The 230,686-nt window shown below is 70.5% G+C and carries 206 protein-coding genes and 6 tRNA genes (1 of these 212 only partly in view); 102 read left to right on the top strand and 110 right to left on the bottom strand.

The features are described from left to right. Positions 1-145 precede the first annotated feature (145 nt). The gene (locus ABD346_RS02540; protein WP_465270248.1) at positions 146-2,536 is read left to right on the top strand and encodes an MFS transporter; all 2,391 of its coding nucleotides are present in this window, start codon (positions 146-148) and stop codon (positions 2,534-2,536) included. Between the two features lie 185 nt (positions 2,537-2,721). Beyond that, positions 2,722-3,540, top strand: coding sequence for a YceI family protein (locus ABD346_RS02535; protein WP_344371117.1), 819 nt, complete (start codon positions 2,722-2,724; stop codon positions 3,538-3,540). 554 nt (positions 3,541-4,094) lie between these two features. Here the strand turns inward: ABD346_RS02535 and ABD346_RS02530 are convergent. The 9 genes from ABD346_RS02530 to ABD346_RS02490 all read right to left on the bottom strand — a co-directional run bounded on the left by ABD346_RS02530 (position 4,095) and on the right by ABD346_RS02490 (position 15,357). Beyond that, positions 4,095-4,877 carry a TetR/AcrR family transcriptional regulator gene (locus ABD346_RS02530; protein ID WP_344371115.1) on the bottom strand — a complete coding sequence of 261 codons (783 nt, stop codon included), beginning with the start codon at positions 4,875-4,877 and terminating at the stop codon, positions 4,095-4,097. 110 nt (positions 4,878-4,987) lie between these two features. Next, positions 4,988-6,499, bottom strand: a complete 1,512-nt coding sequence (locus ABD346_RS02525; protein WP_344371113.1) for an MFS transporter — start codon at positions 6,497-6,499, stop codon at positions 4,988-4,990. A gap of 669 nt (positions 6,500-7,168) precedes the next feature. Beyond that, positions 7,169-9,271, bottom strand: a complete 2,103-nt coding sequence (locus ABD346_RS02520) for an ArnT family glycosyltransferase (RefSeq protein ID WP_344371112.1) — start codon at positions 9,269-9,271, stop codon at positions 7,169-7,171. Beyond that, positions 9,268-10,623 carry a bifunctional glycosyltransferase family 2/GtrA family protein gene (locus ABD346_RS02515; protein ID WP_344371111.1) on the bottom strand — a complete coding sequence of 452 codons (1,356 nt, stop codon included), beginning with the start codon at positions 10,621-10,623 and terminating at the stop codon, positions 9,268-9,270. Before ABD346_RS02515 ends, ABD346_RS02520 begins: the two co-directional genes overlap by 4 nt. Before the next feature lie 25 nt (positions 10,624-10,648). Beyond that, on the bottom strand, positions 10,649-12,193 hold the full coding sequence (locus ABD346_RS02510) for a sensor histidine kinase (RefSeq protein ID WP_381225366.1): 1,545 nt from the start codon (positions 12,191-12,193) through the stop codon (positions 10,649-10,651). Between the two features lie 15 nt (positions 12,194-12,208). Continuing rightward, positions 12,209-12,949, bottom strand: coding sequence for a response regulator transcription factor (locus ABD346_RS02505; RefSeq protein WP_344371109.1), 741 nt, complete (start codon positions 12,947-12,949; stop codon positions 12,209-12,211). 100 nt (positions 12,950-13,049) lie between these two features. Beyond that, positions 13,050-13,982, bottom strand: coding sequence for an amidohydrolase family protein (locus tag ABD346_RS02500; protein WP_344371108.1), 933 nt, complete (start codon positions 13,980-13,982; stop codon positions 13,050-13,052). Then, positions 13,960-14,325, bottom strand: a complete 366-nt coding sequence (locus ABD346_RS02495; protein WP_344371107.1) for an antibiotic biosynthesis monooxygenase family protein — start codon at positions 14,323-14,325, stop codon at positions 13,960-13,962. Before ABD346_RS02495 ends, ABD346_RS02500 begins: the two co-directional genes overlap by 23 nt. A gap of 159 nt (positions 14,326-14,484) precedes the next feature. After that, positions 14,485-15,357 carry a DUF2797 domain-containing protein gene (locus tag ABD346_RS02490; protein WP_344371106.1) on the bottom strand — a complete coding sequence of 291 codons (873 nt, stop codon included), beginning with the start codon at positions 15,355-15,357 and terminating at the stop codon, positions 14,485-14,487. A gap of 229 nt (positions 15,358-15,586) precedes the next feature. On the opposite strand from ABD346_RS02490, the gene ABD346_RS02485 reads away from it, so the two are divergent. After that, positions 15,587-15,841 (top strand): hypothetical protein, encoded by a 255-nt coding sequence (locus ABD346_RS02485; protein WP_344371105.1) that lies wholly within the window; start codon positions 15,587-15,589, stop codon positions 15,839-15,841. Between the two features lie 259 nt (positions 15,842-16,100). Here the strand turns inward: ABD346_RS02485 and ABD346_RS02480 are convergent. Further along, positions 16,101-16,173 (bottom strand) — tRNA-Arg (locus tag ABD346_RS02480). A gap of 306 nt (positions 16,174-16,479) precedes the next feature. Beyond that, a tRNA-Ser gene (locus tag ABD346_RS02475) sits at positions 16,480-16,573 on the bottom strand. A gap of 235 nt (positions 16,574-16,808) precedes the next feature. On the opposite strand from ABD346_RS02475, the gene ABD346_RS02470 reads away from it, so the two are divergent. Both ABD346_RS02470 and ABD346_RS02465 read left to right on the top strand, forming a co-directional pair. After that, on the top strand, positions 16,809-17,246 hold the full coding sequence (locus ABD346_RS02470; RefSeq protein WP_344371104.1) for an SSI family serine proteinase inhibitor: 438 nt from the start codon (positions 16,809-16,811) through the stop codon (positions 17,244-17,246). A 151-nt stretch (positions 17,247-17,397) separates the two neighbouring features. Further along, entirely contained in the window at positions 17,398-21,660 is a 4,263-nt protein-coding gene (locus ABD346_RS02465; protein WP_344371102.1) for a PAS domain-containing protein, read from the top strand. Positions 21,661-22,000: 340 nt separating this feature from the next. Here ABD346_RS02465 and ABD346_RS02460 read toward each other — a convergent pair whose 3' ends face one another. The 9 genes from ABD346_RS02460 to ABD346_RS02420 all read right to left on the bottom strand — a co-directional run bounded on the left by ABD346_RS02460 (position 22,001) and on the right by ABD346_RS02420 (position 31,177). Then, positions 22,001-23,656 (bottom strand): long-chain fatty acid--CoA ligase, encoded by a 1,656-nt coding sequence (locus tag ABD346_RS02460; protein ID WP_344371101.1) that lies wholly within the window; start codon positions 23,654-23,656, stop codon positions 22,001-22,003. A 212-nt stretch (positions 23,657-23,868) separates the two neighbouring features. Then, the gene (locus ABD346_RS02455; protein ID WP_344371099.1) at positions 23,869-24,414 is read right to left on the bottom strand and encodes a SigE family RNA polymerase sigma factor; all 546 of its coding nucleotides are present in this window, start codon (positions 24,412-24,414) and stop codon (positions 23,869-23,871) included. A gap of 403 nt (positions 24,415-24,817) precedes the next feature. After that, positions 24,818-25,663: a DUF1906 domain-containing protein gene (locus ABD346_RS02450; RefSeq protein ID WP_344371098.1), complete on the bottom strand. Its 846-nt coding sequence runs from the start codon at positions 25,661-25,663 to the stop codon at positions 24,818-24,820. Between the two features lie 190 nt (positions 25,664-25,853). After that, positions 25,854-27,020 carry a lipid-transfer protein gene (locus ABD346_RS02445; protein WP_344371096.1) on the bottom strand — a complete coding sequence of 389 codons (1,167 nt, stop codon included), beginning with the start codon at positions 27,018-27,020 and terminating at the stop codon, positions 25,854-25,856. Then, entirely contained in the window at positions 27,017-27,418 is a 402-nt protein-coding gene (locus ABD346_RS02440; protein ID WP_344371094.1) for a MaoC family dehydratase, read from the bottom strand. Before ABD346_RS02440 ends, ABD346_RS02445 begins: the two co-directional genes overlap by 4 nt. Continuing rightward, the gene (locus tag ABD346_RS02435; protein WP_344371093.1) at positions 27,415-28,506 is read right to left on the bottom strand and encodes an acyl-CoA dehydrogenase family protein; all 1,092 of its coding nucleotides are present in this window, start codon (positions 28,504-28,506) and stop codon (positions 27,415-27,417) included. Before ABD346_RS02435 ends, ABD346_RS02440 begins: the two co-directional genes overlap by 4 nt. After that, complete coding sequence (locus tag ABD346_RS02430) at positions 28,506-29,471, bottom strand: bifunctional MaoC family dehydratase N-terminal/OB-fold nucleic acid binding domain-containing protein (RefSeq protein WP_381225093.1); 966 nt, start codon at positions 29,469-29,471, stop codon at positions 28,506-28,508. Before ABD346_RS02430 ends, ABD346_RS02435 begins: the two co-directional genes overlap by 1 nt. Then, the gene (locus ABD346_RS02425; protein ID WP_344371090.1) at positions 29,468-30,631 is read right to left on the bottom strand and encodes an acyl-CoA dehydrogenase family protein; all 1,164 of its coding nucleotides are present in this window, start codon (positions 30,629-30,631) and stop codon (positions 29,468-29,470) included. Before ABD346_RS02425 ends, ABD346_RS02430 begins: the two co-directional genes overlap by 4 nt. Positions 30,632-30,865: 234 nt before the next feature. Next, on the bottom strand, positions 30,866-31,177 hold the full coding sequence (locus ABD346_RS02420) for a hypothetical protein (protein WP_344371087.1): 312 nt from the start codon (positions 31,175-31,177) through the stop codon (positions 30,866-30,868). 448 nt (positions 31,178-31,625) lie between these two features. Here ABD346_RS02420 and ABD346_RS02415 point away from each other — a divergent pair, with 448 nt between their 5' ends. Further along, a complete protein-coding gene (locus ABD346_RS02415) occupies positions 31,626-32,489 on the top strand; it encodes a bifunctional DNA primase/polymerase (RefSeq protein ID WP_344371085.1) in 864 nt (287 codons plus the stop codon). A 96-nt stretch (positions 32,490-32,585) separates the two neighbouring features. On the opposite strand, the gene ABD346_RS02410 is transcribed toward ABD346_RS02415, so the two are convergent. Together ABD346_RS02410 and ABD346_RS02405 are read right to left on the bottom strand one after the other, a co-directional pair. Further along, positions 32,586-32,672, bottom strand: a tRNA-Ser gene (locus ABD346_RS02410). A 50-nt stretch (positions 32,673-32,722) separates the two neighbouring features. Then, entirely contained in the window at positions 32,723-34,237 is a 1,515-nt protein-coding gene (locus ABD346_RS02405) for a S1C family serine protease (protein ID WP_344371084.1), read from the bottom strand. 282 nt (positions 34,238-34,519) lie between these two features. Here ABD346_RS02405 and ABD346_RS02400 point away from each other — a divergent pair, with 282 nt between their 5' ends. The 3 genes from ABD346_RS02400 to ABD346_RS02390 all read left to right on the top strand — a co-directional run bounded on the left by ABD346_RS02400 (position 34,520) and on the right by ABD346_RS02390 (position 37,171). Further along, a complete protein-coding gene (locus ABD346_RS02400) occupies positions 34,520-35,347 on the top strand; it encodes a glycerophosphodiester phosphodiesterase (RefSeq protein ID WP_344371083.1) in 828 nt (275 codons plus the stop codon). 53 nt (positions 35,348-35,400) lie between these two features. Continuing rightward, positions 35,401-36,015 (top strand): ATP-binding protein, encoded by a 615-nt coding sequence (locus ABD346_RS02395; RefSeq protein WP_344371080.1) that lies wholly within the window; start codon positions 35,401-35,403, stop codon positions 36,013-36,015. Positions 36,016-36,205: 190 nt separating this feature from the next. After that, a complete protein-coding gene (locus ABD346_RS02390) occupies positions 36,206-37,171 on the top strand; it encodes a DUF5926 family protein (protein WP_344371079.1) in 966 nt (321 codons plus the stop codon). Between the two features lie 194 nt (positions 37,172-37,365). Here the strand turns inward: ABD346_RS02390 and ABD346_RS02385 are convergent, their stop codons facing one another. Together ABD346_RS02385 and ABD346_RS02380 are read right to left on the bottom strand one after the other, a co-directional pair. Next, the gene (locus tag ABD346_RS02385) at positions 37,366-37,908 is read right to left on the bottom strand and encodes a hypothetical protein (RefSeq protein WP_344371078.1); all 543 of its coding nucleotides are present in this window, start codon (positions 37,906-37,908) and stop codon (positions 37,366-37,368) included. Positions 37,909-38,110: 202 nt separating this feature from the next. Further along, positions 38,111-38,773: a bifunctional DNA primase/polymerase gene (locus tag ABD346_RS02380; RefSeq protein WP_344371077.1), complete on the bottom strand. Its 663-nt coding sequence runs from the start codon at positions 38,771-38,773 to the stop codon at positions 38,111-38,113. Between the two features lie 447 nt (positions 38,774-39,220). Here ABD346_RS02380 and ABD346_RS02375 point away from each other — a divergent pair, with 447 nt between their 5' ends. Together ABD346_RS02375 and ABD346_RS02370 are read left to right on the top strand one after the other, a co-directional pair. Further along, positions 39,221-40,708 (top strand): PP2C family protein-serine/threonine phosphatase, encoded by a 1,488-nt coding sequence (locus ABD346_RS02375; protein ID WP_344371211.1) that lies wholly within the window; start codon positions 39,221-39,223, stop codon positions 40,706-40,708. Between the two features lie 118 nt (positions 40,709-40,826). Continuing rightward, positions 40,827-42,293 carry an aminopeptidase P family protein gene (locus ABD346_RS02370; protein ID WP_344371075.1) on the top strand — a complete coding sequence of 489 codons (1,467 nt, stop codon included), beginning with the start codon at positions 40,827-40,829 and terminating at the stop codon, positions 42,291-42,293. 34 nt (positions 42,294-42,327) lie between these two features. Here the strand turns inward: ABD346_RS02370 and ABD346_RS02365 are convergent, their stop codons facing one another. Further along, positions 42,328-42,786, bottom strand: coding sequence for an ATP-binding protein (locus tag ABD346_RS02365; RefSeq protein ID WP_344371074.1), 459 nt, complete (start codon positions 42,784-42,786; stop codon positions 42,328-42,330). A 250-nt stretch (positions 42,787-43,036) separates the two neighbouring features. Here ABD346_RS02365 and ABD346_RS02360 point away from each other — a divergent pair, with 250 nt between their 5' ends. The 9 genes from ABD346_RS02360 to ABD346_RS02320 all read left to right on the top strand — a co-directional run bounded on the left by ABD346_RS02360 (position 43,037) and on the right by ABD346_RS02320 (position 52,911). Then, the gene (locus ABD346_RS02360; RefSeq protein WP_344371073.1) at positions 43,037-43,879 is read left to right on the top strand and encodes a hypothetical protein; all 843 of its coding nucleotides are present in this window, start codon (positions 43,037-43,039) and stop codon (positions 43,877-43,879) included. A 107-nt stretch (positions 43,880-43,986) separates the two neighbouring features. After that, positions 43,987-44,712 (top strand): YcnI family copper-binding membrane protein, encoded by a 726-nt coding sequence (locus ABD346_RS02355; RefSeq protein ID WP_344371071.1) that lies wholly within the window; start codon positions 43,987-43,989, stop codon positions 44,710-44,712. A 47-nt stretch (positions 44,713-44,759) separates the two neighbouring features. Continuing rightward, positions 44,760-45,419, top strand: a complete 660-nt coding sequence (locus ABD346_RS02350; protein WP_344371070.1) for an SCO family protein — start codon at positions 44,760-44,762, stop codon at positions 45,417-45,419. Continuing rightward, on the top strand, positions 45,416-45,886 hold the full coding sequence (locus tag ABD346_RS02345) for a copper chaperone PCu(A)C (RefSeq protein WP_344371068.1): 471 nt from the start codon (positions 45,416-45,418) through the stop codon (positions 45,884-45,886). The genes ABD346_RS02350 and ABD346_RS02345 overlap by 4 nt, the downstream gene beginning before the upstream one ends. A 28-nt stretch (positions 45,887-45,914) precedes the next feature. Continuing rightward, a complete protein-coding gene (locus ABD346_RS02340; RefSeq protein WP_344371067.1) occupies positions 45,915-47,840 on the top strand; it encodes a copper resistance CopC/CopD family protein in 1,926 nt (641 codons plus the stop codon). 11 nt (positions 47,841-47,851) lie between these two features. Further along, positions 47,852-49,132: an iron uptake transporter deferrochelatase/peroxidase subunit gene (efeB, locus tag ABD346_RS02335; protein ID WP_344371066.1), complete on the top strand. Its 1,281-nt coding sequence runs from the start codon at positions 47,852-47,854 to the stop codon at positions 49,130-49,132. Between the two features lie 124 nt (positions 49,133-49,256). After that, a complete protein-coding gene (pheA, locus tag ABD346_RS02330; protein WP_053729810.1) occupies positions 49,257-50,192 on the top strand; it encodes a prephenate dehydratase in 936 nt (311 codons plus the stop codon). Positions 50,193-50,803: 611 nt separating this feature from the next. Continuing rightward, positions 50,804-52,093 carry a serine--tRNA ligase gene (gene serS / locus ABD346_RS02325; RefSeq protein WP_344371065.1) on the top strand — a complete coding sequence of 430 codons (1,290 nt, stop codon included), beginning with the start codon at positions 50,804-50,806 and terminating at the stop codon, positions 52,091-52,093. Next, positions 52,090-52,911, top strand: coding sequence for an HAD family hydrolase (locus ABD346_RS02320; protein WP_344371063.1), 822 nt, complete (start codon positions 52,090-52,092; stop codon positions 52,909-52,911). Before serS ends, ABD346_RS02320 begins: the two co-directional genes overlap by 4 nt. A gap of 392 nt (positions 52,912-53,303) precedes the next feature. Here the strand turns inward: ABD346_RS02320 and ABD346_RS02315 are convergent, their stop codons facing one another. Further along, on the bottom strand, positions 53,304-53,990 hold the full coding sequence (locus ABD346_RS02315) for a rhomboid-like protein (protein ID WP_344371062.1): 687 nt from the start codon (positions 53,988-53,990) through the stop codon (positions 53,304-53,306). 121 nt (positions 53,991-54,111) lie between these two features. Here ABD346_RS02315 and ABD346_RS02310 point away from each other — a divergent pair, with 121 nt between their 5' ends. Further along, on the top strand, positions 54,112-54,795 hold the full coding sequence (locus tag ABD346_RS02310) for a FadR/GntR family transcriptional regulator (protein ID WP_344371060.1): 684 nt from the start codon (positions 54,112-54,114) through the stop codon (positions 54,793-54,795). A gap of 108 nt (positions 54,796-54,903) precedes the next feature. Then, on the top strand, positions 54,904-56,178 hold the full coding sequence (locus ABD346_RS02305; protein WP_344371059.1) for a CynX/NimT family MFS transporter: 1,275 nt from the start codon (positions 54,904-54,906) through the stop codon (positions 56,176-56,178). Between the two features lie 16 nt (positions 56,179-56,194). Here the strand turns inward: ABD346_RS02305 and ABD346_RS02300 are convergent, their stop codons facing one another. The 4 genes from ABD346_RS02300 to ABD346_RS02285 are packed head-to-tail and all read right to left on the bottom strand — an operon-like array spanning position 56,195 to position 59,782. After that, positions 56,195-56,914 carry an ABC transporter permease gene (locus ABD346_RS02300; protein WP_344371058.1) on the bottom strand — a complete coding sequence of 240 codons (720 nt, stop codon included), beginning with the start codon at positions 56,912-56,914 and terminating at the stop codon, positions 56,195-56,197. A gap of 30 nt (positions 56,915-56,944) precedes the next feature. After that, positions 56,945-57,856 carry an ABC transporter ATP-binding protein gene (locus ABD346_RS02295; RefSeq protein WP_344371057.1) on the bottom strand — a complete coding sequence of 304 codons (912 nt, stop codon included), beginning with the start codon at positions 57,854-57,856 and terminating at the stop codon, positions 56,945-56,947. Next, positions 57,853-58,740: an ABC transporter permease gene (locus ABD346_RS02290; protein ID WP_344371056.1), complete on the bottom strand. Its 888-nt coding sequence runs from the start codon at positions 58,738-58,740 to the stop codon at positions 57,853-57,855. Before ABD346_RS02290 ends, ABD346_RS02295 begins: the two co-directional genes overlap by 4 nt. After that, positions 58,730-59,782 (bottom strand): ABC transporter ATP-binding protein, encoded by a 1,053-nt coding sequence (locus tag ABD346_RS02285; protein WP_344371054.1) that lies wholly within the window; start codon positions 59,780-59,782, stop codon positions 58,730-58,732. The genes ABD346_RS02290 and ABD346_RS02285 overlap by 11 nt, the downstream gene beginning before the upstream one ends. 223 nt (positions 59,783-60,005) lie before the next feature. Here ABD346_RS02285 and ABD346_RS02280 point away from each other — a divergent pair, with 223 nt between their 5' ends. From ABD346_RS02280 to ABD346_RS02265, 4 genes are read left to right on the top strand one after another with little or no spacing between them, the layout of a single operon-like run. Further along, the gene (locus ABD346_RS02280; protein ID WP_344371052.1) at positions 60,006-60,854 is read left to right on the top strand and encodes a M24 family metallopeptidase; all 849 of its coding nucleotides are present in this window, start codon (positions 60,006-60,008) and stop codon (positions 60,852-60,854) included. 11 nt (positions 60,855-60,865) lie between these two features. Further along, on the top strand, positions 60,866-62,626 hold the full coding sequence (locus ABD346_RS02275; RefSeq protein ID WP_344371210.1) for an SDR family oxidoreductase: 1,761 nt from the start codon (positions 60,866-60,868) through the stop codon (positions 62,624-62,626). Next, positions 62,623-63,555, top strand: coding sequence for a metal-dependent hydrolase (locus ABD346_RS02270; RefSeq protein ID WP_344371050.1), 933 nt, complete (start codon positions 62,623-62,625; stop codon positions 63,553-63,555). Before ABD346_RS02275 ends, ABD346_RS02270 begins: the two co-directional genes overlap by 4 nt. A gap of 5 nt (positions 63,556-63,560) precedes the next feature. Then, positions 63,561-64,520 carry a MerR family transcriptional regulator gene (locus ABD346_RS02265; RefSeq protein WP_381225113.1) on the top strand — a complete coding sequence of 320 codons (960 nt, stop codon included), beginning with the start codon at positions 63,561-63,563 and terminating at the stop codon, positions 64,518-64,520. A 266-nt stretch (positions 64,521-64,786) separates the two neighbouring features. Here the strand turns inward: ABD346_RS02265 and ABD346_RS02260 are convergent, their stop codons facing one another. Further along, the gene (locus tag ABD346_RS02260) at positions 64,787-65,350 is read right to left on the bottom strand and encodes a hypothetical protein (protein WP_344371048.1); all 564 of its coding nucleotides are present in this window, start codon (positions 65,348-65,350) and stop codon (positions 64,787-64,789) included. A gap of 113 nt (positions 65,351-65,463) precedes the next feature. Between ABD346_RS02260 and ABD346_RS02255 the strand changes: the two genes are divergently transcribed. The 5 genes from ABD346_RS02255 (at position 65,464) to ABD346_RS02235 (ending at position 69,917) form a co-directional block, all read left to right on the top strand. After that, a complete protein-coding gene (locus ABD346_RS02255) occupies positions 65,464-65,979 on the top strand; it encodes a PadR family transcriptional regulator (protein ID WP_344371046.1) in 516 nt (171 codons plus the stop codon). Positions 65,980-66,056: 77 nt separating this feature from the next. Beyond that, positions 66,057-66,635 (top strand): RNA 2'-phosphotransferase, encoded by a 579-nt coding sequence (locus ABD346_RS02250; RefSeq protein ID WP_344371044.1) that lies wholly within the window; start codon positions 66,057-66,059, stop codon positions 66,633-66,635. Positions 66,636-66,694: 59 nt separating this feature from the next. Then, positions 66,695-67,156, top strand: a complete 462-nt coding sequence (locus tag ABD346_RS02245; protein ID WP_344371043.1) for a hypothetical protein — start codon at positions 66,695-66,697, stop codon at positions 67,154-67,156. Positions 67,157-67,384: 228 nt separating this feature from the next. After that, the gene (glgA, locus tag ABD346_RS02240; protein ID WP_344371041.1) at positions 67,385-68,617 is read left to right on the top strand and encodes a glycogen synthase; all 1,233 of its coding nucleotides are present in this window, start codon (positions 67,385-67,387) and stop codon (positions 68,615-68,617) included. Beyond that, positions 68,598-69,917 carry a cation:proton antiporter domain-containing protein gene (locus ABD346_RS02235; protein WP_344371038.1) on the top strand — a complete coding sequence of 440 codons (1,320 nt, stop codon included), beginning with the start codon at positions 68,598-68,600 and terminating at the stop codon, positions 69,915-69,917. Before glgA ends, ABD346_RS02235 begins: the two co-directional genes overlap by 20 nt. Positions 69,918-69,989: 72 nt before the next feature. On the opposite strand, the gene ABD346_RS02230 is transcribed toward ABD346_RS02235, so the two are convergent. From ABD346_RS02230 to ABD346_RS02205, 6 genes are all read right to left on the bottom strand, one after another. After that, positions 69,990-71,576 (bottom strand): GMC family oxidoreductase, encoded by a 1,587-nt coding sequence (locus ABD346_RS02230; protein ID WP_344371036.1) that lies wholly within the window; start codon positions 71,574-71,576, stop codon positions 69,990-69,992. Continuing rightward, on the bottom strand, positions 71,573-73,150 hold the full coding sequence (locus ABD346_RS02225) for a GMC family oxidoreductase (RefSeq protein ID WP_344371035.1): 1,578 nt from the start codon (positions 73,148-73,150) through the stop codon (positions 71,573-71,575). The genes ABD346_RS02230 and ABD346_RS02225 overlap by 4 nt, the downstream gene beginning before the upstream one ends. Further along, positions 73,147-73,446: a Nif11 family protein gene (locus ABD346_RS02220; RefSeq protein WP_344371034.1), complete on the bottom strand. Its 300-nt coding sequence runs from the start codon at positions 73,444-73,446 to the stop codon at positions 73,147-73,149. Before ABD346_RS02220 ends, ABD346_RS02225 begins: the two co-directional genes overlap by 4 nt. Beyond that, positions 73,443-73,787 (bottom strand): Nif11-like leader peptide family natural product precursor, encoded by a 345-nt coding sequence (locus tag ABD346_RS02215; protein WP_344371032.1) that lies wholly within the window; start codon positions 73,785-73,787, stop codon positions 73,443-73,445. Before ABD346_RS02215 ends, ABD346_RS02220 begins: the two co-directional genes overlap by 4 nt. A 105-nt stretch (positions 73,788-73,892) precedes the next feature. Then, entirely contained in the window at positions 73,893-75,161 is a 1,269-nt protein-coding gene (locus ABD346_RS02210; protein WP_344371031.1) for a low temperature requirement protein A, read from the bottom strand. 8 nt (positions 75,162-75,169) lie between these two features. Beyond that, positions 75,170-76,117 (bottom strand): NAD(P)/FAD-dependent oxidoreductase, encoded by a 948-nt coding sequence (locus ABD346_RS02205; RefSeq protein WP_344371029.1) that lies wholly within the window; start codon positions 76,115-76,117, stop codon positions 75,170-75,172. A gap of 210 nt (positions 76,118-76,327) precedes the next feature. On the opposite strand from ABD346_RS02205, the gene ABD346_RS02200 reads away from it, so the two are divergent. Then, positions 76,328-77,359: a zinc-binding dehydrogenase gene (locus ABD346_RS02200; protein WP_344371028.1), complete on the top strand. Its 1,032-nt coding sequence runs from the start codon at positions 76,328-76,330 to the stop codon at positions 77,357-77,359. A gap of 77 nt (positions 77,360-77,436) precedes the next feature. Here ABD346_RS02200 and ABD346_RS02195 read toward each other — a convergent pair whose 3' ends face one another. The 21 genes from ABD346_RS02195 to ABD346_RS02095 all read right to left on the bottom strand — a co-directional run bounded on the left by ABD346_RS02195 (position 77,437) and on the right by ABD346_RS02095 (position 101,444). After that, on the bottom strand, positions 77,437-78,063 hold the full coding sequence (locus ABD346_RS02195; protein WP_344371026.1) for a mycothiol-dependent nitroreductase Rv2466c family protein: 627 nt from the start codon (positions 78,061-78,063) through the stop codon (positions 77,437-77,439). Between the two features lie 108 nt (positions 78,064-78,171). Beyond that, a complete protein-coding gene (locus tag ABD346_RS02190) occupies positions 78,172-79,587 on the bottom strand; it encodes an MFS transporter (protein WP_344371022.1) in 1,416 nt (471 codons plus the stop codon). Positions 79,588-79,828: 241 nt separating this feature from the next. Beyond that, entirely contained in the window at positions 79,829-80,593 is a 765-nt protein-coding gene (locus ABD346_RS02185) for an alpha/beta hydrolase family protein (RefSeq protein ID WP_344371020.1), read from the bottom strand. Further along, on the bottom strand, positions 80,590-81,027 hold the full coding sequence (locus ABD346_RS02180) for a CoA-binding protein (RefSeq protein ID WP_344371019.1): 438 nt from the start codon (positions 81,025-81,027) through the stop codon (positions 80,590-80,592). Before ABD346_RS02180 ends, ABD346_RS02185 begins: the two co-directional genes overlap by 4 nt. An 85-nt stretch (positions 81,028-81,112) precedes the next feature. Then, positions 81,113-83,017: a 1,4-alpha-glucan branching protein GlgB gene (glgB, locus tag ABD346_RS02175; protein WP_344371017.1), complete on the bottom strand. Its 1,905-nt coding sequence runs from the start codon at positions 83,015-83,017 to the stop codon at positions 81,113-81,115. After that, complete coding sequence (locus ABD346_RS02170) at positions 83,014-85,086, bottom strand: maltotransferase domain-containing protein (RefSeq protein WP_344371014.1); 2,073 nt, start codon at positions 85,084-85,086, stop codon at positions 83,014-83,016. Before ABD346_RS02170 ends, glgB begins: the two co-directional genes overlap by 4 nt. Before the next feature lie 56 nt (positions 85,087-85,142). Next, on the bottom strand, positions 85,143-85,910 hold the full coding sequence (locus tag ABD346_RS02165) for a P-loop NTPase (protein ID WP_344371013.1): 768 nt from the start codon (positions 85,908-85,910) through the stop codon (positions 85,143-85,145). 41 nt (positions 85,911-85,951) lie between these two features. Next, positions 85,952-87,199, bottom strand: coding sequence for a PP2C family protein-serine/threonine phosphatase (locus ABD346_RS02160; protein WP_344371011.1), 1,248 nt, complete (start codon positions 87,197-87,199; stop codon positions 85,952-85,954). A 10-nt stretch (positions 87,200-87,209) separates the two neighbouring features. After that, positions 87,210-87,707, bottom strand: coding sequence for an ATP-binding protein (locus ABD346_RS02155; RefSeq protein ID WP_344371010.1), 498 nt, complete (start codon positions 87,705-87,707; stop codon positions 87,210-87,212). Positions 87,708-87,721: 14 nt separating this feature from the next. Further along, positions 87,722-88,033, bottom strand: coding sequence for an STAS domain-containing protein (locus tag ABD346_RS02150; protein ID WP_344371008.1), 312 nt, complete (start codon positions 88,031-88,033; stop codon positions 87,722-87,724). A 29-nt stretch (positions 88,034-88,062) separates the two neighbouring features. Then, positions 88,063-90,198, bottom strand: coding sequence for a glycogen debranching protein GlgX (gene glgX / locus ABD346_RS02145; RefSeq protein WP_344371005.1), 2,136 nt, complete (start codon positions 90,196-90,198; stop codon positions 88,063-88,065). Beyond that, positions 90,195-90,536 (bottom strand): STAS domain-containing protein, encoded by a 342-nt coding sequence (locus tag ABD346_RS02140; protein WP_344371003.1) that lies wholly within the window; start codon positions 90,534-90,536, stop codon positions 90,195-90,197. Before ABD346_RS02140 ends, glgX begins: the two co-directional genes overlap by 4 nt. After that, positions 90,533-92,380: an AGE family epimerase/isomerase gene (locus tag ABD346_RS02135; protein WP_344371001.1), complete on the bottom strand. Its 1,848-nt coding sequence runs from the start codon at positions 92,378-92,380 to the stop codon at positions 90,533-90,535. Before ABD346_RS02135 ends, ABD346_RS02140 begins: the two co-directional genes overlap by 4 nt. 4 nt (positions 92,381-92,384) lie before the next feature. Then, the gene (locus ABD346_RS02130) at positions 92,385-92,984 is read right to left on the bottom strand and encodes a DJ-1/PfpI family protein (protein WP_344371000.1); all 600 of its coding nucleotides are present in this window, start codon (positions 92,982-92,984) and stop codon (positions 92,385-92,387) included. Further along, a complete protein-coding gene (locus ABD346_RS02125) occupies positions 92,977-94,623 on the bottom strand; it encodes a thiamine pyrophosphate-binding protein (protein WP_344370999.1) in 1,647 nt (548 codons plus the stop codon). The genes ABD346_RS02130 and ABD346_RS02125 overlap by 8 nt, the downstream gene beginning before the upstream one ends. Before the next feature lie 75 nt (positions 94,624-94,698). Then, the gene (locus tag ABD346_RS02120) at positions 94,699-95,535 is read right to left on the bottom strand and encodes a type 1 glutamine amidotransferase domain-containing protein (RefSeq protein WP_344370997.1); all 837 of its coding nucleotides are present in this window, start codon (positions 95,533-95,535) and stop codon (positions 94,699-94,701) included. Between the two features lie 86 nt (positions 95,536-95,621). Next, positions 95,622-96,320, bottom strand: a complete 699-nt coding sequence (locus tag ABD346_RS02115; protein ID WP_344370995.1) for an EthD domain-containing protein — start codon at positions 96,318-96,320, stop codon at positions 95,622-95,624. 177 nt (positions 96,321-96,497) lie between these two features. Then, entirely contained in the window at positions 96,498-97,919 is a 1,422-nt protein-coding gene (locus tag ABD346_RS02110; protein WP_344370993.1) for a maltokinase N-terminal cap-like domain-containing protein, read from the bottom strand. An 11-nt stretch (positions 97,920-97,930) separates the two neighbouring features. Continuing rightward, positions 97,931-99,130 (bottom strand): IS701 family transposase, encoded by a 1,200-nt coding sequence (locus tag ABD346_RS02105; RefSeq protein WP_425582937.1) that lies wholly within the window; start codon positions 99,128-99,130, stop codon positions 97,931-97,933. 267 nt (positions 99,131-99,397) lie between these two features. Further along, on the bottom strand, positions 99,398-100,102 hold the full coding sequence (locus ABD346_RS02100; protein ID WP_344370990.1) for an SDR family oxidoreductase: 705 nt from the start codon (positions 100,100-100,102) through the stop codon (positions 99,398-99,400). A gap of 22 nt (positions 100,103-100,124) precedes the next feature. Then, a complete protein-coding gene (locus ABD346_RS02095) occupies positions 100,125-101,444 on the bottom strand; it encodes a sugar phosphate nucleotidyltransferase (RefSeq protein ID WP_344370989.1) in 1,320 nt (439 codons plus the stop codon). A 568-nt stretch (positions 101,445-102,012) separates the two neighbouring features. Here ABD346_RS02095 and ABD346_RS02090 point away from each other — a divergent pair. The 3 genes from ABD346_RS02090 to ABD346_RS02080 all read left to right on the top strand — a co-directional run bounded on the left by ABD346_RS02090 (position 102,013) and on the right by ABD346_RS02080 (position 104,773). Then, a complete protein-coding gene (locus tag ABD346_RS02090; protein WP_344370987.1) occupies positions 102,013-102,849 on the top strand; it encodes a LuxR C-terminal-related transcriptional regulator in 837 nt (278 codons plus the stop codon). Positions 102,850-102,933: 84 nt separating this feature from the next. After that, on the top strand, positions 102,934-103,845 hold the full coding sequence (locus ABD346_RS02085) for an LLM class flavin-dependent oxidoreductase (RefSeq protein WP_344370986.1): 912 nt from the start codon (positions 102,934-102,936) through the stop codon (positions 103,843-103,845). Positions 103,846-103,885: 40 nt separating this feature from the next. After that, positions 103,886-104,773 carry an HAD-IIB family hydrolase gene (locus ABD346_RS02080; RefSeq protein ID WP_344371208.1) on the top strand — a complete coding sequence of 296 codons (888 nt, stop codon included), beginning with the start codon at positions 103,886-103,888 and terminating at the stop codon, positions 104,771-104,773. 111 nt (positions 104,774-104,884) lie between these two features. Here the strand turns inward: ABD346_RS02080 and ABD346_RS02075 are convergent, their stop codons facing one another. The 4 genes from ABD346_RS02075 to ABD346_RS02060 form a co-directional block, all read right to left on the bottom strand. Next, a complete protein-coding gene (locus tag ABD346_RS02075) occupies positions 104,885-106,642 on the bottom strand; it encodes a GAF domain-containing sensor histidine kinase (RefSeq protein ID WP_344370984.1) in 1,758 nt (585 codons plus the stop codon). 19 nt (positions 106,643-106,661) lie between these two features. Next, complete coding sequence (gene cydD, locus ABD346_RS02070; RefSeq protein ID WP_344370982.1) at positions 106,662-110,183, bottom strand: thiol reductant ABC exporter subunit CydD; 3,522 nt, start codon at positions 110,181-110,183, stop codon at positions 106,662-106,664. 84 nt (positions 110,184-110,267) lie between these two features. Beyond that, positions 110,268-111,269, bottom strand: coding sequence for a cytochrome d ubiquinol oxidase subunit II (gene cydB, locus ABD346_RS02065; protein WP_344370979.1), 1,002 nt, complete (start codon positions 111,267-111,269; stop codon positions 110,268-110,270). Positions 111,270-111,287: 18 nt separating this feature from the next. After that, on the bottom strand, positions 111,288-112,796 hold the full coding sequence (locus tag ABD346_RS02060; protein ID WP_344370978.1) for a cytochrome ubiquinol oxidase subunit I: 1,509 nt from the start codon (positions 112,794-112,796) through the stop codon (positions 111,288-111,290). Between the two features lie 231 nt (positions 112,797-113,027). On the opposite strand from ABD346_RS02060, the gene ABD346_RS02055 reads away from it, so the two are divergent. Then, the gene (locus ABD346_RS02055; RefSeq protein WP_344370976.1) at positions 113,028-113,408 is read left to right on the top strand and encodes a cyclophilin-like fold protein; all 381 of its coding nucleotides are present in this window, start codon (positions 113,028-113,030) and stop codon (positions 113,406-113,408) included. A gap of 80 nt (positions 113,409-113,488) precedes the next feature. Here the strand turns inward: ABD346_RS02055 and hisC are convergent, their stop codons facing one another. Then, complete coding sequence (hisC, locus tag ABD346_RS02050; protein WP_344370974.1) at positions 113,489-114,568, bottom strand: histidinol-phosphate transaminase; 1,080 nt, start codon at positions 114,566-114,568, stop codon at positions 113,489-113,491. A 408-nt stretch (positions 114,569-114,976) separates the two neighbouring features. Between hisC and ABD346_RS02045 the strand changes: the two genes are divergently transcribed. The 3 genes from ABD346_RS02045 to ABD346_RS02035 all read left to right on the top strand — a co-directional run bounded on the left by ABD346_RS02045 (position 114,977) and on the right by ABD346_RS02035 (position 118,538). After that, positions 114,977-116,107 (top strand): LacI family DNA-binding transcriptional regulator, encoded by a 1,131-nt coding sequence (locus ABD346_RS02045; protein WP_344370972.1) that lies wholly within the window; start codon positions 114,977-114,979, stop codon positions 116,105-116,107. A 254-nt stretch (positions 116,108-116,361) separates the two neighbouring features. Continuing rightward, positions 116,362-117,516 (top strand): metallophosphoesterase, encoded by a 1,155-nt coding sequence (locus tag ABD346_RS02040; RefSeq protein ID WP_344370970.1) that lies wholly within the window; start codon positions 116,362-116,364, stop codon positions 117,514-117,516. A gap of 173 nt (positions 117,517-117,689) precedes the next feature. Continuing rightward, positions 117,690-118,538 carry a hypothetical protein gene (locus tag ABD346_RS02035; RefSeq protein ID WP_344370968.1) on the top strand — a complete coding sequence of 283 codons (849 nt, stop codon included), beginning with the start codon at positions 117,690-117,692 and terminating at the stop codon, positions 118,536-118,538. 66 nt (positions 118,539-118,604) lie between these two features. On the opposite strand, the gene thiC is transcribed toward ABD346_RS02035, so the two are convergent. Continuing rightward, a complete protein-coding gene (gene thiC / locus ABD346_RS02030) occupies positions 118,605-120,383 on the bottom strand; it encodes a phosphomethylpyrimidine synthase ThiC (protein WP_344370966.1) in 1,779 nt (592 codons plus the stop codon). Between the two features lie 198 nt (positions 120,384-120,581). Here thiC and ABD346_RS02025 point away from each other — a divergent pair, with 198 nt between their 5' ends. After that, entirely contained in the window at positions 120,582-121,928 is a 1,347-nt protein-coding gene (locus ABD346_RS02025) for a YibE/F family protein (RefSeq protein ID WP_344370964.1), read from the top strand. A 4-nt stretch (positions 121,929-121,932) separates the two neighbouring features. Here the strand turns inward: ABD346_RS02025 and ABD346_RS02020 are convergent, their stop codons facing one another. From ABD346_RS02020 to ABD346_RS02005, 4 genes are all read right to left on the bottom strand, one after another. Further along, on the bottom strand, positions 121,933-122,367 hold the full coding sequence (locus ABD346_RS02020) for an SsgA family sporulation/cell division regulator (RefSeq protein WP_189965746.1): 435 nt from the start codon (positions 122,365-122,367) through the stop codon (positions 121,933-121,935). Between the two features lie 102 nt (positions 122,368-122,469). Further along, complete coding sequence (locus ABD346_RS02015; RefSeq protein ID WP_344370962.1) at positions 122,470-123,240, bottom strand: IclR family transcriptional regulator; 771 nt, start codon at positions 123,238-123,240, stop codon at positions 122,470-122,472. Positions 123,241-123,557: 317 nt separating this feature from the next. Beyond that, positions 123,558-123,779 (bottom strand): DUF5326 family protein, encoded by a 222-nt coding sequence (locus tag ABD346_RS02010; protein ID WP_344370961.1) that lies wholly within the window; start codon positions 123,777-123,779, stop codon positions 123,558-123,560. Positions 123,780-123,930: 151 nt separating this feature from the next. Next, complete coding sequence (locus ABD346_RS02005) at positions 123,931-124,248, bottom strand: cupin domain-containing protein (protein ID WP_189965740.1); 318 nt, start codon at positions 124,246-124,248, stop codon at positions 123,931-123,933. Positions 124,249-124,297: 49 nt separating this feature from the next. Here ABD346_RS02005 and ABD346_RS02000 point away from each other — a divergent pair, with 49 nt between their 5' ends. The 4 genes from ABD346_RS02000 to ABD346_RS01985 all read left to right on the top strand — a co-directional run bounded on the left by ABD346_RS02000 (position 124,298) and on the right by ABD346_RS01985 (position 127,577). Then, positions 124,298-124,678, top strand: coding sequence for a phage holin family protein (locus tag ABD346_RS02000; protein WP_344370957.1), 381 nt, complete (start codon positions 124,298-124,300; stop codon positions 124,676-124,678). A 68-nt stretch (positions 124,679-124,746) separates the two neighbouring features. Then, a complete protein-coding gene (locus tag ABD346_RS01995; RefSeq protein WP_344370955.1) occupies positions 124,747-125,871 on the top strand; it encodes a cystathionine gamma-lyase in 1,125 nt (374 codons plus the stop codon). Positions 125,872-126,138: 267 nt separating this feature from the next. Continuing rightward, positions 126,139-127,035, top strand: coding sequence for a LysR family transcriptional regulator (locus ABD346_RS01990; RefSeq protein WP_344370954.1), 897 nt, complete (start codon positions 126,139-126,141; stop codon positions 127,033-127,035). A 59-nt stretch (positions 127,036-127,094) separates the two neighbouring features. Next, a complete protein-coding gene (locus ABD346_RS01985; RefSeq protein ID WP_053724685.1) occupies positions 127,095-127,577 on the top strand; it encodes an NUDIX domain-containing protein in 483 nt (160 codons plus the stop codon). 9 nt (positions 127,578-127,586) lie between these two features. On the opposite strand, the gene ABD346_RS01980 is transcribed toward ABD346_RS01985, so the two are convergent. Next, entirely contained in the window at positions 127,587-128,219 is a 633-nt protein-coding gene (locus tag ABD346_RS01980; RefSeq protein WP_344370951.1) for an HAD family hydrolase, read from the bottom strand. A 131-nt stretch (positions 128,220-128,350) separates the two neighbouring features. On the opposite strand from ABD346_RS01980, the gene ABD346_RS01975 reads away from it, so the two are divergent. Both ABD346_RS01975 and ABD346_RS01970 read left to right on the top strand, forming a co-directional pair. Then, positions 128,351-128,872 carry a DUF2269 domain-containing protein gene (locus tag ABD346_RS01975; RefSeq protein WP_344370948.1) on the top strand — a complete coding sequence of 174 codons (522 nt, stop codon included), beginning with the start codon at positions 128,351-128,353 and terminating at the stop codon, positions 128,870-128,872. Positions 128,873-128,877: 5 nt separating this feature from the next. Then, positions 128,878-129,732, top strand: a complete 855-nt coding sequence (locus tag ABD346_RS01970) for a GNAT family N-acetyltransferase (RefSeq protein ID WP_344370946.1) — start codon at positions 128,878-128,880, stop codon at positions 129,730-129,732. 70 nt (positions 129,733-129,802) lie between these two features. Here ABD346_RS01970 and ABD346_RS01965 read toward each other — a convergent pair whose 3' ends face one another. After that, positions 129,803-130,234 carry a GlcG/HbpS family heme-binding protein gene (locus ABD346_RS01965; protein WP_344370945.1) on the bottom strand — a complete coding sequence of 144 codons (432 nt, stop codon included), beginning with the start codon at positions 130,232-130,234 and terminating at the stop codon, positions 129,803-129,805. Positions 130,235-130,269: 35 nt separating this feature from the next. After that, the gene (locus ABD346_RS01960) at positions 130,270-131,481 is read right to left on the bottom strand and encodes an MFS transporter (RefSeq protein ID WP_344370942.1); all 1,212 of its coding nucleotides are present in this window, start codon (positions 131,479-131,481) and stop codon (positions 130,270-130,272) included. A 137-nt stretch (positions 131,482-131,618) separates the two neighbouring features. On the opposite strand from ABD346_RS01960, the gene ABD346_RS01955 reads away from it, so the two are divergent. Continuing rightward, on the top strand, positions 131,619-132,077 hold the full coding sequence (locus ABD346_RS01955) for a MarR family winged helix-turn-helix transcriptional regulator (RefSeq protein ID WP_344370940.1): 459 nt from the start codon (positions 131,619-131,621) through the stop codon (positions 132,075-132,077). A gap of 47 nt (positions 132,078-132,124) precedes the next feature. After that, positions 132,125-132,577, top strand: coding sequence for a GNAT family N-acetyltransferase (locus ABD346_RS01950; protein WP_344370939.1), 453 nt, complete (start codon positions 132,125-132,127; stop codon positions 132,575-132,577). A 73-nt stretch (positions 132,578-132,650) separates the two neighbouring features. Here ABD346_RS01950 and ABD346_RS01945 read toward each other — a convergent pair whose 3' ends face one another. From ABD346_RS01945 to dnaB, 4 genes are all read right to left on the bottom strand, one after another. Further along, positions 132,651-134,054 carry a serine hydrolase domain-containing protein gene (locus tag ABD346_RS01945; RefSeq protein WP_344370937.1) on the bottom strand — a complete coding sequence of 468 codons (1,404 nt, stop codon included), beginning with the start codon at positions 134,052-134,054 and terminating at the stop codon, positions 132,651-132,653. Positions 134,055-134,225: 171 nt separating this feature from the next. Further along, the gene (locus ABD346_RS01940) at positions 134,226-134,879 is read right to left on the bottom strand and encodes a class I SAM-dependent DNA methyltransferase (RefSeq protein ID WP_344370935.1); all 654 of its coding nucleotides are present in this window, start codon (positions 134,877-134,879) and stop codon (positions 134,226-134,228) included. Positions 134,880-135,014: 135 nt separating this feature from the next. After that, positions 135,015-135,464: a 2-thiouracil desulfurase family protein gene (locus tag ABD346_RS01935; RefSeq protein ID WP_344370933.1), complete on the bottom strand. Its 450-nt coding sequence runs from the start codon at positions 135,462-135,464 to the stop codon at positions 135,015-135,017. Between the two features lie 125 nt (positions 135,465-135,589). Then, entirely contained in the window at positions 135,590-137,083 is a 1,494-nt protein-coding gene (gene dnaB, locus ABD346_RS01930; RefSeq protein ID WP_344370931.1) for a replicative DNA helicase, read from the bottom strand. Between the two features lie 423 nt (positions 137,084-137,506). On the opposite strand from dnaB, the gene ABD346_RS01925 reads away from it, so the two are divergent. Continuing rightward, complete coding sequence (locus tag ABD346_RS01925) at positions 137,507-138,856, top strand: MATE family efflux transporter (RefSeq protein WP_344370930.1); 1,350 nt, start codon at positions 137,507-137,509, stop codon at positions 138,854-138,856. A gap of 145 nt (positions 138,857-139,001) precedes the next feature. On the opposite strand, the gene rplI is transcribed toward ABD346_RS01925, so the two are convergent. The 4 genes from rplI to rpsF form a co-directional block, all read right to left on the bottom strand. Beyond that, on the bottom strand, positions 139,002-139,448 hold the full coding sequence (rplI, locus tag ABD346_RS01920) for a 50S ribosomal protein L9 (RefSeq protein ID WP_114038679.1): 447 nt from the start codon (positions 139,446-139,448) through the stop codon (positions 139,002-139,004). A gap of 18 nt (positions 139,449-139,466) precedes the next feature. Continuing rightward, the gene (gene rpsR / locus ABD346_RS01915) at positions 139,467-139,703 is read right to left on the bottom strand and encodes a 30S ribosomal protein S18 (protein ID WP_005315025.1); all 237 of its coding nucleotides are present in this window, start codon (positions 139,701-139,703) and stop codon (positions 139,467-139,469) included. Between the two features lie 44 nt (positions 139,704-139,747). Further along, a complete protein-coding gene (locus ABD346_RS01910) occupies positions 139,748-140,338 on the bottom strand; it encodes a single-stranded DNA-binding protein (RefSeq protein WP_189969913.1) in 591 nt (196 codons plus the stop codon). A gap of 74 nt (positions 140,339-140,412) precedes the next feature. Then, positions 140,413-140,703 (bottom strand): 30S ribosomal protein S6, encoded by a 291-nt coding sequence (gene rpsF, locus ABD346_RS01905; RefSeq protein WP_053724701.1) that lies wholly within the window; start codon positions 140,701-140,703, stop codon positions 140,413-140,415. A gap of 265 nt (positions 140,704-140,968) precedes the next feature. Here rpsF and ABD346_RS01900 point away from each other — a divergent pair, with 265 nt between their 5' ends. The 3 genes from ABD346_RS01900 (at position 140,969) to ABD346_RS01890 (ending at position 143,646) form a co-directional block, all read left to right on the top strand. Continuing rightward, positions 140,969-141,283 (top strand): hypothetical protein, encoded by a 315-nt coding sequence (locus ABD346_RS01900; RefSeq protein WP_189969911.1) that lies wholly within the window; start codon positions 140,969-140,971, stop codon positions 141,281-141,283. A 146-nt stretch (positions 141,284-141,429) separates the two neighbouring features. Continuing rightward, the gene (locus tag ABD346_RS01895; protein WP_189969909.1) at positions 141,430-142,548 is read left to right on the top strand and encodes a lipid II:glycine glycyltransferase FemX; all 1,119 of its coding nucleotides are present in this window, start codon (positions 141,430-141,432) and stop codon (positions 142,546-142,548) included. 66 nt (positions 142,549-142,614) lie between these two features. Further along, positions 142,615-143,646 carry an alanine racemase gene (locus tag ABD346_RS01890; RefSeq protein ID WP_189969906.1) on the top strand — a complete coding sequence of 344 codons (1,032 nt, stop codon included), beginning with the start codon at positions 142,615-142,617 and terminating at the stop codon, positions 143,644-143,646. A 90-nt stretch (positions 143,647-143,736) separates the two neighbouring features. Here ABD346_RS01890 and ABD346_RS01885 read toward each other — a convergent pair whose 3' ends face one another. Both ABD346_RS01885 and ABD346_RS01880 read right to left on the bottom strand, forming a co-directional pair. Further along, positions 143,737-145,245, bottom strand: a complete 1,509-nt coding sequence (locus ABD346_RS01885; protein ID WP_344370925.1) for a glycosyltransferase family 87 protein — start codon at positions 145,243-145,245, stop codon at positions 143,737-143,739. A gap of 134 nt (positions 145,246-145,379) precedes the next feature. After that, entirely contained in the window at positions 145,380-148,052 is a 2,673-nt protein-coding gene (locus ABD346_RS01880) for a transglycosylase domain-containing protein (protein ID WP_344370923.1), read from the bottom strand. 375 nt (positions 148,053-148,427) lie between these two features. Here ABD346_RS01880 and ABD346_RS01875 point away from each other — a divergent pair, with 375 nt between their 5' ends. From ABD346_RS01875 to ABD346_RS01860, 4 genes are all read left to right on the top strand, one after another. Further along, complete coding sequence (locus tag ABD346_RS01875) at positions 148,428-149,111, top strand: PadR family transcriptional regulator (RefSeq protein ID WP_161245733.1); 684 nt, start codon at positions 148,428-148,430, stop codon at positions 149,109-149,111. A 50-nt stretch (positions 149,112-149,161) separates the two neighbouring features. After that, the gene (locus ABD346_RS01870) at positions 149,162-150,244 is read left to right on the top strand and encodes an inositol-3-phosphate synthase (RefSeq protein WP_189969900.1); all 1,083 of its coding nucleotides are present in this window, start codon (positions 149,162-149,164) and stop codon (positions 150,242-150,244) included. An 83-nt stretch (positions 150,245-150,327) separates the two neighbouring features. Beyond that, positions 150,328-151,596, top strand: coding sequence for an MFS transporter (locus ABD346_RS01865; protein ID WP_344370917.1), 1,269 nt, complete (start codon positions 150,328-150,330; stop codon positions 151,594-151,596). A 105-nt stretch (positions 151,597-151,701) separates the two neighbouring features. Continuing rightward, positions 151,702-152,169, top strand: a complete 468-nt coding sequence (locus ABD346_RS01860; RefSeq protein ID WP_344370915.1) for an LppU/SCO3897 family protein — start codon at positions 151,702-151,704, stop codon at positions 152,167-152,169. 87 nt (positions 152,170-152,256) lie between these two features. Here the strand turns inward: ABD346_RS01860 and ABD346_RS01855 are convergent, their stop codons facing one another. After that, positions 152,257-153,699 carry a CCA tRNA nucleotidyltransferase gene (locus ABD346_RS01855; protein WP_344370913.1) on the bottom strand — a complete coding sequence of 481 codons (1,443 nt, stop codon included), beginning with the start codon at positions 153,697-153,699 and terminating at the stop codon, positions 152,257-152,259. 193 nt (positions 153,700-153,892) lie between these two features. On the opposite strand from ABD346_RS01855, the gene ABD346_RS01850 reads away from it, so the two are divergent. From ABD346_RS01850 to trxA, 7 genes are all read left to right on the top strand, one after another. After that, positions 153,893-156,211 carry a DUF6049 family protein gene (locus tag ABD346_RS01850; RefSeq protein WP_344370910.1) on the top strand — a complete coding sequence of 773 codons (2,319 nt, stop codon included), beginning with the start codon at positions 153,893-153,895 and terminating at the stop codon, positions 156,209-156,211. Between the two features lie 45 nt (positions 156,212-156,256). Next, entirely contained in the window at positions 156,257-158,425 is a 2,169-nt protein-coding gene (gene murJ, locus ABD346_RS01845; protein ID WP_344370908.1) for a murein biosynthesis integral membrane protein MurJ, read from the top strand. A 128-nt stretch (positions 158,426-158,553) separates the two neighbouring features. Then, positions 158,554-160,293: a protein kinase family protein gene (locus ABD346_RS01840; RefSeq protein WP_344370907.1), complete on the top strand. Its 1,740-nt coding sequence runs from the start codon at positions 158,554-158,556 to the stop codon at positions 160,291-160,293. Positions 160,294-160,400: 107 nt separating this feature from the next. After that, on the top strand, positions 160,401-161,090 hold the full coding sequence (sigM, locus tag ABD346_RS01835) for an RNA polymerase sigma factor SigM (RefSeq protein ID WP_344370904.1): 690 nt from the start codon (positions 160,401-160,403) through the stop codon (positions 161,088-161,090). Beyond that, a complete protein-coding gene (locus tag ABD346_RS01830; protein WP_344370903.1) occupies positions 161,087-162,040 on the top strand; it encodes an anti-sigma factor in 954 nt (317 codons plus the stop codon). Before sigM ends, ABD346_RS01830 begins: the two co-directional genes overlap by 4 nt. A gap of 139 nt (positions 162,041-162,179) precedes the next feature. Next, positions 162,180-163,139 (top strand): thioredoxin-disulfide reductase, encoded by a 960-nt coding sequence (trxB, locus tag ABD346_RS01825; RefSeq protein ID WP_344370901.1) that lies wholly within the window; start codon positions 162,180-162,182, stop codon positions 163,137-163,139. A gap of 51 nt (positions 163,140-163,190) precedes the next feature. Next, positions 163,191-163,526, top strand: coding sequence for a thioredoxin (gene trxA / locus ABD346_RS01820; RefSeq protein WP_053724716.1), 336 nt, complete (start codon positions 163,191-163,193; stop codon positions 163,524-163,526). Positions 163,527-163,605: 79 nt separating this feature from the next. Here the strand turns inward: trxA and ABD346_RS01815 are convergent, their stop codons facing one another. The 9 genes from ABD346_RS01815 to rpmH form a co-directional block, all read right to left on the bottom strand. Continuing rightward, on the bottom strand, positions 163,606-164,223 hold the full coding sequence (locus tag ABD346_RS01815) for a GNAT family N-acetyltransferase (protein ID WP_189969882.1): 618 nt from the start codon (positions 164,221-164,223) through the stop codon (positions 163,606-163,608). 307 nt (positions 164,224-164,530) lie between these two features. Continuing rightward, the gene (locus tag ABD346_RS01810) at positions 164,531-165,628 is read right to left on the bottom strand and encodes a ParB/RepB/Spo0J family partition protein (RefSeq protein WP_344370899.1); all 1,098 of its coding nucleotides are present in this window, start codon (positions 165,626-165,628) and stop codon (positions 164,531-164,533) included. Next, on the bottom strand, positions 165,625-166,701 hold the full coding sequence (locus ABD346_RS01805; RefSeq protein WP_344370898.1) for a ParA family protein: 1,077 nt from the start codon (positions 166,699-166,701) through the stop codon (positions 165,625-165,627). The genes ABD346_RS01810 and ABD346_RS01805 overlap by 4 nt, the downstream gene beginning before the upstream one ends. Positions 166,702-166,994: 293 nt before the next feature. After that, entirely contained in the window at positions 166,995-167,720 is a 726-nt protein-coding gene (gene rsmG / locus ABD346_RS01800) for a 16S rRNA (guanine(527)-N(7))-methyltransferase RsmG (protein ID WP_189969876.1), read from the bottom strand. Positions 167,721-167,829: 109 nt separating this feature from the next. Further along, a complete protein-coding gene (locus ABD346_RS01795) occupies positions 167,830-168,342 on the bottom strand; it encodes a Jag family protein (protein WP_344370897.1) in 513 nt (170 codons plus the stop codon). Between the two features lie 14 nt (positions 168,343-168,356). Beyond that, complete coding sequence (gene yidC / locus ABD346_RS01790) at positions 168,357-169,643, bottom strand: membrane protein insertase YidC (protein ID WP_344370895.1); 1,287 nt, start codon at positions 169,641-169,643, stop codon at positions 168,357-168,359. A 3-nt stretch (positions 169,644-169,646) separates the two neighbouring features. Continuing rightward, the gene (gene yidD / locus ABD346_RS01785; RefSeq protein WP_078966182.1) at positions 169,647-169,982 is read right to left on the bottom strand and encodes a membrane protein insertion efficiency factor YidD; all 336 of its coding nucleotides are present in this window, start codon (positions 169,980-169,982) and stop codon (positions 169,647-169,649) included. Then, positions 169,979-170,350, bottom strand: a complete 372-nt coding sequence (gene rnpA, locus ABD346_RS01780) for a ribonuclease P protein component (RefSeq protein ID WP_100575618.1) — start codon at positions 170,348-170,350, stop codon at positions 169,979-169,981. The genes yidD and rnpA overlap by 4 nt, the downstream gene beginning before the upstream one ends. Positions 170,351-170,370: 20 nt before the next feature. Continuing rightward, a complete protein-coding gene (gene rpmH / locus ABD346_RS01775) occupies positions 170,371-170,508 on the bottom strand; it encodes a 50S ribosomal protein L34 (RefSeq protein ID WP_006381191.1) in 138 nt (45 codons plus the stop codon). 381 nt (positions 170,509-170,889) lie between these two features. Between rpmH and dnaA the strand changes: the two genes are divergently transcribed. From dnaA to ABD346_RS01730, 9 genes are all read left to right on the top strand, one after another. Beyond that, a complete protein-coding gene (dnaA, locus tag ABD346_RS01770; protein ID WP_344370892.1) occupies positions 170,890-172,713 on the top strand; it encodes a chromosomal replication initiator protein DnaA in 1,824 nt (607 codons plus the stop codon). Between the two features lie 961 nt (positions 172,714-173,674). Next, positions 173,675-174,805 (top strand): DNA polymerase III subunit beta, encoded by a 1,131-nt coding sequence (gene dnaN, locus ABD346_RS01765; RefSeq protein WP_053724723.1) that lies wholly within the window; start codon positions 173,675-173,677, stop codon positions 174,803-174,805. Between the two features lie 132 nt (positions 174,806-174,937). Next, positions 174,938-175,813: a phosphogluconate dehydrogenase (NAD(+)-dependent, decarboxylating) gene (gene gnd / locus ABD346_RS01760; RefSeq protein WP_344370889.1), complete on the top strand. Its 876-nt coding sequence runs from the start codon at positions 174,938-174,940 to the stop codon at positions 175,811-175,813. A gap of 42 nt (positions 175,814-175,855) precedes the next feature. Beyond that, positions 175,856-176,977: a DNA replication/repair protein RecF gene (gene recF / locus ABD346_RS01755; RefSeq protein WP_344370887.1), complete on the top strand. Its 1,122-nt coding sequence runs from the start codon at positions 175,856-175,858 to the stop codon at positions 176,975-176,977. Beyond that, positions 176,974-177,513, top strand: a complete 540-nt coding sequence (locus tag ABD346_RS01750; protein WP_344370885.1) for a DciA family protein — start codon at positions 176,974-176,976, stop codon at positions 177,511-177,513. The genes recF and ABD346_RS01750 overlap by 4 nt, the downstream gene beginning before the upstream one ends. 507 nt (positions 177,514-178,020) lie before the next feature. Next, positions 178,021-180,084 carry a DNA topoisomerase (ATP-hydrolyzing) subunit B gene (gyrB, locus tag ABD346_RS01745; protein WP_344370884.1) on the top strand — a complete coding sequence of 688 codons (2,064 nt, stop codon included), beginning with the start codon at positions 178,021-178,023 and terminating at the stop codon, positions 180,082-180,084. A gap of 44 nt (positions 180,085-180,128) precedes the next feature. Beyond that, complete coding sequence (gene gyrA, locus ABD346_RS01740; RefSeq protein WP_344370882.1) at positions 180,129-182,726, top strand: DNA gyrase subunit A; 2,598 nt, start codon at positions 180,129-180,131, stop codon at positions 182,724-182,726. A gap of 87 nt (positions 182,727-182,813) precedes the next feature. Continuing rightward, positions 182,814-183,365: a DUF3566 domain-containing protein gene (locus tag ABD346_RS01735; RefSeq protein WP_226598919.1), complete on the top strand. Its 552-nt coding sequence runs from the start codon at positions 182,814-182,816 to the stop codon at positions 183,363-183,365. 97 nt (positions 183,366-183,462) lie between these two features. Next, positions 183,463-183,536: transfer RNA gene (locus ABD346_RS01730), tRNA-Ile, on the top strand. 294 nt (positions 183,537-183,830) lie between these two features. Here ABD346_RS01730 and ABD346_RS01725 read toward each other — a convergent pair. After that, complete coding sequence (locus tag ABD346_RS01725; RefSeq protein WP_344370879.1) at positions 183,831-184,262, bottom strand: DUF6344 domain-containing protein; 432 nt, start codon at positions 184,260-184,262, stop codon at positions 183,831-183,833. Between the two features lie 222 nt (positions 184,263-184,484). Here ABD346_RS01725 and ABD346_RS01720 point away from each other — a divergent pair, with 222 nt between their 5' ends. Continuing rightward, the gene (locus ABD346_RS01720; protein WP_003958712.1) at positions 184,485-184,619 is read left to right on the top strand and encodes a DLW-39 family protein; all 135 of its coding nucleotides are present in this window, start codon (positions 184,485-184,487) and stop codon (positions 184,617-184,619) included. 191 nt (positions 184,620-184,810) lie between these two features. Beyond that, entirely contained in the window at positions 184,811-186,058 is a 1,248-nt protein-coding gene (locus ABD346_RS01715) for a hypothetical protein (protein ID WP_344370877.1), read from the top strand. A 7-nt stretch (positions 186,059-186,065) separates the two neighbouring features. Here the strand turns inward: ABD346_RS01715 and ABD346_RS01710 are convergent, their stop codons facing one another. Further along, a complete protein-coding gene (locus tag ABD346_RS01710; protein WP_344370875.1) occupies positions 186,066-187,433 on the bottom strand; it encodes a serine/threonine-protein kinase in 1,368 nt (455 codons plus the stop codon). A 29-nt stretch (positions 187,434-187,462) separates the two neighbouring features. Next, complete coding sequence (locus tag ABD346_RS01705) at positions 187,463-188,011, bottom strand: helix-turn-helix domain-containing protein (protein WP_189969852.1); 549 nt, start codon at positions 188,009-188,011, stop codon at positions 187,463-187,465. 152 nt (positions 188,012-188,163) lie between these two features. Here ABD346_RS01705 and ABD346_RS01700 point away from each other — a divergent pair. From ABD346_RS01700 to ABD346_RS01690, 3 genes are all read left to right on the top strand, one after another. Then, positions 188,164-188,236, top strand: a tRNA-Ala gene (locus ABD346_RS01700). 148 nt (positions 188,237-188,384) lie between these two features. After that, on the top strand, positions 188,385-188,609 hold the full coding sequence (locus tag ABD346_RS01695; RefSeq protein WP_344370873.1) for a hypothetical protein: 225 nt from the start codon (positions 188,385-188,387) through the stop codon (positions 188,607-188,609). 126 nt (positions 188,610-188,735) lie between these two features. Continuing rightward, positions 188,736-190,067, top strand: a complete 1,332-nt coding sequence (locus ABD346_RS01690) for a helix-turn-helix domain-containing protein (protein WP_344370872.1) — start codon at positions 188,736-188,738, stop codon at positions 190,065-190,067. A 15-nt stretch (positions 190,068-190,082) separates the two neighbouring features. On the opposite strand, the gene ABD346_RS01685 is transcribed toward ABD346_RS01690, so the two are convergent. After that, positions 190,083-190,205, bottom strand: a complete 123-nt coding sequence (locus ABD346_RS01685) for a hypothetical protein (RefSeq protein WP_344370870.1) — start codon at positions 190,203-190,205, stop codon at positions 190,083-190,085. Between the two features lie 464 nt (positions 190,206-190,669). Between ABD346_RS01685 and ABD346_RS01680 the strand changes: the two genes are divergently transcribed. Genes ABD346_RS01680 through ABD346_RS01650 form a run of 7 tightly spaced genes read left to right on the top strand, consistent with a single transcriptional unit; the run spans position 190,670 to position 198,039 of the window. Continuing rightward, positions 190,670-191,371 carry an iron-containing redox enzyme family protein gene (locus ABD346_RS01680; protein ID WP_344370868.1) on the top strand — a complete coding sequence of 234 codons (702 nt, stop codon included), beginning with the start codon at positions 190,670-190,672 and terminating at the stop codon, positions 191,369-191,371. A gap of 1 nt (position 191,372) precedes the next feature. Then, complete coding sequence (locus tag ABD346_RS01675; RefSeq protein WP_344370866.1) at positions 191,373-192,629, top strand: ATP-grasp domain-containing protein; 1,257 nt, start codon at positions 191,373-191,375, stop codon at positions 192,627-192,629. Further along, complete coding sequence (locus tag ABD346_RS01670; protein ID WP_344370864.1) at positions 192,622-193,923, top strand: ATP-grasp domain-containing protein; 1,302 nt, start codon at positions 192,622-192,624, stop codon at positions 193,921-193,923. Before ABD346_RS01675 ends, ABD346_RS01670 begins: the two co-directional genes overlap by 8 nt. A 56-nt stretch (positions 193,924-193,979) precedes the next feature. Beyond that, positions 193,980-195,077 carry an LLM class flavin-dependent oxidoreductase gene (locus tag ABD346_RS01665; protein WP_344370862.1) on the top strand — a complete coding sequence of 366 codons (1,098 nt, stop codon included), beginning with the start codon at positions 193,980-193,982 and terminating at the stop codon, positions 195,075-195,077. Then, on the top strand, positions 195,077-196,519 hold the full coding sequence (locus ABD346_RS01660; protein ID WP_344370861.1) for an MFS transporter: 1,443 nt from the start codon (positions 195,077-195,079) through the stop codon (positions 196,517-196,519). Before ABD346_RS01665 ends, ABD346_RS01660 begins: the two co-directional genes overlap by 1 nt. Beyond that, a complete protein-coding gene (locus ABD346_RS01655; RefSeq protein WP_344370859.1) occupies positions 196,516-197,040 on the top strand; it encodes a flavin reductase family protein in 525 nt (174 codons plus the stop codon). Before ABD346_RS01660 ends, ABD346_RS01655 begins: the two co-directional genes overlap by 4 nt. Before the next feature lie 18 nt (positions 197,041-197,058). After that, positions 197,059-198,039, top strand: coding sequence for a 2-hydroxyacid dehydrogenase (locus tag ABD346_RS01650; protein ID WP_344370857.1), 981 nt, complete (start codon positions 197,059-197,061; stop codon positions 198,037-198,039). A gap of 85 nt (positions 198,040-198,124) precedes the next feature. Here ABD346_RS01650 and ABD346_RS01645 read toward each other — a convergent pair whose 3' ends face one another. Beyond that, a complete protein-coding gene (locus tag ABD346_RS01645; protein ID WP_344370854.1) occupies positions 198,125-198,877 on the bottom strand; it encodes a DUF5324 family protein in 753 nt (250 codons plus the stop codon). Between the two features lie 258 nt (positions 198,878-199,135). On the opposite strand from ABD346_RS01645, the gene ABD346_RS01640 reads away from it, so the two are divergent. After that, positions 199,136-199,669, top strand: coding sequence for a peptidylprolyl isomerase (locus tag ABD346_RS01640; RefSeq protein WP_344370852.1), 534 nt, complete (start codon positions 199,136-199,138; stop codon positions 199,667-199,669). Between the two features lie 85 nt (positions 199,670-199,754). Further along, entirely contained in the window at positions 199,755-200,642 is an 888-nt protein-coding gene (locus ABD346_RS01635) for a rhomboid family intramembrane serine protease (protein ID WP_344370850.1), read from the top strand. Positions 200,643-200,920: 278 nt separating this feature from the next. On the opposite strand, the gene crgA is transcribed toward ABD346_RS01635, so the two are convergent. After that, positions 200,921-201,175, bottom strand: a complete 255-nt coding sequence (crgA, locus tag ABD346_RS01630) for a cell division protein CrgA (RefSeq protein WP_053724735.1) — start codon at positions 201,173-201,175, stop codon at positions 200,921-200,923. Positions 201,176-201,312: 137 nt separating this feature from the next. Here crgA and ABD346_RS01625 point away from each other — a divergent pair, with 137 nt between their 5' ends. The 6 genes from ABD346_RS01625 (at position 201,313) to ABD346_RS01600 (ending at position 205,620) form a co-directional block, all read left to right on the top strand. Further along, complete coding sequence (locus ABD346_RS01625) at positions 201,313-202,092, top strand: DUF881 domain-containing protein (RefSeq protein ID WP_344370848.1); 780 nt, start codon at positions 201,313-201,315, stop codon at positions 202,090-202,092. A 22-nt stretch (positions 202,093-202,114) separates the two neighbouring features. Beyond that, complete coding sequence (locus tag ABD346_RS01620) at positions 202,115-202,798, top strand: class E sortase (protein WP_344370846.1); 684 nt, start codon at positions 202,115-202,117, stop codon at positions 202,796-202,798. A 68-nt stretch (positions 202,799-202,866) separates the two neighbouring features. Next, the gene (locus tag ABD346_RS01615; protein WP_053724737.1) at positions 202,867-203,046 is read left to right on the top strand and encodes a hypothetical protein; all 180 of its coding nucleotides are present in this window, start codon (positions 202,867-202,869) and stop codon (positions 203,044-203,046) included. Further along, positions 203,043-203,681, top strand: coding sequence for an aminodeoxychorismate/anthranilate synthase component II (locus tag ABD346_RS01610; protein WP_189969819.1), 639 nt, complete (start codon positions 203,043-203,045; stop codon positions 203,679-203,681). Before ABD346_RS01615 ends, ABD346_RS01610 begins: the two co-directional genes overlap by 4 nt. Then, entirely contained in the window at positions 203,612-204,853 is a 1,242-nt protein-coding gene (locus ABD346_RS01605; RefSeq protein WP_381225215.1) for a class E sortase, read from the top strand. Before ABD346_RS01610 ends, ABD346_RS01605 begins: the two co-directional genes overlap by 70 nt. Positions 204,854-204,879: 26 nt before the next feature. After that, positions 204,880-205,620 carry a class E sortase gene (locus ABD346_RS01600; RefSeq protein ID WP_344370842.1) on the top strand — a complete coding sequence of 247 codons (741 nt, stop codon included), beginning with the start codon at positions 204,880-204,882 and terminating at the stop codon, positions 205,618-205,620. 112 nt (positions 205,621-205,732) lie between these two features. Here the strand turns inward: ABD346_RS01600 and pknB are convergent, their stop codons facing one another. The 6 genes from pknB to ABD346_RS01570 all read right to left on the bottom strand — a co-directional run bounded on the left by pknB (position 205,733) and on the right by ABD346_RS01570 (position 213,890). Next, positions 205,733-207,769 carry a Stk1 family PASTA domain-containing Ser/Thr kinase gene (gene pknB / locus ABD346_RS01595; RefSeq protein WP_344370840.1) on the bottom strand — a complete coding sequence of 679 codons (2,037 nt, stop codon included), beginning with the start codon at positions 207,767-207,769 and terminating at the stop codon, positions 205,733-205,735. Between the two features lie 188 nt (positions 207,770-207,957). Further along, the gene (locus tag ABD346_RS01590; RefSeq protein ID WP_344370838.1) at positions 207,958-209,418 is read right to left on the bottom strand and encodes a penicillin-binding transpeptidase domain-containing protein; all 1,461 of its coding nucleotides are present in this window, start codon (positions 209,416-209,418) and stop codon (positions 207,958-207,960) included. Then, positions 209,415-210,836, bottom strand: coding sequence for an FtsW/RodA/SpoVE family cell cycle protein (locus ABD346_RS01585; RefSeq protein WP_344370837.1), 1,422 nt, complete (start codon positions 210,834-210,836; stop codon positions 209,415-209,417). Before ABD346_RS01585 ends, ABD346_RS01590 begins: the two co-directional genes overlap by 4 nt. A 26-nt stretch (positions 210,837-210,862) precedes the next feature. Then, complete coding sequence (locus ABD346_RS01580; protein ID WP_381225221.1) at positions 210,863-212,344, bottom strand: Stp1/IreP family PP2C-type Ser/Thr phosphatase; 1,482 nt, start codon at positions 212,342-212,344, stop codon at positions 210,863-210,865. 129 nt (positions 212,345-212,473) lie between these two features. Continuing rightward, a complete protein-coding gene (locus tag ABD346_RS01575) occupies positions 212,474-213,010 on the bottom strand; it encodes an FHA domain-containing protein FhaB/FipA (protein ID WP_161248201.1) in 537 nt (178 codons plus the stop codon). Positions 213,011-213,020: 10 nt separating this feature from the next. Beyond that, the gene (locus ABD346_RS01570) at positions 213,021-213,890 is read right to left on the bottom strand and encodes an FHA domain-containing protein (RefSeq protein ID WP_344370834.1); all 870 of its coding nucleotides are present in this window, start codon (positions 213,888-213,890) and stop codon (positions 213,021-213,023) included. Between the two features lie 378 nt (positions 213,891-214,268). Between ABD346_RS01570 and ABD346_RS01565 the strand changes: the two genes are divergently transcribed. The 6 genes from ABD346_RS01565 (at position 214,269) to ABD346_RS01540 (ending at position 220,153) form a co-directional block, all read left to right on the top strand. After that, positions 214,269-214,351 (top strand) — tRNA-Leu (locus tag ABD346_RS01565). Positions 214,352-214,622: 271 nt separating this feature from the next. After that, entirely contained in the window at positions 214,623-216,317 is a 1,695-nt protein-coding gene (locus ABD346_RS01560) for a sensor histidine kinase (RefSeq protein ID WP_344370831.1), read from the top strand. A 91-nt stretch (positions 216,318-216,408) separates the two neighbouring features. Further along, complete coding sequence (locus ABD346_RS01555) at positions 216,409-217,068, top strand: response regulator transcription factor (RefSeq protein WP_344370828.1); 660 nt, start codon at positions 216,409-216,411, stop codon at positions 217,066-217,068. Positions 217,069-217,322: 254 nt separating this feature from the next. Next, positions 217,323-218,798 carry a DUF2252 domain-containing protein gene (locus ABD346_RS01550; protein WP_344370827.1) on the top strand — a complete coding sequence of 492 codons (1,476 nt, stop codon included), beginning with the start codon at positions 217,323-217,325 and terminating at the stop codon, positions 218,796-218,798. A gap of 51 nt (positions 218,799-218,849) precedes the next feature. Beyond that, the gene (locus ABD346_RS01545; protein ID WP_344370825.1) at positions 218,850-219,764 is read left to right on the top strand and encodes a J domain-containing protein; all 915 of its coding nucleotides are present in this window, start codon (positions 218,850-218,852) and stop codon (positions 219,762-219,764) included. 44 nt (positions 219,765-219,808) lie between these two features. Continuing rightward, positions 219,809-220,153, top strand: coding sequence for a rhodanese-like domain-containing protein (locus ABD346_RS01540; protein WP_189967342.1), 345 nt, complete (start codon positions 219,809-219,811; stop codon positions 220,151-220,153). 39 nt (positions 220,154-220,192) lie between these two features. Here ABD346_RS01540 and ABD346_RS01535 read toward each other — a convergent pair whose 3' ends face one another. The 6 genes from ABD346_RS01535 to paaA all read right to left on the bottom strand — a co-directional run bounded on the left by ABD346_RS01535 (position 220,193) and on the right by paaA (position 225,231). Continuing rightward, positions 220,193-221,335 (bottom strand): acyl-CoA dehydrogenase family protein, encoded by a 1,143-nt coding sequence (locus ABD346_RS01535; RefSeq protein WP_344371206.1) that lies wholly within the window; start codon positions 221,333-221,335, stop codon positions 220,193-220,195. 278 nt (positions 221,336-221,613) lie between these two features. Beyond that, complete coding sequence (locus ABD346_RS01530; protein ID WP_344370822.1) at positions 221,614-222,666, bottom strand: 2Fe-2S iron-sulfur cluster-binding protein; 1,053 nt, start codon at positions 222,664-222,666, stop codon at positions 221,614-221,616. Further along, the gene (gene paaD, locus ABD346_RS01525; RefSeq protein ID WP_344370821.1) at positions 222,667-223,170 is read right to left on the bottom strand and encodes a 1,2-phenylacetyl-CoA epoxidase subunit PaaD; all 504 of its coding nucleotides are present in this window, start codon (positions 223,168-223,170) and stop codon (positions 222,667-222,669) included. It lies immediately after the preceding gene. Then, positions 223,164-223,901, bottom strand: a complete 738-nt coding sequence (gene paaC, locus ABD346_RS01520) for a 1,2-phenylacetyl-CoA epoxidase subunit PaaC (protein ID WP_344370819.1) — start codon at positions 223,899-223,901, stop codon at positions 223,164-223,166. Before paaC ends, paaD begins: the two co-directional genes overlap by 7 nt. Continuing rightward, positions 223,898-224,185, bottom strand: coding sequence for a 1,2-phenylacetyl-CoA epoxidase subunit PaaB (paaB, locus tag ABD346_RS01515; RefSeq protein WP_053729227.1), 288 nt, complete (start codon positions 224,183-224,185; stop codon positions 223,898-223,900). Before paaB ends, paaC begins: the two co-directional genes overlap by 4 nt. Next, the gene (gene paaA / locus ABD346_RS01510) at positions 224,182-225,231 is read right to left on the bottom strand and encodes a 1,2-phenylacetyl-CoA epoxidase subunit PaaA (RefSeq protein ID WP_344370816.1); all 1,050 of its coding nucleotides are present in this window, start codon (positions 225,229-225,231) and stop codon (positions 224,182-224,184) included. The genes paaB and paaA overlap by 4 nt, the downstream gene beginning before the upstream one ends. A 558-nt stretch (positions 225,232-225,789) precedes the next feature. Here paaA and ABD346_RS01505 point away from each other — a divergent pair. The 3 genes from ABD346_RS01505 to ABD346_RS01495 are packed head-to-tail and all read left to right on the top strand — an operon-like array spanning position 225,790 to position 228,487. After that, positions 225,790-226,458 carry a DUF5819 family protein gene (locus tag ABD346_RS01505; protein ID WP_381225234.1) on the top strand — a complete coding sequence of 223 codons (669 nt, stop codon included), beginning with the start codon at positions 225,790-225,792 and terminating at the stop codon, positions 226,456-226,458. Further along, positions 226,455-227,789: an HTTM domain-containing protein gene (locus ABD346_RS01500; RefSeq protein ID WP_381225237.1), complete on the top strand. Its 1,335-nt coding sequence runs from the start codon at positions 226,455-226,457 to the stop codon at positions 227,787-227,789. The genes ABD346_RS01505 and ABD346_RS01500 overlap by 4 nt, the downstream gene beginning before the upstream one ends. Further along, positions 227,786-228,487 carry a TrmH family RNA methyltransferase gene (locus tag ABD346_RS01495; RefSeq protein WP_381225240.1) on the top strand — a complete coding sequence of 234 codons (702 nt, stop codon included), beginning with the start codon at positions 227,786-227,788 and terminating at the stop codon, positions 228,485-228,487. Before ABD346_RS01500 ends, ABD346_RS01495 begins: the two co-directional genes overlap by 4 nt. A 28-nt stretch (positions 228,488-228,515) precedes the next feature. On the opposite strand, the gene paaN is transcribed toward ABD346_RS01495, so the two are convergent. Further along, positions 228,516-230,180, bottom strand: a complete 1,665-nt coding sequence (paaN, locus tag ABD346_RS01490; RefSeq protein ID WP_344370813.1) for a phenylacetic acid degradation protein PaaN — start codon at positions 230,178-230,180, stop codon at positions 228,516-228,518. A 200-nt stretch (positions 230,181-230,380) separates the two neighbouring features. Between paaN and ABD346_RS01485 the strand changes: the two genes are divergently transcribed. Next, positions 230,381-230,686: the beginning of a 3-hydroxyacyl-CoA dehydrogenase gene (locus tag ABD346_RS01485; RefSeq protein ID WP_344370811.1), read on the top strand. 1,239 nt of this gene lie beyond the right edge of the window; 306 of the gene's 1,545 nt are visible here — the first part of the coding sequence; its start codon is at positions 230,381-230,383; the stop codon falls past the right edge of the window.

The following is a 230,686-nucleotide window of genomic DNA, read 5'->3' as shown; positions in this document are numbered from 1 at the left end:
CCACCAGAACCACCAGCACCACACCCGTACACCTGCCCAACAGACGTACAAGACAAGGAATTTCATGGCTACGACCACACCAGCCGGTGTGCGGGGCGGCCACGCCAGGCATGGCGGGCACGCGCCCGCCGGTGACGGCGCGCCGATGACTCACCGGCAGATCATGGAGGCGCTGTCCGGGCTGCTGCTCGGCATGTTCGTCGCCATCCTGTCCTCGACGATCGTCTCCAACGCCCTGCCGCACATCATCAGCGACCTGGGCGGCGGCCAGTCCGCGTACACCTGGGTCGTGACGGCCTCGCTGCTGGCGATGACCGCGACCACCCCGCTGTGGGGCAAGCTCTCGGACCTGTTCAGCAAGAAGCTGCTGGTCCAGATAGCCCTGGTCATATACGTCTCCGGCTCGATCGTGGCCGGTCTGTCCCAGAGCTCGGGCATGCTCATCGCCTGCCGGGTCGTCCAGGGCATCGGCGTCGGCGGGCTGTCCGCACTCGCCCAGATCATCATGGCCGCCATGATCTCGCCGCGGGAGCGCGGCCGTTACAGCGGCTACCTCGGCGCCACGTTCGCGGTTGCGACGGTTGGCGGACCGCTGCTCGGCGGCCTGATCACCGACACCGACTGGCTCGGCTGGCGCTGGTGCTTCTACGTCGGTGTGCCGTTCGCGATCATCGCGCTCATCGTCCTGCAGAAGACCCTGAAGCTCCCCGTCGTGAAGCGGGACGTCAAGGTCGACTGGACCGGCGCCTTCCTGATCAGCGCCGCGGTCTCGCTGCTCCTGGTCTGGGTGACCTTCGCGGGCAACAAGTACGACTGGATCTCGTGGCAGACGTACGCGATGGTCGGCGGCTCGATCGTGCTCGGCGCGCTGTTCGTGTTCGCCGAGTCGAAGGCCAGCGAGCCGATCATCCCGCTGCGCCTCTTCCGCAACCGCACCATCACCCTCGCCTCGCTCGCCTCGCTCTTCGTGGGTGTCGCGATGTTCGCCGGTACGGTCTTCTTCTCCCAGTACTTCCAGCTGGCGCGCGGCAAGACGCCGACGATGTCCGGCGTCATGACGATCCCGATGATCGGCGGACTGTTCATCGCGTCCACCGTGTCCGGGCAGGTCATCACCAAGACCGGCAAGTGGAAGGCCTGGCTGGTCAGCGGCGGTGTGCTGGTGACGGCGGGCCTCGGTCTGCTCGGCACGATGCGCTACGACACCCCGTACTGGCACCTCGCGATCTACATGGCGCTGATGGGCCTCGGCATCGGCATGATGATGCAGAACCTGGTGCTCTGCACGCAGAACCAGGTCTCCCCCGCCGACCTCGGCTCGGCCTCCTCCGTCGTCGTCTTCTTCCGCTCCCTCGGTGGTGCGGTCGGCGTCTCGGCGCTCGGCGCGGTCATGGCCAACCGGGTCACCCACTACGTCACCGACGGACTCACCGCGCTCGGCCCGCAGGGCGCCGCGGCGGCCAAGAGCGGCGGCGGCTCCGGCACCATCCCGGACCTGGCCACGCTGCCCGCACCGATCCGCACCGTCATCGAGAGCGCGTACGGGCACGGGGTCGGCGATGTGTTCCTGTACGCGGCACCGTGCGCGCTGCTCGCGTTCCTGATCACCCTGTTCATCAAGGAGATTCCGCTGCGTACGAACGCGGTCGGCGCGGCCAAGTCCGAGGCCGAGTCCGAGGCCGGGCAGGTGGCCGCCGCCGCTCCGGCTCCGGCATCAATCCCCGCTCAGGCGACGGCGGTTGAGGCTCCGGTCGCTGAAAGCACGCTCGACGGCATTCCGGTGCGCGGTACGGTCCGTGCGGCCGAGGGGGCGCCCGTCGCCTCCGCCGCCGTCACGCTGATCTCGCTCGGCGGCAGCCAGCTCGGCCGCGCGGTGGCGGGGCCCGACGGCGGGTACCTGCTCGCCGCGCCGGGCGCCGGTTCGTACGTCCTGATCGCGGCCGCCGACGGCTTCCAGCCGCAGGCCTCGACCGTGGTCGTGGGCACCGAGGCGCTCGCGTACGACATCCTCCTGTCCGGCACGAGTGGCCTCACGGGCGCGGTGAAGGCGGCCGAGACCGGGGCGCCCGTCGAGGGCGCGATGGTGATCGTGACCGATGTGCGCGGGGATCTCCTCGCGACGGGCAAGTCGGGCGCGGCGGGCGAGTTCACCTTCGGTGAGCTGGTTCCGGGCCAGGTCACGGTGGCGGTCAACGCGGACGGGTTCCGCCCGCTGGCGCTGCCGGTGGAGATCGCGGGGTACGGCGTGACCCGTATCGAGGCCGCGCTCCAGGCCGGCGCGCTGGTCCAGGGCACGATCCGGGGCGGCGGCGACCGGCGTCCGCTGGCCGATGCGCGGGTCACGCTGCTCGACGCGGCGGGCAACGTGGTCGCGGGCACGACGACGGGCGACGACGGCGCGTACGCCTTCGCCGACCTGAACTCCGGCGAGTACACGCTGATCGCGACCGGCTACCCGCCGGTGGCCGGCTCGCTCACCGTGACCGGCCGTGGCGTGGACGGCCACGACATCGAACTCGCCCACCCGGGCGAGTAGTCGGGGGCACCCAGGTGCCCCCTCAGACCCCCGGGTGCGGCGCCGCTTCGAGCGGAGGCGGTCGTCGCACCCGGCGTGGAAATGGGCCCCGGGGAAGGGGCGGCGGGCAGGGGACGGCCGGCCGCCCCGCCCCCGGGGCCCGGCCTTTTGCACTTGGCCTTTTGCACTTGAGGAGAGAAAACGGGATGGGACTGCGGGCACAGGTACGGACGCGCGACGGCTGGGCGGTTTCGCACGCCGTGGTGACGATGACCGACATGACCGGCACGCAGGTGCTGCGCGCCTCGGCGGCGGAGGACGGCTCGGTCGCGGCGGACGTGGCGCTCGCGCCGGGCCCGTACACGGTGATCGTGACGGCCGTCGGGTACGCGCCCGCCGCCTCCACCGCGCTGGTCACGGCGAGCGGCCGGGCCGCGGTCGGCACGGTGGTGCTGGCCCGGCAGGGCGGTGTGGAGCTTCCGCCGCCGGGCCCCTGGACGATCGACCCGGCGCACTCGTCCGTCGGCGCGGTCGCCCAGCACCTGGGGATCTCCAGTGTGCACGGGCGGTTCGGGGAGTTCGGCGGGCGGATCGAGATCGCGGAGGACCTGGAGAAGTCGCGGGTCGAGGCGGTCATCGGGGCGGCGTCCATCGACACGGGGAACGCGATGCGCGACGGGCACCTGAAATCCCCCGACTTCCTGGACGTCGAGCGCTTCCCGGAGATCACCTACCGCAGCACGGACCTGGTCCCGGCGGGGCCGGACCGCTGGACAGTACGGGGTTCGCTGTCCCTGCACGGAGTGCTCCGCGAGGTCGACCTCGACCTCACATACCTCGGTACGGGACCGGACCCGTGGGGCGGGGTGCGGGCGGCGTACCGGGCGACGGCGGAGCTTCGGCGCGAGGATTTCGCGATGAACTACAACCAGGTTGTGCAGGCGGGGATCTCGGCGATCGGCACGACGCTGCGGGTCGAACTGGACATCCAGACCGTGCAGGGTGCGACCCTGCCCGGCGTCTGACCCTGCCGGGTCGGGGGGCGGCACTTTGCCTGCGCGCCGACGGGGGCCGAGTGCGCAGTTCCCCGCGCCCCTAAACCCGCCTTCGACCGCGGGCCGTGCGTGGCTGGGCGCGCAGTTCCCCGCGCCCCTTGGCGGGATGCGGTGCGGGCTTCCCCGGGCTGTGCCCCGAACCCCGACGGCCTTCGACCTGCGGACCGTGCGTGGTTGCTCGCGCCCACGCGGCGGAGCCGCACATGTCGCCGCCCCGCGCCCCTAACGGCACCGGGTACAGGCATACCCAGCCCGTCCGGCGATTGAGGACGAGCGCCCTTCAGGCGCGATACGGGGTCTGGGGCGGAGCCCCAGGAAACGCGGCTTCACCCCTCTCCAACCCCCGGAGGCCGCGCGGCGGAGCCGCAGAGTGTCACAGCGGGAAGGGGCGGGGTGGGGTCATCGGGGTCTGGGGCGGAAGCCCCAGGAGACTCGGCCTCACCCTTACTCCAACCCCCGGAGGCCGCGCGGCGGAGCCGCAGAGTGTCACAGCGGGAAGGGGGCGGGGTGGGGGAAAGCCCCGGTCAGGCACCCTGCGTGCTCAGCGCCTCGATACCCGCCACCAGGAGCGACAGCGCGAAGTCGAAGTCGCGCTGTCGCATCTCCTCCACCGTCACCCCACCCCGCGCAGCCATGAGCTCCTCCGCCTCCTCGAACTGCGCCCGGTACTCCGGCCGTTCCGTCAGCGCCCCCATCGCCTGGGCGAAGTACTCGTCCTGCGTGATCCCCGCATCCGCACACCGCCGCACGAACGTCCCCTCGATCGTGCCGAACCCGTACACGAACTGGAAGACCGCCGCGAGCCCGCCCATCTGGCCGTGCGGGGGAAGGCCCGTGCGGGCCAGGATGCGCAGGGCCGCGCGCGAGAAGGCCATCGCGTGCGGCCCGATGTTGAGGTAGCGGCCGATCAGCGCGGACGCCCAGGAGTGCCGGACGAAGACCGCGCGGTAGCCGACGGCGATCGCGCGGAGCTGGTCGCGCCAGTCGGCCGACTCGTCCTGCGTGTCGGGCAGCTCGACCTCCGAGAACACCGAGTCGAGGGCGAGTTCCAGGAGGTCGTCCTTGGTGTCGACGTACCAGTACAGGGACATCGCGGTGACCCCGAGCTCGCCCGCCAGGCGCCGCATGGAGAACTTCACGGCGCCCTCGGCGTCGAGCAGCCGTACGGCCTCGGCGGTGATCCGGTCCCGGTCGAGGGCGGGGTGACCGGCCTCGGGGTCCGCCCGCCGTGCCCGGTTCCCCGCCTTGCTCCCGAGCCACACGCTGGTACGCGCCGCATCCTTCGTACGGTCCGCCGCCGACACCATCGCCGCCCTCCTCGGGTCTTGGTCCTGCCGACCCCTGAGGGTCCTGGCCGTAAGGGCCACGCCCCTCAGGGGGGTATGTCCGGAATTCGGGGATCTCACCCCCCTCGATGCTATGCGGCGGGGGCCGCCGCGGCGGGAGCGGGAGCGGTTCGTTCCGCGCGGTGCAGCAGAACCGCCGCGAGCAGGCCGCCCGCGAGCACCGCGACGGCGCCGACCAGCTGGCTGGTCTCCAGGCCCGAGGCGAACGCGTCCGCGATCCGGCCCCGTTCGGCGTCGTCGCGGGCGGCGGCGAGCGCGGCGGGCAGCGAGGCCGCGGCCACCGGCACCAGAGCCGCGAACCGCGAGTTGAGCACCGCGCCGAGCACCGCCACCCCGAGCCCGTTGCCGAACTCGCCCAGGGTGCCGTTCACGCCCGCGCCCACGCCCGCCTTCTCCGGCGGGATCGCGCTCATGATCGCGTTGGCCATGGCCGGCATGGAGAGCGCGATGCCCGCGCCCATCACGACCAGGCCGAGCAGCGTGCCACCGTAGCTGTGCCCGCCGAGCAGCGCGATCGAGGCGAGCCCCGCCGCGTTCGCGGTCATGCCGATGGCTATGGCACGCGGGGTGCCGACCTTGGTGACCAGCTTCGCGCCGACCCCCGACATGTTGAGCACGACGACGCTGAGCGCGAGCGGCGCGGTGCGCACGCCCGCCTCCAACGGGCCGTATCCGAGCACGAACTGGAGGTGCTGGGTCAGCAGGAACAGCGAGCCGCCCATGCCGAACGCGACCAGGATCGAGCCCGCGACCGCGCCGATGAACTTCTGGTTCCGGAAGAAGTGCATGTCCAGCATGGGGTGCTCGATGGACAGCTCCCAGCGTACGAAGGCCGCGAGGAACACGAGGCCGACGGCCGCCGAGGCCAGCACCTGGCCGGAGAGCCAGCCGTGGCCCGGCCCGGAGATGATCGCGTACACGACACCGGTCATGCCGATCGTGGAGAGCAGCGCCCCGAGCAGGTCGGGCCGGTCACCCTGCGGGTTCTTCGACTCCGGTACGAGCGTGACGACGGCTGTCAGGCCGAGCACCGCGACCGGGATGTTGACCAGGAAGATCGCGCCCCACCAGAAGTGGTCGAGCATGACCCCGCCGATCAGCGGCCCGGCGGCGAAACCTAGCGAGTTGACGGTGGCCCAGATGCCGATGGCCTTGACCCGGGACTCGTTGTCGAAGATCTGGACGACGACGGCGAGGGTGGTGGTCATGAGCAGCGCCCCGCCGACGCCCATGCCCGCGCGGGCGGCGATGAGCTGTCCGGAGTTCTGCGCGAGGCCGGCGGCCAGCGAGCCGATGCCGAAGAGGGCGAGGCCCGCCGCGAGCATCTTCTTGCGCCCGTAGCGGTCGGACGCGCTGCCCGCGGTGAGCAGCAGGCCCGACTGGACCAGCGAGTACGCGTTGATCATCCACTGGATGTCGGCGGTGGACGCGCCGAGTGAGGTGGTGAGCGAGGGGATGGCGACGTTGAGGACGGTGTTGTCCAGCAGCACCGTCAGCTGGGCCACGCAGATGACGCCGAGGATCAGCCAGCGCTGCGGGTGCCCGGTGGGGGTGGTCGGATTCTCGGCTGTCGTTGCCGTCATTGCGGCTCCCTGACTCCTTATACGGTGTAAGTGGGTGAGCGATGTACACCGTAAGGGAGACTCTTATACGCTGTAAAGCGATTTATGGGCGACGCGGATCGGGGTGGGCGTCCGAGTGAGGGGACCGCCGCGCCAAGGCGTGCCGTTCCAAACCCTCGAACGCGTCAACTGCCTCCCGCAACAGGCTCGCTGAAGCCTGCGCTCGCGCCCGCAGCGCATGCGACCCCGGCCCACCGGGAGCCCCCCAGGGTGCGCTGGGGCTCCACCCCAGACCCCAGAGGCCGCCCCACCCCATCCCTCCCCGCAACCCGCCGGGGGTTGGAGTAAAGGTGAAGCCGGTTGAGTTTCCTGGGGCTCCGCCCCAGACCCCGTTCGCGCCTGAAGGGCGCTCGTCCTCAATCGCCGGACAGGCTAGAGGTGCCGGAGCTGGTCGGATCAACCCCGCCAGGGGCGCGGGGAACTGCGCGACCAGCCACGCACGGTCCGCAGACCGAAGGTCGCCGGGGCCCGGGTCACAGCCCGGGGGCCGCACAGGACCCTGCCAGGGGCGCGGGGAACTGCGCGAGCAACCACGCACGACCCGCGGCCGAAGGCGGGGCTAGGGGCGCGGGGAACTGCGCGACCAGCCCCCACCGGCCCGCGGATAAAGCACCCCGCCCCGCCGAGCGCCTAGCTCACCCTCACCGTCAGGTCGTAGAACGCCGCCGTCCCCACCGCCACCTTCTTGAAGGTCGACTCGACCCAGCTGCTGATCGCACTGCCCCCGCCGCCCATCATTCCCCCGCCACTGGCGATGAAGTAGTGGACCTTCCCTTCGGTCACGTACTTCTTGAACTGCTCCAGCGTCGGCGACGGGTCGCTGCCGTTGAAGCCCCCGATCGCCATCACCGGCTTCCCCGTGGCGAGTTGGTAGCTCGCGGCGTTCTGCGAGCCGATCGCGGCCGCGGCCCAGGTGTACCGGTCCGCGTTCTTCGCCACGAGCGCCTCCGCCTCCGCGCTCACCTTCGCGCCGTCGAGCAGACCGCCCATGCCGGCACCCATGCCGGCGCCCACGCCGCCACGCTGCTCCGGCGCACCGCCGGGCCGGCCCATCGCGCCGCCCGGCATGCCCTGGCCCGGCCGAGCGCCGTTCTGCCAACCAGCCTGCCCCGCACCGGCACCCGCACCGGGCCCCGCACCCCCGCCGAACCGCATCCGCCCGCCGCCACCCCCGGGCCCGCCCATGCTCGCCCCCGCGGGACCCGCCGTCACGATCGAGCCGGTGTGCCCGGCACCAAGCGTGCTCACCGAGTACGCCGCCGGGCCGGCCAGCGCGGCCACGAGACCGAGCCCGGCCACCCCCAGCGCCACTCGCCGGTTCAGCCGGCCCGCGAGCGCGAGGCCCAGCGCCGCCGCGAGGCCGCCGATCAGTACCGCCCAGCGCAGCCACGGCAGATAGTCCGGGGTGCGCCCGAGCAGTACGTACGCCCAGACGGCCGTGACCGCCACCGTCACCCCGAGCGCGAGCGCCGCCCAGACGCGGGAGCGCTCTTCCCACAGGACCGTGACGCCCATGCCGACGAGCGCCGCGATGTAGGGGGCCAGGGCCACCGTGTAGTACTGGTGGAAGATCCCCGCCATGAAGCTGAAGATCACGGCGGTCATGAGCAGCGCCCCGCCCCAGGCGAGGAACGCGGCGCGCGCGGTGTCGGTGCGCCTGGCCTTCCAGGTGACGACGAGGCCCGCGATCAGCAGGAGCAGGGCCGCGGGAAGCAGCCACGAGACCTGGCCGCCGACCTCGGAGTTGAACATCCGGCCGATACCGGTCTGACCCCAGCCACCCCCTCCCCCCTGACGCATGCCGCCCGGGAACTCCATGCCGCCCGCCCGCGCGCCCCCGCCGCCCACGCTGCCGGTCTCGTCACCGCTGAGACGGCCGAGCCCGTTGTAGCCGAAGGTGAGTTCGAGGAAGGAGTTGTGCTGCGAGCCGCCGATGTACGGGCGCGACGACTTGGGCCACAGCTCCACGGCTGCCACCCACCAGCCGCCCGACACCACCAGCACACCGGTGGACAGGGCGAGTTGGCCGAGGCGGCGGCGCACGGAGGTGGGCGCGCACACCGCGTACAGGACGGCGAGCGGCGGCAGGATCAGGAAGGCCTGCAGGGTCTTGGTCAGGAACGCGAAGCCGATCGCGACCCCGGCCCACACCAGCCACTTCGTACGGGCGTCCTCCAGGGCGCGCAGCACGCAGTACACCGTGACCGTCATCAGGAGCGCGAGCAGCGCGTCCGGGTTGTTGAAGCGGAACATCAGCGCCGCGACCGGGGTCAGGGACAGTACCGCGCCCGAGATGAGACCCGCCGCCGGGCTGAACCTGCGCCGCACCGCCGCGTACAGGACGGCGACCGTGCCCACGCCCATCAGCACCTCGGGCAGCAGGATCTGCCAGGAGCCGAGGCCGAAGAGGCGTACGGACAGGGCCATCGGCCACAGCGAGGCCGGGGGCTTGTCGACGGTGATCGCGTTCGCCGCGTCCAGCGAGCCGAAGAAGAAGGCCTTCCAGCTCTGGCTGCCGGCCTGGACGGCCGCCGAGTAGAAGGAATTCGCGTACCCGGAGGCGCTGAGGTTGCACAGGTACGCGGCGAAGGCGGCGGCGAGCAGCGCGAGGAGCGCGGGCCGCACCCAGGCGGGGTCGTCGGGGCGGCCGCGCCACAGCCGGCTCCGGGCGGACCGGTGCCCGGCCGCCGCGACCCCCTCGCGCGGATCGGCCTGGCAGGAGGTCGTGGTCATCGTGCGTCGCCCTTCGGGTCATCGGGAGAAGTAGCGCGGTCCGGGAAGACCCAGGCGCGGAACAGCAGGAAGCGGAGGATGGTCGCCGCGAGGTTCGCGGCCAGCAGGACGGCCACCTCCGTGGAGTGCGCGGCGTCCGGGCTGGCCGCGTCGAGCGCCGCGAGCGAACCGCTGGTGAGCGCGAGGCCGATGGCGAACACCGCCAGGCCCTGCGCCTGGTGGCGCACCGCCCGGTCCCGGCCGCGCACCCCGAAGGTGAGCCTCCGGTTGGCCGAGGTGTTCGCGACCGCCGACACCAACAGGGCCGAGGCATTGGCGAGTTGGGGGCCCATCGCGGTGCGCGAGAGCGAGTACAGGAGGAGGTAGAAGAGCGTGGACAGCGCGCCGACCACGCAGAACCCGACAAGCTGACGGGCGAGTCCGCCCGGCACCCCGCTGAGCTGCCGGTCCCTCGGATCGTCGCCGAACGGCCGCGCGAGCCGGTCGAGCGGCAGCGCCCCGACGGCGAGCGCCCGCCCCACGCGCCACACCCCCTTGAGGTCGTCCCGCGCGGTACTGACGATGTGCACGGTGCTGGCCGGGTCGTCGACCCAGTCCACCGGCACCTCGTGGATCCTGAGCCCGGCCCGCTCGGCGAGCACCAGCATCTCGGTGTCGAAGAACCACCCGGTGTCCTCGACCATCGGCAACAGCCGCTGCGCCACATCGCGCCGGATCGCCTTGAACCCGCACTGCGCGTCGGAGAACCGCGCCGCGAGCGAGCCGCGCAGGATCAGGTTGTACGTACGCGAGATGAACTCCCGCTTGGCGCCGCGCACCACCCGCGAGGAACGGGCGAGCCGCGAGCCGATGGCGAGGTCCGAATGCCCGGAGATCAGCGGCGCGACCAGCGGAAGCAGCGCGTTGAGATCGGTGGACAGGTCCACGTCCATGTACGCGAGCACGGGCGCGTCCGAGGCCGACCACACCGCGCGCAGCGCCCGCCCGCGCCCCTTCTCCTCCAGGCGGAAGGCCCGCACCTCGGGAATCTCGCGCTCAAGTCCCGCCGAAATCAAGGGAGTCGAGTCGGTGCTCGCATTGTCGGCGACCGTGATCCGGAAGCCGTACGGGAAGGTCCGCGCGAGGTGTTCGTGCAGCCGCCGCACACACCGCTCCAGGTCCTGCTCCTCGTTGTAGACGGGGATCGTCACGTCGAGTACGGGGGTGCCGGCCGGCTGCACGGGCAGATGCCGGCGGGCCGGAAGGGCCACCGGGTCCGCCGGGTTCACCGCGTGCGGCGCGGGCGTGGCGCCCGGAGAGCACACGGCACGGGCCGTACCGGCGGCGCTCGTGGCAGAGGGTTCGGTTCGCATACCGCGACCCTCGCGAGGGCCGCTGTCACACCTGTGTGGTCGGGCTGTCGCCAGGCTGTGAGAGGCGGGATTCGGCCTTCGCGGGGTGGACCGGCGGGCTTCCGGCATCGGGCACGCCCGGCAGCTCGACCCCGAACACCGTCCGCCCGGAACCGCTTCGCACCGTGACGCGCCCCCCGTGCGCGGCGACGACGGCCTGCACGATGGCGAGCCCGAGGCCGGTGGATCCGGCGTTGCGGGAGCGGGACGCGTCGCCGCGGGCGAACCGCTCGAAGACGTGCGGGAGCAGCTCGGGCGGGATGCCGGGCCCGGTGTCCTCGATCTCGACGACGACCCGGGGCCCGCGCACCTCGACCCGGGCGGTGACGGTGGTGCCGGGCGGGGTGTGCGTACGGGCGTTGGCGAGCAGATTGACCAGGACCTGCTGCAACCGCTCCCGGTCCCCGCGTACGGCGACGGGCTCGTCGGGCAGTTCGAGCAGCCACTGGTGGCTCTGACCCGCGGCATGCGCGTCCCCGACCACGTCGACGACAAGGGCGGAGAGATCCGCGCTCTCGTACGAGAGCGGGCGTCCGGCATCGAGGCGGGCGAGCAGCAGCAGGTCCTCGACGAGCCCGGTCATCCGGGCCGCCTCCGACTCGATGCGGCCGAGCGAGTGCCTGGTGTCGGGCCCTACGTCCTCGCGGCCGCGCCGGGTGAGCTCGGCGTAGCCGCGGATGGAGGCGAGCGGGGTCCGCAGCTCGTGGCTGGCGTCCGCGACGAACTGCCGTACCCGCGTCTCGCTCTCCTGCCGCGCGCTGAGCGCCTCGTGGACGTGGTCGAGCATCCGGTTGAGCGCGGCGCCCACCTGCCCGACCTCGGTGCGGGCATCCGCCTCGGCCCCCGGCACGCGTTCGTGCAGCGCCACCTCCCCGCTGTGCAGGGGGAGTTCGGACACCCGGGTCGCGGTGGCGGCGACCCGCCGCAGCGGCCGCAGGGCCACCCCGACGATGGCCGCGCCCGCGATCCCGGCGGCGACGAGCCCGGCGGCGGTCACGCAAATGACCACCAGGACAAGGGTGTTGACGGTGGCGTCGAGCCGGTCGGTGGGGAAGCCGAGCACGAAGGCGCGGTCCGGATCCCACAGGGCGCGGTAGTCACCGAGGCCGGGGATCGTGACGGAGTGCACGTGGCCGTCCTTGGGGACGGCGGCCAGGGCCCGGATCTGCGCGTCGGACAGCGGCCGGGTGCGGCTCTCGCCCTCGTGTTCCGGCTGGGTGCTCTGCAGGCCCGAGAGCAGCGTCCCGCCGGGCAGCACGCCCGCACCGACCGTGTGCAGCGGCTGCCCCGGCCTGGACACGATGAAGTCGAGCCGGTCACCCTCGGGCTGGACCTGCCCCAGGCCGCCGTGCCCGAGCCCCCGCATGGGCAGCCCGGCCCGCAGCTGGTCGTCGAGCTGGCGCTGGAGGTTGGCGCCCATGGCGAGCACGGTCACCGTGCCGATGACGGCGCCGACCACCGCGAGCAGCGCCACCGCCGACACGACGAGCCGGGTCCGGAGCGACCACGGCCGCCCGAACCTGCCCCGGATCCTGCCCACGCGCCGCTACTCGCCGGGCTTGATCAGATACCCCGCGCCGCGCCGCGTGTGGATCATCGGGGAGCGCCCGGCGTCGATCTTCCGCCGCAGGTACGAGATGTACAGCTCGACGACATTGGCCTGGCCGCCGAAGTCGTACGACCAGACCCGGTCGAGGATCTGCGCCTTGCTGAGCACCCGGCGCGGGTTGCGCATGAGGAAGCGGAGCAGCTCGAACTCGGTCGCGGTGAGGTGGATGTTGACCCCGCCCCGGGTCACGTCGTGGCTGTCCTCGTCGAGCGTGAGGTCGCCGACGGCCAGCACGGACTCGCTGCGCAGGGCTGCCGTGCCCGAGCGGCGGATGAGTCCGCGGAGCCGGGCCACGACCTCCTCCAGGCTGAACGGCTTGGTCACGTAGTCGTCGCCGCCCGCCGTGAGCCCGGCGATCCGGTCCTCCACGGAGTCCTTGGCGGTGAGGAAGAGCACCGGCACGTCGGGGAGCTCGCGGCGCAGCCGCCCGAGGACGGCGAGGCCGTCCATGTCGGGCAGCATGATGTCGAGGACCACGGCGTCGGGCCGGAATTCCCGGGCGTCGCGCACCGCCCCGGCCCCGTCGCCGGCGCTGCGCACTTCCCAGCCCTCGTAGCGCAGGGCCATGGAGAGCAGCTCGCTGAGCGGCGCCTCGTCGTCCACGACGAGCACCCGGACGGGGCTGCCGTCCGGCCGCAGCATTTCGGTCCGCCCCTGGGGCGAGGAGGTAACGGTCATGGCCCCACCCTGTGAGCGGGCGGTGAGAACATCCTTGCCCGATCCTGTGATTTGCCTGAGAAAGTGGGTGGGGCCTTGCGGCCGGCTCCTTGCGGCCGGCTCAGCCGGGCAGCGGGCCCGGGCCCGGCAGGGTGCGGCCCGGCAGCCCGAAGAGGCGCGCGCCATTCCCGTAACAGACGGCCCGAAGCCACTCGTCCCCCAGCCCGAGCCGCTCAAGCGCCTCCAGCTGATGGAGATACGGGTACGGAATGTTGGGGAAGTCGGACCCGAAGAGGATCCGCTCCCCCAGATCCAGCAGCCGCCCCCGCTCGCTCACGGGGAAGGGCGCGGTGCGCTCGCTGAAGTCGGTGAAGGCCATGGTCGTGTCGAGCATGACCGAGCCGTACGTGCCGGCGAGGTCGAGGAAGTCGGCGTACTCCGGCATCCCCATGTGCGCGAAGATCAGCCGCAGCCGGGGATGCCGCGCGAGGACCCGCCCGACCGGGCCGGGACCGGTGTACTTCCCGGCCGCGGGCCCGGACCCGCAATGAATGACGACCGGCACACCGGCCTCGGCGAGCAGCCCCCAGACGGGATCGAGCAACGGATCCCCGGGATCGTAACTCCCCACCTGCACATGGGACTTGAAGACGCGAGCGCCGGAGTCGAGGGCGTCCCGTACGTAGGCGGCGGCCCCGGGCTCGGCAAAAAAGGTGGAGGTATGAAGACAGCCGGGAGTCCGGCCGGCGAACCCGGCACTCCACCCGTTGAGCCACTCCGCCATGTGAGCCTTGTGGGGATAGATCATCGAGGTGAAGGCGAGCACCCCGAACTCCTCCCGGAGCAGCCGCACCCGCTCGGCCTCCTCCTCCCGGTAGGTGATGGGCCACTCGACCCCGCCGACCAGCTCCCCGGCGGAGTCGAAGTACTCCCACACCTTGTTGAGCACGCGCTCGGGCATGAAATGGGTGTGTACGTCGACAAGCCCCGGCAGCCCGAGCCGCCCCCAGAAGGCCCGCACGGCAGCCCCGCTACTGCTTCCGCTCAAATCCATAACTCCGCTCGACCTTGGCGACATGGACGCTGTAGCCCTCGTACCACTCGGCCCGCCCGCGGCGCTGCGCCTGCTGGTGCTCCAGGCGCCCCCGCCAGGCGGCGACGGCCTCCTCGTCCCGGAAGTACCCGACGGTGATCCCGATCCCTCCGGGATTCCGCGCGGTCTCGTACCCGAGATACCCGGGTATCTCGGCGACGAGCTCCCGCATCAGGACGGCGGTCTCCCCGTACCCGCCGTCGGATCCGTCGGCGCCCTCCCTCCGGATGGAGGTGAACACCACGGCGTAGTAAGGAGGTTCAATCCCGGAAACCAACCCGCGCACTTGCCCTTGATCACTCATGCCCCCACCCTCGGCCGCGCCCACGGACCGTGTCCAGATCCCTTACCGGAAGGGATCCAAAGGGGATCCAGCTCTTGACCATCGCCCACGGCACGCGTCGCCCCCTTCGCGCCCCCACACCCCGAACCCCGGACACCAGCCCTCCATCCCCCAGTCCCCTCAGAACAACTGATCCTGCACCCCCTCCTCCTTGGGCACCTCCCGCACCGGCACGCCGACGCCACCGCCCTCGCCCGCACCGACTGCGGCAAGATTCCACCCGCTCATGAGCCGCGTATCCAGCACGAGAACGGCGCCCCCCGCCTCCAGATGGAGATCGGGCCCGGCGGCAGCGACGAGCCGCCCGCCCACGACCCCGCCGTCCACCAGCTCGGTGATCACCCCGGAGGCCGGCGCGAGCCCGGCGAGCCCGAACTCCCGCGCATGGTCGATCACTTGGCACTCGATCCGCTCCAGCGACTCGGGCCAGCCGGCGAGCGCGAGGGCCCGCGCGTGCAACTGGGCGACCTCGACGGCCCGCTCGCCCACCCCGGGAAGCCGGGCCCGTACGGCCCGCTTCTCGGCATACGGGATCCGGTCCGGCACCCCGAGCGCGGCCCTGAGCAGCTCCTCGCAGCGCCGGGCCGCCATCAGGGGCCCCCGCCCGAGCCAGCCGAAGGCCACCGCCCCCTGTTCGAGCAGCCGGGCCGAACCGCGCTCCTCCGCGGTGATCCCGACCTTGACCATGCCGCTCCCGAACCAGGCGAGGTAGACGCGATAGGTCCGGGGATCGTCGAGGTACGTATCGGCGGCGACGGAGTGCGCCCGGTCGAGCCGCGCGCACTCGCCGCACCGCGCCTGCGTACTCCGCCCCGGCACGCCCGCCGCCACCGGACACCGATTCCCCCGAGCCCCCACACAGCTCCGCTCCCCCACCACCCGAAACGCCAGGTCCCGCCCGTACCCGAGCGGGCTGCTCCGCCCCTCCTCCCAAAGCAGCCGAGGCTCCCCTCCGCCCCACCGGACCCCGACACACCGCCACAACCCAGCCACGCTTCGAAGCTACCTCCCGGCACTGACAACGGGGCCGGCCGCTCACGGGGATGCGGTCCTCGCCCGGCGGGCTGATGCCTTCTCAGTCCGCCGGACGAGGGGCCCAATTGGGCCTCGGGAACCCATATGGCAGCCTCGGTGAGCGGTGCGGGAGATATCGGATTAGCCTCCCAAATGAGCGCAAAGTGGATCTTTTTGATGGTGCGCTCCACTGACCCCAGGAGGAAAAATGCGCAAGCTTCACAAGGCCGCTGTCGCGGCCGCCATGCTGGGGACCCTGAGCCTCATAGCCACCGGCACGGCCACCGCTCAGGACGCGGATGGCGGGCGTGGGCGCGGTGGGCATGGCCACTGGTGCAAGACCCATGACCTGAACATCGACATCCTTGGCCAGGTCGGGATTCTCAACGGCCTGTTGGGCAACGCGCTCAACGGCGAGGGCAATCCCGGCGCACAGTTCGACGGCGTCGGCTCCAGCTGCTGACACCGCCGTTACTGGGCACCAGGGAATCGCGTCACGCAATTCACCGAAATGGGGCTCGGCGCCCGGGACACAAGCCCCGGCGCCGGGCCCCTGCCCTGTCCGGGCCATGATCGGCCACGGCCGGCCGGCCTGACGTAGCCATGCCGGGCGGGCGGACCTGATTCCGTTGGCCGCGGAAGGCCGCGGGCGCCGATCCGCTTCGGCGCCGTACACCCAACGCAAGAGGCCCCGGACTTTCGTCCGGGGCCTCTCACCTATGTGCACTCGGCAGGATTCGAACCTGCAACCTTCTGATCCGTAGTCAGATGCTCTATCCGTTAAGCTACGAGTGCTTGTGCTTCCGGGGTTTTTTCTGCCCCGTCGGCGTTGCGAGAACAACATTACATGACCTGCGCCGTGACGCGAAATCCATTAGCCACACCGCCTCTGACCTGCGGAAATGTCTCTACGTGAGCAACCACGGGGCCGTCGGGCGGGGTCGGGCGCGGGGTGAGGACGGCCCCGGAACGCGTCACGGGCGGCGCAGAAACGGCCCGGCGAAGGCCGGCGAAGACTCGGCGCGGGCTCGGCGAAGGCGCAGGGAACGGCCCGGGGAACAGCCGAAGCCCCGGCCGTGGGGCCGGGGCTTCGGGTCTTGCTGGCGGAGGCGGAGGGATTTGAACCCTCGATGGGCTTTAAGACCCAAACCGCATTAGCAGTGCGGCGCCATAGACCGGACTAGGCGACGCCTCCAGCACACCGTCGCGTGCGCGAGTGGTGCGTGCAGATGATGACACAGCCTTGCGGGCCGTCACCAATCGCACCCCACGGTACTAGGCAGGTGGCCACCAGAGCAAAGCCGTTCTGCGGCGCAACGCCGGGCGTTGACGCGCGTTAGACCGCTGGAGCCTTCAGGGCGCCTCAGGAGACCCCGGGGGCCCGCACCGTCCGCAGAAAGTCCGCCCGTACGACTGGAGATACGAGACCCATGATGCGCCGCCTCGCCGTCACCGCCGCCGCTTCCCTCACCGCGCTCGCCGCCGCGCCCGCCGCCTCCGCGGGCCCCCTGCCCGTCCCGCTGTCCCTGCTCGGCGAGGGCCACACCGAGGACCGCCTCACCGTCACCGTCGAGCACAACCCGGGTGTCGAGGGGAAGTACACGCTGGAGTGCCACCCGGCGGGCGGCAGTCATCCGCGCAGCCAGCAGGCCTGCGACAAACTCGACTCCGTGACGACCTGGGGCAAGGACCCCTTCGCCCCCGTGCCCAAGGACCGGATCTGCACGATGATCTACGGCGGCCCCGCCACCGCCCACATCACCGGCAGCTGGGCCGGGCGGCCCGTCGACGCTACGTACAGCCGTGCCAATGGGTGCGAGGTTTCGCGATGGGACGACCTGGTGCCGGTGCTGCCGAGCGCCAGGTAGGGGACCCCGTACGCCCACCGCGCGTACCCCTCGGTCACACAACCTTGGTGAGAGCTCCCCCTCATCCGCCGTCGCTCGCGCATCCCCAGCCTTTAGACTCCCTCCCAGTGACAGGCCGCAAGGTGCAGTGGTTCAGGGAGGAAGCGTCGTCGTGAGCAGCAGGCCATCCCGAGGCGCTGCTCGCCTCGCAGCCATACTTGACGCCCTTCCGGACGGGCTCCTGCTCGTCAACTGCAACGGCACGGTCGTCAACGCCAACACCGTCGCGCTGGAAATGCTGGAAGCGCCCGGTACGGGGCTCGTGGGGCGGGGAGTTCTCGACCTGCTGCCCACCTTCGACTCCAAGCTCATCCCCGGCTCCATGCGCCGGCCCGAGAGCGAGGACGACCAGGGCCGCACCAAGCCCACCCGGATGATCGCGCGCCGCACCGACGGCACCGAGTTCCCGGTCGAGGTGACCAGCGCCAACCTGGAGGACGGTCGGGACGCGTACGCCTCCTACGGAAGCGGCGGCGGGCCCGGCTCGTACTCGGGCGACGAGCTCCTCATGCTCGTCGTACGCGACCTCTCCGGCACTGTCGACACCGAGGCGGAGCTCGCCCGTTCGCAGCGGCAGACCGAGATGATCCTGCGCGCCGCGGCCGAGGGCGTGGTCGGCACCGACACCGACGGGCGGGTCGTCCTGGTCAACCCCGCGGCCGCGCAGATCCTCGGCTACCGGGCCAGCGACCTCGGCGGCCAGGAGCTCCACCCGCTGGTGCTGCACTCGCGCGAGGACGGCGAGCCGTTCCCGTACGAGGGGAGCCCGCTCGCCGACACCCTCAAGTCCGGGCGCAAGCACCGGGTGCGCGGGCAGGTCATCTGGACCAAGAGCGGCGTCCAGGTGCCGGTCGATCTCACCACCGCGCCGGTGCGCGACGGCGACCTGCTCGTCGGCGCCGTCATGACCTTCACCGACCGGCGCCCGTTCGAGGAGCAGGCCGCCAAGCACGCCGAGGTCCTGGAGCGGGAGACCGCGCGCTACGACGCGCTCGCCGCCCGGCACCAGCAGCTGCTCTCGGTGCTCGCGGGCTCCCTGCGCGGGCCGCTCGACGAACTGCGCGCCGAACTCTCCGCCCTCGCCGCCGACGACGCCGGCCAGCTGTGGCCCGAGGCCAACCAGGTCCTGCACCACCTCGCCGCGGGCTACTCCCGCATCACCACGCTCGTCGACAACGTCCTCGGCTACCAGCGGCTCGACGCGGGCAGCGAGGAGCTCAAGAAGGCGAAGGTGCTTGTCGCTTCGGTGGTCGGCACCGGTGTCGACGGCGCCGTCGAGCTGATCGGGCCGGGGCGCGCCCAGTTCGCCGTGCACACCCCGCCCATCGAGGCCGAGGTCGACGCGCCCCGCCTGGCGACCGCCCTCGCCCACCTGATCGCGGACGTCGCCGGGGTGGACGCGACCGGCAAGGCCCCGGTCGCCGCCGGCGGCTACATGGACTCGACCGTGGTCGTCGCGGCCGCGGTGCGCGGCGAGGTCGTACGCATCGAGGTGCGCGGACCCTACGCGGGCGGCGACCCGGTGCACGGGCCCATCGTGCGCGGCATCGTGAAGGCGCACGGCGGCGTCCTGCAGACCGTGGACGTGCCGGGCATGAGCGGTTCGGCGTATGTGCTCGAAGTGCCGCTCGGCGCGGGAGCGGGGACCGTCGAGGCGCCCCCCGCGGCACCGCAGCCCGACGAGGCGCTGCTGCCCGCCCAGCAGGACGGCGGCGGACGTCGGCGGGCCCGGCGGGCGTCCACGGACGCGTTCCTGGAGAGCCCGGTCAGCGAGGAGAAGTCCCCGACCGGTCGTCGGCGTGCCCGGACCGAGGGCGGGGCCGGGGACGCACCTGGGAACGGGTCCGGGACTGGGCCGGGGGCTGGTTCCGGGGCTGGTGACGGCTCCGGTTCCGGTGGTGTCGGTTCCGGTGGTGTCGGTTCTCCTGTCGGTTCTGGTTCGGGGTCCGGTTCCGGGTTGCCTTCCGCTCCCGGTTCCGGTGGTGCCGGGGAGGGCGACGGCCCCGGCGGGGAACTGGCCCGGATTCCGGGTCGGCAGAACATCGAGGGCGCGGGCGGACGTGAGGGAGCCTCGGGTTCCGGGGACGCTTCCGGGGCCCCGTCCGGGTCCGGGCGGCGGCGCGGGCGGCCCAGCCCTGCCGAGCAGGCCGTCGGGCGCGCCACTGGTCAGGCCTTGGGGCAGGCCGCCGAGGGTTCCGTCGTCACCGGCGCGGAGAGCGCCCGCGAGTCGTCCGGCATGGGCCGGGCCGCACTGGGCGAGACCGTGCCGCCGCAGGGAGTGCCGACCGAGGCCACCGGCCGCCGGGCTCGGCGCGCGCTGCCCGCGCCTTCCTCCGCCGAGACACCGGCTGCCTCCTCCGGCTCCCCCGAGAACGCTGCCGAGCCGACCGGGCGCCGGGCCCGCCGTGCGCTGGGTGCCGCGCCGGCCGGGGGCAACGCCGCGAGCGGCTCTGCGAGTGGTTCTGCGAATGGTTCTGCGAGCGGGCAGGAGGGCTCGGTGCGGACCGCGTTCGCGCTGCCGCCCGCCGATGCCGACCGGGCCCCGCATCCGGCTCCCGTGCCGCCGACCCCGACTCCGGCTCCGACCCCGGGTGGTGCGGCCGGCGCTGCCGCGCCGGGGCGTCATGGCTCCGTACGTTCGGCCGGTTCGGCCGGTTCGGCCGGTTCCGCACGTTCTGCGGAGGAGGCTGGGCAGGTTGGTGCGGGACAGGTAGGTGCCGGGCACGTGGGTGCAGGGCACATGGGTGCTGCTGAGCATGTGGGTGCTGGGGCTGTGGGCGCGGAAGCCATGGGTGGCCGGGCCATGGGTGCCGGGCCTGTAGGCGCTGGGGCCATGGGTGTTGAGCCCACGGGGGCTCGGCCTGTGGGGGTCGGCCATGTGGATGGTGCCGACTCCATGGGTGCCGGCCCTATGGGTGCCGGTCCTACGGGTGGCGGCCCTATGGGTACTGAGCCCACCGGTGCCGGGCACATGGGGGCCAGCCCCACTGCCCCCGCCGGACCTGCGGAAGCCAACCCCACCCCTGCCGGGCCGGGCCCGAACGTCCCTGCCCGGAACAACCCCGCCCCCGGCGGCCCCGTGGCCGATCACACCCCGCCTCAGCCGCACCCCGCCGAGCAGCCCGAGTGGGCGGCCCGCGCGGTTCCGGCGCCGGGTGCGGCCGGTCCCGTACCGCCGCAGAACCAGGACCAGGCTCAACTCGGCCAGGCTCAGGGCAACCAGCCCCAGCCCGTACCCCAGCCCTCCCCCGCCCAGCCCGCTCGGCAGCCGCTGCCCGCCGAGACTCCGCCCGGAGGCATCCCGGTCGTCGGCGGGGACACACAGGGACGGGCGTTCAGTGTGCGGGCGCTCGGGCAGAACGCGCCGTTCACCCAGGCGCAGGCCCAGGCATCGGCCCAGACCTCCGGCGGCTCGCTCGGCTCCGGGCGCCGTCGCAAGCTCGGCACGCCCCCCGAGGGCGTAGAGCGCCCCGCCGAACCGGCTGCCCGGCCGCACCCCGTACTCCCCTCGCCTCCCTCGGAGGGCCGGGGCCGCGCGTACGCCATCGGGGCGCCCGACGAGGGTGCCGAGGGTCCCGAGCCGCTGGACGGGCCCGGCGGCGCCGTCGAGGTGGCCAACCGGCCGCAGCCGCAGCCCATCGACGACGAGCTGCCCCCCGAGCCGCTCGACAACCCGCGCCGGCTGCTCGTGTGGCCCGCGCCCGACGTCTCCACCCAGCAGGCGCTGAGCGAGCGCGGCTACCGGCCCGTGGTCGTGCACTCCCGCGAGGAGGTCGACGCGCAGATCGCCGCGTTCCCCGCCGCGCTGTTCGTCGACCCGCTGACCGGCCCGATCACCCGTACCGCGCTCCAGTCCCTGCGGCAGGCGGCTGTCGCGGCCGAGGTTCCCGTCCTGGTCACGGCGGGGCTGGGGCAGGCGACGCGGGAGGCCGCGTACGGCGCCGATCCCGCCGTACTGCTCAAGGCCCTCGCGCCGCGCGACAGCGAGCAGCACCCGTCGCGCGTCCTGCTGATCGAGGAGCACGAGGAGATCGCGCTCGCGCTCACCGCGACCCTTGAGCGGCGCGGCATGCAGGTCGCCCGGGCCGGCACCGACTCCGAGGCCGTCACCCTGGCCGCCCAGATGCGGCCGAACCTCGTCGTGATGGACCTCATGCAGGTACGCCGCCGACGTGCCGGAATCGTCGACTGGCTGCGCGCCAACGGCCAGTTGAACCACACCCCGCTGGTCGTCTACACCTCGGCCGGCATCAACCAGGCGGAACTCCCGAAGCTCTCCTCCGGCGAGACGGTCCTGTTCCTGGCAGAACGCTCCACGAGCAGCGAGGTCCAGGGCCGCATCGTGGACCTACTGGCAAAGATCGGCACGAACTAGCCGTCGCGGCTTGGGGCCGGCTCCGAGACCGGACAGCCGCCTGCGGGCCGTCGAGGACCGGTCGCGCAGTTCCCGCGCCCGCAGTTCTCCGCGCCCCCAGGGGGTTTCGCCTGCCCCCGTCAACCGCTCAGCCAGTGGTTCACGCTCAGCATGCCGACGTACGCCAGGTGCCCTTCAGGGGCGCGCAGGGAACTGGGCGAGCACCCATGCACAGCCCGTCGGCTGCCAGGCGCAGGGGAGGGCTCGGGGCGCAGCCCAGGAGAGACCGCGCTCACCCTGCCACGGGCGCGGGGAACTGCGCAGAACCACAGGCGGCCCGCACCCGATCGTCGCGCGCCGCCTAGCGGAGCAGGGTCACATCCAGCTCCCCATCCGCGTACTGCCGCCGAATCACCTTCTTGTCGAACTTGCCCACACTCGTCTTCGGCACCGCCTCGATCAGCGCCCAGCGCTCAGGGAGCTGCCACTTGGCGATCTTTTCGGCGAGGAAGGCCTTCAGGACTGCGTAGTCCGCGGTGGCCCCCGGCTTCAACACGACCGTGGCGAGCGGACGTTCGCCCCATTTGTCGTCGGGGACGGCGACAACCGCCGCCTCGGCGACCTCGGGGTGCGCCATCAGCGCGTTCTCCAGCTCCTGGCTGGAGATCCATTCGCCGCCGGACTTGATGACGTCCTTGGCGCGGTCGGTCAGGGTCAGGTAGCCGTCCGGGCTGATCACGCCGACGTCCCCGGTCCGCAGCCAGCCGTCCGGGCTGAACTTGTCGTCCGGGCGGAAGTCCTCGCCGCCCACACCGCCGAAGTACGCGCCCGCGATCCAGGGGCCGCGCACTTCCAGTTCGCCGGCCGACTCCCCGTCCCAGGGCAGGAATTCGCCGCCGGGCCCGGCGAGGCGCGCCTCGACCCCGGCGGGGAAGCGGCCCTGCGTGATGCGGTACGGCCACTGCTCCTCGGCGCTCAGCCCGGCCGGCGGGTTGGACATCGTGCCGAGCGGCGAGGTCTCGGTCATGCCCCAGGCGTGGCAGAGCCTTACGCCGATCTTGTCGTACGCCTCCATCAGCGACGGCGGACAGGCCGCGCCGCCGATCGTGACCCGCCGCATCGAGGTGAGGTCGCGCGGACGGGCGGTGACCTCGGCGAGCAGGCCCTGCCAGATGGTGGGCACGGCGGCCGCGTGCGTCGGCTTCTCGCGCTCGATCATGTCGGCGAGCGGCGCGGGCTGCAGGAAGCGGTCGGGCATGAGCATGCTCACGCCGGCCATGAAGGTGGCGTGCGGCAGGCCCCAGGCATTCACATGGAACTGCGGCACCACGACCAGCGTCGTGTCGGCGTCGGTGAGCCCCATCGACTCGGCCATGTTGACCTGCATGGAGTGCAGGTAGATCGAACGGTGGGAGTAGACCACGCCCTTGGGGTCGCCGGTCGTGCCGGACGTGTAGCACATGGCGGCGGCACTGCGCTCGTCCAGCTGCGGCCAGTCGTACGTCGTCGGCCGGCCGGCGAGCAGCTCCTCGTACTCGTGCACCTGCGGGCCCGCGCCGTCGATGTCGTCGAGCAGCGAACGGTCCCCGGGGCCGGACACGACGAGATGCTCCAGCGTCGGCAGATGCGGGAGCAGCGGGGCGAGCAGCGGCAGCAGCGAACCGTTGACGATCACCACGCGGTCGGCGGCGTGGTTGACGATCCAGATCAACTGCTCGGCGGGCAGCCGCAGGTTGAGCGTGTGCAGCACGGCGCCCATGGACGGGATCGCCAGGTACGCCTCGACGTGCTCCGCGTTGTTCCACATCAGCGTGCCGACCGCCTGGCCGTCCTCGACGCCGAGCTCGCGCAGGGCGTGGGCGAGCTGAGCGGCCCGGGCACCGATCTCGGCGAAGCTGCGGCGGTGCGGCTCGGGCTCGCCGGTCCAGGTCGTGACCTGGGACGTGCCGTGGATCGTCGACCCGTGGGTCAGGATCCGCGAGATCAGCAGCGGTACGTCCTGCATGGTGCTCAGCACGGCGTCCTCCCGGTGAGCGCTACGGTGCGCTCTGCGGCGATAGGGGTGTGCCGAATTCTGCTCACGTACCGCGCGGTATGTCACTACCCGGGAGTAGTTTCAGCCGCGGATCCGTGAAGTTACCTGCAGAAACCTTGGCCGGGTGCCCGTTCCGTGGCCAAGCCCGTCACACCGCGTCACCGTGGACGCGTCCCGCCCACACCGGGCGGGCGTCAGCGTATGGGCTCCAGCTCCGGGTCCTCGCGGAGCTTGCCAAGCGCGCGCGACACCGCACTCTTGACCGTGCCGACCGAGACCCCGAGCACCTCGGCGGTCTGCGCCTCGCTCAGGTCCTCGTAATACCTGAGGACGACCATCGCCCGCTGACGGTCGGGGAGCTTCATGACCGCCCGCCACATCGCGTCGTGCAGCACCTGCTGGTCGGCCGGGTCCGGACCGGGCACGGCCTCCGGCTCGGGCAGCTCGTCGCAGCAGAACTCGTCGACCTTGCGCTTGCGCCACTGCGAGGTGCGGGTGTTGAGCAGCGCGCGGCGCACATAGCCGTCGAGCGCCCGGTGGTCCTCGATCCGGTCCCAGGCGACGTACGTCTTGGTGAGCGCCGTCTGCAGCAGGTCCTCCGCATCGCTCGGGTTCGCGGTCAGCGAGCGCGCGGTGCGCAGCAGCACGGGACCCCTGGCGCGGACGTACGACGAGAACGACGAGTACGCGTGGTAGGGCGTCGCCGCTCGGGAGGCGCTGGTGCAGACGGGCGTTGTCATGTCTCCACGCTATGAGCGCCGAGCCCCGCCGGGATCGGCCCCAGGTCCCGAAGCGGTGTCCGCCTCAGGTTGTAGGGGTGGGGGTGGCCACACCTCCTGAAGGTGGAGGACGCATCCCCGGCCCTCAGGGTTCACCCTCCCGGTCCGACACCGCGCCGGCCCGCGCGCCAGCGGCCGGAACGCCCCTCCGGCGCAGCCGGTGCGGCGGGCTCCCGGCCACCGGTTCAGCCGGGGCAACCGGTCCAGCCGAGGTGGGGTGCAGGCCTCCCGGCCCCCTGTCCAGCCGGGGCAGCCGGGGCGACCGGTCCAGCCGGGGCAGCCGGGGCGACCGGTCCAGCCGGGGCAGCCGGGGCGGAGAGCACCCGGCCTCCCTCGGCCCATCCGGTCAGCCATTCCGGGCGACTCAGCCGATCCGGGCGACCGGCGCGTCGACCTGGTTGCGGTCCACCACCAGCCGGTATCCGCCGTGCGACTCCGCGGCATCCCCCGCGTACTGGTGGATCCGCATGTGCTGCCAGGCGTTCTTGTGCAACGACGCCTCCTGGTAGACCGCGGGGCTGGTGTGCCAGCGGGCGAACCAGATCGCCGCCGGAAGGTCCTTCACCCCCGCCATCCTCGCCTGCTCCATCTGCCGGACGCCGGAACCCGCGCTGCTGTAGAACCCCGGCAGGTAGCCCCGTGCGCGCACCTCCCGGTTCCAGGCCCGCACGAAGTCGAGCGTGGTCCGGGCGCACGAGGCGTTGCCCACGTTGTACGCCTCCAGGTCGAGGTACAGCGGGCTGCCGGTCAGGATGCCGAGCGCCCGCGCCGCCTGGACGGCCTGGCCTCCCTCGGACCTGCCCTGCTTCACCGGCTGGTTGCCGATCCGCACTCCCTTCTTGTTCTGCGCGTACACACAGGGGGACTGCGAGCCCACGAACACGGGCAGCACCTGCCACCCCATCCGGTGCGCCTGGGTCACCCAGCTCTTGTTCAGGTTCCGCTGCACCGGGCAGTGCCGGCCGCGGCCCGCGTAATAGACACCGACGGCGCGGTACGGCGAACTCCGCCAGGCCCGCATCGCGGCCAGCGAGGGCGTGTTGCAGATGTCGAAGGCGGCGCCCTTGAAGGGCGGGGCGGCCACCGCCGCCGCCTGCTCCTCCTGCCCTTCGTCCTGCCACTCGTCCGCGACCGCGGAGGGGGCCAGCACAGTGGCGAGGGTGAGCAGCGTGGTGGCGAAGGTGGCGAGGATCAGTTTGAGACGGCGCATGGCCCGAGTGAACGGCCGCCCGCCCCGACCGGCCACCGCTCGGCCCACCGCCTCCGCCGTCCGAGCACAGGATCAGTCGGCCGGGCCAGTTCCGGCCCGCTGACCGGGCGCCCGTTCCGGGCCAACCAGCCCGTTGCCATACGCCCCTGATGCCCTCTCAGTCACTGCTGATCACCCACCTGACGGATCCTCAGTCACCTCTCCCCAGAATGAGCCCCGACGTCGGGACGCCCGTACCGGCCGTGACCAGAACGTGGGCCGCGTCGGATATCTGGTTCACGGATGTGCCCCGGAGCTGGCGGACCGCCTCCGCTATGCCGTTCATCCCGTGCAGGTACGCCTCCCCCAGCTGCCCCCCGTGCGTGTTGAGCGGGACCCCGTCCGCCGCCACGAAGTCGGCCGCCTCACCCGGTGTGCAGAAACCGAACTCCTCCAGCTGCATCAGCACGAATGGCGTGAAGTGGTCGTACAGGATCGCCACGTCCATCTCGGCGGGGGTGAGCCCGGACGTCCGCCACAACTGGCGCGCGACCACCCCCATCTCCGGCAGCCCGGCCAGCTCGTCCCGGTAGAAGGTGGTCATCGCCTCCTGCCGGCGGCCGGCTCCCTGCGCGGCCGCGGTGATCACGGCGGGCCGCTGCCGCAGGTCCCTGGCCCGCTCCGCGGTGGTGACGACGAGCGCCTGGCCGCCGTCGGTCTCCTGACAGCAGTCCAGGAGCCGCAGCGGCTCGACGATCCAGCGCGATGCCGCATGGTCGGCCAGGGTGATCGGCTTGCCGTGGAAGTAGGCCGCCGGGTTGTTCGCGGCATGGCGGCGGTCGGTGACCGCGACGTGGCCGAACGCCTCGGGCGTCAGGTTGTAGGTGTGCAGATAGCGCTGGGCGGCCATGGCCACCCAGGAAGCGGGTGTGAGCAGCCCGAACGGCAGCGACCAGCCGAGCGCCGCCCCCTCCGCCGACGGCTCACGCTGCTGCACCCCCGAACCGAAGCGCCGGCCCGAACGTTCGTTGAACGCCCGGTAGCAGACGACCACTTCGGCCACCCCGGCCGCGACCGCGAGGGCCGCCTGCTGCACGGTCGCGCAGGCCGCGCCGCCCCCGTAGTGGATCCGCGAGAAGAACGACAGCTCGCCCATGCCCGCCGCCTGCGCGACAGTGATCTCCGGGCTGGTGTCCATGGTGAACGTGACCAGGCCGTCCACGTCCGAGGGCGCAAGCCCCGCGTCGTCGAGGGCCGCGTGCACCGCCTCGACCGCCAGCTTCAGCTCACTGCGCCCCGAGTCCTTGGAGAACTCGGTCGCCCCGATCCCGGCGATCGCCGCCCGCCCGCCGAGCGAGTCGGCCCTGCGCACGCTCATGACTCACCCCCGGCGCGCCCGGGGACAGCCACCCGCACCGTGCCCGTGACGTGATGGCCCAGCCCGTTCGCCCCCGTCACCCGCACCTCCGCGACCTCCCCCTCCACGGCCGTCACCGTGCCGGTCAACGTCATCGTGTCCCCCGGGTAGTTGGGCGCGCCGAGCCGTATCCGCACGGACCGCAGCCGGGCCGTCGGACCGAAGTGGTCCGTGATGTACCGGCCGACCAGACCGTTGGTGGTCAGGATGTTCATGAAGATGTCCGGAGACCCCTTCTCGCGCGCGATCTCCGCGTCGTGGTGCACGTCCTGGTAGTCGCGGGAGGCCACCGCCCCGGCCACGATCAGCGTCCGGGTGATCGGGATCTCCAGCGGCGCCAGCTCGTCTCCGGCCTTCACGCCCCCACCCCCTCTCCCCTGTCGGCCCTCTCTGCCGGAGGCCGCCCCTCGGCCTTCTCCGCAAGCTTCTCCGCCGCTATCAACTCCCCCAATTCCGCGAGGAGTTCGCCCCCGCATCCCAGATGTGCGTCGAGCTGCCGCCCCCACAGGAAGTGCCGGTGGACGGGGTGTTCCAGGTCCGCGCCGAGGCCGCCGTGCAGATGCTGGCCCGCGTGCACGACGCGGGTGCCCGCCTCGGACGCCCACCACGCCGCCGTCAGCGCGTGCGTCCCGTACGGCAGCCCCTCGTCCCGCCGCCAGGCCGCCTCGTAGGAGGTGACCCGTATCGCCTCGGTGTCCATGTACGCGTCGGCCGCGCGCAGCAGCACGCCCTGATTGGTGGAGAGCGGCCGGCCGAACTGCTCCCGGGTCGTGGTGTGCTGGACCGCCCTGGCCAGCGAGCCCGCACACACCCCGGCCTGGAGCCCCGCGAACGCCGTCCGGGCGGTCGCCAGCACGTCCTCGTACGCCTCCGCCCCGCCCACCCGCTCGGCCCGGGTGCCGTCGAGCGTGAGCCGCCCGGCCGACCAGGGCGCGGTCGTCTCCACCGCCTCGGCCTCCGCATCGGCGACCCGCACCAGCCACAGGCGGCGCTCCTCGTCCGGGACCAGCACATGCGTGGCGTCCCGCAGCCACGGCACGAGCGGCACGACCCCGGTCACCTCGCCCTCCGCCGTCGCCCGTACGCGCCCTCCGGACGCGGGGAAGGCCCCGGTCGCCACGGCGCCGCCCTCGCGCAGGGCGGGCAGCAGCCGTTCGCGCTGTTCGGCCGTGCCGTGTGCCGTGAGCGCGAGCACCCCGTAGACGCAGCTCGCCGCGAACGGGACCTGGGCCGTGGTCCTGCCCTGCTCCTCCAGGGCGAGGACCAGTCCGAGCAGGCCGACCTCCTCGACGGCCGCCACGAGGCCGGCCCCGCACAGCGCCTTCCACAGCTCGGCGTCGGTCCCCGTACCGGCCGCGGCCAGCCGCTCGTGCGTCGAGAGGTCGCCGAAGATCTGCCCGGCGAGCTCGCGGACGGCCGACTGCTCCTCGGTGGGTGTGAAGTCCATCAGGCCACCTCCGCCCGGAACACGGGAAGCTCCAACTCGTCGTCCACCCGCTGGAATTCGAGCCGTACCGGCATCCCGATCCGTACCTCGTCCGCTGCCACCCCGACCACATTGCTGATGATCCGCGCACCCTCCGCGAGCTCGATCAGGCCCACCGCATAGGGCGGGTCGAAGGCGGGGAACGGGGGGTGGTGCATCACGACGTACGAGAAGACCGTGCCGTTGCCGCTTGCCTCGACCGTGTCCCACCGCCCCGAACCGCAGGCATTGCACCCCGGCAGCCAGGGGAAACGCAGCTCGGCGCACTCCTCGCAGCGCTGGATCAGCAGCCGGTGCTCGGCGACGCCCGCCCAGAACCCCGCGTTGTCCCGGTTGATGACGGGCCTCGGCCGCACAGCTCGCGGAGGCGCCTGTTCCGCCTCCCTCCCTCCGGTCCGGGTGAGTCCCTTCCCCGGCGAACTGCGTTGCGCTGGCGCGTACTTGAGGATGCGGAAGCGGTGCGTGCCCGCGAGCTCGCCGTCCGCCGAGACATCCATCCGTGTGGTGACGAAGTGCCCGGTCCCCAGCTTGGTGGTCTTGCGCTCCGACACCGTCTCGATCACCGCGTCGTACGTGACGCGGTCGCCCGGCCGCAGGTCACGGACGTACTCCTGCTCGCAGTCCGTCGCCACCACCGAGGTGAACCCGGCGCCGTCGAGCAGCTCGAACAACTCGTCGTAGCCGGAGGTGCGGCCCGTGCCGTCGCCGTGTCTGGAGAGGCCGCCCATCGTCCACGCCTGGAGCATCGTCGGCGGCGCTATGGCGTGCGGCCCCGTATACGCGGGATGCGTGTCGCCCATCGCCTCGCACCAGTGCCTGATCATCGGCTCGTTGACGAGGTCCTTGCCGACCCCCGCGGTCGCCGCCTGCTGCCCCTCGAACTTCTTCAGCCGGCCCAGGAATTCCGCCTCGTTCACCCCGCTCACCTCTTCCCCCGTTTCATCCCGAGCCGCATCGTCGCGACGATCTCCCGCTGCACCTCGCTCACCCCGCCCCCGAACGTGTTGATCTGTGCCGCCCTGTTCATCCGCTCCAGCTCCCCGTCCCCGAAGGCGCCGGGCGAACCGCCCCTGATCAGGCCCGCGTCCCCCACGATTTCCCGACACATTCGATACGTTTCGACCGCGGACTCCGTTCCCGAGAACTTCACGCCGCTGGCGTCTCCGGGCGCGAGACTCCCGGCCCCCACATCGCCCACCAAACGCCAGCTGAGCAGGCGATTCACCGCCAGCCGGGCATGCGTGGCGGCTACCTTCGCCCTCACCCATTCGTGGTCAATCGGGCGCCTCGAAGTCACCGGATCGGGCGTACACGCATACGCGAGAGCCGCCTCGTAGAAATCCTCGGCCTGCATGCCGATCGCGGCGAGCGCGACCCTCTCGTGGTTGAGCTGGTTGGTGATGAGCCCCCAGCCCGCGTTCTCCTCGCCGACCAGGTTTCCCAGCGGCACCCGGATGCCGTCGTAATACGTCGCCGTGGTGGTCAGGCCACCGACCGTCTCGATCGGGGTCCAGGAGAACCCGGGCGCGCCCGTCGGCACCAGGATGATCGAAATCCCCTTGTGCTTGGGCGCGTCGGGGTCGGTGCGGCAGGCGAGCCAGATCCAGTCGGCGTTCTGGGCGTTGGAGGTGAAGATCTTCTGGCCGTCCACCACCCAGGACTCCTCGTCCCGTACCGCCTTGGTACGCAGCGAGGCGAGGTCGGTGCCGGCCTCCGGTTCGCTGTAGCCGATGGCGAACACGAGGTCGCCGCTCAGGATCCTGGGCAGGAAGTACGCCTTCTGCTCGGCGGTCCCGTACTTCATCAGGGTCGGGCCGACCGTGTTCAGGGTGACCATCGAGACGGGTGCGCCCGCCCGGTAGGCCTCGTCGAAGAAGACGAACTGCTCGTCGGGGCCGCGCCCCTGGCCGCCGTACTCGACGGGCCAGCCGAGCCCGAGCAGCCCGTCGGCGCCGATCCGGCGCAGCAGCGCCCGCTGCTCGTCCGGGCCCGCCCCGAGCGGGGGCCCGTCGGGCAGCAGGCGTGCGAAGTACGTGCGGAGTTCGGCGCGCAGCCGCTCCTGTCGCTCGGTCGGGGCGAGATGCACGACGGCGGCCTTTCCGTGCGTACGGCAACTCCACAGGTCCGTCCGTGCACGGCATCGGGCAGATCTATGGATCAGGGTTTCTGACTGTCCGTCAGATCCGGCCCCACTGTCAATGCCCGGGGCAGCGGACGACATCGCCGCCCCCATGCGAGCGGCCCGGGTGACGGTGCCGAAGCACTGTCACCCGGGCCGCCGATCACCCCATGGACCGGACCCCGCGACGGGGGAGGAGGCTCACCACAGGCGGGAGAAGTTCACGGCGACGTTCCCGTTGCCCTGGTTGATCGACGTGAAGGCCGAGCCGTTCACCTGGGCCGTGTTGCTCTGGTTGGTGGCACCGGCTCCGACGGCCTGCTGCTGCGTGGTGGACGAGTTGCCACGGTTGTTGTGGCCGACCCCGCTGCCGCTGACGGTGGCTACCGCAGCGTTCGATCCGTGGCCCGCGATGGCCCCGTTGTCGGCGGTGGCCACACCCGAGAAGAGGGCAGCGGCGAGAGGCAGCGCGGCAACGGCGGCGAGGACGCGGGCGGTACGGATGCTTGCCATGTCAATTCCTCCAGGAACCAGAAGTACGGGTGGTTCAGCTCGTTCCAGGTCGCACCTACTGGCTGTAAGTAAGGCCTGCTCCAAGGCAGTTGGCCGACCGCCCCGGACGCTGTGACGACGTCGCGAGATCAGAGTTGCCCACCGAATCCCCGGCGAACCAGTCATCGCGGCATCTTTCGCCCGCAAGCGTGAGGACATGTCGATAAACCCTCAATGCGCTCCCAAAGCTCTGGCCACGACTCGATCGCGGGCGCCGGAGCCGCCCCCGCGCAAGCGAAGAACCGTTTCAGCTCGGATTCGGCCAATCTTCGATCGCCATCGAAAACCCGCCCGGAGGACACCGATACGGCACCCGATCGTCGCGCAGGCCCCCAGACACCCCCCGGAATCAGGTCGGTCACCCCTGAAGGGGATTCCCTTTCTCGAACATTCGTACGAACATGGAGCCATGGCCACCATCGACCGGCAGGCCGCCACCCTGGCCCTCGCCCACGCCCTGTCCGCCGCCGAGCGCGGCCTGCCCGTCATCCCGCTCTCCCGCACCAAGCTGCCCGCACTGCCCTCGCCGCACCGGGAGGAGCCCCGGCCGGTGCTCTGCCGGGGCGAGTGCGGGCTCACGGGGCACGGGGTGCACGACGCCACCACCGACCCGGCCGCGGTGCGCGCGCTGTTCGCGGCCGCCCCCTGGGCCACCGGCTACGGCATCGCCTGCGGGCGGCCGCCGCACCACCTCATAGGCATCGATCTCGACACCAAACCCCCGGCGGCCGATGCGACGGCCGCGCTCCAACACCTGGCGCTGCGGCACCTGTTCACCATCCCCGAAACCGTGGTCGTGATCACTCCGAGCGGGGGCCGGCACATCTGGCTGACCGGCCCGTCCGGCGCGGTCGTGCCGAACTCCGCGAGCCGCCTCGCACCCGGCATCGACATCCGGGGCGCCGGCGGCTATCTGGTCGGCCCCGGCTCGCTGAGCACCCGGGGCGTCTACCGCCTCGCACCCGGCACCGCCCACCTCGGCCCGGCCCCCTGCCCCGGCGCGCTCCTGGACCTGCTCACGCCCGCCGCGCGCCCTCACCATCCGCAGCAGCATGGTGATCACCAGGGCCAGGGCCTGGTCCAGTTCGTGCTGGCCGCCCACGAGGGCCAGCGCAACACCCGGCTGTTCTGGGCGGCCTGCCGCGCGTACGAGAACGGCATCGGCGAGGAGCTGACCGGTGCGCTGGTATCGGCCGCGACACGTACGGGCCTCACCGAACGCGAGGCCCTCGCCACGATCGCGTCGGCGGCCCGGATGACCACGGCCCGGTGACGGGCCGGCCCCGGCGCGGGGAGGGCCGGGCATGCGAAAGGGGCGCCCCGGACATCCGGAACGCCCCTTCTCCGCAGGCCCTCGGGCCTGCACACGCGGTGGGTGTGGGATTTGAACCCACGGTGACATCGCTGCCACGACGGTTTTCAAGACCGTTCCCTTAGGCCGCTCGGGCAACCCACCCACGCCCCGCCGACCAGCGGCGGAAGCGGCTACAGCCTACCGGCAACGGGTCAGTTGCTGTCGCCCTTGCGTTCGCCGAGGGTGATCGTGACCGTGGTCTCCTTGCCGTTCCGCTTGTACGTGAGGGGGACCTGGTCGCCCGGCTTGTGCGTCCAGATCTCGCTGATCAGCGTCGGACCGCTGTCGATGGGCATGTCGCCGAACTTGGTGATGACGTCGCCGGGCTTCAGACCCGCCTTGTCCGCCGGGCCGCCCGGGGTGATCGGCTGCTGGCTCGCATTGCCCTGCGGGGAGATCTGGGCGCCGTCCGCCCCGCCGCCCGGGGCCGCGCCGTTGCCCTGCTGGATGCCGACCGAGGCGCCGATCACCGGGTAGACCGGCTGGCCGGTCTTGATGAGCTGCTCCGCGACGTTCTTCGCCTGGTTGATCGGGATGGCGAAGCCGAGACCGATCGAGCCCGCCTGGGACTGGCCCATGCCACCGGTGCCCGCCGACTGGATCGCCGAGTTGATGCCGATGACCGCGCCGGCCGAATTGATCAGCGGGCCGCCCGAGTTGCCCGGGTTGATGGAGGCATCGGTCTGCAGGGCGCTCATGTAAGAGGCCTTGGAGTTCTGGCCGTCGCTGGAGGCCACCGGGCGGTTCTTGGCGCTGATGATGCCGGTCGTGACGGTGTTGGAGAGACCGAAGGGGGCGCCGATCGCGATCGTCGAGTCGCCGACGGCCACCTTGTCGGAGTCGCCCAGGGCCAGCGGCTTCAGATCCCCCGGGGCGTTCTTCAGCTTCACCACGGCCACGTCGTAGCCCTGCGCGCGGCCCACCACTTCGGCGTCGTACTTCTTGCCGTTGGAGAAGGTCGCGGTCAGCTTGCCGCCGCCGCTCGCCGCGGAGGCCACCACGTGGTTGTTGGTGAGGATGTGGCCTTCCTTGTCGTAGATGAAGCCGGTGCCCGTGCCGCCCTCACCGTCGGTGCCCTGGGCGTCTATCGTCACCACGCTGGGCAGCGACCTGGCGGCCACGCCCGCGACCGTGCCCGGGTCGCGCTTGAAGTCCTTGGGGGTGTCCGAGGACGCGACCGTGGTGGAGCCCGAGCCGTTGCCGTCCCGGTCCGCGGCGAAGTAGCCGATGGCTCCGCCGATGCCGCCGGCCACCAGGGCGGCCGCGACCACCGCCGCGATCAGCCCGCCGCCGCGCCTGCGCGGGGCCGGGGGCTGCGGGGCGCCCCAGGGCTCGCCTCCCTGGCCCCCGCCGCCTCCGTAGGAGGGCAGCGTGGGCGGGGGCGGCGGCCAGCCCGCTCCACCGCTCTGCGGGGGCGCCGACTCGTGCGCCGCGTACGCCGGCTGGGCCGGAGCTCCCGGCGTCGCGGGCATCGGCTCGGTGACCGGGTCCGGACCCGGCCGCGGGGCCGGCGCGGACGCCTGCGGTACGGCCTCGTGGACCAGCGTGCTCTCCGCCTCGCCGACTACGGCATCCGAGGGAGCGGGGGCGGCGGGAGGTGCAGCAGGTGCAGACGACGGGGCAGGCGGGACGGCCGGGACCGCGGTGCCCTCGTTCTCGGTGCTCACAGCTTGCTCTCCTCGGTTTCCACTCGGCCCTGGGGACGGATCGGCGGGCTGGCTGATGTCGGTGGTGCGGGTCGTACTCGGTTGTGCGGGTGGTGCTCGGTGGTCGTGCCGGGCGCCGGCGTGGAGCCGCGGCGACAACCATGGTGCGCCAGGGGTCTGACATCGGATCCTGCATGGTGCAGATGACCGCGCTCAGCTTTTCCCACCGCACGTCAGGCCACTGTAAGCAGGAGCTGTGTATTCGTGCGCCAACCTGTGACCCGACGGTGGCACGATGACGCGGTGACCCATGCACGGCAGCACAGCCCGCACACCCCAGACCACGCCGGCGTCCAGGTGGTTGCCCATCGAGGAGCCTCCGAGGACGCCCCCGAGCACACTCTCGCCGCGTACATGAAGGCGATCGAGGACGGGGCCGACGCCCTGGAATGCGATGTCCGCCTCACGGCCGACGGGCATCTCGTCTGCGTCCACGACCGGCGGGTCAACCGCACCTCCAACGGCCGCGGCGCCGTGTCCGCCCTGGAGCTCTCCGAGCTCGCGGCGCTCGACTTCGGCTCCTGGAAGGACAGCGAGGAGAGCCCGGACTGGGGGGACCGCGAGTTCACCTCCGTACTGACCCTGGAGCGGCTGCTCGAACTCGTCGCGGACGCCGGGCGCCGGGTGGAGCTCGCCATCGAGACCAAGCACCCCACCCGCTGGGCCGGCCAGGTCGAGGAGCGTCTCCTCGACCTCCTCAAGAGGTTCGGCCTCACTGAGCCGCCGCCGGCCGGTGAAACCTCCCCGGTCCGCATCATGAGCTTCTCCGCGCGCTCCCTGCACCGGGTCGCGGCCGCGGCCCCCGACATCCCGACCGTCTACCTGATGCAGTTCCTCTCCCCCCGGCTGCGCGACGGGCGGCTCCCGGCCGGGGCGCGGATCGCGGGCCCCGGCATGCGGATCGTGCGCAACCACCCGGCGTACATCGAGCGGCTGCACCGCGCCGGGCACCGCGTGCACGTCTGGACGGTGAACGAGCCCGAGGACGTGGATCTGTGCGTAAGCCTCGGAGTGGAGGCAATCATTACCAACCGCCCGAAACAGGTCCTGTCCCAACTGGGCCGGATGTAACGCCCCTTACAGGGAGTGCACCGGCGCGTTCGCTCCGTATCCGATCGTGACGAATGCGTCGCCGGTCGTCGGTCGGCCGGTTTCCGGTCCAGTCCATTGGGGCATCCACACCGTGGCGTGGGGCGAAGGAGGTCTCGGGGGTGGCGTTGGTGGTGGCACAGGAGGTGCCCACGTCGTCGAGCATGGCCGTACCCCATGGCCCTGCGGGCGTGGGCAAGGCGAGACACCGGATGCGTGAGCAACTGCTCGGCAGCGGGGTGTCCGAGCCGGTCGTGGACGATGCCGTTCTGATCCTGTCCGAACTGCTCAGCAATGCCTGCCGGCACGGCAGGCCGCTGGGGCGGTCCGACATAGGCGACGGCGACATCGAGGCAGCTTGGCGAATCGACAAGACAGGGCGGCTGACGGTCGAGGTGACGGACGGGGGCGGCCCGACACGGCCCGTCCCGGCAACGCCGTCGGTGACCGCGCGCGGCGGCCGGGGGCTGAACATCATCAGCGCCCTCGCCCAGGACTGGGGCGTCCGGGACAGCGCGTCCGGCGAGGTCACCGTGTGGGTGATCCTCACCGCGGGGCACCGTCACGACGATTTCGCTACGCGCGTCGCAGGGCCGGGAGCGGCGGTGGCGGGCCTGGAGTTCGCGGACGCGTTCGACGACCTGGACTGAACGGACCCCGGGACAAGGGCCTGGCAGGCGCGCACGACCGGGGCGGCGCGCGTTACGACACCCGGAGGCACGCCGACCGCCTCCGGGCCAGGCCGGGCAACCGGCGCTGCCGCCCGTGGCCGTTCCCTACGGCTAGGCTCGCGCCCGACACAGCGACACCGCACCACCGCAGTCGGGAGAGAGCCACACCATGGCCAAGAAGCGCCCCCAGACGAAGGCCGTCAAGCCGCAGATCAGCGACGGGGAAATCCCGGTCGTCGGGGCTCGTGAGCCCTGCCCCTGCGGCTCCGGCCGCCGTTACAAGGCCTGTCACGGGCGGGCCGCCTCGCACGCCGTGACCGAGCTGGTCCAGCGCCCCTTCGAGGGCCTGGCCGGCGAGTGCGACTGGATCGCGCTGCGCGAACTGGTCCCGGCCGCGACCGTTCCGCTGACCCTCAAGGACGGGCTGCCCGAGGGCGTGCCGTCCGTGACGCTGGCGACCGTGCTGCCGATGGCGTGGCCCGCGCTGCGCCGCGAGGACGGGTCCGTGCTGATCGGCCTGCAGAACGAAACCCCCTCCGGCGACATCAGCCGCGACCTCGCCGACACGCTGGAGCGCGCGCTGGTCGCCGAGCCCGGCTCGCCGGTCGCCGCCCGGCGCGCCGAGTCCGACGGCGTACGCCTGCAGGACCTGCTCGACCCGGCCGCCGCGTTCGAGCCGGAGGTGCACACCGGCTTCGAGTTCTGGGTGCCGGACGCCGACAGCGCCGCGACCGAGGTGGCCGCCTCCCTGGAGCGCGCCAACGCCGCCGCGATCCCGACCGTACGGCTGAAGTCGGTCGACTCCTCGTACTGGTGCGAGACCCCCGAGAAGAACCACCTGCGGTGGGTCATGCCGTACCCCGAGGAGAAGCTCCTGGACGCGCTCGCGCGGCTGCACGCGGCGGGGACGTCCTCGCTCGGCGAGGGCACCCGGCTCGTCGGCTCCTTCCGGGCACACGGCCTGACCGTGCCGGTCTGGGACCTGCCGAGCGACATGGGCGCCGAGGAGTGCGAGAAGCCGGCCGCCGAGTTCGCCGAGCGGCTCGCCGGGGCGCTCGCCAACGAGGAGCCGCTCACCGCGGACGAGCGCCGGGCCCGGGGCGGGCTCACCAACCGCCAAGTGACCCTCAGCTGAGAGTGACGACGGGGACGGTTTCGGTCGACCGACAGGTGACTCCTGTCACAACTCACCGTACGCACAGGTAAATCGGTGTCCGAATTACCGAGATCGAATTTGCGAACGACAGATCTCTTGTTACCGTTCTAAGAGCCCGGTCGCTGGTGCATCCCCCGTCGCCAGCGATCGGGCCCTTCCATTTACCGGTTCGGTCAACGAGCCGTGGGTTCCGTGGAGTTGCTACCGGAACGCAGGAGCAGCGGTGAGTCCTCTCCCGCCCCGGAGAACTCCGACACCGCCGAATACGCCTCCGCTCCGGCGAACCGCCCGAGCTCGTTCTGGTGCGGGGTTTCACAGGAATCCGGCTGGTCGTCGGCCGCCACCTGGCAGTTCGTCTCGACGGTCCGGCCGCCCGGGCCCATCAGCGTGAGGACCGCGCGCAGCTCCTGGCCGGTGGCGTTGCGGTAGTAGGCGCGCGCCCAGATGTCGCGCCCCCGGTTCAGTACGCAGGTCTGCGCCTCGACCCCTTCGGGGGAGACCAGTTCGGGTCCGCAGTGCGCGGCCGCGTCCTCGGGGGCCGGCAGCAGTGGCTTGTTCACCCGCGCGAGGGCGTGGGTCAGGGGGCTTTTTGCGTCATCCGACGCGCCCCCGCTCTCGGGCCCTCCGGCGGGCCCGGCGGAGGCTGCCAGCGGGAGCAGCACGGTACCCACCACTACGGCCGTGAGCCCGGCCATGCGGAGGTGCTGGAGATTCATGGAGGGACCCACCTGCCCTGGAATTCCTGATGGTGGGCCGAAGGTATCCACGGAAACCGCGCGCCCCGTGGTGCGCTCCCCCAATTCCCGTACAACCAGGGCCTGCTCACACACGAAAGAGTGAAGGCGGCTCGGGAACCGAACCGCCTTCTCGCTCATTGGGCGTCCCGGCTCCCGCGTGCTTCCCGGGGCCGCCCGTTTCTCAGTACGCCAGCCGGCTCCCGCCGTCCGGTGCGCTGGTGCTCGCCTCGACCAGCGCGTCCACCACCGCCTCCACGTCCGGCAGCCAGGGCCCGGCCGCCCCCAGCGGGGGACGCTCCCAGCGGATCTGGCCCTTGCCGGTCTGCGACGGGGGCAGCACCAGATATCCGCCCTCGCTGTGGAAGCGGAGCGAACTGGGCACCGAGTCCTTGGAGTAGAGCAGCTCGCCCAGGCGCTCCATCGAGTACGGGGCGACCAGCAGCGACCACCGGGTGGGGGTCGCCACGACCGGCCCGAGCCGCACGCCCATGGAGTCGAGGGCGGCGAGCGCCCGGGCTCCGGCGACGGCGGGGAGGCTGATCGCGCAGGGCGCGCCGGCGCCGGTGGCGAGCAGGACCGGCGCGGCCGGCCGGTTCGTCCACCACCAGCGGATCATGCGCTCGTCGGTGGTCGCCGCGAGCAGTACGGGGTCGAAGGGGTGCGCCCCGGGCACCACACATTCGGCGTCGGGACAGGCACAGCCGCGCCCGCCCGCGGCCAGTCCCACACTGGGGAGCACGGGCCATTTCCATCGGGTCGCACAGGTCAGCGCGGCGCCGAGCTGAGCAGCCCTTTCACTGCGCCGGAACCGGAACCTGCGTCGCCTTCCGAGGATCTCGCGCATGGGCGCTCGTTCCTTTCCGTTGAACGCCGAGTCCACATCACACCATGTGTGCATCTCTTCACTGCGCGTGCTTGCTCTGTGAGCTTGAGCCTGCGGTACGGGGAACCCGCCAGGACCGATCATGGGCGGTCACCACTGGCTGCGACGGCCACTGCCCGTAACCATTTAAAGCATGGCGAAGGGTGGCGCGTACGTGGCGCTTGCCGTCCTGTGTGCAAAAACCCCGCCGCTCGGGGATGAGGCGTGGCCGGTCGGCTCTTAAGACGCTCAGGCCGGCCGCAAGGTTCCGAGGCATCCTCAACTGCCCCGGACCACACCGATTACGTACCCAACGCGGTTGAAACGACGCACAGTTGAACGGCTTCAGTCGACCCCAGGGCTGGGCCACCAGGGTCATTTTTTGGCCAAGTTCAACGCCCCACGGACACCAATAGTCCCGCTATGACAATGCTGGACATCCCCTCACTTGTGCGTGTACATGTGGATGCATTGATAGCGGCGCAGAATGACATGGGGGTTTGCGATGCTATTGAGCAGAATCAACCAGTCGGAAAGCCGGCTGCCATGAGCGCCCCTCACCTGCCGAAAGTGGCTGGAATCGATCCAGCCGTTCCGCCCCCCGCGCACACTCGTGCGCCTCTGCCCTCACCCGCCGCCCACACCCCGCCCGGTGCGGTACTCCAGGACCGCCTCGCCGGCTGGGTCTCCGACCTCACCACGCTGCACGAACTCACCGAGCGGCTCGCCCGCACCACCGCTCTCGACGACGCCCTCGACGAGCTCCTCAAGGCCGGTGCCGCGCTGGTCGGCGCCCGGCGCGGCCTGGTCGTCCTGGAGCCCTCCGACGGCCTGGGCCCGGCCGTCACCACCGGCCTCGGGCTCGCCCACGCCGACCTCGGCCACATCGAGACCGTGCCGCGCAGCGCCACCGCGTACGGCCGGATCCTGGACGGGCTGCCGGACGCCGACGGCGGCCCCGACCTCATGGCGGACCCGGACGGGATCGACCCGCGCCACCGCGAGGTGGCGGCCCGCCTCGGCTACGCCGCCAGCTACGCGCTCCCCCTCACCACCGATGCGGCCGGCCGGCTCGGCGCCGCCGTCTGGTTCTACGACGAGAGCGCGGAGCCCGTCGAGCGCCAGCAGCACCTGGTCGGGCTCTACATCCGGTACGCGGCCGAGCACCTGGCCCGGCTCGTCGAACTGGAGCGGGCCCGCGCCCATGTGGCGACCGTCGCCGAGGAACTGCTGCCCAGCCGACTGCCCCGGGTCGCCCACGTCCAGCTGGCCGCCCGCCACCGCACCGGGCCGCGCGGCGGCGGCGACTGGTACGACGCGCTGCCGCTGCCCGAGGGCGCGCTCGGGCTCGCGGTCGGCTCCGTGACCGGGTCCGGGCCGAGCGCGGTGGCCGCGATGGGGCGGCTGCGCGCGAGCCTGAGGGCGTACGCCGTCATGGAGGGCGAGGATCCCGTCGCCGTGCTCTCCGACCTCGAACTGCTGCTCCGGCTCACCGAACCCGCCCGCTCGGCGACCGCCCTTTTCGCCTACTGCGAGCCGGCCCGGCGCAAGATCGTGCTCGCCGGGGCCGGGCACGCCCCGCCGTTGCTCGTCGGGGACCGGCGCACCGAGTTCGTGGAGACCTCGCTCTCGGCGCCGCTCGGCATGCTGGCCTGCTGGGAGGCGCCCAGCATGGAGCTCTCGCCCGCCCCCGGCGAAACGGTGCTGCTGTACACGGACGGCCTGCTGCACCGCACCGGCGACCCCATGGACCGCGCCTTCGCCCGGCTGCACGCGGCCGCGGCCGGCGTCCCCAAGTCGGTGCGCGACGACCCGGACGCCGTGGTCGACCACGTCCTGCGCACCGTGCTGCCCGACGGTCTCGACGAGGCGGACAGCGCCGAGGACGTGGTGATTCTCGCGGCCCGCTTCGCCTAGCCGCGGTAAGAGGCACTTCGGCCCTGGACCCTTTTCCGCACGCCCGTACGATGGTGGGGGTCCCCTGTAGTCCCGCAGACCGGGGGAGTCGATGTCGTACTAAGTGTGGAGGCAGACCGTGGCTGACCAGCTCACTCCGGAGACCCCGGACGAAGCGGACGAGAAGCCGATCCAGCAGCGGAAGAACGGCCTGTACCCGGGCGTGTCCGACGAGCTGGCCGAGAACATGAAGTCCGGCTGGGCCGACACCGAGCTGCGTGGCCTGGAGCCGATCGCGCAGGCCGGCCACACCGCCGACCGCCGCGCCGCGCTCTCCAAGCGCTTCCCCGGCGAGCGTCTGGTGATCCCCGCGGGCAACCTGAAGACCCGCTCCAACGACACCGAGTACAGCTTCCGCGCGTCCACCGAGTACGCGTACCTGACCGGCGACCAGACCGAGGACGGCGTGCTCGTCCTGGAGCCCGAGGGCGACGGGCACGAGGCGACGCTCTACCTGCTTCCGCGGTCGAACCGGGAGAACGGGGAATTCTGGCTGTCCGGCACGGGCGAGCTGTGGGTCGGCCGCAGGCACTCCCTGGCCGAGGCCGAGCAGCTGCTCGGGCTGCCGGCCAAGGACGTCCGCGAGCTGGCCGCCGCCCTCGCCGAGGCGACCGGTCCAGTGCGGGCCGTGCGCGGCCACGACGCCGCCATCGAGGCCGCGCTGACCGACAAGGTCACCGCCGAGCGCGACGAAGAGCTGCGCGTGTACCTCTCCGAGGCGCGCCTGGTGAAGGACGCGTTTGAAATCGCGGAGCTGCAGAAGGCGTGCGACTCGACCGCCCGCGGCTTCGAGGACGTCGTCAAGGTGCTCGACAAGGCCGAGGCGACCAGCGAGCGCTACATCGAGGGCACGTTCTTCCTGCGCGCCCGCGTCGAGGGCAACGACATCGGCTACGGCTCGATCTGCGCCGCGGGGCCGCACGCGACCACCCTGCACTGGGTGCGCAACAACGGCGAGGTCCGCTCCGGCGACCTGCTGCTCCTGGACGCCGGCGTCGAGACCAACGAGCTCTACACCGCCGACATCACCCGCACCCTGCCGATCAACGGCACGTTCTCGCCGCTCCAGCGCAAGATCTACGACGCGGTGTACGAGGCCCAGGAGGCCGGCATCGCGGCGGTCAAGCCCGGTGCCCCCTACCGCGACTTCCACGACGCCGCCCAGCGCGTGCTCGCCGAGAAGCTCGTCGAGTGGGGCCTGCTCGGCGACCTGGACGTCGACAAGGTCCTGGAGCTCGGCCTGCAGCGCCGCTGGACCCTGCACGGCACCGGCCACATGCTCGGCATGGACGTCCACGACTGCGCCGCCGCGCGCACCGAGACGTACGTCGGCGGCGACCTGGAGCCGGGCATGTGCCTGACCGTCGAGCCCGGTCTGTACTTCCAGGCCGACGACCTGACGGTGCCCGAGGAGTACCGCGGCATCGGCGTCCGGATCGAGGACGACATCCTGGTCACCGAGGACGGCAACGAGAACCTGTCCGCCGCGCTGCCGCGCCGCGCGGACGAGGTCGAGGCGTGGATGGCCCAGGTCAAGCAGGCCTGATCCCGCACCGCTCACGCGCCCGGGGGCGCGCCGCTCAGGACACCTTGAGCAGCGCGCCCTCGCGCCATTTCAGGATCTTGTCGAAGCTGATCACCGCGCCCCGGCCGGGCCGGTTCCCGAAGTGCACGTGGTCCGCGAGCTGTTCGATCAGGCCGAGGCCCCTGCCGTGTTCGGCCAGGGCGCCGGTTCTGACCGGGACCGCGGCGCGTCGGCCGCGTCGTACGGGAAATCCCGGCCCCGAGTCCGCGACCTCGATGCGGCACTTCTCGCCGTCGAGGTAGGCGGTCACGCGGTAGGCCGCCGACGCGCTGCCCGATACGGCGTCCCCGCCGTGCTCGACCGCGTTCGCACAGGCCTCGCTCAGCGCGACCGACAGGTCGTAGGAGATGTCCGGGTCGACCCCGGCGGTCTCCATGGTGCCGAGCAGAAGACGACGGGCGAGCGGAACGCTCGCAGCCTCGCGCCGCAAGTGGAGAGACCACCAGATGCTCATGCTCCAGCCTCCTGGCTGCGGCTCGACAAGCCCTTCTCTCTACGGGCGCAGTATTGCCGCAAGTCCCGCTCCGTAAGCGCGCTCTTGACGTGATGGCGCCCATTCGGCGGATGCGCGCGACCCTCACGCCGGTGTAAAGCACCCCGGAACCTTCCCATCCGCTTCACCGGAACCCCCGCCCCGTATCCAAAGGCGACCTTCCGGACCTGCCGTATGGAGCGGGTAAGGGCAGTGCGATGATGGCCCCGCCATGTCTACCCCCCACGCCCCAGCAGGCGCCGGTCTCCGGCTGCTCCGGGCCGCGGTGTTCGCCGCGGTCTGCGTCGTGCTGTCCGCGATGGGGCACGTCATGGCGGCCTGTGCGACCGTCCCCTGGTGGACGCTGCTCGCCGGTTTCCTCGGGGTGTTCGCGGTCGTGGCGCCGCTCGCCGGACGCGAGCGCACGCTGCCGTCCATCGCGGGCGCCCTCGCGGCCGGACAGCTCGGCCTGCACACGCTCTTCGGCCTCGGCCAGCACACGGCGGCCGCCTCCGGCGACGGATCCACCGGGGACGTCCCGCTGGTCCGGTTCGCCGCGAAGCTGATCTGCGGCAGCGGCACCGCCCCGCTCACCGCGGCCGACGCCCAGCGGATCGTGACCGACGCGGGCATCGACCCGTCCAGGGTCACCGGCACGGGCCACGCCTCCATGGCCGGCATGTCCGGGATGACCGACATGATGTCCGGCATGGCGGGCAGCGGCCCGGGCTCGGCTTCGCTGGCCGCATCGCTGCTGCCCACGCTCCCCATGCTGCTCTGCCACCTCCTCGCGGCGCTCGCCACCGGATGGCTGCTGCGGCGCGGCGAGATCGCCCTGTTCCGCGTGGTGCGTCTGGCCGCCGAGTCCGTCACGGCAGCGGCCGAGGCCACGTCCGTACGCGCGCTGCGCCGCGCCCTGGCGTTCGTGGCGGCCCTGTGCGCCGGGCTCCTGACGGCCGCCGGCCCGAGCCTCCCCCGCGCGGACCGCCGCGCGACGCCTGTCCTGCCCGGGACGGCACTTCAGCACTCGGTGATCAGGCGCGGGCCGCCCGCGGCGTACGCCCTCGCAGCCTGAACGCGGCCCACTCCCCACACGTACCGCAGGGGTGGTGTCGCGGGTCCCCGCGCACCCGTGGCGCGGTGGACGTCCCCACCCTTCCTGCTCACTGGAGTGTCTCTGCCATGAACGCTGCCCGTTCGCGCACCCGTCTCGCCGTCGTCGGCTCGGTTGCCGCCGGATCCGTCCTGCTGCTCTCGGGTACGGCCTTCGCCCACGTCACCGTCCAGCCGGAGGGCTCGGCCGCCAAGGGCGGTTACGCCGTCGTCGACTTCAAGGTCCCCAACGAGCGCGACAACGCCAAGACGGTCAAGCTCGAGGTCAACTTCCCGACCGACCACCCGCTGGCGTCCGTCATGCCGCAGCCGGTGCCGGGCTGGAACGTCGAGGTCACCAAGTCCAAGCTGGACAAGCCGCTGACCGTGCACGGCAAGCAGATCAACGAGGCCGTCACCAAGGTCACCTGGAGCGGCGGGACGATCGAGGCGGGCCAGTTCCAGAAGTTCCCGCTGTCGATCGGCTCGCTGCCCTCCGACACCGACCAGCTCGTCTTCAAGGCGCTCCAGACGTACGACAACAACGAGGTCGTGCGCTGGATCCAGGAGCCGCAGAAGGGCCAGCCCGAGCCCGCGAACCCGGCGCCGACCCTCAAGCTGACCGCCGCCGCGGCCGGCGGGGACGACGATGACGCGGCGCCCGCCGCCAACGCGAGCGCGACCGGCAAGACGGCCGAGGCCGCGTCCCCGTCGGACACCGACACCACCGCGCGCGTCCTGGGCGTCGTGGGCATCGTCGTCGGCGCCGCCGGAGTGGCCTTCGGCGTGTTCGCCGGACGACGCCGCTCCGCGTAGCCCGCCTCCTGCACCCCTTCAACCGGAAAAGACCGGAAAATCACCCCATGCGCAACAAGACCGCGCTGGCTGCCGCCGCTCTGGCGGCGGCAGCGGCGCTCACCCTGACCGCGTGCGGAAGCAGCGGTGACAGCGGCTCCAAGAGCCCTGTCGCCGATGTCTCCGCCTCGGCGAAGACCCAGGCCGCGACGCTGCTCGACCGGCCGTTCACCAAGCCCGGCTTCGTCCTGACGGACACCAACGGCAAGAAGTTCGACTTCCGCGCCGAGACCAAGGGCAAGCCGACGCTCATCTACTTCGGCTACACCAACTGCCCGGACGTCTGCCCGCTGACCATGGGCAACATCGCCGTCGCCAAGAAGGCGCTGCCCAAGGCCGACCAGGACAAGCTCCAGGTCGTCTTCGTGACGACCGACCCCGAGCGCGACACCCCCGCCTCGCTCGGCAAGTGGCTCAAGGGCCAGGACCCGTCGTTCATCGGCCTGACCGGCGACTTCCCCACCATTCAGGCAGGCGCCCGCCAGCTGGGCATCGGCATCGACCCGGCCACCAAGGACAAGGACGGCAAGGTCGTCTCGATGCACGGGGCGCAGGTCATCGCCTTCTCCCCGAAGACGGACCAGGGCTACGTCCTCTATGGCGAGGACGCGACCGTGGCCGACTACACCAAGGACCTGCCGAAGATCATCAAGGGGGAGAACCCGTGAACCGCCGCACCACCCACGCCGTCCGCTCAACCGTCGCCACCCTCATAGCCCTGTCCGCGGGGCTCGCCCTCGCGGGCTGTTCCGACAGCGCCGACGCCAAGCCGAAGCTCCAGGTGAGCGACGCGTTCATGCCGGTGCCGACCAGTGACATGGCCGGCGGCTTCCTCACCGTCAAGAACGACAGCAAGACCGCCGACAAACTCACCAAGGTCACCAGCGACCTGTCGGACAACGTCACGATCCACGAGACGAAGAACCAGAAGATGCAGGAGGTGGCCTCCTTCGACATCCCCGCCAACGGCGAGCTGGACCTCGAACGCGGCGGCAACCACATCATGTTCATGGGTCTGAAGCAGAAGCCGAAGCAGGGCGGGAAGGTCACCATCGAGCTGCACTTCGAGAAGGCCGACCCCATCAAGGTCGACCTCCCGGTGAAGGAAGCCACCTACAACCCGAAGCACCACTGAGGTACCCAGAGGGACTTGAGGGACTGACATGACGGCCACCGCCCCACGCCTTCGAACCACGACGAGCCGAAGCCTGACCCGGCTGCTGCTCGTCACGGTGGCGCTGCTCGGCGCGCTCTTCGCGGGTGCCGTGCCCGCGTCCGCGCACGCCGCACTGACCGGCAGCGACCCGAAGGAGGGGGCGGTGGTCGCCACCGCCCCGGCCCAGGTCGCCCTCACCTTCTCCGAGGGCGTCGCGCTGGACGCCAACTCCATCCGGGTCCTGGACCCCACGGGCAAGCGCTCCGACACCGCCGAACTCGTCAACCTGTGCAGCGGCGACGTCGTCAAGTACGGCGTCCGGCTGCGCACCGGCATCCCCAACGGCACCTACACGGTGGCCTGGCAGGCGATCTCCGCGGACAGCCACCCCGTCTCCGGCGCCTTCACCTTCTCGATCGGCGCGCCCTCGGCGACCGCCGCGGTCGTGCCCACCCAGGCGGTCGGCGGCGGCCTCGTCGGCGCCCTCTACGGCATCGCGCGGTACGCGGCGTACGGCGGATTCGTGCTGCTCACCGGCGGCGCGGCGTTCGTGCTCGCATGCTGGCGGCGCGGGGCGACCGTGGGCCCGGTGCAGCGGGTCGTCGTCGGCGGCTGGCTCACCATGACCGCGGCAACGCTCGCAATGCTGCTGCTTCGTACGCCCTACACCGGCTCCGGGAAGCTCTCGGACGCCTTCGACCTGAACGGCCTGCGGGCGGTCCTGGAGACCAAGCCGGGCGCGGCGCTCATCTCCCGGCTGCTGCTGCTCGGCGCCGCCGCCCTGTTCGTGTCGGTCCTTTTCGGCGCGTACGCCAAGCGGGACGACGAGACCGAGAAGGACGAGAAGAAGGACCTCACCTTCGGCCTGGCCATCGGCGGGGCCGTGGTCGCCGCCGGTCTCGCCGCGACCTGGGCGCTCGCCGAGCACGCCTCGACCGGGCTCCAGCCCGGCATCGCCATGCCCGTCGACGTGCTGCACCTGCTGGCCGTGGCGGCCTGGCTCGGCGGGCTCGTCACCCTCCTCGTCGTCCTGTACCGCTCCCCCGGCATCGAGCGCGCGGCCGTCCTGCGGTTCTCGCGGATCGCGTTCTGGAGCGTGGCGGTGCTCGCCGCGACCGGCGTCTACCAGTCCTGGCGGCAGGTCGGCACGTGGTCGGCCCTGGTCGACACGGCCTATGGGCAGCTGCTGCTCGTCAAGGTCGGTCTGGTCGCGGTCCTTGTCGGGACCGCCTCGGTCTCGCGGCGCTGGACCGCGCGCCTGTCCGAGCACACCGCGCCGGAGGCCGACGCCGCCCTGGTCGTCGAGGAGCGCGCGAGCGAACCGGAGCCCGTCACCGTCCCCGACGACGGCACGGACGCCAAGCGGGCCGCTCAACTCGCCCGCCAGCAGGCCGCCCTGAGCACCGCCCGCGAGAAGCGGATCCGGGATGCCGACCCCGAGCGGACCGGGCTGCGCCGCACCGTCCTCGCCGAGGCCGGCATCGCCGTGGTGCTGCTCGCCGTGACGACCGTGCTGACCTCGACCGAGCCGGCCCGCACCCAGGAGGCGGTGGACAGGGCGAGGGCCGACTCGCAGGTCGCCGTCGCGGACCGGCCCGTCGACATCCGGCTGCCGTTCGACACCGGCGGCCAGAACGGCAAGGGCACCGTCGAGCTCACCCTCGACCCGGGCCGCACCGGCTCCAACGATCTGCGGGTCTCCCTGGAGGACCCGGCGGGCAGGCCGAAGGACGCCCCCGAGGTGAAGGTCTCCTTCACGCTGGCCGCCAAGTCGGTGGGACCGCTGCCCGTCGTGCCCGACCGTGTCGCCGCCGGGCAGTGGAAGGCGAGCGGCGTCCAGATCCCCATGGCGGGCGACTGGCAGATCTCGGTGACCGTACGCACCTCGGAGATCGACGAGACCACCGTGGACAAGAACGTCAAGATCGGCTGAGTAGAACTGACATGAGCGAGACCAAGAACTCCGATCGGGCTCCGGCCGCCACCACCGGGGCGACCCTCGACATCTCCCGCCGCAAGCTGCTCGGCACCGTCGGCGGGGTCGGCGTGGCGGGCCTGGCCCTTGGCGCGGCGGGCGGGGCCGGGGTGTACGCGGCCGTCGAATCCCCCGACGGCACAAGCCCGTTGACGTCGGTCGGTTCCACGGAGGTGATGTTTCACGGGAAACATCAAGCGGGGATCGCCACTCCGCTTCAGTCCACCGGCCATCTGGTCGCCTTCGACCTTGCCCCCGGCGCCGGGCGCAAGGAGGCGGCCGCGCTGATGCGGCGCTGGTCGGCGACGGCCAGGTCCCTGATGGCGGGCGAGCCCGCGAGCAGCGGCGACACCGGCGTGGCCCTGGACGCGGGCCCCTCTTCGCTGACCGTCACCTTCGGCTTCGGCGCCAGCTTCTTCGACCGTACGCAGTTGGCCGACCGGCGCCCCGCACAGCTGGACCCGCTGCCCGACTTCTCCTCCGATCAGCTCGACCCCAAGCGCTCGAACGGCGACCTGTGGGTGCAGATCGGCTCGGACGACGCCCTGGTCGCCTTCCACGCGCTGCGCGCCATCCAGCAGGACGCGGGCTCCGCCGCGAAGGTGCGCTGGCAGATGAACGGCTTCAACCGCACCCCGGGTGCCACCGAGAAGCCGATGACCGCCCGCAATCTGATGGGCCAGATCGACGGCACCGGCAACCCCAAGCCCTCCGACGCCGACTTCGACCAACGCATCTTCGTGCCGGACACCGCGCAGCCCGCGTGGATGGCGGGCGGCTCGTACGCGGTCGTGCGCCGGATCCGGATGCTCCTGGACACCTGGGAGAAGCTGCCGCTCACCGAGCAGGAGCAGGTGATCGGCCGAAAGAAGTCGAACGGCGCCCCTCTTTCGGGGGGTACGGAGACGACGAAGATGCAGCTCGACAAGTTCGGCCCGGACGGCAAGCTGGTCATCCCGGAGAACGCCCACGCCCGCATCGCCGCCCCCGAGCAGAACGGCGGCGCGGCCATGCTGCGGCGCGCGTTCTCGTACCACGACGGCATCGCGGCGGACGGGACCCCGGACGCGGGCCTGCTCTTCGTCGCCTGGCAGGCCGACCCGGTCAAGGGCTTCGTACCGGTGCAGCGCAAGCTCGACCGGGGGGACGCGCTGTCGCCGTTCCTGCGGCACGAGGCGAGCGGCCTGTTCGCGGTGCCGGGCGGGCCGCGGGCCGGCGAGTACGTGGGGCAGCGGCTGCTGGAGTCGTGAGCGCGGCCCGGCCGAGGTGGGCCGGCCCGCCCGGCGGAACGGTTCGCCGTGCGCGGGCCGCGGGGTGGGCCCGGTCGCCCTGAGCGGTGGGTGCCGGTGACTTCGGGCCATTAGTGTGACCTGCATGTCCGCCACGCGATACACCTATCTGGGTCCCGAGGGCACGTTCACCGAGGCCGCCCTGCGCACGCTCCCCGAGGCCGCGACCCGCGAACTGGTCCCGATGGTGTCCGTGCCGGCCGCCCTGGACGCGGTACGCAGCGGGGAGGCGGCCGCGGCCCTGGTCCCGATCGAGAACTCGGTGGAGGGCGGCATCACCACCACCCTCGACGAGCTGGTCTCGGGCGAGCCTCTGATGATCTACCGCGAGGTACTGCTCTCCATCAAGTTCGCGCTGCTCGTGCGCCCGGGGACCACGCTGGCGGACATCAAGACGGTGACCGCCCACCCGGCCGCCCAGCCCCAGGTCCGCAACTGGCTGAAGGCCAATCTGCCGGAGGCGCTCTGGGAGTCGTCCGCCTCCAACGCGGACGGCGCCCGCCTCGTCCAGGAGGGCCGCTACGACGCGGCGTTCGCGGGCGAGTTCGCGGCGGCGACGTACGGTCTGGAGCCGCTGATCACCGACATCCACGACGCGGTCAACGCGCAGACCCGCTTCGTGCTCGTCGGCCGCCCGGCCCGCCCGGCGGCGCCGACCGGCGCGGACAAGACCTCGGTGGTCCTGTGGCAGCGCGAGGACCACCCGGGCGCTCTGCTCGAACTGCTCCAGGAGTTCTCGGTGCGCGGGGTCAACCTGATGCTGCTCCAGTCCCGGCCGACCGGTCAGGGCATCGGCAACTACTGCTTCGCCATCGACGCCGAGGGCCACATCTCGGAGCGCCGGGTGGGGGAGGCGCTGATGGGCCTGCGGCGGATCTGCCCCGAGGTGCGCTTCCTCGGCTCGTACCCGCGCGCCGAGGTGACGCTCGACGACGTACGGGCGCTGCGGGCGGGTACTTCGGACGCGGAGTTCGTCGAGGCGGCGGAGTGGCTGGCCCGCTGCCAGGACGGCCGCGCGTAGGTCCAGAGCCGCGAGGGGGTCTGCGCGGGCGTTGTCCCCAGCCCCTCATCCGGCCCGGCGGCCGGTCCTACCTGCTGATTTTCGTTGTCCACAAAGTTATCCACAGGCCTGCTTCTCGACCTGTGGGTAAGTCGACAACACAACCGGACACAGTCGACAAATCCCTGTAGTGACGACACATCAGTCCACAGGCCGCCAGGACATCCTCTGTCACCTCAATTCCATTGATCAACTCTTTAGAGCGAGCAATTCCCACCCGAATGAGTGTGTGGAACGGGTTTGAGAGGGGAAAACTCGGTCCCGCATGCGGCTTTCGGAACGATCCCTTCCGTAGTCCACAGATCCACCGCACAGCCTGTGGATAAGTTTCCGGGGGTGTGCACTTCTGTGGACAACTCCTGTGCACTGCAAGGGAGTCGGTCAACGGCGGTCCGGAAAGCGCCTCTTTTCGGGGGATAGTGGCAATTTCATTGACAGCTGCCGGTGGCCCTCCGCGGAAAATCCCGGACCAGATTTCCCAATTCGGTCAATTGGGACAAAGTGGCGTACTGATGGCGGGCACGAGGGATATCCGGTGGGGCGCCGGGAGTCCGCACCGGTAGCCTGGAGGGGTGATTGACCTTCGCCTGCTCCGTGAGGACCCCGACCGTGTTCGCGCCTCCCAGCGCGCCCGTGGAGAGGACGTCGCCCTCGTCGACGCCCTGCTCTCCGCCGACGAGCTGCGCAGGTCCTCGGGCCTCCGCTTCGACGAGCTGCGCTCCGAGCAGAAGTCGCTCGGCAAGCTCATCCCCAAGGCCACGCCGGACGAGCGCGCCGAGCTCCTGAAGAAGGCCGAGCAGCTCAAGACCGACGTCAAGGCCGCGGAGGCCGCGCAGAACGAGGCCGACGAGCAGGCCAAGCAGCTGCTCCTCCAGCTCGGCAACATCGTCCACACGGACGTGCCGGTCGGCGGCGAGGAGGACTTCGTCGTCCTGGAGACGCACGGCACCATCCGCGACTTCGGCGCCGAGGGCTTCGAGCCCAAGGACCACCTGGAGCTCGGCGAGGCGCTGGGCGCCATCGACGTCGAGCGCGGCGCCAAGGTGTCGGGCTCACGCTTCTACTACCTGACCGGTGTCGGCGCGCTCCTGGAGCTCGCCCTGGTCAACGCGGCGATCGCGCAGGCCACCGAGGCCGGGTTCATCCCGATGCTGACGCCGGCCCTGGTCCGCCCGCGCGCCATGGAGGGCACCGGCTTCCTCGGCCAGGCCGCCGAGAACGTGTACCACCTGGAGAAGGACGACTACTACCTGGTCGGCACCTCCGAGGTCCCGCTCGCGGCGTACCACATGGACGAGATCATCGACGCGGACAAGCTGCCGCTGCGCTACGCCGGCTTCTCGCCGTGCTTCCGCCGCGAGGCCGGTACGTACGGCAAGGACACCCGGGGCATCTTCCGGGTGCACCAGTTCGACAAGGTCGAGATGTTCTCCTACGTCCACCCGGACGACGCCGAGAGCGAGCACCAGCGCCTCCTGGACTGGGAGAAGCAGTGGCTGACCAGCCTCGAACTGCCCTTCCAGGTGATCGACGTCGCCACCGGTGACCTCGGTGCCTCGGCCTCGCGCAAGTTCGACTGCGAGGCGTGGATCCCGACCCAGGGCAAGTACCGCGAGCTGACCTCGGCGTCCAACTGCGACGGCTTCCAGGCGCGGCGCCTGTCGGTCCGCATGCGCGACACCAGCGACGGCAAGAGCAAGGTCGCCCCGCTGTCCACCCTGAACGGCACGCTGTGCGCGGTCCCGCGCACCATCGTGGCGATCCTGGAGAACCACCAGCAGGCCGACGGCTCGGTGCGGGTCCCGGCCGTGCTCCGTCCCTACCTCGGCGGCCGAGAGGTCTTGGAGCCGATCTCCAAGTGAGCACCACCGCGGGGCGCCCGTTCCCGTACAAGCTGATCGCGACCGACCTGGACGGGACGCTGCTGCGCTCCGACGAGTCGGTCTCGCAGCGCACCCGTGACGCGCTGGCCGCGGCCACCGAAGCGGGCGCCGCGCACATCGTGGTGACCGGCCGGTCGGTGCCCTGGACCCGGCACATCCTCGACGACCTCGGCTACGAGGGCCTCGCGGTGTGCGGCCAGGGCGCGCAGGTCTACCACGCGGGTGAGCACCGGCTCCTCACGTCGGTGACACTCGACCGCCAGCTCGCCGGGCTCGCGCTGTCCAAGGTCGAGGCGGAGATCGGCCCGCTGGCGCTCGCCGCGAGCCGCGACGGCATCGACGGCGAGGTCCTGGTCGGCCCCGGCTACCAGGTCCAGGAGGGCCCGCTGCCGGTCCGGTCCTTCGAGGACCTCACCGAGCTGTGGTCGGCCCCGCTGAACAAGGTCTACATCCAGCACCCCGGGTACGACGACGACGCGCTGGCGAAGATCACGCGGCAGGTGGTCGGCAGCCTGGTCGACGTGGTCATGGCGGGCGCGGGCGTCGTGGAGCTGCTGCCGCTGGGGCTGAGCAAGGCGACCGGGCTCTCGCTGGCCGCACGCCGGCTCGGCTGCAAGGCCGCGGACACGATCGCGTTCGGCGACATGCCGAACGACATCCCGATGTTCGGCTGGGCGCAGCACGGCGTGGCGATGGCCAACGCCCACGACGAACTGAAGGCCGTGGCCCACGAGATCACCGCCTCGAACGAGGACGACGGCATCGCGGTCGTCCTGGAGCAGCTGCTTCAGCGCTGAGGGCTTGAGGTGTTGAGGCCGTGAGGTGTTGAGGTGTTCAGGCCGAGGCTGCGGAGCTTCGAGGATCTGAGGCCTTGAAGCCCGGCTCCGGGCCGACGCAGTGCATGCCCCCTGGAGCGCGAGTCGGGCATGGGTAAGGGGCGTCCGCCATTGCGGGCGCCCCTTACCCATGTGGGAGGGGCGGCCTCGCGCTGACGCGCGCTCGAAGCGGCCGCCCCGGCAGCCGCGCGCGGTCGGCCCGTCGGAGTCGTCGGTGCTGCTCCGATGCCTCGCACGGCCCTGCCGGGAGCGCGACGGACTCGTCCGTACGGTCCTCTTCGGACCTGTACGAACCGTCTTCGTGGCGCTCTTTCCCCCGTCCGGCGGGCCCGCGTCTGCCGCGTGCGGCTGCCTCAACCACTGTGCCCGGCACGGTCGTTGGCCGCCACTGGTTTTCGCGTGGGCACGCCCCGGGTCAGCGGATAGCAGGCGAAGCCGATGAGGAGCGCGGTCACATGGCCGAGGTCGGTGAACGTGCCGCCGGTGGCGAGCGGGATGCCGAAGAACGCGACCACCCCTACGAGGTACAGCCAGCGCCAGGGGTACGGCAGCCTGTAGACGAGGATGCCCGCCGACGCGGCCAGCCCGTAGCTGACCCCGATGTCCACCACGTGCGACATGGCGTGCGCGAGCCGCTTGGGCAGGTGCTGGTTCTGGATCGACCACAGCACGTACTCCTGGCTGATCAAGGTCGCCACCACATGCCCGACGACGACCGTGCACAGCCAGCGCAGCGTGCCGAGCCAGCGCTCCACCGTGCCGTGGACGACCTCGAAGAGCACCAGGTAGAGCAGGAGCGAGGACGGGTTCTCGATCCAGAACGCGCTGGTGAAGAGGGACTGCACGGGGTGCCGGGTCAGCTCGTGGATGTTGCTGCTGTTGCGGTGCAGCAGGAAGCGCTCCAGGCCCTGCGTGGAGAGCTGGATGACAAGGCTGGTGATGGCGATGATCAGCAGCCAGATGTGCGTCCCGGGTGTGGAGCGCAGCCAGGACCGGACCGGCCGCGAGCGCTCGGTGCCGCGGTGGAGCAGGGTCGTCATCCCTAGATGATGGCGCGAAACGCTGTGCGGCAAGTAAGAGGCAGTTGTAGGACGACTGCGGGTCGGTTCGTTGAAGGCAGTTGTAGGATGACTGGGCAACCGGGTGAATGGAGTGGGCGACATGGCCCTTCGTACGGCAGGGCGGCAGTCCCTGGTGGACACCGTCGTCGATCAGCTGAAGGCCCAGCTGACCAACGGCGAGTGGGCGGTCGACGACCGCATTCCGACCGAGCACGAGCTCGCCGAGCAGCTGGCCGTCGGCCGCAACACGGTCCGCGAGGCAGTACGCGTCCTGGTGCACGCCGGGCTGCTCGAATCACGCCAGGGCAACGGCACGTTCGTCCGCTCCACGGCCGACCCCTCCGCGGTCCTCCAGGGAATCCGGGCCGCCGACGCCCTTGACGTACTCGAACTCCGCGTCGCATTGGAGGCCGAGGCCGCCCGGCTCGCCGCCGAACGCCGTGACACCGCCGACATGGTGGCCCTGCGCGGCGCACTCCAGACCCTGCGCGAACACGGCGACCGCGCCGCCGACGCCGACATGGCGTTCCACATGGGCGTCGTACAGGCCACGCACAACACGGCGTTCATCGAGGTCTACCGGTTCTTCTCGGTGCAGGTGCACGAAAGCCTGATCACCTCGCTGCGCGACGAGGAGATGCCGCCGATCGACCTCGACACGCACGAGGCGCTGGTCGACGCGATCGAGAGCGGGGACCCCGCGGCGGCCGATCGGGCGGTACGCGAACTGCTGCGCAAGCCGCTGGAGGCGGTCCGGGCGGTGGCGGCCCGGCGGAGTGGGTGAGGTTCGTCCGGGCCGCGGGCCGACGCCCGGAATCTGAACCCGCCGCAATCTGAACTCCTCGGAATCTGGACCCGTTCAAGTCTGAACTCATTGAGAAAGGTGCTTGTTTTGTCACGCCCGGATGCTGATCGCCTGCTGTTGCCCGATGCCGAGGCCGACGTACGGCCGTCGCCGCAGGGCGCCGCCGCGCGACGGGCACTGCTCGCGCATCCGGTGGTGCTGCTGGTCGGGATCGTGCTGGCGTCGCTGAACATGCGGGCCGCGCTGGCCAGCGTGTCGCCGCTGGTGAGCGAGATCAGCCAGTCGTTCGGCCTGTCCTCGACGGCGAGCAGCCTGGTCACCTCGGTGCCGGTGCTCTTCCTGGGGCTCGGCGCGCTGGTGGCACCCTGGCTGGCCCGCCGCTTCGGGAGCGAGCCGGTGCTGCTGTTCGCCCTGCTGCTCCTGGCCGTCGGGATCCTGGTGCGCGTCGCCCCGTCGGCGGTGGCGCTGTACGGCGGAGGCGTCCTCGTCGGCACGGCGATAGCCCTGCTCAACGTGCTGATGCCGGGCCTGATCAAGCGGGACTTCCCGGACAGGGCGGCGTCCATGACGTCGGTCTACACCGGCGCGATGATCGCTGGTGCGACGGTGGTGGCGGCCTCGTCCGTGCCGCTGGAGAAGGCGTTCGGCGGCAGCTGGGAGGCCTCCTTGGCGGTGTGGTCGCTGCTCGCGGTCCTCGCGGCGGTGGCCTGGCTGCCGCAGGTCCTGATCGCCCGCGGCCGTACGGGCCACGAGGTACGGACGGCGACGCCCTCGGCTTCTTCCGCCGCCGGGAAGAGCGTGTGGCGCTCGCCCCTCGCCTGGCAGGTCACCCTCCTCATGGGGCTCCAGTCGCTCTGGTCGTACGTACTGATCGCCTGGATGCCGACGATCTTCACGGACCACGGGATGAGCCGCTCCACGGCGGGCGTGATCTTCGCGTTCAACAACCTGATCCAGGTGGCCGGCGCGTTCGGCGTGCCGCTCCTGGCCGGCCGGATGCGCAGCCAGCGGCCGCTGATCGTCCTGGTCACCTCGCTGGTCGCGGCCGGTTACGCGGGCCTGATGGTCGCCCCGGTGAGCGGCGCGTGGCTGTGGGCGGCGGTCCTCGGCATCGGACAGGGCGGCGCGGTGGGCCTGGCACTCACGCTGATCGTGCTGCGCTCGGGCGATGCGCGGACGGCGGCCCAGCTGTCCGGCATGGCCCAGACGATCGGCTACCTGCTGGCCGCCGTCGGCCCCATCGCCGCGGGCGCGGTCCACCAGGCGACGGGCGGCTGGACCGTACCGATCGCCCTGGTCCTCGGTGTGTGCGCGGCGGCGCTGGCGGTGGGGCTGTTCGCGGCGCGGGACCGGACGGTTTGAGACCGGGAACCCCCGGTCACTCCTCCCCGGCCAGCTTCAGGGTGCGCAGCTTCTGGCCCGCGTACCAGGTGGCTGCCGCGGTCACGCCCACCAGGAGGACTACCGCGAGCGGCAGGCCCACGTCGGAGGAGATCACGCCGTTCTCTCCGATCCTCTGGGCCAGGGCGAGCGACCACTGCTGGACGCTCAGGGTGCGCGCGCCCGGCACCAGGTTGCCGAACAGCGACTCCCAGACCAGCGCGTACACCAGGCCGAAGACCACGGCGTGCCGGGTGACGGTGCCGAGCAGCAGGAAGACCGCGGCGTACGCGATGGACGCGACCAGGGCGGCCACGGTGTAGGCGATCGCGATCTGCTGGCCGTTGCCGTTCAGGATGAACCCGGCGATCAGCGTGGGAATCGCGGAGAACGCCATCGTCACGGCGATCGCGACGATCAGCTTGGTGAAGATGATCGTCGAGCGTTTCACCGGCTTGGCCAGCAGGTAGACGATCGAGCCGTCGTCGATCTCGGGGCCGATGGCGCCGGTGCCGGCGATGACACCGATCAGCGGCACCATCGTGGCCAGCGCGAAACTGCCGAGGAGATCGGCGGTGACCTGGTCGTCGGCTCCGCTGAAGGACCGTACGGCCACCGAGATCACGATCAGCAGGGCGGGCAGGACGAAGAGAATGGCGGCCCGGCGGCGGCCGAGCAGGGCCCGGTAGGTGAGCCGGGCGACGGTCGGGTTGTACATGGGAACGTCACCGCTCCTTTCTGAAGGCGCTCAGGCCGCTACGAGGTAGGAGAAGACGGATTCGAGGGATTCGTCGGAGGGCGAAACCGTAAGGAGGCGGATGCCGTTCGCCTTGGCCACCTGCGGGAGCAGCGTGGTGAACCGGCCGAAGTCGACGGCCTGGATGCGCAGCGCGCCCTCCTTGAGGTCGACCTCGATCCCGGCGGTCGACGGGTCGGCGATCAGCGCCGCGGCCAGCGCGCGGTCGTCACTGGAGCGGATCAGATAGCGGTGCGGGCGGTCCGTCATGAGGCGGCGGATCTTGCGGAAGTCGCCGCTGGCCGCGTGCCGTCCGGCGACGATGACCTCGATGTGCGAGGCGAGCTGCTCGACCTCTTCGAGGATGTGCGAGGAGAACAGGACCGTGCGGCCCTCGGCTCCCATCCGGCGCAGCAGGTTCATCAGTTGCATGCGCTGGCGTGGGTCCATGCCGTTGAACGGCTCGTCGAGCAGCAGCACCGACGGGTTGTGGACGAGGGCGGAGGCCATCTTGACGCGCTGGCGCATGCCCTTGCTGTACGTCTGGATCTTGCGGTCCTGTGCGTACTCCATCTCGACCGTGGCGAGCGCCTGCCCGGCCTCGCGGGCTCCGAGGCCGTGCAATTCGGCGTTGGCGACGACGAATTCGCGGCCCGTGAGGAAGTCGTACATGGCCTCCCTCTCGGGGACGATGCCGATCTTCTTGTAGACGGACTCGTTGCGCCAGATCTGCTCGCCGTCGAGCGTCACCGTTCCCGTGGAGGGGGCGAGGAAACCGCCCATCATGTTGATGAGGGTGGACTTTCCGGCGCCGTTGGGGCCGAGCAGTCCGGTCACGCCGGGGCCGATCGTCATGGTGACGTCGTTGACCGCCACCACGTTGCCGAACCAGCGTGAGGTGTGGTCGATGTCGATGGTGGTCACAGCCCGACCTTCCGGTAGCGGCGCATCAGGACGGCGTACGAGCCGTAGATGAGCGCGAGGACGACGAGCAGGTAGACCGCTCCGGTTCCGGATCCCGGGCCGTGGCCACCGGGGAAGTTGGAGCTCGCTCCGAGGAACGCGGTCTGTACGCCGTCGATGAGCGTGATGGGGGAGAACAGGCCGAGCCACTGGACCGCCCCGGGGGAGCCCTGGTTGAAGGCGATGGCCTGGACGGCGGAGACGGCACCGTAGGAGACCGTCAGGACGGCGATGACGGCGGCCACTCCGAAGCCGCGGCGCGGCGTCAACGCGGCGATGACCAGGCCGAGTCCGGCGAACAGGAGGGAGAGCAGTGCCACGGAGACCAGCCCCTGGGCGAACCCCTTGGTCTGGTCCGCGAAGTCGAGTTTGGCGAGCAGGGAGCCGATGTACAGCACCACCAGCGGCGCGCCGGTGATGAGGAACAGGGCCGAGGCCATGGCCGCGAACTTGGCCAGGACGTAGTCGAGGCGCTCGATCGGCCGCGAGAAGTACAGCGGCACCGTCTTGAAGCGCAGGTCGCGCGAGACGGTCTGGGGTGCCTGGGCCGCGATGAACAGGCCGATGACGGCCTGGAGGAAGATCGCGTACCGCGTGTACTGCACCGGCAGGTCGTTGGCCTTGGTGGCGACGGCGACCGCGACCATGATGGCCGCCGGCACGCACATCACCGCGAACAGCAGCATCGGCAGCACCTTGGACTTGGCACTGCGGCCGAGACCGTACGCCCCGCGCAGGGACTGCGAGAAGAGCGAGCGGCGGGCGTAGGCCCGGCCCAGGCGCGGCCCGTCGTAGTTGCGGTAGCCGATGTTGTGGATCTGGGTCTGGGCGCTGTCAGTTGGCATCGCGGCCGGCTCCCTTCTGCTCGGCGCCGGCCGCGGTGGCTGCCCATGCGGCGGCGCGTTCGGAGACCGGCTCCTGCGCCGGGGTCTGGAACACCTCGGCGATGTGGTGACGGCGCTGTTCCATCCGTACGAGACCGAGGCCGAGGTGGGCCACGGTGTCGCGGACCGTGTCGTAGGTGTCCGCGCCGGTGGCCTCGATGAGGAGGATGTGGCCGGCGCCCGGCAGTCCGTCCTCGACGCCCGCGTGCAGCGTGAGCCCGGCCGCGGCGAGTGCCTTGCGGACCGCCTCCGTGCCGTCGGGGTGGGCGTCGGAGTCGGTGACCTCGACCGCGAGGGTGGTGGTGGTCTGGGTGAAGTCGCTGGTGGAGCTGGAGCGGAGCAACTGGCCGCCGTCGATGACCACGACGTGGTCGCAGGTGCGCTCCAGCTCGCCCAGGAGGTGCGAGGTGACCAGGACCGAGATGCCGAAGTCGGTGTGGATGCGGCGGATCAGGCCGAGCATCTCGTCGCGGCCGACCGGGTCCAGGCCGTTGGTCGGCTCGTCGAGGAGGACCAGCTGGGGGTCGTGGACGAGCGCCTGGGCGAGCTTGACCCGCTGCTTCATGCCGGTCGAGTAGCCGCCGATGGGCCGGTAGCGCTCCTCGTAGAGGCCCACGTGGCGCAGTGTGTCGGCGGTTCGCTCGCGGGCCGCGGTGGCCGGCAGGCCCGACATCCGCGCCATGTGCACGACGAACTCGGTGGCCGAGACATCGGGGGGCAGGCAGTCGTGCTCCGGCATGTAGCCCACCCGCTCCCGGATGGCGCTGCCGCTGGTGGCCACGTCCAGGCCGAGCACGGCGGCGGTGCCCTCCGTGGCGGGCGAGAGACCCAGAAGGATCTTGATCAACGTGGACTTGCCGGCTCCGTTGGCGCCCACCAGCCCGGTCACGCCGGGGCCGATGTCCAACGAGAGCCGGTCAAGCGCGGTCACCCGGGGGAACCGCTTGCTCAGGCTTTCGGTCGCGATCACAGTCACGTCATCGACGGTAGTGGCGCAGGCCACACGAATCGTCAGCCCAGACGGCTGGATCCATGTCCGACTCCAGAGGTACGGGCCCGTAGGGGAACCCGTACGTGAGGCTGATGGGTCGCTGCCATGAGGGACGGAGTTGTCCACAAGCGGCCCGTTGTCCACAGGCTTGTGCAGGACCCTTGACGCAGCCGCCGGGCATTGTCACATTCATCAGTGTCAAGTTACGCACGCGTAGGGCGACAGGGGTGGACGGATGCCATCGGCACTGAAGGCTGAACCCGACGCGCGGCTGCGCGGGTTCAGGGAGGTACAGAGCCTCGCGTACGAGTGTGCGGAGGCGGTGGCCGCGCAGCTCAAGCCGGGGGTGACCGAGCGGGAGGCCGCGCGGATGCAGCGGGACTGGCTGCGCGAGCGGGGTGTGCGGGACTGGTTCCACCTGCCGTTCGCCTGGTTCGGCGACCGCACGGCGTTCGTCGGCTTCCGTATTCCGCTGCAGTTCTTCCCCACCAACCGGCGCCTGGAGGCGGGGATGCCCTTCATCCTCGACATGGCTCCGGTCTACAAGGGCTTCACCGCGGACATCGGCTACTCGGGCTGCCTCGGGCTGAACCCGGTGCACGACCGGCTGCTCGCCGACCTGGAGGCGCACCGCGAGCTGATCCTGCGCGAGGTGCGCGAGAAACGGCCGCTGCGCGAGATCTACGAGGACGTGGACCGGCTCATGGTCCGCCAGGGCTATGCCAACCGGCACCGCGCCTATCCGTTCGGCGTGATCGCCCACAAGATCGACCGGGTGAAGGAGCGCCGCTGGTCGCCGAACGTGTTCGGGTTCGGCACCCAGGCGCTGAAGGGCCTGGCGAGCGACGCGGTGCACGGCCACCGGGACGGCTGGTCGCCGCTGTGGTCCCCGTACAAGTTCTCCGACCACCCGCCGCAGCCGGGGCTGTGGGCGGTCGAGCCGCACCTCGGCTTCCGGGGTACGGGCGCGAAGTTCGAGGAGATCCTGGTGGTCACCGACTCCAGGGACCCGGAGCAGAGCGCGTTCTGGCTGGACGACGACCTGCCGCATGTGCGGCGCTGGGCCGAGGAGAAGGCGGCGTGAGCGTGACGAGCGTGAACATCGAGGGAGCGCGCGAGCGCTGGGTGCGGACCGGCGGCGTGGAGCTGTGCGTGGCGGAACTGGGCGACGAATCCCGGCCGACCGTGCTCCTGGTGCACGGCTACCCGGACAGCAAGGAGGTGTGGTCCAAGGTCGCCGAGCGGCTGGCCGAGCGCTTCCACGTGGTGCTGTACGACGTCCGCGGGCACGGCCGCTCCACGGCGCCGGCCCCGCTGCGCGGCGGGTTCACGCTGGAGAAGCTGACGGACGACTTCCTGGCGGTCGCGGATGCGGTGAGCCCCGACCGGCCGGTCCATCTGGTCGGCCACGACTGGGGTTCGGTGCAGGGCTGGGAGTTCGCGACCGTCGAGCGCACCGAGGGCCGCATAGCGTCCTTCACCTCGATGTCCGGCCCCTCTCTCGACCACTTCGGGCACTGGATCAAGAACCGGATGAGCCGCCCGACCCCACGCAAGGTGGGCCAGCTGCTCGGCCAGGGCGCCAAGTCCTGGTACGTCTACATGCTGCACACCCCGGTCCTGCCCGAGTTGGCCTGGCGGGGGCCGCTCGGCAAGCGCTGGCCCAAGATGCTCCAGCGTCTGGAGAACGTGCCCGCCGACGGCTACCCCACGGCCTCCCTCGCGCAGGACGCGGCGCACGGCGCCTGGCTCTACCGGGACAACGTCCGCGCCCGGCTGCGCCGTCCGCGCCCCGACGCGTACGCCCATGTGCCCGTCCAGCTGATCACGCCGCTCGACGACGCGTTCCTGTCGCCGAAGCTGTATGCCGAACTGGAGCACTGGGCACCCCGGTTGATCCGCCGCACCCTCCCCGCCAAGCACTGGATCCCGCGCACCAGGCCGGACCAACTGGCCGCCTGGATCAGCGAGTTCGTCCGCGCCAACGAGGACGGCACGCCGGCCGGGGACACCGTCGCCACCGGCCCGTACGCCGACCGGTTCGGCGGCCAGCTGGTGCTGGTCACGGGCGCGGCGAGCGGCATCGGCCGGGCCACGGCCTTCGCGTTCGCCGAGGCCGGGGCGCGGATCGTCGCCGTGGACCGGGACGCCGAGGGGGCGACGCGGACCGCGGAGATGTCCCGGCTGATCGGCGCGCCCGAGGCCTGGGGCGAGACCGTCGACGTCAGCGACGAGCAGGCGATGGAGAAGCTCGCCGAGAAGGTCGCCACCGAGTACGGCGTCGTCGACGTCCTGGTCAACAACGCCGGGATCGGGCTCTCGGGCTCGTTCTTCGACACCACGGCCGAGGACTGGAAGAAGGTCCTCGACGTCAATCTGTGGGGCGTCATCCACGGCTGCCGCATCTTCGGCAAGCAGATGGCCGAGCGCGGCCAGGGCGGCCACATCGTCAACACCGCGTCAGCCGCCGCCTATCAGCCGTCCCGGGCGCTGCCCGCGTACAGCACGTCGAAGGCCGCGGTGCTGATGCTCAGCGAGTGCCTGCGTGCCGAACTGGCAGGTCAGGGCATCGGTGTCTCGGCGATCTGCCCCGGCCTTGTCAACACCAACATCACCTCGACGACGCACTTCGCGGGCACCGACGCCCAGGAGGAGAAGCGCCTCCAGAAGAAGACCTCGCGCCTGTACGGGCTGCGCAACTTCCCGCCGGAGAAGGTCGCTTCGGCGATCCTGCGCGCCGTGGTGAAGAACCAGGCCGTGGTGCCGGTGACGCCCGAGGCACGGGGCGCCCACCTCATGTCCCGCTTCACGCCGAGGACGCTGCGCGCGATCGCCCGATTGGAGCCGCCGCTGTGAGTACGGAGCGCCGAGACGGCACGAAGGGCGAGGAGCACTACCGGATAGCCCCGCGCCGGGTCTCGTTCGACTGGGACCGGACACCGCTGCACTGGATACCGGACGAACCCACCGCCACCCATGTCATCAATGTGCTGCACCTGCTGCTTCCGGCGGGCGAGCGCTGGTTCGTGAAGGTGTTCAAGGAGGCCCTGCCCCTGGTCGAGGACCCGGTGCTGCTCAAGGACGTCAAGGGGTTCATGGGCCAGGAGGCCACCCACAGCGTCCAGCACGCCTACGTCCTGGACCACTTGGCGCATCAGCGGCTCGACACCGGGGCCTACACCCGGCACGTCGACTTCCTCTTCGAGAAGCTGCTCGGCGAGGCGCCGCCGTTCGGGGCGCCGATACCGACCCAGGAGTGGCTGCGCTTCCGGCTCTCTCTGATCGCCGCGATCGAGCAGTTCACGGCGGTCCTCGGCGACTGGGTGCTGCACGCCGAGGGGCTGGACCGGGCCGGCTCGGACCCGGTCATGCTCGATCTGCTGCGCTGGCACGGCGCGGAGGAGGTCGAGCACCGGGCGGTGGCCTTCGACATGTACCAGCACTGCGGCGGCACGGGCCTGCCCCGCTACGCCCGCCGGGTCGAGGGCATGGCGGTCGTCGCCCCGGTGCTGCTGTGGCTGTGGGTGTGGGGCGCCTCCTATCTGATGCGGCACGACCCGCGGCTCGCGGGCCGGACGCGCTACTCGCTGCGGGAGCACAACCGGGCCGTACGCCGCGGTCTGCTGCCCACCTGGAACGAGCTGGGCTCGGCCATACCCCGCTACTTCCGCCGGTCGTACCATCCCTCGCAGGAGGGCTCCCTGCGCAAGGCCGTCGAATACCTCGCGACCTCGCCGGCGGCCCGAGCGGCGGCGGGCGCGGTGGGCCGCGCCGCCCTGGGGTAGAGGGAGTGGGTTTGTCCGGGCAGTCAGCACTTCAGCAGGTGGCGCCGGCGGCGGTGCCGGCCGAGTACCGGATCGAGGACCTGGCGCATGCCAGCGGCGCCACGGTCCGCACCATCCGCGCCTACCAGGACCGGGGCCTGCTCCCCCGGCCCGAGCGGCGCGGCCGGTCCAATGTGTACGGCGACACCCACCTGGCCCGGCTGCACCAGATCGCCGACCTCCTCGACCGCGGCTACACCCTGGCCTCCATCAAGGAACTCCTGGAGGCCTGGGACGCCGGGCGGGGGCTCGGCGGCGTGCTCGGCCTGGTCGCCGAGGTCAGCGGACCCTGGACGGACGAGGAGGCCGCCCGCATCTCCCGCGCCGATCTCGACGAGACGTTCGGCGGCAACCCCGACGACAAGGCCGTAGCCGAAGCGGTGGAGCTCGGCATTCTGGTGCGTATCCCGGACAACGACGCCGAGTTCCTCGTCCCCAGCCCCCAAGAGCTGGCCGTGGCGGCCGAGTTGCATGCGGCCGGGGTGCCGCTCGACGCCATCTCCGGGCATCTGCGCGAGCTGCGCGGACAGGTCGAGCACATCGCTGCCCGCTTCCTCGACTTCACCACGGAACACGTCTTCGCCCGCTACCTGGGCCACCACCCGCCGACCGACACCGAGGCCGCCGAGGCGGCCGATCTGGTGCGCCGCCTGCGGCCGCTGGCCCAGCAGACCGTGGATGCCGAACTGGCCCGTGCCATGCGCCTGTTCGCGACCCGCCACCTCCAGAAGCACCTGGGCGCCCCGGCCGCCGCTCCCGTCGCACCCGACCCCGGGCCGGTGTCTCTCCCCGCCGGGACAGTTCGGGCGGTTCAGGATTTGGTGGGTCCCGACAAGGTAGCCGCGTTCATCACGGCAGCCACCGAACGAGAGGTACAGGCCCGCACCTTGGATGCCCTGTCCCTCTCAACACGGCATAGGGACTGACCACTCACACCACCAAATGCCCCACAAGTGGACCACTTTGGCCAAAGCTCCCTTATCCGGCGCCAGTTGTCCACAGCGCTGTCAAATTGCCTGTGGATAACGCGACTTTGCTGTGGAACAAACCCAACTGGCGCTCCCAATAAGGTGATTGCTGTCACGCCCTGCTCGATTTCTGTCACCGCTCGCCGAGCCCGTTGCCGTGGAAGCCGCACGGCGGGCCGGCGAGGTGCGGGGCGGCGGGGTTGGTGCGGCGGCGGGCGTGGCGGTCATCGTCGGGCGCCCTTCTGGACGGCGGCGCGGCGGGCGCGCTCCGGGTACCGGGCGGTGATCACGGCCGGGACGGCGAAGCCGGCGACCTGCACGGCGATCGACGCGGTGCTGCCCAGCGACTCGGCGTCGATGACGGCGAGCGCGGCGGCGGTCAGGGTGAAGGCGAGGGCCCACACCGAGGTGAGCACCACGTTGATCCGGACGAACACCGGCTGGGTCCACACCTCGCGCGGCGCCTGGCGCTTGGCTATCCCGGTGGTGAAGGGCTTGCGGACGGCCAGCGTGGCCCAGGCCGTCAGGGCCAGCCAGCCGGTGGCCAGCGCGCCGCCGTAGTCACGCAGCCCGCTGTCGGGAGCGGCGAAGGCGATGACGCTCAGCACGGCGAAGAAGGCGATCGTGGACTGCTCCAGGATCAGGGAGTCGGCGGACACGCCGCGCTTGCGGTCCATCGAGAAGAGACAGGCGCCGACGGCGAGGGCGGCGAGCGCGCCCCATTGCCAGTGCGCGCTCCCGACGGCGGCGAAGACGATCCACGGGATGAATCCGCGCAGGTAGTTCATGGGAGTCCCCTCTGTTCCGAGCTCTGCGACTCGGCTCCACATTCCAACTTCGACATGTCGAATGTAGAGCTTCCATCCTTGACGTGTCAACAGTGGAAGGTAGAGTGGAACGCATGAGCCTCCGCCATGCAGTCCTGGGCCTCCTCACCAACCGTCCGGCCAGCGGTTACGACCTGATGAAGCTGTTCGAGACCTCGCTCGCCCACGTCTGGTCGGCGACCCAGAGCCAGGTCTACGGAGAGCTGGGCAAACTCGCCGACGGCGGTCTGGTCGAGGTGTCCGCCGAGGGGCCGCGCGGGCGCAAAGAGTACGCGATCACCGAGGCGGGAAGATCCGAACTGCACCGCTGGCTCACGGAGGTTGAGCCGGTCCGCACCCGCCGCAGCGACTCCCTGCTCCGCGTCTTCTTCCTCGGCGAGCTGACCCGCGTCGAGGCGAAGACGTACCTCCTTACCGAGGCCGAGCGTTCGGCCCAGCAGCTCGCGGGCCTCAAGGAGGCGGAGTCGGCCATCGACTGGGGCGACGACCCGATCTCGGTGCACGGCCGGCTCGCCCTGGAGTACGGCAAGCGGCTCAGCGCGATGCACGAGGAGTGGGCCCGGTGGGCGGCGGAGCAGCTGGCTCCCTGACTCCCCGTTCCCTGACGGGGCGCGCCGCCAAGGAAATGGAGATGCCGGGCCCCCGTCCGGCCCGGCACCCTGGCGCCATGACGGAAACCCCGCCGGAGCCGCCGCGCGACAGCGAGCGGCCGCTCCCCGACGACAGACGCACCGTCAAGGTGTCCAAATACCTGTCCAAGCACCTGCGCCATCAGCCCGAACGGATCGGTATCGCCCTCGACCCGAACGGCTGGGTGGAGATCGACGTGCTGCTGCGGGCCGCCGCCGCGCATCGCTTCCCCATCACCCGAGCCGAGCTGGACCATGTCGTCGCCACCAACGACAAGCGGCGTTTCGCCGTGGAGGGCGGCCGGATCCGGGCCAGCCAGGGCCACACCGTGGCCGTGGACCTCGGCCTGCCGCCCGCGTACCTCTACCACGGCACCGTGGCCCGCAACCTGGACGCGATCCGCGCCGAGGGCCTGCGCCCCATGGACCGGCAGCACGTGCACCTCTCGCCCGACCGCGAGACCGCCACCCGGGTCGGCGCCCGCCGCGGCCGCCCGGTGATCCTGAGCGTGGACGCCGGCGCCATGCACCGGGCCGGCCGTGTCTTCCACGTCAGCGCCAACGGCGTCTGGCTCACGGACTGCGTACCGCCGGAGTATCTGCGACTGCCGGGCTGAGCCGTACCGCCGGGCGCCTGGGGCTGCTCGGCCGAGTCGTGCTTGGCATGATCGGTCCCATGACCCATCCCCATCTGCCCACCACGGAGTCCGTGGTCGCCGCGATCCGCGCGATCGCCGACGAGCACCGGCTGGCGGTCGAGGTCACCGACGACATCGGCGCCGACCGCACCTCACGCCGCACCTCGTCCGGGGCGTTCGCGATCGTCGATCCGGACGGTTCGCTGCCGCACGAGGCATACGTCGAACTCGGCGGCTCGCCCGCCGTGTCCGTCCGGGTCCATCCCGAGGACGACGCCCGGGTCACCGTCGACGGCGTGGAGTTCGACGACGTGCCGCGCGACGCCGTGCCCGCCTTCCTGCGCTCCGTCTACGGCGGGCTCGCCCACGTCAAGGGGCGGTTCTTCCCGCCGGGATGGTGGCTGGTCGTGCCGCTGCCCGGTGACGAGACGTACAAGGAGCTGGTCCTCGTCGGGCTCAGCCCGTGGATGAGCAGCCGGGTCCGCTCCCGCGGGAAGTAGCCCGCACGCCGAGCGGAGGCGGCCCTTCCGGGGCAGCGCGTCCACCCCGCCCGCCCCGTGCAGCCGCCCCACCACTCCCCTTCCTCGCCTAGCGTCGCCGGTGGGAGCTCCTCCCCCTTGCCGTCCGGGGCCGCCTCGGGGGCCGGGAATGCCCGCACGGGCGCGCCCGGTGGACCGCGGGGGGTGTGGACGGCGGCCTCGACAGCCGCTCGACATCAGGGAGTACGGATGAGTTCGCTCGCTTCGCAGGGCGCCGCGCCGCAGGGGGACAGGCTGCGCGTCGACCTCCTCACCAAGGAGTTCCCGCCGGAGGTGTACGGCGGGGCCGGGGTGCACGCCGGGGAGCTCGCCAAGGCGCTGCGCCCCCTGGTGGATCTGCGGGTGCACTGCTTCGGGGAGCCGCGCGGCGAGGCCGGGGTGACGGCGTATCAGGAGCCCGAGCTCGCGGCGGGAGCCAACGCGGCGCTGCGCACGCTCGGCGTCAACGTGGAGATGGCGGCCCGCACCGCCGGAACGGACCTGGTGCACAGCCACACCTGGTACGCCAACGCCGCGGGCCGACTCGCTCAGCTGGTGCACGGCGTGCCGCACGTGGTGACCACGCACAGCCTGGAGCCGCTGCGGCCCTGGAAGGCCGAGCAGCTGGGCGGCGGCTACGCGCTGTCCTCGCAGGTGGAGCGGGACGCGGTGGAGAACGCCGACGCGGTGATCGCGGTGTCGCGCCAGATGCGCGAGGACGTCCTCTGCAGCTACCCCGGCGTGGACCCCGGCCGGGTGCACGTGGTGCACAACGGCATCGACACCACCGTCCAGCGCCCCGACCACGGGACGGCCGCCCTGGAGCGGCACGGCATCGACCCGGACCGCCCGATCGTCCTGTTCGTGGGCCGGGTCACCCGGCAGAAGGGACTGCCCCAACTGCTGCGCGCCGCCTTCGCGTTCGACCCGTCCGCCCAGCTCGTGCTGTGCTGCGGCCAGCCCGACACACCCCGGATCGCCGCCGAGACGGCGGCCCTGGTGGACGAGCTGAGCGCGGTGCGCGACGGCGTGTTCCGCATCGACGGCATGCTCGACCCGGTCTCGCTGCGCCAACTCCTCACCCATGCCCAGGTGTTCGTCTGCCCGTCGCTCTACGAGCCGATGGGCATCGTCAACCTGGAGGCGATGGCCTGCGGCACGGCCGTGGTGGCCACCGCGACCGGCGGTATCCCGGAGGTCGTCGCGGACGGCACGACCGGGCTGCTCGTTCCGATCGAGCAGGAGCGGGACGGGAGCGGCACCCCGCTGGACCCGGAGCGGTTCGCCGCCGACTTCGCGACGGCCGTCAACCGGCTGCTCGGCGACGCCTCGCTGGCCGCGAAGATGGGCGCGGCGGGCCGGACGCGGGCCGAGGAACGATTCGGCTGGGAGCAGGCGGCCCGCTCCACGCACGCCGTCTACCGTGCCGTCCTCGACCGCTGAGCCGGTGACGGCCGCCGCCTCCTTCGGCACGCTCGATCCCACCGCCCGGCTGCTCTTCGCGCTGGCCGCCCTGCTGCTGCTCTGCCGGGCGGCCGGGGCGCTCGCCCGCCGGATCGGCCAGCCGCCGGTCCTGGCCGAGCTCGCGATCGCCGTCCTGCTCGGCCCCGGACTGCTCGGCGCGCTGCTCCCGCAGGCGCACCAGGCGCTGTTCGGCCCGGGGACACGGCCCGTTCTGGACGGTTTCGGGCAGCTCGGCGCGATCCTGCTCGCCCTGCGCACCGGCCGGATGCTCGGCGTGGGTGGCCCGCACCGGGACGGGCGCGGTAGCCCGGCGGACCGCGCACACCCTCCGCACGCGGACCCGAGGGAAGGCCGGGCGGTCGCCGTCGTCGGTGCCGTCTCCTTCCTGCTGCCGCTCACGGCCGGGGTGCTGTGCGGGCTGCTCCTGGCGCCCCGACTGCCGCACGGCAGGGGGCCGTTGGCGCTCGCGTTGTTCCTGGGCTGTGCGCTCGGTGTCACCGCGGTCCCCGTCCTGGTGCGCCTCCTGGAGGAGACGGGGCTCAGCGGCACCCCGGCGGGCCGCATCGCGCTGGGGGCCGCGGCGGTGGGCGACGCGGCGGCCTGGCTGGTCCTCGCGGTGGCGCTGGCCGTGGGCGGGGCGCTCACGCCCGGCGGGCTGTGGCTGACCGGCGCCGGAGTGCTCGTCCTCGTACCGCTCCTGAAGTGGCGCCCGCCCGCCGGTGCAGGGCGTCCCGCGGACGTGTCGCTCCTGGTGGCCGGGTGTGCGCTGGCCGCCGGGGCGTCCGCCGCTCTGGGGCTGCACCAGCTCGTCGGGGCGCTCGTCCTCGGGGTCCTGTGGGGACGGCGGCGCCCCGATCCCGGACCGGGGGCCGCCGCGGTGGGCGTGCTCGCGGACAAGGTGCTGCTGCCGTGCTTCTTCCTCGGGTTCGGGCAGCGGATCGGCCTCGGGGCGCCGGCCTGGACGCCCGCCTTCGCGGGCCTGGTGCTCGGCCTGCTCGCGGTGGCGGTGGCGGCCAAGGTGGTCGCGGGCGCGGCCTGCGGGGCGCTGTGCGGGCTCGCCGCCCCGCAGTGGCTGCGGCTCGGGGTGCTGATGAACGCACGCGGCATCACCGAGATCGTGGTGCTGACCGTGGGATACGACGCCGGGCTCATCGACCGGACGCTGCTGACCGCGCTCACCCTGGTGGCGCTGGCCACCACCGCCATGGCCGGGCCCGCGCTGCGGCTGCTCGACCGGCTCCGGCCGCTGCCCGCGGCCGAGCTGCCCGCACTCCCCTGACCGTACGAAGGAGCGCGCGAAAGAGGCGGGGACCGGTCGGTCCCCGCCTCTTTCGCGCGCGCGCGGACCCGCCTACTGCGCGAGGTCCTGCTTGATGAAGTCGGCGACGCGCTCACCAATCATCACGGCGCTGGTGTGGGTGTGCGCCGAGACGATGGTCGGCATCACCGAGGTGTCCGCGACCCGCAGGCCCTGGACGCCGTGCACCCTCAACCTGGCGTCGACGACGGCGAGTTCGTCGATGCCCATCTTGCAGGTGCCCGAGTAGTGGTGGTACGAGCCGGTGTTGCGCGAGACCCAGGTCTCCAGCTCGGCGCGGGTCTTGACGTCCGGGCCCGGCGCGACCTCCTTGACGCCCCACTGGCTGGTGAACGCCTTGGAGCGGAACACCTCGCGGGCGATCTCGGTGCAGTCGGTGGCCCGCACCAGGTCGGCGCGCTCGCCGTAGAAGTTCGGATTGACCCGCGGGCGCACCGTCGGGTCGGCGCTCGCCAGCCTGATCCAGCCGCGCGACAGCGGACGCACCACGGCCGGCAGCATGATGACCAGGTGCGGGTCGACCTCGTCCTGCTCGTGCACCGAGGTCGCCGAGCCGGTGGTCTTCCACTGGACGAGCTTCTCGATGAGCTTCTCCCCCCACGGCGCGCGCGGCAGGAACCACAGCTCCAGGTCGGGCGCGAGCAGCCCCGGCTCCGAACCCCAGAACAGCACCGGCTCGTTGATGACGCCCTCGCTGGGGCCCGGCTTGTCCATGTAGCCGGTCGGGCCGATCACCAGCGGGTGGTTCTGGTAGTTCTCGCCGACGCCGGGCAGGTCCACCCGTACGTCGATGCCGAACTCGGCCAGCCGGCCGGGGTCGCCGATGCCGGAGAGCAGCAGCAGCTTGGGGGACTCGATGGCGCCGGAGCTGACGACGACCTCGCGGGCCGCCCGCACCTGCTTGAGCTCGCCGCCGTTGAGGTACTCCACGCCCACACAGCGGCTGCCCTCGAACAGGAGCCGGGTGGCGGTGGATTCGGCGCGTACGACCAGGTTGGTGCGGTCCTTGACCGGCTCGTAGTAGCCGGTGCGCACGCCGCCCCGCTTGCCGTCCTTGATGTCGAGGTGGTGCCAGCCGACGCCGAAGTAGTCGACGTTGACGTCGGCGACCTCGGGGTAGCCGAGCTCCACACAGGCGTCCACGAACGCCTGCGAGACGGGATTGCCCTCGTCGCCCGCGTTGACGACGTCGATCGGGCCGCCCTGTCCCGCGGTCGGGTTGGTGCCGTCCTGCTGGTTCTCGATCCGCTGGAGGTAGGGCAGCACGTCCTTGGCGGACCAGCCGGCGGCGCCGCCGTAGGCCCAGGAGTCGTAGTCGGCGTCCCGGCCCCGGTTGTGGATCATGTGGTAGATGTTCGAGCTGCCGCCGACGCCACGGCCCGCCGCCGAGTAGACGGTCTCGCCGCCCATGGCCTGCTGCGGCTCGGTGAGGTAGGCCCAGTCGAACTCGCTGAGGTTGGTCTGCGACCACAGCTCGGGCACTTCCAGGAGCGGGTCGTCCTTGGCGCTGCCCGCCTCCAGGACGAGCACCGTCGCCTCGGGCAGCTCGCTGAGCCGGGCGGCCGCCACCAGCCCCGCGGTGCCGCCGCCGACGACGACGAAGTCATAGGTCTCGGTCATGACGTCTCGTTTCTCCGGATGTCCGGGGCGCCCTGGGCACCCGTCGCGATGAGGTCGGCCGCCTTCTCGGCGATCATGATCGTGGCGGCGTTGGTGTTGCCCGCGGTGATGACCGGCATCACCGACGCGTCCGCGACGCGCAGCCCGGCCACCGAGTGCACCCGCAGCGCCCGGTCCACCACGGCCCCGGTGTCCTGCCCCATCCGGCAGGTGCCGACGGGGTGCCACACGGTCGACGCGGACTCCCGTACGTAGTCGGCGAGGTCGGCGGCGCTCGTCCGCTCAGGACCCGGCGCGAGCTCACGGCCGCGGAACGGGGTCAGGGCGGCGGTGTGCGCCAGTTCGCGGGCCAGCTCGATGCCGCGCACCAGGACCGCCACGTCCCGCTCGTCCGACAGATAGCGCGGGTCGATCACCGGCGGCGCCGACGGGTCGGCCGAGGCGAGGCCCACCCGGCCGCGGCTGTGCGGCTGGGCCAGGATCGGTGCGAAGGTGAAGCCGGGGGCCTCCGTCTTGTACCGGTCGTCCACGAACTGCACGGGGCCGAAGAAGAACTGGAGGTCGGGCGAGCCGTCCGTCGCTCCCGTGTACGTGAAAAGACCTGCCTCGGCGAGGAGTTGGGGGAAGGGGAGCTCCCGGGTGCTCTCGTACGCGACGCCGAACAGCAGGTGGTCCTGGAGGTTCTGGCCCACTCCGGGAAGGTCGGCGGCGACCTCGATGCCGTGCCGCATCAGCTCCTCGGGGTCGCCGATGCCGGACCGCATGAGCAGCGCGGGCGAGGCGAGCGCGCCCGCCGCGAGGATCACCTCGGCGTCGGCGCCGGCCGTGTGCGCCGCCCCGTCGGCCAGGTACTCCACACCCGTCGCGCGGCCCGCGTCCAGCAGCACGCGGGTGACGGTGGCGCCGGTGACGAGGGTGAGGCGGGGGTCGTCGAGGACCGGGGCGAGGTAGGCGACCGCGGTGCTGGAGCGCCGGTCGTCCTTGCTGCGCGTGGACTGGTAGTAGAAGGCCGCGTTCGCCTGTGCGGCCCCGTTGTAGTCCAACGGGCCCCCCTCGAAGCCGAGTTCGGCGGCGGCCTCGACGAAGGCACGGGAGACCGGCGACGGCCGGTCGTAGTGGACGACCTTGAGCGGTCCGCCCGCGCCCCGGTACTCGGACGCGCCGTCCTCGAAGTCCTCGGCCGCCCGGAAGTACGGCAGGACGTCCTCGTAACCCCAGCCGTCGTTGCCGAGCGCGCGCCAGCCGTCGAAGTCCCGGCGGTTTCCCCGGACGTACATCATCGCGTTGACGGAGCTGCCGCCGCCGAGCACCCTGCCCTGCGGCAGCCGCACCGGCCGCCCGCCGAGGCCGGGCTGCGGCGTGGTGGCATACGGCCAGCTCAGGCCGTCGGGGCCGCCCCACAGGGACACCATCGAGCCGATGTCCGTGCGGTGCACCCGGGGGTCGGTGTCGGCCGGGCCCGCTTCCAGGAGCAGCACCCGCCCGCCGGTCCTCTCCAGGAGGCGGCGGGCGAGTACGCATCCGGCCGACCCGGCACCGACCACGACGTAGTCGTAGTTCCGCTCGGGCCTCATATCAGCTTGGTCTCCTCGAAACTCGGGATCAGATCGATCACCAGGTATTCGAGGTAGTACTTGCCCCACATCGTCTGCCAGAGCGGGAACGTCCCGTCGAAGGCTTCGCCACGCCATTCGGCGAGCTTCCCCTCCAGGTCCCAGATGATGTCGTCGAACTCCTGGTTCGTAAACGGGAATCCGAAGGAGTCCGCGGCCTCGATGACCTCGTCCTTGCTGCGGGTCTTCAGGGAATCCAGGATGTCCGGGCGCCCCGCGATGTGCCGCAGGAACTCGACCGCATTGTTTCCGCTCATCGGACCTGCTCCTTCACGGGCTCGGCGTGCGGTGCGAGGGCCCGCAGCTCTTCGTCGGAGTAGCGGACGACCACCCGCTCGACCAGGTAGTCCAGGTGGGTCCTGCCCCACATCCGGCGCCACAGGCCGCTGTTGCCGTCGACCGGCTCGGCGTCCTTCTCGACGATGACGCCCATTTCCAGCTTGAAGACCACCTCCGCCATGTCGTCGGCCGTGAACTCGAACCCGTCGTTCTTGGCGTGGAACAGCAGCTGGCTGAGATTGCGGCTGCCGTAACGGGCGAGCAGTGCCGGATCGTCACGGCCCGCCACGAGGAATTCGATGAAGCTCTTCTGCGACATGCCCTCCCCTTTCCTTGCTCCCATGTCATTCCCTGGACAGTGCGGCGTTCTGGACGCCGGATCGAGAATGCGATGCGGGATGAAGTACGGGCAATGAAAGGGGAGTTACTTCCTGAGCTGAGGCAATTCCTCGGCGGATGCGTCCCGTTGACGGCGGCGCAGGAACGCCGGTACGTGCAGGAACAGCACCCGGCGGCCCGTCGTGATGATCCAGAACTCGAAGGCGTTGAGACCGGCGAGCACCAGCGCCACCAGCGCGGCCGTGGCCAGCTGCGGAAGCAGCGGGGCCAGCGGTGTCAGGGCCAGGCAGAGCAGCGCCGCGGTGAAGCGGCTCACGCCGGCCGCGCCGAACATCCGCCACCGCGAATAGCAGAACCCGAACAGATAGAGCGCCGCACCCGGTGCGAGCAGCAGCTGCGGCAGTCCGTGCGGCGCCGAGAGCGGGTCCAGACAGAGCTTCTTGAGGCCCACCGCCACGCAGATGATCGCGGCGAGATAGATGAAGTGGCCGTAGTTGAAGACGTCCCGCACGATGCGGACCTGCACCGGGTCGGTCTCCAGGCTGTGCCGCACCGCCGCCGCGCCGAAGTGGAAGTAGCTCCACCACAGGCCCACGATGACGACGAAGCTCACCGCGAGCGCGGCGGCGCCCAGCGTGCCGAGCCTGCTGCCCGAGACATTGGTGCCGACCGCCATCACGCTCTCGCCCAGCGCCATGATGATGACCAGGCCGAACCGTTCCGGCAGGTGCGAGGTCTCGAAGCGGAATCGGTCGAGGCGGTGCCCGAGCAGCACCGGCAGCGCGATCTCCAGGAGGGCCGCCGCTCCCCACAGCACCGTACGGGCTGCTCCCGGCACCAGGCCGCCCGCCAGGAACAGCGGGCTCACCAGGAGCAGGCTCATCCCGAACGGCTCGACCCTGAGGTCCCCGAAGAGCGGCAGCCTGCGCATGCCGGCCCACAGCAGCAGCCGCAGCGCGGTGTAGCAGAGCGCGAACAGGAAGCCGTACTGCCCGTACGCGTGGGGCACGGCCACCGTCATGCCGAGGCCGCAGCCGCCGAGCGCGAACAGCATCATCCGCCCGGCCGGCTTGTCCAGGGCATCGCCCGCCGAGTTGCCGAGCAGGGTGGCGCTGGTCCAGCCCCACCACAGCGGCACGAGCAGGATCAGCGTCTGGAGCAGCCCGCCCGCCCCCGCGGTGACCGCGAACCCGTTGGCGATCTGGGTGAGGGCGAACACCCAGATCAGGTCGAAGAACAACTCGGCCCAGGTGACGCGCTGTTCACTGCGCCCCCCGGCCTCGGGCGTGTCGGCGATGTCCACGTCGGCGTCGGTGACGACGCCCGTCTCGGTGCCGGGGTCGGCTGCGGTCATGGTCGGCCTCACTCCGCCTTGAGCTCCGGCGGGTACAGGAAGTAGTTGGCCGCCGATGCGGCCTGGGCGCCCTCGTGGACGGCGGCCGTCACCTGGTGCGAGTGCAGCGCGGTCAGGTCACCGGCCGCGTACACGCCCTCCACCGACGTCTTCTGCTCGGTGTCGACGCGTACGTAGCCGGAGTCCGCGAGCCGTACGCCGAGCCTGCGGGCCAGGGTGGTCTCGGGGGTGGCGCCCTGGATGCTGAAGAGCGCGTCGAGCTCCAGGCGCAGGCCGCCCCGGGTGACGATCGCGGTGAGCTGCCCGTCGTGCCCCTCGGCCTCCCCGATCCGGTCGTGGAGGACGGGGATGCCCGCCCGGTCCAGACGGCGCCGGAAGGTGTCGCTGATCTCGTCCGACCGGCTGTTGGTGAGCAGCTGGACCCGGTCGGTGAGGGAGTGCAGCTGCATCGCCTCGCCCGCGGCGGCATCGGTGTGGCCGGCCACCAGGATGCGCCGGCCCCGGTTCTCGTAGCCGTCGCAGGTGATGCACCAGAACATCGAACGGCCCACGTACGACTCCCAGCCGGGGAAGTGCGGGAAGTGGTCGAGGACGCCGGTCGCCAGGACCAGGGAGCGCGCCCGCCAGGCGTGGCCCTGCGAGCGGACCGTGAAGCCGCGCTCCGCGTCGCCCTCGGCGTCCGTGATCAGGTGGTGCACCACCTTGGCCCCGGAGTAGCGGGCGAGCTGCTCCTGGCCGAGTTTGCGCAGGTCGACGGTGGGGATGCCGTCCGGGAAGCCCAGGTAGTTGTGGTTGGTCTGGTGGTGGGTGGAGCGGCCGTGCCCGGTGTCGAAGACCAGCACCTGCCGGTTGTAGCGGGCCAGGTAGATCGCCGCGGACAGGCCGGCGGGTCCGCCCCCGACGACGATCGTGTCGACCAGCTCTCCTGGACCTGCTGCGGTGTGCGTGGCGGTCACCGGGCCCCTCCCTCACCTTGGTGGTGTCGTTTACGGCGGCCGAGGCTAACCAGCGGCCGCGCCGGGGCCCGCACCATTCGTCGCGACATTCTGAGGTCGGCGGGATTGCGCGGCGGACTTCAGGGAGCCGGACCGAATTTCTTGCCGCGGCACTAATGCGGCGGATTGGGTGGCGAGTTCACTCGTATCCCTTTTCCGGCAGGAGAGTTCATGCGCGCCAGCACCATCCACGGACACAAGGACATCCGGGTCGAGGACGTGCCGGACCCGGTGGTCCGCCGTCCCACCGACGCGGTGGTGCGGGTCACGCACGCCTGTATCTGCGGCAGCGACCTGCTCGGCTACCGCTCCACCGCGCCGCGCGGGAACAGCCAGCGCACCGGGCACGAGTTCATCGGCGTGGTCGAGGCGGTGGGCGCCGATGTGGTGGGAGTACGGCCCGGCGACCGGGTGGTGGCGCCGTTCTGCTGGTCGGACGGCAGCTGTCCGCACTGCGCGGCCGGGGTGCACACCTCGTGTCCGCGCGGCGGGTTCTTCGGCCAGCCCGGCTCCGACGGCGGGCACGGCGAGGCGGTACGGGTGCCGTTCGCGGACGGCACCCTGGTCGCGGTGCCGGACTCCGACGTGCCGGCGACCGCGCTGCTCGCCCTGTCCGACGTGATGGGCACCGGCCACCACGCGGCCCGCTGCGCCGGGGTGCGGCCGGGCGCCACCGTCGCGGTCATCGGTGACGGCGCGGTCGGCCTGTGCGGGGTGCTCGCCGCCCGCCGGCTGGGCGCCGAGCGGATCATCGTGGTGAGCCGGCACGCCGACCGGGCCGCCGTGGCCGTGAAGTTCGGGGCCACCGACGTGGTGACCGAGCGGGGCGGGCACGCCGTGGAGGCGGTGCACGAACTCACCCACGGGCTCGGCGCGGAGGCCGTGCTCGGGGCGGCCGGCACCGGCGAGGCGATGCACACCGCGCTGGCCGTGGCCCGCGACGGCGGGGCGATCGGCTTCGTCGGGGTGCCGCACGACGGCAACGAGGGCGTCGACTTCCGCCAGATGTTCCGCCGCAACGTGGCGCTGCGCGGCGGCATCGCGCCGGTGCGGGCCTACCTGCCCGAGCTCCTCGCGGACGTCCTTGCCGGGCGGCTCGACCCGTCTCCGGTGTTCGACCTGACGGTCTCCCTGGAGGACGTGGCCGAGGGGTACGCGGCGATGGACGAGCGGCGGGCGATCAAGACGCTGATCCGCTTCTGACACCCGGCACTTCATCCAGCGACGGCGCCGCCGCCACCCGAACGGGAGGTGGCGGCGGCGTCGTGTCCGGGGCGGACTCAGCGGAAGTCGGGGCCCACCGTGCGGGTCCGCTTGAGTTCGGTGAAGCCGGGCGTGCCCGCCACGAGCAGCACCCCGTCCCACAGCCGTCCGGCCGCCTCGCCGCGCGGGGTGGGGCTGACGACCGGGCCGAAGAACGCCGCCCGCTCGCCCGGCCCGGCGCCGTCGACGGCGATGACGGGGGTGCCGACGTCGTCGCCGACCTGGGTCACCGCCGCCTTGTGGGACTGGCGCAGGGCGCTCTCGTACGTGGTGGCGTCCAGCTCCTCGGCGAGGGAGGCCGGAAGACCCGCCTCGCGCAGGGCGTCCTCCACCAGCTCGCGGGTGGCGGGCAGGCCCCGGTTGTGCAGCCGGGTGCCGAGCGCGGTGTAGAGCGGGCCGAGCACCTCGTCGCCGTGCTCAAGACGGGCGGCGACGCAGACCCGTGCGGGCCCGCGGGCCTCCAGGAGCATCTGCTGGTAGGCGCGGGGCAGCCGGGGGTTCTCCTGGAGCAGCGCCAGGCTCATCACGTGCCACCGGACGGTGACCGGGCGGACCCGCTCCACCTCCAGGATCCAGCGGGACGTCATCCACGACCACGGGCAGACCGGGTCGAACCAGAAGTCGGCCGTGCGGGGCTCAGTCATCGCTCTGTCATCTCCGTGTTGTCCTTTTCGTACGGGCTCGGCGCGGTGGACGTGGCGGGGCGGCGGCCGTCGCCCGGTGGGTGACGGCCGCCGCGGGCGGCCCGGGGTTCAGGACTGCGCGGTCGGGGTGCGGCCGGGCAGCAGGACCAGGGCGCCGATGGTGGCGAGGAGGGCGAAGCCCGCCGAGCCGAGCAGCGCGGTGTGGTAGCCGTGGGTGAGGGCGGCCGGGAGGGCGTCGCCGTCGCCGACGGCCGACTTGGTGGCCGCGCCCGCGACGGTCGCCAGGATGGCGAGGCCGAGGGCGGCGCCCACCTGGTTGGCCGTGTTGAACAGGCCGGAGGCGAGGCCCGCCTCCTCCTCGGAGGCTTCCGCGGTGGCCGCGACGGTGGCGCAGACCCAGACGGTGCCGCCGCCGAGACCGGTCAGGACCTCGGGGCCGAACTGCTCCACGAAGAAGGCGCCCTGGTCGATCTGGGCGGCCCAGAGCGTGCCCGCGAGGACCAGGAGCGTGCCGAGCGCGGTGGTCCAGCGCAGGCCCAGGCGCGGAAGGACCCGGCCGACGTTGGTGGCGGAGAGGACGACGCAGAGCGCCAGCGGGACCAGCGCGAGGCCGGACTTGAGCGGCGAGAAGCCGCGCACCAGCTGGGTGTAGAGGGTCAGGAAGAAGATCGCCGGGATGACGGCCATCGGGATCAGACCGCCGACGAGGTTGGCGCCGCGCAGGGTCCGCTTGCGGAAGATGCCGAGCGGCACCAGCGGCTGCTTGATGCGCGACTCGACGAGCAGGAACGCGCCGAGCAGGGCCAGCGCGAGCGCGCCGAGGCCGAGCGTACGGGCCGAACCCCAGCCGACCTTCTCGGCCTCGACCAGGACGTACACGAGCAGCGCGAGGCCGCCGGTGCTCAGCAGGGCGCCGCCGAGGTCGAAGCCGCCCGAGGCGCGGCCGCCGCGGTCGGCGGGCAGCAGACCGGCCGAGAGCAGGACGGCGATCAGGGCGATCGGCACGTTGACGTAGAAGACGGCGGACCAGCCGAACCAGTCGGTGAGCAGACCGCCGAGGATCATCCCGGCGGCGCCGCCGGCACCGGAGACGGCGCCGTAGATGCCCATGGCCTTGTTGCGCTGGGTCTGCTCCTCGGCCGTGCCGTTGGGGAAGACCGTCATCAGGAGGGACAGCGCGGCCGGGGCGGCGAACGCGGAGGCCAGGCCCTGGAGCGAACGGGCCGCGATCATCATCGTCGGGGAGGCGGCGAGGGCGCCGAGCAGCGAGGCCGCGGCGAACACCACCAGGCTGATGGCGAACAGGCGGCGGCGTCCGACCAGGTCGGAGAGGCGGCCGCCGAGCATCAGGAACCCGCCGAAGAGCAGCAGGTAGGCGTTGGTGACCCAGGTCAGATTGGCCTGCGAGAAGCCGAGGTCCTCGCCGAGCGAGGGCATGGCGACGGCGACGATGGTGGAGTCCAGCACGAGCATGAACTGGACGGCCACGAGCAGCGCGAGTGCGGCGCCCTTGCGCTGCACCACGGGGCTCGGGCTGAGATTCTCTGTCTCAGTGACCGCTGGTGCGGACATGGGATAACCCCCAGAAGAGAAGTAGTGGATGCGGAATTCTGATTCCGGACCGACCTTGGAATTGGGCACGTACTCCGGTCAAAGGACCCGGGTCGACAACATGAGGTCGTGCGGCCATTTCCGCCCGATGAAGCCGAATGGAGCCGAATGAAGCCGGATCACCGGGAATTCGGGCGGTGCAGGACGGAGCCGTTCACAGATAGCGGCTCGCCCAGGCCGCGATGACCTCGGCCGCGTAGCGGGCGTCGGCCGGGTCGCCGAGGAAGTGGTCGGCGCCGTCGAGGGCGACGAACGACTTGGGGTGGGCGGCCGAGCGGAAGATCTCGGTGGCCTCGGCGATGGCGACCTGGCGGTCCTCGGGGGAGTGCAGGACGAGCAGGGCGCGGCCGAGTTCCCCGATGCGGCGGCGCTGCGGCTGGTCCGCGAGGGTGTCGAGGAACTCCTTGCCGAAGGTGAACGTCCGCCCGGCGAGCACCACCTGGCCCTCGCCGCGCTCCTCGATCTCCCGGGCCGCCCTGCCGAAGAGCCCCGTCACATGGGCGGGGTGGCTGGGCGCGGCGATGGTGGCCACGGCCCGCACCTCGGGCATCAGGGCGGCGGCGGCCAGGGTGGTGGCGCCGCCGAAGGAGTGCCCGACGAGCAGCGAGGGCGCCCGGTGCTCGGCGCGCAGGTGAGCGGCGGCGCTCAGCAGGTCGGCGACCGAGGTGTCGAAGTCTCCGTAGGGCCGCTCCCCCTCCGATTCGCCGAGCCCGGTGAAGTCGAGCCGGAGCACGGCGATGCCGCGTTCCGCGAGGGCGTGCGAGACGCGGGCCGCGGTGAAGAAGTCCTTGGAGCAGGTGAAGCAGTGGGCGAACACGGCGTGGGCGCGCACCTCGCCGGGCGGCAGGTCGAGCTTGCCGGCGAGCCGGTGCCCGCCGGTCCCGGCGAACCGCACCGCCTCGGTGGTGACGCCGGTCATGCCGGGCCGGGCAGGCCCTGTTCGGCCAGGCCCAGTTCGGCGTGGACGGCGCCGATGCACCGGTTCATCACCACGTCGAGTCCGCCCGCCTCGGCGATGCGCCGGGCCTCGTCGGAGACGATGCCGAGCTGGAGCCAGAGCGAGCGGGCACCGATGCGCACGGCCTGGCGGGCGATGCCGGGCGTCTCGGGGGCCGGCCGGAACACGTTCACGATGTCGACCGGCCGCTCCAGATCGTCGAGCGAGGCGAGGGCCGGCACCCCGAGGACGCGGCCGCCCCTGGGGTTCACCGGGATCACCTCGAAGCCCTGGGCCTGGAGGTAGGCGGGTATCTCATGGGCGGCCTTTCCGGGGACGTCGGAAGCCCCCACCACCGCGATGGTGCGGGCGGTGCCGAGTACGTGGACGTAGTCGTCCCAGTGCTGTTCGCGCACAGTGGTGTCCAGCCTTTCCTGTCCGGCAGCGTGGTGCCGGGTCGGGGGGTGGGGTGAAGGGGCAGCGCACCTGGTGTCCCCTCGGTCATACGGGGGCGAGCCAGACGGCGCCGAGCGGCGGAAGCACGATCGTGGCGCTCGCCGGGAGGCCTTGGTGCGGACCCGAAGTGGCGTGCACGGTACGGTCGTTGACCGCTCCGCCGCCGCCGTACCCGTACGCGTCGGTGTTGAGGACCTCGCGCCAGCGGCCCGCCCGCGGCAGCGCGATGCGGAAGCCCGGGTCGGCCTGGGGGCGGAAGTGGTAGACGCAGACCAGGGGCCGGCCCTCGGTGTCGTACCGGACGAAGGAGTACACGCATCGCTCGGCCGCGTCCGCGTCGATCCAGCGGAACCCTTCCGGGCGGGTGTCCCGGCTCCACAGGGCGGGCGTGTCCAGATAGCGCGCGTTCAGGTCGCGCACCAGGTCGCGGGCGGCCCGGTGCGAGCAGTGCGCGAGGACGGACCAGTCGGTCCCGCGCTCGTGCGACCACTCGCTGTCCTGCGCGAACTCCTGTCCCATGAAGAGGAGTTGCTTGCCGGGGAAGGCCCACATGAAGGCCAGGTAGGCGCGCAGCTGGGCGAACTGCTGCCGGCGGTCGCCGGGCATCCTGGTGAGCAGCGAGCCCTTGCCGTGCACGACCTCGTCGTGGCTGATGGGCAGCGTGTAGGTCTCGCTGTACGCGTACACGAGGGGGAACGTCAGCGCGTGGTGGTGGTACGGGCGGTGCACCGGGTCCTCGGCCATGTAGCCGAGCGAGTCGTGCATCCAGCCCATGTTCCACTTCATGCCGAAGCCGAGCCCGCCCCGGTCGGTGGGGCGGGTGACGCCCTCCCAGGCGGTGGACTCCTCGGCGATCGTGACGACCCCGGGGTGGCGCCGGCCGAGGGTGGCGTTGAGTTCCTGGAGGAATTCGACGGCCGCCAGGTTCTCGCGGCCGCCGAACGCGTTGGGCAGCCACTCGCCGTCGCGGCGCGAGTAGTCGAGGTAGAGCATGGAGGCGACCGCGTCCACGCGCAGCCCGTCCACGTGGAACTCCTCGCACCAGTACAGGGCGTTGGCCACCAGGAAGTTGCGGACCTCGGGGCGCGCGTAGTCGAAGATGAGGGTGCCCCAGTCGGGGTGCTCGCCGAGCCGCGGATCGGGGTGCTCGTACAGGGCCGTGCCGTCGAACCGGGCCAGCGCCCAGTCGTCGCGCGGGAAGTGCGCGGGCACCCAGTCCACGATGACCCCGATGCCCGCCCGGTGCAGGGCGTCCACGAGGTACCGGAAGTCGTCGGGGCTGCCGAGGTCCGCCATCGGCGCGTAGTACGAGGTGATCTGGTAGCCCCACGAGCCCTTGAAGGGGTGCTCGGCGACGGGCAGGAACTCGACGTGGGTGAAGCCCAGCGCCTTGACATAGCCGGGCAGTTCGCGGGCGAGGTCGCGGTAGGTGAGGCCGGGCCGCCAGGAGCCGAGGTGCAGTTCGTACACGCTCATGGGCGCCTCGGCGGCCGGCCGCGAGCCGCGCCCGGTCATCCAACTGCCGTCATTCCACTGGTAGGTGGAGGTGTGGATGACGGATGCGGTGCCGGGTGCGGACTCGGCGTACCGGGCCAGCGGGTCGGCCTTCTGGATCCAACGGCCCTCCCGGGTCAGGATCTCGAACTTGTACCGGCTGCCGTCGCCCGCGCCCGGCGCGAACAGCTCCCACACCCCGCTGGTGCCGTGCGGGCGCATCGCGTGGGCATCGCCCCGCCAGCCGTTGAAGTCCCCGACGACCCGCACGGCCCGCGCGCCGGGCGCCCACACCGCGAACGACGTGCCGGGCACCGGGCCGTCCGGGGTGTCGTGCACCCGCGGGTGGGCGCCGAGCACCCGCCACAGCCGCTCGTGCCGGCCCTCGCGGATCAGATGCAGATCGAGCTCGCCCAGGAGCGAGGGGGCGAGGGCGGCGCTGCTCAGGGTCTTCACGGCGCGGCGTTCCCGTTCGTGAGGACGTGCGCGACCTGGTGGCGCGGGTCGAGCCGTACGTAGTTGTCGCGGCCCCACTCGTAGACCTCGCCGGTCAGCGCGTCGCGGACGGCGAACGTCTCGTTGCGGTCCAGGCCCAGGTCGGTCAGGTCGAGGTGGACGGTGGTCTCGCGCACCCCGTGCGGGTCGAGGTTGAGGACGACCAGGACCCAGTCGTCGCCTTCGGGCGTCGCCACGTGCTTGGAGAAGCACACGACGGCGTCGCTGTCGGTGCGGTGGAAGCGCAGGTTGCGCAGTTGGCGCAGGGCCGGGTGGGCGCGCCGCAGCCCGTTCAGGGTCGCGATCAGCGGGGCGAGCGAGGTGCCCGCGGCCTCCTCGCCCTTCCAGTCGCGCGGCCGGTAGGCGTACTTCTCGGAGTTCAGGTACTCCTCGCTGCCCGGGCCCGCCGACACGTTCTCGCACAGCTCGAACCCGGCGTACATCCCCCAGGCGGGCCCGGCGAGCGCGGCGAGCACCGCCCGGATCTCGAAGGCGGGGCGGCCGCCGTACTGGAGGTAGGCGTTGAGGATGTCCGGGGTGTTCACGAACAGGTTGGGCCGCAGGTAGGCGGCGTCCACGCTGCCGTCGAGCCCGGCGAGCTCGGAGAGGTAACCCTCCACCTCCTCCTTGGAGTTGCGCCAGGTGAAGTACGTGTAGGACTGGTGGAAGCCGACCCGGGCGAGGGTGTGCAGCATCGCGGGGCGGGTGAACGCCTCGGCGAGGAAGAGGACGTCGGGGTCGGTGCGCCGCACCGACTCGATGAGCCGCTCCCAGAACGCCACCGGCTTGGTGTGCGGGTTGTCCACCCGGAAGATCCGCACCCCGTGCGCCATCCAGTGGCGCAGCACCCGCAGCGCCTCGTCGTGCAGCCCGTCGGGGTCGGTGTCGAAGTCGAGGGGGTAGATGTCCTGGTACTTCTTCGGCGGGTTCTCCGCGTACGCGATCGTGCCGTCGGCCCGGTGCCTGAACCACTCGGGGTGCTCGGTGACCCAGGGGTGGTCGGGCGAGCACTGGAGGGCGAAGTCGAGGGCGATCTCCAGGCCGAGTTCGCCGGCCCGGGCGACGAAGCGGTCGAAGTCGTCCAGGGTGCCGAGGTCGGGGTGGACGGCGTCGTGGCCGCCGGCCGCCGAGCCGATCGCCCACGGCGAGCCCGGCTCGTAGGCGCCCGCGGTCAGCGCGTTGCCGGCGCCCTTGCGGTGGGTGGTGCCGATGGGGTGGATCGGCGGCAGGTAGACCACGTCGAAGCCCATCGCCGCGATCGCGTCCAGGCGCTCGGCCGCGGTGAGGAAGGTGCCCGAGCGGGGCGGCACGACGGCGCCGTCGGCGTCGGTCCGGCCGGGGACGGCCCCCTCGGAGCGGGGGAAGAACTCGTACCAGGCGCCGTACAGGGCCCGCTCGCGGTCCACCCGCAGGGGCAGTTCCGGCGAGCGGGTGACCAGCTCGCGCAGCGGGGCGGTGGCGAGCAGCGCGGTGACCCGCGGGTCGAGGGCCGCGGCCAGGCGCTCCTCGGGTTCGCCCGCGGTGTCGCGCAGCGCGGCGGCGGCCGAGGCGAGCACATCGGAGTCCGGTGCGTCGAAACCGCCCTCGGTGCGGGCCCGCTCCAGAAGGGATGCCCCTTCGGCGAGGACGAGTTCGACGTCGATGCGGGCCGGGACCTTCACCTCGGCGGTGTGCCGCCAGGTGGCGAGCGGGTCGCCCCAGGCCTCCACCCGGTACGTCCAGTCGCCCTCACGGTCCGCGCCGACGGCGGCGACGTAGCGGTCGGTGCCGGGGGCGACGAGGCGCATCGGCGTCCAGGGTCCGGCAAGACCGTCGGGCCCGGTCAGGACGACGTTGGCGCCGACCGCGTCGTGGCCCTCGCGGAACACGGTCGCCGAGACCTCGAAGACCTCGCCGGGCACGGCCCTGGCCGGGCGCCCGTCCGCCACCGCCGGCCGCACGTCCACGATCGGGATGCGCCCGACGGTGGTGGCGGGGCGCCGCGGTCCGCCCTCGGCGGGGCGCGCGGGCGTGCGGGTCCTTGCTGTCATGGTCGTGCCTCCTGGCACCGGGGTGCGGTTGCGGAAACGGGTGGGGTGCGGCGCGTTCACCGGCGGATCCCGGTGGTGCCGTTGCTGACGGCCGCGATGATCCGGCGGTAGCCCGCGACCAGCGGGTGCTGCGGGTAGGCCGTGCTGAACAGGCGCTCGCCCGCCAGCGAGGCCATCTCCGGCGCGTACGGCAGGACCGCGGTGGGCGGCACGCCGTAGGCGGCCTCGAACTCGCCGCGCAGGCGCTCGTTCAGGACGCCGCCCGGCGCCATGTTCACGGCGAGGCTGAGCCGGTGGCCGCCGAGCCGGCCTGCCAGCGCCGTGGTCTCGCGGGCCCCGGCGAGGTCGAGGCGGTCGGCGCGGGTGACCACCACCAGGGAGTCGGAGCTGGCCATGGCGGTGACGGTCTCGTTGTTGAAGCCCGCGTGGGTGTCGAGCAGCAGCACGTCCAGGGCGAGCGAGTCGATCAGCCGGTCGAAGCCCTCGCGCAGCAGGCCCACGTCGTAGCCCCGGCCCATGATCTCGTTGACGCCCGCGGCCCGGCCGCGGGCCGGCACCAGGAAGAGGCCGTCGTGCCCGGCGTCGGGGTCGGCCGGGTAGGCGGCCTCCTCGATCTCGCAGCGGCCGATCAGGTAGTCGGTGAGCGAGCGCCGCACCGGCACCAGCGAGCCGCCGAAGATCACGTCGAGCGCGGGGGTGTGGATGTCGGTGTCCACCAGCGCCACTCGGCGCCCCGAGGAGGCGAGAAGCAGCGCGAGGTTGGCGGCCGTACTGGACTTCCCCGTACCCCCTCGGTACGAGTGCACGGTGATGATCTGGGACATGGTTCTCCGCCCGTGGGGGTCTGGGTCGTGCCGTGCGGGGGTCAGCGGGTGGGCTCGGCGGGCCGCCAGTGGACGGCCATCATCGTGATGTCGTCGGACTGGTCGGCGGCCCCGACGAACGCGCCGAGCGCGCCGTCCATGTGGTCGAGCAGCTCCTCGCCCCGCCCGGCGGCCTCGGTGAGCTGGTCGACCATCAGGTCCTCGCCGAAGAACTCACCCGAGGCCGATCGGGCCTCGGTGACCCCGTCGGTGTAGATGAACAGGGTGTCGCCGGGGCTGAGCTGGGCGTAGCCGAGCGAGAACGACACGTCGGGGATGACGCCGACGGCCGGTCCGGTGGGTTCGAGCAGCACCGGCTCAGCGCCCGAACCGCTCACCAGGACCGGCGGGTTGTGGCCGCCGTTGATGTAGACGAGGTTGCCGCTGAGCGGGTCGAGCACCCCGAAGAACATGGTGGCGAAGTAGCCCTGCCGGATGTGGTTGCGGGTCAGGTAGTTGTTGGTGCCGGCGACCGCGTTGAGCAGCGGGGTGGCGCCGACGACGGGGATGGCCCGGCTCTGCTCGGCCCACACGGTCTCCTCGCTGAGCAGGTCGGCCGCGATCAGGCTCTGCAGTCCGCTCTGCTCGGCTGTGTGCCGCAGGAGGCTGCGGATCAGCGCCATGAACAGGGCGGCGCCCACCCCCTTGTCGCAGACGTCGGCCACCACCAGGGCGAGGCGGCGCCGGTTGACCAGCTCGAACACGTCGTAGAAGTCGCCCGCCACGGTCCGGGCCGGCCGGAACCGTACGTTGATGTCCCAGTCGTCGGGGCTGGGCAGCGAGTCCGGCAGGAAGCCCAGCTGGATCTCCCTGCCGATCTCCAGCTCCCGTTCGTAGCTGAGGAGTTCGGCGTGTGCGGTGACGTCCTCCATGGTGCGGCTGAACTCGGCCCGCTCGTGGCAGTCGCGCAGCCGGGCCCGTACGAGTTCCGGGTAGAACGGCGGAACGAGGTAGTCGGCGCCGGCGTGGATGTGGCTGCCCAGCAGATGCAGATCGTGGTCGGCGAAGGCCACCACGGTGGGCTGCGGGCCCTCGTCGCCGAGCCGGCGGGCCACCGCGCGCACCGTCGCGGGGGAGAGCCCGGCGCCGGCCAGGAGCACGTCCGTCCCTTCGGCCTGGCCCGGGGCGGCGGTCAGCACCGCGCCGGGGGTGCGCACGCGCACCTCGGCCTCCAGCGAGTCGAGCGCTTCGAGGAGTTCGCCGGGCACCCGGTCGTGCTCCGCCAGGATCAACACCTTCGTCTGCGACATGTGCTCTCGTCTATTCATGGAGGCCACGCCTGAGGGCGAGGGTGCTGACGTTGCGCCCGTCGAGCAGTTCGTAGCTGAAGGAGTCCACGGCGGTCAGCGCGAGGAACACGCCGAGCCCGCCCACCTCGCGCTCGGCGAGCGGCACCGCGAGGTCCGGGGCGTGCATGCCCCGGCGGGGGTCGAAGGCGGGCGCCGCGTCCTCGAAGCGCACCCACACCCGGTCCGCGTCCACGCCCCCGGACACGGTGAGGTGCCCGGGGGCGCCCCGGTAGCCGTGCATCACGATGTTGGTGGCCAGCTCGTCGGCGGCCAGCCGCAGCCGGTACAGGGCGCCGCCGTCCAGGCCTCCCGCCCGGCCCACGCCGAGGACGAACTCCGCGACCCGGTCCAGGGATTCGAGGGCGGCCGGGACACACAGGGGGGCGGCGCACGGCGCCTCGGGGGCGAGGGCGAGGGGGCCGCAGGGGACGGACCGGGCCGCGGAGTCGGGTCTGGTGTCGGACGTCATCTCGGCCGCCCCCCTCAGGCGTCGATCAGTTCGATGCTGTGGTCGAACCCGGCGAGCCTGATCGTCCTGCTGACCGGCTCGGCCGCCCCCACCAGGGCGATCCGTACCTCGTCGCCCATCTTCTGGCGGGCGAAGACCAGGGAGCGCAGCCCGGCGCTGGAGAGGTAGCCGAGCTGCTCGGCGCGGATCTCCAGGCGTCCGGCGCCGGAGCCCGCGGCGTCGTCGATCAGGTCGTGGAAGCGGGGCGCGGTGGAGGCGTCGAGCTCCCCCGTGAGCACGATCGTCGCGATGTCGTCGGCGACGCTCAGCGTGGCGCTGAAGGACATGTCGGTTCCCTTCGGTGGCGGTGGTGGACTCAGTGGCCGTCGGCCGGGCGGCCGACGAGGATCACCACGGAGTGCGGGGCGAGGTGGTGGTGGCCGGGCCTGCGCAGCGGGGGTTCGGCGCCGGTGGGGTGCACGGACGGTGCGGCGGTGTCCGCGGCCAGGTGCCAGGTGTGCCCGTCGGGCAGCGCCGGGAGCTCCAGGTCGTGGGCCTCCCAGTGGGCGTTGATCCCGACGTAGATGTGGTCGTCGGTGACGCTGCCGCCCTTGGCGTGGCGCCCGCAGCGCAGCATGCCGAGCACCCGGCTGTGCGCCTCCCAGTCCGGCTGCCAGGCCCGTACCCCGTGCCAGCTCACCTCGGGAAGGCCGCTGCCGACCCGGTCGGTGCCGAGCGGGTGCTCGGCGCCGCGCAGGACCGGGTGGGCGTGCCGGAAGGCGATCAGGGCGCGGGTGAAGTCGAGCAGCTCGGCGTTGGCCTCCACAAGTCCCCAGTCGAACCAGGACAGTTCGTTGTCCTGGCAGTACGTGTTGTTGTTGCCGAGCTGGGTGCGGCCCACCTCGTCCCCGGCCAGGATCATCGGCACGCCCTGGCTGGTGAGGAGGATCGCCAGCATGTTCTTCATCTGGCGCAGCCGCAGCTCGCGCACGTGCGCGGAGGCGCTCGGCCCCTCCTCGCCGCAGTTCCAGCTGTGGTTGTCGTCGCCGCCGTCGTTGTTGCCCTCGCCGTTGGCCTCGTTGTGCTTGTGGTTGTACGAGACCAGGTCGTTCAGGGTGAATCCGTCGTGCGCGGTGACGAAGTTGACCGACGCGGTGGAGGTGCGGCCCCGGTACAGGTCGGGCGAGCCGGCGAGGCGGGTGGCGAGTTCCCCGATGAGTCCGGGCTCGCCCTTGATGAAGCGCCGTACCGTGTCGCGGTACTTGCCGTTCCACTCCGACCAGCGGCCGTAGTTGGGGAAGTGGCCGACCTGGTAGAGCCCGGCCGCGTCCCACGCCTCGGCCACCAGCTTGGTGTGCCGCAGCACCGGGTCGTGGGCGAGCGCTTCGAGCAGCGGCGGGTTGGGCAGCGGGGTGCCGTCGGGCGCCCGGTCGAGGATCGCCGCCAGGTCGAAGCGGAACCCGTCGATGTGGTACTCGGCGACCCAGTGCCGCAGGCACGAGAGCACGAAGTCGCGCACCACGGGGTGGTTGCAGTTGACCGTGTTCCCGGTGCCGCTGAAGTTGTAGTACTCGCCCTGCGGCGTGAGCATGTAGTACGTCGCGTTGTCGAGCCCGCGGAACGAGATCGTCGGCCCGTGCTCGTTGCCCTCGGCGGTGTGGTTGAAGACGACGTCGAGCATCACCTCGATGCCGGCCCGGTGCAGGTCCTTCACCAGCGTCTTGAACTCGTCGGCCTGCATCCCGAACCGCCCGGTCGCCGCGTAGCCGGCCTTCGGCGCGAAGAACGAGACGGTGTTGTAGCCCCAGTAGTTGTGCAGCCGCTCCCCGGTCACCGGGTTGCTGCGCGGGTTGTCGAGCTCGTCGAACTCGAAGACCGGAAGCAGCTCGACGCAGTTGACCCCGAGGTCCTTCAGATACGGGATCTTCTCGCGCAGTCCGGCGTACGTGCCCGGGGCCGCCACCCCCGAGGAGGGGTGGCGGGTGAAGCCGCGCAGATGGGTCTCGTAGATGACGAGGTCCTCGGTGGGGATGCGCAGCGGGATGTCGTCGCCCCAGTCGAAGTCGTCGTCCACCACCCGGGAGCGGTAGGGGTAGACGTCGTCCCAGTCCGGCTCGGCGCCCCACACGTCCCGGCCGGAGATCAGCCGCGCGTACGGGTCGCTGAGCACCCGGCGCCGGTCGAAGCGGTCGCCGGCCGCCGGGTCGAAGGGGCCGTCCGCGCGGAATCCGTACTCCAGGTCCTCCACGTCGAGCCCGAACACGGTCATCGCGTACACGCTGCCGATGCGGAACTCGGGCGGGAACGGCAGCTCGGCCACCGGGCGCTCGCCGCCCGCCGCGAAGAGCACCAGGCTCATCGCGGTGGCCCGGTCGGAATAGACCGAGAAGTTGACCCCGCCCGGCACCGGGACGGCGCCATACGGGAAGGGCCGGCCCGCCCGGACCCGGTGGTCGCCGATCAGTCGGGTGGGGAACGCGTCGACGCGTTCGCGGCTGTCCTGGGTCGTCATCCGCCGGCCCGCTCCAGTTCGGCGTCCAGGTCCTCGGCGATCTTGAAGAAGTCGAGGAACCCGGTGGCGCTCATCACGAAGCGCACCTCCTCCGAGAGCCCGGCGAGCACGATCCTCGCCTCGGCCTGCTGGGCGTGCCGGTGGACGATCAAGAGGGTGCGCAGGCCCGCGCTGGAGACGTAGCTGACGCCGGTCAGGTCGATGAGGACCTGGGAGTGGTCGCGTACATAGGGAAGGAGCTGGGCCTGGAGGCCGCCGGAGGTGGTCGAGTTGATCTCTCCGTCGAGCGTGACCACGGTGGTGTCGCCCACGGTCCGCGAGCCCACCTTCACCGTCATCGGGTCAGCTCCAGGGCAGTGGCGGCGGCCAGGCGCACCTTGACCTTGACCCGGCCCGAGGTCTCGGGCAGGCGCACGGTCAGGGCCTCGGCGTCGAAGTCGGTGTGCGGCTCGTCCTCGATCTCCACCGACTCGATGCGCACCGAGCCGGCCGGCAGCAGATCGGGGGCGACGCGCAGCACACGGTCGGTGACGAGCGCCGGGTCGGGCTTGAACCAGAAGTCCATCGCCTTCCCGTTGACCAGCAGGTTGTTGTAGACCGCGGCCAGGTAGCAGAGCTCGGCCGAGTGGTACATGGACATCGAGTGGCTGCCCTTGAGCCGCTCGACGCCGAGCAGGTACGGCATGCCGTCGGCGAGGGTGTTGAAGTAGACGGCGCCCTCGTCGTGGTCGAGGAAGAAGGCGTTGTAGAACGCCTGCGCCGAGCGCGCCTCGCCCCGGAAGGCCTCGCGGCCGGTGGTGCCGGCCAGGATCAGATAGGCGAGGATCGCCTGCTCCTGCTGCCACCAGGCCTTGCGGTCGTGCCAGGCGAAGCGGAACTGGTCCTCGCCGTCGGCCTTGAGCCGCTCCACCACGTCGTACCAGCCGCCGCGCTGCCGGTCGCCGCCGGCCTCCGGCATGGTCTCGCCGATCGCGGCGGCCGTCTGGAGGTAGCTGTCCTTGGCCCGCAGCGAGTGCATCCGCATCAGGTTCCAGGCGATCTTCAGGTTGTGCCCGACGACCGCGCGGTTCTGCTGCCAGCCGTGCGTGGTGTCGTGCGACCAGTCCTTGTGGAACCGCTCCTGCACGAACGGGCTGTTCTTCGGGTCGGGGAAGTGCTCGACGATGGTGTCGAAGGTGTACTCCAGCATGTCGGCGTACTTCTGGTCGCCGGTCGCCAGATACAGGTTGATCAGGTACGCCGGGGCGTGGTCGCCCACCGAGTTCCAGTTCTTGCGGGCCTTGTTGGGGCCGAGCGAGTCGTGCTCGGGGCTCAGCAGGATCGGGTCGATGTGCGAGAAGTAGCCGCCGTTCTCGGGGTCCAGGTAGAACCGGTCGAAGAGGCGGATGGTGGCGTCGGCGTCGGCCTTGATGCGCGGGTCGCCGGTGACGCGGTAGGTCTGCACCGGGCCGGCCAGCGCGTAGATCTGCTCGTACATCGGCAGCGCGTCGTAGTCGTCGGAGAACTCCGAGGTGAACAGCTTCTTCTCGGTGTCCCCGTCGACCTTGAGGCCGTGGTACCAGTACGTGACGTTCTCGTCGGTGTCGACGAAGCGCATGTGCTCGCGCAGGTACTCGGTGCCGCGCTCGGCTATCTCCAGGTACTCGTCCTCGCCGGTCATCAGGAACGCCGAGGCCATGCCGTACACCAGGCGGGAGATGGTGTCGGTCTCCTGGACGTGGCTTGCCGTCTTCTCACCGCCGAGCCGGATCTCCGTGCGGTAGTTCGAGAAGTCGACGGGCCCGTCGCCGAACTGGGCCTTGCGGTAGAAGCCGGCGATCTCCTCGATCTGCCGGACCCACCACTTCTCCTCCTCGAAGCGGTAGTCGTCGCCGCCGCGCCCCACGAACACCAGCCGCTTGGCCTCGAACCGGGCGCCCTCACCGTGCGGGTAGAACACGCCGTACGCGAAGACGAAGGTGCCCTCGGTGAGGAGCTCGTCGATGTGGCCCGAGGCGTCCTGGTACGGCTCGCCCAGGTTGTGCAGGAGTTCGGCGCTGGGGCCGCCGGTCAGGTCGACCGTGAAGAGGCGGCCGTCGGCGGTGGCCACGGTGAAGCGGCCGGCCTCGCGGTCGTGGCCGGTGACCCGGCCCGCGATGGTGTCGGAGAACGTGAAGTTCACCGGGTTGGACGTGGCGGACATGCCCTCACGCTCCTCGCAGCACTAGCTCGTCGATGATGGTTCTGGCAAACAGATGGCAGTGGTCGCCGGTGCGGGCGGTGACCAGGTCTCCGTCCACGACCACGTCCTGGTCGACGTAGGAGGCGCCCATGTTGCGCACGTCGCCGATCAGGTTGTTGTGGCAGACGACCTTGCGGCCGCGCACCGCGTACGGGATGGAGGCGGCCAGCCACATGCCGTGGCAGATGATCCCCTTGACCAGGCCCGACCGGGTGAACGCCCGCCTCAACAGGTCGGTGGCGGGCGCCAGTCGGTCGATGTCCTCGGTGTAGCGCAGCCGGTCGGCGACCATGCCGGACGGCACGATCAGCGCGCTGTACTCGCGCAGCCGCCGGTCGTCCAGGTCCTCAAGGCTGCGGCTGACCTCCAGCGGGGCCCGGTACTCGTGACCGCTGAAGGTGATCGACTTCTGGCCCCACAGCCGGGTCACGAAGTCGACGCGGGCGCCTTCCTCCGCGAACCTGCGCTGGTAGTACGCCATTTCGGGCTCGTAGAAGTCGCTCTCGGCCAGGATCGCGATCCGCTTGCCGGTCAGGACGCCCTCGCGGGCCGGTATGTCAGCCACGGCTCTCCTCCCCGCCGGTGCGCAGGTCGATCAGGAACGGCTTGTCGTCGGCGAGCATCCGCTTGACCGCCTCGGCCACCTGGTCGGGGCGCTCCACGCGCATCGCCTCCACGCCGTAGCCGCGGGCGATGTCGGTGAAGCCGAGCTCGGGGTGGGACAGGTCGAAGGGCTTCGGGTGCGCGTGCTCCTCGATGCCGCGCTCGCGCCAGTACTGCTCGATGTTGAGGTCGAGCAGCTTGTAGCTCCGGTTGTTGCAGACCACGAACTTGGCGCCGACGGTGTAGCGGACGGCCGTGTACAGCGCCTGGATGGTGTACATCGAGCCGCCGTCGCCGGTGAAGCCGATGACGGTCTTGTCCGGGTGGGCCAGCTTGATGCCGATCGCGCCGGGGATGCCGACGCCGAGCGAGCCGCCGCGGGTGGAGAACCAGTGGCCGGGGAAACGTCCGGGCAGGTGCTCGTTCAGCGGTCCCGCCGAGGTCAGCGCCTCGTCGAAGACCATCACGTCCTCGGGCACCCGGGCGGCCAGCTCGCGCAGGAAGTGGTGGAGCAGCCCGCCGTCGTCGGGCACCTCGGTGACCTGGGCCGCGCGGGCCGCGTCCAGGCGGGCCGCCGCCGCTGCCCGGTCCTCGTCGGTGAGGACCCGCTCCAGCCGCTCGCCGAGTGCTGCGAGCGTCTCCTTGGGGTCGGCGACCAGGCCGAGCGTCACGGGGTGGTTCTTCGCGATCTCGTACCCGTCGAGGTCGATGTGCACGATCTTCGCGTCCGGGTGGAAGGGGTTCTCCAGCTGGGGGAACACCTCCGGGAAGAGGTACGTGCCGACCACGAGCACCGCGTCGGCCTCGGCCACCCGCGCCGCGCTGACCTCGCCGAACATGTGCCCCAACTGCCCCTGGTACAACGGGTGCCGGGCGTCGAGGTTCACCTCGGAGTAGTCCACACCCCAGATGGGAGCGCCCAGCTGCTCGGCGACCCGCGTCAGTTCGGCCTGGCCGCCGGAGGCCGAGACGCCGTCGCCCACCAGGACGAGCGGGCGCTCGGCGCCGGCGAGGAGCCCGGCGGCCTGCTCCACCAGGCCCGGCACCGGCACGCTGGCGGTGCTGAGGAACGTGGAGGGGATCACCGGCTCGGAGTTCAGCTCGTCGAGGACGTCGAGCGGAAGGGAGACGAAGACCGGGCCGCGCGGCGGCGTCATCGCGATCTTCATCGCGCGGCGCAGCACGCGGAGCACCGAGTCCCGGTCGGTGACGCGGGTCGCGTACTTGGTGACGGGCTCGGCCATGGCGACCAGGTCGGCCGCCATCTGCGCGTCCATCGACTCGTACTTGACGCCCGCCTCGCCCGCGATGACCAGGATCGGCGAGTGGCCCCGCTTGGCCTGGTAGAGCATGCCGATCGCGTTGCCGAGACCGACCCCGCTGTGCAGCTGGAGCAGCGCGGGGCGGCCCGTCGCGCGGGCGTAGCCGTCCGCGATGCCGGCGGCCACCGTCTCCTGGAGCGTCAGGATGTACTGGAGGTCCTCGTAGTTCTCCAGCTCGTCCAGGAAGCCCTGCTCCACCGTGCCCGGATTTCCGAACATGTAGGGAATTCCGTCAGCGAGGAATTGCTCGATGATCGCCGCATTGCCCTGCCTGGCCATGTCTTCCTTCTCTCGGTACCGGTGATCCAGAATGGGGAGCCGGACATCGGCGATCCGGCCCCGGTTCGCGGCGTACTACCAGCCGTAGCGGCGCAGCCCGTCCTCCAGGACTTCCACGACCTTTTCACCGGTGAGATACGAATCCGGCGTGGAACGGCCCGTGATGAACGGGTAGTCCACGATCACCGAGGTCTCCTTGCCGAAATTCCCGATGTATGCGCCGTCGGGTCCGGTCGCGTCGCGCAGGATGTATTCCAGCGGGTACGGCGGCGGACCGATCACGAAGTCGGTGCCGAGGAATCCGGTGCCGTCCTTGTAGTCGTACTCCTTGCAGTGACCGGTGACGCGCTTGCCCCAGATGATCGACTTGCGGTCCTCCCAGTCGCGCGCGAACGCGAGGGGTGCCACCCCGTAGCACTCGGCGGCGATCGGCTTGCCGGCCCGCAGGAAGGCGAGGACCAGCTGGTGCACCCGCTCGTTGTTGGCGAGGTCCACGATCGGCCCGGAGCCGCCGACGATCAGCAGCGCGTCGTAGTCCTCCAGCTCCTGCTCGACGACGCCGACCGCGCGGTGGTAGGCCTCCAGCTTGCGCAGGTAGTCGTCGTCCGCGGTGTACGGGCGCTCGGGCACCCAGCGCGAGATGTCCAGCGGGTCGTCCAGGCGGTCCGACTCGTCCAGCGCCCTGGTCGCCTTCGCGACGCTCTCGGAGGTGACCGAGCGGCCCAGCGGCGGGTCGACGTAGCCCGGGTCCATGGACGGCGGCAGGGCGTGCGCCCGCCGGCCGGTCGGCGTCGCGAAGACGACGTCGTAGCCCCGCTGGTCGAAATGGTGCAGGGGGCCGACGAGCTCCTCGCCCCAGTAGCCGTACTCCGACAGGATCACGAGGATCTTCTTGGCGTTCCTTCTGGCCACGCCAGCTCCTTCGGGTTGGGGTTCAGGGTTGCCGGCCGCGCCCCGTGCCGCGAGGACACGGCCGCGCAGCCGCCGCACGAGCCGGATCAGCGGGCCTCGGGGCCGATGATCCAGTTCTCCTTCGTGGTGAGGGAGAAGACGTACTTGGGGTCGGCGATCTCGTCGCGGGCGCCCTGCACGATCTCCGCGAAGTAGGCAGAGCCCAGCGCCTCCTCGGCCGCCGCGACGTCGTCGAACCACAGCTGCTCGACGCTGTCGAAGGACGCCTCGCCGAAGACGTACGCGCCGTCCACGGTGTGCGCGTGCAGATAGCGGCGCAGGCCCGGGATGCCGCTGACGGCGGTGGCGTAGCCGTCCAGGGTCTGCTTGCGGTAGTCGTCGAGGGCCAGGCCTGCACGGCGCTTGAGCAGCACGGTCACCTTCACGCCGCCGATGTCGGGCCCGTCGCCGGGGACGACCTCGTGCGCGGTGGTGTCGATGACCAGGGTCTGCCAGAACGCGGCCCACTTCGGCTCGTCCAGGCGGGCGCCGAGCAGGAACTCGTCGGTCTGGATCGAGGCCAGCTGCTCCTCGCCGTTGGCCAGCCAGATCTCCGCGATGCCCTGGTGCGGCAGCCGCGGCTGCCCCTGGTCGGTGCCCGACTCCACCCGGGTGTCGATGAGGTACTTGCGGATCTGCGGAATCTTCACCGCGTAGTTCACCGCATGCACATTGACCCAGTAGTCCTGGAATTCCTGCGCGGTCATACCCGGCTTGGGCGCCGCGAGAATGAATTGGTGAATCACCGAATGCTCCTGTTCCGCCGCACGCCACGGACGTGCGGTCCGAAAGTGAACTCATTCATCATGTCCAGGCCGTCGGGGCCCGGGCAAAGGAAGTCCGCCGACTTCCTGAACTAACCTCGACCGAAAGGGATTTCACTCCTCATGCGAGGGGAAATGGCCGTGTCCCCGTACGGGATTTCAGACGGCGGCCCGCCGGGACGCGGCGAGCCTGCGGACCGCGGCCATCGGGATGGGCAGCCACGCGGGCCGGTTGCGGGCCTCGTACAGCGCCTCGTACACGGCCTTGTCCGCCTCGAAGGCGCGCAGCAGGACCGGGCGGCAGCGCGGGTCGCAGCCGCCGGCCGCGGTGTAGCCCTCGCTGAACGCCCGCCGGTTGTGCACCGCCCACGCCGAGGCGCGGCGCGCCTGCCGGGTGGCCCGTGGGTCGCCGGTCCTGCGCTCGCCCGGCGGCACGCCGAGCACCTCGGCCAGCGCGTGGTGCGCGGCGTAGTCGAAGGACCGCAGCATGGCCGCCACGTCGCGCAGCGGCGGCTGCGGCACCGCGCGCGCCGCCGCGCCGCCGCCCGGCTCGCCCTCGAAGTCGATGAGCACCCAGCCGTGCCCGGCGCGCAGCGCCTGGCCCAGGTGCAGATCGCCGTGGACGCGCTGGGCGAGCAGCGGGTTGCCGCGCCGGGCGACCTCCGCCACGTCCTGGTAGAGGGCGCCCAACTGCCGGGTGTACGGACGGAGTTCGGGCACCTGGGCAGCGGCGGTGGCGAGCCGTTCGGCGAGGCCGTCGACGAGGGCGGTCACCCCGGCGGCGGAGATCTCGGCCGTGGGGAGCTGCCCGGCGAGCGCCCGGTGGACCCCGGCGGTGGCGAGGCCGAGTGCCCGCGCCTCCTCGGTGAAGGCGCCGAGCGGGGCGACGGGCCCGTCAGCGTTCTCGACGTTCTTGACGCACGCGCGGGCGTCCGCGAGGGCCAGCGCCCAGCCGTCTCCCCGGGACGGCACGAACTCCTGGAGGATGCCGAGGACCAGCTCCTCCTGCCCGGCCGTGGTGCTCAGCCAGCCGAGCGGGGCGGCGCTCGCCACCCCTTCCGCGCGACCGAGCGCGGTGAGCATCTCCAGCTCGTGGGAGACGCCGGGCACCGGCCGGCGCAGCACCTTGAGCATCATGCCCTCGCCGTAGACGACGCCGGTGTTGCTCTGCTCGGCGCCGAGGGGGCGGGCGGGCAGGCCCCGGGGAATGCGGGCGCCGGGCACCCGGTGGAAGGCGATCCCGTCGCGCCGCCCGCCCTCGGCGATCAGCTCCGCGAGGCGGCCCATCAACACGGCGTCGCCGGTGGCCTCGTACAGGATCAGGGAGCCGGCCCGGCCGACCACGTCCTGGCCGGGCGGCGCGCTGGTGGCCGCGCCGAGCAGCAGCTGGTGCAGCTCGCCGGGGCCGGTGCGCACGAGGACCTGGAGCAGCGCCGGGTCGCCGGGCGACAGCACGCTCACCGGTCCCGGTTCCACCGGCGCGGGGGCGCGGCCCTTGCCCGCGAACCAGCGCCGGGTCGGCAGCCACGCGGGCAGCAGGCGCTTCAACTCCCCTGCCATTTCAGCCGTGTTGATGATCATCGGGGCCGTGGTCACGCCGCAAGCCCGGTGGTCCGCGACAGGCCGATCCCGACCGGCGCCGCGGCCGCCCGCTCCCCGGCCCGCGAGGTGCGGCCGAGCACGGTGAGCGCGTGGGCGAGCGAGACCATCGTCATGTGGTGGTGCCAGCCCCGGTAGGAGCGGCCCTCGAAGTCCCTGAGGCCCAGCGGGTCGGCCACCTCCGCGAGGTCCCGTTCGACCCGGCGGGTGAGCATCGCGGTGCGGTAGGCGGTGCCCAGCTGCGAGGGGGGCAGGTTGGTCACCCAGAACTCGCCGGGCTGCCGCTCCTTCGCGCCGGTCCAGGCGCCGAGCAGCGAGAGCCTGGGCGCCTCGGGGCGCTCCTGGCTTCCGCGCAGCCGCACCGGGACCGAGCCGACCTGGTTCGCCCGCACCTCGTCGGTTCGGTGGTCCAGCCACTCCACCGGCACGCTGCGCCGGCTGAGCGCGGCCACCAGAGAGTCGGGCCCCTGGGCGTCGGCCCGGGTGAGCGGGGCGAGCCCCATGTCCATCGCGGTGAACGGCCGCCACGGGTCGACCCGTACGACGAACGGCACCTGGAGGTCCACGAGCTGTGCGCAGACCGGGTAGGGGTCGGTCTCGCCGAGGTCCATCACCACCGGCCGCCCGGGCAGCCCCCAGCCGTCCGCGATGGCCGCGACCGAGCCGACCGCGCACTGCTCGGGCGGGCAGGCCCGTACCCCGTCCGGGATGGAGGCGCGCTTGCGGGCGAGCGGCTCGCGCACCCAGGCATCGGGCAGCGAGAGGCGCCAGTCCACCGGACAGGCCAGCTCGTCCGAGGCGAGCCACACCCCGATGCTGCGCTGGCAGTTGAGGACCCGGCCGGCGCTCGGCACGAACTGGCGCTGCACCCCCACCGAGTGGTCGCCGGCCTTGGCGACGTCCAGGGCGTGCACCACCCAGGCGCGGGGCGCCGCAGCCCGCTGCACCAGCCGGGCCAGCTCCTGGCGCACCGGGCGGGACTCCCAGGGGGACTTGCTGATGAACTGGTAGAGGCTCTGCTCGATCCCGCCGCCCGCGCGGTGGGCCAGCGCCCTCATGGTCTTCTTGCCGTCGACCTCCAGGAGGCCGCGTACGTACACCTCGCCCCAGCGGCGCTGGTCGCTGCGGGGAATGGACTTGAGCGTGGCGGACAGGAAATCGGTGACGGCCGTGTGGGACGCGCCGCCGGGCATGCCTCGCTGACGGTCCAGGGTCATGACCGGGCCCTCTCGGTAGAGAATTCTGGTGAACTCGGCGTGCGGAGCGAGGAGTCGACGCTCGAACGGCACGGCGGAGCATCGGGGCGGGCGGGGCCGGGCGCGGGGCAACGGCCCCGGCCCCGCCCGCTCCGGTGGAACCCGCCGGCAGCGGGGGATACGGCCGGCGGGCGTGGAAGCGAGGCGAGCGGTCGGGTGACTCGCCACGCTGTCTTGGGGGTTGAGCAGCCCCGGGTGTGCGCGCTACGCGCGGTCGATGACCCGGTCCGGGGCGAGCCGGGCGAACAGCGTGGGCCAGTCGGCGGAGGCCGCGCCGGGTTCGTTGTAGAGCTCGAAGGTGCGGCCCACGGCCGACGGCGCGCGCAGCGCGTGCACGCACGCCTCGGCGACGGCGTCCCGCGAGACCCAGCCGCTGCCGCGGTCGTCCTGTTCGAGGCGGACCCGTGCGCCGGCCGGCTCGTCGTCGGTGAGCCAGCTGGGCCGGATCACGGTGTAGGGCAGCGTCGAGGTGCGCACCGCGTCCTCGCCGCGCAGCCGCCAGTCGAGCAGCCTGCCGTACGCGTTCATCGGGTGGTGGCGCCGGGTCACGAAGATCTGGCTGACCAGCACGAAGTGGGGCCGCAGCCCGTATTCGCCGGCCGCGGCGAGCACGTTGCGCACGCCGTCGTACATGGTGGTCTCGGGGCTGTCGGGGCCGGAGTCGGCGGTGCCCGGCTCGACGCTGAACACGATGCCGGTGCAGTCGCGCAGCGCCTGCCCGAGCGTCGCCGCGTACCGCACGTCCGCGCGGTGCAGCTCGGCGCCGGGGGCGATCCGGTTCGCGTTGCGGGCCGGGTCGCGGCTCACGACGCGCACCTGTGCGCCCTGGTCGAGGAGGTGCCGGGTGACCCGTGAACCGAGCCTGCCCGCACCTCCGATCACTGCTATCGGGCCGTACAAGACACTCACCCTCCAAGGGGTCGGGTGGCCGTCACACCCAGCGCAGGATGTCCTCGGCACTCGTGAGTTCGGTCTCGGATGGCACCCCGGTCAGCGCGGGCACCCGCAGCCTCGGGTAGACGGTCACCCCGTAGAAGCGGGAGCCGGGCCAGAGCACCGCGCCGTCCCCGACGGCGGAGAAGCCCTCCAGGCGCAACGGACGCGCCCGGTCGGAGCCGGCCTCCACCATCGGGCCGACGTAGGAGTCAAAGACGTCGGCGTACGCGCCGATGAGCGCGGACTCGCCGACCGCGGAGCGGACCAGGGTGCTGCCCTCGCGGATCTCGGCCCCGTCGCCGATGTCCACGTTCTCCAGGCGCACGCCCGGCCCGATCTCCACGTCGCGTCCGATGCGCACCCCCGGCCCGACCACCACGCTGCCGCTCCGCAGCTTTTCGGCGAGCGTGGTGCCGGTGTCGTCGTCCTTGATGCGCAGACTGCTCTCATGGATCCAGCGCCGGGAAGCGGCGTCGTCGGGAGCGTCCATGAGCTCGTTCATCTGCCGGTACTCCCCGTTGAGCACCAGCCGTACGGTCTCCAGGTAGTCCGGCACGTTGCCCAGGTCCCCGAGGCGTCCGATGGCGTGCGTGGCCACCGGCATTCCCCGCGTCGCGAGCCAGGGCAGCAGGTCGCCGCCCCAGTCGAGGCGCTGGTGGGACTGGCGGAACAGTCCCGGCTCGCGCGCCAGGAGCCGGAGCCGGCCGCAGTCCACCAGGTACATTCCGGCGTTGGTCGGCAGCGTGCGCCGCGGATCGTCGGCCGTCGACGGAAACAACTCGGCGAGGCGCTCGGGGCCGGGCTTCTCCACGAAACCCTGGACCAGCCCGTCGGGGCCGGTCCGCATCACGCCGTACTTCCCGGTGATCTCGGCGGCGGTGCGCGCCACCGAGGCGACCGTCACCAGGGCGTCGTGCTCCCGGTGCGTGCGTTCCATGGCGGTGAGGTCGAAGTCGAAGAGGGAGTCGACGGGGAGCACCAGGGCCTGTCCCTGAAGGTCCCATTGCTCCAGATTGTGCAGCGTGGCCCCCGCGGAGCCGACGTTGTAGCGGTCGAACCGGGAGCGCGAGTAGGAAATCGAGACTCCGTAACGCTCTCCGTGGCCCAGCAGCAGCTTGATCTGGTTCCGGTTCTCCAGACCCTGCGTCACCACGTAGAAGCGCCGAATTCCTTGCTCTCTACACGCTTCAAGCACCCATTCGACGAGCCGGCGTCCAACAAATGGGATTAGCGCCTTGCTCCTGATGTAGTCCGTCGACTTCAAAGTGATGGGCTTGGCGCGCTCCCCACGCCCGCCGGCCAGGATGATCCCCACGGTCTCACTATGTGAACTCACCGCTCCCCCTAGGAGTTGTGCCCTCTGAATCGCTCGTCAGGCGTGGCGAAACCGGTCCTGAAGTCGGTCCCGCCGGTCGGGTCAGCCCCAGCCGTGGTCGTCGGGGCTGGCCGTGGGGGCCGGAACCCCGGGCGCCCCGGCCGTCGGCGCGTTCCGGCCAGTCTTTGCATTCGCGGACGCACCGGAAATCATCACGCTCTGTACACCGAAAGCGAGAACCACCGCGCTCGCGGCGAGAGCGATGCCGCGAAGACCTGCTCTGGAATTTCTCATGGTCCCTCCAAAATCAGCTGGATCTGTGCGTTGTGCTTTGCCTCGAGAATCTTCCCGTACTCCCCTGCGGAATTTGCCGCTCGGTATCATCGTGATCACGCAATGCTGAAACTTGAAGGGGGGGCAAATGTGCCGAGAATCGGACATTCGCTATCAAGATGAGTTGTACGAGCTATGTGATGTGGGGCTGTCCGTCTATCGCCAGGCCCTGGCCAATGGTCATGTTGATGGTGAAATGCCGGAATGCCTCTCCCGTCTGGGTCTGCTCCAGCCGTTGGCCGAAAACCCTTCGGTCTGCCGTCCCGTTCCCCCCGACGTGGCGGCGAGCGAGCTGTGTCTGCCTCTTGAACAGTCCGTGTTCGTCCAGCAGCAGGCCATCGCCACCCTCCGTGGCGCGATCGCGCCCGCCGAGGACATCTACCGCGAGGAGCTGCGCGAATCCGCCTCGTCCGTGCGGCTGCTGCACGGGGCCGAGGTCGTGGAGGGTGCCCTGCGCCGGGCCGCCGATGCCTGCGTCGCGGAGACCCTGACCGCCCAGCCCGGCGGCGGGCGGGACGTGGACCTCCTGGAGCGGGCCCTGCCGCGCGCCCTCGAACTCAACCGGCGCGGCGTCAAGCAGCGCACGCTCTACCAGCACACCGTGCGCAGCCACGGCCCGACGCTCTCCTACATAGAGCAGGTGGCCATGGTCGGCGCGGAGGTGCGCACGCTGGACGACCTCTTCGACCGGCTGATCATCTTCGACCGAACCACGGCCTTCATCCCGGACCCCCGCCACGAGTCACGGGCGGCGGCCCTGGTCATCGAGCACCCGGCGATCGTCCACTACCTGGCCCAGGTCTTCGACCACGCGTGGCGCAGGGCCGAGCCGGTCGCGATCACCGAGTACCAGGTCCGCCCCCCGCTGCTCACCGAGGAGACGCGCCACGCGGTGCTGCGCCTGATGGTCGCGGGCCACACCGACGCCGCGATCGCCAAGCGGCTCGGGATGAGCACCCGCACGGTCTCCACCCACATCAAGAAGTCCTCCGAGCTGTTCAACAGCCACAGCCGGGCCCAGCTCGCCTATCTGCTGGCCCAGTCGGGAACCCTGGAGGACATCCCCCTCTGACCGCCGACCCGGCCTCCCCCCACGCCGGGCCCGCCCCGAGCTCCCACGGCCGCGGCCGCACCCGCCCGCCGTAAGCTCTGAGGCATGAGTCTGCGCCTGAGCACCGTGATCCTGCCGGTACGCCGTTGGTCCGAAGGGGGCCGCGAGCAGTGGCATCACGCGGAGGCCCTGGGCTTCCACACCGCGTACACCTATGACCACCTGTCCTGGCGCACCTTCCGCGACGGCCCCTGGTTCGGCGCGGTCCCCACGCTGACCGCCGCTGCCGCCGCAACCGAGACACTGCGGCTCGGCACGCTCGTCACCTCCCCCAACTTCCGGCACCCGGTGACGCTGGCCAAGGACCTCATCTCGCTCGACGACGTCTCCGGCGGGCGCATCACCCTGGGCATCGGCGCCGGAGGCAACGGCTTCGACGCCTCGACGCTGCTCATGGGCGGCGAGGAGCCCTGGACGCCGCGCGAACGGGCGGACCGCTTCGGGGAGTTCGTGCCCCTGCTCGACCGCCTGCTCACCGAGGACTCGGTCACGCACGACGGAACGTTCTACTCCGCGAACGAGGCCCGGAACATCCCCGGCTGCGTACAGCGGCCGAGGCTGCCGTTCGCGGTGGCCGGCAACGGCCCGCGCGGCATGAAGCTGGCCGCCCGGTACGGGCAGGCCTGGGTGACCACGGGCGACCCCAAGATCTTCGAGACGGGTACGCCCGCCGAGTCGCGCGAGGCGATCCGGGGCCAGATCGAGAAGCTCGGCAAGGCGTGCGCGGAGCTCGGGCGCGACGTGGCCGGCCTGGACAAGATCCTCCTCACGGGCTTCACCCCGGACCGCAACCAGCCGCTGGACTCCCTCGACGCCTTCGTGGACTTCGCAGGCCGGCACGCGGAGCTGGGCATCACCGAGATCGTCATCCACGCCCCGATCCCCGACTCGGACTTCGCCACCGACCAGGCCGTCTTCGAGAAGATCGCCACCGAGGCACTCGCCCAGCTGCGCTGACCTCTCAAATGTGCGCCCTCTCGCACGCCCGTGCGCCTGTATACGGGACAATGGGCCGGTGACCTCTGCTACGGATCCCGCCCCGGCCGCCCGCCCCGTACCGACCGCGCCGCGGCTCATCGCGACCGACCTGGACGGCACCCTGCTGCGTGACGACAAGTCCGTCTCGGACCGGACGGTCGCGGCCCTGGCCGCCGCCGAGGAGGCGGGCATCGAGGTCTTCTTCGTCACCGGGCGCCCGGCCCGCTGGATGGACGTCGTCAGCGCCCATGTGCACGGCCACGGCCTGGCCATCTGCGGCAACGGCGCGGCCGTCGTCGATCTGCACGGCGACAGCGACGGCCACCGTTTCGTGAAGGTGCGGCCGCTGGAGCGGGCGGCCGCCCTCGACGTCGTCACCCTGCTGCGGGCGGCCGTGCCCGGCACGTCCTTCGCGGTCGAGCGCACCCGCGGCTTCCACCACGAACTCGCCTATCCGCCCATGCACTTCGACCCGGCGGCGAGCATCGCGCCCGCCGAGAAGCTACTGGCCGAGGACTCCGACGCGGCGGGCCAGCCAGTGCTCAAGGTGCTCGCGTTCCACCCCGAACTGGCCCCGGACGACTTCCTCGCGCTGGCCCGCACGGCGGTCGGGGCGCGCGCCGAGATCACCCGGTCCAGCCCGACCGCGCTCCTGGAGATCAGCGGCGCGGGCGTCTCGAAGGCCTCCACGCTGGCCCTGTGCTGCGCCGAGCGCGGCATCTCGCCCGCCGAGGTGGTGGCTTTCGGGGACATGCCGAACGACATGGAGATGCTGAGCTGGGCCGGCACGTCGTACGCCATGGGCAACGCCCACCCCGACGTCCTGGCCACCGCCTCCGGACGTACGGTCGCCAACAACGAGGACGGCGTGGCGGTCGTGATCGAGCAGATCCTCAAGACGCTCTGAGGGCTTTCGGGTACGGGCCGGACCGGCTTGGACGGTGTGGTTTCACGTGAAACACCCGCCGGCTGCGCGACGATCCGATCCGGCCCTGCCCCACCGGCCTGCCCCGGCTGATCAGAGCGGTGCTTCCCAGAAGACGGTCGTGCCGCCTCCGCCGTCGCCGAGCCCGGGGCCGTAGGAGCTCGATCCGCCCAGCGCCTCCGCACGCCGCTGAAGGTTGCGCAGTCCGCTGCGGCGGCCGCCCGGGGGGATCCCGACCCCGTTGTCCGCGACGGTCAGGCGCACACCCGCGCTGCCGTCCGGCAGTTGCGCCGTGGCGTCGACGACGACCTCGATCCGGGACGCCTCGGCGTGCCGGAAGGCGTTCGAGAGCGCCTCGCGCAGTGCCGCGATCAGGTTCTTGCCGGTCAGCTCGCCGACCAGGGTGTCGACGGCGCCGAGGAAGCGGTGGGCCGGCTTGAAGCCGAGCGGCACGGCGGCCATGTTGATCTCCCGCAGGACGCGCGTGCGGAGTCCGGAGGGCGCCTCGGCCGGGCCCTGCTGGAGCGCGAAGATCGCGGTGCGGATCTCCTGGATGGTGACGTCGAGTTCGTCGACCGCCTTGCCTATGCCGCCCTGCACCTCGGGCACGACGGACTTGCGCTGGGCTCCCTCCAGCATCATCCCGGTGGCGAAGAGGCGCTGGATGACCAGGTCGTGCAGGTCGCGGGCGATCCGGTCGCGGTCCTCGTACACCGCGAGCCGCTCCCGGTCCCGCTGTGCCTCGGCCATCATCAGAGCGAGCGCGGCCTGCGAGGCGAACTGGCTGGCCAGCGTCCGCTCCGCCTCGGTGAAGGCACGCCCGCCGCGCACCCGTGGCGTGGCGAGAGCGCCGAGGACCCGGCCGCCGCTCTGCAACGGAAGCAGCATGCTCGGCCCGTACAGCTCCGACAGCTTGGTGATCATGCGGGGGTCGGTGGCGGCGTCGTCCACGAAGACCGCCTCGCCCTCGAGGAGCGTCGAGACGACCGGGCTCTCCGGCGGGATCACCACGCCGAGCGCGACGCGCGGGTTGTCGGCGGACACCGCGACGATCTCCAGGCCGCCCTCATCGGCGGGCAGCAGCACGATGCCGGCGTCGGAGATGGCGAGATGGCGGGCCTGTTCGGCGACGACCTCCAGGGCGTCGTCCGCGTCGCCTCCCGAAAGAAGGGCCGTGGTGACGGCGACCGAGCCGTCGATCCAGCGTTCGCGCTGGCGCGCCGCCTCGTAGAGCCGCGCGTTGCCGATGGCGATCCCGGCCTCCGTGGCGAGGACCCGCACCATGTGCAGGTCGTAGTCGTTGAACTCGCCCCCGTTGTGCTTCTCGGTCAGATAGAGATTGCCGAAGATCTCGCCCTGGACGCGGATGGGGACGCCGAGGAAGGTGCGCATCGGCGGATGGTTCGGCGGGAGCCCGGCCGAGCGCGGATCGGCCGAGATCTCGGCGAGCCGCAGCGGCTCGGGGTGGTGGATCAGCCAGCCGAGCAGCCCGCGGTGGCCGTCCGGCCGGTGCCCGATCGCGCGGGCCACTTCGTCGCTGACGCCGTACGTCACGAAATCCGAGAGCCCCTGGCCCTCCTCGTTGACGACGCCGATCGCCGCGTACCGGGCGTCGGCGAGCTCGGCCGCCGTCTCGCAGATCCGGTCCAGCGTGGAGTGCAGCTCAAGGCCCGTCCCCACCGAACGCATCGCCTCCAGGAGCTGCGGCACCCGCGCGGTCAGCTCGGTGGACAGGCCCTGCAGGCTGCGCGTGGCCCGGGTCGCCGCTTCGAGCGGATCCTGGCCCTGGTGGTCCAGGTCCTTGACGTCCTGGTGACCCGTGGGTCTTTTCGGCACTGGCGGCACTGGCATGCCTTGAGACTAGTTAGTCCTATTTGGCGGGGAAAGTCGGGTACTGCGTGGCCTCGGTCTCGCGCTCCCTCTCCAGCATGCGCCGCAGGGGGCCGTCCACCAGCGCCAGATCTTCATATGCGCCGCGCTGCACGGTGCGCCCCTCGTCGAGGACCACCACTTCGTCGACGGCTTCGAGGCCTCGCAACCGGTGCGTGATCAGGACGGTCGTTCGGCCTTCGGTGGCATCGAGCAGGTCCGCGGTGAGCGCGTCGGCGGTCGCCAGGTCCAGGTGCTCGGCCGGTTCGTCCAGGACGAGGACCGGGAAGTCGGCGAGCAGGGCCCGGGCCAGCGCGAGCCGCTGGTGCTGCCCGCCGGACAGCCGGGCGCCGTGCTCACCCACGAGGGTGTCGAGGCCGTCGGGCAGCCCGTCGACCCAGTCCAGCAGCCGGGCCCGTTCCAGGGCGGAGCGCAGGTCGTCGTCGGTGGCGTCGGTGCGGGCGAGCCGCAGGTTCTCCCGTACGGAGCTGTCGAAGAGGTGCGCGTCCTGGGCACACAGGCCCACGAGCCTGCGCACGTCGTCGCCGCTGTGCCGGGTCGCATCGCTCCCGGCGATCTCGTACGCACCCTCCTTGGCGTCCAGGAACCGGAGCAGCACCTGCGCGAGGGTGGTCTTGCCGGATCCGGAGGCGCCGACGACGGCGACCCGCATGCCCTCGGTGAGGCGCAGCCCGAAGTCGTGCAACGCGTCCCGCTCCTGCCCGGCGTACCGGGCGCCGATCCCGCGCAGCTCCAGCGGGAACGGCGAGCCGGGCGCGGCGGCGGGCGCTTGTGGCTCCTGTACGGGGGCCGGCGCGTCGAGCACCTCGTAGACGCGCTCGGCGCTGCGCCGGACCCGCTGGCGGGACTGCACGGCGAGCGGCAGCCCGGTCACGGCCTCGAAGGCGGCGAGCGGAACCAGAACGACCACCGCGAGCTCGACCCCGTCGAGGCGCCCGGCGACAACCGCCTGCACCCCGACCCATGCGGCGGCGGCCACGGTGAGTCCGCAGATCAGCGCGGAGAGGCCGCCGCCGAGCGCGGTGGCGGCGGCGCCCCGCGAGGCGATCCGGGTCAGTACCGAGTCGGCGTCCTTCACGTCGCGGGTGCGGCGGCCGAGGGCTCCCGCCACGGTCAGCTCGCCTGTTCCGGTGAGCAGATCGGCCACCCGGGTGGCGAGCACCCCGCGGGCCGGGGCGAGCTGACGCTCGGCCCGCCGCGCCAGGGCCCCGCTGACGACCGGGACCACGACCCCGGCGACGAGGAGTCCGGCGGCGAGCACGGCACCCGCTTCGGGCAGCAGCCATGCGGTGAACCCGGCGCTCAGCACGGACACGACGACGGCGACCCCGGCCGGCAGAGCCCAGCGCAGCCAGTAGTCCTGGAGTTCGTCCACATCGGCGACGAGGCGGGACAACAGGTCGCCGCGCCGGGTCTCGCGCAGTCCTGCGGGAGCGATCCGCTCCAGCTGCCGGTATACGGCGACCCGCAGTTCGGCGAGCATCCGCAGCACGGCGTCGTGCGAGACGAGGCGCTCGGCGTAGCGGAACACGGCGCGGCCGATCCCGAAGGCGCGGGTCGCGGTGACGGCCACCATCAGATAGAGCACGGGCGGCTGTTGCGAGGCCCGCGAGATGAGCCAGCCGGAGGTGGCCATGAGGCCCACGGCCGAGCCGAGCGCCAGTGCGCCGAGCAGCAGCGCGAGCGCGATGCGGCCGCGCAGCCCACGGGCGGCGGCACGGACCCGGGCGAGCGGATTCCGGGCAGCGGCCGGGGCTCCTGGAGCGCCCGCCTCCAAGGCTTCAACAGGCGCCGCTGCCTTGCCCGTTGGGGAAGCCACAGACTCTCGTCGGACTGGGACGCGGGCCAGCGTCTCGGCGGGCCGCAGCTCCACCACCCGGTCCGCGACGGCGAGCAGCGCCGGGCGGTGCACGACGAGCAGGACCGTACGGCCCACCGCCAGTCTGCGCACCGCATCGACGATGCCGGCCTCGGTCTCGCCGTCGAGCGCGGCCGTCGGCTCGTCGAGCAGCAGCACCGGCCGGTCGGCCAGGAAGGCGCGGGCCAGCGCGAGGCGTTGGCGCTGTCCGGCCGAGAGGCCCGCGCCGCCCTCGCCCAGCACCGTGGCCATGCCGTTCGGCAGCGCGGACACGAAGTCGTGCGCGCCCGCATCACGCAGCGCGTCGAGCACGGCCGCGTCGTCGGCGTCCGGCCGGGCGAGACGGACGTTCTCCGCGATCGTTCCGGCGAAGAGGTGCGGCCGCTGCGGCACCCAGGCGATCCGCTCGCGCCAGTCGGCCGGGGACAGCGTGGCGAGATCGGCGCCGGAGACCAGGACCCGGCCGCCGTCCTGCGGATTCACGAAGCCGAGTACCGCGTTGAGGAGCGTGGACTTTCCGACGCCGCTCGGCCCGGTCAGCGCCACGGTCTCGCCCGGCTCCACCACCAGGGAGGTGGGCGCCAAGGAGGCCTCCGTGCGCCCGGGGTGGCGCACCGTCACGCCGTCGAGCTCGATACGGACCGGGCCCGCGGGCATCTTGCCCATGCCGTCCTCGGGCAGCGGGGTCTCCAGGACCTCGAAGATCTCCTCGGCGGCCGAGAGCCCCTCCGCCGCCGCGTGGTACTGGGCGCCGACCTGGCGCAACGGCAGATAGGCCTCGGGAGCAAGGATCAGGATGACCAGACCCGTGTAGAGACCGAGGTCGCCGTGTACCAGGCGCATGCCGATGCCGACCGCGACCAGCGCCACCGAGATCGTCGCGAGCAGTTCGAGGGCGAAGGACGAGATGAAGGCGATCCGCAGGGTCTTCAGCGTCGCCCTGCGGTAGTCCGAGGTGATCGTCCTGATCGCTTCGGCCTGCGCCTTGGCCCGGCCGAACACCTTCAGCGTCGGCAGCCCGGCGACCACGTCGAGGAAGTGCCCCGAGAGCCGGGACAGCAGCCGCCACTGACGGTCCATCTGCGACTGGGTGGCCCAGCCGATGAGCACCATGAACAGCGGGATGAGGGGCAGGGTGACGACGATGGTCGCCGCCGACACCCAGTCCTCGGTGACGATCCGCGCGAGCACCGCCACCGGCACCACGATGGCGAGACCGAGTTGCGGCAGATAACGCGCGAAGTAGTCGTCGAGGGCGTCGACCCCCCGGGTGGCGAGCGCGACGAGTGAACCCGTGCGCTGACCGCTCAGCCACTCGGGGCCGAGCCCGGCGGCCCGCTCCAGGAGCCGGCCCCGCAGCTCCGACTTGACCGCCGCGCTCGCCCTGTTGGCGGCGAGCTCGGTGAGCCAGGAGACCAGAGCCCGCCCGACCGCGACCGCCGCGAGGAACAGCAGCGGCGTCCGCAGTCCGGCCGCGTCGTGGCCGTGCTGGAACGCCCCTACGACGACGTCGGCGATGAGCATCGCCTGGGCGACGATCAGCCCCGCCCCGACCAGGCCGAGGGCCACCACGGCCGCCAGGAAGAAGCGGGTGGCGCGGGCGTACCGGAGTAGACGCGGGTCGATCGGTTTCACGTGAAACATCCCCCAACCGGAAGGATCAGAGCGGGGCCGGAGGGGTGTGTTTCACGTGAAACACACCCCCGTTGAGCCATGAGGGCCTCAGGGTCAGTGCGCGTCGGCGATGTTCTTGGTGCCGATCCGCTTGCGGAACACCCAGTAGGTCCAGCCCTGGTAGAGCATCACGATCGGGGTCGCGACCCCCGCACACCAGGTCATGATCTTCAGCGTGTACGGGCTGGACGAGGCGTTGGTGACCGTGAGGTTCCAGGCGTCGTTCAGCGAGGACGGCATGACGTTCGGGAAGAGCGCCAGGAAGAGCATCGCCACCGCGGCCGCGATCGTGATGCCCGACAGCGCGAACGACCAGCCCTCGCGCCCGATCTTGATGGCCACGATCGCCCCGACCAGCGCGAGTACGGCGACGGCCATCGCGACCAGGCTCTTCGTGTCACCGCGCGAGGCCTGGGTCCAGATCAGGAATCCGAGCGCGAGCACGGCCGTCGCCAGACCCAGCTTGAGCGCCAGCGCCCTCGACCGCTCGCGGATGTCGCCGAGCGTCTTGAGCGAGGCGAACACCGCGCCGTGGAAGGTGAAGAGGAAGAGCGTGACCAGGCCGCCCAGGATCGCGTACGGGTTGAGCAGGTCCCAGAAGGTGCCCACGTACTCCTTGTGCGCGTCGATCTTCACCCCGCGCACGATGTTGGCGAAGGCCACGCCCCAGAGGAACGCCGGAATGAGCGAGGTCCAGAAGATGGCCTGCTCCCAGTTGCGCTGCCACTTCTCCTCCGGCCGCTTCGCCCGGTATTCGAAGGCGACACCGCGGACGATCAGGCAGACCAGGATGATCAGCAGCGGCAGATAGAAGCCCGAGAAGAGCGTCGCGTACCACTCGGGGAAGGCGGCGAAGGTCGCGCCGCCGGCCGTGAGCAGCCACACCTCGTTGCCGTCCCAGACGGGTCCGATGGTGTTGATCAGGACGCGCTTCTCGGTGCGGTCCCTGGCCAGCAGCTTGGTCAGAATGCCGATCCCGAAGTCGAATCCCTCCAGGAAGAAGTAGCCGATCCACAGGACGGCGATGAGTACGAACCAGACGTCGTGGAGTTCCATGCCTCGATCTCCTCAGCCTCAGTACGAGAAGGCCATCGGCCGGTCGGGGTCGCGGTCGTCCCCGCCGATCTTGGTGGGCGGGTTGAGGTCGGCCTCGGTGAGCTCGGGCGGCCCGGCCTTGACGTACTTGACGAGCAGCTTGACCTCGACCACCGCGAGTACGGCATACAGCAGCGTGAAGACGATCATCGAGGTGAGGACCTCGCCCTGCGAGACGCTGGGGGAGACCGCGTCCTTGGTGCGCAGCACGCCGTACACGACCCAGGGCTGGCGGCCCATCTCGGTGAAGATCCAGCCCCACGAATTGGCGATCAGCGGGAAGCCGAGCGTCCAGACGGCGGCGAACCAGTACCACTTGGTCAGGCGGGTGCCGAGTGCCGTGTTCTTGAAGAGCACCAGGTTCGGCACTTCGTCCTCACCGGTCCGCATCGCCGGCGCCAGCATGAACTTCTTGCGGGTGAGCCAGAGTCCGGCCAGGCCGATGGCGAAGGACGTCATGCCGAAGCCGATCATCCAGCGGAAGCCCCAGAAGGTGACCGGGATGTTGGGCCGGTAGTCGCCGGGCCCGAACTTCTCCTGCTCCGCCTTGTTCACGTCGTTGATGCCGGGGACGTACGAGGAGAAGTTGCTGTCGGCGAGGAAGGACAGCACTCCGGGCACCGAGATCTCGACGTCGTTGTGGCCCTTGGCCACGTCGCCGACGGCGAAGATCGAGAACGGTGCGGAGTTCTGGCCGTCCCACAGGGCCTCGGCGGCGGCCATCTTCATCGGCTGCTGCTTGAACATGACCTTGCCGAGCGAGTCTCCGCTGACGGCCGTGAGCAGGCCTCCTATCACCAGCGTGACCAGGCCGAGCCGCAGCGACGTACGCATCACCGGGATGTGCTTCTTGCGCCGCAGGTGGATGGCGGCGACGCCGACCATGAACGCGCCACCGGTGAGGAAGGCCGCGGTGAGCGTGTGGAAGACGACGACGAGCGTGGTGTCCTGCGTCAGGACGTGCCAGAAGTCGGTGAGCTCGGCGCGCCCGGTGGCCTTGTTGAGCTTGTAGCCGACCGGGTGCTGCATCCAGGAGTTGGCCGCCAGGATGAAGTAGGCGGACAGCATGGTGCCGATGGAGACCATCCAGATGCAGGCGCAGTGGATCTTCTTCGGCAGCTTGTCCCAGCCGAAGATCCACAGCCCGATGAAGGTCGACTCGAAGAAGAAGGCGATGAGCGCTTCGAAGGCCAGCGGGGCACCGAAGACGTCGCCGACGAACCTTGAGTAGTCGGACCAGTTCATGCCGAACTGGAATTCCTGGACGATGCCCGTGACCACACCCATCGCGATGTTGATCAGGAAGAGCTTGCCCCAGAACTTGGTCGCCTTGAGGTACTTCTCCTTGCCCGTTCGCACCCAGGCGGTCTCCAGGCCCGCGACAAGCGCCGCGAGCGAGATCGTCAGGGGGACGAAAAGGAAGTGGTAGACGGTGGTGATACCGAACTGCCATCGCGCCAGGGTTTCCGGCGCCAGAGCCAGGTCCACGTCGGCACTCTCCTTACATCGCCGTGGTCACAGCCGCAGCCTGCCCGTTCAATCCCACCGATTCCGGGATGAACCGGCGAGCTTGTGAACGCGTTCACATTCACAAGCATTATGTCGCACGGACTGTCGACCCCCTCCAGGGGGGTCCCCTTTAAGGCGGGGTCGGGCTCCGGCGAGCGGACATGGACACCCTCTTCCCAAGACTTTCAACATATTGTTGAATTCGGCGCCATGGAGAACCAGCTGCGCATTCGTATCTCATGGCCCGCGGGCAGCCTCACCGCGACACTCGAAGAAACCCCCACGAGCAAGGCGCTCGCGGGGGCACTCCCGATCATCTCCACCGCCCACACCTGGGGCGAGGAGGTCTACTTCGACACCCCCGTCTCCCCCGCCCGGGAGGCGGATGCCCGCCAGGTGGTGGAGCCGGGGACGGTGGCGTTCTGGACCGACGGCGACGCGCTCGCGCTCCCCTACGGCCCCACACCGATCTCGCGCGGCGACGAATGCCGGCTCGCGAGCCCGTGCAACGTCCTCGGCCGGATCGACGGCGACCCCCGGCTGCTCGCCACGGTCCGCTCCGGCGACCCGATCCGGGTCGACGCCATCTAGACGCCATCCAGACGCTGTCCGGGACGCCCTTCGGGGTGCCTTCCCCGGCACCCCTCCGAGCCGTCTTCCCGGGTGACACCTCAGGCCTGCTTGCGGAAGCCCTCCGCGACCTTGAGGAACAGGTCGTTGGCCTCGCTCTCGCCGATCGTGACGCGCACGCCCTCGCCCGCGAACGGCCGGACCACCACACCCGCCACCTCGCACGCCGCCGCGAAGTCGACCGTGCGCTCCCCAAGACGCAGCCAGACGAAGTTCGCCTGCGTCTCCGGCACGGTCCAGCCCTGCTGCACCAGGCCCTCGTACACGCGCTCCCGCTCGCAGACCAACGATCCGACGCGGCCCATCAGTTCGTCCTCGGCGCGCAGCGAGGCGACCGCCGCGTCCTGGGCCAGCTGGCTGACGCCGAACGGCACGGCCGTCTTGCGCAGCGCCGCCGCGACCGGCTCATGGGCCACCGCGAAGCCGACCCGCAGCCCGGCGAGCCCGTACGCCTTGGAAAAGGTGCGCAGCACGGCCACGTTGGGCCGGTCACGGTAGATCTCGATGCCGTCCGGCACCTCGGTGTCGCGGATGAACTCCCGGTACGCCTCGTCGAGCACCACCAGGACATCGGAGGGCACCCGGTCCAGGAACCGCTCCAGCTCGGCCCGGCGCACCACGGTGCCGGTCGGGTTGTTCGGGTTGCAGACGAAGATCAGCCGGGTCCGGTCGGTGATCGCCTCGGCCATCGCGTCAAGGTCGTGCACGTCGCCGGGGGTCAGCGGCACCCGGACGGACGTGGCTCCACTGATCTGGGTGATGATCGGGTACGCCTCGAAGGAGCGCCAGGCGTACATGACCTCGTCACCGGGGCCGGAGGTCGACTGGATCAGCGACTGGGCCACGCCCACCGAGCCCGTGCCGGTGGCCAGGTGCGTCAGGGGAACCCCGAAACGCTCGGCCAGCTCGTTCATCAATCCGGTGCACGCCATGTCCGGATAGCGGTTGAAGTTCCCCGCGGCCGCCATCGCGCTCTCCATCACGCCGGGGAGCGGCGGGTACGGGTTCTCGTTCGAGGAGAGCTTGTAGGCGACCGGGCCGTCGGACGCCGCGGGCTTGCCGGGCTTGTAGGTGGGGATGCCGTCCAGCTCGGCGCGCAGCTTGGGGCTCGTCTCGCTCACCGCAGGTCCTCCTCGACCGTTCCGTGCCGGTGTGGTGCCCGCCGCGGCGGACAGCTCCGTACACATCCAATACTCCTCACCTTATGAGGATTCGGCTCCCCTGCGAATAGCGGACGGGGAGCGGTTCCCGGCGGGCGTACGGGAAGGGGGGAGCGCTCCCGTTCCGTCCGCGCGCCGGTGGCCCGCGCCGTGGCGCGCATCACCCGTGAAGGTGAGTTGAGACCTCTTCGAGACATCGGACAGTTGTCAGCCGCCCACGGGTCGACAAGCGCCACCACAACGCCCGATCGCCCAACTCCCTTGCATAGCAAGGCCACTGACGCTTTTCGATCATGCAGAAACGTGCCTGTCAACGCGTGCATATGCACCCGGGCCAACCGCCCGTCATCGCCCTACTATCGGCTCGCCATGACAGCAGCAGGGAAGCACCAGGTGAGCCGGTCGACCGGTCGCCGGCTGGGGCGGGCGGGCATTCGGGACGTGGCCGCCGCCGCCGGTGTCTCCATCACGACCGTCTCCGACGCGCTCAACGGCAAGGGCCGGCTCCCCGACGCCACCCGCCGCCACGTCCGCGAGGTCGCAGACCGGCTGGGCTACCGCCCATCCGCAGCGGCCCGCACGCTCCGTACCGGAAAGTCGGGCCTCATCGGCCTGACCGTGACGACCTACGGGGATGAACCTTTCACCTTCACCGAATTCGCGTACTTCGCCGAGATGGCCAGAGCCGCGACGTCGGCGGCGCTGGCCCGCGGCTACGCCCTCGTCATCCTGCCCGCCACCTCACGCCGCAGCCCGGCGGACGTCTGGTCGAACGTCGCCCTCGACGGCACCGTCGTCATCGACCCCTCCGACCAGGACCCCGTCGTCACCGAACTCGTACGCCAGGGCCTTCCGGTCGTCTCCGACGGCCGCCCGGCGGGCTCGCTGCCCGTCACGGCCTGGGTGGACAACGACCACGAGGCCGCCGTACTCAGCCTGCTCGACCATCTCGCCGCCGCCGGCGCCCGCCGGATCGGCCTGCTCACCGGAACCACCACCGACACCTACACCCGTCTGTCCACCGAGGCCTATCTGACCTGGTGCGAACGCGTCGGCCAGGACCCGGTGTACGAGTCCTACCCGGCACACGACCCGTGTGCGGGCGCCGTCGCGGCCGACCGGCTGCTCGCCCGCCCGGACCGGCCCGATGCCGTGTACGGACTCTTCGACCCCAATGGCACCGACCTGCTCGCGGCCGCGCGGCGCTACGGACTGCGGGTACCCGAGGACCTGCTCCTCGTGTGCTGCAGCGAGTCCACCGTGTACGCCACCACCGAGCCGCCCATCACCACCCTCTCGCTCAAACCGCGCCGCATCGGCACGGCCGTCGTCCAGCTCCTCATCGACGCGATCGAAGGAATCGACAACGGTCACCCGATCGAGCAGGTAATACCGACCGAACTGATCGTGCGGACCTCGTCCCAGCGGCGCCCGCCGCGCACCACGGTCAGCCCGCCCCGCTCGCCGGCCAAGGACCAGACCGGCCCCAACAAGGAGTGAACTCCCGGCCGGGCGAAGTCTCCCGGCCGGTTCACGTTGGACTCAAGATCGTCCGAGCGGCAGAATCAGCCTGCATCCGATCACCACATTGGGGACATAAACCCCCGCGAACACCGCTCACACCCGGATTGACCACCCCTGGTGCGTCACACAGCATGAGGCGCATTCCTATGATGGGCGCACGACACCACGGATCCCCGCCCGACCTGGCGGCTCCCACGGTGTACGGCGGTGCGACGGTGGTGGAGGGGTCGATGACTCAGGGGGCCGGTCAGGGACCCGTGCGGACGGAGACGTTGCGTGACTTCCGGGTGCCGCCGTACGCGCAACAGACCCCCGTGCCACCGCCCGAGGAACCTCCCGCGCGGCCGGAGCCGGTCGTGCACGTCTTCCGCCAGGAGCCGCCCGCCGGTCACCCGGAAGCACCCGCACGCTTCGCGGCCGCTCCGGAGCCCGGCGCGACCACCTATTCGGATGACGAGCCCCCCGAGGGCTACACGCCGACGGCACGCGACCTCCCGGTCATCCACCGGGGGGACACCGTGAAGCTGCCGACGGTCGAACCCGTCGCCCCCGAGGCCTCCGAGGGCCCCGGCCCGCTGTACGTCGTCGGCGACGTCCACGGCTACCTCGACGAACTGCTGGCCGCCCTGCGCGAGCAGCGCCTCATCGACGAGTCCGGCAACTGGGCCGCGGGCACCGCCCGCCTCTGGTTCCTCGGCGACTTCACCGACCGGGGCCCCGACGGCATCGGCGTCATCGACCTGGTCATGCGGCTCTCCGCCGAGGCCGCGGCCGCCGGCGGCTACTGCAAGGCGCTCATGGGCAACCACGAGCTGCTGCTCATCGGCGCCAAGCGGTTCGCGGACACCCCGGTCAACTCCGGCGCGGGCACCGCCACCTTCCAGGCCGCCTGGCTGCTCAACGGCGGCCAGAAGGCCGACATGGACCGGCTCCAGGACGTACACCTGCAGTGGATGTCCCGGCTCGACGCCATCGAGCACGAGGACGACCACCTCCTCATGCACTCCGACACAACCGCCTATCTGGATTACGGCGACTCGATCGAGGCGGTCAACGACACCGTCCACGCCATCCTCAACCGCAACGACGCCGACGAGTGCTGGGACCTGTTCCGCAAGTTCACCAAGCGCTTCGCCTTCCGCGACGAATCGGGCCCGCAGGCCGCCCGCGAGCTGCTCTCGGCGTACGGCGGGCAGCGGATCGTGCACGGCCACAGCCCGATTCCGTATCTGCTCGGCGAGGTCGGGACGGAGGACGGCGAGGAGGACTCGCGCCCGGTGGTCGAGGGTCCGCATGTGTATGCCGACGGTCTTGCCATCGCCATGGACGGCGGCGTGACCATGGCCGGAAAGCTGCTGGTCCAGCAGCTTCCGTTGCATGACTGACGGGTGACCGGGAAGGCGTTCTGCAAAGCGCCGGGTATGCCATTTCCGGAAACACCCTGTCACCCCGTGCCGTAGCGGCTCTACCATCGGGTTATCCGTAGCAGGCTCTCCTCCGTTTCCGCCCAAGTGCCCGTTCATCAGGCGGGCTTCCCGGCCCTACGGAGCATCGGGGGATGCACATGAACAGCGCTCCGCACCTGCTCGCCGAGGACCGCCCGGAGTTCGAGCGGATTCTCGACGAGGCACTGCGCACCGCGCATGAACGGCCCGAGCTGTCCGGTATCGGCGACCGCCTCAACGCCGTGCAACTGCGCACCATGGTGCTCGCCGCCGGTACGTTCGTCACCGAGCGAGCCGCCGCCGAGTACGAGAACTACGTCCAGGCGCGCGAAGAGCTGCGCTCGCCCTCCACAGCCGCCGCGCGTGATTCCGCCCTCACCGCCGCCGCCGAGGCCGTGAGCATGGAGCCCTCGGGCGCGGGCATCGGCGCGGTCGTGGCCGTGCTCGCCCCGGTGCTCGCGGGGACCGCCGCCGCGATCTTCCTCCTGGTCGGCTACATCCTGAAGATGCTCAACCCGGTGCCGGCCTTCGCCGACACCATGCTGACGGCGGGCTGGTTCTTCGGCGCGCTGACCGCCGCCGCGATACTCGCCGCGGCCGTCGGACTGCTCATCACCGCGGTACGCAACGGCGCCACACAGGTCGTGGCCATCGACGAGGACAGCGAGGCGGACGCCCCAGACGAGCGCACCCAGGAGTTCGCCCGGGCCCGCGAGGCCTGGCGCCACGCCCTGCTCGAACGCGGCATCTACCCGTTCCTGCGCGACGCCCTTGCCGACCCGAGCGTCGACCCCGGCGCCCCGGCACCGCGCCGCCCGATCGGCCGCATCCCCACCCTCGGCTACGACCGCCCGGGCTTCGACAGCCCCGACGAGGGCGGCTCCCCCACCAACCACCCCAGTTTCACCAGCCCGGACTTCACCAGCCCCGACTTCGGGGGGCCGGAGCACCAGCCGGACTGAACCGGCGGACGCGGCGCCGCACCCGGGAGTGGTCCGCTCCCGGGGCGGCGCGAGGACCGCATCGCCTCAGTCGGCGATCGGCAGATAGACCCGGTTGCCCGCGTCCGCGAACTCCTTGGACTTCTCCGCCATTCCGGCCTCGATCTCCTCGGACTTCAGGTCGCCGCCGTGTTCGCGGCGGATGTCCTGGGAGATCTTCATCGAGCAGAACTTCGGACCGCACATCGAGCAGAAGTGCGCGGTCTTGGCCGGCTCCGCGGGCAGCGTCTCGTCGTGGAACTCCCGGGCGGTGTCCGGGTCGAGGGCCAGGTTGAACTGGTCCTCCCAGCGGAACTCGAACCGGGCGTCCGAGAGCGCGTCGTCCCACTCCTGCGCGCCCGGGTGCCCCTTGGCCAGGTCCGCCGCGTGCGCGGCGATCTTGTACGTGATGACGCCGGTCTTCACGTCATCCCGGTTGGGCAGGCCGAGGTGCTCCTTGGGCGTGACGTAGCAGAGCATCGCGGTGCCCCACCAGGCGATCATCGCCGCGCCGATGCCGGAGGTGATGTGGTCGTAGGCGGGCGCCACATCGGTGGTCAGCGGCCCCAGGGTGTAGAACGGGGCCTCCTCGCAGATCTCCTGCTGGAGGTCGATGTTCTCCTTGATCTTGTGCATCGGGACGTGTCCCGGGCCCTCGATCATCGTCTGTACGTTGTGACGCTTGGCGATCGTGTTGAGTTCCCCGAGCGTGCGCAGCTCCGCGAACTGGGCCTCGTCATTGGCGTCCGCGATGGAGCCGGGCCGCAGGCCGTCGCCGAGCGAGTACGTCACGTCGTAGGCCGCGAGGATCTCGCAGAGCTCCTCGAAGTTCTCGTACAGGAACGATTCCTTGTGGTGCGCCAGGCACCAGGCGGCCATGATCGAGCCGCCGCGCGAGACGATGCCGGTCTTGCGGCGGGCGGTCAGCGGCACGTACCGCAGCAGCACGCCGGCGTGGACCGTCATGTAGTCGACGCCCTGCTCGGCCTGCTCGATGACCGTGTCCTTGTAGATGTCCCAGGTCAGTTCCTCGGCTCGGCCGTCGACCTTCTCCAGGGCCTGGTACAGCGGCACCGTGCCGATGGGGACGGGGGAGTTGCGCAGGACCCACTCGCGGGTGGTGTGGATGTTGCGGCCCGTGGAGAGGTCCATGACCGTGTCCGCGCCCCACTGGGTGGCCCACGTCATCTTGTCGACCTCCTCCTCGATGGAGGAGGTGACCGCGGAGTTCCCGATGTTGGCGTTGACCTTCACCAGGAACCGCTTGCCGATGATCATCGGCTCGATCTCGGGGTGGTTGATGTTGGCGGGGAGTACGGCGCGGCCCGCCGCGATCTCCTCGCGGACGACCTCGGGGGAGACGTTCTCGCGGATCGCGACGTACTCCATCTCCGGGGTGATCTCGCCGCGGCGCGCGTACGCGAGCTGGGTGACGGCCTGGCCGCCGCGGCCCCGGCGGGGCTGGCGCGGGCGGCCCGGGAAGACCGCGTCGAGGTTCTTGAGGCCCCCGCGCGGCGAGGTGTGCTTGATGCCGTCGTCCTCGGGGCGGACCGGCCGGCCCGCGTACTCCTCGGTGTCGCCGCGCCCGATGATCCAGTTCTCCCGGAGCGGGGCGAGGCCTCGGCGGACGTCGGTCTCGACGTTCGGGTCGGTGTACGGCCCCGACGTGTCGTACAGCGTCACGGCCTTGCCGTTGGTGAGGTGCACCTGGCGGACCGGCACCCGGAGGTCGGGGCGCGAACCCTCCACGTACCCCTTGTGCCAGCCGATGGACTTCCCGCTCTCCGCAGTGCTGGAGGCAGGCGTGCGTGCGTCCTGAATGGTCATGAGACCTACTCCCTACGCCGGCATTACCCGGTAACAGGTTCGGCGGTCGGCGCAGCCGCTCCCGTACGGTTCGTACGGATTTCAGCGCCCTCTCAGCCCGGTGCTCCGAGCTCCCGCGTGTGCAAAGGTGTCACCACGCTAGCGCCATCACTGGCGCGCTGAACAGAGGGCCCCCTCGGTTCTTGCGATGATCGGGCGGTGACCTCACCAGAACCGCACCTTCCGCGCCAGCACGGCGGACACGGCCACGGGCACGGCCACGCGCACAGCCACGGACCCGCGGCCCCCGTCTCCAAGCACCTGCGCAAAGTCATCGCCGCTGTGCTGATTCCTTTCTCCACAGCGGTACTTGTGGGCCTCGTGGTGCTCTGGCCGGGTGGCGCCCCGGCGCACCAGCGCACCGGCGTCGGCTTCGACCGCCAGACCCAGCAGGCCAAGGTCATCAAAGTGGACAAGGTGGACTGCAAGTCGGTCAATGCCGGTCAGACCCCGTCGAACGGCGACACCTCCACCGCCGAGGGCCAGCAGGCCAGAAACGCCCAGCGGGGTCTGTGCGGCAAGGCCACCGTCGAGGTCACCTCGGGCAAGGAGAAAGGCCGCACCTTCACCGAGATCGTCCAGCCCGACTCGCCCCGCCAGCTGCACACGGGGCAGGGCGTGATCGTCGCGTACGCCCCCGATGCACCCCATGACCTGCAGTATTCGGTGACGGATGTGAACCGCAGGCTCCCCATGGCGCTGCTCGCCGGGATCTTCGCGCTCGCCGTCGTGGTTGTCGGCCGGCTGCGCGGGGTCATGGCGCTGGTCGCCCTGGTGGTCTCGTTCGCCGTGCTGACGCTGTTCATCCTCCCGGCGGTGCTCCAGGGCTCCAATCCACTGCTCGTGGCGGTGGTCGGGGCGAGCGCCATCATGCTGATCGCGCTCTACATGTGCCACGGCCTGTCCGCACGCACCTCCGTCGCCGTCCTCGGCACCCTCGTCTCACTGATGCTGATCGGACTGCTCGGGTCGCTCTTCATCGGCTGGGCCTCGCTCACCGGCAACACCGACGACAACACGGGCCTGATCCACGGCCTCTACCCGAACATCGACATGTCCGGCCTGCTGCTCGCCGGCGTCATCATCGGCTCGCTCGGCGTCCTCGACGACGTGACGGTCACTCAGACCTCCGCGGTGTGGGAACTGCACGAGGCCAACCCGACGATGGGCCCGCGCGGCCTGTACCGGGCGGGCATCCGGATCGGCCGCGACCACATCGCCTCGGTGGTCAACACCCTGGTGCTCGCCTACGCGGGCGCGGCACTGCCCCTGCTGCTGCTGTTCTCGATCGCGCAGAGCAGCGTGGGCACGGTGGCCAACAGCGAGCTGGTCGCCGAGGAGATCGTCCGCACTCTGGTCGGGTCGATCGGCCTGGTCGCCTCGGTGCCGCTGACCACGGCGCTCGCCGCTCTGGTGGTCTCCGCCGACCGCCCGGCCGCCGATGCCGGCAGATCTCCGCGCCCGAGTCCGGTACGCAGCGGGGGCGGCCACCGCCGCAAGAAGTAGCCGCTCAGCCGGCGTTCTCCTCGGCAAGGATGCGCCCGAGCGCGTCCTCCAGGTGCTCGTCGAACTCGCCGAGCGTCCATTCCTGGCCCAGTGGCACGAGCTTGTCGGTGCGGTCCAGGAAGGCCACCAGGGGCGCCGCGCCGGCCCGGAAGAGGGCGTGGTCGCCGCCCACCTGGAGCCGGATGTGCACATCGGAAAGCTCCTCGGGCCCGCTGGGCTCGACCCGCACATCACCGTCCCCGGCAGGCCCGTTGATGCCGTCGAGCAGCAGCTCACGGCCGAATGCCCAGGTGACGGGCGCGTCGCCGGGAAGGTGGAAGGTCATGCGCACCGCGTAAGGATCCATCGCGTCGTACGTCAGCTCCACCGGGATCCGGAAGGAAAGCTCCTCGGAGACGAGGAAGCTCATCATGACTTCTGCCTGAACCGATTCACGCATCTCACGAACCCCGCTTTAGCTGAAACTGGCCAGGAATGATCCACCATGACCCTCTTGACGCAATCGTGCTGGAAGCGGTAGCAGATCACAAGGAGTGAGTTTTCAGATACTGATAGAGAATGCGAGCGAACCCAGGAGGCTTCCCACCTCGCCGCGCAGCCGCTCAATGGCCGGCAGCAAGCGTTCCTGCTGGTCAAGGGGTACGGAAATGGCCATGGTCGCGACGCTGGAGCCGGCCGTGACGGGGATGGCGGCGCAGACGGTGCCCAGCGCGTACTGCTGCCGTTCGACGACGGGTTGCATACGCTCCGTAGCCGCCAGCCGCTCGGACAGGGCCCGCCGGTCCCGCACGGTGTAGGGGGTGATCGCCTCGACCGGATGCCGGTCCAGGTAGTCCTCACGGGCGTGGTCGTCGAGCTGGCCGAGCAGGCACTGGCCGATCGCGTGGGCGTGCCCGGTCTCGCGGAAGTCGGCCCATTCCTCGACGGCGGGCGCGGAAGGGGTGTCGGCAACCCCGGCGATCTCAATCTCACCCTCGCGGTAGACAGCGAAGTAGACGGGCACCCCGATGGAGTCCCGCCAGCGGGCCAGCGAATTGGTGATCTTGCTGCGACGGCTCTGCCGGGCCCCGCCCGCCGCCAGCCGCTCGGCCGCCGGCCCGAAGACGAACACCCCGTTCTCGCGCTGCAGATAGCCCTCGTGGGTCAGGGTCCGCAGCAGGTGGTACGCCGTGGGCAGCGGCAGTCCGGCCTCACGCGCCAGCTGCTTGGCGGGGGCTCCGTCCAGGTGCGTGCCCACTGCTTCCAGCAGGCGCAGAGCCCGCTGGACCGAGCCGATCAGGGTAGGGACGGCGGCATTCGAAGCCGTGGCCACAGGTCACCCCCAGGCGTGCTGACGGGCAACACGCCCGCCCGCGGGGGCCGCCCCCGCGCGCCCGCCGTGATCCCGGGGGCGGCGAAACGGGCCGGTCGGACCGGTGTCGGATGCGGTCAGGACCCGTGATTCCCAAGGGGCGGCAGAGACTTGCCACTCTAATGGCCGACCTCACGGAGGAAGGGGGTTCGGCCAGGTCCGTTCCCCCGGCCGGGCTAATCCCCGGGTGCCCCGGACGCGGCCCGCCGAATCCGTCCGGGCCCCGGTCCGGCCCGGTGCGGGCTCCGGGCGGAGTTTCGTGGTCCGCCCGGGCCCGGCTACCAGTCGCCGTGCGACGAGGACGAGGAGGACATGAACCTGCGCACCAGGTAGATCACTCCGCCGACCAGGGCCACGAAGACCAGGACCTTGAAGAGCAGCCCGAACAGGAAGCCGACCACGCTCGCGATCAGGCCGCCGAACACGACCAGGGCGATGACGGGCACGGCGACCCACTTCACCCACCAGGGCATCCCCGCGAATATCTCCCGTGCCGCCATCGTCCCTACCTCTTTCTGTCGGTATTTCTGTCAGTTCACGAGTTCTGTGCTTTCGACACTCTCGATGCTAGGGGCGAGAGGGTACCGAACGGGGCCCTCGCAGCCCTTGAACTCCCCTGACCGAACCCCTAGGGAGAATCGGGGGCGGCCCTCAGCTCTCAGGCGGAGAGAAGACGACCAGAACCCTCAGGTCCTCGGTGATGTGGTGGAACTTGTGCGCCACCCCGGCCGGCACGTAGACCACGCTGCCCCGCGCGACCTGCGTCGTCTCCAGGCCCACGGTGATCGAGGCGCGGCCGCTGACCACGAAGTAGATCTCGTCCTGGGCGTGCGGGGACTGAGGGTCGTGCGCGCCCGCGTCGAGGGCGTAAAGGCCCGCCGACATGTTCCGCTCGCGCAGAAACTGCAGATACGCACCGTCGTTGGCGGCTCGCTCCGCCTCCAACTCGTCGAGCCGGAAATCTTTCATCGTCTCTGCCCCTGCGCTTGTGCCGATCGGGTCTGCCACGATCAGACCCATGAAGAATTTTGTAGTCAAGACGATCGCCAACGCGGCCGCCCTCGCGGTGGCCATCTGGCTCGTGAAGAACATCACCCTGACCGGCGACAACACCGGCAAGAAGGCGCTGACGCTGGTTCTGGTCGCGCTGGTCTTCGGCGTGGTGAATTTCGTCGTGAAGCCCGTCGTGAAGTTTCTGTCGTTCCCCCTCTTCATCCTCACGCTCGGCCTGATCACCTTGGTGATCAACGCGTTGATGCTGCTCCTCACCTCGTGGCTCGCCGACAAGCTGAACCTCAGCTTCCACGTCGAGGGCTTCTGGACCGCCGTGGTCGGCGCCCTGATCATCTCGATCGTGTCCTGGGCGATGCACGTCGTCCTGCCCGACGGCAAGGACTGAAGGTTGGCGACCCCCTGTTCCGCTGGTTCTCCCAGCTCGATCCTCACGACGGAAATGGAGCGTGTGGCATGACAGGTGACGGCACTCGATCCGTACGCGCCGGGCTTCCCGAGCCGGTGGCCTTCGAGCCCACCCTGCCCGGGCCGGTGTTCGCCGCCCACTTCCATCTGCCCGGCGAGGCGGCCGGACCGTACACCTACGGCCGCGACACCAACCCGACGTGGACCCATCTGGAGCGGGCGATAGCCGAGCTGGAGTCCCCCGACGAGAGCGCCGAGGCGGTCGTCTTCGCCTCCGGGATGGCGGCGATCTCGGCCGTGCTGCTCTCCCAGGCACGCTCCGGCGACACGGTGGTCCTGCCGGACGACGGCTATCAGGCCCTGCCGCTGGTCCGCGAGCAGTTGGAGGCGTACGGCATCGAGGTGCGCACCGCGCCGACCGCCGCCGATGCCCAACTGGCCCACCTGGACGGCGCGAAGCTGCTGTGGATCGAGACCCCCTCCAATCCGGGGCTCGATGTGTGCGACGTACGGCGCCTCGCCCGGGCCGCGCACGACGCGGGCGCGCTGGTGGCGGTCGACAACACGCTGGCCACGCCGCTCGGGCAGCGTCCCCTCGAACTCGGCGCGGACTTCACGGTCGCCAGCGGCACCAAGGGCCTGACCGGGCACGGCGACCTTCTCCTCGGCTATGTGGTGTGCCGCGATCCGGACCTCGCCGCACGGGTACGCAAGTGGCGCAAGGTCGTCGGGGCGATCCCGGGCCCGATGGAGGCATGGCTGGCCCACCGCTCCCTCGCGACGCTGCATCTGCGGGCCGACCGGCAGGCCGCGAACGCCCTGGCCCTGGCCGAGGCGCTGACCAAGCGCGCCGAGGTGACAGACCTGCGCTACCCGGGCCTGCCCTCGGACCCCTCCTACCGCCTGGCCTCGGCCCAGATGCGGCGCTTCGGCTGCGTGGTCTCCTTCGACCTGCCCGACCGCGCCTTCGCCGAACGGTTCCTGGAAGCGCTGAGCCTGGTCGACGACGCCACGAGCTTCGGCAGCGTGCGCTCCACCGCCGAACGACGCGGCCGCTGGGGCGGCGACGCGGTGTCGGAGGGCTTCATCCGCTTCTCGGTCGGCGCGGAGGACGCCACGGACCTGATCGCAGACGTGGAACGCGCACTGGACGAGGCGGGGGCGGCGGGCTGAGCAGGGGCGTCCGAGGCGTCCGCGTTCCTGCCCGCGGCGGTTCCCGAGGAGCTGCTCAAGCCAGAAGCCATACGTAAGACGGACGGTCCGAGCCTCCCCCCTCATGGCTCGGACCGTCCCGGTTCTCGCGCGCCAAGAACCGCCCGGACAAGGCTAGTTGACTCTGCGTCAGTGTCCAATCACAGTAGCGACAGAGACCTATCGACATATTTATAGTTGTGTCCGGCCGGGGACGTCGTGAGGCAGTTCAGGACGGGAGGGCACAGCATGGATCTTGCCCTGCTGCGTACGTTCGTCACCGTGCACCGGGCCGGCTCCTTCACCCGGGCCGCTGCGCTGCTCGGGCTCTCGCAGCCCGCGGTGACCAGCCAGATACGCACCCTGGAGCGGCAGTTGGGCCGGCCCCTCTTCCTGCGCCAGGCACGCGGGGTGACCCCGACGACCATCGGCGACGAACTGGCCCAGCGGGCCGCGCCGCACCTGGACGCGCTCGTCGAGATCGCCGAGGCCGGCCTCGGCGAGGAGCCGGGACTCCGGACCCTGCACCTGGCCGGCCCGCCGGAGTTCACCTCGCTGCGCGCCCTGCCCGCGCTCACCCGTCTCCTCCCGCACGGCCTCACGCTGCGGGCCTCCTTCGGCAATGCCGAGGAGACCCTGGAGGGCCTGGCCGCCGGACACCACGATCTGGCCATCGCCACCGCCCGTCCGCGCGGCCGACTGCTGTCCTCGACTCCGCTGTGCGACGAGGAACACGTGCTGGTCGCCGGGGTGCGCTGGGCGGCACGACTCGGTCCCGGCGTGCTGCGCCACGGCGGTCCCGAGGTCCTGGAGCCCATACCTGTGGTCGAGGTCCACGAGTCGCTGCCGCTGGTGACGCGCTACTGGGCGTCCGTGTTCGACGCCAAACCGGCCGCCGCGGGCGCGGTCGTCGCCCCCGATCTGCGGGCGGTCCTCGCCGCGGTGGCGGCCGGAGCGGGCCTGGCCGTGCTGCCGCGCTATCTGTGCGAGACGGCCCTGGAGGAGGGCCAGGTGGTGGCGCTGCTCGACCCTCCGGTGCCGCCGCTGCGCACCTATTTCCTGGCGGTGCGCACCGGCACACTCGGCCTCGCGCACATCGCGCGGGCGCAGGAATGGCTGCTGCGCGCTGCGGTCGACTGGGGCTGATGAGCTGCGGGGGAGGCCCCGGGAGTTTCGCAGGGGTCCCATCGGGCCACATTTCTCCCATGACCGTACGTCCAGTGGTCAAGCGCACCGCACGAGCCGTTCTGCTCGACGGCGACGACCTGATTCTGATCAAGCGCACCAAGCCCGGCATGGATCCGTACTGGCTCACCCCAGGCGGCGGCGTCGAACCCGAGGACTCCACCGTCGTCGAGGCCCTGCACCGCGAGGTGCACGAGGAACTCGGCGCGAAGATCACCGACGTGGTGCCCTGCTTCGTCGACACCGTCGAGCACATCGGGGCGGACGGCGGCGCGACCGGCGTGAAGGTGCAGCACTTCTTCGTCTGCCGCCTCGACTCCATGGACCCCTCGCTGCGGCACGGCCCCGAGATCGAGGAGCCCTGCGGGGAGTACGAGATCGTCCGCATCCCGTTCACCCGCGTCGGCATCGCCTCGGTGCACCTCGTCCCGCTGTCCCTCAGGCACTACCTGGACGGCAACATCGAGGGCGTGCGCGCCATGCACGCACCCGACCTGGGCTAGCCGGGCCGCTCACCCCGCGGCACGAACCAGCGCGTAGGCCTCACGCAGGTCGCCGCCCGTGTACGTGTGGGTGGCGAGGCCCGCGAGATGGTGGTCCGCGTTCACCGCGACCGACACGGGCACCGCGGCGAAGAGGTCCACGTCGGACATCGAGTCCCCGTACGCCACACAGCTCCGGGGACCGACACCGAACTCGGCACACAGGCGGTTCATGACGCTCACCTTGGCCGCCGGGCTGAGAATCCCGGCGGGGTCCACGGGCCGCGTGAAGGGCACGTCCGGGAAGACGGAGCCATGGGCGGCGTGGGCGCCCCAGGCGAGCAGCCGTTCCACGAAGAAGGACGGGGAGAGGGAGATCACGGCGCAGTAGTCGCCCCGCTCGCGGATCTCCCGCCAGACGTCCTGGATTCCGGTGAGCCAGGGAGCGGTCGCGAAAGCATTCGCCACATGCACCTCGGTGAGCCCGGACCACAGGGCGTGCACGCGCACCGCGTACTCGGGCGGCCCGATCCGGCCCGTGGACAGCTCGCGCTCCAGCTCGCCTATTTCGCTGAGCAGTCCGAGCTGCCGGGATATCTCTACGGGTGCGGCGGAGCCCCGCATGAGCGTTCCGTCGAGGTCGAAAAGGTGAAGTCTCGCCATGTACGCCGAGGCTAGTACGTGGGGTTACTCCCCCTGTCGGACGCCTCACCTGGGCTCTCGGCGGCACCCTGTTTCACGTGAAACATCCTTCTCGCCCCGCATCCGGTCGCACGAGCCGCACGCCGTTTCACGTGAAACATCTACGGCGGCCCGTCCGTCGCGGCTGGCTGGTGGCTCATGTCGCCGTCTCGGTGAGCTGGCTGGGGCTGACCATCGGGCTGCTCGCTCTCGGCATCACCGCCTACACGACGGACTCCGCCGCCATGACCGAGGCCGCGTACCGGGCCATGAAGGTCTTCGGTGACTGGCTGGTGGTGCCCATCGCCCTGGTGACGCTCGGCACCGGCGTTGTGCTCTCGCTGGGCACCCGGTGGGGGCTCGCCCGGCATCGCTGGGTCTGGATCAAGTTCTGGCTGACCCTGATCACACTCTGCCTGTCGGCCTTCCTGCTGCGGCCCGAGATCAACAGTGCTGTCGCGGCCGGAGTCCCGGACACCAGCCTGGTGGCTGCCCCGGTCGTCTCTTCCAGCGCGTACTTCTTCATGACGGCGATCTCCGTGCTCAAGCCGTGGGGGCTGACGAAGCGTGGCCGGAAGTACCGTGCCGAGAGCCGGAAAGTGGTGGACGCCGTGCCGGTGCGTCAGACAACCTGACCCTCATGCCCTCACCGCTCGCCGAGCTCCCCCTGCGCCGCCTGACCACCGAAGACCTGATCGCCTGTGCCGACCTCTCCGAGGACCGGGGCTGGCCGCGCGAGGAGCACAAGTGGGGACTCCTGCTCGCGGCGGGCACCGGGTACGGGATCGACGCCCCCGACGGCAAGGGCCTGGTCACCGCCTGCGTGGTCACCTCCTACGGTCCGGGTCTCGCGGCCATCGGCATGGTTCTGGTGGCCGAGCGCTTTGCCCGGCAGGGCGTCGGCCGCCGTCTGATGAAGCACGTACTGCGGGAGCTGGAGGGCACTCCGCTCACCCTGCACGCCACGCCGAACGGGCGACTGCTGTACGAGGAGCTGGGCTTCGAGACGACCGGTCGAGCCGAGATGGTCAGGGGCCACTTCCGGCCGTCGGGCCCGGCCCCGACGGTGGCGACCCGCCCCGCGACCGCCGACGACCTGCCCAGGATCCTGCGGCTCGACGCCGAGGTCTTCGGGCAGGACCGCACGCACATGATCACCCGCCTGCCGGCCTTCTGCGACCAGTTGCGGGTCGCGGAGGACTCGGCCGGGCTGACCGGATTCGCGGCCGCCTGGCCCAACATGAACACCCATGTCGTGGGCCCGCTGATCGCCCGCGACACGGAGACCGCGAAGGCTCTGGTCGCCTCGCTCGCGGGCGGCACGGACCGCCCGCTGCGCACGGATGTCGACGTACGCCATGAAGAGCTGCTGACCTGGCTGAAGGCCTCCGGCATGGAGACGGTCGCCTTCAACGCGGTGATGACCTATGGCATCCCGGCTCTGCCGGGGGACTGGACCCGCCGCTTCGCGCCGCTGACGGTGGCCGCGGGCTAGCCGCCCGTGCATACGAGTTCGCCCCCATATGCCGTGATTTCACGGGCACTTGAGGGCGGACACGCTCCGGTCAACGCCGGGCCAGGGCCTCCACGGCCGCGTTTGCGAACCCATGGTCCTGGTCGGGGGCGCCGCCGCCCACGCCGATCGCGCCGATCAGGCGGCCGTCACGGTGGACGGGGACACCGCCCGCGATGAACAGGAGCGGCCGGTCCAGGGCCGTCGGCAGGGTGTGGAACAGGCCGCCCGGCTGGACCGCGTCCACCAGGTCGGCGGTCGGGGCGTTCAGCTGAAGTGCCGTGTACGCCTTGCGGGTGCTGGTCTCTCCGGCGATCAGCACGGCTCGGTCGTCCCGGCGGAAGGCGAGCAGGTGGCCGCCCGCGTCGAGGACGGTGACCGCGACGGTGACTCCGGCTGCCTCCGCGGCCGAACGGGCCGCCTCGACGAGGGCTTCCGCGTCCTGGGTGGTGAGCGGGGCTACGGCGACGGTGGAGGTGCTCATGAGGGGGAACTCCTTGATGGAGCTGGGACGTTGATTCAGCGGTGCGCGGCGGAGGCCCGGGCCGGCTCGGGAACGGCGCCCGCGACGATCCGGCTTCCCGCGTTCGTACGCCGCTCCAGCGCACTGGAGACGATGGCGAGCACGACGGCGGAGGCGGCGAGTACGGCTCCGACCCAGTTGGGGGCGGTGTAGCCGAGGCCGGCCGCGATGACGATGCCGCCGAGCCAGGCGGAGAGCGCGTTGCCGAGGTTGAAGGCGCCGATGTTGACGGCGGACGCCATGGTGGGTGCACCCGCGGCCTGGTCGAGGACGCGCTTCTGCAGCGGGGGCACGGTCGCGAAGCCCAGCGCGCCGATGAGGAAGATCATGACGGCGGACGCGGCCTTGTCATGGGCGGCCACCGTGAACAGCGCCAGGACCAGGGCGAGCCCGGACAGGGACACATAGAGCAGCGGCATGAGCGTGCGGTCGGCGAACCGGCCGCCGACGAGGTTGCCGGTGACCATGCCGAGGCCGAAGAGGACGAGCAGCCAGGTGACGGAGGTGTCGGCGTAGCCGGCGACGTTCGTCATCATCGGGGTGATGTAGGTGATCGCGGCGAACACTCCGCCGAAGCCGAGCACGGTCATCGCCATGGCGAGCAGCACCTGGACGTTGCGGAACGCGGCGATCTCGTGCCGCAGCCGTACGCCCTCGGCCTTCGGCATGTCCGGTACGAGCTTGGCGACGCCGAGCAGGCCCAGCACCCCGAGTGCCGCGACGACGAAGAACGTCGCGCGCCAGCTGACCTGCTGACCGATGAGCGTGCCGATCGGCACGCCCACCACATTGGCGACGGTCAGGCCGGTGAACATCATCGCGATCGCCCCGGCCTTCTTCTCGGGGGCGACCAGATCGGCCGCGACGACCGAGCCGATTCCGAAGAACGCGCCGTGCGCGAGGGAGGCGACGACCCGCCCGGCCAGCATCAGCCCGAAGACGGGCGCGACCGCGGAGAGCACGTTGCCGACGATGAAGAGGCCCATCAGCAGCATCAGCATCCGCTTGCGACTGATCTTGGTTCCCAGGATGGTCATCAGCGGAGCGCCGAGCATCACACCGAGGGCATAGCCGCTGACGAGGTATCCGGCGGTGGGGATGGAGACATCGAAGGATCCGGCGACCTCGGGGAGCAGCCCCATGATCACAAATTCTGTGGTGCCGATACCGAACGCCCCGATGGCGAGGGCTAGGAGCGCGAGTGGCATGGGATGACCTTCCAGGAGATTGCGTGAGCCCCTTACGAGCGTCCACAATAATTGCAGACGCGCATTAATTGCAAGCGCGGGCTATTGCAGTCGTGGACTATCCTGAGGACAAGCCGCTCCGGACGGAGGACAGACGCATGACCGCGACGGACCCCGCACTCACCGCCCTCTCCCAGGGCTGGTGCGCGCTCTCCCTGCTGCACGGCAAGATCGACACCCACATCGAGCGCGCCCTGCAGTCGGGGCACGACCTCAGCGTGCGCGAGTACTCCCTGCTCGACGTCCTCAGCCGCCAGCACAGTGGCCCGGGCGGTCACCTCCAGATGAAGCAGGTCGCCGACGCCGTGGTCCTCAGCCAGTCGGCCACCACCCGCCTGGTCACCCGGCTCGAGGACCGCGGCCTGCTGACCCGGTACCTCTGCGACACCGACCGGCGCGGCATCTACACCGACGTCACCGAATCCGGTCTCTCCCTGCTCGCCGAAGCCCGCCCCACCAACGACAGGGCTCTGCGCGAGGCGCTGGACGAAGCGGCGAAGAACCCTGAACTGGCGCCCCTGGTCCGCACGGTCGAGGAGCTCCACGTCCCCGCGTAGGACACTCCACGTCCCCGCTCAGGGCAGCCGGGCGTACGCTCCGAGCCATGAGCGATCTTGAGATCAGGCCTGCCAAGCCCGAGGACATCCCGGCGATCGTGGCCATGCTTGCGGACGACCCGCTGGGCGCCCAGCGGGAGTCGCCGGACGACCTCGCTCCCTACCGCACGGCCTTCGACCGGCTCTCGGGTGACCCGAACCAGCATCTGATGGTCGCCGACCGCGGCGGCGAGGTTGTCGGCACCCTCCAGCTGACCGTCATCCCCGGACTCTCACGGCGCGGATCGACCCGCTCGATCATCGAGGGCGTACGCGTTCACAGCGCCGAGCGTGGCAGTGGGCTCGGCACCCGGCTCATCGAATGGGCCGTCGACGAATCGGCGCGCCAGGGCTGCCAGTTGGTCCAGCTGACATCGGACGCCACACGCACCGATGCTCACCGCTTCTATGAGCGGCTGGGGTTCGAGGCCTCACATGTGGGATTCAAGAAACCTCTGTAGGCCGTGTTTCACGTGAAACACGGCCTACGGCGACCCGCGCGGGCGCTGAGCGCGGGCCGTTTCACGTGAAACGTCAGATCCCGCGCCAGCCCTCGGGGTCCACACCACCCGGCACCGCCGTGGCCTCGGGTCCGTACGGCTCGCGTGTGAACACGAACGACCCGAGGTCGAGGTGGCTCACCGAGCCGTCCGGCCGCCGAACCGCACGGAGTGTCTCGCCCCTGTAATAGCCATCGAGGCCGACCCAGGTGCCATCGGCGGCGGCCTGGAACCGGGAAGCCCGGCCGATGCCGCGGAGCGGCTCCAGAGCCACCCCGCGCTCGGCGGTCAGGCGCAGTCCGTAGGCGGCCGTGCCCCAGTACCAAGGTCCGGTGAGTGCCAGAAGCTGCTCATCCACCTCGGGAAGCGGGCGCCAGGGCTCCGGGAAGCGCGGTTCGGCCTCCGCCACGATCCGTACGAGATCGGCCGCCAGGGTGCCGCACATCGGGCCTGAGGTCGCATTGGCGAGTGCGACGGCGGCCACCCCGTCCGCCACGCTCACCCACAGGCCCGCCACGAATCCGGGCAACGATCCAGTGTGCCCGGCGAGTTCACGATCGCCGGAGCGAGCGAGCTGCAGGCCGAGCCCGTACCCGCTGTCCCAGCCGCCGGCCTCCGGCGCCACGGCGGGGGTGCGCATCTCCGCCACCGATTCGGCGCTCAGCACCCGCTCGTCGCCCTCGGCGAGGAAGGCGGCGAAACGGCAGAGGTCCGCAGCGGTCGACCAGAGCTGCCCTGCGGGGGCCATCAGGCCGAGGTCCTCGGACGGTTCGGGCAGCAGCACATCGGCCCACGGGTGCACGGCCCAGCCCCCCGCATGGGGGTGGACCGGCTGTGTGGTTGTGCGGTCGAGTCCGAGCGGTTCGAGGATCTCGGTGCGCAACGCCTCCTCCCAGGGCACTCCGCGCACCGCCTCCACCAGGGAACCGAGCAGTGTGTAGCCCGGGTTGGAGTAGTGGTGCAGCCGGCCCGCTGGATGCAGCTGCGGCTGATCCCCCAGCACATCGGCGAGCTCAGGGCGCAGACCGCCAGGCGTCCGCTCCCACCACGGCGCGGGCGACTCGGCAGCCAACCCGGCGGTGTGGGAAAGGAGTTGGGCGACAGTCGCCCCGCCCGCCGCAGTGCCCGGGAGGTGCTTCTCCAGCGGGTCGCCGAGGTCGAGCAGCCCCTCGTCGCGCAGCCTCAGGACCAGTACGGCGGTGAAGGTCTTCGTGATGGAGCCGATGCGGTACTGGACGTCGGCATCCGGGCCGTGGCCGTCGACAGAGGTGCGCGATCCGGACCAGAGCATCCGGCCGTCCCGCACCACGGCGGCGACAAGCGAGGGCGCCCTCCTTTCCGACTGCTCGATCGCGATGCGGTGCAGCAGGGCGCGCCGCGTGGCGGGGAGCAGCTCTTCGAAAGGGGGCGGCGATGCGGGCGAACTCGATGAGGTCATGGGGCAAGGTCTAGCCGCGCGCCCGCGTCCAGTCGACCGCTTTTCGCGGGAGTCGGCCTCTCTGGCTCATCGCCTCCCCCGGCCCGGAACGCCAGGAGTCGGCGGCGTGGGCGAACTCGGTTGATTGCAGCCGCAGTTGACCATGCGGGCACCGGCGAACGAGTCCGTCTCCTACTGGCTGTCAGTCCGGCGACGCGCGAAGACAATTCCCCCGAGCGGGCTCTCGGCCGAGCTGAGCGTCATCTGCGCCTCGACCGTGAAGCCCGCGTCATCGAGCCAGGCGGACACTCGGGCCGGCTGACGACGATGGACGTGGACCTTCATCGCGTGACCTCCGTAGCCCCGCGTCTTCAGCCGCGACTCATCTCCCACATGAAAGCCGAGGAGCACCAGTCCACCGGGGCGCACCACCCGCCGGAAGTGGGCGAAGACCGGCCCCACCTCATCGTCGGGAACGTGGATCAGGGAGTACCAGGCCACCAGCCCCGACACCGAGGCATCCGCGAGGTCCAGGTCCGTCATGGAACCGACCTCGAACCGCAGGCCGGGGTGCTCGCGCCGGGCCGTCTCGACCATCGCGGGCGACAGATCGATCCCGAACGCGTCCAAGCCGAGGACTCGCAGATGGGCCGCGATCCTCCCCGGCCCGCACCCCACGTCCACGACAGGACCCCTGCCCGTGGCCTGCACAAGCTCGGCGAACAGCGCCAGGACGGAGCGCTCGTACGGCATTTCGTCCAGGAGGTCACGCACCTGGTCCGCGTAGCTGGTCGCGACCGTGTCGTAGGACGTACGGGTGTCGGCCAGCCAGCCTTCGGTACTCATGCCCGGAGACGGTAGTCCACCGGCCGAGGCGGGTGAACCCGCCCCCGACACCTACTTGCTGAGCGGTGTCGACCCCCGTCGCCGATGGAGTTCACGGTCACTCGCCGGTCGAGGTGGCCGTCGGCCGGGATCGCTTCACACGCCGGGCGCGGGCCACACTGCGATCCCATTCCGCTCGAGCAGCACCGCCGTCACCCCGTCTCCTGGCACCAACTCCCCGGCGAACGACCCGTCGTAGACCACACCCCGTCCGCACGACGGACTGCGCGGCATCAACAGCGCCTCCGTGCAGCCTCCGTGCCGCGCCGCCGCGAGTGCGCGCCGCGCTCCGTCCACGAACTCCGCCGTCACGTCACGCCCCGTGTCCTCGACGACCCGTGCCGTCCCGTCGAGCACGTCGTGCCCGTCACCACCCACCAGCTCCGCAGGCCGCCGCGGTGTCGCGAGCCCGCCGGCCACCTCCGGGCAAAAAGAGACGACTTCGCGACCCGCCACCGCGTCCTCGATGCCCGAAGACGCCTTGTGCTGCCCGTCGAACCGGCACGGCACCCCACGCAGACACGCGCTGACCAGGATTGCTTCCATGCCGCCAGGCTAGCCACAGCCGGCACGACGGACCGTCGCCCATGCTCACGACCATCCGGATTGGCGCGGACCGTGCTCATGATCCGCAGACAGTCCTCACACAATGGCCGAGCCCACACCCGGGATCAGGTCGCTGCCATGTCCACGAAGCGCGAGTAGTGGCCCTGGAAGGCCACGGTGATGGTCGCGGTCGGGCCGTTACGGTGCTTGGCCACGATCAGGTCCGCCTCGCCGGCGCGGGGCGACTCCTTCTCGTAGGCGTCCTCACGGTGCAGCAGGATGACCATGTCCGCGTCCTGCTCGATCGAGCCGGATTCACGCAGGTCGGACACCATCGGCTTCTTGTCGGTGCGCTGCTCGGGGCCACGGTTCAGCTGCGAGAGCGCGATCACCGGCAGCTGAAGCTCCTTGGCGAGGAGCTTCAGGTTTCGCGACATGTCCGAGACTTCCTGCTGACGGCTCTCGGCGCGCTTCGAGCCGCCGGACTGCATCAGCTGCAGGTAGTCGATGACGACGAGGCGGAGGTCGTTGCGCTGCTTCAGGCGGCGGCACTTGGCGCGGATTTCCATCATCGACAGGTTCGGCGAGTCGTCGATGTAGAGGGGCGCCTGCGAGACGTCGGGCATGCGGCGGGCCAGGCGCGTCCAGTCGTCGTCGGTCATGGTGCCGGAGCGCATGTGGTGCAGCGCTACCCGCGCCTCGGCCGACAGCAGACGCATCGCGATCTCGTTGCGCCCCATTTCGAGCGAGAAGATCACGCTGGGCAGGTTGTGCTTGATCGAGCAGGCTCGCGCGAAGTCCAGCGCCAGCGTGGACTTACCCATCGCGGGACGGGCGGCGATGACGATCATCTGGCCGGGGTGCAGCCCGTTGGTGAGCGAGTCGAAGTCGGTGAACCCGGTCGGCACTCCGGTCATCTCGCCGCTGCGCGAGCCGATCGCCTCGATCTCGTCGAGCGCGCCTTCCATGATGTCGCCGAGCGGCAGGTAGTCCTCGCTGGTGCGCTGCTCGGTGACCGCGTAGATCTCGGCCTGCGCGGAGTTGACGATGTCGTCGACGTCGCCGTCCGCCGCGTATCCCATCTGCGTGATCTTGGTGCCCGCCTCGACGAGCCTGCGGAGCACCGCCCGCTCGTGGACGATCTCCGCGTAGTACGAGGCGTTGGCCGCCGTCGGCACCGACTGGACCAGCGTGTGCAGATACGAGGCGCCGCCGACCCGGGTGATCTCGCCGCGCTTGACCAGCTCGGCGGCGACCGTGATGGGGTCGGCGGGCTCGCCCTTGGCGTAGAGGTCGAGGATCGCCGTGTAGACGGTCTCGTGGGCGGGCTTGTAGAAGTCGTGGCCCTTGATGATCTCCACGACATCCGCGATGGCGTCCTTGGAGAGCAACATGCCGCCGAGGACGGACTGCTCGGCGTCGATGTCCTGGGGGGGCACCCGCTCGAAGCCGGAGGACCCGCCGTCCCAGTCGTCCTGACCCCGGTCGTGCTGGTCGTCACGGCCCCTGCCGCGACCACGGCCTCGGCCCTCGCTGTCGCCGCGCTGGCGGGAAACAGGCAGACGGTCACTTGGACCGGCCTCGGCCCAGGGCTCGTCCAACGGCTCGGGAATGCTCACCGGGCCACCTCCTCCCGTCCGCTCCGCGGACCTAGCCGTGCCACTCTTTCTACGGCACGACACTGACAAAACGAGAAGCCCGACTCCGGTTCCGGCGCGTCGGGCGCCGGACCACGTTAGGCCCGCCGACGGCGTCAGCCAATCTGGTTATCCACAGGGCATGTGGACGAACGACCGGATGCTGTGGAGAAGTCTTCGGAACCTGTGCACGGACCGGGGGACAGCACTGTGGACAAAGTCATAGCCATTCATCGATGACCACTCTGACCTGCACTTTCTCCATCCACCGGCTGTGGGGGAGAAAAACTTTCCCGACTGGCTCAAGATCTCGGCCAACGGCGCCCACACGAAGCGGGCTGCACCTCCGAGGTAAGGATCACAGATGCATTGCGTCCATTACCTGTGGAAGATTAGATTGACCCCATGAAACAGGCCCCCGCGATACCGGAGAGCGACCGGCGCAGCTCCCGGCGCCGCCACGATCGCGAGATCGTGGCCCTCGCCGTTCCCGCCTTCGGAGCCCTCGTCGCCGAGCCGCTCTTCTTGATGGCCGACAGCGCGATCGTGGGCCACCTCGGCACCCCGCAACTGGCCGGTTTGGGTATTGCCTCCCCCTTGCTCACCACAGCCGTGAGCATCTTCGTCTTCCTCGCGTACGCCGCCACCGCAGCCGTCTCCCGCAGGGTCGGCGCCGACGATCTGCGGGCCGCTATCCGCCAGGGCATGGACGGCATCTGGCTCGCGCTGCTCCTGGGCGCCGCGGTCGTCGCCGCCGTACTGCCCACCGCCCCCTGGCTGGTCGGCCTCCTCGGCGCCTCGGACACCGCCGCCCCGTACGCCACGACCTATCTCCGCGTCTCCGCCCTCGGCATCCCTGCGATGCTCGTCGTGCTCGCCTCGACCGGTGTACTGCGCGGCCTCCAGAACACCAGGACGCCCCTGTACGTGGCCATGGGCGGCTTCGCGGCCAATGGCGTGCTGAACCTGGGCCTTGTGTACGGTGCGGGGCTCGGCATCGCCGGGTCGGCGTGGGGCACCGTCATAGCCCAGTTCGGTATGGCGGCCGTCTATCTCACCGTGGTGGTGCGCGGGGCCCGACGCCACGGCGCCTCTCTCCGGCCGGATATCTCCGGCATCAGGAACAGCGCCCAGGCCGGCGTACCGCTCCTGGTCCGGACGCTCTCGCTGCGTGCCGTCCTGATGATCGCCACCGCTGTCGCCGCTCGCCTGGGCGACGTCGACATCGCCGCCCACCAGATCATCCTGTCCCTGTGGAATCTGATGGCCTTCGCCCTCGACGCGATCGCCATCGCGGGGCAGGCGATCATCGGTCGCTATCTGGGCGCCGGCGACGCCAAGGGCGCCAAGCAGGCCTGCCGACGCATGGTGGAGTGGGGCGTCGCCTTCGGAGTGGTGCTCGGCGTGCTCGTGGTGGCAGCCCGCCCGCTCTTCATCCCGCTCTTCACCAGTGACGGGACCGTCCAGGACACCCTGCTGCCGGCTCTGCTCGTGGTTGCCCTCATCCAGCCGGTCGCCGGCGTCGTCTTCGTCCTCGACGGCGTACTCATGGGTGCGGGTGACGGCCCCTATCTGGCCCGGGCCATGCTGGTGACCCTGGTCGTCTTCGCCCCGGTCGCCCTGCTGGTGCCGGTCCTGGGCGGCGGGCTGACCACGCTCTGGTGGGCCATGGCCCTGATGATGACGGTCCGCATGCTGACCCTCGGCTGGCGTGCCCGCTCCGGACGCTGGCTGGTCACCGGCGCGACGCGCTGAGCGTCTGCGCCGCTCCCGTGAAACGTCCAGCACGACGTTTCACGTGAAACGAGTCCTCAGCTCTCGCCAGCTCGCTGTGTTTCACGTGAAACACAGCGGAAAGGGCCGCACCCCGAGGGGTACGGCCCTTTCTGCTGTGCAGTGCTTAGGCGGCGATGACCTCGACGCCAAGCTTCGCGACAACGTCGGCGTGCAGACGCACGGACACCTGGTGGGCACCCAGGGTCTTGATCGGCGCACCGAGCTCGACGCGGCGCTTGTCCACGTCCGGGCCACCGGCAGCCTTGATCGCCGCAGCGACGTCGGCCTGGGTGACGGAGCCGAAGAGACGGCCGGCGTCGCCGGAGCGAACAGCCAGACGCACCTTCACGCCCTCGAGCTGGGCCTTGACCTCGTTGGCCTGCTCGATGGTCGCGATCTCGTGGATCTTGCGCGCACGACGGATCTGCGCGACATCCTTCTCGCCACCCTTGGTCCAGCGGATCGCGAAACCACGCGGGACCAGGTAGTTGCGAGCGTAGCCGTCCTTGACGTCAACGACGTCGCCGGCAGTGCCGAGGCCAGAGACCTCGTGGGTGAGGATGATCTTCATTTTTCGGTCACCCTTCCCTTATCGCGCGGTGGACGTGTAGGGCAGCAGCGCCATCTCACGGCTGTTCTTGACGGCCGTGGCGACGTCACGCTGGTGCTGCGTGCAGTTGCCGGTCACGCGACGGGCACGGATCTTGCCGCGGTCGGAAATGAACTTCCGCAGCATGTTCGTGTCCTTGTAGTCCACGTAAGCGGTCTTGTCCTTGCAGAACGCGCAGACCTTCTTCTTAGGCTTGCGCACAGGCGGCTTCGCCATGGTGTTTCTCCTGTGTGATCAAGAAGTGGGAGTTACGAGCTGCCCTAGAAGGGCGGCTCGTCCGAGTAGCCGCCGCCGGAGCTTCCGCCCCAGCCGCCACCGCCGCCGCTGCCACCCTGCGGCTGTCCGCCGCCGGTCGGCGCGCTGGAGGCCCAGGGGTCGTCGGCGGGAGCACCGCCGCCGCCCTGCTGGCCACCGCTGGGGGCTCCGCCCCAGTTGCCGCCGCCCTGCTGCTGACCGCCGCCGCCGTACCCACCCTGGCCACCGCGACCGGTGGTCTTGGTGACCTTGGCCGTGGCGTTCTTGAGGCTGGGGCCGACTTCCTCGACGTCCAGCTCGTAGACCGTGCGCTTGATGCCCTCGCGGTCCTCGTAGGACCGCTGCTTCAGCCGGCCCTGCACGACGACGCGCATGCCTCGCTGGAGCGACTCGGCGACGTTCTCCGCCGCCTGACGCCAGACCGAGCAGGTCAGGAACAGGCCTTCGCCGTCCTTCCACTCATTGGTCTGACGGTCGAAGGTGCGGGGAGTCGACGCGACACGGAACTTCGCGACGGCCGCACCCGAGGGGGTGAAGCGCAGCTCGGGGTCGTCGACGAGATTGCCGACGACCGTGATGACGGTCTCGCCTGCCATGGATGAACCTCTCGGCGGGGATTGCTGCTGGCTGCTGTGTTGCTACTCGGACCCGATTACCTCTGAGCGGAAGCTCAGTGGGTCTCGGGACGGAGGACCTTGGTCCGGAGGACCGACTCGTTCAGGTTCATCTGACGGTCGAGCTCCTTGACGACCGCAGGCTCGGCCTGAAGGTCGATGACCGTGTAGATGCCCTCGGGCTTCTTCTTGATCTCGTAGGCGAGACGACGACGGCCCCAGGTGTCGACCTTCTCAACCTTTCCGTTGCCCTCGCGGACGACGGAGAGGAAGTTCTCGATCAGGGGAGAGACAGCGCGCTCCTCCAGATCGGGGTCGAGGATGACCATCACCTCGTAGTGACGCATGTGGAACCCACCTCCTTTGGACTCAGCGGCCACGGTCGTTCCGTGGCAGGAGGGTCGTGATGCGTAAGCAACGGTATCGGCCCCCACTGACAATCCCTCTCCGAGAGGAGCGGGACGGCGTGCGGGCACGGCTGACACCGGTGCAGACCGTCCAGAGTACCTGTTGACCCGCTTCCGGTTGAAATCCAGTGGGCAGGGGACGCAATCTGTACACATCGGGTGTGTGCGGCGTCACCCTTCGCCGCCTTCCGCCAGGAGGTGCCCCATGGCACAAGCAGTGCGACCGAACGCCGTCTCCCTCTTCGCCACCGACGGCAAGCCCCATCCGCTCCAGGACACGTTCGCGGCCGTCACGGTCGTCCTGGGCGTGCTGGCCTTCACCACGGCCTGGTTCTACAACCTCCACCTGGTCAGCTCGTGGGCCGGCCTCGTCGGCATCCTCACGGGCGCGTACGGCCAGTTCATCTCGGCGACGACGCGCGAACGATTCCTGTTGATCCTCGGCCTCGGCGCATCCGCTGTCGGCTTCTTCCTCGGCATGGCCCACGGCGGCCTCTTCGGCGGTGTCGTCGGCGGCTGACCGACCCGCGACACCCGCCACCAACGGATGGCCGTACAGCCCATCGCCGTACGGCCATCCGGGGCGCTCCTGTGGCCCAGTAGGCTTCGGCACGAGAGCCGGAGCCCCTGTACCCATGGGGACACACCTGCCGAGGAGCGCCCCGCATGAGCCTGACCCTGAGGACCATCAGCCGTGAGCAGCATCTGGCGTACATCCAGAGCCTGCCCGCGGCGAGCCACTGCCAGGTCCCGGCGTGGGCTGACGTCAAGACGGAATGGCGTTCGGAGAGCCTCGGCTGGTTCGACAAGAGCGGCGAGCTCGTAGGCGCCGGTCTGGTCCTCTACCGCCAGCTCCCCAAGGTCAAGCGCTACTTGGCGTACCTGCCCGAGGGCCCGGTCATCAACTGGTACGCGCCCAACCTGGACGAGTGGCTGAAGCCGATGCTCGCGCACCTCAAGCAGCAGGGCGCGTTCTCGGTGAAGATGGGCCCGCCGGTCGTCATCCGCCGCTGGGACTCGACGGCCATCAAGTCGGGCATCCAGGACCCCGATGTGAAGCGCCTGCGCGATGTCGAGGCCACCCACATCGAGCCGCGTGCCTTCGAAGTCGCCGACCGGCTGCGGAAGATGGGCTGGCAGCAGGGCGAGGACGGCGGCGCCGGGTTCGGCGACGTCCAGCCGCGCTACGTCTTCCAGGTTCCGCTGGCCAACCGCTCGCTCGACGACGTCCTCAAGGGCTTCAACCAGCTGTGGCGCCGCAACATCAAGAAGGCCGAGAAGGCCGGCGTCGAGGTCGTCCAGGGCGGCTACGAGGACCTCGCCGAGTGGCAGCGCCTGTACGAGATCACCGCGGTGCGCGACCACTTCCGGCCGCGTCCCCTGTCGTACTTCCAGCGCATGTGGACGGTCCTCAACTCCGAGGACCCCAACCGGATGCGGCTCTACTTCGCGCGCCACAACGGAGTGAACCTCTCGGCCGCGACGATGCTCGTCGTCGGTGGCCACGTCTGGTACTCCTACGGCGCCTCCGACAACATCGGCCGCGAGGTGCGGCCCTCCAACGCGATGCAGTGGAGGATGCTCCGCGACGCCTACGCGATGGGCGCGACGGTCTACGACCTGCGCGGCATCTCCGACTCCCTCGACGAGACCGACCACCTCTTCGGCCTCATCCAGTTCAAGGTGGGCACCGGCGGTGAGGCGGCCGAGTACCTCGGCGAGTGGGACTTCCCGCTCAACAAGCTGCTCCACAAGGCGCTGGACATGTATATGTCGCGCCGCTGACCGGTTGCGTAACCTCGTTCTTCGTAACTCCGACACATCGCAGCCATCAGAAAGGTCCGGACGGCCATGGCGCTCACCCTCTATGTCGACTCCGCTCGCTGGCGGGCGCACCAGAAGTCCGTGATCGACCAGTTCCCGGGCATCGTCCCGGTCTGCAAGGGCAACGGCTACGGCTTCGGCCACGAGCGGCTCGCGGACGAGGTGTCCCGCTTCGGCTCGGACATCCTGGCGGTCGGCACCACCTACGAAGCAGCCAGCATCAAGGACTGGTTCAGCGGCGATCTGCTCGTCCTGACACCGTTCCGGCGCGGCGAGGAGCCGGTGCCGCTGCCCGACCGCGTCATCCGCTCGGTCTCCTCGGTGGACGGTGTGCACGCCCTGGTGGGCGCCCGCGTGGTCATCGAGTGCATGAGCTCGATGAAGCGGCACGGCGTGAAGGAGGAGGAGCTCGGCATGCTCCGCTCCGCCATCGAGGACGTACGGCTCGAAGGTTTTGCGCTGCACCTTCCGCTGGACCGCACCGACGGCTCGGACGCCGTCGAGGAGGTCATCGCGTGGATGGACCGGCTGCGTGCGGCCCGTCTTCCACTGCACACCATGTTCGTCAGCCATCTGCGCGCCGAAGAGCAGGCCCGGCTGCAGCAGCAGTTCCCGCAGACCCGCTTCCGGGCCCGCATCGGTACGCGGCTGTGGCTCGGCGACCACGAGGCGACCGAGTACCGCGGCTCGGTCCTCGACGTCACCCGGGTCGCCAAGGGCGACCGGTTCGGCTACCGCCAGCAGAAGGTCGCCTCCGACGGCTGGCTGGTCGTGGTCGCCGGCGGTACCTCGCACGGTGTGGGCCTGGAGGCCCCCAAGGCTCTGCACGGCGTGATGCCGCGGGCCAAGGGCGTCGCCCGCGCGGGGCTCGCCACCGTCAACCGCAACCTGTCCCCGTTCGTCTGGGCGGGCAAGCAGCGCTGGTTCGCGGAGCCGCCGCACATGCAGGTGTCGATCCTCTTCGTGCCGTCCGATTCTCAGGAGCCGCACGTGGGCGACGAGTTGGTGGCCCACCTGCGCCACACCACCACGCAGTTCGACCGCCTGGTCGAGCGCTAGGCAGGACCGCCCGCAGGGCGCTCAAGACATCGGGCCCCCGGCCGACGACAGCCGCCGTCGACCAGGGGCCCGAGCCTTTTCCACGAGCTTTCAGGACGCGGGGGTTCTCGTGCCCCACTCGACCCGCGGTCCCTCTTCGAGCGTCGCCGCGTGCCGCGGGGGATGCGCCGCCTGTCCCAGCACGAACACGTCCTCGGCCCGGTCCAGGACCCCGCCCGACGGGTCGTCCGAGCCGTCCCTCCGTACGACGTCCCGCTCCGGCATCAGGATGTCGCGCACCACGACGACGCACAGGTACAGCGTGGTCAACAGATGTGCGGCGATGGCCAGTTGATAACCCTCGGGCGGCAGCCCCTGGTGCTTTTCGCCGCTCATCGTGTAGGCGAGATACAGCCAGATCCCCAGGAAGTAGACGACCTCGCCGGCCTGCCAGATCAGGAAGTCCCGCCAGCGCGGCCGGGCGAGCGCGGCCAGCGGGATCAGCCACAGGACGTACTGCGGCGAGTAGACCTTGTTGGTGATGACGAACGCGGCGACGACCAGGAAGGCGAGCTGCGCGAACCGCGGGCGGCGCGGCGCGGTGAGCGTGAGCACCGCGATTCCCGCGCAGGCGAGGACCATGAGGAGCGCGGCAAGGGTGTTCACCATGTCGGTGTCCAGGCCCTTGCCCGTACGCTGCGAAATGATCAGCCAGAACGAACCGAAGTCGACGGACCGCTCCTGGCTGAAGGTGTAGAACTTCTTCCACCCCTCGGGGGCGAGCATCATCACCGGCAGGTTCACGATCAGCCAGGATCCGGCCGCGCCCAGCATCGCAGCCCCGAATTCCCGCCATTTCCCGGCCCGCCAGCACAGCACGAGCAGCGGCCCGAGGATCAGTACGGGGTAGAGCTTCGCGGCCGTCGCCAGGCCGATCAGGATGCCGAAGGCGAGCGTCCGGCCGCGCGACCACATCAGCATGGCGGCAGCGGTCAGCGCGACGGCGAACAGGTCCCAGTTGATGGTGGCCGTGAGGGCGAAGGCGGGGGCCAGCGCGACCAGGAGGGCGTCCCAGGGGCGGCGGCGGTGCGTGCGTGTGACGCAGACGGCGATGACGGCCGTGCAGGCCATCAGCATCCCCGCGTTGACCATCCAGTACATCTGCTCGCGGTGCTGCATGTCGCCGCTGCCCGGCGTCAGCCAGGAGGCGGCCTCCATGAACAGTCCGGTCAGCACCGGGTACTCGAGGTAGTTCATGTCGCCGTTGAGGCGGTCGAAGTACGGCACCAGGTTGTCGGCGAAGCCTCGGAGCGAGTACAGGTGCGGGATGTCGGAGTAGCAGGCGTGCGTGTACTGCGAATTGGCGCCGCGGAACCAGGCCCAGTCGTAGCACGGCAGCTTCTGGGCCATGCCCAGGGCGAACATCCCGATCGCGACGAGCACCACGACTCTGATCGGAGTGAGCCAGTGGTAGCCGGGCCTGGCCCAGCGGCCGAGCGGGCCGCCGATCAGCTGGCTGCCGGCCGCGGCGACCTCGTCCTGTTCCGTGGGGCGCACGACGGGTTCCGCGGAGTCTCCGCGCCGGTCCTCGTACACACGGGGGCTCGTCTCGCTCGTCATGCCCGACATCCTGCCGTACACCGCTGTGGATACGGGGAGCGGTCGTGTTTCACGTGAAACGAAGACGCTGTTTCACGTGAAACGAGGGGTGGTGTTTCACGTGAAACACCACCCCTCGTCCTCAGTCGGCACGTTTAGCCGTTGGGCCCTGCGATCCAGCCGCCGGGACCGCCTCCGGGTTTCGACCTGCTGGGCGTCGGGCTGGGACTCATCCCGCCGTCTGCTCCACCTGTCGTCGGGCCCTGATTGGTACCACCCGTGTCGTTGCAGGTCCAGTCCCACTTGCTGCAGGAACTGCTGGGAGTGGGGGACGGGGACATCGATGGAGTGCTGGAGGGCTTACCGGACGGGGACTGAGAGGGCGAGGCGCTCGACGACGGGGGGGCACTGGGGGCGGGCGACATGCCGCCGCCGTAGACCTTGTCGCCGATCTTCTCGGGAGCCGGGAAGGACTCGGAGGGAGAGTCGCCGAGCGCCTGCTCCATGTAGTCGTGCCAGATGGTCGACGGGAACGACGCGCCGTGGATCTTCTCCTGGCCGCCCGTCCCGAACATCTTCAGGAACTCGCGCTTTTTACTGGTCTCGTTGTCGTCGAGGCGGTACATGCCGACGGCGGTCGAGTACTGCGGGGTATAGCCGACGAACCACGCCGACCGGTTGCCGTCGGTGGTGCCCGTCTTGCCGGCCACCTGACGCCCGCTGAGCTTGGCGTTCGTGCCGGTGCCCTTGTCGACCACGCCCTTCAGGACGTCCGTGACGTTGTTGGCCACAGCAGCGGGGAAGGCGCTCTTGGCCTGGTCCTCGTGCTTGTAGATCGTGTTGCCGTCCTTCTTCACCGACGTCACGGAGAACGGGTCGCGCTGAGTGCCGCTGGCGGCGAAGGTGGCGTACGCACCGGCCATCCGGATCGCGCTGGGCGACGACGTACCGATGGAGAACGAGGGCACGCTGGAGGAGGCCATGCTGGTCTTGCTGTCGCGCAGGCCCGCGGCCATGGCGGCCTGCTTCACCTTGTCGGTGCCGACGTCCATGCCGAGCTGGACGTAGGGAGTGTTCACCGACTCCTGCATGGCGTAGCGGAGGTCGATGGCGTAGCTCGGCGGGTTGTAGGACTCATCACCATCATTGGTCTGGAGCCACTCGCCGCCGTTCTGGTCCTTCCAGACGGTCCCGTCGTAGTTCTTGATCTTCAGCTTGTTCTTGCCGCTGTAGATGCTGTCCGGCGAGACGGGCGTCCGGGACGAGTCGCTCTGCGACGCCGGCTTGCTCGGGTCGCGCTTTCCGTACTCCATCCCGGCCGCGAGGACGAACGGCTTGAAGGTCGAGCCGACCTGGGCACCGGTTTCGTCGGCGTTGTTGGTGAAGTGCTTGGTGGCGTCGTCACCGCCGTAGATGGCCACGATGGCCCCGGTCTTCACATCCACCGAAGCGGCGCCGAACTGGACGAACGTGTCGTACTTGGGTCGCTTCTTCGGGTCGATGTTCTTGTCCCGGACCTTCTTGACCACGCTCTCCATCTCCTGGACCTTCTTCTTGTCGAAGGTCGTGTAGATCTGGTAGCCGCCCTTGGCCAAGTCGATGTCCGGGTTGTTGTTCTTCGCGGACGCCTGGGCGAGAGACACGAGGTAGCCGATCTGGCCGCCCAGATTCGCGTTCTTCTTCGGCTTGTCGGGCATCGGGAAGATCTTGTACTTCGCGCGCTCGGCCGCGTCCATGTGCTTGTCCTTGACCTCTTGGTCGAGGATCCAGCCCCAGCGCTCCGTGGCGTTCTTCGTGTTCTGCTCGGCGGTGGCCGCCGGGTCGATCTCCGGTGCGCCGGCCGGGTCGAAGTAGGTCGCGCCCTTGAGGAGGGAGGCGAGGAAGGCGCACTGGCTCGGGTCGAGGTCCTTGGCGTCCTTGCTGTAATACGTGCGGGCCGCGGCCTGCAGCCCGTATGCGCCGCGGCCGTAGTACGCGGTGTTCAGGTACCCGGCCATGATTTCGCTCTTCTGCTTGGTCGCGCCGACCTTGATGGAGATGAAGAGCTCTTTGAACTTACGGGTGATCGTCTGCGACTGGTCGTCGAGGCGGGCGTTTTTCACGTATTGCTGCGTGATGGTCGAGCCGCCCTGGGTCTGGCCGCCCTTGGCCATGTTCAGGAGGGCGCGGGCGATGCCCTGGGGGTCGACGCCGCTGTCGGTCTCGAACGTCTTGTTCTCGGCCGAGATGACGGCGTACCGCATCGCCGCCGGGATCTGCTCGTACGGGATGATCTGGCGGTTGACCTCGCCGCCGGTGGCGACCATCTGCGAGCCGTCGGCCCAGTAGTAGACGTTGTTCTGGGCCTGCGCCGCCCGGGCCACGTCCGGGACGGCCACCATGTAGTACGCCGCACCGATGAAGGCGACCAGCAGGCCGAAACAGCCCAGGCAGCAGGCGCTGACGAGCTTCCAGGACGGCACCCAGCGCCGCCAGCCCTGCTTGCCGTAGCGCGGGTAGTCGATGAACCGCTTCTTGGGCGGCCGGCCGCCGGCCGCACCGCCCCTGCCCGCCCGGCGCCCCGGTCCGCCCGGAGGCCCCGCGCCGTCGGGGCCGCGCCTGCGGCCGCCTCCGCGCTGGGCCCGGCGGGCCTCGGCCCGGCCGCCGTGGCCGGACTCCGCCTGCGGGTCCGACGGCGATCTGTACGACCCGGCCGGTGAGTGGGCCGCAGCGTCCGGGGGCCCGGCCGGCCGGGCCGCCCTGCGACCGGAGGGCTGTTGCGCGGCGCGCCGGGCCGCGGCACGTCCACCGCCCTGGGGCTGCGGCGGTTTGCGACGGTGCTCGCTCATCGAACGACTACTCCTCGGGCAGGCGAGAGCGCCTGGAAACGGCAGCTGAGTTCCTGTCCCCCCGGCGTGAGCGGCTACCCCGTGAAAGGCACGGCCACGCCACAGCCCATGTGCCGATGGCGCTGGACACGCCGACGCCCCCTGACGTCACTCGGCACACAGTGATCTGCATGGCGCACAGACTACGCACGCTCAAAACCGCCCTAGGGCCGAAGTTCACCCCAAATCAGGCATGTTGCTGGCTATGAATTGAGGATGTGACGCCGTTCACCATGGCCCCTCTTGTCGCGGCTGCGACACCGCTCTATCGTGCTGATGTATCGAGTCGATACATCAGCACGGCATAAAGGTCCCCGTAGGCCGAGGAGGCGAAGGATGAGCAGGCGCTCCGGCATCCTCGAATTCGCCGTACTCGGGCTGCTCCGCGAGGCTCCGATGCACGGTTATGAGCTGCGCAAGCGGCTCAACACCTCGCTGGGGATCTTCCGGGCCTTCAGTTACGGGACCCTCTACCCCTGCCTCAAGACGCTGGTCGCCAACGGCTGGTTGATCGAGGAGCCGGGCAGCGCCCCCGAGGACGCGCTCGCCGCTTCACTCGCAGGGCGCCGCGCCAAGATCGTCTACCGGTTGACGGCGGAAGGTAAGGAGCACTTCGAGGAGCTGCTCTCCCACACCGGCCCCGACACCTGGGAGGACGAGCACTTCGCCGCCCGTTTCGCCTTCTTCGGCCAGACGGAGCGAGAGGTGCGGATGCGCGTGCTGGAAGGTCGTCGCAGCCGGCTGGAGGAGCGCCTCGAAAAGATGCGCGCATCCCTGGCCCGTACGCGCGAGCGCCTGGACGACTACACGCTCGAGCTGCAGCGCCACGGCATGGAATCCGTGGAGCGCGAAGTGCGCTGGCTGAACGAGCTCATCGAGAGCGAGCGGGCGGGACGGGATCAGCGATCCGGCCCCGCCACCGGCTCCGCTCAGCAGGATCACACATCAGGAGAGACGGGCGGCCTGCCCCGGCACCGGGACAGCACCCGGCCGGATCCGTCCGAGGACACCGCCAACTGAAGGCTCTGCGCATGCAGGACTTCGAAAAGATCGAACAGGGAGCAACCGGAATGGGTTCGGTTCGTGTAGCCATCGTCGGCGTGGGCAACTGCGCCGCCTCGCTGGTGCAGGGCGTCGAGTACTACAAGGACGCCGACCCGGCCACCAAGGTCCCGGGTCTGATGCACGTCCAGTTCGGCGACTACCACGTCGGTGACGTGGACTTCGTTGCCGCGTTCGACGTCGACGCCAAGAAGGTCGGTCTCGACCTCTCGGACGCCATCGGTGCCAGCGAGAACAACACCATCAAGATCTGCGACGTCCCGAACAAGGGCGTCACGGTCCAGCGCGGCCACACCCTGGACGGTCTCGGCAAGTACTACCGCATGACCATCGAGGAGTCCGCCGAGGCTCCGGTCGACGTCGTCCAGGTCCTCAAGGACAAGCAGGTCGACGTTCTGGTCTGCTACCTGCCGGTCGGTTCCGAGGACGCCGCGAAGTTCTACGCGCAGTGCGCCATCGACGCCAAGGTCGCCTTCGTCAACGCTCTCCCGGTGTTCATCGCCGGCACCAAGGAGTGGGCGGACAAGTTCACCGAGGCGGGCGTCCCGATCGTCGGCGACGACATCAAGTCGCAGGTCGGCGCCACCATCACGCACCGCGTGATGGCCAAGCTGTTCGAGGACCGCGGTGTCCGTCTCGAGCGCACCATGCAGCTCAATGTGGGCGGCAACATGGACTTCAAGAACATGCTGGAGCGCGACCGCCTGGAGTCCAAGAAGATCTCCAAGACGCAGGCCGTCACCTCGCAGATCCCCGACCGCGACATGGGCGAGAAGAACGTCCACATCGGTCCGTCGGACTACGTGGCCTGGCTGGACGACCGCAAGTGGGCGTACGTGCGCCTCGAGGGCCGTGCCTTCGGTGACGTTCCGCTGAACCTGGAGTACAAGCTCGAGGTCTGGGACTCCCCGAACTCGGCGGGTGTCATCATCGACGCCCTGCGCGCCGCGAAGATCGCCAAGGACCGCGGCATCGGCGGCCCGATCCTGTCGGCATCGAGCTACTTCATGAAGTCCCCGCCGGTGCAGTACTTCGACGACGAGGCCTTCGCCAACGTCGAGAAGTTCATCAAGGGCGAGGTCGAGCGCTAGAGCTCGCACCCCTGAGGACTGCCGAAGGGTCCCTGTGCGCCATGTGCGCACGGGGACCCTTCGGGTATGTGACGCTTGCTCACATGCCCGTCGTACGTGATCTCCGCGTGCTCCTGCGCCTGAAGCACTTCCGGCATCTGCTGGCCGTACGACTGCTGTCCCAGGCCGCGGACGGCGTCTACCAGGTAGCCCTCGCCACGTACGTCGTCTTCTCCCCCGAAAAACAGGCCTCGCCCGGCGCGATCGCCTCCGCCATGGCCGTCCTGCTCCTCCCGTACTCGCTCGTCGGCCCTTTCGCGGGAGTCCTGCTCGACCGCTGGCGACGGCGCCAGGTCTTTCTGTACGGCAATCTCCTGCGGGCCGCACTGGCCGGCTGCACCGCGCTGCTCGTCCTCGGGTCCGCGCCGGACTGGCTCTTCTACGCCTCCGCGCTCGCCGTGACGGCCGTCAACCGTTTCGTCCTGGCCGGGCTCTCGGCCTCGTTGCCCCGGGTGGTGGACGCCGAGCGGCTCGTCATGGCCAACTCGCTCTCCCCGACCGCGGGGACGCTGGCCGCCACCGCCGGGGGCGGACTGGCCTTCGCGTTGCGTCTCGTGATCGACGCGGATGCCGCGACCGTCATTCTGGGTGCCGTCATCTATCTCTGCGCGTCCCTGGCCTCCCTGCGCCTGCCGCCCGGCCTGCTGGGGCCGGACCCCACGGCCGTCCAGCCCGGCCTCGCCGCGGTGATCCGCTCCACGGCACGCGGACTGGCCGACGGCGTACGGCACTTGAACCGGCGCCGGCCGGCCGCCCGGGTCCTCATCGCGATGACGCTCATGCGGTTCTGCTACGGCGCGCTGACCGTGATGCTCCTGATGCTCTGCCGGTACGCCTGGGCCGACGGGCCCGGAAACGACGCCGGGACCGATGGTCTCGCGCTGCTCGGGCTCGCCGTGGGCATCTCCGGAGCGGGTTTCTTCGCGGCGGCCGTCATGACCCCATGGGCCGTGGCGCGGCTCGGCCAGTACCGGTGGATCGTGGTGTGCTCGGGCACGGCCGCGGTCCTCGAACCGGCGCTCGGCCTGCCGTTCGCCCCCACTCCGATGCTGGTCGCCGCCTTCGTCCTCGGCCTCGTCACCCAGGGCGCGAAGATCACCACGGACACGGTGATCCAGTCCACGGTGGACGATTCGTTCCGGGGCCGGATCTTCTCCCTGTACGACGTCCTCTTCAACATGGCGTTCGTCGGCGCCGCCGCGGTCGCCGCTCTGATGCTCCCTCCGGACGGCCGCTCGCCCTCCCTCGTCATCACGGTGTCCCTCATCTATGCAGCGGTAGCAGCGTTTATGACCCGTTTTCCACGAGCGTGAGTGTCACATCGGGGCCACAGAGTGGGCCGCGGTATCGGCGTTGACCTGGGAGCCCGCTAACTTACGGGCGTCATACATCGCCATCTTTATAGGGGGATCCTCTCCGTGACCACGCCGCCCCAGGGCCAGAACCCGTACGCCCAGAACCCCAACGCACCGTACGGGCAGCCCGGACAGCCCGGCTTCCCGCCGCAGGGCGCGCCCTATCAGGGCGTTCCGATGGCCCCGCAGGGCACCCCGACCCGGGGTGGCGCCAAGAATGCGGTCAAGGCGATCGGCATCGTCGTCGCCCTGATCGTCATAGGTGGCTTCTGGTACTTCAACCACGACACCAACGAAGACGCCAAGCAACTGGCCGTCGGCGACTGCCTGTACAACAAGGGCACCGACAGCAGCCCCGACATCCAGCAGGTGAGCTGCACGGACAGCAAAGCGACCAACAAGGTGCTCAAGAAGAGCCCCGGCGCCAGCGTTCCTCAGCTGACCTGCCAGAACGTCACCGGAACCACGGCAGCCTTCACGTGGAAGGAAAGGGGCAACTCCTTCACGCTCTGCCTGGGCGACACCAAGTAGCACCCTGCACGCGGGGGCGGTGTTTCACGTGAAACACCGCCCCCGCGTCATGCCGCCCCCCGGTCATGTTTCACGTGAAACACGACCTCAGCCCTGCGCCGCCCACCATTCCTTCAGCGCCGCGACCGCCGCATCGTGCTCCATCGGCCCGTTCTCCAGGCGCAGTTCGAGCAGATGCTTGTACGCCTGACCGATCTCCGGGCCGGGACCGATACCCAGGATCTCCATGATCTGGTTGCCGTCCAGGTCGGGCCGGATCGAGTCCAGCTCCTCCTGCTGCTGAAGCTCCTCGATCCGCTCTTCGAGGCCGTCGTAGGCCCGTGACAGCGCGCTCGCCTTGCGCTTGTTGCGCGTGGTGCAGTCCGAGCGGGTCAGCTTGTGCAGCCGCTCAAGGAGCGGGCCCGCGTCGCGGACGTAGCGGCGCACCGCGGAGTCGGTCCATTCCCCGGTGCCGTAGCCGTGGAAGCGCAGATGCAGTTCCACGAGCTTCGAGACGTCCTTGACCATGTCGTTCGAGTACTTCAGCGCGGTCATCCGCTTCTTGGTCATCTTCGCGCCGACCACCTCGTGGTGGTGGAAGGAGACCCTGCCGTCCGACTCGAAACGCCGCGTCCTCGGCTTGCCGATGTCGTGCAGCAGCGCCGCGAGCCGCAGCACCAGGTCCGGCCCGTCCTGCTCCAGGTCGATCGCCTGGTCCAGCACCGTCAGCGAGTGCTCGTAGACGTCCTTGTGCCGGTGGTGTTCGTCACTCTCCAGCCGCAGGGCCGGCAGCTCCGGCAGGACGTGGTCGGCGAGCCCGGTGTCGACGAGGAGCCTCAGCCCCTTCTTCGGGTGGGCCGAGATCAGCAGCTTGTTCAGCTCGTCCCGCACGCGCTCCGCGGACACGATCTCGATGCGGCCCGACATTTCCGTCATGGCCGTGACGACCTCGGGGGCCACCTCGAAGTCCAGCTGGGCGGCGAAGCGCGCGGCCCGCATCATCCGCAGCGGGTCGTCGGAGAAGGACTCCTCGGGCGTCCCGGGCGTGCGGAGCACCCGCGCGGCCAGGTCCTCAAGACCTCCGTGCGGGTCGACGAACTCCTTCTGAGGCAGTGCCACCGCCATCGCGTTGACGGTGAAGTCGCGGCGGACGAGGTCTTCCTCGATGGAGTCGCCGTAGGACACCTCGGGCTTGCGCGACGTCCGGTCGTACGCCTCGGAGCGGTACGTCGTGACCTCGATCTGGTAGCCGTCCTTCTGACAGCCGACCGTCCCGAAGGCGATCCCGACCTCCCAGACCGCGTCCGCCCACGGCCGCACGATCTTCAGTACGTCCTCGGGCCGGGCATCGGTCGTGAAGTCCAGGTCGTTGCCGAGCCGCCCGAGCAGCGCGTCCCGGACCGAGCCGCCCACGAGGGCGAGCGAGAACCCGGCCTCCTCGAATCGGATGGCGAGGTCGTCCGCGACGGGGGACACCCGCAGCAATTCGGTCACCGCGCGGCGCTGCACCTGGCTCAGTGCACTGGGATTGTCTTCGTTGGCGTTCGGCACAACAGAAAAGGGTACGTGGCCCGGCCGACCGGGGCGTCACCGTTTATGACCGGCCCCGGTACGCACGTGCCGTCGCCGGTACGGCAATCTTCCGATCATGTGGAGCAGTCCGCGGCACTTCGCCACAGTCCGCCTCGTTACCATGCGTGGACGCAGCAACCGACAGCGACGACAGCGAGGGACGGGCGAGCGCGTGGCCGAGGCGGCAGATTCCCAGGGAATGACTCCCTCTCCTGCCCGCCGGTGGTTGCGCCGCACAGCGGCGCTGCTCGTCGGCGCCCCTTTGTTCGCGGGCCTGCTGTCCGCCACGGCCGCCACGGCGGCGCACGCGGCCGAGGACGCGGTGGGCGGCCAGAGCGTCCAGGTGTCCCTCGACTCGGTGGCCCCGAAGGCTCCCGTCAAGAGCGACACGCTGACGATCTCCGGCACGGTGACCAACAAGGGCAAGCAGGCCGTCACCGGCGCCCATGTGGGGCTCCGGGTGGGGGCGAAGCTGTCCGGACGCAGCGGGATCGACGAGACGGCCGGCCGCACCGGCTACGCGCCGGGCACCGATGCCGCGGAGGTCGCCGACGGCCCCACGGTCAAGTTCGCCAGGCTGGAGGCGGGGGTCAGCCAGGACTTCACGCTTTCCGTACCGGTCTCCAAGCTGGGCCTGGGCGACGACGGGGTGTACCCGCTCGGCGTCTCGCTGTCCGGCCAGACAGCGACCCAGCAGTACGACCAGGTGCTCGGCATCCAGCGCACGTTCCTGCCGTGGCAGCCGGATGCCGTGGAGGGCAAGAAGAGCCAGCTCACCTTCCTGTGGCCGCTGATCTCCTCGTCCCACCTCACCGCCCAGACCGGCTCGGACGCCCAGCAGACGCCGGTGTTCGCCGACGACTCCCTGGCCAGGGACATCGGTCCCGGCGGCAGGCTGGAGCAGATGGTCTCGCTCGGCAAGCAGCTGCCCATCACCTGGGTGATCGACCCCGATCTGCTGGCCACCGTCGACGCGATGACCCGCAACTACAAGGTCAAGGCCGGCGACAGCCTGGTCAACGGCACCAGCCAGGACGTGGCCAAGGCGTGGCTGAGTTCCCTGGAAGCCGCGGTCCAGGGCGAGAAGGTCGTCGCGCTGCCGTTCGCCGACCCCGACCTGGCCTCGCTCGCCCACCACGGCCGGGACGTCCCGGGCTCGCTGGGGCACCTGCAGAGCGCCACCGAGGTCGCGCAGAAGACCATCGACACGATCCTGCACGTCACCCCGTCGGTCGACTACTCCTGGCCCGTGGACGGCGCCGTCGACCCGTCGATCGTCGACGTGGCCACATCGGCCGGCGCCCACAACGTGATCGCACGCAGCGACAGCCTGCGGGACACCCTCGCGTACGTGCCCACGGCGACCAGGCCGATCGGCGGCGGCGTCAACGCCATCGTCGCCGACGCCCGGCTCTCCACCGCCTTCCAGGGCGATATGTCCATGGCGGACACCTCGGCCCTGGCCGAGCAGCGGTTCCTCGCGCAGACCCTCTCGATCACGCTCCAGGACACCGACAAGCAGCGCAGCATCGTCGTCGCCCCCCAGCGGATGCCGTCCGTCAGCCAGGCGCAGACGATGGCCGCCGCTCTGCACGCGCTGGATCCGCAGCGCTGGACCCAGCCCCTCGACCTGTCCGCGGCGGCCACGGCCAAGCCCGACCCGCTGGCCACCACGAAGGTGCCCGGCGCGGGCGCGTACCCGGACGCGCTGCGCCAGCAGGAACTGCCCCTCGACGCCTTCCAGGACATGAAGAACACCCAGGGCACCCTGGACCGGTTCAAGGTCATCCTGAGCGCGCCCGACCGGGTGGTCACACCCTTCGGCAACGCCATCAACCGGGAGATGTCGACGTCCTGGCGCGGCGACTCGGGCGGCGCACAGAACTACCGGGCCGGGGTTCAGCTCTATCTGGACGGTCTGGCCGACCAGGTCCACCTCATCCAGAAGTCGACCGCCACGATGTCGGGGCGCAGCGCCACCATCGCCGTCACCGTGCAGAACAAGCTGGTGCAGGGCGTCGACCACCTGGTGCTGAGACTCCAGCCGAAGAGCCCCACCCGCCTGCAGCTGGGCGAGGACGGCAACGCGATCGGCGAACAGCCGGTCAAGGTGGACGGCGACCGCAGCCAGTCGGTCAAGTTCACCGCCATCGCCAACGCCAACGGCCCCGTTCCGGTGACCGCGCGGCTCTACACCGAGGACGGCACGCCGTACGGTGAGCCGATGGAGTTCACCGTCCAGGTCTCCGAGATCACTCCGACGGTGATGCTGGTCATCGCCGGCGGTGTCCTGCTCCTGGTGCTCGCCGGCATCAGGATGTACACCCACCGCAAGCGTTCCATGGCTCGCGAGGAGTCCGACGGCGACGACGACCCCGGTCAGTCGAACGGTTCGGCGGACGCCGATCCCGGGCAGCCGAGTGACCCGACACCGGACACCGGTCCGGAAAGCGGGGACGCACCCGGCCCGGGTGAGAAAGTGGACCATTGAGCTATGTCGTGGCCGGTCGGCCGGGGACGATGAGGTGGGGTAACCATGAACGCGCCGTACGACGGTGACCGTGGGCAGGGCGCTGGCAGCGGTGCCGCGCCCTCCGGGGGCATGCCCCCGGCACCCGCCCAGCCGGGCCAGGTCCCGCCGCCGCAGTCCGCGCCCGACCCGTACGTCCAGGACGCCTATGCCTACGACCCCTACCGGTCGCAGGACCTCTCCGCCCAGGACCCGGTGGCCGAGGCGCTCTACGACCGCGCCGCGCACCCGCCACCGCCCCCGGGCACCTACGCCGAGCAGCCGCCGCTCTACCAGCAGCCCGCCGCCCAGCAGTACGCGCCCGACCCGCGGATCTGGGCGCAGACCCCGCCGCCCGAGCCCGAGGGCCCCTCGCGCCATCTGCCGTACGGCGACGACGCGCGGACCACGCAGTTCGTGGGCGTCGACGACCTGGTCACCCAGGCGGGTGAGGAACTGCCCGAGCAGGACGCGTTCGCCCACCTCTACCGGGACCAGCAGCAGACGGGCCAGCCACCGGCTCCCTCGGCGCCGGAACAGGCCCCCGAGCCGCCCCCGAAGCCGGCCGGTCGCGCCTCCAGCCTGATGAAGTCCAGCGCCGTGATGGCCGCGGGCACCCTGGTGTCCCGCCTCACGGGCTTCGTACGCAGCCTGGTGATCACCGCGGCGCTGGGTGCCGCTCTGCTCGGCGACACCTTCACCATCGCGCTCACCCTGCCGACGATGATCTACATCCTCACCGTCGGCGGCGGTCTGAACTCGGTGTTCGTGCCCCAGCTGGTGCGCTCCATGAAGGACGACGAGGACGGCGGCGAGGCCTACGCCAACCGTCTCCTCACCCTCGTCATGGTGGCGCTCGGCACCATCGTCGCGCTCGCCGTCATCGGGGCGCCGCTGCTGATCCAGCTGATGTCGCCGACCATCGGCAACGACGAGGCCGCCAACAGCGTCGCCGTCACGTTCGCCCGCTACTGCCTGCCCACGATCTTCTTCATGGGCGTGCACGTGGTGATGGGCCAGATCCTCAACGCCCGCGGCAAGTTCGGCGCGATGATGTGGACCCCGGTCCTCAACAACATCGTGATGATCTGCACGTTCGGCCTGTTCATCTGGGTGTACGGCACGTCCGCCGAGTCCCACATGGGCGTCCAGACCATCCCGCACGACGGTGTCCGGCTGCTCGGCATCGGCACGCTGCTCGGCCTGGTCGTGCAGGCCCTGGCGATGCTTCCCTACCTCCGCGAGACCGGCTTCCGCTTCCGGCCGCGCTTCGACTGGAAGGGCCACGGGCTCGGCAAGACGGTCAAGCTCGCCAAGTGGACCGTGATGTTCGTGCTCGCCAACCAGGCCGGCGTCATCGTCGTCACCCGGTTCGCCACGGCGGCGGGCAAGGAGTCCGGGCGCTCCGGCGCGGGCTTCCTCGCCTACTCCAACGCGCAGCTGATCTGGGGCATGCCGCAGGCCATCATCACCGTCTCGGTCATGGCTGCACTGCTGCCGCGCATCTCGCGTGCCGCGCACGACAACGACCCGGGCGCGGTCCGCGACGACATCTCGCAGGGCCTGCGGAACTCGGCGGTCGCGATCGTGCCGGTCGCCTTCGCGTTCCTCGCGCTCGGCGTCCCCATGTGCACCCTGCTGTACGCGTCCAGCGGCGTCCAGGCCGCCCAGTCCATGGGCTTCATCCTGATGGCGTTCGCACTCGGCCTGATCCCGTACTCCGTGCAGTACGTCGTCCTGCGCGGCTTCTACGCGTACGAGGACACCCGCACGCCCTTCTACAACACGGTCATCGTGGCCGCCGTCAACGCGGCCGCCTCGGCCGTCTGCTACGTAGTACTGCCCGCCCAATGGGCGGTCGTGGGCATGGCCGCCGCATACGGCCTGGCCTACGCCGTGGGCGTCGGGGTGGCTTGGCGGCGGCTGCGCAACCGGCTGGGCGGCGATCTGGACGGTGCGCACGTCCTGCGTACGTACGCCCGGCTCTGCCTCGCCGCGGTGCCGGCCGCGGTGGCCGGTGGCGCTGTCGGCTTCGGCCTGCTGAGGTTCCTGGGCGAGGGCGCGGGAGGATCGGTCGTGGCGCTGGTCGCCGGCGGTGCCGTACTGCTCGGCATCTTCTTCCTCGCGGCCAAGCGGATGCGCATCGAAGAGCTCAACGCCATGGTCGGTATGGTGCGCGGGCGGCTCGGCCGCTGAGGCCGGAGCCCGCGCACAACCATCGTCGGTCACCGCGTGTCGTGCATAGTGCCGGACTGTGGGCACAATTGGCATGACTTTGCATGGCTGGCCTACAGCACGCAACGGATGGGGAGGCAGGAGCGACGGTGGCGGAACGTAGCACGGCTGCCGTCGACGTGGCCGACAACAGCGGCGACAACCCGCTGACCGCCAAGGCGGACAAGGCGACGACCGACGGGGTGACGGAGTCCATCGACACGGCAGACACGGCTGAGCAGAGCACGAACGGCACCGGCGGCGAGCGCAAGGCCACCGAGCCGACGATCGCGACGCCCGAACTGCACAGCGGCCACAAGCTGGCCAGACGCTACCGTCTCGAGGAGTGCGTCACCCGTCTGGACGGTTTCAGCAGCTGGCGTGCCGTCGACGAGAAACTCCGCCGGGCCGTCGGCGTCCACCTGCTGCCCGCCGACCACCCGCGAGCGCGCTCCGTGCTGGCCGCCGCCCGCTCCTCCGCGCTGCTCGGCGACCCCCGCTTCGTGCAGGTCCTGGACGCCGTGGAGGAGAACGACCTCGTCTACGTCGTGCACGAGTGGCTGCCCGACGCCACCGAGCTGACCGCCCTGCTGGCGCTCGGCCCGCTGGAGGCGCACGACGCCTACCAGATGGTCACGCAGGTCTCCCAGGCCATGGCGGCCGCCCACCGCGAGGGCCTCGCCCACCTCAGGCTCACCCCGAGCGCGGTCCTGCGGACCTCGACGGGGCAGTACCGCATCCGCGGCCTGGCCGTCGCCGCCGCGCTGCGCGGCATCAGCTCCGACACACCGCAGCGAAGCGACACCGAGGCCATCGGCGCCCTCCTGTACGCCGTCCTCACCCAGCGGTGGCCCTACGAGAGCGATGCCTACGGTCTGCACGGCCTGCCCAAGGGCGTCGGGCTGATCGCCCCCGACCAGGTACGGGCGGGCGTGCACCGGGGCCTCTCGGAACTCGCGATGCGGGCCCTGGTCAACGACGGGGCCACCGCGTCCCGCCAGGAACCGCCCTGCACGACCCCGGACGAGCTGGTCAAGGCCGTCGGGGAGATGCCGCGCATCCGCCCGCCGGAGCCCGCGTTCACCGCGCCGCCCGAGTACCAGCGCACCACCTACCAGCAGGGGACGTACGGCCGCCCGGCCGCGGGCCCCGGCCCCTCCGTCACCCAGCCCGTGACGCCCCCGCCCCCGGCGCTCCAGGGACGCACCGGCAAGGCCCTCAAGTGGGCCGTCTCGGCGCTCCTGATCGCCGCGCTGGGCCTCGGCAGCTGGCAGCTCGCCGATGCCCTGCTCCACCGCGACAAGGGCGGCTCCACGGAGACGGGCAACACCCAGACCACGGACCACGGCGACGACAAGCAGAGCAAGCCTCTGTCTCCGCTCAGGATCGCCGACGTCACCGAGTACTCCCCCAGCGGTTCCGGGATACAGGAGAACCAGGTCAAGAACGCCGTCGACGGCGATCCCAGCACCGCATGGATCACGCCTCAGTACAAGGGCTACCCCAACTTCGGCAACCTCCCCAACCGCAAGGACGGCAGCGGGTTGATCGTCGATCTCGGCAGCACCCAGAGCGTGTCGGCCGTGGACATCGCGTTTTACCGCGCGGGTCAGACCGTAGAGGTCATGGCTGCCGCCCCGGGGGCGACTCGTCCGAGCGCTCTAGGAGACTTCCCCAAGCGGCTGAGCGACCTCAAGCCGGTCGGCAGCAGCCTCGCGCTGTCGCTCAACAAGCCAGTGAAGACCAGGTACCTCCTCGTCCGGATAACGTCACTGCCCAACGACGGCACGCCAGAGGAATTCCGGGGCGGCATTTCCGAGATCACACTCAAGGGCCAGAAGGCGGACTAGCAAAGCGGTGGAAGCCCACCGCGGCCTGCGGCTCTTGGCGAGCCTGTGAAGCTGTGGTGTGCTACCCCTGTTCCGGCTTCCAGTGCCGGGGAAGGGAGCGGGTCTGGGTGTCTGACGACACGGATCAGGATCTGCTATCCCGCCACGTCGCCGGCGACCCCGACGCCTTCGGTGAGATCGTGCGGCGGCACCGCGACCGGCTGTGGGCGGTGGCGCTGCGCACGCTGGGGGACCGTGAGGAGGCCGCTGACGCCGTCCAGGACGCCCTCGTCTCCGCCTACCGGGCCGCCCACACCTTCCGCGGTCAGTCGGCCGTCACCACGTGGCTGCACCGCATCACGGTGAACGCCTGCCTCGACCGGGCCCGCAAGGCGGCCTCCCGCAAGACGTCCCCGGTCGACGACACCGAGCGTCTGGACCAGCTCCTCGAGCCGCACGAGTCGGCCGAGGCCCCTGCCGAACGGCAGGATCTGCACCGGCAGCTCATCGAGGCCCTGGGCACCCTTCCGCCGGACCAGCGCGCGGCACTCGTACTCGTCGACATGCAGGGATACCCCGTGGCGGAGGCGGCTCGCATGCTCGATGTCCCCACAGGGACGGTGAAGAGCCGGTGCGCTCGGGGGCGGGCACGGCTGTTGCCGCTGCTCACTCATCTGCGCGATGACGCGGGGGGTAGCGGTGAGTCCGGTGGGGGAAGGAACCGGACGCCGGGGACATCCGTCCCACCGGCGTCGGGCACGAACGATGCAGGACCGAGCGATTCGGCTGCCGTGAAGGGCGGAGGTGGGCGCACGTGACATCCACGACCGGAACGACACAACACCCGGACGTCTCGGAGATCTCCGATCTCACCGAGGGCCTTCTGCCTCCGTCCCGCACGACGGACATCCGTCGGCACTTGGAGGACTGCGCACTCTGCGCCGATGTCCGGGCCTCCCTCGAAGAAATCCGTGATCTGCTCGGCACGCTGCCCGGGCCGCAGCGCATGCCCGCGGAGGTTGCCGGACGTATCGACGCGGCGCTCGCCGCGGAAGCCCTGCTGAACGCCACGGCGCCCGACGAACCCGCCCGTGAAACCACGCATGTTTCACGTGAAACAGTCGCTGCGGAGACCGAGCCGGCACGCGACACCACCCCGATCTCCGCCAGTGCCGACCTCCCGTCGGCCGACCGTCCCGCCGGGCACAGCCGCGCGGCCACCGGTCCCGGCCGCGCCGCCAAGGCACGCCGACGCCGTACGGCCGTGCTCAGCGCGGTGCTCGGCGCCGCAGCCATCGGCGCGGGGATCTTCTTCGTGCAGAACAGCCAGTCGCCGTCGTCCCCCCGCGCCGACCACACTCTCTCCGGCACGCCTGTGCCCGGCGCCACCGTCTACTCCTCGGGCATGCTCGAAGGGCGGGTCCAGTCGCTCCTCGCAGCCCAGCATGGTCAGACCGCCCAGAACGCGCCCTCGGCGAAGATCGCACCGTCGACCAAGAACGCGCCCAGCGACGAGAACTCCCGCGACACCGTACGCTCCGCCGTCAGCGTCCCCTCCTGCGTCCAGGCGGCGACCGGGCGGCCCTCTCAACCGCCTCTGGCTGCTGAGCAGGGCACGTACGAGGGGGCCACGGTGTATCTCGTCGTGCTGCCCGACCAGGCGAACCCCGCCAACGTGGAGGCGTACATCGTCGACGCCGCCTGTGAGAGTGCCAACCCGTCGGCCCCGGGGAAGCTACTGCTGACTCACTCCTACCCGCGCGGCTGAGGCCTCGCACAAGACGCGTCTCCGCGCTGCCCGTCCGGTTCGGGAATGCATCCCCCGTAGGATCCGTTGGGTGGGGTGAGAGTCCTGGACCGGGGCCCCGACAGGCAGTAGGCAGTCCGCAGAGACGAGGAAGAAACCCGTGAGCGACGTCCGTAACGTGATCATCATTGGCTCGGGCCCGGCCGGATACACAGCCGCGCTGTACACCGCACGTGCGTCGCTGAAGCCGCTGGTGTTCGAGGGCGCCGTCACCGCCGGTGGTGCCCTGATGAACACCACCGAGGTGGAGAACTTCCCGGGCTTCCAGGACGGCATCATGGGCCCGGAGCTCATGGACAACATGCGCGGCCAGGCCGAGCGCTTCGGCGCCGAGCTGGTCCCGGACGATGTCGTCGCCGTCGACCTGACCGGCGAGATCAAGACTGTCACGGACACCGCGGGCACGGTCCACCGCGCCAAGGCCGTCATCGTCACCACCGGCTCGCAGCACCGCAAGCTGGGCCTGGCCAACGAGGACAAGCTGTCCGGCCGCGGTGTCTCGTGGTGCGCCACGTGCGACGGCTTCTTCTTCAAGGACCAGGACATCGCCGTGGTCGGTGGCGGCGACACCGCGATGGAGGAGGCCACCTTCCTTTCGCGCTTCGCCAAGTCGGTCACGATCATCCATCGCCGCGACAGCCTGCGCGCCTCCAAGGCGATGCAGGAGCGTGCCTTCGCCGACGAGAAGATCAAGTTCGCGTGGGACAGCGAGGTCGCCGAGATCCACGGCGACCAGAAGCTCTCCGGTCTGACGCTGCGCAACACCAAGACCGGCGCCACCTCCGAGCTGCCGGTGACGGGCCTCTTCATCGCCGTGGGCCACGACCCGCGCACCGAGCTCTTCAAGGGCCAGCTCAACCTGGACGACGAGGGCTACCTGAAGGTCGACGCCCCGTCGACCCGCACCAACCTGACGGGTGTCTTCGGCGCCGGCGACGTCGTCGACCACACCTACCGGCAGGCCATCACGGCCGCCGGCACCGGCTGCTCCGCCGCCCTCGACGCCGAGCGCTTCCTCGCCGCCCTGGCCGACAGCGAGAAGGCCGCAGCCGGCGTCTGATCCGCCCGTTCCAGCTTCCCCCCTCCCCCCAACACCCCTTAGGAGACTGCCGTGGCCGGCACCCTGAAGCACGTGACCGACGCCGACTTCGACGAGGTCGTCCTCAAGAGCGACAAGCCCGTCCTCGTGGACTTCTGGGCCGAGTGGTGCGGCCCCTGCCGCCAGATCGCCCCGTCGCTGGAGGCCATTGCCGCCGAGCACGGCGACCAGATCGAGATCGTCAAGCTCAACATCGACGAGAACCCGACGACCGCCGCCAAGTACGGCGTGATGTCGATTCCGACGCTCAACGTCTACCAGGGCGGCGAGGTCGCCAAGACGATCGTCGGTGCCAAGCCGAAGGCCGCGCTGCTGCGTGACCTCGACGTCTTCATCGCCGAGAAGTAAGTCTCGACGCGCTCGTTGTTTCACGTGAAACGGGCCCGCTCCCTCATGGGGGCGGGCCCGTTTCGCATGGGAACACCTTCTACAACGGCCTGAGGGCCGGCTCCTTCTGAACCGCGCCGAGCAACCGGTCCAGGGCCAACTCGACGTCTTCCTTCCAGGACAGCGTCGTTCGCAGTTCGAGCCGCATCCGCGGATATCTCGGGTGGTGCCGTACGGTCTTGAAGCCGACCGCCAGCAGATGATCGGCGGGCAGCACACAAGCGGGCTCCCGCCACCGCGCGTCTCCGAACGCCTCGATGGCCTTGAAATTACGGCGCAGCAGATCCTTGGCGACCGTCTGCACCAGCACTCTCCCCAGCCCCTGCCCCTGATAGCCCGGCATGATCCATCCCGTTATCAGCTGTACGGCGTCGGCGGACACCGGGCTGGTGGGAAACGCGGTGGATCGGGGTACGTAGGCCGGGGGCGCGTAGAGCACATAGCCGACCGGGATGTCGTCGACGTACACGACCCGGCCGCAGGAGCCCCATTCCAGGAGCACTCCCGAGATCCAGGCCTCCTTCTCCAGTTCGGGTCTGCCCGCCTTTACCGCGGCTTCTCCGCTGACCGGATCGAGCTCCCAGAAGACGCAGCCTCGGCAGCGCTTGGGGAGGTCCGGAAGGTTGTCCAGCGTGAGCGGTACGAGCCGACGCCCCATGGAGGCTGTTCCTCACTTCCCTCGCCTGCCGCACTCTGCGCGGCCGACAGCGCGCTCCACTCCCGGAGCAGACTGCCGACGAACCCGCCGACCGCCCCGAGACCGAGCCCCGCCGTCACCAGTTGAGTGCGGCTCACCGTTCGCATGGCCCCCGCCCTCCTTAGAGGATGGATCAAGGTGGATGTGCCATACCAGAACGCATCGTATCCACCGCATCACGGCGGGGATACCGTCCGCATGCAAAGGGCGGGCCGTGTTTCCGGTATGAACCGGCACACGGCCCGCCCTCAAGCGGCACCGAACGGACTCAGCTGTCGTCGTCCTCCGACGCGTCCTCGGCGAGGCCCTTCTCCAGGACCCGCCCCTCGCCCGGGGCGAGGGTGCCGAGAATCCTCTCCAGATCGTCCATCGAGGCGAACTCGACGACGATCTTCCCCTTCTTCTGGCCCAGGTCGACCTTCACCCTCGTCTCGAAGCGGTCCGAGAGCCGGGTCGCCAGGTCGGAGAGCGCCGGAGACAGCCTCGTCCCCGCCCTTGGTCCCTTGGCCTTGGGAGCGGCCTGGGGCTCCGAGGACATCAGGCTGACGATCTCCTCGACCGCCCGCACCGAGAGACCCTCGGCCACGATCCGGTGGGCGAGCCGATCCTGCTCTCCGGTGTCCTCCACCGAGAGCAGCGCCCTGGCGTGGCCCGCCGAGATGACGCCGGCGGCGACCCTGCGCTGCACCGGAGCCGAAAGACGCAGCAGACGCAGCGTGTTGGAGACCTGCGGCCGCGAGCGGCCGATGCGGTCCGCCAACTGGTCATGAGTGCACTTGAAGTCCCTGAGCAACTGGTCGTAGGCGGCGGCCTCTTCCAGCGGGTTCAGCTGGGCCCGGTGGAGGTTCTCCAGGAGGGCGTCAAGCAGAAGCTTCTCGTCGTCCGTCTCCCGGACGATCGCGGGGATCCGCTCAAGACCGGCCTCACGGCAGGACCTCCAGCGCCGCTCGCCCATGATGAGCTCGTAGCGCTCGGGGCCGGTCTGCCGGACGACGACAGGCTGGAGAAGGCCAACTTCCTTGATGGAGGTGACCAGTTCGGACAGCGCGTCCTCGTCGAACACCTCGCGCGGCTGGCGCGGGTTGGGCGTGATGGAGTCGATCGGCAGCTCGGCGAAGAAGGCACCTGCCGGGGTAACCGGCTCCGGCACAGCCTCCGGCTCGGGCTCCGGAGCTGTTTCACGTGAAACAGGGACCGATGGCAACGTCGCCACCTTGGCGGCCGCCACCCCTCGCTCCGCCGTCAGAACCGGCACCGCCGACGGGGACGTGGAAGCCGTCCCCACCGAGGAGCCCGGCTTCTCCTGCGTGGCGGACGGGATCAGCGCACCGAGCCCACGCCCCAATCCTCTGCGTCGCTCACTCACTGGATCCCCTCCGACATGCTGTGCTGGTTGTTCTGGTTGACCACATGCGAGTGCGTGGGGTCGTACTGCACTCCGACACCGCGCAGGGCGATCTCGCGGGCAGCTTCGAGATACGAGAGCGAGCCACTGGAGCCGGGGTCATAGGTGAGCACCGTCTGCCCGTAGCTCGGCGCCTCGGAGATACGGACCGAGCGCGGAATGCTGGTCCGCAGCACCTCCTTGCCGAAGTGGCTGCGCACCTCGTCAGCCACCTGCGAGGCGAGCCGGGTCCTGCCGTCGTACATGGTGAGCAGGATCGTCGACACATGCAGCGCCGGGTTGAGGTGGCCGCGCACGAGGTCGACGTTCCTCAGGAGCTGGCCCAGGCCCTCCAGTGCGTAGTACTCGCACTGGATCGGGATCAGGACCTCGGCCCCCGCGACCAGTGCGTTGACCGTCAGCAGGCCCAGCGAGGGCGGGCAGTCGATGAGGATGTAGTCCAGCGGCTGCTCGTACGCCTGGATGGCGCGCTGCAGTCGGCTCTCCCGAGCCACCAGGGACACGAGCTCGATCTCCGCACCGGCGAGATCGATCGTGGCCGGTGCACAGAAGAGACCCTCGACGTCCGGGACGGGCTGGACCACTTCGGCGAGGGGCCTGCTCTCGACCAGGACGTCATAGATCGAAGGAACTTCGGCGTGGTGGTCGATACCCAGCGCCGTCGAGGCGTTGCCCTGCGGATCGAGATCGACGACCAGGACCCGTGCGCCGTGCAGCGCAAGGGAGGCGGCGAGGTTGACCGTGGTCGTGGTCTTCCCTACGCCGCCCTTCTGGTTGGCAACGACCATGATTCGGGTCTGCTCCGGCCGGGGCAGACCCTCGCCGGCACGGCCGAGAGCTTGCACCGCCAGCTGGGCAGCGCGACCGATGGGGGTGTCGTCCATCGGGGGCGGTGTTTCACGTGAAACATCCTCCCCCACCGATTCGGTTCGGGGACCGGGGACCGGATCGGTCATCGGTCCCGCGATGTTGGCGTCGGACCGCAAGGATTCACTCTCCTCGACTTCAGGCTCGCAATGAACAGAGCCTCCCATGTCTTCGGGGTCGTGAACCAGCGAGGCCCGGTCTTCTGTGGATGAATCCACCTCTGTGGACAACTCCGTAGCCCCCGCGGGGGACTCGGGGCCCCCTGCGAACGGCCTACGGTCGCGCGGCGAGGAAGCCGCACGGCCGCGGCTGATGATTCCGTGCAGCAGTGAGCGACGTTTCACGTGAAACACGATGCATCCGCGCTACCTGGAGACCGTTACGACACTCCGAAATGCGTACGTATGCCGCCTTCTATGGAGCATTCGTCCACTGAACGCCCCCGACCGGGGGCGAAAGCTCAGCGACGACGCCGGGTGCGGCTGGTCCTGGCGGCCTTGGCGCGCTTCGCGGCGAACCGCACGCCGCCGGGGCTCTCGCCGACCTCGACCCGTACGACCGTGGACAGCGGGTCCACAATGCCCTCACCCACGTGAAGCACCGTGGTCTCCACCACACCGAGCTTGCTCAGCGCGGCGCGCGCACCCACGATCTCCTCCTCGGCCGTGTCGCCCTTGAGCGCGAGCATCTCGCCGTACGGACGCAGCAGCGGCACGCCCCAGCCGGCCAGCCGGTCCAGCGGTGCCACCGCGCGGGCGGTCACCACGTGAACCGGTGCGACCTTGCCCAGCATCTCCTCGGCGCGGCCGCGCACCACGGTGACGTGGTCGAGGCCCAGGAGCTCCACGGCTTCCTGGAGGAAGTTGGTGCGCCGCAGCAGCGGCTCGAGCAGCGTGATCTTCAGGTCCGGGCGCACCAGCGCCAGCGGGATACCGGGCAGCCCCGCACCCGAGCCGACGTCGCAGACCGTGACGCCCTCCGGGACGACCTCGGAGAGCACCGCGCAGTTGAGCAGGTGCCGCTCCCACAGACGCGGTACCTCGCGCGGCCCGATGAGACCTCGCTTGACCCCCGCATCCGCGAGCAGCTCCGCATACCGCACGGCCTCCGGGAAGAACTCACCGAAAACCGCCCGCGCCTCTTCGGGCGCCGGGGGAAGCTCCGCTGCTGCCTCTGCCTCCGTCACGGGGACCGTCCTTCCCTACCTCGCGTTACCGCACTGTGGTGGCTGACTATCAGGCTGACAAAGATCGGCCCCGCCTGCGAACAGACGGGGCCGAGAAAGCAATGACCGCTCAGGCGGGCAGCACGACGACGAAGCGCTGCGGCTCCTCGCCCTCCGACTCGCTGCGCAGCCCCGCCGCCGCGACGGCGTCGTGCACGACCTTGCGCTCGAACGGCGTCATCGGGTCCAGCTTCACCGGCGCACCGGTGCTCTTCACCTCGTCCGCCGCCTTGGCACCCAGCGCGGCGAGCTCCGTGCGCTTCTTGGCCCGGTAGCCGCCGATGTCCAGCATCAGCCGGCTGCGATCACCGGTCTCACGGTGCACCGCGAGGCGCGTGAGCTCCTGAAGCGCCTCCAGCACCTCGCCGTCCCGGCCGACGAGCTTCTGCAGGTCACGGCTGCTGCTGTCACTGATGATCGAGACCGCGGCCCGGTCCGCCTCGACGTCCATGTCGATGTCGCCGTCGAGGTCGGCGATGTCGAGCAGGCCCTCGAGGTAATCGGCGGCGATCTCCCCTTCCTGCTCCAGGCGGGAGAGGGTGTCGACGCCCTCAGCGGCCGGGGAGGTGGTGCCTTCCGTCACGGATGGACTCCTTCTTACTTCTTGGACGGGTGCTTGGGCCGCTGCTGACCCTTGCGCTGACCCGACTTGGCTCGTGCCTGGCCGGCGGTGGGCTTGCCCTGCTTCGGCTTGGCATCCTGCTTGGGCTTGGCGTCCTGCGGCTCGGCCTTCTTCTCGACCGCGTCCGGGGTCTCGGAGGAGTCCTTCGACAGCGAGGGCTTCGCGGCCGCGTCGTCCTGCTGAGCCGCGCCCGACTGCCGCTGCGCCTTGGTCTGCCGCTTGGGCTGCTGGCGCTTGGGAGCCGCCGCGCCCTCGGCCTCTGCGGCCGCCGTGTCGCTCTTCACCACGGAGCCGTCCGCCTGGGCCGCGAAGCCCTGCTTGGAGAGCGTGGTGACGAACTTGCGCTCGTTGTCGTTGCGGTCCGGGCCCTTGGCCACGATGGCCTGGACGACGGCGCGGCGCCGCTTGCCGCGGACCTCGCCGTGCGCGGAAACGCTCTTGACCAGGCGGTCCAGGTAGTGCGCCTGGGCCTTGGAACCCGGCGTCGGGTTCTGGTTGATGACGTACATCTGCTGGCCCATGGTCCACACGTTGGTGGTCAGCCAGTAGACGAGGACACCGACGGGGAAGTTGATGCCCATCACGGCGAACATGACGGGGAAGACGTACATCAGCATCTTCTGCTGCTGCATGAACGGCGTCTTGACCGTGAGGTCGACGTTCTTCGTCATCAGCTGGCGCTGGGTGAAGAACTGCGAGGCCGACATCAGCACGATCATGATCGCGGTGACGACGCGGACGTCGGTCAGCGTCGCGCCGAGGCTCTCGACCTTCGAGGCGCTGTCCATGAACTTCGCGGCCAGCGGGGCACCGACGATGTGGGCCTTCTGGGCGCTCTCGAGCAGCGGCTGGTTGATGACGCCGATGGTCTTGCCGTTGGCGATGCCGGCGAGCACGTGGTAGAGCGCGAAGAAGAACGGCGACTGAGCGAGGATCGGAAGGCACGAGGAGAGCGGGTTGGTGCCCGTCTCCTTGTACAGCTTCATCATCTCTTCGGACTGACGCTGCTTGTCGCTCTTGTACCGCTCCTGGATCGCCTTCATCTTCGGCTGGAGCGCCTGCATGTTCCGGGTCGACTTGATCTGCTTCACGAAGAGCGGGATCAGGCAGATACGGATCAGCACCACAAGGGACACGATCGACAGGCCCCAGGCCCAACCCGTGTCCGGCCCGAAGATCGCGCCGTACAACTTGTGGAACTGGACGATGACCCAGGAAACAGGCCAGGTGATGAAGCTGAACAGACTGGCAATCGTGTCCACTAATCAGGCTCCTTGAGCATTGGGCGGGGTCTCTGCGGCCGGGCTTGTCTCGGTCTCAGCGGCGGACTGCCCGCCCTTGTCGCCGCGCCAGGCAGCGCGCAGCGCCTCGTGCCATCGAGGTCGCTTGCGCTCCGGTACGTAGTCCACACCGCCCGGCGACCACGGATTGCACCGCAGAATGCGCCAGGCGGTCAGGGCTGTGCCTTTGACGGCACCGTGCCGGTCGATCGCCGTATATCCATAGTGGGAACACGACGGGTAGTACCTGCAGACGGGCCCCAGAAGTGGGCTGATCGTCCACTGGTACAGCTTGATCAGGGCCAGCAGCGGGTACTTCATCGCGCGCCCCCTCCCAGCAGCCGCGCGAGGGCGGCGTCCAGGTCTCGGGCCAGCTGTGCATGGTCTGCATCGCCCGCACCGGGCAATGCCCGTACGACCACCAGGCTACCGGGGGGCAACTGGGGCAGCCGTTCGCGCATGAGATGGCGAAGCCTGCGCTTCACCAGGTTGCGGACGACAGCCACGCCGACGGCCTTGCTGACAACGAAACCCGCACGCGTCGGGGGAGCGCTCTCCCCAGGCGCATGCGGGTCCGTTGTACCGCTGCGTAGATGGACGACGAGGAGCGGGCGGCCGGCCCGGCGTCCTCGGCGTACCGCGGTCGCGAAGTCCTCGCGCCGCCTCAGCCGATTCTCGGTAGGCAGCACGTCATGACCTGTTAGCTGATTTACGCGGACAGGCTGGCGCGACCCTTGCCACGGCGGTTCGCGAGAATCGCGCGGCCAGCGCGGGTACGCATCCGCAGGCGGAAGCCGTGGGTCTTGGCGCGGCGACGGTTGTTCGGCTGGAAGGTGCGCTTGCTCACTCGGGGGCTCCAGAAATGATTCGTTGGCGGCGGGACATCGCCTGGCTGTCACCGTGCGCCCACGAGTAGCTCGCGTATACGCCCGTGTGCACCGCTTCACGATCACAGATCGTGATCTTTGCCCATCGGAGGCAGGCGGCAGCAGCCATCGACAACTCGACCTGGTTACGGTACGCGCGGCTACGCCATCCGGTCAAACCGGCGTCCGACCGGGCCCCGGTATGCACAGGCTGTGGACAACAACTTGAACCACATCAGTGGGCCCGACTACCGTGGCTGAACTCCGAATCTTTTCCCCATCTGTCCTTGCCTGTCTGTCTGTGCCAACCCATCCCGTCCCGAGAACCACACATTCGTGGGACCTGCGAGAGAGCGTGCCCTGTGGCTGACGTACCTGCCGATCTTGCCGCAGTGTGGCCACGAGTGCTGGAGCATCTCCTCGGGGAGGGGCAGCAGGGCATCGAGCCCAAGGACAAGCAGTGGATCGAGCGCTGCCAGCCGCTCGCGCTGGTGGCGGACACCGCGCTGCTCGCCGTGCCCAACGAGTGGGGCAAGCGCGTCCTGGAGGGCCGGCTCGCCCCCCTGATCAGTGAAACGCTGAGCCGGGAGTGCGGCCGCACCATCCGGATCGCGATCACCGTCGACGACTCGGTGGGCGAGCCCACGCCGCCCGCCCCGCAGCAGCCCTCGCAGCAACAGCAGCAGCCGCGCTACCAGGACGACCCCTACGCCCGGCCCGCCGACGACGGCCTGCCCACCGCGCGCCCCGCCTACCCCGGCGAGTACCAGCAGCGCTCCGAGCCGGGCTCCTGGCCGCGCGCCCAGGAGGACCTCTGGCAGCAGCCCCGCCTCGGCGGCTTCCAGGACCGGGACGCCTCGGGCGAGCAGTGGCGCGAGCCCTACGGCGGCGCCCGCCCGCAGCAGCCCCAGCACGACTACCGCCCGCAGCAGCTGCCCGAGCGCGGTCAGTACGACCAGGACCGCGGCCAGTACGAGCAGGGCCGCCCCTCCTACGACCAGCCCAAGGCACAGCCATTCGAGCAGCAGCGCCATGAGCAGCGGTCCGAGCGGCGTGAGCTGCCGGACGCGCAGCCCCCGCAGCGCGGCGGCTCCGGCCACCTCGCGCCGTCCCCGTCCGGCGGGGCGCCCGCGCAGGGCGGCCCGGGCGAGCCGCATGCGCGGCTGAACCCGAAGTACCTCTTCGACACCTTCGTCATCGGCTCGTCGAACCGGTTCGCGCACGCCGCGGCCGTGGCGGTCGCCGAGGCGCCGGCGAAGGCGTACAACCCCCTCTTCATCTATGGGGAGTCGGGCCTGGGCAAGACCCATCTGCTGCACGCGATCGGGCACTACGCCCGCAGCCTGTACCCCGGCACCCGGGTGCGGTACGTGAGCTCCGAGGAGTTCACCAACGAGTTCATCAACTCGATCCGCGACGGCAAGGGCGACACCTTCCGCAAGCGCTACCGCGATGTCGACATCCTGCTGGTCGACGACATCCAGTTCCTGGCGAGCAAGGAGTCGACGCAGGAGGAGTTCTTCCACACCTTCAACACGCTCCACAACGCCAACAAGCAGATCGTGCTGTCCTCGGACCGGCCGCCCAAGCAGCTGATGACCCTGGAGGACCGGCTGCGGAACCGTTTCGAGTGGGGCCTCACCACCGATGTGCAGCCGCCCGAGCTGGAGACGCGTATCGCGATCCTCCGTAAGAAGGCGGTGCAGGAGCAGCTCAACGCCCCGCCGGAGGTGCTGGAGTTCATCGCGTCCCGCATCTCGCGGAACATCCGCGAGCTGGAGGGCGCGCTGATCCGGGTGACGGCGTTCGCCTCGCTGAACCGGCAGCCGGTGGACCTGGGGCTCACCGAGATCGTGCTCAAGGACCTGATCCCCGGCGGCGAGGACTCGGCGCCCGAGATCACCGCGAGCGCCATCATGGCGGCGACCGCCGACTACTTCGGTCTGACGGTGGAGGACCTCTGCGGCTCCTCGCGCAGCCGCGTCCTGGTGACGGCCCGCCAGATCGCCATGTACCTGTGCCGCGAGCTCACCGACCTCTCCCTGCCCAAGATCGGGGCCCAGTTCGGCGGACGCGACCATACGACGGTGATGCACGCCGACCGCAAGATCCGGGCGCTGATGGCCGAGCGCCGCTCCATCTACAACCAGGTCACCGAGCTCACCAACCGCATCAAGAACGGCTGACGAAGCCGGTACGGACACCCACAAGGGCGCCCGGGGATCCATTCTCCGGGCGCCCTTCGGCGTTCCCAGCCCCCGGTCCGGCCCCCAGTCCGGCATTCGGTCCGGCCCTCCGTCCGAGCCCGACCGGACACCTGAGAGGCCTCCGAAACGCCTCCGCGAGGCCCCTCAATACGTGCGTACGACGCCGAAGGAAGCGTGTGTACGAGTCCGGCAGCGCCTCCGGCGTTCGAATACCGGCTGGTCAGAGGCGGTTCTCCACAGATCTGGGGACTTTCCTCCGTCCACACCCTGGGGACTGTGGAGTTGTCCAGATTGCTTCCACAGGCGCGGCGGCTGATACTCCATCACCCCAGGTCAACAGCCTGTGGATTTGTGGGCATCCCCGCTCCACAGCTTGTGGACGAATCCTCTGTCCACAGTCTGTGGATTCAGTTGTCCACCGGCGGCCCACAGGTCTTGATCCGTTGTCCCCAGCTTCTCCACAGCACTGTCCACTGTTCGGCAACGAAACACCCGGGATCACCGGACCGAGTGAAAGCCGTCACACGAAGGGGACGGGTTGGCCTGTGGGGAACCTGGGTAAAGCTGGGGACAGCGTTGGGGAGAAGTACCCCTGCCCTGTGCATGGGATGTGCAGAACTTTCGGGCGTCCACAGAAACCATGAGTTGTCCACCGGCTCCACCCACAGGGGCGGTGGACAAAAAAGTGGGTGTGACCTGCGCAAACGGGGTTATCCACGGTTTCCACAGCCCCTACTACTACTCCCACATAGAGTTAGCTCGGAATCCGTTTCGAAGTGGGGCCTGTGCACAACTGGCCGCCGGAGCTCCTGGCGCCGCTCGACGCGACTTGACCCCGACTCGCACCGACTGTCAGCGGCGTACGTCAGACTGGTCCCCGGCGATACAGCCGACGACGAAAGCCAGCAGGGCGAGCCAGCAACAGCAGGAGGCGGTTCCGGTGAAGATCCGGGTGGAGCGCGATGTACTCGCGGAGGCGGTGGCCTGGGTGGCCCGCAGCCTCCCGGCCCGTCCGCCCGCGCCCGTACTCGCGGGCCTTCTTCTGAAGGCGGAGGACGGCGCGCTCAGCTTCTCCAGCTTCGACTACGAGGTCTCGGCGCGGGTCTCGGTGGACGCCGAGGTCGACGAGGACGGCACGGTGCTCGTCTCCGGCCGCCTTCTCGCCGACATCTGCCGCGCTCTGCCCAACCGCCCGGTGGAGATTTCCACAGACGGTGTACGGGCGACCGTGGTCTGCGGCTCCTCGCGATTCACACTCCACACCCTTCCTGTGGAGGAGTACCCGGCGCTGCCGCAGATGCCGACCGCCACGGGCACCGTTCCCGGTGAGGTCTTCGCCTCCGCCGCCGCCCAGGTCGCCATCGCGGCCGGCCGCGACGACACGCTGCCCGTCCTGACCGGTGTGCGCATCGAGATCGAGGGCGACACGGTCACCCTGGCCTCCACCGACCGCTACCGCTTCGCGGTCCGCGAGTTCCTGTGGAAGCCGGAGAACCCGGAGGCCTCCGCGGTCGCCCTGGTGCCCGCCAAGACGCTCCTGGACACCGCCAAGGCCCTCACGAGCGGCGACACGGTCACCCTGGCGCTGTCGGGCTCCGGTGCCGGTGAGGGCCTGATCGGCTTCGAGGGCGCCGGCCGTCGCACGACCACACGCCTTCTCGAGGGCGACCTGCCGAAGTACCGGACTCTTTTCCCCACCGAGTTCAACTCGGTCGCGGTGATCGAGACCGCTCCGTTCGTCGAGGCCGTCAAGCGCGTGTCCCTGGTGGCCGAGCGCAACACCCCGGTGCGGCTGAGCTTCGAGCAGGGCGTCCTCATCCTGGAGGCCGGTTCCAGCGACGACGCACAGGCTGTGGAAAGGGTCGACGCCAACCTGGAGGGCGACGACATCTCGATCGCCTTCAACCCGACGTTCCTGCTCGACGGCCTGAGCGCCATCGACTCGCCGGTCGCCCAGCTCGCGTTCACCACCTCGACCAAGCCGGCGCTGCTCAGCGGCAAGCCCGCCCTGGACGCCGAGGCGGACGACGCGTACAAGTACCTGATCATGCCGGTGCGCCTCTCCGGCTGAGTGGCTTGAACACGTACGCCCCGGGCCTCCCGGGGCGTACGTCTGAGCGGCTGACCCCGCAGGTGTGTACCAAGGCCCCGGCGTAGGCTCGGACGCGGGTACGAAAACGCCACAACGTCAAAGGATCATGTGATGGAGCTCGGTCTCGTCGGCCTCGGCAAGATGGGCGGCAACATGCGCGAGCGCATCCGCCGCGCAGGCCACACCGTCATCGGTTACGACCGCAACCCGGACGTCGCCGATGTCCACAGCCTCAAGGAGCTTGTGGACAGTCTCAAGGGCCCGCGGGTCGTGTGGGTGATGGTCCCGGCGGGCGCCGCGACGCAGTCCACCATCGACGAGCTCGCCGAGCTCCTGTCGCCCGGCGACATCGTGGTGGACGGCGGCAACTCCCGCTGGACGGACGACGAGAAGCACGCCGTCGAGCTGGGCATCAAGGGCATCGGCTTCGTCGACTGCGGCGTCTCCGGCGGCGTCTGGGGCCTGGAGAACGGCTACGCGCTGATGTACGGCGGCGACGCCGAGAACATCGCGAAGGTCCAGCCGATCTTCAACGCGCTGAAGCCCGAGGGCGACTTCGGCGCGGTGCACGCGGGCAAGGTCGGCGCCGGCCACTTCTCGAAGATGGTCCACAACGGCATCGAGTACGCCATGATGCAGGCCTACGCCGAGGGCTGGGAGCTCCTGGAGAAGGTCAACTCGGTCACCGATGTGCGCGAGGTCTTCCGCAGCTGGCAGGAGGGCACGGTCATCCGTTCCTGGCTGCTCGACCTGGCCGTCAACGCCCTGGACGACGACGAGCACCTCGACAAGCTCAAGGGCTTCGCGCAGGACTCCGGCGAGGGCCGGTGGACCGTGGAGGCCGCCATCGACAACGCCGTTCCGCTGCCCGCGATCACCGCTTCGCTGTTCGCGCGCTTCGCGTCCCGGCAGGACGACTCCCCGCAGATGAAGATGATCGCCGCGCTGCGCAACCAGTTCGGCGGCCACGCGGTCGAGTCCAAGTAGCTGTACAGAGCAGTAGGTAAGCCGGGGGAGGTCGGCGACACCATGCACGTCACGCATCTCTCGCTGGCCGACTTCCGCTCGTACGCCCGGGTCGAGGTTCCGCTCGATCCGGGCGTCACCGCTTTCGTGGGGGCGAACGGGCAGGGCAAGACCAACCTCGTCGAGGCCGTGGGCTATCTCGCCTCGCTCGGCAGCCACCGCGTGTCCTCGGACGCGCCGCTGGTGCGCATGGGGGCCGAGCGCGCCGTGATCCGCGCCGCCGTCACCCAGGGCGAGCGCTCCCAGCTGATCGAGCTCGAACTGAACCCGGGCCGCGCCAACCGGGCCCGCATCAACAGGTCCTCGCAGGTCAGGCCGCGCGATGTGCTGGGGATCGTACGCACCGTGCTGTTCGCGCCGGAGGACCTGGCGCTGGTCAAGGGCGACCCCGGGGAGCGGCGCCGGTTCCTCGACGAGCTGATCACCGCACGCTCGCCGCGGATGGCGGCCGTACGGTCCGACTACGACCGGGTGCTCAAGCAGCGCAACACCCTCCTGAAGTCCGCCGCGATGGCGCGCCGGCACGGCGGCCGTGGCATGGACCTGTCCACCCTCGACGTGTGGGACCAGCACCTGGCCCAGGCCGGCGCCGAGCTCCTGGCCCAGCGCCTCGACCTCATCGCCGCGCTCCAGCCCCTCGCGGACAAGGCGTACGAGCAGCTCGCCCCGGGCGGCGGTCCGTTGGCCCTCGAGTACAAGCCGTCCGCACCCGGCGACGGGCACACCCGTGAGGAGCTGTACGGCCAGCTCATCGAGGCTTTCGCGGACGTACGCAAGCAGGAGATCGAGCGCGGAGTGACGCTGGCGGGGCCGCACCGCGACGACCTGGTGCTGCGCCTGGGCGAGCTGCCGGCGAAGGGGTACGCGAGCCACGGCGAGTCCTGGTCGTACGCCCTCGCACTGCGGCTCGCCTCGTACGACCTGCTGCGGGCCGAGGGCAACGAGCCGGTGCTCGTGCTCGACGACGTGTTCGCGGAGCTGGACGCCAGGCGCCGTGAGCGGCTCGCGGAGCTGGTGGCTCCGGGCGAGCAGGTCCTGGTGACGGCCGCGGTGGACGACGACGTTCCGGGGATCCTCGCGGGCGTCCGGTACGAGGTCGCGGCGGGCGAGGTGACGCGGGTATGAGCGAGGAATCCGGACCGGCCGAGCAGCCGAAGGTGCCCGAGGCCTCCGGCATCGACCTGGCGCGGGTCGCGCTGCGCGCGGCCAAGGAGCAGGCCAGGGCGCGGGGCCAGGCCGCGCAGGACAAGAAGCAGGCCCGGCGGGGCGGGCTGCGCTCGGGCGCCCGCGCGGACGGCCGCGATCCGCTGCCGCTCGGCTCCGCGATCAACGGGCTGATCAGGGAGAAGGCCTGGGAGACGCCGACCGCGGTGGCCGGAGTGCTCGGCCGCTGGCCGGAGATCGTCGGCGAGGAGCTCGCCAAGCACACGGAGCCCGGCCCGCACGACGCCGAGGAGGGGATCCTCGTCGTGCGGTGCGACTCGACGTCCTGGGCGACGCAGCTGCGACTGCTCGCGCCCCAGCTGGTGGCGCGCATCAACGCCGACCTGGGCCACGGCACGGTCCGGCTGATCAAGGTCTACGGCCCCAGCGGGCCGCCGCAGCGCTACGGCAAGCTGCGCGCGCCCGGGAGCACCGGGCCCGGCGACACCTACGGGTGAGCCGCCCCCGCGTGCCCGCGGCCGGCCGGGCCTCTTCACGCCCACGTCTTCAAGGATCGCGCCCGCCTCTTTGAAGGAGGGCGTAACGCCCTCCTCCCCAGGAGGCGGGCGTTCGCGCTTCCCGGACCTCTCCCACGCCCCTCCCTGGCACCCCCTGTGACGTGCGAAAACGGGGTGCGAGAGGGCTCTGGAAACCGGTGGGGAACATGAGGCGTCCCTCACGGTAGTCGGAGGTTGACAGGCCGAAGCGCTGAAAGCCCGTGTGAGGCTCTTGGGGCCCCTCCCCGAATATGGGGAGTCGGTCGGCGCCCGCTCAGGGCGGCACATGCGGACTCAGGTACCGGCAAACCCCCATTCATGTCGGCGCTACCGGTAGACTGGTCAATAATCCCGCCGTCCTCGCGGGACCCACCGAAAGACGCGGTCGGACGCTTGCCCCCTCGGCAACGCCCGACGCTGACCATCGCTGAACGACGCAGCCGCTCCTGCCTGTACAGGGGAAGGCTTGTGCTGTGCCAGAAAGGGCGCTTCGTGGCCGATTCCGGCAACCCCAACGAGAACTCCCCGTCCACTGCCGTCGGCGAGAACGGCGAGGTCACCGCCTCGTACGACGCCAGCGCGATCACTGTCCTCGAAGGTCTGGACGCGGTCCGCAAGCGACCCGGCATGTACATCGGCTCGACCGGTGAGCGGGGTCTGCACCACCTCGTGTACGAGGTCGTCGACAACTCGGTCGACGAGGCGCTGGCCGGTCACGCGGACACGATCGACGTCACGATCCTGTCCGACGGCGGCGTACGCGTCGTCGACAACGGCCGCGGCATCCCCGTGGGCATCGTTCCCTCCGAGGGGAAGCCCGCCGTCGAGGTCGTCCTCACCGTCCTCCACGCGGGCGGCAAGTTCGGCGGCGGCGGTTACGCCGTCTCCGGCGGTCTCCACGGCGTGGGTGTGTCCGTCGTGAACGCGCTGTCCACGAAGGTCGCGGTCGAGGTCAAGACCGACGGCCACCGCTGGACGCAGGACTACAAGCTGGGTGTCCCGACGGCGCCGCTCGCCCGGCACGAGGCCATCGAGGAGACCGGCACCTCGGTCACCTTCTGGGCCGACGGCGACATCTTCGAGACCACCGAGTACTCCTTCGAGACGCTGTCGCGGCGTTTCCAGGAGATGGCCTTCCTCAACAAGGGCCTGACGATCAAGCTGACCGACGAGCGCGAGTCGGCGAAGGCGGTCTCGGGCGCGGACTCCGCGGAGGAGGCCGAGGAGCAGCAGCCCCTGTCGGTGACGTACTTCTACGAGGGCGGCATCGTCGACTTCGTGAAGTACCTCAACTCGCGCAAGGGCGAGCTGATCCACCCGACCGTGATCGACATCGACGCCGAGGACAAGGAGCGACTTCTCTCGGCCGAGATCGCGATGCAGTGGAACTCTCAGTACAGCGAGGGCGTTTACTCCTTTGCGAACACCATCCACACGCATGAGGGGGGTACGCATGAGGAGGGATTCCGCGCCGCGCTCACGGGCCTGGTCAACCGGTACGCCCGGGACAAGAAGCTGCTGCGCGAGAAGGACGACAACCTCTCGGGCGAGGATATCCGCGAGGGTCTGACGGCGATCATCTCCGTCAAGCTGGGCGAGCCGCAGTTCGAGGGCCAGACCAAGACCAAGCTGGGCAACACCGAGGCGAAGACGTTCGTCCAGAAGGTGGTGCACGAGCACCTCACCGACTGGTTCGACCGCAACCCCAACGAGGCCGCGGACATCATCCGCAAGTCCATCCAGGCGCAGACGGCCCGCGTCGCCGCCCGCAAGGCGCGTGACCTGACCCGCCGCAAGGGGCTTCTGGAATCGGCGTCGCTGCCCGGCAAGCTCTCGGACTGCCAGTCCAACGACCCCACCAAGTGCGAGATCTTCATCGTCGAGGGTGACTCCGCCGGTGGTTCGGCGAAGTCCGGCCGCAACCCGATGTACCAGGCGATCCTGCCCATCCGAGGCAAGATCCTGAACGTCGAGAAGGCGCGGATCGACAAGATCCTGCAGAACACCGAGGTCCAGGCGCTGATCTCGGCGTTCGGTACCGGGGTCCACGAGGACTTCGACATCGAGAAGCTCCGCTATCACAAGATCATCCTGATGGCGGACGCCGACGTCGACGGCCAGCACATCAACACCCTGCTGCTGACCTTCCTGTTCCGCTTCATGCGGCCGCTGGTCGAGGCCGGGCATGTCTACCTGTCGCGCCCGCCGCTCTACAAGATCAAGTGGGGCCGGGACGACTTCGAGTACGCGTACTCGGACCGGGAGCGCGACGCGCTCGTGGAGCTCGGCAAGCAGAACGGCAAGCGGATCCGCGAGGACTCGATCCAGCGCTTCAAGGGTCTGGGCGAGATGAACGCCGAGGAGCTGCGCGTCACCACCATGGACACCGAGCACCGGGTGCTCGGCCAGGTCACCCTTGACGACGCGGCCCAGGCCGACGACCTGTTCTCGGTGCTGATGGGCGAGGACGTCGAGGCACGCCGCTCGTTCATCCAGCGCAACGCGCGGGACGTCCGCTTCCTCGACATCTGACTCGGTCTGTCGCTGACCGCTTCGAAAGGACTTGAGAACCAGCAATGGCCGACGAGAACACTCCTACGCCCACTGAAGCCACCGAGGAAGAGCCTGTTCTGCGCATCGAGCCCGTCGGGCTCGAAACGGAGATGCAGCGCTCCTACCTCGACTACGCGATGTCCGTCATCGTCTCGCGTGCGCTGCCGGACGTACGGGACGGTCTGAAGCCCGTCCACCGCCGCGTCCTGTACGCCATGTACGACGGCGGGTACCGGCCCGAGAAGGGCTTCTACAAGTGCGCCCGCGTCGTCGGTGACGTCATGGGTACGTACCACCCGCACGGCGACACCTCGATCTACGACGCCCTCGTGCGCCTCGCCCAGCACTGGTCGATGCGCATGCCGCTGGTGGACTCCAACGGCAACTTCGGCTCCCCCGGCAACGACCCGGCCGCCGCCATGCGGTACACCGAGTGCAAGCTGATGCCGCTGGCCATGGAGATGGTCCGGGACATCGACGAGGAGACCGTCGACTTCCAGGACAACTACGACGGCCGCAACCAGGAGCCGACGGTCCTGCCGGCGCGCTTCCCGAACCTCCTGGTCAACGGCTCGGCCGGCATCGCGGTGGGCATGGCCACCAACATCCCGCCGCACAACCTGCGCGAGGTCGCCGAGGGCGCCCAGTGGTACCTGGCGAACCCGGAGGCCTCCCACGAGGAGCTCCTGGACGCGCTGATCGAGCGCATCAAGGGCCCCGACTTCCCGACCGGCGCGCTGGTCGTGGGCCGCAAGGGCATCGAGGAGGCGTACCGCACCGGGCGCGGCTCCATCACGATGCGGGCGGTCGTCGCGGTCGAGGAGATCCAGAACCGCCAGTGCCTGGTGGTCACGGAGCTGCCCTACCAGGTCAACCCGGACAACCTCGCGCAGAAGATCGCCGACCTGGTCAAGGACGGCAAGGTCGGCGGCATCGCGGACGTCCGCGACGAGACCTCCTCGCGCACCGGCCAGCGCCTGGTGATCGTCCTGAAGCGGGACGCGGTCGCCAAGGTCGTCCTGAACAACCTGTACAAGCACACCGACCTGCAGACCAACTTCGGCGCCAACATGCTGGCGCTGGTCGACGGCGTGCCGCGCACGCTCTCGATCGACGCGTTCATCCGCCACTGGGTGACGCACCAGATCGAGGTCATCGTCCGGCGTACGAAGTTCCGGCTGCGCAAGGCCGAGGAGCGGGCCCACATCCTGCGCGGCCTGCTCAAGGCGCTCGACGCGATCGACGAGGTCATCGCGCTGATCCGGCGCAGCGACACGGTCGACGTCGCGCGCGAGGGCCTGATGGGCCTGCTCTCCATCGACGAGATCCAGGCCAACGCCATCCTCGAGATGCAGCTGCGCCGCCTCGCCGCCTTGGAGCGCCAGAAGATCGTCGCCGAGCACGACGAGCTCCAGGCGAAGATCAACGAGTACAACGCGATCCTCGCCTCGCCCGAGAAGCAGCGGGCGATCGTCAGCGAGGAACTGGCCGCGATCGTCGACAAGTTCGGTGACGACCGGCGCTCGGCCCTGGTGCCGTTCGACGGCGACATGTCCATCGAGGACCTGATCGCCGAAGAGGACATCGTCGTCACCATCACCAACGGCGGCTATGTCAAGCGCACCAAGACCGAGGACTACCGCTCGCAGAAGCGCGGCGGCAAGGGCGTACGCGGCACCAAGCTGAAGCAGGACGACATCGTCGACCACTTCTTCGTGTCCACCACGCACCACTGGCTGCTGTTCTTCACCAACAAGGGCCGTGTCTACCGGGCCAAGGCGTACGAGCTGCCGGACGCCGGACGTGACGCGCGCGGCCAGCACGTCGCCAACCTGCTGGCGTTCCAGCCGGACGAGAAGATCGCCCAGATCCTCGCGATCCGCGACTACGACGCGGCGCCCTATCTGATCCTGGCCACCAAGGCCGGCCTGGTGAAGAAGACGCCGTTGAAGGATTACGACTCGCCCCGTTCGGGTGGTGTCATCGCCATCAATCTGCGGGAGACCGCGGACGGCGGCGACGACGAACTGATCGGCGCGGAGCTCGTGTCGGCCGAGGACGATCTGCTGCTCGTCAGCAAGAAGGCGCAGTCCATCCGCTTCACGGCGACGGACGACGCGCTGCGTCCGATGGGCCGCGCGACATCCGGCGTCAAGGGGATGAGTTTCCGCGAGGGAGACGAACTGCTCTCGATGAATGTCGTCCGGCCCGGTACGTTCGTCTTCACCGCAACCGATGGCGGGTACGCGAAGCGCACCCCCGTCGACGAGTACCGCGTCCAGGGTCGCGGCGGCCTCGGCATCAAGGCCGCCAAGATCGTGGAGGACCGGGGCTCGCTGGTCGGCGCGCTGGTGGTCGAGGAGACGGATGAAATCCTCGCCATCACGCTCGGCGGCGGTGTGATTCGTACGCGAGTCAACGAGGTCAGGGAGACGGGCCGTGACACCATGGGCGTCCAACTGATCAACCTGGGCAAGCGCGATGCCGTCGTCGGCATCGCCCGTAACGCCGAGGCGGGCAGCGAGGCCGAAGAGGTCGACGGGGCCGACGACGCCGAGGGCGCTACTGCCGAGGCTGCTGCCGAGGGCGCCCAGCCCTCGGCCGGGGAGCACGAGGAGTAAAGCGTGAGTGGAGCCACGGGCGCCGGAGCGGCCGCTTCCGGAGCGAACGGTGCCCGTGGCCCTGCCGCGGACTCCCAGGGGGTAACGGTGACGGACACCCGGGGCCCTCAGGGCCGGGCGGAGTACGAGGCCGGGGCGCTGCCCGGCGAGCGTGAGAAGCCGATCGGCGGGCAGCAGCAGCCCTATCACCCGCCGCAGGCCTACCCCGCGCCGCAGCGTGGCGCCGAGGGTGCGCGCCGGCCGCGTACCGGGGCGCGTACGGCGCCCCGCACGCGCAAGGCGCGCCTGCGGGTGTCCAAGGCCGACCCGTGGTCGGTGATGAAGGTCAGCTTCCTGCTGTCCATCGCGCTCGGCATCTGCACGGTGATCGCGGCCGCGGTGCTGTGGATGGTCATGGACGCCATGGGCGTGTTCTCCACGGTCGGCGGCACGATCAGCGAGGCCACGGGCTCGAACGAGTCCAACGGCTTCGACCTCCAGTCGTTCCTGTCGCTGCCGCGGGTGCTGCTCTTCACGTCCGTCATCGCGGTGATCGACGTGGTGCTCGCCACGGCGCTCGCGACGCTCGGCGCGTTCATCTACAACCTCTCGGCCGGTTTCGTGGGCGGTATCGAGCTCACGCTCGCCGAGGACGAGTAGCCGCAGTTCACAGCCGCTCGGCTATCGATTTTGGGACTGGCCGTCCCGTGCGCTAATCTTCAGAGGTCAGCGCGCGGGACATCCCGCAAAGCGCGGCGGGGCTATAGCTCAGTTGGTTAGAGCGCATCCCTGATAAGGATGAGGCCACAGGTTCAAATCCTGTTAGCCCCACAGTGACGAAGACCCCCGAGGCGAAAGCCCGGGGGTCTTCGGCGTTTGCGGAGGCCGTACGGCTGTGGTGTCCAGGGCCTCGGGTGCGCCGGGTGGCACGGCGAAGGCAGGCGGGCCCCAGGTGTGCTGGGTGGCGCAGGGCGAAGGTCCCGGGCGTCGGCCGGGGACAAGCGGGCCCCGGGTGCCGGACCGGGGACAGCGGGGTGTCCGTACGGCGCAGGGCCCCCAGGACGCCGAAGAGCCCGGCAACTCGGGGGAGTTGCCGGGCTCGCAGCTCGGGCGGAGCGGGGTGGGTCAGCGGGAGGGGCCGTCGCCCCTGGCCGAGTCGTCGGGGCCCTCGGCGGCCGTGTCGCCGCCGGATGTCGCCGGGCTGTCCGGCGCCACCACGCCGGTGTCGCCGCCGGGCATCGACGGGTCGTAGGCCGGGTCGTCGGCCGAGTCGCGGTCGTCGGCGCGGTGGCGCGAGGAGGGCGAGGCGCCATGGGCCTCGGCGCGGATGCGCTGCTTCATGGTGGGCGGCAGGGCGGACGCCGAGGGCACGGCCCAGTGCACGGTCGGCGCAACGGGGATGTCCGGTTCGCTGCGGTTGTACGTCGCGTTGTGCTGCGGTACGGAAGCCGCGGGAGCGGCGGCGGTGGCCTGGCCGGCCAGGCCGAGGGAGGCGAGAAGGGCGACGAGCGCCCCGATGAGTGCGGTCCACCAGGTCGTGAGCTTGCTGGTTGCCATGACGTCCTCGCTTCTTCCGTAAACAGCGTGTGCTGATGGGTTGCCCGAATTGCGTTGTATCCGATGATGTGCGGGGGGCATCCGGGAGGCGAGGAGCGACGCACCGTATCGGTGGATGTTCCGATGAACTACACACGGATGGAGCATCACCGATTGATATCGATCGGTGTGTATAGTCGGGCGGCAGAGGTCCCTTACGTCAAGGAAAGACGAGGTCGCGCGGTGAAGAAGCTTCTCCTGGTCGCACTGGCCGCCATCGGCGGGCTCCTCGTGTACCGCCAGATCCAGGCGGATCGCGCCGAGCAGGATCTGTGGACGGAGGCGACCGACTCCGTGCCCGCAGGTTCGGGTGTGTGAGACCGAAAGACCCGGTTGCGAAGCCCCGGCCACTGAGGTGGCCGGGGCTTCGTGCTGTCCCGGGGGATGCCCCGGGCGCTGTTGAGTTCACGTGAGCAAATAGTTGACTTGCGAGGGCAAAGGTGGGGCGGGGCGACGTGAGGACGAGGCACAGCAGGTCCCGGCGGGCGGCACAAAGGATCGGGGCGGCGGTGGCCGCGCTCGGCGCGCTCCTTGCGGCGCCGGGACCCGTGCACGCGGCCGGGCAACCGCCTTCGTACCGGTTTCCCGAGGGTGTGCAGGACGTGTCGGGGGGTGCGAACAACACCGACGGGCCGGTGCTGAAGCCCGACACCGCCTATAGGTCGGTCATCAAGCCCGGCGGCAAGCTCTATTTCCAGCTGATCCTGGACGGCGAGAACGACGCCTATGCCTCCGCGGTCGCCGTGCCGGGGCCCGCAGGCGCGAAGCTCGCCTACGGCGACTCCATCAAGGTGTCGCTCGAGAACGCCGACGGCGACGACTGCGACTCCCAGCGCCGTTCGATCGGCTCGGCGCAGTACCCGCACCCCATCGCCGCGTACGCCTATCGCGGCCTGCGCAAGAGCCTGTCGACCTGTCAGAAGCCCGGCACGTACTACATGGTGGTCGAGCGCGAGAGCGACACGACCTCCACGCCGTCCGACTGGGGACTCGACCTGCGCTACACGACCGAGCCCACCCGCGGCGGGGCCGGGCCGAGCACGGCGCCCTCCGGCTGGCCCTCCGCGTCACCGGCCCCGCAGACCGGAACCCCGCGCCGCGCCCACGGCGGCACCGGCTTCCACGACGCGACCGCACTGTCCCCGGGGCAGTGGAAGGACACCATCCGGCCGGGCGAGACCCTCTTCTACCGGGTGCCGCTCGACTGGGGCCGGCAACTCTTCGCCGACGGAGGTCTGGGAAGCCTCGCGTCCGCCAAGGACGGCTACATCGGCACCGCCCTCTCCCTGCAGCTCTACAACCCCGCGTGGGGCTTCGTCTCCGGGGCGTCGGCGCCGTACGACGGAAAGCAGAAGGAGGCCGCGCTCGACCCCCTCGCGCCGGTCGCCTACGAGAACCGCTACTCGACCAGCGACGAGACCTCGGCGATGCGGCTCAGCGGCTCCTACTACCTGGCCGTCTCCCTCAGCCCCGAGGTGGGGCGGACCTTCGGGGACGCCCCGTACGACCTGACGCTGCGGCTGACCGTACGGGGCGAGGCGACGTCCGGTCCGGCTTACGCGGGCCACGCGCCCGACTTCGGGGCGGGCGGCGGGGCGAAGGCCGGTGACAGCTCGATGAAACTCCTCGCGGCCCTCGGAATCGGCACGGGCACGGTGCTCGTGGCCGGGCTCGCGGTGTGGACGCTGGTGGCCCGCAGGCGCGCGTCCGCGGCCGCCCCGGGTCCGCAGGGCTTCGGGCCGCCGAGCGCCTGGTAGCGGGCCCTCAAGTCTGCGTCAGAGCCCAGAACCCGACCGCGAAACACACCAGCGCCACCAGGAGCACCGGCACCGCGACCCTGGCGGGCGGCCCGGGCCGCGGCCGGGGTGCGGAACCCACGAAAGAGGTTCCCCGCACGGGAACTTGGGGCGGCACGGCCGCATTGGGGTATGGCGCCGTGTACGGCGTCGTCGCGGGCGTGGGCGGCGTCTGCTCGTACTGCGGAGGAAGGACGTACGCGGGGGCCGCAGTGGGAGGGGTGGGGGGCTGCCGCGGGGGTGGGGGGATGGTGTCGGGGACGGGGAGCGGGGGCGCCTGGCCGGATGTCGCGGGGGCGGACGTGAACTCCTGCGACTGACCACTCTGTTGGGGCCGCCCCTGCTGCGCGCCCCCGTGCACGCCCGGCTGCCGTGTGTCCTGGTGCTTTACGCCCTGCTGTACGCCCTCCCTCCTTAAGGAGGCGGACGCTTCCGGGGCCGGGGCCGGGGCCGGGTTCTCGGGGCCCTCGTCGGCGAAGCCGGGGGGCAGGGGGCCGATCTGGTCGAAGACTTCGACGGGTTCCTCGTCCGGGTCCTGCTCGGGCAGCAGTTCCACGGCCGATGCCAGCGCCTTGCGCGCCCCCGTGGCCGTGCGGAACCGGTTCTGCGGGTTCGGCTGGAGCAGTCCTGCAAGGACCTGCCAGAGCGGCTCGGGGATGCCCTGAGGGGCGCCGGGAGTGCCGTGGGCGGCGAAGTACTCGACGAGGGCCCGCGCGTCCGGCTTGCTGCCCTCCAGGAGGTAGAGCGCGACCAGGCCGACGGCGAACAGGTCGGCCGGGAAGTCGGGTTCGGCACCCATCATCTGCTCCGGCGCGAAGTAACCAGGCGTCCCCACCACGTAGTTGGTCTCCGTGAGGCGGGGCTCGTCCTTGCGCATCGAGATGCCGAAGTCGGACAGCCGCAGATGCGGACGGCCGCTTCCGGTGGCCTCCAGAAGGATGTTGGCCGGTTTGATGTCGCGGTGCACGACGCCCTCCGCGTGGACCGCGGCGAGGCCGGCGAGGAGCTGGTCGAGCAGGGTGCACACGAACCGGGGCGGCAACGGCCCGTAGTCGCCGATCAGATGGGCCAGCGAGCCACCGCAGACCAGGTCCATGGTGAACAGGACCTGGTCGTCGTCGGCGGCCCAGCTGGCCGGTGCGAGCACATGCGGGTGGTCGATCCTGAGGGCCTGCTCACGGACGAACCGCAGCAGGGTGTGGGCATCGCTCTGCTGGAGCACCTTCGCCGCCACATAGCGGCGCCTGCGCCGGTCCCAGGCGCGCCAGACGGCTCCCGCCCCGCCCCGGCCGACCGGGTCGACCAGCTCGTACCGACCGGCGAAGACCTCGCCCACCCGATGCCCCCAGGATCGATCCGACCGTGTCAGCTCTGGTGCGACTCGTAGTGCGAGACCGCCTCGGCGGTGCGCCCCGCGCCGTACACCCGGAGGAACTCTGCCAGCTCGGGGTGGGCCGGGGCGAGGGTGTCGGCGGCGTCGATGATGTCGCCGGCGGCCGCCACGGAACGCAGCAGCGACTGGATCTCGCGCACCACGCGGCGTACCGTCGGGGCGCCCGAACTGGACGTCGTCTGGCCGGTGTTGGTCAGCACCGAGCCTCCCTGGGACTTCTTGATCTCTTCCATCCGGTCGGTGGCCTCCACGGCGCTCACGCTGCCGTCGGCGACCTGCCCCGCCAGGTCCTGGAGTGCCTGGACACGCTGCACCACGGCCGGATTGCCGATCTTGGCCCGCTGCCCGCTCATCAGCTGCGACAGCATGGGAGCCGAGAGCCCCAGAACAGCGGCGAGCCGGGCCTGATTGAGCCCGAGGTCGTCTATCAGCCGTCGGAAGAGCGCCCCCAGTGGCTCCCCGTACCAGCTCCGCTGAAGCTCCCTGGCTCTGGCGGTCGCTTCCTGCTGTGCTGTGTCCATTGCGCGTCTCCCCATCGCTTCCCCATTGAGGCCGCTTCACGGGTGCGAACCTCGTCGAGCATCTTACGGAGAGTGGTCGTTCACCGGGAGTCCCAATCCTTTTGCGAGATCCCCGGTTCCACCCGGTACTCTGGTCCCGCAACACCTCATCCGGGGCCTTAGCTCAGTTGGTAGAGCGCTGCCTTTGCAAGGCAGATGTCAGGAGTTCGAATCTCCTAGGCTCCACATCTCAGGGGCTCCCTGACCTGCGGAAACGCGGGTCGGGGAGCCTTTTTTCATGCCCGGGACGATCTTGGACGCTGAGAGGAGACGTAGCCTGGCGGTGGCGTGGAGGCAGGGGCCGAACCCCCTGTGTGGCGAAGGTGAGTTGAGGATGGGAAGCGAGCGGAGCGCGGCCGGCCGGGCTGCCTGGGGCGTCGGCGGTGTCGCCTTGATCGTTCTGGGCGGCGTGCTGATCTGGATCATTCAGACCGGGGGCTTCGGGCAGCTGGCCGAGGATCTCAGCCCGATGGGGAGCCTGGCTGTCCGCTCGGTGACGTTCGTGCTCATCGGCGGCGGCGCCTGGTGCCTGGTGCGGGCCGGAAAGCAGCGAGCCTGACGGTCGCTCCGGCTCCGTGGGTGGCCGGCCGGCGTGCGGCGGGCGTGGGCACCGGCTGTCGGAGCGGCTGGATAGCATGGCCCATTCCGTCCCCCTGTGCGCCCCGCGGCCGGTGAAGGAGATCTCGTGAGTACGCCCGCGACCACGCTCGGACAGCGGCTGCGCGCACTGCGGGCCGCGCGCGGGCTGAGCCAGGCCGATCTCGCGGGTGCCGCCGTCTCCGCCAGTTACGTGTCCCTCATCGAGTCCGACCGGCGCTCCCCCGAACCCAAGGTCGTCGAGCTGCTCGCCGAGCGGCTCGGCACGACCGTCGACTATCTGCTGACCGGGCGGGACCGGGGCGAGCTGAGCGAGCGCCGGCTGCGGCTGAGATTCGCCGAGCTCGAGCTCGCCGACGGGCGGGCGGCGGACGCCCGGGAGCGGCTCGTCGAGCTGGCCCGGGACGCCGACCCGGAGCTGCGGACCGAGGCGCTCTGGGCGCTCGTGCGCGTCCACGAGGCGCTCGGCGAGCTCGACTCGGCCCTCGACGGTCTGGAGCGGCTCATCGGTGCGGCGCGCCGGGGCGAGGCGGTGCCGATCGGCCTGCTGCCGCTGCTCATGCGCCGCTGCCGGCTCCTGAGCGAGGCGGGCGATTTCGGGCGCAGCATCGATCTGGGCGAGCAGGCCCTGGAAGAGGTCCGCGGCCTCGGTCTCGAAGGCTCGGACGACGAGATCCGGCTGGCCTCGACGCTGGTCGCGAGCTACTGGGGCAGGGGCGATCTGGTGACGGCGCAGCGCCTGGCCACGCGGGTGGTCGAGCGCGCGGAGCGCAACGGCTCGGCACGGGCGCGCGGTTCGGCCTACTGGAACGCGGGTCTGGTCGCCGAGGCCCGCGGCGATGTCGTCCTCGCCCTCGGTCTCGTGGAGAAGGCGCTCGTGCTGATGGCGGGGGAGGACACCGAGCGCAATCTGGCCAGGCTGCGCATGACGCTGGCCTGGCTGCTGCTGCGCGCAGAGCCGGTCGACCTCGCCCGGGCCGGGCACCAGCTGGACGAGGCGTACGCGGTGTTCACGCGGAAGGCGAACGCTGGCGACCTGGCCTCCTGCGAGACCGAGATCGCCCGCCTCCACCTGCTCTCGGGCCGGCCCGCGGAGGCCGCCGACGTGGCCGAACGGGCCATGGGCCGGCTCTCGGCCCGGCGTTCCGTCGAGCACGGCCGGGCCCGCTGGGTGCTCGGGCTCGCCCTGGCCGCCGACGGGCGGGCCGCGGACGGCCTCGCCGAATGCCGCACCGCCGCCGAGGAACTGCAAGCGCTCGGAGCGCTCCTCGAAGCGGCGCAGGCCTGGCGTGAAATCGCCGAACTGAGTATCGGCCACGGGCCGGCGGAATCCGTTTTCGAGGCATTCCGCAAGGCGGTCGACTGTGCTGGTGTGAAGGCACCGCTGCCGTTGCCGAATGGGCGGCAGACCGCCGGCTGAATATGCCGGGCTGACTTACACCGCGTTCCTTCCGGACAGCGCACAGCACGGTCCGGGCCCGCTATCGGTGGCCGGTACCGCGACGGCGAACCCGATCAGGGCGGCCACGGCAGCGGCGAGCACGGTGATCCTCTTCATTGTTGTTTTACCTCTCCCCCGGTGAGCGCACGCCGCATTCCGGCGACGGCAGAGCGAGGATCGCTTAGTCAGGACTGCCTGTCAACGGACTCTGCGCAGGCTTAATGAACGCGACATGCCAGATTCGCAATCCGGTGGTGTACACCTCGCTGACCTGTGTACTTACGGATTGTGAATCCTGTGTTTCGGAGCTGAGGGGTCCGTTTGGCGAGTCAAGATCGGCGGCTTGTATCGGTCAAGAATGGCCTTGACTCCTCTCTTGCGTGCTGGGTAGCTTCGAGATGTTGCAGCGATCGGCCCGGACATGGCCAGTCAAGATCCTGTGGCGTTGAACGGGGGATGGTGGCACATCTGTGTGCGTCGACAGCCTTCCTCCTTTGGCATGCCGTGCGGAAATAAGAATTCCCCGGCGGCCATGGCAGCTTCTAGCGAAAACATCGTCGAAGAAGGGCTGTGGATTCACCGTGTCAAAGCTCGATCGGGCGCGTCTTGAAGCACTTGCAGAGGAACTCCTCGAAAAGCAGTTCCAGCGTGTTCCCAAGCTGCGTGAACTGCACAAGGGCGAATGGATAGACCGCGACTACTACATCCGTCACATCACCGAGACGGTGCTGCGGATCAGGCTCAACAACGAGGTCGACAGCTACGCTCTCTACAAGGTCGGCTCGCAGGACGACTCCCTCGCCGCGAAGCTCGCGAAATACCTGGCCGAGGAATTCGGCCACGAGAACATGTTCACCCGCGACCTGGAGAAGTTCGGGCTCACCATCGAGCAGCTGAACGCCACCCCGGTCTTCCCGTCCACCGCCAAGCTCATGGGCTACCTGCGTCTTGAGGCCGACCGGTCGGGCCCGGCGCCCACCACGATCTGGGACTGGTTCGTGGAGTGGTACTCGGACCGCTACAACCCGGTCATCACCGAGAAGGCGGCCACCGCGTTCGGAAAGGAGTACGTCCACGGCACCCGCGCCCACATCGCGTTCGACGAGTCCCACGACCACGACGAGCTGATGTTCCGCACGGTCGCCCGCGCCGTCGAGAAGTTCAGCAGCCCCGAGCAGGCCGAGGTCTACCTCACGGTCTTCATCGACCTCATCGGTGACTACTTCGCCGAGCTGTACGAGTCCACGGTCGGGGCCCGCGAGGCAGCACTGGTCGGCAGCTGACATGACCGACCTCCGCGACGCGCACGGCGGCCGGGTGCTGGTCGTCGAGCCGATGTCCTCGGGGGCGGCGCTGCTGCGCGCCGCCCATGACCTCGGTCTGGAGACGGTGGTCGCCTCCTACGACGACACCGACCGCCGGCTCCCCGACCGGGTGCGCCGGGACATCGACACCCTCGTGACCGTCGACACCAATGACGAGGGCGCCCTGCTGCGGGCGGCGACCCGGCTGCACGCCGAGGGCGGGCTCGCCGGTGTCCTGCCGGGCTTCGAGTTCTACGTACCCGTGGTCGCCCGGATCGCGGCCGGCCTGGGGCTCGCGGGCCTCGCGGAGGAGTCGGTCGATCAGGTCCGTGACAAGACCTCGATGCGCCGGCGCATCGATGCCGCCGGGCTGCGCGCACCCCGCCACGCCCCGGCGGCATCGCCCGCCGAGCTCGATGCGGCGGCCGGGCACGTGGGCTTCCCGTGCGTGCTGAAGCCCGCCGACTCGGCCGGCAGCATCCATGTGAGCCGCGCCGACAACCTCGCCGAACTCCGCGCCGCCTACCGCATCCTGGCCGACGACCACCGCCTCGACCTGGGGCGACGCCTGGACGGCCGGGTCCTCGTCGAGGAGTACCTGGACGGGCCCGAGGTGTCCGTCGAGGGGTACGTGTCGGCCGCCGGGCAGATCACCATCGTCGCCGTCACCAGCAAACTCCTCGGCCCCGAACCGTACTTCGTGGAACTGGGCCACATCGTCCAGGCCGAGCTGACCGGGACCCAGCGGCGTGCCGTCGAGTCGTACGTCACCGACGTCGTGACCGTCCTCGGCGTCACTGTCGGCCCCTTCCACTGCGAACTGCGCCTGCTCGACGACGGGCCCGTGCTCATTGAGCTCGGTGCGCGTATGGGCGGCGACCACATTCCCGAGCTCGTCGAGATCGCCACCGGTGTGTCCCTGCCCCACCTGGCCGTGGCCGCCCATGTGGGCCTCGACCCACGGGACGTGCCCTTGGGCGCGCCGCGCGCCAAACACGCGGCGGTCCGCTTCTTCACCGCGCCCGGGCGCACCCGGTACCGGACCGCGCGCGGCCTGGACGCGCTGCGCGCCCGGCCCGAAGTGCTCGACGCCGAGCTGTACCTGGGACCGGGCGACGAGATACCGCCGGACCACGACTTCCGCTGCCGGATCGGCCACGCCCTCTATACCGCGGACTCGTACGCCGACGCCCTGGAGCTCGGAAACCTGATCGACCTTGGAGTGAGCTTTGACTAGCCCGGCCGCCGAAACCGATTCTGCCGAAACCGATCCCGCCGCAACCGATTCCACCCCGGCCGGTTCCGTCCCGCTGGTTCTGGTCATCAACCGCTTCGACGACGAATTCGGCGAGTACCACCGCTTCGTCCCCGACGGCACCCACCGCCTGGCCCACCTCACCACCGAGGACGGGCTCGCCCCGCTCGCACAGGACTCGGCGGTCGCGACCGTGGTCGTGCCGGACCTCGACTACGACACGCTGCTCGGCCCGGCCCGCCGCATCGCCGAGGAACACGGCCCGTTCGCGGGGATCGTCGGAGTGTCCGAATTCGACCTGCTCACCGCGGCCCGGCTGCGCGCGGCCCTGGACGTGCCCGGCTGGAACACGGACTACGTCCGGCGCTTCCGCGACAAGACCGTCATGAAGAAGTGGGTCGACCTCGCGGGCGTACGCGTCCCGCGCTATCTGGAGGTCGGCGCGGACACCACCGCGCCGCAGCTCGTCGCGCAGCTCGGCCTGCCGCTGGTCCTCAAGCCCCGCGACGGCGCCGCCTCGCGCGGAGTGCGGCTGATCCGCACCGAGTCCGAGCTCACTGGGGCGCTCGCGGAACTCGCGGGCGAGGAGTACGAGGCGGAGGAGTACGTCGAGGGGCGCATCCACCATGTCGACGGCATCCGCCTGGGCGGCCGGTACCACTTCGTGACGGTCTCGGAGTACGTCAACACCTGCCTGGACTTCGCGCGCGGCACCCCGCTCGGCTCGGTGCTGCTCGATCCGGGGCCGCTGCGCACCGAACTCGCCGGGTTCGCCCATGACTGCCTGGACGCCCTGGAACTGTGGGACGGCCCCTTCCACCTGGAGCTGATCGTCACCCCGGCCGGGGAGGCGGTGTTCCTGGAGGTCGGCCTGCGGCCGGGCGGGGCCGGGGTGCCGTTCCTCCACCGCGACCTGTACGGCATCGACCTGTTCGGCGAGGCCTTCCGCACCACCCTCGGCATCGGACCACTCAGTGACGAGGGCGAGCTGAAGGGTGTGGAGGCGAGCGGCGGCTGGCTGGTCTTCCCGGAGCCGAAGCCCTGGCCCACCCGGCTCGTGGACCGCGTATCGCTGTCCGGCGTGGTGCCCGAGGTCTACGCCGAGGCACTGCCCGCCCCCGGGCACGTCTTCGACGGCGAGGGCGGCTACGACCACGCGGGCGGCCGCTTCCTCTTCCGCGGCGGCAGCCAGGCGGCGGTCCACCGCGCCATCCGCGAGGCAATCGCCCGCTACCGCCTGGAAGTCGAGCCGGTGACGGCAGCCGTCGAGCGCTGAGTGGGAATCGGAGACGAACGGTGTTTGGGAACCGGATGACAACTAAAGGACGCGACATGAGTCAGTTGAGGTTTCACTGGGGCTCGGCACTGGACGACGGCCAGAAGAAGTCGACACAGCAGTACGCGTCCGACGTGCTCGACCTGGACGGCGCCATCGAGTTCACCCGCGAGGCCGACGAGCTGGGGGTCGACTCGCTGCTGATGGCCCAGAGCTTCGACCTGCCCGACCCGCTGCCGATCATCGGCGTCTTCATGCGCGAGACCCGACGGCTCAAGTTCATCCTGGCCTACCGCCCGGGTCTGCTGTCGCCGACTCTGTTCACGCAGGTCGTCAACACCTTCTCGTGGATGTCCGGGGGCCGGATCTCGCTCAATGTCATCGCGGGCATCTCCCCGGCCGAGCAGGCCTACTACGGCGACTTCCTGGCGCACGACGCCCGTTATGAGCGCGCGAACGAGTTCCTGGAGATCCTGCACGCCTTCTGGCGCGGCGAGACCCCGCTGACGTACGAGGGGAGTCACTACCGGCTCAAGGACGCCCAGCTGGGCCTCGGCTACCACGGAGGCGGCCGGCCCGAGATTCTCATCAGCGGCGCCTCGGGGGTCGCCCAGCGGACCGCGGTGCGCCACGGCGACGTCTGGTTCCGGTACGCGGACACCCCGGCAGAGATCGCGAAGTCGGCGGCGCCGGTGCTCGCCCAGGGCGGCCGGGTCGGTCTGCGCATGCAGGTGCTGACCCGGGACACCCGAGAAGAGGCGCTCGCGGAACTCGCCGAGGTGATGAGCGGCGCCACCGAGGAACGCAAGAAGTGGGTCGCCGACTTCGTCGCGACCGCCGACTCCCAGGCGGTGCACAACTCCTTCCGCCTCGCGGACGAGGCGGGCCACGGCTGGATGTCGCCGATTCTGTATTCCGGCGCCGTCGCCTATCGCGGCGGGCCTGCCCTCTGCCTGGTCGGCAGCCACGCGGAGGTCGCCGCGTACCTCATGGAGTACAAGGCGGCCGGCATCGGCGAGTTCATCTTCTCGGGCTGGCCCGCCCGCGACGAGATGCGGAACTTCTTCACCCGCGTACTGCCGCTGGTGCGCGAGCTGGAGGAGAAGGAGGCGGCGTCGAGTCCGGCCGCCCGCGCGTCCGTGCCGGCCGGCTGATGGTGCGCCCCCGGACGCGGCGGACCCTGTTCGCCGGTGGCGTCCTGACCGGTCTGATGGCCCAGCAACTGGTCCTGTTCGCCGTGCCGTTGATCCTGTTCCAGGACACCAAGGAGGTGTCGACGCTCGGTATCGCCTATGCGCTCGAATGGCTTCCCAACCTGGTCGCCTTCCCGTTGGCCGGACTCCTCGCCGACCGTGACGGCGGGGTCCGGCTCTTCCGGCGCGCCAATCTCGCCCGGGCCGGTGCCCTCGGGCTCGTCGCGGTGCTGTGCCTGGTGACGCCGTCCTGGTCGACCGCCGTCCTGATGGCGAACGGGGCGCTGCTCTCCATTCTGATGGCTCCCGTGCACATGGCGGTCGAGAAGGTCGTCCCGCAGGTCGCCGAGGGCGAGGACCTCGCGAGGACGCAGTCGGTCGTGCAGAACATGGAGCTGCTCTCCATGGCTCTCGGGCCCGGCCTCGCCATGGTCTCCGTCCTCGTCCTCGGCAAGGTCTGGCTGCTCGTTCTCGCGGCGGCGATGTTCGCCCTGGCCGGCGCCTGCTGGCTGCCGCTGCCGCACCGGGGGCCCGAGAAGGGCGAGGCGAGCGAGGGGAGCGCGCGGGAGGCCGTCTTTGAACTCCGGCTCGGCTGGCGGCTGTTGACCGGGAACCGGCCCGTACTGCTGCTCGCCTGCTTCAACTTCTCGATCAATCTGGTCGTCTCGACGGTCCTCGCAGCGAATGCCGCTGTGATCACCGGTGTGTTCAAGGCACCGGATTCCTCCTTCGCACTGCTCAATATGTGCGTCGGTGTCATGGGCCTGGTCAATCTGCTGATCACACCTCTGCTGCTGAGGAGGTTCGAGGTCGGCATGCTCGGGGTGATCGGCTTCACGGTGGTGTGCGGCGCCCTGCTCCTGCTCGGTCTTGCCTCGTCGTTCGCGGTCTACGCGGTCGCCTTCGTGGTGATGCTGGTGGGCGACGCGTATTTCAATGTGTTCAACCGGACCCAGCGCGTGAAGGTCATTCCGCGGGAGCATCTGGGAAAGGTCATGGGGTCGTTCTTCATCATCAACGACCTCTCCTTCCCGATCGGCGGAATTCTGATCGCGACCGTCGTGGGGACCGCGGGCCCGCAGGGCCTGGTCGTGGTTCTCACCGTTCTGCTCGTGATCTTCGGAGCGGTATTCCTGCCGCTGACGATACGGGGATTCGAGCGGGCGCTCGCCGAAATCCGGGGCCGCGAGGGAGCCGTTTCCGAGCCTCACGAGCAAGGCGGTTATGAGTCTCGTGAGGAAGCCGGTTCTGAGCCTCGTGAGGAAGCCGGTTCTGAGCCTCGTGAGGAAGCCCGCGAAGAACGCCCCGAGCGAATCCGCCAAGAACCCCGTACAGAAACCCGTACGGACATCCTGGAACCCCAGGAAAGCCTGGAAAGCCTTACGGAGAGAGGGAGTTCATGAGCGCTCGGACCGAAATCGCGCCTTCCCCGCCGGGGCCGCCCGTCGCGGTCGACGGCGAGACGTTCCGCGAGGCGATGTCGCACCTGGCCGCGCCGCTGACCGTCGTCACCACCCGGGACGGGCAGGGGCGCCGGCGCGGCTTCACGGCGAGCTCGGTGACCTCCGTCTCGCTCGACCCGCCGCTCGTCCTTGTCGGCCTCTCGAACGGGTCGAGCTGCCGTGAGGCGCTGCTCGGCGCGGGCGAATTCATCGTCAACGTACTAGGTGAACAGCACCGCGGCGTGGCCACCGCATTCGCCGAACGCGGCGCAGACCGATTTCAGGGCCTTGCCTTCGACACCTGGCCAGAAACCGAGCTTCCGTATCTGACGGGTGCGAACGCGGCATTCCGATGTACCCGGGTACGCCATGTCCCGGTCGGCGACCACCACTTGGTGATAGGCGAGCTGACCGGCCTGATGGCAGAGGGCACGGACAAACCCCTCCTCTGGTACCGGCGGGGCTTTTCCACAGCGAGTTGAGAACATGAGGAGCTGACCATGAGCGGTCGCAGAGTGGTCGTGAGCGGCGCGACGTTTCCCCGGTCCGCGCGGCACGCACTCGAAGCCGGAGGACTGACCGTCGAGACCATTCCCGGAGACCTTGAGGAAGCCGGGGTGATCGAAGCCCTGAGAGGCGCCTGGGGATATGTGCTCGGCGGGTCGGAACGCATGTCCGCGAAGGCCTGGGAACAGCTCCCAGGCCTTGAGGTCGCCTGTTTCATGGGCACCGGATTCAAGACCTTCATGGAAGTCCCCGAAGGCCCCTCGCCGATCCGGTTCACCTATACCCCGCATGCCAACGCGTTCGCCGTCGCGGAATTCGCCCTTGCCCAGACCCTCGATCTGGTCCGCTCGATCACCCGGACCGTCGACGGGGTCGCCGCCGGCCGCTGGAGCGAGCGAGCCACTCCCTCGCTCGGCAGCGCCCGGCTGGGGATCGCGGGCCTGGGGCACATAGGGCGCGAGCTCGCCCGCATGGCGCACGCCGCGTTCGGCACCGAGATCGTGTACTGGAACCGCAGCCGCCGGCCCGAGTTCGACGCCCTCCCCTACCAGGCGGTCGGCTCGCTCGACGAGTTGTTCGCGGCGTCCGACGTGGTGTCCCTGAACTTCGCGTACGAGCCGGGCGGGAACGACGCGGTCGTGGGCGCCGGGCAGTTGCGGGCGCTCGGCCCGGACGGCTTCCTGGTGAACGTCTCCCGTGCGGAACTGGTCGATCCGGTCGCCCTGCGGACGGCGCTCGCCGAGCGGTGGATCGCCGGGGCCGCCATCGACGGCTACTACATCGAGCCCACCCCGGCCCCTGCTGAGGACCCCCACGGTCTGCTCGCCTTCGTGCCCGATCGCCTGCTGGTGACGCCGCACAGTGCCTATCTCAGTACGCACGCGATCGGCCGGATGGCGGACATGGCGGTGGCGAACCTGCTCGCGGTCGCCCGTGGCGAGGTTCCCCCGAACGAGGCCGTCGCCGTGCCTTGACAGCGACGGGTGTCCGTCGGCCTCAGGGGACCGCCGGACACCCGGGGGCTGTGCGCATGTCCTGGATGCCGCTCGTCAGCGTCGCTCAGGGCCGCTCGTCCCGCTCAGCCGCCTCTTCCGCGGCCTGTTTGGCCTGGACCTCGGGGTCGAGAATGTCGGTCGCGCTGCCGTCCACGGAGGTGAGCGGGGGGCGGTCGGCGACCTCGGTCGGCTCCGGGGGCTCGACCAGCCAGTCCGGGTTGGCCTGCTTGTCCCACCAGCGCCACGCGGCGAACGCGCCGCCCGCGAGGACGCCGAGGATCACGAGGCCCTTGCAGGCGCGGGCGGCCCTGGCCTGGCGCCGGTGCCGGCGCGCGAGCTTCTCGATCTCCTGCGTCGTCACCTGCCCACGCAGCGCGGCAAGCGCCGCCGCCGAGCGTGCCATGGCCTCCTCGCGCAGCGGCTGGGCGGCGGCGACCGCCTGTTCCACGCGCGGGGCGGCGTAGTCGGCGGCCTGCCGGGCGGCCCGGCGCGAACGCTCCGCCGCCTGGTGGGCCACCTCGTCCACCCTCGACGGGACGCGCGGCGCGAGGTGGACGTCGTACTGCTGCCGGGCCTGGGTGCGGGCCTGCGCCGCGGCCTTCGACACCTTCGGCGCGACACGTACGCGCGCTTCCTGCGCGTAGTGCTGGGCATACTGTGCGGCCTGCTGCCTGGCCGAGTCGGCGTAGGGCGCCACCACTTCCGCGGCGTGCAGCACGCTCTCCTTCGCCGTTCCGGTCGCGGCGCGCACGCTCTCCATGCGGGTCACGTGATCCTCCTCCTTGGTGGCGGTTCGGTATGTCGCCTTTCCACCCATCTCGAAATCATGCCTGTCCTGCGGGTACCCGGCATGTGCTCCAAGGCATCCGGGTGGGCATCGAGTCTTTTGAAGCACTTGGGGGCGCGGGTGCGGGGCGCAGTACTGGAGGGAGCCTGCGGTCGACAATGCCACGGTTGCGGGCAGTACGGGACCGTTCAGCGGGTATCTGTCGGTAACCGGGCGAATTCCCGTTCGCCGGTACGGTCCGTGCGAGGATCGTGGGACGTCAGTGCAGACCTCTAAGGAAGGCAGATCGTGGCCGAGCAGCTTTACGCCACCCTGAAGACCAACCAGGGCGACATCGAGATTCGGCTCCTGCCGAACCACGCACCCAAGACGGTCAAGAATTTCGTGGAACTCGCCAAGGGCGAGCGCGAGTGGACGAACCCGGCGACCGGCCAGAAGACCACGGACCCGCTGTACGACGGCACCGTCTTCCACCGCGTGATCAGCGGCTTCATGATCCAGGGCGGCGACCCGCTGGGCAACGGCACCGGCGGTCCGGGCTACGAGTTCGCCGACGAGTTCCACCCGGACCTCGGCTTCGACAAGCCGTACCTCCTTGCCATGGCCAACGCCGGCCCGGCCACCAACGGCTCGCAGTTCTTCATCACCGTGTCGCCCACCGCGTGGCTGACCCGCAAGCACACCATCTTCGGTGAGGTCTCGAACGACGCCGGCCGCAAGGTCGTGGACGCCATCGCGGCGACCCAGACCAACCCGCGCACCGACCGCCCGGTCAACGACGTGGTCATCGAGTCGGTCGTCGTGGAGACCCGCGAAGGCTGATCTCCGGCTCCGCAGGGAACCTTTCCGCCCCGCCCGTCCGTATGACGAGCGGGGCGGAGCTGCTGCACGAGGACGAGGGAGCCCGATGAACCAGGAAGAGGACCAGGCGCGTCAGGCCGGCCTGCCCGGCTGCTACCGGCACCCCGGGGTGCACACGGGCATCCGCTGTGCCCGCTGCGAGCGCCCGATCTGCCCCGAGTGCATGATCAGCGCCTCCGTCGGCTTCCAGTGCCCCGACTGCGTGCGCTCCGGCTCCGGCACCGGCCACGCCCGTACGGCGAACCAGCCGCGCACGCTGGCGGGCGGGACTCTGGCGGCGGGCGACCCGCAGCTGTTCACCAAGATCCTGATCGGGATCAACGTCGCCGCGTTCGTGGTGCAGCAAATCGTCGGGTTCCGGTTCACCGGCGCGTTCTACCTGCTGGGCGGATGGCCGGTGCAGGGCTTCGACGGCGTGCAGGGCGTGGCCGAGGGCCAGTGGTACCGGCTGCTGACCTCGATGTTCCTGCACGCCAGCTACATCCACATCGCCTTCAACATGCTCAGCCTGTGGTGGCTCGGCGGCCCTCTGGAGGCGGCGCTCGGCCGGGCGCGCTATCTGGCGCTGTACTTCGTGTCGGGCCTGGCGGGCGGCGCACTGACGTATCTTCTCGCCGCCCCCAACGAGCCCTCCCTCGGCGCGTCCGGCGCGATCTTCGGCCTGTTCGGCGCCATGGCGGTGCTGATGCGGCGGATGAAGTACGACATGCGTCCGGTCATCGGGCTGCTCGTGGTCAACCTGATCATTACGTTCACGTGGTCGGGCATCGCCTGGCAGGCGCACGTGGGCGGTCTGGTGGCCGGTGTTCTGGTCGGCATCGGCATGGTCCACGCCCCGGCCCAGCGGCGCGGCCCGGTGCAGTGGGGGACCTGTGCGCTGGTCCTCGCGGTCTCGGTCGTCATGGTGCTGATCCGCACCGCGCAGCTCACCTGACCACAGCGGGTACGAGCTTTCCCCAGAGTTGTCCACAGAGGGTGCCCGAACTTGTGCACCGGGTGGGGAACACCTGCGCCCCTCGCTCCTGACCTGGGTCTTTCCAGGCGGGGCAAGGGGCGCATGGGATGTGGAGACCGGCGGAACCAGTCACACCGGCGTCAACCTTCCGGAAGTTATCCACAGATCGTCTGAGTTATCCACTCCCCGTGGATAGCGCTGTGGATAACTGGGGGCAGAGCTTGCTTTCGCCGCTCCCACCCCCTACGCGAACAGCGCTACTTCCACTGCGTGGAGACGCCGAAGCCGCCCGCGATGAAGCCGAAGCCGACGACGATGTTCCAGTTGCCGAGCGCCTTGAGCGGCAGGTCTCCCTCGGTCACATAGAAGAGGACGATCCAGGCGAGCCCGATGAGGAAGAACGCCAGCATCACCGGGGCCACCCAGCCGCGGCTGCCCAGTTTGATGGCGGTCGCCTGCTTCGCGGGCGGCGGCGTGAAATCGGCCTTCTTGCGGATACGTGACTTCGGCACGAGGAACTCTCCTGTCGATGCGCTGCGTGACCGCGCAGGGAACTGTGGCGGCGCCGGGGGACGGGACTGCGGGGGAAGCCTCCCCCAAGCGTCCGTTAGCGTAGTGCTTCCGTGGCGCCGAAGGAGATAAGGGTACGTTGAGCAATTCTGCCGACTCCCCCGACCGGGTCCCCGAGCAGCCCCGGCGCCGCCTGCGCGCCCGCCCCGTACGGCTGCTCTCCGCCGCCGTGTTCGCGCTCGCCGGCCTCATCTTCGTCACCAGCTTCAACACGGCCAAGGGCACCAACATCCGCACCGACGCCTCACTCCTGAAGCTGTCGGACCTGATCAAGCAGCGCGACCACAAGAACAAGGAGCTCGGCGACTCCACCGCGGCCCTGCGCGGCGACGTCGACGCGCTGGCCCAGCGCGACGACGGCTCCACCAAGGCCCAGGACCAGCTCCTCAACGGCCTCAAGGACGCCTCGGGCACCGCTCCGGTCTCCGGCAAGGGCCTGACCGTCACGCTCAACGACGCCCCGCCCAACGCCACCGCGGCCCCCGGCTATCCCGCGCCGCAGGCCAACGACCTCGTCATTCACCAGCAGGACCTCCAGGCCGTCGTCAACGCGCTGTGGCAGGGCGGCGCCCAGGGCATCCAGGTCATGGACCAGCGCCTGATCGCCACCAGCGCGGTGCGCTGCGTCGGCAACACCCTGATCCTCCAGGGCCGCGTCTACTCGCCCCCGTACAAGATCACGGCGGTCGGGGACACCGGGAAGCTGCGCGGGGCGCTGAACGCCTCCAAGGCGATCCAGAACTACCAGCTGTACGTGAAGGCCTACGGGCTCGGCTGGAAAGTCGACGAGCACAAGACGATGACTCTCGCCGCCTACTCGGGCACAGTGGATCTCCACTACGCGAAACCGGTGAAGTAGCGCGCGGGAGGGGGCATCTCCGATGTCCGTGCGGATCGTCGTGAGGACCTTCAGCGAACTGTGCCTCACCGTCGGCACCCTGATCGTCCTGTTCGTCGTGTACCTCCTGTACTGGACGGGCGTGAAGGCCGACAACGCCGCGAGCGACCAGATATCCGGCCTGCAGCAGCAGTGGGCGCAGTCCCCGCCGCCCCTTCCGGCCGCGCCGCAGAAGGCCGCTCCGCCGCCCGCGTACAGCGAGGGCCGCTCCTTCGCCGTCATGTACATCCCCCGGCTCGGCAAGGACTGGCACAGGCCCGTCCTCGAAGGCACCGCCGTCAAGGACCTCCAGAAGGGCCTCGGCCACTACGCCAACACCGCGCAGCTCGGCCGGCAGGGCAACTTCTCCGTCGCCGGCCACCGGCGCACCTACGGCGACCCGTTCAAGGACTTCCCGGAGCTGCGGCCCGGCGACGCGGTCGTCCTGCGCGACGACACCACCTGGTACACCTACCGCATCGACAACAAGCCCTACCGGACCGTGCCCAGCGACGTCGGCGTCATCGACCCCGTCCCCGCCAAGTCGCCGTTCCGCTCACCGGGCCGCTATCTGACCCTGACCACCTGCGACCCGGAATGGGGCAGCAGCCACCGGCTGATCGTCTGGGGGCACCTCGACTCCACGCTGCCTGTGACGCAGGGCAAACCCACAGCTTTGGACGGCTGACCCCCAACCACAGCCGGGCCCCTTAGTCTGGTGCCGTAACGATCGTCGGAAGGGACAGCGGGGACAGCATGTACGGCTGGATCTGGCGGCATCTGCCGGGCAACGCGTGGCTGCGGGCGCTCATCTCGCTCGCGATGGTGCTCGTGATCGTCTACGTGCTCTTCCAGTACGTCTTCCCGTGGGCGGAGCCGCTGCTCCCGTTCAACGACGTGACGGTGGACCAGGGGATGGGGACGGCAGCCCGGTGAGCGCGCGCATTCTCGTAGTCGACAACTACGACAGCTTCGTCTTCAACCTGGTCCAGTACCTGTACCAGCTCGGCGCCGAGTGCGAGGTCGTCCGCAACGACGAGGTCTCCCTCGGACACGCCCAGGACGGCTTCGACGGCGTCCTGCTCTCCCCCGGCCCCGGCGCGCCCGAACAGGCGGGCGTCTGCGTCGACATGGTGCGCCACTGTGCCGCAACCGGCGTCCCCGTGTTCGGCGTCTGTCTCGGTATGCAGTCGATGATGGTCGCGTACGGCGGTGTCGTGGGCCGGGCCCCCGAGCTGCTGCACGGCAAGACGTCGCCGGTGCTGCACCAGGGCACAGGCGTTTTCGCGGGGCTCCCCTCACCTTTCACGGCGACCCGCTACCACTCGCTGGCCGCCGAGCCGGCGACCCTGCCGGGCGAGCTCGAAGTCACCGCCCGCACCGAGGACGGCATCATCATGGGGCTGCGCCACCGTGAACTGCCGGTCGAGGGCGTCCAGTTCCACCCCGAGTCGGTCCTGACCGAGCACGGCCACCGCATGCTGGCCAACTGGCTGGTCCGATGCGGGGACGCGGGGGCCGTCGAGCGGTCGGCGGGGCTCGCGCCGGTGGTGGGCAAGGCCGCGGCGTGACTTCGGTGCGTCCGGAGCACGAGTACGACCCGCTGACGGACCCGCTGCCATCGGGCGGGCACGGATCGCCCTGGTTCCGGGCCGACAACCTGCCACCCGAAGCTTCAGCCCCCGTACAGGAGCCCGTATCCGGGCCTGTGGGCGAGTCTCCGGGTGAGCCTTTGGAGGCGCCTGCTCCCGGGCCGCTGACGGAGACTCAGGAGTGGTACGGGCCGGGCCCCGTGGCATCCCAGCAGGACTGGTATCCGGCACAGGAGCCGATAGCCGAGCCGGTCGCACCGCAGTACCAGGCATTGCCCGGGATACCCGTCCCGGATCCGATATCCGTCCCGCCGGCCACCGAGGTGCCATCGGCCACCGCGGTCCCGCCGGCCACCGGAGGGCGGGCCGAGCGGCGCAGGGCCGCCAAGGGCAAGGGGCGTGCGGCTCCCGCTCCCGTTCCCGAGCCGGACGGGCGGCGGCTCACCCGGGCCGAGGCGCGCAGGGCGGCCAAGGCCCGTAAGGACAGCGCGGCGGTGATCGCCAGCCGGATCCTGGGCGAGGCCTTCATCACGCTGGGCGTGGTGATGCTCCTGTTCGTGACCTACCAGCTGTGGTGGACGAACGTCCGCGCACACCAGGAGGCGGGCAGCGCCGCCAAGAAGATCGCGCAGGACTGGGCGGACGGCCGCAAGCCCGGCACGTTCGCACCCGGCCAGGGCTTCGCCCTCATGCACATCCCCAAGCTGGACATCGTCGCCCCCATCGCGCAGGGCACCAGCAAGGCGAAGGTCCTCGACAAGGGCATGATCGGCCACTACGACGAAGGCTCCCTCAAGACGGCCATGCCGGGGGACGCGACCGGCAACTTCGCGGTCGCCGCCCACCGCAACACCCATGGCGAGCCCTTCCGGTACATCAACCGGCTGAAGGCGGGCGACAAGGTCGTCGTCGAGACGCAGGACGCGTACTACACCTACGAGATCACCAGCGAGCTCCCGCAGACGTCGCCGGCGAACGTGTCGGTGCTCAAGCCGATCCCCGCCGGCTCCGGATTCACCAAGCCCGGCCGCTATCTGACGCTGACGACCTGTACGCCGGAATTCACGAGTACCTACCGGCTGATCGTGTGGGGCAAGATGGTCGACGACCGACCGCGCAGCAAGGGCAAGCCCGACGCGCTCGTGGAATGACCGAACGGACAGCAGGGGCGGGTGCGGTGGCGACAGAAACCGACCACGAGGAGCGGACCGGCACGCCCGAACCCGCTCCGGCTCGGCGCGGCCGCGGCGTTGTCGCGGGCGTCATCAGCGTCTTCGGTGAACTCCTCATCACGGCGGGCCTGGTGCTCGGCCTGTTCGTCGTCTACTCGCTGTGGTGGACGAACGTCATGGCCGACCGTGAGGCGTCCGCGCAGGGCGACAGCGTGCGCCGCGACTGGGCGGCCTCCGCCGGACCCGGCGCCCTCGACACCAAGGGCGGCATCGGCTTCCTGCACGTGCCTGCGATGAAGAACGGCGAAGTGCTCGTCAAGAAGGGCACCGACACCGACGTCCTCAACGGCGGTGTGGCCGGCTACTACACGGACCCGGTCAAGGCGACGCTGCCCGGCGCGGGCAAGGACGGCAACTTCACGCTCGCCGCCCACCGGGACGGCCACGGCGCCAAGTTCCACAACATCGACAAGGTGAAGACCGGCGATCCGGTCGTCTTCGAGACCAAGGACACCTGGTACGTCTACAAGGTGTTCGCGGAGCTGACCGAGACGTCGAAGTACAACGTCGACGTCCTGCAGCCGGTCCCGAAGGAGTCGGGCGCCAAGAAGCCCGGCCAGTACATCACGTTGACGACCTGCACCCCGGTCTACACCTCGAAGTACCGCTACATCGTGTGGGGCGAGCTGGTGCGCACCGAGAAGGTCGACGCCAAGCGCACTTTGCCGGCCGAACTGCGCAAGTAGTACGCCGAGTTGCCACGGCACCGCTCGTACGGCTCTGAGATGGATCCAGTACGCCACTGAGCCCCGGCACCCTGTGTGGGTGCCGGGGCTCAGTGCTGAGCGCGGTGGCGGGTTAGGTCAGCGGTCCGCCGCCGGTGGGCCCGCCGAACGGGAAGTTGCTGCCGCCGTCCTGGCCCTGGGACCCGCCGACCGTCGTCAGCGTGACCGGCTGGTTCGGGTCGACCATCGTGCCCGAGCCGGGCGTGACCGCTGTGACGCGCGCCTTCTCGTCGTTGGAACTGCCCGGCGTGAACTGGATGTTGCTGAATCCGGCGTCGTTCAGGATCTGCGTGGCGTTCTTCACGGTCTTCAGGACCAGACCCTGCGGAATGGCCACCTGGCCGCCGGGCGGAGTCTGGCTCTGCGGGCCCTTGGAGACCTTCAGGACGATCTGGACGTCCTTGGGCTGGTTGGTGTTGCCGGTCGGGGTCATCGAGACGACCTGGTTGAGCGGCTTGTCCGTGGAGTCCACGTCCTGGCGGGAGACGTTCGTGAAGCCGAGAGCGCTGAGCTGCTGGATCGCGGTGTTGTAGTCCGAACCCGTCACATCAGGCATCTTCGTGGTCTGCTTCTTGGCGATCTGAAGCGTGACCGTCGAGTTCTTCTCCGCCTGCGAACCGCCCGTCGGGTCCTGGCTGACGACCGTGCCCGGCGCCGAGCTGGACTCGACGTCCTTGGTCTTCACCTGGAAGCCCTTGGTCTGGAGCAGCTGAGTGGCGCTGTCCTTGTCCTTCTGCGTGACGTCCGGAACCTCGATCTTGGGCGCGCCCGTGGAGACGGTGACCGAGACGGTCTCGCCCTTCTTCATGTTGCCGTTCGCCGGGGTCTGCGTGCAGATGTTGCCCTTGGGCTGGTCGGCGCACGGCTCGTTCTTGCTCACGGACATCTTGACGCCGGCGTTGGTCGCCAGCTTCTCCGCGTCGCCTTGGCTGTTGCCGACGAGGTTGGGCACGTTCACCGTGGTGCTGTCGGCGCTGCCGCTGAAGACGGACTTGCCGATCAGGATCGCGCCGACCAGCACCAAGACGCCCGCCAGGATCAGCAGGACCGTCGAGGTGTGGGACTTCTTCTGGCGGCGGCGCGCGGGGCGGTCGTCGTAGCCGTAGCCGCCGTCGTCCGGATTGACCGGCGGCAGCATCGAGGTCTGGCCCGCACCCGAGTCGGCCTGGCGCAGCGCGGTGGTCGGCTGGTCGTTGCCATAGCCGTTGTTGTAGCCGTCGTACCCGTTGCCGTAGCCGACCGCGCCCAGGGCGGCGGTTGCGGCGACCGGCTGGCCGTCGAGGTAGGCCTCGATGTCGGCGCGCATCTCGTCCGCCGACTGGTAGCGGTAGTCGGGGTCCTTGACCAGCGCCTTCAGGACGATGGCGTCCATCTCGGGCGTGATCTCGGCATCGAAGTTCGAAGGAGGCTGCGGCTCCTCGCGTACGTGCTGGTAGGCCACGGCGACCGGCGAGTCCCCGACGAAGGGCGGCCGGACGGTGAGCAGCTCGTACAGCAGGCAGCCCGTCGAGTACAGGTCGCTTCGCGCGTCAACCTGCTCGCCCTTGGCCTGCTCCGGGGAGAGGTACTGGGCGGTGCCGATCACGGCGGCCGTCTGCGTCATCGTCATGCCGGAGTCGCCCATGGCGCGGGCGATGCCGAAGTCCATGACCTTGACCTGGCCGGTGCGCGTCAGCATGACGTTCGCCGGCTTGATGTCGCGGTGGACGATTCCGTTGCGGTGCGAGTACTCGAGCGCCTGGAGGATGCCGATGGTCATTTCCAGGGTGCGCTCGGGCAGCAGCTTGCGCCCGGAGTGCAGCAGCTCACGCAGGGTCGAACCGTCGACGTACTCCATCACGATGTACGGGATGGAGACGTTGTCGACGTAGTCCTCGCCGGTGTCGTAGACAGCGACGATCGCCGGGTGGTTGAGCGAGGCGGCCGACTGGGCCTCACGGCGGAACCGGGCCTGGAAGGACGGGTCGCGGGCGAGGTCGGCCCGCAGCGTCTTCACGGCGACGGTGCGGCCGAGCCGGGTGTCGTGCGCGAGGTAGACCTCGGCCATGCCACCACGGCCGAGCACCTGGCCCAGCTCGTACCGGCCGCCGAGGCGACGCGGCTCTTCCATAGCTAATCCAGCCCTCTCCGTCTGTCCCGACCGTACCCATGGGTGGTCCGGCGGTGTGCTGTTCGCGCATACGCTACCGGGCACCGCAAGCCGATCAGCTCGCGACCGTCACCTGATACCGGACCGGTACAGGGCACGTGTGATGTTTCATGTGAAACGAGCGACCGTTTCACGTGAAACAGCCCGGATCACTTCTTGCTGTCGAGCACGGCCTTCATCACGTTCTTGGCGATGGGGGCCGCCAGCTTGCCGCCCGCGATGTCGTCGCGGGTCGTGTCGGAGCCTTCGATCACCACGGCGACCGCGACCGGGGAGCCGTCCCCGGACTTGGCGTAGGAGATGAACCAGGCGTACGGGTTGCCGTTGTTGTCGACGCCGTGCTGGGCGGTACCGGTCTTGCCACCGACGGTAACGCCGGTGATCTGGGCGTTGGTGCCGGTGCCGTCGGTGACCACGAACTCCATCATCTTCTGGAGCTTCTGGGCGTTGGCGGCCGACAGCGGCTGGCTCATCTGCTCCGGCTGGGTCTTGGAGAGCACGTCCACGTTGGGCGCCTGGAGCTGGTCGACCATGTACGGCTTCATCAGCTTGCCGTCATTGGCGACGGCGGCGGCGACCATGGCCATCTGGAGCGGGGTCGCACGGTTGGAGGCCTGCCCGATGCCCGCCATCGCGTTCTGCGGGCGGTCGTCCTTCGGGTAGACGCTGGCGTCCGTGCGGACCGGGTTGAAGATCTGCTTGTTGAAGCCGAACTTCTCGGCCTCGGCCTTCATCTTGTCGTTGCCGAGATCGTCGCTGATCTTGCCGAAGACCGTGTTGCAGGAGAATTGGAGAGCCACCTTGAGCGTGGCGTTCTCGCAGGGGATGTTGCCCTCGTTGTCCAGGTTCTTGGTGGACAGCGGCAGCTTGAACGGCATCGGCGAGCGCGTCGGCGCGTCAATGTCGGTGTACAGGCCGTTCTCCAGAGCCGCAGCCGCGGTGACCACCTTGAAGGTGGAGCCCGGCGGGTAGGTCTGGCGCAGTGCCCGGTTCAGCATGGGCTGGTTCTTGTCGTCGAGCAGCGTCTTGTAGTTGCTGCCGTCCTTGTTGGTGTTGCCCGCGAACACGGACGGGTCGTACGACGGCGTCGAGGCCAGCGCGAGGATGGCGCCGGTCTGCGGGTTGATCGCCGCGACCGCGCCCTTCTTGTCGCCGAGGCCCTGGAACGCGGCCTTCTGGGCGGCGCTGTTCAGGGTGGTGACGACGTTGCCGCCCTGCTTCTTCTCGCCGGTGAACATCGACAGGGTGCGGTCGAAGAAGAGCCGGTTGTCGGTACCCGACAGGATGCCGTCCTCGATCTTCTCCAGCTGGGAGGCGTCGAAGATCTGCGAGGCGTATCCGGTGACCGGCGACCACATGGGGCCGTCCTTCCAGACCCGCTTGTACTTGAAGTCGGTGCCCGAGGTCTCCGTGGAGCCGGTGATCGTCTGGCCGTCGGCCGTGATGATGTTGCCGCGCTCGTGGGCGAACCGCTCGATCTGGACGCGGCGGTTGAAGTCGCTCGCGTTCAGCTCGTCGGCCCGGACGTACTGGAGCCAGTTGTCGCGGATCATCAGCGAGAGGATGAGCAGCCCGCAGAAGATAGCGATCCTGCGCAGGGGCTTGTTCACGGTCGGACCACCTGGGTCATCTCGGCGTCGGGGGACGGGGCGGGGGCCGGCGCGGGGCGGCGCGCGGTGTCGCTGATCCGGATGAGGATGCCGATCAGGGCCCAGTTCGCGATGACGGACGAACCGCCCTGCGCGAGGAACGGCATCGTCATGCCGGTCAGCGGGATGAGGCCCATCACACCGCCGGCCACGACGAAGACCTGGAGCGCGAAGGCGCCCGAGAGGCCGATCGCCAGCAGCTTGCCGAACGGGTCGCGGGCGGCGAGCGCGGTGCGCACCCCGCGCTCCACGATCAGGCCGTAGATCAGCAGCAGCGCCATCATTCCGGCCAGGCCCAGCTCCTCACCGACGGTGGAGAGGATGAAGTCTGCGTTGGCGGCGAAGCCGATGAGGTCGGAGTTGCCCTGGCCGAGTCCGGTGCCGAGGGTGCCGCCGGAGCCGAACGACAGGATCGCGTCGCCGATCTGCTGGCAGGCGCCGGTCTTGTCGGTCTTGTAGCAGGCGAACGGGTCGAGCCAGGCGTTCACGCGCGACTGGACGTGGGGCTCGAAGGAGGCCACCGCCACCGCGCCGACCGCCGACATCAGCAGACCGAACACGATCCAGCTGGTCCGTTCGGTGGCGACGTACAGCATGACGACGAACAGGCCGAAGAACAGCAACGAAGTGCCGAGGTCGGTCTCGAAGACGAGGATCAGGATCGACAGCGCCCAGATGACCAGGATCGGGCCGAGGTCACGGCCGCGCGGCAGGTACAGGCCCATGAAGCGCCGGCTGGCCAGCGCGAGCGCGTCCCGCTTCACCATCAGGTAGCCGGAGAAGAAGATCGCGATGATGATCTTCGCGAACTCGCCGGGCTGGATGGTGCCCAGACCCGGAATCGAGATCCAGATCTTGGCGCCGTTGACGGCCGGGAAGAACATCGGAATGACCAGCAGGAACAGCGCGGCCGCCATCGAGATGTACGTGTACCGCTGCAGGATCCGGTGGTCCTTGAGCAGCAGCAGCACGCCGATGAACAGGGCGACGCCGATCGCGGTGAACAGCAGCTGGTGGGGGGCGTCCGGGGAGAACTTGCCCCAGGCGTTCTTCGCACGCTGGATCAGCCGCGGCGACTGGTCGAGGCGCCAGATCAGCACCAGGCCGAGCCCGTTGAGCAGCGTCGCGAGCGGCAGCAGCAGCGGATCGGCGTACTTGGCGAACTTGCGCACCACCAAGTGCGCCACACCCGCCATCAGGCCCAGACCCAGACCGTATCCGAGCATGCCGGAGGGAAGCTTGCCGGTCATGGCAAGCCCCACGTTGGCGTACGCGAACACCGGGATGGCAACCGCGAAGATCAGCAGGGCCAGCTCGGTGTTGCGGCGGCTCGGTGCTTCGATCGCGCCAATGGTGGTCGTGTTGGTGACAACGCTCATGGTGTGGAAAGGCCCCCTACGGCTGCCTACTGCTTACCGCACTGCGAGACCAGCTTCTGCTCGTCCTCCGAGAGGCTGGGGCCGGGTGTGGGAGATGCGGTGGTGGTGGGATTGCTGGACGGGGCGCCGGTGGCGCCCGTGCCGGGCTTCGAGGCGTTGTTGCTCTCGGCGGCGCGGCGCGCCTCCTCCTTCTGGCAGGCGGACGCCTGGGTCGCGAACTCCTTGATCTTGGCCTGCGCCTTGTCGAGGCTGCTCGCGGCGATCGTCGAGTCGATCTGGTTGCGCTGGTACTGCGGAAGGTACTTGAGTTCGATCTCGGGGTGATCGGTCTCCACCTTGGAGAGCTTCACCCACGCCAGGTCCTGGCTGATGCCCCGGTACAGCGCCACGTGCGGCGTACCGTCGCTGTTGGTGCCGATGTAGTACTGCGTCTGCGTCCAGCGGTAGCCGCCGTACAGACCGCCGCCGACGACCGCGAGGGCCAGCACGATGTACAGGGACCGGCGGATCCACCGGCCCTTGCCGCGCCGACGCGGCTTGACGAAGTCCTCGTCGGTGTACGACCCGAAGGCGCCCTCGGGCGGGCTGCCGTAGCCGCCGCCGTCGTCACCGCTGCCGGGCGGGCCGAAGCCGCCCGGGGGCGAGGGCGCGGGGCGGCCGAGCCCGGAGGCGCGGCCCGCCGGGGTCTGCATGGCGCCGCCGTCGTTCAGCTGCAGCTGGTTCTCGGCGACCGCGCCCACGATGACCGGGGTGTCGTTGAGCTGCCCCGCCAGGGTGTCCCCGGAGTCGACGTCGAGCACATCGGCGATGATCACCGTGATGTTGTCGGGGCCGCCGCCGCGCAGCGCGAGCTGGATCAGCTCCTGCACCGTCTCCTGCGGGCCCTGGTAGCTGGCGAGGGTCTCCTCCATCGTCTGGTGGGAGACCACGCCCGACAGGCCGTCGGAGCAGATCAAGTACCGGTCGCCGGCCCGCACTTCACGGATCGACAGATCGGGCTCGACGTGGTCGCCGCTGCCCAGCGCGCGCATCAGGAGCGAGCGCTGCGGATGGGTGGTGGCCTCTTCCTCGGTGATGCGGCCCTCGTCGACCAGCCGCTGCACCCAGGTGTGGTCCTGGGTGATCTGGGTGAGGACGCCGTCGCGCAGCAGATAGGCGCGCGAGTCGCCGACGTGCACGAGGCCAAGGCGCTGACCCGTCCACAGCAGAGCGGTGAGCGTGGTGCCCATCCCCTCCAGCTGGGGGTCCTCCTCGACCATCATGCGCAGCTGGTCGTTGGCCCGCTGCACGGCGGTGCCCAGCGAGGTGAGGATGTCCGAGCCGGGTACGTCGTCGTCGAGCGTGACAAGGGTGGAGATCACCTCGGAGGAGGCGACCTCACCGGCGGCCTGACCGCCCATGCCGTCGGCGATGGCGAGGAGACGGGGACCGGCGTAACCGGAGTCCTCGTTCCCCTCGCGGATCATGCCTTTGTGCGATCCGGCGGCGAAACGCAGGGAGAGACTCATGCGCACCTCGCCTGTCGGCTCGGGGTACAGCCGGTCATGTCGAGCCACACTGCCCACCCTCCGGTCGGGAGCCCGTCCCGGTCCCTGGGGACCGCCGCGGCTCGCTCGCTCCGCTCGCTCATTGTCGTACTACTTCCGCAGCTCGATGACGGTCTTGCCGATGCGGATCGGCGCGCCCAGCGGAATCGGGGTCGGGGTGGTGAGCCGGGTCCGGTCCAGATAGGTGCCGTTGGTGGACCCGAGATCCTCGACGATCCAATTGCCGTCCCGGTCCGGGTAGATCCTGGCATGACGGCTCGACGCGTAGTCGTCGTCCAGGACGATCGTCGAATCGTGCGCCCGGCCCAGCGTGACGGTCTGGCCCTGGAGCGCGACCGTGGTGCCGGTGAGGGTGCCCTCGGAGACGACCAGCTTGGTGGGGGCGCCACGGCGCTGCCGCCCGCCGCCACCCTGCTGCTGGCCGCGCTGGGGCGGTGGTGCGGCGGCCGCGGCGGCCTGCCTGCCGGTCTGCTGCTGCCGGTTCGCGTCATTGCCCCGGCGCGAACCGCGCTGGGTGACGCGCGTACCGAACAGGTCGCTGCGAATGACCTGGACGGCCACGATGACGAACAGCCACAGTACGGCGAGGAAACCCAACCGCATGACCGTGAGGGTCAGCTCTGACATTGCCCCCGCTTCACCCTTCGGCTTGCCGGTAAACGATGGTGGTGCTGCCCACGACGATCCGCGAGCCGTCGCGGAGCGTAGCGCGGGTGGTGTGCTGCCCGTCCACCACGATGCCGTTGGTGGACCCGAGATCCTGGATCGTCGGGGGCGTTCCGGTCCGGATCTCACAGTGCCGGCGCGAGACGCCGGGATCGTCGATCCTCACATCCGCATCGGTGCTGCGGCCAAGGACCAGAGTCGGGCGGGAGATCTGGTGGCGGGTGCCATTGATCTCGATCCAGCGTCGCACCTGGCCGTGCCCGCCCGGCATCGGCCCCGGAGCCGCCGGACGGCGGTCGGCGGGCGAGGCGCCCGGGCGGCCCGGAGGCGGCGCCGCGGGCATGGGCGGGGCGGCGGCCGGCGGGTAGCCGTAGCCCCCACGGCCGCCCTGAGGGGCCGCGGGCGCGGGACGCTGCGGGGCACCGGGGCCGGAGCCCTGGGGACCCTGCTGGGCCTGCTGGTCGGTGCTGGACGCGAGTGTGCGGCTGCGCACCCGGTACAGACCGGTGTCGAGGTCCTCGGCCTTCTCCAGGTGCACCTTGATCGGGCCCATGAAGCTGTAGCGCTGCTGCTTCGCGTAGTCGCGCACCAGGCCGGACAGCTCGTCGCCGAGCTGGCCCGAGTACGGGCTGAGCCGCTCGAAGTCCGGAGCGCTGAGCTCGACGATGAAATCATTGGGGACGACCGTGCGGTCCCGGTTCCAGATCGACGCGTTGTTGTCGCACTCGCGCTGGAGCGCGCCGGCGATCTCGACGGGCTGGACCTCGGACTTGAAGACCTTCGCGAAGGTGCCGTTGACCAGGCCTTCGAGACGCTGCTCGAAACGCTTCAGGACTCCCATGGGGCACCTCCTCCGTCGTTGCCGTCCTGGTGTTGCTGCCGGTTCTGCTCCGGGTCACTCTCTTGGTACTGCTTACTGATCGTATCCACGCGTCGGGAAATCGGCTGGTTCCCCTTCTGTGCCTTGTGGACGAGTGTCACCTCTCACACGCACCTCTCGTACGGATCGTAGAGGTGGCTTCCCGACAGTGTCCCGCACCCGGGGTGCACTCAGGAGGAGCGGGTAACGATGCCGGGGGTTGCCTCTCTCCTGATCTGCTCCTGTCCACCAGGGTCGCCGCAAACAACGGATGTGAATCCACCCTGCGCAGCGTGCTAATCTTCTCGACGTCGCCAGGCAATCGCACCGAAAAGTGAGAGAGCCCAGCACACCACTCTTGCGCGAGTGGCGGAACGGCAGACGCGCTGGCTTCAGGTGCCAGTGTCCTTCGGGACGTGGGGGTTCAAATCCCCCCTCGCGCACAAGTCGGAAGCCCCGCAGATCCCCGGATCTGCGGGGCTTCCTTCGTATGTCCGGACTCCGTGCGGGTGCCCGCGTCCCACGCCCTGTCTCACGATGTTCTCTCTCACGCGTCCTGTCCCTTCTTGCAGTTTCTTCTGTGTCATATGTCGCGTTCCAGGGCGGGCAAACCCATGAAGGGCCCGAGGTGCCTCGAACAGATCGACTTTTGTCGCGGCGAGGCGCGACGAAAGAGAGCCGTCCCCGGGGGGCCGCGCTGCCTAGGGTGCGGGCGTGGATGTGTCATCGAGGGTCTGTAGCGGATGGCGCCTGCTGAAGGGGCCCGAGCCCTGGACGCGGCGCCGGATCGCCGGCGAGGCCGCGCTCGCGCTCGTACTGGCCCTGATGGCGGGCGGGATCGGGCTGCTGGCCGGAGGCCCCCTGAGGGCCGCGGCCGTCGCCTTCGGCGTGGCGGTGCTGTCGCTGCTGCGCCGCTCCCTGCCGGCGAGCGTGCTGCTCGCGGCGGCCGCCCTGTCCATGGAGGCCGGCGAGACCGCCCCGCTCCTGATGGTCGCGGCCTGGTCCGCGGGGCGTCGCATCGTCGGGGCGGGACGGGCCCTCGCCGCCTTCACGGCCGCCTTCGTCATCTACCAGGTGCTCGGCGTCATCACCCTGTGGCCCATCGCACAGCCCATCCTCATGGGTGTCTTCAGCACCCTGTTCTTCCTGGCCGTGGCCGTCGTACCCGGCCTCACCAGCCGGTACTGGTCCCAGCGGCGCACCCTGCTGAGCGCCGTGCGCGAACACAACGCCCAACTGCTCCGCGAACGCGCCATGGTCGCGGGCCAGGCCCGGCTGCGCGAACGCCAGCGCATCGCCCAGGACATGCACGACAGCCTCGGCCACCAGCTCGCCCTCATCTCCGTGCACACCGGCGCCCTCGAAGTCGACCCCGAACTGACCGGCCGCCAGCGCGAGGCCGTCGGCGTGCTGCGACAGGCCTCGGTCGCCGCGATGCATGAACTGCGCGAGGTCGTCGGCATTCTGCGCGACGGCATCGAAGCCCCTGCCGCGCCCGACGGAGCCCAGTCCGCCGCCCGCGGTACCGCCGGAATCCAGGCGCTGGTGACAGCCGCGCGTGCCGCCGGGAACACCGTGGAACTGCGCGTCGGCGGCGAGCCCCGCACCCTGGCCGCCGCCGGCGACCACGCGGCGTACAGGATCGTCCAGGAGGCCCTCACCAACGCGTACAAGCACGCACCCGGCGCCCCGATCACCGTGGAACTGCGCTACGAACCGGACTCCTTCGTCGTCGAGGTCGTCAATGGGGTCGTCGACCGCGCGGCCGCCGACCAGGCCGGTGAAGTGGTCAGCGGAGGCCAGGGCCTCACCGGGCTGCACGAGCGCGCCCGGCTCGTCGGCGGCATGGTGCACACCGGCCCCACCGATGACGGTGGCTTCCGCGTCGCCGGCGTGCTGCCCTACGGGGCGGCCGAGGCCGCGACGTTCGTCGACGCCCCCGACGACTTCCGACAGCAGTCACCCGCCCCGCCTCTCGGCGACGGTGGTCCGGTCGTGGACTGGAACATCGCGGAGAAGGAGCTGGGCATGGGCGGCAGAAACAGGGCAGGAGGCGTCGCGCTGGGCTGCGGCATCGCCGTGGGGGCGGTGGTACTGCTCGCGATCGCGGCCGGAGTGGGCCTCTTCTTCCTCGCCGGATCGGCCGAGAAAGGCATGATCGACCCGTCCGAATACGAAAGGATCAAGGTCGGCACGCCCGAGGCGGAGGTCCGCGACGAGCTGCCGAGCGGCGACACCGTGCTGACCTCCGGCCTCGCCGGAAAGGGTCCCGCCGAACCGGAAGGCTCCCAGTGCCTGGTCCTGATGTCCTCCGACACCGGCGAGGGCCTCAAGACCGAGCCGGTGTTCCGGTTCTGCTTCAAGGACGGCAAGCTGATCGAGAAGAAGTCGTACGAAGTGGCGCGCTAGCGGCGACGAGGGGCGGCCGGGGCCGACCCGGGCAGGCTCGCTCGGGTGCGGCCCGGCGGCGTACAGAAGAGGATCAGGACAGGATTTGGGTGTGACGGGACCACGCATCAGGGTCGTGATCGCCGACGACGAGCCCCTCATCCGGGCCGGGATCCGCATGATCCTCACCTCGGACGCGGCGATCGACGTCGTCGCGGAGGCCACCAACGGCCGCGAAGCCGTCGAGCTCGCCCGCTCCCACGCCGTGGACGTGGTGCTGCTCGACATCCAGATGCCCGAGATGGACGGCCTGAGCGCCCTGGCCGAGCTGCGCCGGACCGTACCGGCGGCGCGAGTGATCATCCTCACCACGTTCGGGGAGCGGGAGAACGTCCTGCGTGCCCTGGAACACGGCGGTGCCGGATTCCTCCTCAAGGACACCGCGCCCGCCGAACTGATCCGCGCGGTACGCGCCGCGGCCGCGGGCGACGCCTACCTCTCGCCCGCCGCCACCCGGCACGTCGTCGACCAGCTCGCCACGGGCCGGGCCGCGGCCCGCGCCGACGAAGCCCGGCGCCGGGTCGGCGTGCTGTCCGAGCGCGAGCGGGACGTCCTGGTGCTGTTGGGCGAAGGGCTGTCCAACGCGGATGCCGGCAAGCGGCTCCACATGAGCGAGGCCACGGTGAAGACGTACGTCAGTCGCATCCTGGCGAAGCTGGACTGCGAGAACCGGGTCCAGGCGGCGCTGCTGGCGCGGGACGCGGGGTTGTAGGCGGCTGGGCTGGGCTCCGCCGGGCGGCTCAGCCGTTTCACGTGAAACGGCAGGATGTCCCGCCGTCGAGAGGAGTGCCGGCGAGCTCCTGTGCCGAGGCGGTCGACACAAGCGGATTCCGGTCGTCCGCAAAGTTGTCCACAGGGGGAGACGGGCTTTCGCCAGCGCCTGTACCGTCAGGGGCAGTTGAGCTCTTGATGGTGTACGAGAGCGCTGCACAGGGACGTTGTACGAGACGGGGGAGGCGGCACGCCATGGGCGAGGTCGACATGGTGGTTCCGGCACAGCGGGCCGGGGCGGCAGGGGCGAAGGACGGGCGGGGACGGATCCCCGAGGTCCCCGGATTCGCCCGGCGCCCGCACGCACCGGGAACGGGAAACCGACGGACGCAGGGATCGCCCAAGGCCGAAGGGAAGGCGCTGCGGGACCGGTTCCCGCGCGCCTCGCACGACTCGCTGGTCCTCTCGGCCGACCGGCCGGACGCCGTCCGCGCGGTGGAGGAATCCAACGCAGGCCGGGTGCCCGAGCTCACGCCGATACGCGTGGGCCGCATGGCCGCGAGCCCCTTCGCGTTCCTGCGCGGCTCGGCCGGACTGATGGCACACGACCTGGTCGGCACACCCGTCACCGGCGTCGGCACGCAGATATGCGGCGACGCTCACGCGGCCAACTTCGGTCTGTACGGCGACGCACGCGGCAGCCTCGTCATCGACCTGAACGACTTCGACGAGACCGTGACCGGCCCCTGGGAATGGGACGTGAAACGGCTGGCAGCCTCGCTGGTCCTGGCGGGCCGGGAGGCCGGCGCGGACGAGGTCACCTGCCGGGCAGCGGCGTTCGACGCGGTCGGGGCCTACCGCCGCACCATGCGCCTGCTCGCCAAGCTGCCGGTCCTCGACGCGTGGAACGCGATAGCCGACGAGGAGCTCGTCTCCCACGCCGACGCCCACGACCTGCTCGGCACCCTGGAACGGGTCTCCGAAAAGGCCCGCAACAACACCAGCGCGCGCTTCGCCACCAAGGCGACCGAGCAGGGCGAGGACGGCAGCCGGCACTTCGCCGACGCGCTGCCGGTGCTGCGCCGCGTGACCGACGCCGAGGCGGCAACGGTCGCCGCCTCGCTGGAGCAGTACCTGGGCACCCTGTCCGAGGACCGGCTGCCGCTGCTCGCCCGGTACGCGATCCACGACGTGGCCTTCCGGGTGGTCGGCACGGGGAGCGTCGGAACACGGTCGTATGTGGTGCTGCTGCTCGACCACCGGGGAGAGCCGCTCGTGCTTCAGGTCAAGGAGGCCAGGCCTTCGGCGCTGCTGCCGCATCTGGCGAAAGCCGGGTTCAAGACGCCCGATGCCGGGCACGAAGGGCGCCGCGTGGTGCTCGGGCAGAAGCGGATGCAGGTGGTCAGCGACATTCTGCTCGGCTGGACGACCGTGGACGAACGGCCCTTCCAGGTGCGGCAGTTCAGGAACCGCAAGGGCAGCGTGGACCCCGCCGCGCTCGCCGCCGACCAGCTCGACGACTACGGGCGCATGACGGGCGCGCTGCTCGCCCGGGCGCATGCGCACAGCGTCGACCCGCGCCTGATAGCCGGGTACTGCGGAAAGAACGAGGAGCTCGACGAAGCGGTGGCCGCCTTCGCGGTGACCTACGCCGACCGCACGGAGGCCGACCACGCGGTACTGACCGCGGCCGTACGGGACGGGCGGATCGCGGCAGAACTGGGGGTTTGAGGGGGGGAGGGGGAGGGGCCCTCCCCCTCCCCCCGCCCGTACGCTGGAGCCGTGACGGACGAAGCTGCCGGCGGTACGACTGCCCGGAACGAGGACCCGCTGACCACCCCTGGTTCGGGGGGCGAGCCGGGCACGCCATGGGGTGAGGGCGCCGGGGGCGGCACGGCGCAAGGGGGGACGCCGACTGCGGGTGAGCGGCCCGAGGCCCGGCTCGAGCGGGCGGTGCGGGCGGCCGAGCAGGCGCTGATCGAGTTCGAGATCGCGGTGGAGACCTTCCGGGTCGAGGTGGAGAACTTCTCCCGGCTGCACCATCAGAAGCTCGGCCCGATGTATGCCCGGCTCGATGAGCTGGACGCGCAGATCGCCGAGGCCAGGGCCGTACAGAGCGGTGATCCCGAGGACCTCCGCAAGGCGCGGGAGGCGCGGGCGGCGGTCATGCCCATGCCGGGGGTCGACGAACTGTTCCACGACTGGATGGACTCGGACGGCCTTTCCCCCGAGGCCGCCTCGATGCTCACCGACCAGCCGGTGCGGCCGCCCAAGCGGGTCCGGCCGAGCGAGGAGGTGCGCAGGCTGTATCGCGAGCTGGCCCGCAAGGCGCACCCGGATCTGGCGCAGGACGAGGCCGAGCGGGAGCGGCGGGACGAGTTCATCGCCCGGGTCAATGCCGCGTACGGGCGTGGTGACGAGGCGCTGCTGCGGGAGCTGGCCGAGGAGTGGGCGGCAGGCCCCGTGCCGGCCGAGGTGCGGCCCAGCGAGAGCGAGGAGCTGTACGCGCGTCTTGAGTGGCTGAGCCGGCGCAAGGAGTTGCTGGCGCTGCTGGCCCGGGAGCTGGAGGACAGCGCGATCGGTTCGATGCTGCGGATGGCGCCGGACGATCCGGACCGGCTCCTCGAGGAGATCGCCGAGCAGTTGCTGGCCGAGGTGGCCGGTCGTGAGGCTGAGCTCGCGAAGCTGGTGCAGTAGCGTTCGGGGGACCTGCCGGGTTCGTACGAGAGAAGGCATGACCCATGAATTTCGCCCAGCTGCCCTCGGTGGACGTCGCCGAGGTGCCGGCCGACGCCCTGGTGCTCGATGTCCGGGAGGACGACGAGTGGGCGGCGGGGCACGCCGAGGGCGCGTTGCATGTGCCGATGAGCGACTTCGTGGCCCGCTTCGGCGAGGTGACCGAGGCGGTCGCGGACGGGCGCCGGGCGTATGTGATGTGCCGGGTCGGTGGTCGGTCGGCGCAGGTCACGCAGTACCTGGTGCAGCAGGGGATCGACGCGGTGAACGTCGACGGCGGCATGCAGGTGTGGGAGGCCTCCGGCCGCAAGGTCGTCGACAACCAGGGTGCGCCGGGCACGGTCATCTAGCCCGTTGGCCCGCCGGCCTCCGGGACGCAGCCGTTGCCGTTACGCGCTCTGGCTGAGCGGGTGCGCGGCGAGGAGGTCGCCGAGGGCTTCCTCGTGGGCGGCGGCCGGGCCGAGCGCGAGTTCCAGTTGCTTGGCCCAGGCGTGGTAGCGGTGCAGCGCGTAGTCGGTGTCGGCGCCGAAGCCGCCGTGCAGGTGCTGGGCGGTCTGCACGACGCGGCGTACGCCTTCGGAGGCCCAGATCTTGGCGACCGAGACGTCTCCGGCGACGGGCAGTGCGCTCTGGGCGCCGGTGCTGATGCGCCAGGCCGCCTGCCACAGGGTCGCTTCCATGGCACGGAGGTCGATGTAGCGGTCGGCGGCCTGGACAGCGACCGCCTGGAACGTGGCGACCGGGTGCCCGAACTGCTCGCGTTTTCCGGTGTACTGGCTGGTCATGGCGAGGACGGCTTCGCCAAGTCCCAGGGCCAGGGCGCAGGTTCCGGTGGCGAGCAGGTTGCGCAGCCATTCCCAGGCGCCGTCCGCGTCGATGACCGCGGATGTGCCGACGCGTACGGCTTCGAGGTGGAGCTCGCCGAAGCGTTCGCCGGTGGTGGAGATCTGCTCGGCGAGGGTGACGCCCGGGTGGGTGCGGGGGACCAGGGCCAGTACGGTGCGGCCGTCGGCGGTGTGGGCGGGTACGGCGATGCGGTCGCTGGTCTGGGCCCAGGGCACGCCGGTCTGGGCGCCGTCGAGCACCCAGTCCTCGCCGTCTTGGCGGGCGGTGACGGCGAGTTCGGCGCCGTCGTGGCCGGTGCGGCCGTTCGCGGCGACGGTCAGGACGAGTTCCCCTCGGCCGGTCGCGGGCAGCAGTTCCCGCCTCAACTCGGCCCGGCCGTAGCGCTGTACGGCCATGGCGACCGCGCTCGTCTCCAGGAGCGGCAGCCGGGCGAGGACCCTGGCCGATTCGCGCAGGATCAGGCACAGGGCGATCGGGTCGAGTCCCGCGCCGCCGTACTCGGCATCCAGGACCAGGCCCAGCAGGTCCGACGCGGCGAGCTTCGCCCACAGCGGGCGGTCGAAGTCGTCGGCGACGGCGCCCGCCGTGAGGGCGGGGCTCGGTACCGCGTCGGGTGCGATGCCGGAGAAGACCGCCTTGGCCGCCTCGGCGGCTGCCTGCTGCTCCTCGGTGAAGGTGAAGTCCACGGCCTTGTCCTCCCGCACGCACCGGCTCTGTCCGGGGCGGGCGTCGCGAACTGAACCGCGCTCCGACCGACCCGATCTGACGGATCGTCAAGATAGAACAGGTTCTACGGGATGGGAATGGGTAAGCGGCCGGCAGGAGGGTGAGGGTAAGGGCGCCGCGCCGACCGCCCACGGCCGGGGGATGCCCACAGGGAAAGCCGTCCGAGGAGAACCGCCTGGGAGAAGCCCTGGGCCCGGCTCGCCCTCGCATCCTCATCTCCCGGCGGCCGCTCACCACCTCACCGGTCGAAGTCCAGCTCCACCTCTCCCGTAGCGGGGTGCGACTGGCAGGCCAGGACGTAGCCCGCCTCCGTCTCCTCCGGCTCCAGCGCGAAGTTGCGCTCCATCCGTACCTCGCCCTTGACCAGGAACGCCCGGCACGTCCCGCACACCCCGCCCTTGCAGGCGTACGGGGCGTCCGCGCGGGCGCGCAGCACCGTTTCCAGGAGGGTTTCGCCGTCCTGCACCGGCCAGTTGCCCGAGCGGCCGTCCAGGGTCGCGGTGAGCGTGGCGTGTGCCGGGGCGGCGGCGGTGGCCAGGGGCGCCGGTGCCGCGTCGACGTGGAAGATCTCCTGGTGGATGCGGTTGCGGTCGACGCCGAGCCCGCGCAGGGCCCGCTCGGCGCCCTCGACCAGGCCGAAGGGGCCGCACAGGAACCAGCCGTCGATGTCCGCCACCGGGAGCAGCGCGGGCAGCAGCCCGGCCAGCCGCTCACGGTCGAGCCGGCCCGAGGGCAGGCCGGCCTGCTGCTCCTCCCGGGACAGCACGGTGACCAGCTGGAACCGCTCGGGGTAGCGGTCCTTCAGGTCGGCCGTCTCTTCGAGGAACATTGTGGAGGCGGCGCTGCGGTCGGTGCGGATCAGGCAGAACCGCGCCTCGGGCTCCCGGGCGAGCAGGGTCGCCGCGATCGACAGGACCGGCGTGATGCCGCTGCCGCCGACGATCGCCGCGAAGTGCCCGGGACGCGGGTCCAGGACGAAGCGGCCCATCGGCTCCATGACGTCGACGGTGTCGCCGACGGCCAGTTCCTTGAAGGCGTACGTCGAGAAGCTGCCGCCTTCCACCAGGCGGATGCCGACCCGCAGGACCGGCTCGCCCGGCGCCTCGACGGCGGGTGCGCAGATCGAGTACGTACGGCGGATCTCCTCGCCCCCCACGCTGCGGCGCAGGGCGAGATGCTGGCCGGGGAGGTGCCGGTAGGCCTCGCGGAGCTCGGGCGGCACGGCGAAGGTGACGGCCACCGAGTCGTCCGTGAGCTGCTCGACCTCGCTGACCCGGAGCGGATGGAACATCTACAACTCCTTGAAGTGGTCGAACGGTTCGCGGCACGACACGCAGCGGCGCAGCGCCTTGCACGCGGTGGAGGAGAAGCGGCTGAGCAGCTCGGTGTCGGTGGATCCGCAGTGCGGGCAGCGCACCGACAGCGTGAGTGCGACCGGGCCCTCGGCGGCGTGCGGGCGCGGCGGAGCTATGCCGAACTCGGCGAGTTTGCGGCGGCCTTCCGCGCTGATGTCGTCGGTCGACCAGGCCGGGGACAGCACCCGTACGACCGAGACGTGCGGTATGCCGTGGTCGTGGAGCACGCGCTCGATGTCCGAGGACATGGCTTCCACGGCGGGGCAGCCGGTGTAGGTGGGGGTGAGCTCGACGCGTACCCGGCCCGGCGCTTCGATGCGCACATCGCGCAGCACGCCGAGCTCTTCGAGGGTGAGGACGGGCAGTTCGGGGTCGGGGACGGAGCCGGCGAGGCGCCGCAGCTCGGTCTCCAGGGGGGTGGGGGCGGTGTCGGTCACCATGACGCCCCCGGGTGGCTGCGGTGCAGGTGCTGCATTTCGGCGAGCATCCGGCCGAAGGATTCGGTGTGCAGTCCCTGCCGGCCCGCGCCCGCCGCCCAGGCCCCGGTGCGGGGGCCTTCGGGAACGGTCAGGGTGGCCCGGCCCAGGACGGAGGTCACCGACGCCGTCCACCGTGCTTCGAGGTCGGCCCAGTCGAGGTCGAGGCCAGGGACCGGCTGGAACATCTCGCCGGTGAAGCGCCACAGCGCCTCGCAGGCCCGCTGCATCCGGCCGTGGCTCTCCCCGGTGCCGTCGCCGAGCCGCAGGGTCCACTGCTCGGCGTGGTCGCGGTGGTACTCGACCTCCTTGACCGCCTTCGCCGCGAGCGCCGCGAGCGCCGCGAGCGCCGCGAACTCGCCCTCCCCTGCTGCCAGTTCGCCGTACAGCAGGTGCTGGTACGTCGAGAAGTACAGCTGGCGGGCGATGGTGTGGGCGAAGTCGCCATTGGGCTGTTCGACGAGCTGCAGGTTACGGAAGGCCCGTTCCTCGCGGAGGTAGGCCAGCTCGTCCTCGTCGCCCACTCCCGAGAGCAGCACCCGGGCCTGGCCGAGCAGGTCGAGGGCGATGTTCGCCAACGCGACCTCCTCTTCGAGGACCGGGGCGTGGCCCGCCCACTCCCCCAGCCGGTGCGACAGCACCAGGGCGTCGTCGCCGAGGGCGAGAGCGGCGTCGGCCGAGACGATGGCGGTCACAGGTGCTTCACCCCTTCCGGGATCTCGTAGAACGTCGGGTGGCGGTAGGGCTTGTCGGCGGCCGGGTCGAAGAAGGAGTCCTTCTCGTCCGGCGAGGACGCGCTGATCGCCGCGGACGGCACGACCCAGATCGAGATGCCCTCCGACCTGCGGGTGTACAGGTCCCGGGCGTTGCGCAGCGCCATCTCGGCGTCCGGCGCGTGCAGGCTTCCCGCGTGGGTGTGGGAGAGTCCGCGGCGCGAGCGCACGAACACCTCCCAGAGCGGCCAGTCGTGCGTGCTCATGCCGTTGCCTCTCCGTTCGGGTGCTGCGCCGGGGCGGCGGTCGTCGCCTGCTGGGCGGGCTGCGTGTGCTGCGTCGCCTGGTGCTGCGTCTGGTGCTTCGTGGCGTAGGCGGCGGCCGCGTCCCGTACCCAGGCGCCCTCTTCGTGGGCCCGGCGGCGCTGGGTGATCCGCTGCTCGTTGCAGGGGCCGTTGCCCTTGAGGACCTCCCAGAACTCCGTCCAGTCGATCTCGCCGAAGTCGTGGTGGCCGCGCTCCTCGTTCCAGCGCAGCTCGGGATCGGGCAGGGTGAGGCCGAGGCCTTCGGCCTGGCCGACCGCTATGTCCACGAAGCGCTGGCGCAGCTCGTCGTTGGAGTGCCGCTTGATCTTCCAGGTCATCGACTGCGCGGAGTGCGCCGACTCGTCGTCGGGCGGGCCGAACATCATCAGCGAGGGCCACCACCAGCGGTTCACCGCGTCCTGCGCCATCGCGTGCTGCTCGGGCGTCCCCTTGGACAGGGTCAGCAGCAGCTCGTATCCCTGGCGCTGGTGGAAGGACTCCTCCTTGCAGATGCGGACCATCGCCCGGGCGTACGGGCCGTAGGAGCAGCGGCACAGGGGGACCTGGTTGGTGATCGCCGCGCCGTCCACCAGCCAGCCGATCGCGCCGACGTCGGCCCAGGTCAGGGTGGGGTAGTTGAAGATCGACGAGTACTTCTGGCGGCCCGAGTGCAGCTTGTCGAGGAGCTCGTCGCGGCCGGTGCCGAGCGTCTCGGCCGCGCTGTAGAGGTAGAGGCCGTGGCCCGCTTCGTCCTGGACCTTGGCCATCAGGATGGCCTTGCGGCGCAGGGACGGGGCGCGGGTGATCCAGTTCGCCTCCGGCTGCATGCCGATGATCTCGGAATGGGCGTGCTGGGCCATCTGGCGGACCAGCGAGGAGCGGTACGCCTCGGGCATCCAGTCGCGTGGCTCGATCCGCTCGTCCGCGGCGACGGCCGCGTCGAACACCGCCAGGGACGAGGCGTCCGTCCCTGCGGCTGCCGTGGCTGTCGCGGTCACTCCGGTCATTCCGGCCCCCTGCCGAGCTGCTGTGCGGCTGTCCACCAACCGACCGATCGTTCGGTTCAATGACTTCAATGGTGAGTCGACGGCCCGTAGGGTGTCAACCCTGTGGATAACTCAGCGGGTGCCGATCGGGGCGGGATGGATTCGTACAAGGACGGGACCGGAGCCGGGGGCAAGGCCGACGGAGTGGGATCTGAGCAGGTCAGAGCTGCTTCGGCCGGGGCCGGCGATCTTGCCGCGAGCGCTCCGGAGGCTTCGGCCGGACGGGGTACGGCCCCGGAAACCGGCGCTGCTTCCGGCTCGGTGGATGACGCCATTTTCGATTCTTCGGCGGCTCCGGACCGACTTTCCGCCACGCGGGCGGCAGCGGATCCGGCGCGGGAATCCGCCCTGCAATCGGATCCCGCTACCGTCCCGGACCCTGTTTCCGGCCCCGCAGACGGCTCCGGCCCCGCAGACGGCTCGGGTCCCGCGGGCGGCTCCGGTCCCACCGACGAACCCGGTCCCGCCGACTCTGGTCCCGCCGGCGAACCCGGCCCTATGGGCCCCGGCGGCGGAAGCGTGGCCTCCCGCGGGATCGCCGGGCTGCCCTTCCGGTTCCAGGTCGTGGCCGCCCTCGCGCTCGCGGTGATCGGCGTGATCGCCTGCGTGCAGATCGGGATGGTCTTCCTGCACGTCGCACCGTCCAACACGGTCAGCAAGGAGTACGGGAAGGCCGTCGACGACTGGATCTACCCCGAGTTCGAGCAGAACTGGAAGCTCTTCGCGCCCAATCCGCTGCAGCAGAACATCAATGTCCAGGCGCGCGCCGAGATCAGGATGCCCAACGGCACGGTCAGGACGACCGACTGGATCGACTTCTCGGCCCAGGACGGTGCCGCGATCCAGCACAATCCGCTGCCCAGCCACACCGAGCAGAACGAACTGCGCCGCGGCTGGGACTTCTTCGTCGGTTCGCACACCGACGACAACAAGCCGAACGGCCTGCGCGGTGAGCTCTCCGAGCAGTACCTGCGCCGCATCGTGATGCTCCGGCTCGGCGCGCACCGCGACGGTGGCACGGTCGACCGCATCCAGGTCAGGTCCATGACCACATCGGTCAAGGGCCCCTCGTGGAGCGACGAGAAGACCGACACCCGGCCGGCCTACCGGGAGGTGCCGTGGTGGACGGTGACCCCGGCCGATCTGCCCGGGGGCGCCGGTGACGCACGTACGGAGGCGAAGCGGTGAGCACGTACGACCACGACGGCCCGACCGCCGGCCCGGCGGAGAGTCCCGCCGCCCGCACGGCGAACGGCCGGCCCCCCGGGGCAGCGGCCGGCGCCCTGCCCGAAGCCCCCAAGGCCTCCGACCGGACCTCCGAAGCCCCCCGCGCGGCCGAGGCCGCCGTCGAGACCCGAGCCGCGCGAGCCGTGCGGCTCGTCTCGGCCGCGGCCCTCGGCCCGTACCAGAGCGCCGTCGTCCGGATCGGGTTCTCCGCGACCTGGCTGTTCTTCCTGCTGCGCGAACTGCCCAACCGCCGCGAGCTGTACGGTCCCGACGGCCCCTGGAGCTGGGACCTCGGCAACCGTCTGGTGTCCGGCAACCACGCGTTCACCGCGCTGCTCTGGACCGACAGCACGGTCTGGTTCGAGATCGTGTACGCGCTGGCCATCGTGTCCAGTGCGCTCCTGATGCTGGGCTGGCGCACGCGCACCATGTCCGTCGTCTTCATGATCGGTGTGCTCTCTCTGCAGAATCGCTCCGTCTTCATGGGGGACGGTGGTGACAACGTCATCCACCTGATGGCGATCTATCTGGTCTTCACGCGGTGCGCGCAGGTCTGGTCCCTCGACGCGCGGCGCGCCGCGCGCGGGGTGCGCCAGGACCGGGTCGGCCCGGTGCTGTGGGCGGTGTGCGGCCTCGGGCTGCTCGTCGGCACCTGGCGCACATCCGGGTCCGGTGTCTTCGGCGGCGGCGAGTGGTGGCTGTGGGTCGTGTTCTGGGGCATGTGGGCCGTGCAGGGGCTGTGGTGGGCAGTGGGCAGGTTCGCCGACGGCGACGCGCGGGCGCTGCTCGACGTCCTCGGCAACCTGGTCCACAACGCGGCCATGGTCGTGATCATGGCGGAGGTCTGCCTGGTCTACGCGACCGCCGGCTGGTACAAGATCCAGGGCAGCCGCTGGCAGGACGGGACCGCGCTGTTCTACCCGCTGAAGCTCGACTACTTCTCGCCGTGGCCCGAACTCTCCTCCCTGCTTGGCACGAGCGGGGTGATCGTGATGCTGCTCACTTATGGAACGGTCATGGTCCAAGTGGCGTTCCCGTTCACGCTGTTCAATCGGCGGGTCAAGAACGTGCTGCTCGTGGCGATGATGCTGGAGCACGCCGGGATCGCCGTCCTGCTCGGACTGCCGTTCTTCTCGCTGGCGATGATCGCCGCGGACGCCGTGTTCCTGCCGACGTCCTTCCTGCGCAGGGTGGGCGCGTACGCGGGCCGGATGCGGCCGGGCGCGCGCCTTCCCGAGCAGCGCCGGGAGCGGGCGGAGCAGGCCGAGCGGCCACGTACGCTCGTGGGGTGAGCAGCACCGAACAGCCGGCCCCGGCCGAGGACGCCCCGGCCGGCGACCCCCTCCAGGGCGACCCCATCCAGTACGACGAAGGCTTCGGCCCGGCCGAGGTCGGGGTGGGCCCGCACCCGCGGCCCTGGCCCGAGGGCGAGCGCTACGACCCGGAGCTGCTCGCGCACGGCGACCGGCGCAATGTCGTCGACGCCTACCGGTACTGGACGCGGGAGGCGATCGTCGCCGACCTCGACACCCGGCGGCACGACTTCCATGTGGCTGTCGAGAACTGGGGCCACGACTTCAACATCGGCTCCGTGGTGCGGACCGCGAACGCGTTCCTGGCCAAGGAGATCCACATCGTCGGGCGGCGCCGCTGGAACCGGCGCGGGGCCATGGTCACCGACCGGTACCAGCACGTCCGCCACCACCCGGACACCGAGTCGCTGACCGCCTGGGCCCTCGCGGAGGGCGTGCCGATCATCGGTATCGACAATCTGCCCGGCGCGGTGCCCCTTGAGCGGACCGAGCTGCCGCGCCGGTGCGTGCTCCTCTTCGGCCAGGAGGGCCCGGGGCTCACCGAAGAGGCCCGTCAGCACGCCCATATGGTGTGCTCCATCGCGCAGTTCGGCTCCACGCGCTCCATCAACGCGGGGGCCGCGGCGGCCATCGCGATGCACTCCTGGGTGCAGAGGCACGCCGTCATTCCCGACTGACGCGCCTCCGCTCCCGCAAGGCCTGTGCTCAGGCCTGCCTGCGGACCTCCACCACGCGGAACCGGTTGGCCACGAACGCCCCGTCGCACAGCGCCGCGTTGGCCGCGGGGTTGCCGCCCGAGCCGTGGAAGTCGGAGAAGGCGGCCGTCTGGTTGACGTACACGCCGCCCGTCAGGTTCAGGGACAGCTGGGCCGACTCGTCCAGGCAGACGTCCTCCACCGCGCGCTCCACCTCCGGTGAGGTGGTGTACGCGCCGACCGTCATCGCACCCTTGTCGCGGACCGTGCGGCGCAGCAGCTCGACCGCGTCCGCCGTGGAGTCGACGGCGACGGCGAAGGAGACCGGGCCGAAGCACTCCGAGAGGTAGACGGCCTCCGCGTCCGGCTTCGCGCCGTCCAGCTTGACGATCACCGGGGTGCGGACCACCGCGTCCGGGAACTCGGGGTTGGCCACCTCCCGTGAGGGCAGGGCGACTTCACCGAGCCCGGGAGCCGCGTCCAGGCGGGTCTTCACGTCAGGGTTGACCAGGGCGCCGAGCAGCGCGTTGGCCCGGGCATCGTCGCCGAGCAGGCCGCCGACCGCGCCCGCGAGGTCGCCGACGACCTCGTCGTACGACTTCTTGCCCGCGTCCGTGGTGATGCCGTCGCGGGGGATCAGCAGGTTCTGCGGCGTGGTGCACATCTGGCCGCTGTACAGGGACAGCGAGAAGGACAGGTTGGCGAGCATGCCCTTGTAGTTGTCGGTGGAGTCGATGACCACCGTGTTGACGCCGGCCTTCTCCGTGTAGACCTGCGCCTGGCGGGCGTTGGCCTCCAGCCAGTCGCCGAACGCCGAGGAGCCCGTGTAGTCGATGATCTTGATCTCGGGGCGGACCGCGAGGGTCTTGGCGATTCCCTCGCCCGGCCGCTCGGCCGCGAGCGCCACCAGGTTGGGGTCGAAGCCCGCCTCGGCGAGGACCTCGCGCGCCACCTTCACCGTCATCGCCAGCGGCAGGACCGCGCGGGGGTGCGGCTTGACCAGGACCGGGTTTCCGGTGGCAAGGGAGGCGAACAGGCCCGGGTAGCCGTTCCACGTGGGGAACGTGTTGCAGCCGATCAGCAGCGCGATGCCGCGCCCGGCCGGTGTGAACGTCTTGGCGAGCTCCAGGGGCTCGCGCTTGCCCTGCGGCTTGGACCAGGCGGCGCTGCCCGAGGGGGTGCGGGTCTGCTCCTGGTAGGCGTACGCGACGGCCTCCAGGCCACGGTCCTGGGCGTGCGGACCGCCCGCCTGGAACGCCATCATGAAGGCCTGGCCGCTGGTGTGCATGACCGCGTGCGCGAACTCGTGCGTGCGCGCGCCGATCCTGGCCAGGATCTCGATGCAGACCAGGGCTCGCGTCTCGGGGCCCGCGGCCCGCCAGTCGGCCATGCCGGCGCGCATTGCGGGGAGCAGCACGTCGAGGTCCGGGTGCGGGTACTGGACGCCCAACTCGATGCCGTAGGGCGAGACTTCGGCGCCCGTCCAGTCGTCGGTGCCCGGCTGGTCGAGGTCGAAGCGGCGGTTCAGGAGCGCGTCGAAGGCGGCCTTGCCGTCCTCCGCGCCCGTCTCCCCGTAGGCCTTGGGGTGCTCCGGATGCGGCGACCAGTACGCACGCGTGCGGATCGCCTCCAAGGCCCCGTCCAGGGTGGGCCTGTGCTTCTCGGTCAGCTGCATGGCGAGCAACTCCTCGTCGAGTCTTCGAGCTGGGCAGGGAGAGCCGGACACCGCTAGAGTAACCGAACGATCGGTCGGGACAAGAGGGTCCGCGGAAACCTGTGGACAACTACCGGCCACGCCCGCCGCGGCCTCGCTCGTGCGGGCCCGGAAGGGGGCCTGCCGGGCCCGTGGGCAAGCCGTAGGGGAGGATCGTGTTCATGACCGAAACCGCCAGCGCATCGGCGATCGCGCCGAGCCGTACCGTCGCCGTCGTCGGCACCGGAACCATGGGCCAGGGCATCGCCCAGGTCGCCCTCGTCGCCGGACACCCCGTACGGCTCTACGACGCCGTGCCGGGCCGCGCGCGCGAGGCCGCCGAAGCCCTGGCCGGGCGACTGGACCGGCTGGTCGAGAAGGGCCGCCTGGACACCGAAGGGCGCGACGCGGCGCTGGCCCGCCTGCACCCGGCCGAGGAGCTCGCCGAGCTCGCGGACTCCGCGCTCGTCGTCGAGGCCGTCCTGGAA

Origin of the sequence: Streptomyces mauvecolor (genome assembly GCF_039532965.1) — a bacterium.
In the GTDB taxonomy this organism is placed as follows: Bacteria; Actinomycetota; Actinomycetes; order Streptomycetales; family Streptomycetaceae; genus Streptomyces; species Streptomyces violascens.
Note: the sequence above shows the minus strand (reverse complement) of the source record. Positions and strands in the feature narration are given on the sequence as shown.

Bases quoted from the DNA above. Each gene is read 5' to 3' on its own strand.
- ABD346_RS02455 (WP_344371099.1), bottom strand. From the start codon at position 24,414: ATGACAACGCCCGTCTGCACCAGCGCCTCCCGAGCGGCGACGCCCTAC.
- ABD346_RS01705 (WP_189969852.1), bottom strand. From the start codon at position 188,011: ATGGACACAGCACAGCAGGAAGCGACCGCCAGAGCCAGGGAGCTTCAG.
- ABD346_RS01725 (WP_344370879.1), bottom strand. From the start codon at position 184,262: ATGGCAACCAGCAAGCTCACGACCTGGTGGACCGCACTCATCGGGGCG.
- yidD (WP_078966182.1), bottom strand. From the start codon at position 169,982: ATGAAGTACCCGCTGCTGGCCCTGATCAAGCTGTACCAGTGGACGATC.
- ABD346_RS02150 (WP_344371008.1), bottom strand. From the start codon at position 88,033: ATGTCCTTCAGCGCCACGCTGAGCGTCGCCGACGACATCGCGACGATC.
- ABD346_RS02485 (WP_344371105.1), top strand. From the start codon at position 15,587: ATGCGCAAGCTTCACAAGGCCGCTGTCGCGGCCGCCATGCTGGGGACC.
- ABD346_RS02225 (WP_344371035.1), bottom strand. From the start codon at position 73,150: ATGAGGCCCGAGCGGAACTACGACTACGTCGTGGTCGGTGCCGGGTCG.
- ABD346_RS02140 (WP_344371003.1), bottom strand. From the start codon at position 90,536: ATGACGGTGAAGGTGGGCTCGCGGACCGTGGGCGACACCACCGTGGTC.
- cydD (WP_344370982.1), bottom strand. From the start codon at position 110,183: ATGTTTCACGTGAAACCGATCGACCCGCGTCTACTCCGGTACGCCCGC.
- ABD346_RS01650 (WP_344370857.1), top strand. From the start codon at position 197,059: ATGAGCGGTCGCAGAGTGGTCGTGAGCGGCGCGACGTTTCCCCGGTCC.
- ABD346_RS01570 (WP_344370834.1), bottom strand. From the start codon at position 213,890: ATGGGAGTCCTGAAGCGTTTCGAGCAGCGTCTCGAAGGCCTGGTCAAC.
- ABD346_RS02445 (WP_344371096.1), bottom strand. From the start codon at position 27,020: ATGAGCGTGCGCAGGGCCGACTCGCTCGGCGGGCGGGCGGCGATCGCC.
- ABD346_RS02110 (WP_344370993.1), bottom strand. From the start codon at position 97,919: ATGATCATCAACACGGCTGAAATGGCAGGGGAGTTGAAGCGCCTGCTG.
- ABD346_RS01890 (WP_189969906.1), top strand. From the start codon at position 142,615: ATGGCGCTCACCCTCTATGTCGACTCCGCTCGCTGGCGGGCGCACCAG.
- ABD346_RS02375 (WP_344371211.1), top strand. From the start codon at position 39,221: ATGCTGGACATCCCCTCACTTGTGCGTGTACATGTGGATGCATTGATA.
- ABD346_RS01645 (WP_344370854.1), bottom strand. From the start codon at position 198,877: ATGGGTGGAAAGGCGACATACCGAACCGCCACCAAGGAGGAGGATCAC.
- ABD346_RS02435 (WP_344371093.1), bottom strand. From the start codon at position 28,506: ATGGACTTCACACCCACCGAGGAGCAGTCGGCCGTCCGCGAGCTCGCC.
- ABD346_RS02105 (WP_425582937.1), bottom strand. From the start codon at position 99,130: ATGCCCGGCGGCGCGTCCCACACGGCCGTCACCGATTTCCTGTCCGCC.
- ABD346_RS02525 (WP_344371113.1), bottom strand. From the start codon at position 6,499: ATGACGGCAACGACAGCCGAGAATCCGACCACCCCCACCGGGCACCCG.
- ABD346_RS02250 (WP_344371044.1), top strand. From the start codon at position 66,057: ATGACGGAAACCCCGCCGGAGCCGCCGCGCGACAGCGAGCGGCCGCTC.
- ABD346_RS01575 (WP_161248201.1), bottom strand. From the start codon at position 213,010: ATGTCAGAGCTGACCCTCACGGTCATGCGGTTGGGTTTCCTCGCCGTA.
- ABD346_RS01885 (WP_344370925.1), bottom strand. From the start codon at position 145,245: ATGACGAGCGAGACGAGCCCCCGTGTGTACGAGGACCGGCGCGGAGAC.
- ABD346_RS02085 (WP_344370986.1), top strand. From the start codon at position 102,934: ATGAGTCTGCGCCTGAGCACCGTGATCCTGCCGGTACGCCGTTGGTCC.
- ABD346_RS02040 (WP_344370970.1), top strand. From the start codon at position 116,362: ATGACTCAGGGGGCCGGTCAGGGACCCGTGCGGACGGAGACGTTGCGT.
- ABD346_RS01980 (WP_344370951.1), bottom strand. From the start codon at position 128,219: ATGGCGAGACTTCACCTTTTCGACCTCGACGGAACGCTCATGCGGGGC.
- recF (WP_344370887.1), top strand. From the start codon at position 175,856: ATGCACGTCACGCATCTCTCGCTGGCCGACTTCCGCTCGTACGCCCGG.
- ABD346_RS02230 (WP_344371036.1), bottom strand. From the start codon at position 71,576: ATGACCGAGACCTATGACTTCGTCGTCGTCGGCGGCGGCACCGCGGGG.
- ABD346_RS01995 (WP_344370955.1), top strand. From the start codon at position 124,747: ATGACAGGTGACGGCACTCGATCCGTACGCGCCGGGCTTCCCGAGCCG.
- paaB (WP_053729227.1), bottom strand. From the start codon at position 224,185: ATGAGCACGCACGACTGGCCGCTCTGGGAGGTGTTCGTGCGCTCGCGC.
- ABD346_RS02535 (WP_344371117.1), top strand. From the start codon at position 2,722: ATGGGACTGCGGGCACAGGTACGGACGCGCGACGGCTGGGCGGTTTCG.
- ABD346_RS02165 (WP_344371013.1), bottom strand. From the start codon at position 85,910: ATGTCCCAGATCATCACCGTGCACTCGTACCGAGGGGGTACGGGGAAG.
- ABD346_RS02300 (WP_344371058.1), bottom strand. From the start codon at position 56,914: ATGTACAACCCGACCGTCGCCCGGCTCACCTACCGGGCCCTGCTCGGC.
- ABD346_RS01805 (WP_344370898.1), bottom strand. From the start codon at position 166,701: ATGGGAGGCTCTGTTCATTGCGAGCCTGAAGTCGAGGAGAGTGAATCC.
- ABD346_RS02360 (WP_344371073.1), top strand. From the start codon at position 43,037: ATGTCTACCCCCCACGCCCCAGCAGGCGCCGGTCTCCGGCTGCTCCGG.
- ABD346_RS02160 (WP_344371011.1), bottom strand. From the start codon at position 87,199: ATGTCGCAGACGAAGGTGTTGATCCTGGCGGAGCACGACCGGGTGCCC.
- paaN (WP_344370813.1), bottom strand. From the start codon at position 230,180: ATGCAGCTGACCGAGAAGCACAGGCCCACCCTGGACGGGGCCTTGGAG.
- ABD346_RS01585 (WP_344370837.1), bottom strand. From the start codon at position 210,836: ATGAGCGTTGTCACCAACACGACCACCATTGGCGCGATCGAAGCACCG.
- rplI (WP_114038679.1), bottom strand. From the start codon at position 139,448: ATGAAGATCATCCTCACCCACGAGGTCTCTGGCCTCGGCACTGCCGGC.
- ABD346_RS01955 (WP_344370940.1), top strand. From the start codon at position 131,619: ATGACCGCGACGGACCCCGCACTCACCGCCCTCTCCCAGGGCTGGTGC.
- ABD346_RS01660 (WP_344370861.1), top strand. From the start codon at position 195,077: ATGGTGCGCCCCCGGACGCGGCGGACCCTGTTCGCCGGTGGCGTCCTG.
- gnd (WP_344370889.1), top strand. From the start codon at position 174,938: ATGGAGCTCGGTCTCGTCGGCCTCGGCAAGATGGGCGGCAACATGCGC.
- ABD346_RS02055 (WP_344370976.1), top strand. From the start codon at position 113,028: ATGGAGAACCAGCTGCGCATTCGTATCTCATGGCCCGCGGGCAGCCTC.
- ABD346_RS02290 (WP_344371056.1), bottom strand. From the start codon at position 58,740: ATGCCAACTGACAGCGCCCAGACCCAGATCCACAACATCGGCTACCGC.
- ABD346_RS02505 (WP_344371109.1), bottom strand. From the start codon at position 12,949: ATGACCGTTACCTCCTCGCCCCAGGGGCGGACCGAAATGCTGCGGCCG.
- ABD346_RS02365 (WP_344371074.1), bottom strand. From the start codon at position 42,786: ATGAGCATCTGGTGGTCTCTCCACTTGCGGCGCGAGGCTGCGAGCGTT.
- efeB (WP_344371066.1), top strand. From the start codon at position 47,852: ATGAGCGAGACCAAGAACTCCGATCGGGCTCCGGCCGCCACCACCGGG.
- rpsF (WP_053724701.1), bottom strand. From the start codon at position 140,703: ATGCGTCACTACGAGGTGATGGTCATCCTCGACCCCGATCTGGAGGAG.
- ABD346_RS02470 (WP_344371104.1), top strand. From the start codon at position 16,809: ATGATGCGCCGCCTCGCCGTCACCGCCGCCGCTTCCCTCACCGCGCTC.
- ABD346_RS01750 (WP_344370885.1), top strand. From the start codon at position 176,974: ATGAGCGAGGAATCCGGACCGGCCGAGCAGCCGAAGGTGCCCGAGGCC.
- paaA (WP_344370816.1), bottom strand. From the start codon at position 225,231: ATGACCGGAGTGACCGCGACAGCCACGGCAGCCGCAGGGACGGACGCC.
- ABD346_RS02280 (WP_344371052.1), top strand. From the start codon at position 60,006: ATGCCATCGGCACTGAAGGCTGAACCCGACGCGCGGCTGCGCGGGTTC.
- ABD346_RS01865 (WP_344370917.1), top strand. From the start codon at position 150,328: ATGCCCGTCGTACGTGATCTCCGCGTGCTCCTGCGCCTGAAGCACTTC.
- ABD346_RS01950 (WP_344370939.1), top strand. From the start codon at position 132,125: ATGAGCGATCTTGAGATCAGGCCTGCCAAGCCCGAGGACATCCCGGCG.
- ABD346_RS02155 (WP_344371010.1), bottom strand. From the start codon at position 87,707: ATGACGTCCGACACCAGACCCGACTCCGCGGCCCGGTCCGTCCCCTGC.
- ABD346_RS01620 (WP_344370846.1), top strand. From the start codon at position 202,115: ATGTCCGTGCGGATCGTCGTGAGGACCTTCAGCGAACTGTGCCTCACC.
- ABD346_RS02220 (WP_344371034.1), bottom strand. From the start codon at position 73,446: ATGAGCGGAAACAATGCGGTCGAGTTCCTGCGGCACATCGCGGGGCGC.
- ABD346_RS02045 (WP_344370972.1), top strand. From the start codon at position 114,977: ATGACAGCAGCAGGGAAGCACCAGGTGAGCCGGTCGACCGGTCGCCGG.
- ABD346_RS01870 (WP_189969900.1), top strand. From the start codon at position 149,162: ATGGGTTCGGTTCGTGTAGCCATCGTCGGCGTGGGCAACTGCGCCGCC.
- ABD346_RS02260 (WP_344371048.1), bottom strand. From the start codon at position 65,350: ATGAACTACCTGCGCGGATTCATCCCGTGGATCGTCTTCGCCGCCGTC.
- ABD346_RS01990 (WP_344370954.1), top strand. From the start codon at position 126,139: ATGGATCTTGCCCTGCTGCGTACGTTCGTCACCGTGCACCGGGCCGGC.
- ABD346_RS02315 (WP_344371062.1), bottom strand. From the start codon at position 53,990: ATGACGACCCTGCTCCACCGCGGCACCGAGCGCTCGCGGCCGGTCCGG.
- pknB (WP_344370840.1), bottom strand. From the start codon at position 207,769: ATGGAAGAGCCGCGTCGCCTCGGCGGCCGGTACGAGCTGGGCCAGGTG.
- ABD346_RS01875 (WP_161245733.1), top strand. From the start codon at position 148,428: ATGAGCAGGCGCTCCGGCATCCTCGAATTCGCCGTACTCGGGCTGCTC.
- ABD346_RS01900 (WP_189969911.1), top strand. From the start codon at position 140,969: ATGGCACAAGCAGTGCGACCGAACGCCGTCTCCCTCTTCGCCACCGAC.
- ABD346_RS02495 (WP_344371107.1), bottom strand. From the start codon at position 14,325: ATGAGTGATCAAGGGCAAGTGCGCGGGTTGGTTTCCGGGATTGAACCT.
- ABD346_RS02350 (WP_344371070.1), top strand. From the start codon at position 44,760: ATGCGCAACAAGACCGCGCTGGCTGCCGCCGCTCTGGCGGCGGCAGCG.
- ABD346_RS02215 (WP_344371032.1), bottom strand. From the start codon at position 73,787: ATGTCGCAGAAGAGCTTCATCGAATTCCTCGTGGCGGGCCGTGACGAT.
- thiC (WP_344370966.1), bottom strand. From the start codon at position 120,383: ATGACCATTCAGGACGCACGCACGCCTGCCTCCAGCACTGCGGAGAGC.
- ABD346_RS01965 (WP_344370945.1), bottom strand. From the start codon at position 130,234: ATGAGCACCTCCACCGTCGCCGTAGCCCCGCTCACCACCCAGGACGCG.
- ABD346_RS01655 (WP_344370859.1), top strand. From the start codon at position 196,516: ATGAGCGCTCGGACCGAAATCGCGCCTTCCCCGCCGGGGCCGCCCGTC.
- ABD346_RS02200 (WP_344371028.1), top strand. From the start codon at position 76,328: ATGCGCGCCAGCACCATCCACGGACACAAGGACATCCGGGTCGAGGAC.
- ABD346_RS02415 (WP_344371085.1), top strand. From the start codon at position 31,626: ATGGCCACCATCGACCGGCAGGCCGCCACCCTGGCCCTCGCCCACGCC.
- ABD346_RS02170 (WP_344371014.1), bottom strand. From the start codon at position 85,086: ATGACAGCAAGGACCCGCACGCCCGCGCGCCCCGCCGAGGGCGGACCG.
- ABD346_RS02000 (WP_344370957.1), top strand. From the start codon at position 124,298: ATGAAGAATTTTGTAGTCAAGACGATCGCCAACGCGGCCGCCCTCGCG.
- ABD346_RS01675 (WP_344370866.1), top strand. From the start codon at position 191,373: ATGACCGACCTCCGCGACGCGCACGGCGGCCGGGTGCTGGTCGTCGAG.
- ABD346_RS02020 (WP_189965746.1), bottom strand. From the start codon at position 122,367: ATGCGTGAATCGGTTCAGGCAGAAGTCATGATGAGCTTCCTCGTCTCC.
- gyrA (WP_344370882.1), top strand. From the start codon at position 180,129: ATGGCCGACGAGAACACTCCTACGCCCACTGAAGCCACCGAGGAAGAG.
- ABD346_RS01935 (WP_344370933.1), bottom strand. From the start codon at position 135,464: ATGGAAGCAATCCTGGTCAGCGCGTGTCTGCGTGGGGTGCCGTGCCGG.
- ABD346_RS01665 (WP_344370862.1), top strand. From the start codon at position 193,980: ATGAGTCAGTTGAGGTTTCACTGGGGCTCGGCACTGGACGACGGCCAG.
- ABD346_RS02540 (WP_465270248.1), top strand. From the start codon at position 146: ATGACTCACCGGCAGATCATGGAGGCGCTGTCCGGGCTGCTGCTCGGC.
- ABD346_RS02310 (WP_344371060.1), top strand. From the start codon at position 54,112: ATGGCCCTTCGTACGGCAGGGCGGCAGTCCCTGGTGGACACCGTCGTC.
- ABD346_RS01530 (WP_344370822.1), bottom strand. From the start codon at position 222,666: ATGTTCCATCCGCTCCGGGTCAGCGAGGTCGAGCAGCTCACGGACGAC.
- ABD346_RS01685 (WP_344370870.1), bottom strand. From the start codon at position 190,205: ATGAAGAGGATCACCGTGCTCGCCGCTGCCGTGGCCGCCCTGATCGGG.
- ABD346_RS01985 (WP_053724685.1), top strand. From the start codon at position 127,095: ATGACCGTACGTCCAGTGGTCAAGCGCACCGCACGAGCCGTTCTGCTC.
- ABD346_RS02035 (WP_344370968.1), top strand. From the start codon at position 117,690: ATGCACATGAACAGCGCTCCGCACCTGCTCGCCGAGGACCGCCCGGAG.
- ABD346_RS02075 (WP_344370984.1), bottom strand. From the start codon at position 106,642: ATGCCAGTGCCGCCAGTGCCGAAAAGACCCACGGGTCACCAGGACGTC.
- murJ (WP_344370908.1), top strand. From the start codon at position 156,257: ATGAACGCGCCGTACGACGGTGACCGTGGGCAGGGCGCTGGCAGCGGT.
- ABD346_RS01695 (WP_344370873.1), top strand. From the start codon at position 188,385: ATGGGAAGCGAGCGGAGCGCGGCCGGCCGGGCTGCCTGGGGCGTCGGC.
- ABD346_RS01945 (WP_344370937.1), bottom strand. From the start codon at position 134,054: ATGACCTCATCGAGTTCGCCCGCATCGCCGCCCCCTTTCGAAGAGCTG.
- pheA (WP_053729810.1), top strand. From the start codon at position 49,257: ATGTCCGCCACGCGATACACCTATCTGGGTCCCGAGGGCACGTTCACC.
- ABD346_RS02385 (WP_344371078.1), bottom strand. From the start codon at position 37,908: ATGAATCTCCAGCACCTCCGCATGGCCGGGCTCACGGCCGTAGTGGTG.
- ABD346_RS02125 (WP_344370999.1), bottom strand. From the start codon at position 94,623: ATGGCCAGGCAGGGCAATGCGGCGATCATCGAGCAATTCCTCGCTGAC.
- glgA (WP_344371041.1), top strand. From the start codon at position 67,385: ATGAGTTCGCTCGCTTCGCAGGGCGCCGCGCCGCAGGGGGACAGGCTG.
- ABD346_RS02245 (WP_344371043.1), top strand. From the start codon at position 66,695: ATGACCCATCCCCATCTGCCCACCACGGAGTCCGTGGTCGCCGCGATC.
- ABD346_RS02010 (WP_344370961.1), bottom strand. From the start codon at position 123,779: ATGGCGGCACGGGAGATATTCGCGGGGATGCCCTGGTGGGTGAAGTGG.
- paaD (WP_344370821.1), bottom strand. From the start codon at position 223,170: ATGGTGACCGACACCGCCCCCACCCCCCTGGAGACCGAGCTGCGGCGC.
- ABD346_RS01970 (WP_344370946.1), top strand. From the start codon at position 128,878: ATGCCCTCACCGCTCGCCGAGCTCCCCCTGCGCCGCCTGACCACCGAA.
- ABD346_RS02185 (WP_344371020.1), bottom strand. From the start codon at position 80,593: ATGACCGGCGTCACCACCGAGGCGGTGCGGTTCGCCGGGACCGGCGGG.
- ABD346_RS01540 (WP_189967342.1), top strand. From the start codon at position 219,809: ATGAATTTCGCCCAGCTGCCCTCGGTGGACGTCGCCGAGGTGCCGGCC.
- ABD346_RS02340 (WP_344371067.1), top strand. From the start codon at position 45,915: ATGACGGCCACCGCCCCACGCCTTCGAACCACGACGAGCCGAAGCCTG.
- ABD346_RS02390 (WP_344371079.1), top strand. From the start codon at position 36,206: ATGGCCAAGAAGCGCCCCCAGACGAAGGCCGTCAAGCCGCAGATCAGC.
- ABD346_RS01960 (WP_344370942.1), bottom strand. From the start codon at position 131,481: ATGCCACTCGCGCTCCTAGCCCTCGCCATCGGGGCGTTCGGTATCGGC.
- ABD346_RS01925 (WP_344370930.1), top strand. From the start codon at position 137,507: ATGAAACAGGCCCCCGCGATACCGGAGAGCGACCGGCGCAGCTCCCGG.
- ABD346_RS02355 (WP_344371071.1), top strand. From the start codon at position 43,987: ATGAACGCTGCCCGTTCGCGCACCCGTCTCGCCGTCGTCGGCTCGGTT.
- ABD346_RS02195 (WP_344371026.1), bottom strand. From the start codon at position 78,063: ATGACTGAGCCCCGCACGGCCGACTTCTGGTTCGACCCGGTCTGCCCG.
- ABD346_RS01550 (WP_344370827.1), top strand. From the start codon at position 217,323: ATGGGCGAGGTCGACATGGTGGTTCCGGCACAGCGGGCCGGGGCGGCA.
- ABD346_RS01880 (WP_344370923.1), bottom strand. From the start codon at position 148,052: ATGAGCGAGCACCGTCGCAAACCGCCGCAGCCCCAGGGCGGTGGACGT.
- ABD346_RS01895 (WP_189969909.1), top strand. From the start codon at position 141,430: ATGAGCCTGACCCTGAGGACCATCAGCCGTGAGCAGCATCTGGCGTAC.
- ABD346_RS01815 (WP_189969882.1), bottom strand. From the start codon at position 164,223: ATGGGGCGTCGGCTCGTACCGCTCACGCTGGACAACCTTCCGGACCTC.
- cydB (WP_344370979.1), bottom strand. From the start codon at position 111,269: ATGGAACTCCACGACGTCTGGTTCGTACTCATCGCCGTCCTGTGGATC.
- ABD346_RS02210 (WP_344371031.1), bottom strand. From the start codon at position 75,161: ATGACCGCAGCCGACCCCGGCACCGAGACGGGCGTCGTCACCGACGCC.
- ABD346_RS01615 (WP_053724737.1), top strand. From the start codon at position 202,867: ATGTACGGCTGGATCTGGCGGCATCTGCCGGGCAACGCGTGGCTGCGG.
- ABD346_RS02530 (WP_344371115.1), bottom strand. From the start codon at position 4,877: ATGGTGTCGGCGGCGGACCGTACGAAGGATGCGGCGCGTACCAGCGTG.
- ABD346_RS01635 (WP_344370850.1), top strand. From the start codon at position 199,755: ATGAACCAGGAAGAGGACCAGGCGCGTCAGGCCGGCCTGCCCGGCTGC.
- ABD346_RS02255 (WP_344371046.1), top strand. From the start codon at position 65,464: ATGAGCCTCCGCCATGCAGTCCTGGGCCTCCTCACCAACCGTCCGGCC.
- ABD346_RS01605 (WP_381225215.1), top strand. From the start codon at position 203,612: ATGCGGGGACGCGGGGGCCGTCGAGCGGTCGGCGGGGCTCGCGCCGGT.
- ABD346_RS02395 (WP_344371080.1), top strand. From the start codon at position 35,401: ATGCGTCGCCGGTCGTCGGTCGGCCGGTTTCCGGTCCAGTCCATTGGG.
- ABD346_RS02450 (WP_344371098.1), bottom strand. From the start codon at position 25,663: ATGCGCCGTCTCAAACTGATCCTCGCCACCTTCGCCACCACGCTGCTC.
- ABD346_RS01910 (WP_189969913.1), bottom strand. From the start codon at position 140,338: ATGGCAGGCGAGACCGTCATCACGGTCGTCGGCAATCTCGTCGACGAC.
- ABD346_RS02420 (WP_344371087.1), bottom strand. From the start codon at position 31,177: ATGGCAAGCATCCGTACCGCCCGCGTCCTCGCCGCCGTTGCCGCGCTG.
- ABD346_RS02135 (WP_344371001.1), bottom strand. From the start codon at position 92,380: ATGTCCGCCACGTCCAACCCGGTGAACTTCACGTTCTCCGACACCATC.
- ABD346_RS01580 (WP_381225221.1), bottom strand. From the start codon at position 212,344: ATGAGTCTCTCCCTGCGTTTCGCCGCCGGATCGCACAAAGGCATGATC.
- glgX (WP_344371005.1), bottom strand. From the start codon at position 90,198: ATGACGACCCAGGACAGCCGCGAACGCGTCGACGCGTTCCCCACCCGA.
- ABD346_RS02005 (WP_189965740.1), bottom strand. From the start codon at position 124,248: ATGAAAGATTTCCGGCTCGACGAGTTGGAGGCGGAGCGAGCCGCCAAC.
- ABD346_RS02500 (WP_344371108.1), bottom strand. From the start codon at position 13,982: ATGGATTTGAGCGGAAGCAGTAGCGGGGCTGCCGTGCGGGCCTTCTGG.
- ABD346_RS02515 (WP_344371111.1), bottom strand. From the start codon at position 10,623: ATGCGAACCGAACCCTCTGCCACGAGCGCCGCCGGTACGGCCCGTGCC.
- rpsR (WP_005315025.1), bottom strand. From the start codon at position 139,703: ATGGCGAAGCCGCCTGTGCGCAAGCCTAAGAAGAAGGTCTGCGCGTTC.
- ABD346_RS02380 (WP_344371077.1), bottom strand. From the start codon at position 38,773: ATGCGCGAGATCCTCGGAAGGCGACGCAGGTTCCGGTTCCGGCGCAGT.
- ABD346_RS01940 (WP_344370935.1), bottom strand. From the start codon at position 134,879: ATGAGTACCGAAGGCTGGCTGGCCGACACCCGTACGTCCTACGACACG.
- ABD346_RS02520 (WP_344371112.1), bottom strand. From the start codon at position 9,271: ATGACCACGACCTCCTGCCAGGCCGATCCGCGCGAGGGGGTCGCGGCG.